Source organism: Methyloligella sp. GL2 (assembly GCF_013341275.1).
In the GTDB taxonomy this organism is placed as follows: Bacteria; Pseudomonadota; Alphaproteobacteria; order Rhizobiales; family Methyloligellaceae; genus Methyloligella.
Window position 1 is genome coordinate 506368 of the sequence record NZ_CP054476.1, and the last position, 226907, is coordinate 733274.

General features: G+C 63.8%; 206 protein-coding genes, 2 tRNA genes and 4 pseudogenes (2 of these 212 only partly in view). 97 read left to right on the forward strand and 115 right to left on the reverse strand.

Annotated elements, in window-relative coordinates; genetic code table 11:
* A protein-coding gene (gene leuB, locus HT051_RS02395; RefSeq protein WP_174540554.1) for a 3-isopropylmalate dehydrogenase crosses the window boundary here: on the reverse strand, positions 1-887 show its 5' portion. The gene continues 220 nt to the left of window position 1, outside the view; the window shows 887 of its 1107 coding nt (coding positions 1-887); the start codon lies at positions 885-887; its stop codon lies off the left edge, out of view.
* A gap of 85 nt (positions 888-972) precedes the next feature.
* Here leuB and HT051_RS02400 point away from each other — a divergent pair, with 85 nt between their 5' ends.
* Positions 973-1392 carry a hypothetical protein gene (locus HT051_RS02400; protein ID WP_174540555.1) on the forward strand — a complete coding sequence of 140 codons (420 nt, stop codon included), beginning with the start codon at positions 973-975 and terminating at the stop codon, positions 1390-1392.
* Between the two features lie 243 nt (positions 1393-1635).
* Here the strand turns inward: HT051_RS02400 and leuD are convergent, their stop codons facing one another.
* The 13 genes and pseudogenes from leuD to HT051_RS02465 all read right to left on the reverse strand — a co-directional run bounded on the left by leuD (position 1636) and on the right by HT051_RS02465 (position 11802).
* Positions 1636-2241 (reverse strand): 3-isopropylmalate dehydratase small subunit, encoded by a 606-nt coding sequence (leuD, locus tag HT051_RS02405; RefSeq protein WP_174540556.1) that lies wholly within the window; start codon positions 2239-2241, stop codon positions 1636-1638.
* Positions 2242-2298: 57 nt separating this feature from the next.
* The gene (locus HT051_RS02410; protein ID WP_174540557.1) at positions 2299-2826 is read right to left on the reverse strand and encodes a hypothetical protein; all 528 of its coding nucleotides are present in this window, start codon (positions 2824-2826) and stop codon (positions 2299-2301) included.
* A 169-nt stretch (positions 2827-2995) separates the two neighbouring features.
* The gene (locus HT051_RS02415; RefSeq protein WP_174540558.1) at positions 2996-3658 is read right to left on the reverse strand and encodes a hypothetical protein; all 663 of its coding nucleotides are present in this window, start codon (positions 3656-3658) and stop codon (positions 2996-2998) included.
* 162 nt (positions 3659-3820) lie between these two features.
* Entirely contained in the window at positions 3821-4225 is a 405-nt protein-coding gene (locus HT051_RS02420) for a metallopeptidase family protein (RefSeq protein WP_174540559.1), read from the reverse strand.
* Positions 4222-4983 (reverse strand): class I SAM-dependent methyltransferase, encoded by a 762-nt coding sequence (locus HT051_RS02425; protein ID WP_174540560.1) that lies wholly within the window; start codon positions 4981-4983, stop codon positions 4222-4224. Before HT051_RS02425 ends, HT051_RS02420 begins: the two co-directional genes overlap by 4 nt.
* A gap of 115 nt (positions 4984-5098) precedes the next feature.
* On the reverse strand, positions 5099-6529 hold the full coding sequence (gene leuC / locus HT051_RS02430; RefSeq protein WP_174540561.1) for a 3-isopropylmalate dehydratase large subunit: 1431 nt from the start codon (positions 6527-6529) through the stop codon (positions 5099-5101).
* Between the two features lie 403 nt (positions 6530-6932).
* Positions 6933-7382, reverse strand: a pseudogene (rplS, locus tag HT051_RS15255) (50S ribosomal protein L19); the annotation flags it as partial.
* A 249-nt stretch (positions 7383-7631) separates the two neighbouring features.
* The gene (locus tag HT051_RS02440) at positions 7632-7898 is read right to left on the reverse strand and encodes a hypothetical protein (protein WP_174540563.1); all 267 of its coding nucleotides are present in this window, start codon (positions 7896-7898) and stop codon (positions 7632-7634) included.
* A 116-nt stretch (positions 7899-8014) separates the two neighbouring features.
* Positions 8015-8731, reverse strand: a complete 717-nt coding sequence (gene trmD / locus HT051_RS02445; protein ID WP_174540564.1) for a tRNA (guanosine(37)-N1)-methyltransferase TrmD — start codon at positions 8729-8731, stop codon at positions 8015-8017.
* On the reverse strand, positions 8728-9279 hold the full coding sequence (gene rimM, locus HT051_RS02450; RefSeq protein WP_174540565.1) for a ribosome maturation factor RimM: 552 nt from the start codon (positions 9277-9279) through the stop codon (positions 8728-8730). Before rimM ends, trmD begins: the two co-directional genes overlap by 4 nt.
* A gap of 6 nt (positions 9280-9285) precedes the next feature.
* A complete protein-coding gene (gene rpsP, locus HT051_RS02455; RefSeq protein WP_174540566.1) occupies positions 9286-9777 on the reverse strand; it encodes a 30S ribosomal protein S16 in 492 nt (163 codons plus the stop codon).
* Between the two features lie 70 nt (positions 9778-9847).
* Positions 9848-11356: a signal recognition particle protein gene (gene ffh / locus HT051_RS02460; protein ID WP_174540567.1), complete on the reverse strand. Its 1509-nt coding sequence runs from the start codon at positions 11354-11356 to the stop codon at positions 9848-9850.
* Positions 11356-11802, reverse strand: a complete 447-nt coding sequence (locus HT051_RS02465) for an SH3 domain-containing protein (RefSeq protein ID WP_174540568.1) — start codon at positions 11800-11802, stop codon at positions 11356-11358. Before HT051_RS02465 ends, ffh begins: the two co-directional genes overlap by 1 nt.
* A 633-nt stretch (positions 11803-12435) precedes the next feature.
* On the opposite strand from HT051_RS02465, the gene HT051_RS02470 reads away from it, so the two are divergent.
* Complete coding sequence (locus tag HT051_RS02470) at positions 12436-14694, forward strand: S8 family serine peptidase (RefSeq protein ID WP_174540569.1); 2259 nt, start codon at positions 12436-12438, stop codon at positions 14692-14694.
* Positions 14695-14805: 111 nt separating this feature from the next.
* Here the strand turns inward: HT051_RS02470 and HT051_RS02475 are convergent, their stop codons facing one another.
* Entirely contained in the window at positions 14806-16005 is a 1200-nt protein-coding gene (locus tag HT051_RS02475; RefSeq protein ID WP_174540570.1) for an amidase, read from the reverse strand.
* 43 nt (positions 16006-16048) lie between these two features.
* Here HT051_RS02475 and HT051_RS02480 point away from each other — a divergent pair, with 43 nt between their 5' ends.
* From HT051_RS02480 to HT051_RS02505, 6 genes and pseudogenes are all read left to right on the forward strand, one after another.
* Positions 16049-17272 (forward strand): MFS transporter, encoded by a 1224-nt coding sequence (locus tag HT051_RS02480; protein WP_174540571.1) that lies wholly within the window; start codon positions 16049-16051, stop codon positions 17270-17272.
* A 49-nt stretch (positions 17273-17321) separates the two neighbouring features.
* Positions 17322-18191, forward strand: a complete 870-nt coding sequence (gene dapF, locus HT051_RS02485; RefSeq protein WP_174540572.1) for a diaminopimelate epimerase — start codon at positions 17322-17324, stop codon at positions 18189-18191.
* A gap of 176 nt (positions 18192-18367) precedes the next feature.
* Complete coding sequence (mtaB, locus tag HT051_RS02490) at positions 18368-19564, forward strand: tRNA (N(6)-L-threonylcarbamoyladenosine(37)-C(2))-methylthiotransferase MtaB (protein WP_246810282.1); 1197 nt, start codon at positions 18368-18370, stop codon at positions 19562-19564.
* Positions 19561-20874, forward strand: coding sequence for a signal recognition particle-docking protein FtsY (ftsY, locus tag HT051_RS02495; protein WP_174540574.1), 1314 nt, complete (start codon positions 19561-19563; stop codon positions 20872-20874). The genes mtaB and ftsY overlap by 4 nt, the downstream gene beginning before the upstream one ends.
* Positions 20858-21500 (forward strand): annotated as a pseudogene (locus HT051_RS02500) (septation protein A); the annotation flags it as partial. The gene ftsY and the pseudogene HT051_RS02500, both read left to right, overlap by 17 nt.
* A 205-nt stretch (positions 21501-21705) precedes the next feature.
* Positions 21706-22143: a MarR family winged helix-turn-helix transcriptional regulator gene (locus HT051_RS02505; RefSeq protein ID WP_174540576.1), complete on the forward strand. Its 438-nt coding sequence runs from the start codon at positions 21706-21708 to the stop codon at positions 22141-22143.
* Positions 22144-22146: 3 nt separating this feature from the next.
* Here HT051_RS02505 and HT051_RS02510 read toward each other — a convergent pair whose 3' ends face one another.
* From HT051_RS02510 to ccmA, 5 genes are read right to left on the reverse strand one after another with little or no spacing between them, the layout of a single operon-like run.
* Entirely contained in the window at positions 22147-22818 is a 672-nt protein-coding gene (locus HT051_RS02510) for a DsbE family thiol:disulfide interchange protein (RefSeq protein WP_174540577.1), read from the reverse strand.
* Positions 22815-23183 (reverse strand): heme exporter protein CcmD, encoded by a 369-nt coding sequence (ccmD, locus tag HT051_RS02515; RefSeq protein ID WP_246810148.1) that lies wholly within the window; start codon positions 23181-23183, stop codon positions 22815-22817. The genes HT051_RS02510 and ccmD overlap by 4 nt, the downstream gene beginning before the upstream one ends.
* An 11-nt stretch (positions 23184-23194) precedes the next feature.
* Positions 23195-23923 (reverse strand): heme ABC transporter permease, encoded by a 729-nt coding sequence (locus tag HT051_RS02520; protein WP_174540578.1) that lies wholly within the window; start codon positions 23921-23923, stop codon positions 23195-23197.
* Between the two features lie 60 nt (positions 23924-23983).
* Positions 23984-24655 carry a heme exporter protein CcmB gene (gene ccmB / locus HT051_RS02525; RefSeq protein ID WP_174540579.1) on the reverse strand — a complete coding sequence of 224 codons (672 nt, stop codon included), beginning with the start codon at positions 24653-24655 and terminating at the stop codon, positions 23984-23986.
* Positions 24652-25281 carry a heme ABC exporter ATP-binding protein CcmA gene (ccmA, locus tag HT051_RS02530; RefSeq protein WP_174540580.1) on the reverse strand — a complete coding sequence of 210 codons (630 nt, stop codon included), beginning with the start codon at positions 25279-25281 and terminating at the stop codon, positions 24652-24654. The genes ccmB and ccmA overlap by 4 nt, the downstream gene beginning before the upstream one ends.
* A gap of 208 nt (positions 25282-25489) precedes the next feature.
* Between ccmA and acnA the strand changes: the two genes are divergently transcribed.
* The 5 genes from acnA to HT051_RS02555 all read left to right on the forward strand — a co-directional run bounded on the left by acnA (position 25490) and on the right by HT051_RS02555 (position 31530).
* Positions 25490-28189 carry an aconitate hydratase AcnA gene (gene acnA, locus HT051_RS02535; RefSeq protein WP_174540581.1) on the forward strand — a complete coding sequence of 900 codons (2700 nt, stop codon included), beginning with the start codon at positions 25490-25492 and terminating at the stop codon, positions 28187-28189.
* 381 nt (positions 28190-28570) lie between these two features.
* Positions 28571-28894 carry a helix-turn-helix domain-containing protein gene (locus tag HT051_RS02540; RefSeq protein ID WP_174540582.1) on the forward strand — a complete coding sequence of 108 codons (324 nt, stop codon included), beginning with the start codon at positions 28571-28573 and terminating at the stop codon, positions 28892-28894.
* 55 nt (positions 28895-28949) lie between these two features.
* Positions 28950-29789, forward strand: a complete 840-nt coding sequence (locus HT051_RS02545) for an ImmA/IrrE family metallo-endopeptidase (RefSeq protein WP_246810149.1) — start codon at positions 28950-28952, stop codon at positions 29787-29789.
* Positions 29790-29880: 91 nt separating this feature from the next.
* Positions 29881-30636, forward strand: coding sequence for a thioredoxin family protein (locus tag HT051_RS02550; RefSeq protein ID WP_174540584.1), 756 nt, complete (start codon positions 29881-29883; stop codon positions 30634-30636).
* A gap of 531 nt (positions 30637-31167) precedes the next feature.
* On the forward strand, positions 31168-31530 hold the full coding sequence (locus HT051_RS02555; RefSeq protein WP_371740621.1) for a DUF2794 domain-containing protein: 363 nt from the start codon (positions 31168-31170) through the stop codon (positions 31528-31530).
* Positions 31531-31766: 236 nt separating this feature from the next.
* On the opposite strand, the gene HT051_RS02560 is transcribed toward HT051_RS02555, so the two are convergent.
* The 3 genes from HT051_RS02560 to HT051_RS02570 all read right to left on the reverse strand — a co-directional run bounded on the left by HT051_RS02560 (position 31767) and on the right by HT051_RS02570 (position 35980).
* The gene (locus HT051_RS02560; protein WP_174540586.1) at positions 31767-32522 is read right to left on the reverse strand and encodes a Bax inhibitor-1/YccA family protein; all 756 of its coding nucleotides are present in this window, start codon (positions 32520-32522) and stop codon (positions 31767-31769) included.
* Positions 32523-32690: 168 nt separating this feature from the next.
* Positions 32691-35261: an ABC transporter permease gene (locus HT051_RS02565; protein ID WP_174540587.1), complete on the reverse strand. Its 2571-nt coding sequence runs from the start codon at positions 35259-35261 to the stop codon at positions 32691-32693.
* Positions 35258-35980 carry an ABC transporter ATP-binding protein gene (locus tag HT051_RS02570; protein WP_174540588.1) on the reverse strand — a complete coding sequence of 241 codons (723 nt, stop codon included), beginning with the start codon at positions 35978-35980 and terminating at the stop codon, positions 35258-35260. The genes HT051_RS02565 and HT051_RS02570 overlap by 4 nt, the downstream gene beginning before the upstream one ends.
* Before the next feature lie 86 nt (positions 35981-36066).
* Between HT051_RS02570 and HT051_RS02575 the strand changes: the two genes are divergently transcribed.
* On the forward strand, positions 36067-36747 hold the full coding sequence (locus tag HT051_RS02575) for an arylesterase (protein WP_174540589.1): 681 nt from the start codon (positions 36067-36069) through the stop codon (positions 36745-36747).
* Positions 36748-36769: 22 nt separating this feature from the next.
* On the opposite strand, the gene cydB is transcribed toward HT051_RS02575, so the two are convergent.
* The 6 genes from cydB to HT051_RS02605 all read right to left on the reverse strand — a co-directional run bounded on the left by cydB (position 36770) and on the right by HT051_RS02605 (position 43127).
* Positions 36770-37783, reverse strand: coding sequence for a cytochrome d ubiquinol oxidase subunit II (cydB, locus tag HT051_RS02580; protein ID WP_174540590.1), 1014 nt, complete (start codon positions 37781-37783; stop codon positions 36770-36772).
* Positions 37780-39162 carry a cytochrome ubiquinol oxidase subunit I gene (locus tag HT051_RS02585; protein ID WP_174540591.1) on the reverse strand — a complete coding sequence of 461 codons (1383 nt, stop codon included), beginning with the start codon at positions 39160-39162 and terminating at the stop codon, positions 37780-37782. The genes cydB and HT051_RS02585 overlap by 4 nt, the downstream gene beginning before the upstream one ends.
* 115 nt (positions 39163-39277) lie before the next feature.
* A complete protein-coding gene (locus tag HT051_RS02590; protein WP_174540592.1) occupies positions 39278-40705 on the reverse strand; it encodes a deoxyribodipyrimidine photo-lyase in 1428 nt (475 codons plus the stop codon).
* A gap of 3 nt (positions 40706-40708) precedes the next feature.
* Positions 40709-41233, reverse strand: coding sequence for an O-acetyl-ADP-ribose deacetylase (locus HT051_RS02595; protein WP_174540593.1), 525 nt, complete (start codon positions 41231-41233; stop codon positions 40709-40711).
* 68 nt (positions 41234-41301) lie between these two features.
* Positions 41302-42435 (reverse strand): nickel transporter, encoded by a 1134-nt coding sequence (locus tag HT051_RS02600; RefSeq protein ID WP_174540594.1) that lies wholly within the window; start codon positions 42433-42435, stop codon positions 41302-41304.
* Positions 42423-43127 (reverse strand): DUF1007 family protein, encoded by a 705-nt coding sequence (locus HT051_RS02605; RefSeq protein WP_208454362.1) that lies wholly within the window; start codon positions 43125-43127, stop codon positions 42423-42425. The genes HT051_RS02600 and HT051_RS02605 overlap by 13 nt, the downstream gene beginning before the upstream one ends.
* Positions 43128-43248: 121 nt before the next feature.
* On the opposite strand from HT051_RS02605, the gene HT051_RS02610 reads away from it, so the two are divergent.
* The 5 genes from HT051_RS02610 (at position 43249) to HT051_RS02630 (ending at position 46555) form a co-directional block, all read left to right on the forward strand.
* Positions 43249-43674, forward strand: a complete 426-nt coding sequence (locus HT051_RS02610; RefSeq protein WP_174540596.1) for a Fur family transcriptional regulator — start codon at positions 43249-43251, stop codon at positions 43672-43674.
* Between the two features lie 64 nt (positions 43675-43738).
* Positions 43739-43903 carry a hypothetical protein gene (locus tag HT051_RS02615; RefSeq protein ID WP_174540597.1) on the forward strand — a complete coding sequence of 55 codons (165 nt, stop codon included), beginning with the start codon at positions 43739-43741 and terminating at the stop codon, positions 43901-43903.
* Complete coding sequence (locus tag HT051_RS02620) at positions 43900-44661, forward strand: metal ABC transporter ATP-binding protein (protein ID WP_174540598.1); 762 nt, start codon at positions 43900-43902, stop codon at positions 44659-44661. The genes HT051_RS02615 and HT051_RS02620 overlap by 4 nt, the downstream gene beginning before the upstream one ends.
* The gene (locus HT051_RS02625; RefSeq protein ID WP_174540599.1) at positions 44658-45554 is read left to right on the forward strand and encodes a metal ABC transporter permease; all 897 of its coding nucleotides are present in this window, start codon (positions 44658-44660) and stop codon (positions 45552-45554) included. Before HT051_RS02620 ends, HT051_RS02625 begins: the two co-directional genes overlap by 4 nt.
* Positions 45551-46555: a metal ABC transporter substrate-binding protein gene (locus HT051_RS02630; RefSeq protein WP_174540600.1), complete on the forward strand. Its 1005-nt coding sequence runs from the start codon at positions 45551-45553 to the stop codon at positions 46553-46555. Before HT051_RS02625 ends, HT051_RS02630 begins: the two co-directional genes overlap by 4 nt.
* 10 nt (positions 46556-46565) lie before the next feature.
* Here HT051_RS02630 and HT051_RS02635 read toward each other — a convergent pair whose 3' ends face one another.
* Positions 46566-47666, reverse strand: coding sequence for a linear amide C-N hydrolase (locus tag HT051_RS02635; protein ID WP_174540601.1), 1101 nt, complete (start codon positions 47664-47666; stop codon positions 46566-46568).
* 226 nt (positions 47667-47892) lie between these two features.
* On the opposite strand from HT051_RS02635, the gene ispG reads away from it, so the two are divergent.
* Positions 47893-49155 carry a flavodoxin-dependent (E)-4-hydroxy-3-methylbut-2-enyl-diphosphate synthase gene (gene ispG, locus HT051_RS02640; protein ID WP_174540602.1) on the forward strand — a complete coding sequence of 421 codons (1263 nt, stop codon included), beginning with the start codon at positions 47893-47895 and terminating at the stop codon, positions 49153-49155.
* Positions 49156-49158: 3 nt separating this feature from the next.
* On the opposite strand, the gene HT051_RS02645 is transcribed toward ispG, so the two are convergent.
* Both HT051_RS02645 and HT051_RS02650 read right to left on the reverse strand, forming a co-directional pair.
* Entirely contained in the window at positions 49159-49872 is a 714-nt protein-coding gene (locus HT051_RS02645; RefSeq protein WP_174540603.1) for a DUF1345 domain-containing protein, read from the reverse strand.
* Between the two features lie 37 nt (positions 49873-49909).
* Positions 49910-50800 (reverse strand): polyprenyl synthetase family protein, encoded by an 891-nt coding sequence (locus HT051_RS02650; RefSeq protein ID WP_174540604.1) that lies wholly within the window; start codon positions 50798-50800, stop codon positions 49910-49912.
* Between the two features lie 155 nt (positions 50801-50955).
* Between HT051_RS02650 and mtgA the strand changes: the two genes are divergently transcribed.
* The 4 genes from mtgA (at position 50956) to HT051_RS02670 (ending at position 54617) form a co-directional block, all read left to right on the forward strand.
* Entirely contained in the window at positions 50956-51741 is a 786-nt protein-coding gene (gene mtgA, locus HT051_RS02655; protein WP_174540605.1) for a monofunctional biosynthetic peptidoglycan transglycosylase, read from the forward strand.
* Positions 51742-51858: 117 nt separating this feature from the next.
* On the forward strand, positions 51859-52044 hold the full coding sequence (gene rpmF, locus HT051_RS02660; RefSeq protein ID WP_174540606.1) for a 50S ribosomal protein L32: 186 nt from the start codon (positions 51859-51861) through the stop codon (positions 52042-52044).
* A gap of 45 nt (positions 52045-52089) precedes the next feature.
* Positions 52090-52545, forward strand: a complete 456-nt coding sequence (locus HT051_RS02665; protein WP_208454363.1) for a hypothetical protein — start codon at positions 52090-52092, stop codon at positions 52543-52545.
* Between the two features lie 266 nt (positions 52546-52811).
* Positions 52812-54617 carry a bifunctional diguanylate cyclase/phosphodiesterase gene (locus tag HT051_RS02670; RefSeq protein ID WP_174540607.1) on the forward strand — a complete coding sequence of 602 codons (1806 nt, stop codon included), beginning with the start codon at positions 52812-52814 and terminating at the stop codon, positions 54615-54617.
* Here the strand turns inward: HT051_RS02670 and phaR are convergent.
* Positions 54614-55285 (reverse strand): polyhydroxyalkanoate synthesis repressor PhaR, encoded by a 672-nt coding sequence (gene phaR / locus HT051_RS02675; RefSeq protein ID WP_174540608.1) that lies wholly within the window; start codon positions 55283-55285, stop codon positions 54614-54616. The two genes, HT051_RS02670 and phaR, sit on opposite strands and share 4 nt — an antisense overlap.
* 211 nt (positions 55286-55496) lie before the next feature.
* On the opposite strand from phaR, the gene HT051_RS02680 reads away from it, so the two are divergent.
* Complete coding sequence (locus HT051_RS02680; protein WP_174540609.1) at positions 55497-56681, forward strand: acetyl-CoA C-acetyltransferase; 1185 nt, start codon at positions 55497-55499, stop codon at positions 56679-56681.
* A gap of 136 nt (positions 56682-56817) precedes the next feature.
* A complete protein-coding gene (gene phbB / locus HT051_RS02685) occupies positions 56818-57543 on the forward strand; it encodes an acetoacetyl-CoA reductase (protein ID WP_174540610.1) in 726 nt (241 codons plus the stop codon).
* A gap of 266 nt (positions 57544-57809) precedes the next feature.
* Here phbB and HT051_RS02690 read toward each other — a convergent pair whose 3' ends face one another.
* Both HT051_RS02690 and gloB read right to left on the reverse strand, forming a co-directional pair.
* On the reverse strand, positions 57810-58268 hold the full coding sequence (locus tag HT051_RS02690) for a cupin domain-containing protein (protein ID WP_246810150.1): 459 nt from the start codon (positions 58266-58268) through the stop codon (positions 57810-57812).
* Positions 58269-58270: 2 nt separating this feature from the next.
* Positions 58271-59041 carry a hydroxyacylglutathione hydrolase gene (gene gloB / locus HT051_RS02695; protein ID WP_174540611.1) on the reverse strand — a complete coding sequence of 257 codons (771 nt, stop codon included), beginning with the start codon at positions 59039-59041 and terminating at the stop codon, positions 58271-58273.
* 178 nt (positions 59042-59219) lie between these two features.
* On the opposite strand from gloB, the gene HT051_RS02700 reads away from it, so the two are divergent.
* The gene (locus HT051_RS02700; RefSeq protein ID WP_174540612.1) at positions 59220-59984 is read left to right on the forward strand and encodes a methyltransferase domain-containing protein; all 765 of its coding nucleotides are present in this window, start codon (positions 59220-59222) and stop codon (positions 59982-59984) included.
* Positions 59985-60221: 237 nt separating this feature from the next.
* On the opposite strand, the gene metW is transcribed toward HT051_RS02700, so the two are convergent.
* Both metW and HT051_RS02710 read right to left on the reverse strand, forming a co-directional pair.
* Positions 60222-60857 carry a methionine biosynthesis protein MetW gene (metW, locus tag HT051_RS02705; RefSeq protein ID WP_174542828.1) on the reverse strand — a complete coding sequence of 212 codons (636 nt, stop codon included), beginning with the start codon at positions 60855-60857 and terminating at the stop codon, positions 60222-60224.
* A gap of 22 nt (positions 60858-60879) precedes the next feature.
* Positions 60880-62070, reverse strand: coding sequence for a homoserine O-acetyltransferase (locus HT051_RS02710; protein WP_174540613.1), 1191 nt, complete (start codon positions 62068-62070; stop codon positions 60880-60882).
* Positions 62071-62241: 171 nt separating this feature from the next.
* On the opposite strand from HT051_RS02710, the gene hisC reads away from it, so the two are divergent.
* Genes hisC through HT051_RS02725 form a run of 3 tightly spaced genes read left to right on the forward strand, consistent with a single transcriptional unit; the run spans position 62242 to position 64929 of the window.
* Positions 62242-63390, forward strand: coding sequence for a histidinol-phosphate transaminase (gene hisC, locus HT051_RS02715; RefSeq protein WP_174540614.1), 1149 nt, complete (start codon positions 62242-62244; stop codon positions 63388-63390).
* A complete protein-coding gene (locus HT051_RS02720) occupies positions 63387-64379 on the forward strand; it encodes a prephenate/arogenate dehydrogenase family protein (protein ID WP_174540615.1) in 993 nt (330 codons plus the stop codon). Before hisC ends, HT051_RS02720 begins: the two co-directional genes overlap by 4 nt.
* A 16-nt stretch (positions 64380-64395) precedes the next feature.
* Positions 64396-64929 carry a gamma-glutamylcyclotransferase gene (locus HT051_RS02725; RefSeq protein ID WP_174540616.1) on the forward strand — a complete coding sequence of 178 codons (534 nt, stop codon included), beginning with the start codon at positions 64396-64398 and terminating at the stop codon, positions 64927-64929.
* A gap of 22 nt (positions 64930-64951) precedes the next feature.
* On the opposite strand, the gene HT051_RS02730 is transcribed toward HT051_RS02725, so the two are convergent.
* The 5 genes from HT051_RS02730 to ftsE all read right to left on the reverse strand — a co-directional run bounded on the left by HT051_RS02730 (position 64952) and on the right by ftsE (position 68727).
* Positions 64952-65365, reverse strand: a complete 414-nt coding sequence (locus HT051_RS02730) for a hypothetical protein (RefSeq protein WP_174540617.1) — start codon at positions 65363-65365, stop codon at positions 64952-64954.
* Between the two features lie 200 nt (positions 65366-65565).
* Complete coding sequence (locus HT051_RS02735; protein WP_174540618.1) at positions 65566-66303, reverse strand: 1-acyl-sn-glycerol-3-phosphate acyltransferase; 738 nt, start codon at positions 66301-66303, stop codon at positions 65566-65568.
* A 5-nt stretch (positions 66304-66308) separates the two neighbouring features.
* A complete protein-coding gene (locus HT051_RS02740) occupies positions 66309-67004 on the reverse strand; it encodes a YdcF family protein (protein WP_174540619.1) in 696 nt (231 codons plus the stop codon).
* 86 nt (positions 67005-67090) lie between these two features.
* A complete protein-coding gene (locus HT051_RS02745) occupies positions 67091-68074 on the reverse strand; it encodes an ABC transporter permease (RefSeq protein WP_174540620.1) in 984 nt (327 codons plus the stop codon).
* Complete coding sequence (ftsE, locus tag HT051_RS02750) at positions 68071-68727, reverse strand: cell division ATP-binding protein FtsE (protein WP_174540621.1); 657 nt, start codon at positions 68725-68727, stop codon at positions 68071-68073. Before ftsE ends, HT051_RS02745 begins: the two co-directional genes overlap by 4 nt.
* A 154-nt stretch (positions 68728-68881) precedes the next feature.
* Between ftsE and HT051_RS15260 the strand changes: the two are divergent.
* The 3 genes and pseudogenes from HT051_RS15260 to hpt form a co-directional block, all read left to right on the forward strand.
* Positions 68882-68950, forward strand: a pseudogene (locus HT051_RS15260) (hypothetical protein); the annotation flags it as partial.
* A gap of 438 nt (positions 68951-69388) precedes the next feature.
* A complete protein-coding gene (locus HT051_RS15080) occupies positions 69389-70270 on the forward strand; it encodes an FxLYD domain-containing protein (RefSeq protein ID WP_246810151.1) in 882 nt (293 codons plus the stop codon).
* Complete coding sequence (gene hpt, locus HT051_RS02760; protein WP_174540623.1) at positions 70270-70836, forward strand: hypoxanthine phosphoribosyltransferase; 567 nt, start codon at positions 70270-70272, stop codon at positions 70834-70836. The genes HT051_RS15080 and hpt overlap by 1 nt, the downstream gene beginning before the upstream one ends.
* 6 nt (positions 70837-70842) lie before the next feature.
* On the opposite strand, the gene HT051_RS02765 is transcribed toward hpt, so the two are convergent.
* From HT051_RS02765 to argH, 4 genes are all read right to left on the reverse strand, one after another.
* A complete protein-coding gene (locus HT051_RS02765) occupies positions 70843-73548 on the reverse strand; it encodes a TIGR02302 family protein (RefSeq protein WP_174540624.1) in 2706 nt (901 codons plus the stop codon).
* Positions 73549-73687: 139 nt separating this feature from the next.
* Positions 73688-74959: a diaminopimelate decarboxylase gene (lysA, locus tag HT051_RS02770; protein WP_174540625.1), complete on the reverse strand. Its 1272-nt coding sequence runs from the start codon at positions 74957-74959 to the stop codon at positions 73688-73690.
* Positions 74960-74978: 19 nt separating this feature from the next.
* Positions 74979-75164 carry a lipoprotein gene (locus HT051_RS02775; RefSeq protein ID WP_174540626.1) on the reverse strand — a complete coding sequence of 62 codons (186 nt, stop codon included), beginning with the start codon at positions 75162-75164 and terminating at the stop codon, positions 74979-74981.
* Between the two features lie 74 nt (positions 75165-75238).
* Positions 75239-76621 carry an argininosuccinate lyase gene (argH, locus tag HT051_RS02780; RefSeq protein WP_174540627.1) on the reverse strand — a complete coding sequence of 461 codons (1383 nt, stop codon included), beginning with the start codon at positions 76619-76621 and terminating at the stop codon, positions 75239-75241.
* Between the two features lie 40 nt (positions 76622-76661).
* Between argH and HT051_RS02785 the strand changes: the two genes are divergently transcribed.
* Positions 76662-77396: a TlpA disulfide reductase family protein gene (locus tag HT051_RS02785; protein ID WP_174540628.1), complete on the forward strand. Its 735-nt coding sequence runs from the start codon at positions 76662-76664 to the stop codon at positions 77394-77396.
* A gap of 28 nt (positions 77397-77424) precedes the next feature.
* Entirely contained in the window at positions 77425-77943 is a 519-nt protein-coding gene (locus HT051_RS02790; protein WP_174540629.1) for a CAP domain-containing protein, read from the forward strand.
* A 13-nt stretch (positions 77944-77956) separates the two neighbouring features.
* On the opposite strand, the gene HT051_RS02795 is transcribed toward HT051_RS02790, so the two are convergent.
* Both HT051_RS02795 and HT051_RS02800 read right to left on the reverse strand, forming a co-directional pair.
* Positions 77957-78850: a D-alanyl-D-alanine carboxypeptidase family protein gene (locus tag HT051_RS02795; protein WP_174540630.1), complete on the reverse strand. Its 894-nt coding sequence runs from the start codon at positions 78848-78850 to the stop codon at positions 77957-77959.
* Positions 78851-79084: 234 nt separating this feature from the next.
* Positions 79085-80347 (reverse strand): glycerate kinase, encoded by a 1263-nt coding sequence (locus tag HT051_RS02800; protein WP_174540631.1) that lies wholly within the window; start codon positions 80345-80347, stop codon positions 79085-79087.
* 140 nt (positions 80348-80487) lie between these two features.
* Between HT051_RS02800 and HT051_RS02805 the strand changes: the two genes are divergently transcribed.
* From HT051_RS02805 to HT051_RS02845, 9 genes are all read left to right on the forward strand, one after another.
* A complete protein-coding gene (locus HT051_RS02805) occupies positions 80488-82194 on the forward strand; it encodes a formate--tetrahydrofolate ligase (RefSeq protein ID WP_174540632.1) in 1707 nt (568 codons plus the stop codon).
* Positions 82195-82325: 131 nt separating this feature from the next.
* A complete protein-coding gene (locus tag HT051_RS02810; protein WP_174540633.1) occupies positions 82326-83537 on the forward strand; it encodes an aminotransferase class V-fold PLP-dependent enzyme in 1212 nt (403 codons plus the stop codon).
* 181 nt (positions 83538-83718) lie between these two features.
* Positions 83719-84657 (forward strand): D-2-hydroxyacid dehydrogenase, encoded by a 939-nt coding sequence (locus HT051_RS02815; RefSeq protein WP_174540634.1) that lies wholly within the window; start codon positions 83719-83721, stop codon positions 84655-84657.
* Between the two features lie 34 nt (positions 84658-84691).
* The gene (locus tag HT051_RS02820) at positions 84692-85552 is read left to right on the forward strand and encodes an NADP-dependent methylenetetrahydromethanopterin/methylenetetrahydrofolate dehydrogenase (RefSeq protein ID WP_174540635.1); all 861 of its coding nucleotides are present in this window, start codon (positions 84692-84694) and stop codon (positions 85550-85552) included.
* Positions 85549-86184 carry a methenyltetrahydrofolate cyclohydrolase gene (gene fchA, locus HT051_RS02825; RefSeq protein WP_246810152.1) on the forward strand — a complete coding sequence of 212 codons (636 nt, stop codon included), beginning with the start codon at positions 85549-85551 and terminating at the stop codon, positions 86182-86184. The genes HT051_RS02820 and fchA overlap by 4 nt, the downstream gene beginning before the upstream one ends.
* A 42-nt stretch (positions 86185-86226) precedes the next feature.
* The gene (locus tag HT051_RS02830; protein ID WP_174540636.1) at positions 86227-87417 is read left to right on the forward strand and encodes a malate--CoA ligase subunit beta; all 1191 of its coding nucleotides are present in this window, start codon (positions 86227-86229) and stop codon (positions 87415-87417) included.
* Between the two features lie 20 nt (positions 87418-87437).
* Positions 87438-88337, forward strand: coding sequence for a succinate--CoA ligase subunit alpha (sucD, locus tag HT051_RS02835; RefSeq protein ID WP_174540637.1), 900 nt, complete (start codon positions 87438-87440; stop codon positions 88335-88337).
* A 234-nt stretch (positions 88338-88571) separates the two neighbouring features.
* Positions 88572-91331: a phosphoenolpyruvate carboxylase gene (locus HT051_RS02840; protein WP_174540638.1), complete on the forward strand. Its 2760-nt coding sequence runs from the start codon at positions 88572-88574 to the stop codon at positions 91329-91331.
* A 21-nt stretch (positions 91332-91352) separates the two neighbouring features.
* Positions 91353-92324 carry a CoA ester lyase gene (locus HT051_RS02845; protein ID WP_174540639.1) on the forward strand — a complete coding sequence of 324 codons (972 nt, stop codon included), beginning with the start codon at positions 91353-91355 and terminating at the stop codon, positions 92322-92324.
* An 89-nt stretch (positions 92325-92413) separates the two neighbouring features.
* On the opposite strand, the gene HT051_RS02850 is transcribed toward HT051_RS02845, so the two are convergent.
* Genes HT051_RS02850 through HT051_RS02860 form a run of 3 tightly spaced genes read right to left on the reverse strand, consistent with a single transcriptional unit; the run spans position 92414 to position 95656 of the window.
* Positions 92414-93619: an ABC transporter permease gene (locus tag HT051_RS02850; RefSeq protein ID WP_174540640.1), complete on the reverse strand. Its 1206-nt coding sequence runs from the start codon at positions 93617-93619 to the stop codon at positions 92414-92416.
* Positions 93619-94347 carry an ABC transporter ATP-binding protein gene (locus HT051_RS02855; protein ID WP_305798175.1) on the reverse strand — a complete coding sequence of 243 codons (729 nt, stop codon included), beginning with the start codon at positions 94345-94347 and terminating at the stop codon, positions 93619-93621. Before HT051_RS02855 ends, HT051_RS02850 begins: the two co-directional genes overlap by 1 nt.
* Positions 94348-94351: 4 nt before the next feature.
* Entirely contained in the window at positions 94352-95656 is a 1305-nt protein-coding gene (locus HT051_RS02860) for an efflux RND transporter periplasmic adaptor subunit (RefSeq protein ID WP_174540641.1), read from the reverse strand.
* A 319-nt stretch (positions 95657-95975) separates the two neighbouring features.
* On the opposite strand from HT051_RS02860, the gene HT051_RS02865 reads away from it, so the two are divergent.
* Complete coding sequence (locus HT051_RS02865; protein WP_208454414.1) at positions 95976-96965, forward strand: aldo/keto reductase; 990 nt, start codon at positions 95976-95978, stop codon at positions 96963-96965.
* Between the two features lie 8 nt (positions 96966-96973).
* Here HT051_RS02865 and ppa read toward each other — a convergent pair whose 3' ends face one another.
* The gene (ppa, locus tag HT051_RS02870) at positions 96974-97525 is read right to left on the reverse strand and encodes an inorganic diphosphatase (protein WP_174540643.1); all 552 of its coding nucleotides are present in this window, start codon (positions 97523-97525) and stop codon (positions 96974-96976) included.
* 224 nt (positions 97526-97749) lie between these two features.
* Between ppa and HT051_RS02875 the strand changes: the two genes are divergently transcribed.
* Together HT051_RS02875 and HT051_RS02880 are read left to right on the forward strand one after the other, a co-directional pair.
* Positions 97750-98622, forward strand: coding sequence for a phage minor head protein (locus tag HT051_RS02875; RefSeq protein ID WP_174540644.1), 873 nt, complete (start codon positions 97750-97752; stop codon positions 98620-98622).
* An 11-nt stretch (positions 98623-98633) separates the two neighbouring features.
* Positions 98634-99122: a hypothetical protein gene (locus tag HT051_RS02880; RefSeq protein ID WP_174540645.1), complete on the forward strand. Its 489-nt coding sequence runs from the start codon at positions 98634-98636 to the stop codon at positions 99120-99122.
* 102 nt (positions 99123-99224) lie between these two features.
* Here the strand turns inward: HT051_RS02880 and HT051_RS02885 are convergent, their stop codons facing one another.
* The 6 genes from HT051_RS02885 to HT051_RS02910 all read right to left on the reverse strand — a co-directional run bounded on the left by HT051_RS02885 (position 99225) and on the right by HT051_RS02910 (position 104126).
* Positions 99225-99644 carry a hypothetical protein gene (locus tag HT051_RS02885; RefSeq protein WP_174540646.1) on the reverse strand — a complete coding sequence of 140 codons (420 nt, stop codon included), beginning with the start codon at positions 99642-99644 and terminating at the stop codon, positions 99225-99227.
* Positions 99645-99707: 63 nt separating this feature from the next.
* Positions 99708-100190 (reverse strand): hypothetical protein, encoded by a 483-nt coding sequence (locus HT051_RS02890; RefSeq protein WP_174540647.1) that lies wholly within the window; start codon positions 100188-100190, stop codon positions 99708-99710.
* A gap of 143 nt (positions 100191-100333) precedes the next feature.
* A complete protein-coding gene (gene adhP, locus HT051_RS02895; protein ID WP_174540648.1) occupies positions 100334-101362 on the reverse strand; it encodes an alcohol dehydrogenase AdhP in 1029 nt (342 codons plus the stop codon).
* Positions 101363-101458: 96 nt separating this feature from the next.
* Entirely contained in the window at positions 101459-102850 is a 1392-nt protein-coding gene (locus HT051_RS02900) for an NAD-dependent succinate-semialdehyde dehydrogenase (protein WP_174540649.1), read from the reverse strand.
* 180 nt (positions 102851-103030) lie between these two features.
* A complete protein-coding gene (locus tag HT051_RS02905; RefSeq protein WP_174540650.1) occupies positions 103031-103744 on the reverse strand; it encodes an LrgB family protein in 714 nt (237 codons plus the stop codon).
* Positions 103716-104126, reverse strand: coding sequence for a CidA/LrgA family protein (locus tag HT051_RS02910; protein ID WP_174540651.1), 411 nt, complete (start codon positions 104124-104126; stop codon positions 103716-103718). Before HT051_RS02910 ends, HT051_RS02905 begins: the two co-directional genes overlap by 29 nt.
* Before the next feature lie 88 nt (positions 104127-104214).
* Between HT051_RS02910 and HT051_RS02915 the strand changes: the two genes are divergently transcribed.
* Entirely contained in the window at positions 104215-105102 is an 888-nt protein-coding gene (locus HT051_RS02915) for a LysR family transcriptional regulator (RefSeq protein ID WP_174540652.1), read from the forward strand.
* Positions 105103-105141: 39 nt separating this feature from the next.
* Here the strand turns inward: HT051_RS02915 and HT051_RS02920 are convergent.
* A tRNA-Leu gene (locus HT051_RS02920) sits at positions 105142-105227 on the reverse strand.
* 78 nt (positions 105228-105305) lie between these two features.
* Complete coding sequence (locus HT051_RS02925) at positions 105306-105752, reverse strand: host attachment protein (protein WP_174540653.1); 447 nt, start codon at positions 105750-105752, stop codon at positions 105306-105308.
* Positions 105753-106107: 355 nt separating this feature from the next.
* On the opposite strand from HT051_RS02925, the gene HT051_RS02930 reads away from it, so the two are divergent.
* The 6 genes from HT051_RS02930 (at position 106108) to HT051_RS02955 (ending at position 112075) form a co-directional block, all read left to right on the forward strand.
* The gene (locus HT051_RS02930) at positions 106108-107802 is read left to right on the forward strand and encodes an alpha/beta hydrolase (RefSeq protein ID WP_246810284.1); all 1695 of its coding nucleotides are present in this window, start codon (positions 106108-106110) and stop codon (positions 107800-107802) included.
* Between the two features lie 38 nt (positions 107803-107840).
* Positions 107841-109244, forward strand: coding sequence for a bifunctional enoyl-CoA hydratase/phosphate acetyltransferase (locus HT051_RS02935; RefSeq protein WP_174540654.1), 1404 nt, complete (start codon positions 107841-107843; stop codon positions 109242-109244).
* Between the two features lie 6 nt (positions 109245-109250).
* The gene (locus tag HT051_RS02940; RefSeq protein ID WP_174540655.1) at positions 109251-110438 is read left to right on the forward strand and encodes an acetate/propionate family kinase; all 1188 of its coding nucleotides are present in this window, start codon (positions 109251-109253) and stop codon (positions 110436-110438) included.
* 95 nt (positions 110439-110533) lie between these two features.
* Positions 110534-110917, forward strand: a complete 384-nt coding sequence (locus tag HT051_RS02945) for a hypothetical protein (RefSeq protein ID WP_174540656.1) — start codon at positions 110534-110536, stop codon at positions 110915-110917.
* 40 nt (positions 110918-110957) lie between these two features.
* Positions 110958-111539 carry a YqaA family protein gene (locus HT051_RS02950; protein WP_174540657.1) on the forward strand — a complete coding sequence of 194 codons (582 nt, stop codon included), beginning with the start codon at positions 110958-110960 and terminating at the stop codon, positions 111537-111539.
* Complete coding sequence (locus HT051_RS02955; RefSeq protein WP_174540658.1) at positions 111536-112075, forward strand: disulfide bond formation protein B; 540 nt, start codon at positions 111536-111538, stop codon at positions 112073-112075. Before HT051_RS02950 ends, HT051_RS02955 begins: the two co-directional genes overlap by 4 nt.
* Here HT051_RS02955 and HT051_RS02960 read toward each other — a convergent pair.
* The 5 genes from HT051_RS02960 to HT051_RS02980 form a co-directional block, all read right to left on the reverse strand.
* Positions 112048-112614, reverse strand: coding sequence for an HNH endonuclease (locus HT051_RS02960; RefSeq protein ID WP_174540659.1), 567 nt, complete (start codon positions 112612-112614; stop codon positions 112048-112050). The two genes, HT051_RS02955 and HT051_RS02960, sit on opposite strands and share 28 nt — an antisense overlap.
* Before the next feature lie 500 nt (positions 112615-113114).
* The gene (locus tag HT051_RS02965; RefSeq protein ID WP_333502641.1) at positions 113115-113780 is read right to left on the reverse strand and encodes a dienelactone hydrolase family protein; all 666 of its coding nucleotides are present in this window, start codon (positions 113778-113780) and stop codon (positions 113115-113117) included.
* 80 nt (positions 113781-113860) lie between these two features.
* Positions 113861-114352, reverse strand: coding sequence for a bacterioferritin (bfr, locus tag HT051_RS02970; protein ID WP_174540660.1), 492 nt, complete (start codon positions 114350-114352; stop codon positions 113861-113863).
* A gap of 76 nt (positions 114353-114428) precedes the next feature.
* Positions 114429-114677: a bacterioferritin-associated ferredoxin gene (locus tag HT051_RS02975; RefSeq protein WP_174540661.1), complete on the reverse strand. Its 249-nt coding sequence runs from the start codon at positions 114675-114677 to the stop codon at positions 114429-114431.
* A gap of 30 nt (positions 114678-114707) precedes the next feature.
* The gene (locus HT051_RS02980) at positions 114708-115340 is read right to left on the reverse strand and encodes a DNA-3-methyladenine glycosylase (RefSeq protein WP_174540662.1); all 633 of its coding nucleotides are present in this window, start codon (positions 115338-115340) and stop codon (positions 114708-114710) included.
* Between the two features lie 151 nt (positions 115341-115491).
* On the opposite strand from HT051_RS02980, the gene HT051_RS02985 reads away from it, so the two are divergent.
* Positions 115492-116757 (forward strand): response regulator, encoded by a 1266-nt coding sequence (locus HT051_RS02985; RefSeq protein WP_174540663.1) that lies wholly within the window; start codon positions 115492-115494, stop codon positions 116755-116757.
* Between the two features lie 18 nt (positions 116758-116775).
* Here the strand turns inward: HT051_RS02985 and HT051_RS02990 are convergent, their stop codons facing one another.
* Together HT051_RS02990 and HT051_RS02995 are read right to left on the reverse strand one after the other, a co-directional pair.
* The gene (locus tag HT051_RS02990) at positions 116776-118788 is read right to left on the reverse strand and encodes a protein meaA (RefSeq protein WP_174540664.1); all 2013 of its coding nucleotides are present in this window, start codon (positions 118786-118788) and stop codon (positions 116776-116778) included.
* A 247-nt stretch (positions 118789-119035) separates the two neighbouring features.
* A complete protein-coding gene (locus HT051_RS02995; protein ID WP_174540665.1) occupies positions 119036-119275 on the reverse strand; it encodes a hypothetical protein in 240 nt (79 codons plus the stop codon).
* A 405-nt stretch (positions 119276-119680) separates the two neighbouring features.
* Between HT051_RS02995 and ccrA the strand changes: the two genes are divergently transcribed.
* The 11 genes from ccrA (at position 119681) to HT051_RS03050 (ending at position 129525) form a co-directional block, all read left to right on the forward strand.
* Positions 119681-120955, forward strand: a complete 1275-nt coding sequence (gene ccrA / locus HT051_RS03000) for a crotonyl-CoA carboxylase/reductase (protein ID WP_371740596.1) — start codon at positions 119681-119683, stop codon at positions 120953-120955.
* A 124-nt stretch (positions 120956-121079) separates the two neighbouring features.
* The gene (locus HT051_RS03005; RefSeq protein WP_174540667.1) at positions 121080-121919 is read left to right on the forward strand and encodes a GNAT family N-acetyltransferase; all 840 of its coding nucleotides are present in this window, start codon (positions 121080-121082) and stop codon (positions 121917-121919) included.
* Positions 121920-122049: 130 nt separating this feature from the next.
* Positions 122050-123729: an acyl-CoA dehydrogenase family protein gene (locus HT051_RS03010; protein ID WP_174540668.1), complete on the forward strand. Its 1680-nt coding sequence runs from the start codon at positions 122050-122052 to the stop codon at positions 123727-123729.
* Positions 123730-123780: 51 nt separating this feature from the next.
* A complete protein-coding gene (locus HT051_RS03015) occupies positions 123781-124290 on the forward strand; it encodes a TspO/MBR family protein (protein ID WP_174540669.1) in 510 nt (169 codons plus the stop codon).
* On the forward strand, positions 124283-125119 hold the full coding sequence (locus tag HT051_RS03020; protein WP_174540670.1) for an SDR family oxidoreductase: 837 nt from the start codon (positions 124283-124285) through the stop codon (positions 125117-125119). Before HT051_RS03015 ends, HT051_RS03020 begins: the two co-directional genes overlap by 8 nt.
* A 43-nt stretch (positions 125120-125162) precedes the next feature.
* Complete coding sequence (locus tag HT051_RS03025; RefSeq protein ID WP_174540671.1) at positions 125163-125354, forward strand: twin transmembrane helix small protein; 192 nt, start codon at positions 125163-125165, stop codon at positions 125352-125354.
* A 57-nt stretch (positions 125355-125411) separates the two neighbouring features.
* Positions 125412-125987: a cob(I)yrinic acid a,c-diamide adenosyltransferase gene (locus HT051_RS03030; RefSeq protein WP_174540672.1), complete on the forward strand. Its 576-nt coding sequence runs from the start codon at positions 125412-125414 to the stop codon at positions 125985-125987.
* Between the two features lie 43 nt (positions 125988-126030).
* Positions 126031-126747: a rhomboid family intramembrane serine protease gene (locus HT051_RS03035; protein ID WP_174540673.1), complete on the forward strand. Its 717-nt coding sequence runs from the start codon at positions 126031-126033 to the stop codon at positions 126745-126747.
* 130 nt (positions 126748-126877) lie between these two features.
* Positions 126878-127627 (forward strand): electron transfer flavoprotein subunit beta/FixA family protein, encoded by a 750-nt coding sequence (locus tag HT051_RS03040; protein ID WP_174540674.1) that lies wholly within the window; start codon positions 126878-126880, stop codon positions 127625-127627.
* Positions 127627-128571 (forward strand): electron transfer flavoprotein subunit alpha/FixB family protein, encoded by a 945-nt coding sequence (locus tag HT051_RS03045; protein WP_174540675.1) that lies wholly within the window; start codon positions 127627-127629, stop codon positions 128569-128571. The genes HT051_RS03040 and HT051_RS03045 overlap by 1 nt, the downstream gene beginning before the upstream one ends.
* 27 nt (positions 128572-128598) lie before the next feature.
* Positions 128599-129525, forward strand: coding sequence for a 3-hydroxybutyryl-CoA dehydrogenase (locus HT051_RS03050; RefSeq protein ID WP_174540676.1), 927 nt, complete (start codon positions 128599-128601; stop codon positions 129523-129525).
* A 177-nt stretch (positions 129526-129702) separates the two neighbouring features.
* Here the strand turns inward: HT051_RS03050 and HT051_RS03055 are convergent, their stop codons facing one another.
* The 3 genes from HT051_RS03055 to HT051_RS03065 are packed head-to-tail and all read right to left on the reverse strand — an operon-like array spanning position 129703 to position 132999.
* On the reverse strand, positions 129703-130263 hold the full coding sequence (locus HT051_RS03055) for a c-type cytochrome (RefSeq protein WP_174540677.1): 561 nt from the start codon (positions 130261-130263) through the stop codon (positions 129703-129705).
* Entirely contained in the window at positions 130260-131120 is an 861-nt protein-coding gene (locus HT051_RS03060) for a substrate-binding domain-containing protein (protein WP_246810154.1), read from the reverse strand. The genes HT051_RS03055 and HT051_RS03060 overlap by 4 nt, the downstream gene beginning before the upstream one ends.
* Positions 131092-132999: a PQQ-dependent dehydrogenase, methanol/ethanol family gene (locus HT051_RS03065; RefSeq protein WP_174540678.1), complete on the reverse strand. Its 1908-nt coding sequence runs from the start codon at positions 132997-132999 to the stop codon at positions 131092-131094. The genes HT051_RS03060 and HT051_RS03065 overlap by 29 nt, the downstream gene beginning before the upstream one ends.
* Before the next feature lie 224 nt (positions 133000-133223).
* On the opposite strand from HT051_RS03065, the gene HT051_RS03070 reads away from it, so the two are divergent.
* The gene (locus tag HT051_RS03070; RefSeq protein WP_174540679.1) at positions 133224-133679 is read left to right on the forward strand and encodes a pseudoazurin; all 456 of its coding nucleotides are present in this window, start codon (positions 133224-133226) and stop codon (positions 133677-133679) included.
* A 61-nt stretch (positions 133680-133740) separates the two neighbouring features.
* On the opposite strand, the gene HT051_RS03075 is transcribed toward HT051_RS03070, so the two are convergent.
* Both HT051_RS03075 and HT051_RS03080 read right to left on the reverse strand, forming a co-directional pair.
* Positions 133741-134061 (reverse strand): multidrug efflux SMR transporter, encoded by a 321-nt coding sequence (locus HT051_RS03075; protein WP_174540680.1) that lies wholly within the window; start codon positions 134059-134061, stop codon positions 133741-133743.
* A gap of 153 nt (positions 134062-134214) precedes the next feature.
* Positions 134215-135738, reverse strand: coding sequence for a PLP-dependent aminotransferase family protein (locus tag HT051_RS03080; protein WP_174540681.1), 1524 nt, complete (start codon positions 135736-135738; stop codon positions 134215-134217).
* Between the two features lie 99 nt (positions 135739-135837).
* Here HT051_RS03080 and HT051_RS03085 point away from each other — a divergent pair, with 99 nt between their 5' ends.
* The 4 genes from HT051_RS03085 (at position 135838) to HT051_RS03100 (ending at position 143801) form a co-directional block, all read left to right on the forward strand.
* Positions 135838-137853: a molybdopterin-dependent oxidoreductase gene (locus HT051_RS03085; protein WP_174540682.1), complete on the forward strand. Its 2016-nt coding sequence runs from the start codon at positions 135838-135840 to the stop codon at positions 137851-137853.
* 81 nt (positions 137854-137934) lie between these two features.
* The gene (locus tag HT051_RS03090) at positions 137935-138672 is read left to right on the forward strand and encodes a type 1 glutamine amidotransferase (protein ID WP_174540683.1); all 738 of its coding nucleotides are present in this window, start codon (positions 137935-137937) and stop codon (positions 138670-138672) included.
* Positions 138673-138983: 311 nt separating this feature from the next.
* Positions 138984-141284: an autotransporter-associated beta strand repeat-containing protein gene (locus HT051_RS03095; RefSeq protein WP_174540684.1), complete on the forward strand. Its 2301-nt coding sequence runs from the start codon at positions 138984-138986 to the stop codon at positions 141282-141284.
* Between the two features lie 315 nt (positions 141285-141599).
* A complete protein-coding gene (locus tag HT051_RS03100; protein WP_174540685.1) occupies positions 141600-143801 on the forward strand; it encodes a calcium-binding protein in 2202 nt (733 codons plus the stop codon).
* Between the two features lie 23 nt (positions 143802-143824).
* Here HT051_RS03100 and HT051_RS03105 read toward each other — a convergent pair whose 3' ends face one another.
* The 5 genes from HT051_RS03105 to HT051_RS03125 form a co-directional block, all read right to left on the reverse strand.
* Entirely contained in the window at positions 143825-144796 is a 972-nt protein-coding gene (locus HT051_RS03105) for a transporter (protein WP_174540686.1), read from the reverse strand.
* A 147-nt stretch (positions 144797-144943) separates the two neighbouring features.
* A complete protein-coding gene (locus HT051_RS03110; RefSeq protein WP_174540687.1) occupies positions 144944-145366 on the reverse strand; it encodes a hypothetical protein in 423 nt (140 codons plus the stop codon).
* The gene (locus HT051_RS03115) at positions 145366-145758 is read right to left on the reverse strand and encodes a hypothetical protein (RefSeq protein WP_174540688.1); all 393 of its coding nucleotides are present in this window, start codon (positions 145756-145758) and stop codon (positions 145366-145368) included. The genes HT051_RS03110 and HT051_RS03115 overlap by 1 nt, the downstream gene beginning before the upstream one ends.
* 168 nt (positions 145759-145926) lie before the next feature.
* On the reverse strand, positions 145927-147612 hold the full coding sequence (locus HT051_RS03120) for an arylsulfatase (protein WP_174540689.1): 1686 nt from the start codon (positions 147610-147612) through the stop codon (positions 145927-145929).
* Between the two features lie 52 nt (positions 147613-147664).
* A complete protein-coding gene (locus HT051_RS03125; protein WP_174540690.1) occupies positions 147665-148654 on the reverse strand; it encodes an HAD family phosphatase in 990 nt (329 codons plus the stop codon).
* 109 nt (positions 148655-148763) lie between these two features.
* Between HT051_RS03125 and HT051_RS03130 the strand changes: the two genes are divergently transcribed.
* The gene (locus HT051_RS03130) at positions 148764-149456 is read left to right on the forward strand and encodes a Crp/Fnr family transcriptional regulator (RefSeq protein ID WP_174540691.1); all 693 of its coding nucleotides are present in this window, start codon (positions 148764-148766) and stop codon (positions 149454-149456) included.
* A 21-nt stretch (positions 149457-149477) separates the two neighbouring features.
* On the opposite strand, the gene HT051_RS15205 is transcribed toward HT051_RS03130, so the two are convergent.
* Positions 149478-152831: an autotransporter domain-containing protein gene (locus tag HT051_RS15205; RefSeq protein WP_174540692.1), complete on the reverse strand. Its 3354-nt coding sequence runs from the start codon at positions 152829-152831 to the stop codon at positions 149478-149480.
* Positions 152832-153060: 229 nt separating this feature from the next.
* Complete coding sequence (locus tag HT051_RS03140) at positions 153061-156024, reverse strand: hypothetical protein (RefSeq protein WP_174540693.1); 2964 nt, start codon at positions 156022-156024, stop codon at positions 153061-153063.
* Positions 156025-156476: 452 nt separating this feature from the next.
* On the opposite strand from HT051_RS03140, the gene HT051_RS03145 reads away from it, so the two are divergent.
* Together HT051_RS03145 and HT051_RS03150 are read left to right on the forward strand one after the other, a co-directional pair.
* The gene (locus HT051_RS03145; RefSeq protein WP_208454367.1) at positions 156477-157451 is read left to right on the forward strand and encodes a transporter; all 975 of its coding nucleotides are present in this window, start codon (positions 156477-156479) and stop codon (positions 157449-157451) included.
* A gap of 157 nt (positions 157452-157608) precedes the next feature.
* On the forward strand, positions 157609-158862 hold the full coding sequence (locus HT051_RS03150) for a multidrug effflux MFS transporter (protein WP_246810155.1): 1254 nt from the start codon (positions 157609-157611) through the stop codon (positions 158860-158862).
* Here HT051_RS03150 and HT051_RS03155 read toward each other — a convergent pair.
* The 6 genes from HT051_RS03155 to HT051_RS03180 all read right to left on the reverse strand — a co-directional run bounded on the left by HT051_RS03155 (position 158859) and on the right by HT051_RS03180 (position 164891).
* Positions 158859-159692 carry an LssY C-terminal domain-containing protein gene (locus HT051_RS03155; RefSeq protein ID WP_174540695.1) on the reverse strand — a complete coding sequence of 278 codons (834 nt, stop codon included), beginning with the start codon at positions 159690-159692 and terminating at the stop codon, positions 158859-158861. The two genes, HT051_RS03150 and HT051_RS03155, sit on opposite strands and share 4 nt — an antisense overlap.
* 124 nt (positions 159693-159816) lie before the next feature.
* Positions 159817-160698 (reverse strand): TatD family hydrolase, encoded by an 882-nt coding sequence (locus HT051_RS03160; protein WP_174540696.1) that lies wholly within the window; start codon positions 160696-160698, stop codon positions 159817-159819.
* A gap of 26 nt (positions 160699-160724) precedes the next feature.
* A complete protein-coding gene (locus HT051_RS03165; protein ID WP_174540697.1) occupies positions 160725-161609 on the reverse strand; it encodes an EboA domain-containing protein in 885 nt (294 codons plus the stop codon).
* An 11-nt stretch (positions 161610-161620) separates the two neighbouring features.
* The gene (locus HT051_RS03170; RefSeq protein ID WP_174540698.1) at positions 161621-162493 is read right to left on the reverse strand and encodes a UbiA family prenyltransferase; all 873 of its coding nucleotides are present in this window, start codon (positions 162491-162493) and stop codon (positions 161621-161623) included.
* On the reverse strand, positions 162466-163680 hold the full coding sequence (gene eboE / locus HT051_RS03175; protein WP_174540699.1) for a metabolite traffic protein EboE: 1215 nt from the start codon (positions 163678-163680) through the stop codon (positions 162466-162468). Before eboE ends, HT051_RS03170 begins: the two co-directional genes overlap by 28 nt.
* Positions 163680-164891: a 3-dehydroquinate synthase gene (locus HT051_RS03180; RefSeq protein ID WP_246810156.1), complete on the reverse strand. Its 1212-nt coding sequence runs from the start codon at positions 164889-164891 to the stop codon at positions 163680-163682. Before HT051_RS03180 ends, eboE begins: the two co-directional genes overlap by 1 nt.
* A gap of 336 nt (positions 164892-165227) precedes the next feature.
* Here HT051_RS03180 and HT051_RS03185 point away from each other — a divergent pair, with 336 nt between their 5' ends.
* From HT051_RS03185 to idi, 4 genes are all read left to right on the forward strand, one after another.
* Positions 165228-166643, forward strand: coding sequence for a sorbosone dehydrogenase family protein (locus HT051_RS03185; protein ID WP_174540700.1), 1416 nt, complete (start codon positions 165228-165230; stop codon positions 166641-166643).
* A 93-nt stretch (positions 166644-166736) separates the two neighbouring features.
* Positions 166737-167201, forward strand: a complete 465-nt coding sequence (locus tag HT051_RS03190; RefSeq protein ID WP_174540701.1) for a c-type cytochrome — start codon at positions 166737-166739, stop codon at positions 167199-167201.
* A 42-nt stretch (positions 167202-167243) separates the two neighbouring features.
* Complete coding sequence (locus HT051_RS03195; protein ID WP_246810157.1) at positions 167244-168665, forward strand: nucleotide pyrophosphatase/phosphodiesterase family protein; 1422 nt, start codon at positions 167244-167246, stop codon at positions 168663-168665.
* Positions 168652-169212 (forward strand): isopentenyl-diphosphate Delta-isomerase, encoded by a 561-nt coding sequence (gene idi, locus HT051_RS03200; protein WP_208454368.1) that lies wholly within the window; start codon positions 168652-168654, stop codon positions 169210-169212. The genes HT051_RS03195 and idi overlap by 14 nt, the downstream gene beginning before the upstream one ends.
* On the opposite strand, the gene HT051_RS03205 is transcribed toward idi, so the two are convergent.
* From HT051_RS03205 to HT051_RS03220, 4 genes are all read right to left on the reverse strand, one after another.
* Positions 169197-169514, reverse strand: a complete 318-nt coding sequence (locus tag HT051_RS03205; protein ID WP_208454369.1) for a hypothetical protein — start codon at positions 169512-169514, stop codon at positions 169197-169199. The genes idi and HT051_RS03205 overlap by 16 nt on opposite strands.
* A gap of 55 nt (positions 169515-169569) precedes the next feature.
* Complete coding sequence (locus HT051_RS03210; RefSeq protein WP_174540702.1) at positions 169570-170298, reverse strand: TVP38/TMEM64 family protein; 729 nt, start codon at positions 170296-170298, stop codon at positions 169570-169572.
* A 7-nt stretch (positions 170299-170305) separates the two neighbouring features.
* Positions 170306-170770, reverse strand: a complete 465-nt coding sequence (locus tag HT051_RS03215) for a GAF domain-containing protein (RefSeq protein ID WP_174540703.1) — start codon at positions 170768-170770, stop codon at positions 170306-170308.
* A 152-nt stretch (positions 170771-170922) separates the two neighbouring features.
* Positions 170923-171774 (reverse strand): LOG family protein, encoded by an 852-nt coding sequence (locus tag HT051_RS03220; protein ID WP_246810158.1) that lies wholly within the window; start codon positions 171772-171774, stop codon positions 170923-170925.
* A 206-nt stretch (positions 171775-171980) separates the two neighbouring features.
* On the opposite strand from HT051_RS03220, the gene HT051_RS03225 reads away from it, so the two are divergent.
* The gene (locus HT051_RS03225) at positions 171981-172433 is read left to right on the forward strand and encodes a DUF2267 domain-containing protein (protein ID WP_208454370.1); all 453 of its coding nucleotides are present in this window, start codon (positions 171981-171983) and stop codon (positions 172431-172433) included.
* Between the two features lie 102 nt (positions 172434-172535).
* Here the strand turns inward: HT051_RS03225 and HT051_RS03230 are convergent, their stop codons facing one another.
* Both HT051_RS03230 and HT051_RS03235 read right to left on the reverse strand, forming a co-directional pair.
* On the reverse strand, positions 172536-173777 hold the full coding sequence (locus HT051_RS03230; protein ID WP_174540704.1) for a polysaccharide biosynthesis/export family protein: 1242 nt from the start codon (positions 173775-173777) through the stop codon (positions 172536-172538).
* A 157-nt stretch (positions 173778-173934) separates the two neighbouring features.
* Positions 173935-177336: a glycosyltransferase gene (locus tag HT051_RS03235; RefSeq protein ID WP_174540705.1), complete on the reverse strand. Its 3402-nt coding sequence runs from the start codon at positions 177334-177336 to the stop codon at positions 173935-173937.
* A gap of 202 nt (positions 177337-177538) precedes the next feature.
* Between HT051_RS03235 and HT051_RS03240 the strand changes: the two genes are divergently transcribed.
* The 3 genes from HT051_RS03240 to glmS all read left to right on the forward strand — a co-directional run bounded on the left by HT051_RS03240 (position 177539) and on the right by glmS (position 181513).
* Positions 177539-178234, forward strand: a complete 696-nt coding sequence (locus HT051_RS03240; RefSeq protein WP_208454371.1) for a Crp/Fnr family transcriptional regulator — start codon at positions 177539-177541, stop codon at positions 178232-178234.
* A gap of 10 nt (positions 178235-178244) precedes the next feature.
* Entirely contained in the window at positions 178245-179615 is a 1371-nt protein-coding gene (gene glmM / locus HT051_RS03245; RefSeq protein ID WP_174540707.1) for a phosphoglucosamine mutase, read from the forward strand.
* A 77-nt stretch (positions 179616-179692) separates the two neighbouring features.
* Complete coding sequence (gene glmS, locus HT051_RS03250) at positions 179693-181513, forward strand: glutamine--fructose-6-phosphate transaminase (isomerizing) (protein ID WP_174540708.1); 1821 nt, start codon at positions 179693-179695, stop codon at positions 181511-181513.
* Between the two features lie 40 nt (positions 181514-181553).
* Here glmS and HT051_RS03255 read toward each other — a convergent pair whose 3' ends face one another.
* From HT051_RS03255 to HT051_RS03280, 6 genes are all read right to left on the reverse strand, one after another.
* Complete coding sequence (locus HT051_RS03255) at positions 181554-182159, reverse strand: hypothetical protein (protein ID WP_174540709.1); 606 nt, start codon at positions 182157-182159, stop codon at positions 181554-181556.
* A 173-nt stretch (positions 182160-182332) separates the two neighbouring features.
* Entirely contained in the window at positions 182333-183004 is a 672-nt protein-coding gene (locus HT051_RS03260; RefSeq protein ID WP_208454372.1) for a Crp/Fnr family transcriptional regulator, read from the reverse strand.
* 373 nt (positions 183005-183377) lie between these two features.
* On the reverse strand, positions 183378-184343 hold the full coding sequence (locus HT051_RS03265; RefSeq protein WP_174540711.1) for an HlyD family efflux transporter periplasmic adaptor subunit: 966 nt from the start codon (positions 184341-184343) through the stop codon (positions 183378-183380).
* The gene (locus HT051_RS03270) at positions 184340-186001 is read right to left on the reverse strand and encodes a type I secretion system permease/ATPase (RefSeq protein ID WP_174540712.1); all 1662 of its coding nucleotides are present in this window, start codon (positions 185999-186001) and stop codon (positions 184340-184342) included. The genes HT051_RS03265 and HT051_RS03270 overlap by 4 nt, the downstream gene beginning before the upstream one ends.
* Positions 186002-186045: 44 nt before the next feature.
* Positions 186046-186870 carry a hypothetical protein gene (locus tag HT051_RS03275; RefSeq protein WP_174540713.1) on the reverse strand — a complete coding sequence of 275 codons (825 nt, stop codon included), beginning with the start codon at positions 186868-186870 and terminating at the stop codon, positions 186046-186048.
* Between the two features lie 854 nt (positions 186871-187724).
* Positions 187725-188300, reverse strand: coding sequence for a TetR/AcrR family transcriptional regulator (locus tag HT051_RS03280; protein WP_246810159.1), 576 nt, complete (start codon positions 188298-188300; stop codon positions 187725-187727).
* Positions 188301-188502: 202 nt separating this feature from the next.
* Here HT051_RS03280 and HT051_RS03285 point away from each other — a divergent pair, with 202 nt between their 5' ends.
* The 3 genes from HT051_RS03285 to HT051_RS03295 all read left to right on the forward strand — a co-directional run bounded on the left by HT051_RS03285 (position 188503) and on the right by HT051_RS03295 (position 193584).
* Entirely contained in the window at positions 188503-188967 is a 465-nt protein-coding gene (locus HT051_RS03285) for a nuclear transport factor 2 family protein (protein ID WP_174540714.1), read from the forward strand.
* Between the two features lie 195 nt (positions 188968-189162).
* Positions 189163-189657 carry a YHS domain-containing (seleno)protein gene (locus tag HT051_RS03290; RefSeq protein ID WP_174540715.1) on the forward strand — a complete coding sequence of 165 codons (495 nt, stop codon included), beginning with the start codon at positions 189163-189165 and terminating at the stop codon, positions 189655-189657.
* Positions 189658-190260: 603 nt separating this feature from the next.
* Positions 190261-193584, forward strand: a complete 3324-nt coding sequence (locus tag HT051_RS03295; RefSeq protein ID WP_174540716.1) for an autotransporter domain-containing protein — start codon at positions 190261-190263, stop codon at positions 193582-193584.
* Between the two features lie 185 nt (positions 193585-193769).
* Here HT051_RS03295 and HT051_RS03300 read toward each other — a convergent pair.
* Both HT051_RS03300 and HT051_RS03305 read right to left on the reverse strand, forming a co-directional pair.
* A tRNA-Arg gene (locus HT051_RS03300) sits at positions 193770-193846 on the reverse strand.
* A 105-nt stretch (positions 193847-193951) separates the two neighbouring features.
* A complete protein-coding gene (locus HT051_RS03305; RefSeq protein WP_174540717.1) occupies positions 193952-194728 on the reverse strand; it encodes a type 1 glutamine amidotransferase in 777 nt (258 codons plus the stop codon).
* Positions 194729-194843: 115 nt separating this feature from the next.
* On the opposite strand from HT051_RS03305, the gene HT051_RS03310 reads away from it, so the two are divergent.
* Positions 194844-195677 carry a thermonuclease family protein gene (locus HT051_RS03310; protein ID WP_174540718.1) on the forward strand — a complete coding sequence of 278 codons (834 nt, stop codon included), beginning with the start codon at positions 194844-194846 and terminating at the stop codon, positions 195675-195677.
* 80 nt (positions 195678-195757) lie between these two features.
* On the opposite strand, the pseudogene HT051_RS03315 reads toward HT051_RS03310, so the two are convergent.
* The 5 genes and pseudogenes from HT051_RS03315 to HT051_RS03335 form a co-directional block, all read right to left on the reverse strand.
* A pseudogene (locus HT051_RS03315) lies at positions 195758-196405 on the reverse strand (CarD family transcriptional regulator); the annotation flags it as partial.
* Between the two features lie 449 nt (positions 196406-196854).
* Positions 196855-197193, reverse strand: coding sequence for a ferredoxin FdxA (gene fdxA, locus HT051_RS03320; protein ID WP_174540720.1), 339 nt, complete (start codon positions 197191-197193; stop codon positions 196855-196857).
* Between the two features lie 277 nt (positions 197194-197470).
* Positions 197471-197770 carry an RNA-binding S4 domain-containing protein gene (locus tag HT051_RS03325; protein WP_174540721.1) on the reverse strand — a complete coding sequence of 100 codons (300 nt, stop codon included), beginning with the start codon at positions 197768-197770 and terminating at the stop codon, positions 197471-197473.
* A 27-nt stretch (positions 197771-197797) separates the two neighbouring features.
* The gene (locus HT051_RS03330; RefSeq protein WP_246810160.1) at positions 197798-200932 is read right to left on the reverse strand and encodes a helicase-related protein; all 3135 of its coding nucleotides are present in this window, start codon (positions 200930-200932) and stop codon (positions 197798-197800) included.
* Positions 200933-201275: 343 nt separating this feature from the next.
* On the reverse strand, positions 201276-202109 hold the full coding sequence (locus HT051_RS03335; RefSeq protein WP_174540722.1) for a DUF3108 domain-containing protein: 834 nt from the start codon (positions 202107-202109) through the stop codon (positions 201276-201278).
* Positions 202110-202400: 291 nt separating this feature from the next.
* Between HT051_RS03335 and rpmB the strand changes: the two genes are divergently transcribed.
* Complete coding sequence (rpmB, locus tag HT051_RS03340) at positions 202401-202706, forward strand: 50S ribosomal protein L28 (RefSeq protein ID WP_174540723.1); 306 nt, start codon at positions 202401-202403, stop codon at positions 202704-202706.
* A 6-nt stretch (positions 202707-202712) separates the two neighbouring features.
* Here the strand turns inward: rpmB and HT051_RS03345 are convergent, their stop codons facing one another.
* The 4 genes from HT051_RS03345 to HT051_RS03360 form a co-directional block, all read right to left on the reverse strand.
* The gene (locus HT051_RS03345) at positions 202713-203768 is read right to left on the reverse strand and encodes an esterase-like activity of phytase family protein (RefSeq protein WP_174540724.1); all 1056 of its coding nucleotides are present in this window, start codon (positions 203766-203768) and stop codon (positions 202713-202715) included.
* Complete coding sequence (gene cobT / locus HT051_RS03350; RefSeq protein WP_174540725.1) at positions 203768-205669, reverse strand: cobaltochelatase subunit CobT; 1902 nt, start codon at positions 205667-205669, stop codon at positions 203768-203770. The genes HT051_RS03345 and cobT overlap by 1 nt, the downstream gene beginning before the upstream one ends.
* A 3-nt stretch (positions 205670-205672) precedes the next feature.
* Positions 205673-206665: a cobaltochelatase subunit CobS gene (cobS, locus tag HT051_RS03355; RefSeq protein ID WP_174540726.1), complete on the reverse strand. Its 993-nt coding sequence runs from the start codon at positions 206663-206665 to the stop codon at positions 205673-205675.
* A gap of 92 nt (positions 206666-206757) precedes the next feature.
* Positions 206758-207381 (reverse strand): J domain-containing protein, encoded by a 624-nt coding sequence (locus HT051_RS03360; protein WP_174540727.1) that lies wholly within the window; start codon positions 207379-207381, stop codon positions 206758-206760.
* Between the two features lie 143 nt (positions 207382-207524).
* Here HT051_RS03360 and HT051_RS03365 point away from each other — a divergent pair, with 143 nt between their 5' ends.
* A complete protein-coding gene (locus tag HT051_RS03365; protein ID WP_174540728.1) occupies positions 207525-207839 on the forward strand; it encodes a BolA family transcriptional regulator in 315 nt (104 codons plus the stop codon).
* 298 nt (positions 207840-208137) lie between these two features.
* Here the strand turns inward: HT051_RS03365 and HT051_RS03370 are convergent, their stop codons facing one another.
* The 5 genes from HT051_RS03370 to HT051_RS03390 form a co-directional block, all read right to left on the reverse strand.
* On the reverse strand, positions 208138-209148 hold the full coding sequence (locus HT051_RS03370) for a hypothetical protein (RefSeq protein WP_174540729.1): 1011 nt from the start codon (positions 209146-209148) through the stop codon (positions 208138-208140).
* Between the two features lie 167 nt (positions 209149-209315).
* Positions 209316-209597 (reverse strand): CRISPR-associated protein Cas2, encoded by a 282-nt coding sequence (locus HT051_RS03375; protein WP_174540730.1) that lies wholly within the window; start codon positions 209595-209597, stop codon positions 209316-209318.
* Between the two features lie 197 nt (positions 209598-209794).
* On the reverse strand, positions 209795-211093 hold the full coding sequence (locus HT051_RS03380) for an HlyC/CorC family transporter (RefSeq protein ID WP_174540731.1): 1299 nt from the start codon (positions 211091-211093) through the stop codon (positions 209795-209797).
* Complete coding sequence (gene aroB / locus HT051_RS03385; RefSeq protein ID WP_246810161.1) at positions 211093-212238, reverse strand: 3-dehydroquinate synthase; 1146 nt, start codon at positions 212236-212238, stop codon at positions 211093-211095. Before aroB ends, HT051_RS03380 begins: the two co-directional genes overlap by 1 nt.
* The gene (locus tag HT051_RS03390; protein WP_371740597.1) at positions 212235-213020 is read right to left on the reverse strand and encodes a shikimate kinase; all 786 of its coding nucleotides are present in this window, start codon (positions 213018-213020) and stop codon (positions 212235-212237) included. The genes aroB and HT051_RS03390 overlap by 4 nt, the downstream gene beginning before the upstream one ends.
* 60 nt (positions 213021-213080) lie before the next feature.
* Between HT051_RS03390 and HT051_RS03395 the strand changes: the two genes are divergently transcribed.
* The 8 genes from HT051_RS03395 to HT051_RS03430 all read left to right on the forward strand — a co-directional run bounded on the left by HT051_RS03395 (position 213081) and on the right by HT051_RS03430 (position 221062).
* Positions 213081-213227 (forward strand): histidine kinase, encoded by a 147-nt coding sequence (locus HT051_RS03395; RefSeq protein ID WP_174540734.1) that lies wholly within the window; start codon positions 213081-213083, stop codon positions 213225-213227.
* A gap of 4 nt (positions 213228-213231) precedes the next feature.
* The gene (locus HT051_RS03400; protein WP_174540735.1) at positions 213232-215367 is read left to right on the forward strand and encodes a hypothetical protein; all 2136 of its coding nucleotides are present in this window, start codon (positions 213232-213234) and stop codon (positions 215365-215367) included.
* Between the two features lie 57 nt (positions 215368-215424).
* Positions 215425-216333: a site-specific tyrosine recombinase XerD gene (locus HT051_RS03405; RefSeq protein ID WP_246810288.1), complete on the forward strand. Its 909-nt coding sequence runs from the start codon at positions 215425-215427 to the stop codon at positions 216331-216333.
* A gap of 163 nt (positions 216334-216496) precedes the next feature.
* Positions 216497-217453: an acetyl-CoA carboxylase carboxyltransferase subunit alpha gene (locus tag HT051_RS03410; RefSeq protein WP_174540737.1), complete on the forward strand. Its 957-nt coding sequence runs from the start codon at positions 216497-216499 to the stop codon at positions 217451-217453.
* 234 nt (positions 217454-217687) lie between these two features.
* Positions 217688-218602 (forward strand): murein L,D-transpeptidase family protein, encoded by a 915-nt coding sequence (locus HT051_RS03415; protein ID WP_174540738.1) that lies wholly within the window; start codon positions 217688-217690, stop codon positions 218600-218602.
* A 201-nt stretch (positions 218603-218803) separates the two neighbouring features.
* Positions 218804-219769 carry a murein L,D-transpeptidase family protein gene (locus tag HT051_RS15265; protein ID WP_174540739.1) on the forward strand — a complete coding sequence of 322 codons (966 nt, stop codon included), beginning with the start codon at positions 218804-218806 and terminating at the stop codon, positions 219767-219769.
* Between the two features lie 98 nt (positions 219770-219867).
* On the forward strand, positions 219868-220179 hold the full coding sequence (locus tag HT051_RS03425) for a hypothetical protein (RefSeq protein ID WP_174540740.1): 312 nt from the start codon (positions 219868-219870) through the stop codon (positions 220177-220179).
* Between the two features lie 85 nt (positions 220180-220264).
* Complete coding sequence (locus HT051_RS03430; RefSeq protein WP_174540741.1) at positions 220265-221062, forward strand: murein L,D-transpeptidase family protein; 798 nt, start codon at positions 220265-220267, stop codon at positions 221060-221062.
* A gap of 161 nt (positions 221063-221223) precedes the next feature.
* Here the strand turns inward: HT051_RS03430 and HT051_RS03435 are convergent, their stop codons facing one another.
* Together HT051_RS03435 and secA are read right to left on the reverse strand one after the other, a co-directional pair.
* Positions 221224-223020, reverse strand: coding sequence for an SLC13 family permease (locus HT051_RS03435; protein ID WP_174540742.1), 1797 nt, complete (start codon positions 223018-223020; stop codon positions 221224-221226).
* A gap of 157 nt (positions 223021-223177) precedes the next feature.
* Entirely contained in the window at positions 223178-225946 is a 2769-nt protein-coding gene (gene secA / locus HT051_RS03440) for a preprotein translocase subunit SecA (RefSeq protein ID WP_174540743.1), read from the reverse strand.
* Between the two features lie 500 nt (positions 225947-226446).
* Between secA and HT051_RS03445 the strand changes: the two genes are divergently transcribed.
* Positions 226447-226907, forward strand: the 5' portion of a protein-coding gene (locus HT051_RS03445; protein WP_174540744.1) for a peptidylprolyl isomerase. 373 nt of this gene lie beyond the right edge of the window; only the first 461 of its 834 coding nucleotides appear in the window; the start codon lies at positions 226447-226449; its stop codon lies off the right edge, out of view.

A 226907-nucleotide genomic window follows, 5' to 3' on the forward strand; every position in this document is an offset into this window, starting at 1 on the left:
CCGGCGATATCCGGGGCCGAGCCGTGCACCGGCTCGTAGAGCGCCTTGCGATGCCCGTTCTCGTCCTCGGCGCCGAGAGAGGCGGAGGGCAGCATGCCCAGGGAGCCGGCGGCCATGGAGGCCTCGTCGGAAAGCACGTCGCCGAACAGATTGTCGGTGACGATGACGTCGAACTGCTTGGGCCAGCGGATCAGCTGCATGGCACAGTTATCGGCCAGGATGTGCTGCAGCTCGACCTCGGGGAACTCGTCCTTATGGATGCGGGTGACCACCTCGTTCCACAGAACGCCGGTCTTCATCACGTTGCGCTTCTCGGCGGAGTGGACCAGGTTGCCGCGCTTGGCCGCCAGCTCGAAGGCGACGCGGGCGATGCGCTCGATCTCGTAGGTCTCGTAGACCTGCGTATCCACGGCGCGCTTCTGGCCATTGCCGAGATCGGTGATCTCCTTGGGCTCGCCGAAATAGACGCCGCCGGTCAGCTCGCGCACGATCATGATGTCGAGCCCGTCGACCCGGTCGCGCTTCAGCGAGGAGGCATCGGCCAGGGCCGGATAGCAGATGGCGGGGCGCAGATTGGCGAACAGCTCCAGATCCTTGCGCAGGCGCAGCAGGCCGGCCTCGGGGCGCTTCTCATAGGCAACGCCGTCCCATTTCGGCCCGCCGACCGCGCCCAGCATCACCGCGTCCGCGGCGAGCGCCTTCTGCATGGCTTCGTCGGAGATCGCTTCCCCGTGGGCGTCGTAAGCGCAGCCGCCGACCAGCTCGGTCTCGGTGGTCAGCTCGGCCTCGCCGGTCTCGTTGACCCATTGGATCAAACGCTCGACCTCGGCCATTACCTCGGGGCCAATCCCGTCGCCGGGGAGAAGAAGAATATTGTAGCGGGCCATGAAGTGAACTTTGCCTTGTGCTAAGGATGGGCCGCATTGGGCCCGGTAGGATCGAATTCTGGGGCCTGCGTAGCGGGAGAGAAGAATGCTGACAAGGGTGCTCTTTGTCCTCGTCTTGATCTGCGTGCCGCTTGGGGCGGCGCAGTCGCATGAGGCAAAAATCGTGTCGCTGGGGCTGGCCGACCATCCGCTGGACGAGGCGGAGCTGACCGGCGGTGCCGAGATCGCCAAGCCGCATTACGACACGGCCGGTGTCGCCTACGTGCTGGCGGACGGGCTGAAGCCCGGCGATACGCTGCGGCTGGATCTGATGAACCGCGGCCGGTCCCTGATGTACAACACCCGCGAGGTGGAGCCGGGCGAGACAAAAGTCCTGCTTCAGGCCGGAAAGGCCAGCGTGCCGGCCGGCGGCTGGCCGGAAGGGGATTACACGGCGAAGGTCGAGGTCAGCCGCGACGGCGAGACGCTTCTGACCAAGGAAAGCGAACCCGTCCCGTTCGATTAGGTGGCGGAAAGGTGCCGACAGCCTCTCCTTCGAGACGCTCGCGCGCGGCCGCGCTGCTCGCCGACTGCAAGCTCGCCCTCAGGATGAGGCTGTCGGAGCCAAGCGCCGTGTTCGAGGAAACGGGCGGCCTAGGGCGCTGGAAGTGCGCCTCATGGTGAGGGCATTTGCGTTAGCAAATGCGTCTCGAACCATGAGGGCAGAAGAAAGCGCGATCTCCGGCGGCACCGCCGAGAGACGGGCCCGTTAGATCCAGGGCCGCGAGGCGGCGTTTGCGGTCTCGAATTTCTCGATGTGCTCGCCCTTCTCGTAGGTCAGGGCGATGTCGTCGAGCCCTTCCAGCAGGCAGCGCTTGCGGAACGGGTCGATGTCGAAGGTGATCACGCCGCCGTCGGGACCGCGGATCTCCTGGGCTTCCAGGTCGACGGTGATGGTGGCGTTGGCGCCGCGGGAGGCATCGTCCAGCAGCTTGTCGATGTCCTCCTGCGGCAGGACGATGGGCAGGATGCCGTTCTTGAAGCAGTTGTTGTAGAAGATGTCGGCGAAGCTCGGCGCGATGACGCAGCGGAAGCCGAAATCCAAAAGCGCCCAGGGCGCATGCTCGCGCGAGGAGCCGCAGCCGAAATTGTCGCCGGCGATCAGGATCTGGGCCTTGTCGTAGGGCGCGTTGTGCAGAACGAAATCCTCGTTCTTGTTGCCCTTCTCGTCATAGCGCAGCTCGGCGAAGAGACCTTCCGACAGGCCGGTGCGCTTGATGGTCTTCAGGTACTGCTTGGGGATGATCATGTCGGTGTCGATATTGATCATCGGCAGAGGCGCCGCGACGCTGGTCAGGGTGGTGAACTTTTCCATTCTTATCTCGGTACTGTTGGGCACGGTGCATACGGGCACCGGCTCGGTTTTCGCGCCTCAGCGCTGGTTGCTCGCCTGCCGCTTGCTGCCGAGAGCCTCGGCATAGCATTGGCGCATCAGCTCGCAGCGTTTGGGGCCTGGCGGATGGACGCTGTCGCCCTTCAACTGGGAGATGAACTTACAGATATTGTCCATTCCCTTATCGTCAAGCCATCCCCAGCGCACGCCGCGGCGAATCGAGAAGCAATCGGCGCCGGTTTCGCTGGCACCGATGAACTGATGACCGCATTCGTGGTGATAGATATAGAACTTCACCGGGGTCGAAAGCCCGTTCACCCGATCCGGGTTGATGATCAGATAGCCCGGAAAGGCGCCGCCCCAGCTATCCAGCTTGGGGTTGAGCACGGTCGGCCTTGTGCCGCAGGAGACGGCATGGCCGTCGAAACTCATCTTGCCGGCCGCGACCACCGTCGCTTCCGGCTGCTGCGCCTTCACATATTGCTGCAAGCTCGGTCCGGTGATGGCCACCGGCCCTATCATGTTCGGCTCCAGGCTGGTGGGCTGCTCGGCCTCCCCCATACTCATGCCTGTGCTGCAGCCGGCGAGAACTGCGCCAGTCAGCAGAAAGGCCAAGGGTCTGAAGCGTTTGAGTCGCATGATCGGCGGATCATAGCGGGGCTTTCACCGAGGTGGCAATCGGCTGCATGTCGCGGAAGGCGTGTTTTCTCAGCCCGACGCGGCACGCCGGCAACGCTTAGCCTTTGGAGGGCGTGGCTCTGACGCCACTCGGCGTCTCGGCGCCCGAGAATTGGCCGAGCGCAAGGAATCCCATGGCCGGCAGCATCATCTCGCCGATCTCTTCCACGGAAGCGAGCACGGTCTGAAGCCGCAGATTGAGGTGCTCTCCGGTGAAATAGCGGATGTTGCGGGGGGCGGCGTCGGTCAGCTTCACCAGAACCACGAACACCACCAGGGCCAGAAGCGTATAGGTGGCCGGATCGCCTTCGGCAAAGCGCGCCCGCAAGCGCGGCCAGCCGCGGATCAGCGATAGGCCGATATAGGCGGCGATCGGCAACGCGATGGCCAGCACGATCAGCTTCTCCGTGAACGGGATGCCCATGTTGAGCCAATAGCTGATCTTGGTGAAGGATTCGGTGGTGAAGCGATGATGGATATCGAGCTCTCTGCCGCCGGCCAGAAGCGCCAAAACGGCGAATGGCATCAGCTCGGTCTCTTTCTGCAGCACGAACACGAAAATCGAGGCGGCGAGCGCAAACCACAGCACGGCGGTGGCGCCTTCCACCGGACCGCTCTCCTGCAACAGAGGCAGCAGATAGCTGGGGGTGGCGGTCATCCCGATCGCCAAGGTGACGAGGAGGGTTGCGGGGACGAGCAGTGGGCCGGAATGGCGATTCATGGGGGGCATTTCTCGGTGCCGAGCTGCACCGGACTAGGCGACGATCAAGCGTCACAAAACTGAAATATAATGATCGTTATAAAATGTCCGCAGCCGTCTGGCCAACGAATCTTCGCCTGGGATGTGCGCAATTTTTACGCAGGGCTTCGCCGGGATCCGGCGTTAGTCGGAATCGGGGCCCGCACCGGCCTCGATCGCCTCCATATCGGCGTCGGACAGGCCGAAATGGTGGCCGATCTCGTGGATCAGCACATGGGCGATAACGTCTTCCAGCGGGTCGCCGTCCTGGCGCTGAAAGCCGAGGATGGGTTTTCGGTAGAGGAAAACCATGTCCGGCCCGCCGGGAATGTCGAAATTGCTTTTCCGGGCGAGATCGACGCCGTGATAGAGGCCGAGCAGCTCGTAGGGCGAGCTGAGCCCTAAGGCTTGTAAGGCATCGGCTTGCGCGAAATCCTCGATGCGGATGGCGAGGTCGCCGCAGCGGGAGCGGAATTCCTCCGGCAGCTGCCGGAAGACCTCCCAGGCGATCTTCTCGAAATCCTCGAGGGTGGGAGTGCGCGCCGTCACGGCTTTCTGGCGATGAGGATCGCCTCGCGCAGGGAGAAGATGAGGCCGTCAGCGGTTTCGCGCGGCTGCAGGAACTGCGTCAGGGGCTCCCCGTAAGCCATCTCGCGCAGCTCCTCGATGGTCTCGGGCTCGCAGCGCATGCGCTCCACCCAAGGATCGAACGGGATCTCCTGATCCATCACCTCGGCGCTTTCCAGCTCAAGACCCGCCTCGTCGACCAGCTCCGTCCATTCCTGCAGCGACAGGGCGCGGCCGTGGCTTGGGTCGCGCAGCTTCTCGAAGGCATTGTAGCGGGCGGCGCGATCCTTCTCGGCGGGAGAGATGTTGTCGACCAGGGCAAAGACGCCGCCGGACTTCAGGACGCGGGCCGCTTCAGCCACGAAGGCGGCGGGTGCGGGGAAATGATGCGCGGCCAGCCGGCAGGTGACGAGGTCATAGCTGGCGTCGTCAAAGGGCAGGTCGTCGGCAGGCGCCGTGGCGGTCACGACGTTCTCGAGGCCGCGCTCGGAAGCCAAGCGCTCCGCCTGGCGCAGCATCTCCTGGGTGATGTCGCTGGCGGTCGCCTCGGCGATGCGGGGCGCGAACAGCAGCGCGGTGTGGCCTGCGCCGGTTGCGATGTCGAGATGCCGCCAATGGGCTTGCGGCTCGATCAGCTCGGCGAGGCGGGCCAGAGAGGGGCCGGTTGCGTGGACGGCGGAGGCGGCATAGTCGGCAGCCGCGTCACCAAACTTCTTCTGTACCAGGGAGGTCATGGTCATAGCGGGCGCGAGCGCTTTCTTTGGCATTCTTCGAAGTCACCGCGAGGGGTGCGGGACGAGGAGAGCATCGTCACGCCGGGAGCGATCCCGGCCATGACGATGAACGCGATGCGGATTAGTGCGGCTGGCGGATGTCGACGAAATGGCCGGCGATGGCCGCGGCGGCAGCCATTTGCGGCGAGACCAGATGGGTCCGGCCGAGACGGCCCTGGCGGCCCTCGAAATTGCGGTTCGAGGTGGAGGCGCAACGCTCGCCCGGCGCCAGCTTGTCCGGGTTCATGGCCAGGCACATGGAGCAGCCGGGCTCACGCCAATCGAAACCGGCGGCCTTGAAGATCTTATCCAGCCCCTCGGCCTCGGCCTGCGCCTTCACCAGGCCAGAACCCGGCACGATCATGGCGTTCAGGTTCTCGTTGACGTGCTGGCCTTCCACCACCTGGGCGACGGCGCGCAGGTCTTCGATCCGGCCATTGGTGCAGGAGCCGATGAAGATGCGGTCCAGCTTCAGGTCGGTGACCTTCTCGCCGCCCTTCAGGCCCATATATTCCAGGGAGCGGGCGGCGGCTTTGCGCTTGGTCTCATCAGTGATGTCGTCCGGGTTCGGCACGTAGCCGGCGACGGAGATCACCTGCTCGGGGCTGGTGCCCCAGGTGACCAGCGGCGGCAGATTTTCCGCATGCAGCACGATCTCGGCGTCGAACTCCGCATCCTCGTCGGTATAGAGGGTCTCCCAGTCGCGCACCGCCAGCTCGAAGTTGCCGGCTTTCGGCGCGCGCGGGCGGCCCTTGATGTAGTCGAAGGTCTGGGCGTCCGGCGCGATCAGACCGGCGCGGGCGCCGCCCTCGATGGACATGTTGCAGATGGTCATGCGGCCTTCCATAGACAGGCCCCGGATGGCCTCGCCGGCATATTCGATGACATGGCCGGTGCCGCCGGCCGTGCCGATCTCGCCGATGATGGCCAGGATGATGTCCTTGGCGGTCACGCCTTCGGGTAGCTTGCCGTCGACGCGCACCAGCATGTTCTTGGCCTTTTTCTGGATCAGGGTCTGGGTGGCCAGCACATGCTCCACCTCCGAGGTGCCGATACCGTGGGCCAGAGCCCCGAAGGCGCCATGGGTGGAGGTGTGGGAATCGCCGCAGACGATGGTGGTGCCGGGCAGGGTGAAGCCCTGCTCGGGGCCGACCACATGGACGATGCCCTGGCGCATATCCAGCTCGTTGTAATACTCGATGCCGAATTCCTTGGCGTTCTCGGCCAAGGTCGAGACCTGCAGCGCGCTTTGCGGATCGTCGATGCCGAAAGTGCGGTCGGTGGTCGGCACGTTGTGGTCGACAACGGCCAGGGTCCGCTCCGGCGAATGCACCTTGCGGCCGGCCATGCGCAGACCTTCGAAGGCCTGCGGGCTCGTCACCTCATGCACGAGATGCCTGTCGATATAGAGGAGGCAGGTGCCATCCTCGGCCTGGTGGACGACGTGGTTGTCCCAGATCTTGTCGTACAGGGTGCGTGGGGTGTTGCTCAAACGGTGCGGTTGCTCGGTCATGGGTGGTGTTCTGTCTGACAGTTTGTAAGCGGTCTAAACTAGGTCTGGGCTTGAGATAGCCCCTCATTCGCAGATTTACAATCGGCCAACGAAAAAGCGCGACGAAGCTGCTGCCTCGCCGCGCTCATCAAGCTGAATTTCGCTGGATGAAAGAAGAGCCTTAGCTCTTCTCCGCCTCGCCTTCCGGCGTTTCGGCGGCGGCTTCCTCGGCAGGCTCCTCCTCAGCGGGAACCTCTTCGGCGGTGGTCTCGGCCATAAGCTTCACGGCCTGGGCGACCCAGTCGTTCTGCTCGATGGAGCCGTCGAGCTCGAGGGTCTCGTCGATCTTACCGATCTCGTCGTCGCTGAGATTGGCGATCTGCGCATAATGGATGATACCGAGCTTGTTGAGCTTGCGCTCCAGCTCCGCATTCACGCCCTCGATCAGCTTCAGATCCTCGGCCTCGCCCTTGGGCCGCTTGAAGCCCTTGAAGGCGTTCTTCTTCTTGGTGCGCGCGTCGATCCGCTCCGGGATACGGGCGGCCTTACCGCGGCGGCCACGCAGGTAGTAGAGCTTGGCACGGCGGACCTTGCCGCGGCGCACCACCTCGATGGAATCGATCAGCGGGGAATGGACCGGGAAGACGCGCTCGACGCCCTCGCCATAGGAAATCTTGCGGACCGTGAAGTTCTCGTGCAGGCCACCGCCGGCGCGGCCGATGCAGACGCCTTCATAGGCCTGGATACGGCTGCGCTCGCCTTCCACCACCTTCACATTGACGCGAAGGGTGTCGCCGGCCTGGAATTTCGGCACCGAACGCTGCTTGGCAAGTTCGGCAATCTGCTCGCGGTCGAGCTCGTCGATAATATTCATCGGTCGCATTCCTTTTGCGGGACGCCTGCCGCCCGGCCTCTAAAACGGGCCGATGTCAGCGAACGTCATTCTTTTTGATTGAAACGTTCCGGGGCGCCGAAAAACGACGAAAGCCCGCGAAACTCCCGCGGGTTCTAGTGGAAAGCGGCCGGTTTGTCTACGGGGAAGCGCTACAAAGCATCGGGTGCGGCTCAGGCGAAGCCGCACCTTCGAATTTCTGCGATCGGCGGTGCGCCGCTTACTTGGCCGCTACCTGGCCGCCTTCAGCTTGGCGCCCATGTTCGGCGTGACCTCGCCGCCGGCGACCAGCGCATCGATGCAGCGGTCGGAGAGCTGGAAGCGCACCTTGCGCATGCAGGCGCGAAGGCCCTGGCTCTCGACGTCGTAAGCGCTGCAATACTTGTTATATTCGGTGCGGCAATCGCGTTTCTGACGGTCCGTGACGGCGTTGGCCGGCCCTGCAAACGACAGGAGAAGGACAGCGGACATCAACACCGCGGAACTGGATAGTTTCATCTAAATCGGTCCCCCTGGATGCTCCATTCGGCACAGGGCCCACTTAAGGGCGGCGGAAGAAAAGGATCAAGCCCTTGATATATCAAATTTCATTTCGATGGGGATATCCGGGGCTATCAGTCGCAGGTTTTACGCTTCGCCCAAAGGTCGGGGCGGCGCTCTTTCGTGAGCTTCTCCGACTGCTCGCGGCGCCATTCGTCGATGGCTTTATGGTCGCCGGAAAGTAGAATTTCCGGGATTTTCCGGCCGTCGAATTCTCGCGGCTTGGTGTATTGCGGGTATTCCAGCAGCCCCTCCGCAAAGCTTTCCTGGTCCAGCGAGATTTGGTTCCCGGCAACGCCGGGAAGCAGCCGCACGACGCTGTCTAGCAGCACCATGGCCGCGAGCTCGCCGCCGGAGAGCACGTAGTCGCCGATGGAGATCTCCTCCACCTCGCGGGCCTCCAAAGCGCGCTGGTCGACGCCCTCGAAACGGCCGCAAAGCAGGACCACGCCGGGGCCTTTTGCCAGGGTTTTGGCGCGCTCCTGGGTCAGCTTCTTGCCGCGTGGGCTCAGATAGAAGACCGGCGCGTCGGGCACCGCCTCGCGCCCCGCATCGATGGCGGCGGTGGCAATATCGGGGCGCATCACCATGCCGGCGCCGCCCCCGGCAGGGGTATCGTCGACGGAGCGGTGCTTATCGGTGGCGAAGTCGCGGATATCGCGGACGTTCAGGGACCAGATGCCCTGTTTGTGGGCACGGCCGGCCAGGCTCAAGCCGAGCGGCCCCGGAAACATTTCCGGAAACAGGGTCAGGACCTTGGCACGCCAGGGCTGTTTCGATTGCGTGGTCATTCTTCCTCCCCTTCCGCCCCTTGGCGGGCGGCGAATTCGGTCGGGCGGATAAAGGTAATCTTGCCCGCTTCGATATCGACTTCCGGGACGGTCTCCAAGGTGAAGGCAAGAAGCTCGGTCGGTCCGCCAGCGGTCGGAGCAATCTCCAGGAGATCGCCGGCACCGAAATCGTGAACCGCCACCACATCGCCGATGGCCGTCCCGTCGGGCTCGATCACGGCAAGCCCGATGAGGTCGGCATAATACCACTCATCCTCCTCGCTGGGCGGAAGCTTGTCGTGGTCGATATAGAGCTTGGTGCCGGTCAGGCGTTCGGCAGCTTCGCGGGACTCGACGCCCTTGAAGCGGGCCAGAAGGCCCTTCGGCCCCTGGCGCAGCTTGGCGATCTGGATGCGGCTTTGCCCGCTTTCATCCTCAAGCGGGCCGTAGCCGGCAATATCCTCCGGCACGGCGGTATAGGAGCGGAGACGGAGCTCGCCGCGAAGCCCGTGGGGGGCGCCGATCTCGCCAAGGAGGAGGCGCTCCACCGGCTTGCCGTCTCCGCTCATCTTAGGCTACTCGGCCTTTTCGGCCTCGTCGGCCGCTTCCACAGCGGCCTGATCCTCGGCCTCGACGGAGGCTTCCTCCTCGGCCGCAGCCGCATCGTCAGCGGCGGTCTCGGCGGCGGATTTGGCCTCTTCTTCCGCAGCGGCGGCAGCTTCGGCGGCCTCGGCCTCGGCGGCTTTGCGCTCTTCCTCGCGCTCGGTGCGCTTCTTGCCCCACTGGGCCTTCTGCGGGTTGTTGCGGGCTTCGCGCTTCAGGATGCCGGCGGCGTCAAGGAAGCGATGCACGCGGTCGGTCGGACGGGCGCCAACTTCCAGCCAATGCTTCACGCGGTCCTCGGAAAACTGCACGCGCTCGCCGGAATCGCGGGGAAGCAGTGGGTTATAGGTGCCGATCTTCTCGATATAGCGGCCATCGCGCGGGGAACGGGAGTCCGCAACCACGATGCGGTAGAAGGGCCGCTTCTTGGCGCCGGCACGGGCCAGCCTGATCTTCAGTGACATGTCTTTCTTGCTCCTTGGCTCTTAAACTTGGGTCTTGAATCTCAATTCGTCTGTTTGGGGTCGAACAAGCTCATTTCTTCTTGAACTTGGTCTTCTGCTTGGGAAGGCCGGGCAGCCCGCGCGGCATGCCGGGCATTCCGCCCATGCCCCCCATGCCGCCGAGCCCCGGGGGCAGGCCGCCGGCGAGGCCGGGCGGCAGCTTGTCGGGGAGGCCTTCCGGCAATTCTTCGGGCATCTCTTGGGGCACGCCGCCACCGCCGAACAGGGCGCCGAGCCCGCCGCGCTTGCCCATCTTCTTCATCATGTCCGCCATCTGGCGGTGCATTTTCACCAGCTTGTTGATGTCCTGGACGCTTGTTCCGGAGCCCGCCGCGACGCGTTTCTTGCGCGAGGCGTTGAGCAGCTTCGGATTCTTGCGCTCGCGCTTGGTCATCGAGGAGATGATCGCCTGCTGGCGCACCAGCACGCTGTCGTCGAGATTGGCGGCGTCGATCTGCTTCTTCATCTTGCCGATACCGGGCAGCATGGAGAGCACCCCGCCCATGCCGCCGAGCTTCTTCATCTGTTCGAGCTGATCGGAGAGGTCGTCGAGATCGAAGGTGCCCTTGCGCATCTTGCGCGCGGCGGCCTCGGCCTTCTCCACCTCGACATTCTCGATCGCCTTCTCCACCAGGCTGACCACATCGCCCATGCCGAGAATGCGGCTGGCGATACGGTCGGGGTGGAAATCCTCGATGCCATCCAGCTTCTCGCTGGTGCCCAATAGCTTGATCGGCTTGCCGGTGACGGCGCGCATGGAAAGCGCCGCGCCGCCGCGCCCGTCGCCGTCGATCCGGGTCAGCACGATGCCGGTCAGCGAGACCCGCTCGTCGAAGCTCTTGGCGAGATTAACGGCGTCCTGGCCGGTCAGGGCATCGGCGACGAGAAGCGTCTCGTGCGGGTGGGCTTCCTTCTCGATGGCGGCCGTCTCGGCCATCAGCTCTTCGTCGATATGGGTGCGGCCGGCGGTATCGAGCAGCAGCACGTCATAGCCGCCGAGCTTGGCGGCCTTCACCGCGCGCTTGGTGATGGTGACCGGGTCCTCGCCCTCCACGATGGGGAGGGTGGCGACCTCGGCCTGCTCGCCGAGCACTTTGAGCTGCTCCTGGGCGGCCGGGCGGCGCGTATCCAGCGAGGCCATCAGGACCTTCTGCTTGTCGCGGCTCTGCAGGCGGCGGCCGAGCTTGGCGGTGGTGGTGGTCTTACCGGAGCCTTGCAGGCCGACCATCATCATCACCACCGGGATCGGGGCGGCGAGGTCGACGGGAACCGGGTCCTTGCCGAGGGTCTCGATCAGCTCGTCGTTGACGATCTTGATGACCATCTGGCCGGGGGCGACGGATTTCACCACCTCCTGGCCGACGGCCTTCTCCTTCACCCGGGCGACGAAATCCTTGACCACGTCGAGGGCGACATCGGCCTCGAGCAAGGCGCGGCGCACCTCGCGCATCGCCTCGGAGACGTCGGCTTCGGTGAGCGCGCCGCGGCGGGTGAGCTTGTCGAGGATGCCTGAAAGGCGGTCTGAAAGACTTTCGAACATTAGCCGGCAGCTTCTCTTATGTATTTTCCGAAGACCCAGCCGGAGAAGCAGGGGCCTTTATAGGCGGCGGCTTGCGGCCAGGGATGGGTGACCCCACAATCCCGGCCGGGCGGGCCATAGACCACGCCGTACCATTTGCCGCTCTGATCGCAGACATAGACGTATTCGCCGTTCTGCAGCTTATCCAGAAGGTCGTAGTCCGATTGCGGCCCGGCGCGGACGGCCAGGAAGCCGTCGCCATTGGGATCAAGCCCTGCGACCTGGCCGACGGTGCCGCAGGCGTCATAACCGGCATTCTGGCCGGCGATCACCGGAATGGTGCGCGGCTCGGCGTGGGTTTCCGCCGGGACGAGACTTGCGGACGCGCCGAGGCCGAGCGCGAGCAGGGCCGCGAAGGCGGTGCCTTTCAGCGCATCGGGCAGCGTCTCGCCGCGCAGGTTCGTCATCGTCCATATCCTTCTATGGCCGCGTTCTTGAGCACTGCTTTCGCCCGGAAAACGTCCAGACAAAGCAGTAGCGCATCCGTGGGCGCATCGCGCTGACGGATGTTGACCCCCTTACCTCCCTCTTGTCTGGGTGCTACCGGCCTCTGGCCTACTTGAGCACGATATTGGCTATCTATCGTACTTCGCGCTCAAGTAGCGCGGAGCGCGGTAGCGCTAACAAGACTGTGTAAGGCGGCTGCTCAAAAATTCGAGCGACCGAGAATTTGGAAAGGGTTTTGCGGGAGCGCCGCAGCAAAGTCAAGCAAAGCGCTGCATCGGCGCGGATCGACCGGCGATCGCCAAAACGCAACCAATGCGCGAGCTTTTCCGATTGTCGACCGAGCCCGATGCGGATTTTGTCTGAACTGTGGCAGAATCGCCGCAAATGCTTGGCCGTTACCCCATCGCATAATGTTTCGGAGAAGCAAGCGATTACAACCGCTTATTCCTGCACTAACGGAGCTTTGGCCAAAAATCAGCCATTCAACCGTCCAATTTGGCGATGCAACTTTTCCGTCATGTTTCGTTGGCAGCGCACGCAAGCTGGCGCATAGTTAATGCAGGGTTAACGGGCGATTGTATTGGGGGTGCGTAATGCGAGTTCTCAGCAAGGCTGCGGTGGCGGCGTTACTTGTGATTGCTTGGGCCGGCGGGCCCACGAGTCAGGCGAATGCCGGCGAGTTCAAGTGGTGGCATAAGAAGATCGGTCTGAATGCCAATCTGCAGAACAAGTTCAAGAACGGTGCCGGCGTCCGCGTCGGCGTTTTGGACGGTCTGGCAGATTGGACACATTCGGATCTCAGCGCGCGTATCGACCGGTATGCTACGTTCTCGAGCGGCAGCTACACCACCTTCGATAGCCACGGCACTCACGTCGCGGGCATCGTCGGAGCAACGCGGGGCAATGGCGGCATCGTCGGTATCGCGCCGAAGGTGAAGATCACCACCGTGGGCATGTTCGACGACACGGGCTTCCCCGGAACGGTGGAGGCTGGTCTTGACGCGGCTTGGTCTGACGGCGCGACGGTGTCGAATATGAGTTTCGGTCCGACCACATCGGGTCTGCTCGCTTTCGACAATTATCTCAGCGCCATTTCCAAATATCGCACTCGCATGGTGATTTCCAAATCGGCCGGAAACGACGGCGTTAAACTGAAAAATATCTCCTGGAACACCAAGAAGAAGTCTCTGAAGAACATGATCATCGTCGGCGCTGTCGATAATAGGAAGAAGATTGCGTCCTTCTCCAATAAACCCGGGAATGGCTGTTTTACCCGCGGTGGCAAGTGCCGGCGGACCGGCGACAGATACAAGTATCATTTCCTGGTTGCTCCGGGCGTGGACATCCTTTCCACGGTTCCGGGCGGCTACGGCTATAAGAGCGGCACGTCGATGGCTGCACCTGTTGTCGCCGGTGCTGCGGCGCTGCTGCAATCGAAGTGGAAATATCTCAAGACAAAGCCGTTCCTGACCAAGAAGATCCTGCTGCAGACGGCGGAGGATCTCGGCAAGAAAGGCATCGACAATGTCTATGGGCGGGGCATGTTGCGGCTCGATCGCGCCTTCCAGTCGAACGGCAAGGCGAGCATCACCACCGGCGCCACGGTCAACGGATCGGGCTACGACGCGCATGACAGCTATAGCTATATGCCGACTGCCTTCGGCGACGCAAAGGGCATGAAGCAGGCCCTGAACGGGGCGGTGTTCTTCGACAAGTATGGCCGCGACTTCCAGATGAACCCCGATTACCTGGTGCGGACCAGCTCGGCGGCCTTCTCGATGCGGGATCATTTCGAGCGCCGCTTCAACTGGGGCGACCGCAATGTCTATGTCAGCACCCCGGTGATGGACGGCTCGGCCAGCTTCATGGGGCTGATGCCGATGCAGGATACCAAGAACGATCGCTACTCGCCGAACGAGAACAAGCCGGAGGACGGTTATTTCGGCCTGACCCAGAGCGACGATGCGGTGTGGCGCACCGAGGCCGGTTCCGGCAATTGGAAGTTCAGCTTCGGCCAGCGGCTGGGTCTGGTGGACGATCTGGCGCTCGGCACCGACAAGCAGCTCTTCATGTTCAACACCGCGCAATCCGAACAGCCGCTGATGGGGCTGGGCGACCAGCGCATGTTCAGCTTCGGCCATTACCAGGTGAACGAGAAGTTTGGTGTCGGCATGGGGTTCGCCGAGAGCTCGGAGTTCACCGGCAGCAGCTTCACCGGCTTCACCAGCACCGATCCGCAAGGTACGGGCCGGTCCTATCTGATGCAGGCCGACTTCAAGCCGACGGACAGGATCTCGCTGCAGGTGACCCAGACCTTCCTGGATGAAGAAGGGATGATGCTGGGCGGCGTCAGCAGCGGTGCGCTGGGCTTCGGCAACGGCGCCCAGACCTTCGGCACCGGTGCGGCGATGAACCTGGATCTGACCGCCGGCTTCAGCGCAAGGCTGCACTACACGGAAGGTTTGACCAATGCCTCGACCAGCGGCGCCACGCTGTTCCAGGACGTCGATGCGATGTCGAGCCGCGCCTATGGGCTGTCGCTGATGAAGAAGGGCATCTTCGGCGCTTTCGATCAGTTCGGCGTCAGCGTTTCCAAGCCGATGCAGATCTATGACGGCGCGGCCTATCTCAACACGCCAGTGGGGCGCACCGTCGACGGCCGGGTCAATTACCGCCGGTCCCGCGTCGATCTGGCACCGAGCGGCAGCCAGACCGATTACGACATCGCTTACCGGACGCCGCTCGGCGAGCAGGTCAGCCTTGGCCTGAACGCCTTTTATCAGGACGATGCCGGGCATGAAGACGGGGCGATGAATGCCGGCGTGCTCGGCAATATGCGGTTCAGCTTCTGAGCCGCGCGAAGACAGGATTGCATGGCGAATAGGGGTGGGGCGCTTCGCGGCGGCCCGCCCCTTTCGCATGGGCTTGGGGTTGAATCGATTGGCTTGGCTTTTCTGCCGCCGCTAGCCGAACGCGGCTTGTAGCCTCTTTGCCAGATCGAGCAGCGCCTCGTCCCCGCCGGCCCAGCCGATCAGCGAAAGGCCGACGGGGCAGTCTTGCGCTTCGCCGAGGGGCAGTGAGATTTGCGGCAAGCCGGCATGGCCGGCCGGGCAGGTGAATTCGAGGGTGCGCTCGCGATAGGTCTGGGTCTCCTCGCCATCTTCGGCGGTGTCGGGTTGGGGCAGTGTGGGGGCCGTGGGCAAGGCGATCAGCGTTCCCGGCGTGCACAGCTCCGTCATGCGGATGCGGGCTTCGTCGCGGATTGTCTCAGCCCATGCGATCTCGGACGGCGTGATGGCCTCGGCCATATCGAAGCGTTCCTTGATGCCGGAGTCGAGGCGGAGCTTCTGCTCCCGGATCACCGTCAGGACGGTGTTCTGAATTTCGCCGCCCTGGACGATACGGAAGGCCTCGCGCCAAGTTTCGATCTCATCGCTGGCGAGGACGATGGGCTCGGGCAGGGGCAGCACATCGCCCAAGCCGAGCAAAGCTTCCGCCGACGCCTCCTCGATCCAGGGATCGGCGGCGGCGAACAGATCCTGGGCGATCAGCAGGCGGGATGGTGCTGCCTCCACCGTTTCGCCTTCGAGCAGTAGCCGCGCGACCTTTGCCATCAGCGCTGCATCGCGGGTGAACAGCCCTGCCGTGTCGTAGCTCGGGGCGAGCAGGGTGGCGCCCTCCAGCGCGATGCGGCCATGGGTCGGTCGGAAGCCGTAGAGCCCGCAGAAGCTCGCCGGAATGCGCACCGAACCGCCGGTATCGGTGGCAAGGGCGAAGTCGCACATCTTGGCCGCAACGCTGGCCGCCGCACCGCAGGAGGAGCCGCCGGCAAGCCGCCCCGGCGCGTTCGGGTTCTCCGGGTTGCCGTAATGGGCGTTGGTGCCGAGCAGGCTGTAGAAGAACTCGTCGCAGATGGTGATGCCGGTGAGGGATGCGCCTTCGTCGAGCAGGCGGCGGATAATGGGCGCCGTCGTCGTATCCGGCGCGGCAGCTTGGTAAAAATCGGCGTTGCCGTTGGAGCGCTTGTGCCCCTCGATAGCGAAGAGATCCTTGACGGTGAAGTTCAGCCCGGCGAGCGGGCCTTGCGCCTTGCCGCGAAGCGGCACATCAAGAGAATGCGGAACGAGGGCATGAACCGGGTCGTTGCTCGGGGCGGCGGTCATCGAGGTCTCCTTAAGCGGCGATCTGGAGAGAGAACCCAAATTGATGAAGGCTTCGCAACCCAAGAGCCGCGCGACGGGAAGGCCTGAGGGCCAATCCGGCCGATTTCTGCCCAAGACGGTCTGGGCGCTCGGCTTCACCTCGCTGTTCATGGATGTGTCCTCGGAGCTGATTCACGGGCTATTGCCGGTGTTCCTGGTGGTGACGCTGGGCGCCAGCGCCGCGGCCCTCGGCATCATCGAAGGCATTGCCGAGGCGACGGCGCATATCACCCGCGTGTTCTCCGGCTGGCTGTCGGACAGGCTGCAGCGGCGAAAGGCGCTCGCCGTGGCGGGATATGGGCTTGCCGCGGTCACCAAGCCGCTGTTTCCCCTGGCAAGTGCGGTGTGGCTGGTGGCGTTGGCGCGGTTCCTCGATCGCATCGGCAAGGGAATCCGCGGCGCACCGCGCGATGCGCTGGTTGCCGATGTCACCGCGCCGGAGACGCGCGGCGCCGCCTTCGGCCTGCGCCAGGCGCTGGATACGGTGGGCGCCACGCTGGGGCCGCTGCTGGCCATCGGGCTGATGCTGCTGTTCAGCGACAATATTCGCGCCGTCTTATGGTTCGCGGTGATCCCGGCGGCGATTTCCGTGCTGATCCTGCTCATCTTCGTGCAAGAGCCGCCGCATCGGCAGCAGGATAAAGGCGTGCCGATCCAGGCGCGCGAGATCGGGCAGCTGGGCTGGTTCTATTGGGTTGTCGTCGCGGTCGGGGCGGTGTTCACCCTGGCACGGTTCAGCGAGGCGTTCTTGGTGATCCGCGCCCACGATCAGGGGCTTTCCCTGGCGCTGACGCCCGCGGTGATCGCGGTGATGAGCCTGGTCTATGCCGTCGCGGCCTATCCGGCCGGCCGTCTGCAGGATCGATACGGCGCGCGGCCTTTGCTTCTCGCCGGGCTCGCCGCTCTGATCGCCGCCGATCTGTTGCTGGCGCTGGGCGGGGGACTTTTCCCGGTTTTCCTTGGTATTGGCCTGTGGGGTCTCCATATGGGGCTCACGCAAGGCGTGCTGTCGGCCCTGGTCGCAGAAGCCGCGCCGGCGCGTTTGCGCGGCACCGCATTCGGCCTGTTCGGTCTGAGCACGGGGCTGGCGGCGCTTACGGCCAGCATTTTGGCCGGACTCTTGTGGGATGGAATAGGTCCGGATGCCACCTTCCTGGCCGGAGGCGGTTTTGCGGCGCTTGCGCTGATCGGCTTCCTTGCCCTTCGCGCCACACCCGGCGAGACTTAGTTTTGCACGCTGCCGGTGCTATAGAGGCGGCAGGATTTGGAATTCGACGATGGATAACGCAGCGATCAGCTTCCGCAAGATGAACGGCCTTGGCAACGACTTCGTCGTGCTGGATGGCCGCGACGGCGATCTGCGTCTTAATACGGAGATGGTGGCCGCCATCGCCGACCGGAATTCCGGCATTGGCTGCGATCAGCTGATCGTGCTGGAGCCCTCCAATCGGGCCGACCTCTTCATGCGCATCTACAATGCCGATGGCAGCGAGGTTGCCGCTTGCGGCAATGCCACGCGCTGCGTGGCGGCAATCGCCGCGGTGGAGGCCGGAAAGCTGGACGTCACCATCGAGACGGAAGCGGGGCTGCTTGCCGCCAAGGTGGGTGCCGATGGGATGGTCAGCGTGGATATGGGCGAGCCGCGGCTTGCCTGGGACCAGATCCCGCTGGCCGAGCCGTTCCACGACACCAAGCGGATCGAGCTGCAGCTCGGGCCGATCGACGATCCGGTGCTGCATTCGCCGGCGGTGGCCAATATCGGTAATCCGCATTGCATCTTCTTCGTCGAAGATGCCGCGGCCCACGATCTTTCCCGTTTCGGGCCGATGGTGGAGAATTATCCGCTGTTTCCGGAGCGGGCCAATGTCTCGCTCGCGGAAGTGATCGGGCCGGACGCGCTGAAGCTGATCACCTGGGAGCGCGGTGCCGGGCTGACGAAAGCCTGCGGCACCGCGGCTTGTGCCGCGGCGGTCTCGGCGGTGCGGCGGAAGCTTACCGGCCGCAAGGTGACCGTCAGCCTGCCTGGCGGCGATCTCGTCATCGAATGGCGCGAGGCCGATAACCATATTCTGATGACCGGCCCTTACGCCCTCGACTATGAGGGTGTATTGCCGGATGAGCTGGTCAAAGCGAAAGCCAGCGCTTGAGGGCTTCGCGAGCCCCAAGCAATCCGTGCTAGAGAGCCTTCATGTCCGAGACCGTATTGTCAGACGCTGCACTGTCCGCTGCCGCCGCCGAGGCGCCGGCCGTCGACGATGCGCGTGCCGACGCGCTTGAGATCATCACCTTCGGCTGCCGCCTGAACTCCTATGAGTCCGAGGTGATGCGCCGCCATGCGCAAGAGGCCGGGCTGACCGATGCGGTGATCGTCAATACCTGCGCGGTGACGCAAGAAGCGGTGCGCCAGGCGCGCCAGGCGATCCGCCGGGCGCGGCGGGAGCGGCCCGATGCCAAGATCGTGGTGACGGGATGCGCGGCGCAGGTCGATCCGGAGCAATTCGCCGCCATGGGCGAGATCGACCATGTGGTCGGCAATGCGGAGAAGCTCGAGGGCCGCGTGTTCCAGGGGCTGACGACGCGTGACGACGCGCGGGTCCAGGTCAACGACATCATGTCGGTGAAGGAGACCGCCGGGCATCTGATCGACGGGTTCGGCAGCCGGGCGCGCGCCTATGTGCAGATCCAGAATGGCTGCGATCATCGCTGCACCTTCTGCATCATTCCGTTCGGCCGCGGGCCCTCGCGCTCGGTGCCGGCAGGCGAGGTAGTGCGCCAGGTGCGCGTTCTGGCCGAGCAAGGCTATGCCGAGGTGGTGCTGACCGGGGTCGACATCACCTCTTACGGCTCCGATCTTCCGGGTGAGCTGACCCTCGGCAAGCTGGTGGCAAAGCTTCTGAAGCTGGTGCCGGAGCTGCCGCGGCTCCGCCTCTCCTCCATCGATTCCATCGAGGCGGACGAGGCCTTGATGCGGGTGATCGCCGAAGAAGAGCGGCTGATGCCACATCTGCATCTTTCCCTGCAGGCCGGCGACGACCTCACATTGAAGCGCATGAAGCGGCGTCATAGCCGGGCGCATTCGGTGGCGTTCTGCGAGGAGGTTCGGCGGCTGCGCCCCGATGTGGTGTTCGGTGCCGATCTGATCGCCGGCTTCCCGACGGAAACCGACGCGATGTTCGCCAATTCCCTGGCGCTGGTGGACGATTGCGGCCTCACCTTCCTGCATGTCTTCCCGTTCTCGGCGCGGCCGGGAACGCCCGCGGCACGCATGCCTGCGGTGAACGGCAAGACGGTGACGGAGCGGGCGCGGATCTTGCGCATGCGCGGGAGCGAGGCCTTGAGCGCGCATCTTGAGCGCTCAAGCGGCCGGTCGATCCGCATTCTGATGGAAAATGAAACGCAAGGCCGGGCGGAGGACTTTACCCTGGTCAAGATCAATACGCCCTTTGCGCCGGGCCGCCTGGTCGAGGTCAAGGCACATGGCCATGACGGCCACGCGCTGCTGGCCGAGGTGGTGGCATGAGCGAGGACGAAAACAAGCCGGGATTTTTCAAGCGGGTTTTCGGGTTCGGCGGCAAGGAGCAGCCGGCGGAAGCACCTGTCGAATCCGAGCCGGAAGCAAAGGCCGAAACACCGGCCGGGACGCCTGCACCGCAAGAGCCGGTCGCGGAAAAACCCGCCGCGAAAAAGAAACCTGCTGCGAAGAAAACTGCGCCTAAGCAACCGGCGGCGAAGACCGAAGAGACAGCTGCTGCTGAAGCTGCCGTTGCCAAACCTGTTGCGAAGCCCGAGGCGAAGCCTAAAGAGACGGCGAAGAAGCCGGCCGCCGAAAAACCCGTAGCCAAGGCGCAGCCTGCCAAGAAACCTGCGCCGGAGCCGGCGGAAGAAGAGGCCCCGAAGCGCGGCTGGTTCGCGAAGCTTCGTACCGGGCTGTCGCGCACCTCCTCGGCGCTGACCGACAATCTCTCCGCGGTGCTCACCAAGCGGAAGCTGGACGACGAGGCGCTGGACGATCTGGAAGACGTGCTGATCCGCGCCGATCTCGGTGTCGACATGGCGATGCGGGTGCGGGACATCATCGCCGATAAGCGCTACGACCGGGAAATCTCGCCGGATGCGGTGCGCGAGGTTTTGGCCGAGGAAGTCGCCAAGGTGCTGGAGCCGGTGGCGCAACCGCTGCCGACGCCAGACAAATCGCCTTTCGTGTTCCTGGTGGTGGGGGTCAACGGCACCGGCAAGACCACGACCATCGGCAAGCTGGCCAATAAATTCGCGCGCGGCGGCTCCAAGGTGATGCTGGCCGCGGCGGATACGTTCCGGGCCGCGGCGATCGACCAGCTGAAAATCTGGGGCGAGCGGGTTGGCGCGCCGGTGATCACCCACGATGTCGGTGCGGATCCGGCGGGCGTTGCCTATGACGGGATCGATCAGGCCACCAAGCAGGGCGCCGATATCCTGCTGGTGGATACGGCGGGGCGGCTGCAGAACAAGGCCGGGCTGATGGACGAGCTGGCCAAGATCGTGCGGGTGCTGCGCAAGTTCGACGAGACCGCGCCCCATGGTGTGCTGCTGGTGCTCGATGCGACCACGGGACAGAACGCGGTCAGCCAGGTGGAGCTGTTCAAGGAGGTCGCCGGGGTCACCGGGCTGGTGGTGACGAAGCTCGACGGCACGGCGCGCGGCGGCATTTTGGTTGCAATCTCGGAGCGGTTTGGATTACCGGTCTATGCCATCGGCGTGGGCGAGGGGATCGAGGACCTGGAATCCTTCGACGCGCAGGATTTTGCCCGGGCCATCGCCGGATTTGGGAGAGAGAATGCAGCCGCAGCCTGATTCAGAAGGCGTTTCCGGAAAGCCCGAAGAGGACGCTCCGGCGATGCTGACCAAGCTCGCCATCGAGCTCGGGCCTTTGCTGGTATTCTTCGGCGCCAATGCGGTGAGCGGCATCTATGTCGGCACCGCCGCCTTCATGCTCGCGACTCTGGCGGCGCTGGCTTTCGCACGCATCCGCCATAAGAAGCTGCCGGTCATGCCGCTGCTCAGCGGCGTCATCGTGCTGGTGTTCGGCGGGCTCACCCTCTATCTGCAGGACGACACCTTCATCAAGCTCAAGCCGACGGTGGTCTATGTGATCTTCGCCGTGCTGTTGGCTGGGGGCATGATGCTCGGCCGGCCGCTGCTGAAGCTTTTATTGGGTGCGGCGGTCGATCTGACCGACGAGGGCTGGCGCAAGCTGACCTATCGCTGGGTGTTCTTCTTCATCGCCATGGCGGTGGTGAACGAGATCGTCTGGCGGAATTTCTCCACCGATACCTGGGTCGCCTTTAAGGCGTTCGGCTTCCTGCCGCTGACCCTGATCTTTGCTCTGGCTCAGATGCCGCTAATGCAGCGCTACAGCGTTGCCGGCGACAGCGAGGACCAAAACGCCGCCAGCTGAGCGGCGCGAGCGCCACCCGCGTGGCAGCTCTGATCGAGCCTTTCGGCTCGTTTGCGGCACAGCGAAAATCGGCGGTCGCTTTTTCCCCAATAAATGGTAATAGAAGTAAATTTGTACAACCTATAGTTTGATCGGTAGATTTCGGGTTGTAGTAAAGAAGGGGGTTTAAACCCGATTCACGGCGTTAGGGAATGGGAACATGATAGTCTGCAGGGCGATTCCGGAAGATGGCGCAAGGTGATAGCGGACTCGATCGCTCCGCGATGCATATGCTGCATCGTGCGGGGCAGTTTGCGAACGACATTTTTCTACTCGAGGCGAGCAGCTGCCAGCTGACGCCGCGGCAATTTGCAGTTCTTGCCGCTGTCGGAGATGAGGAAGGCCTGACGCAAACGGAGCTTGTCGAGCGGACCGGGATCGATCGTTCGACATTGGCCGATATCGTGGCGCGGCTGCTGTCGCGCGCGCTGATACGCCGGCGCAGGGCAAAACAGGATGGGCGCGCTTACGAGATCAGGCTGACCGAGTCGGGGCTCGCAGCTTTGAAGCAGGCGCATCCTTGCGCGGAAGCGGCCGACGAGCGGCTATTGTCGAAGCTGCCGCCCGGAAAGCGCGAAGAGTTTCTGGAATCGCTCAATCTGATCGTCAATCACACGAAGGAGTGAGCCTTACTTCGTGGCGTTGCCGGTCTCGGCTTTGGGCTCGGCTGTAGTCTCGGCCGTAGCCTTGGCCTTATCGCGCTCAGCTTCGATGCGGGGCAGGAGTTCGTCGTCGATCGCTTGGCTGGTGAGCGGGCCGATATGGCGGTAGACGATCTTGCCCGTGCCATCGACCACATAGGTCTCCGGCACGCCATAGACACCCCAATTGATACCGACGCGGCCGGTCCGGTCTGAGCCGACCCGATCGAACGGATCGCCGAACCGCCCCAGGAAGCTACGCGCGCCTGCGGGGTCGTCCTTGTAGTTGATACCGAACAGGCGGACGCCCGGCTTCTTGGAAAGTTCGGTGAGGACGGGATGCTCCTCGCGGCAGGGGCCGCACCAGGATGCCCAGACATTGACGATGGTCGGCTCGCCGGTGGCGAGATCCTTGCTGGAAAAGCCTTGCCGGTGATCCGGGAGCCCCTCGATCGGCGGCAGTGAGAATTCCGGCACCGGCTTGTCCAGCAGCGCGGAGGGAAGCCGGTGGGGATCGCCGCTGCCGAGGGCATACCAGAACAGCCCTGCCAGCCCGAGAAAGACGAGCAGCGGCAGGCTCCAGAGCCAGCCGCTTCGCGGCTTCGCGTCCTGCGCTCCGCCCCTCTTGGCGGCGGCTTTATTGGTCTTGTCTGCACTCATTGCGGCGTGCCTTCGCGGCCTGCCTCGCTTTTGTCGCTGGCGGCCGATTTCGCGGCAGTCCGGCGCGTCGCTGCCGCGCGCGGTTTGCGCTGGGTAGACGCCGGCGTCTTCTTAGTGCTTGCGGTTTTCCGTTTGGGACTCGCGGCTTTCGCCCTCTTCGATGCGGTTTTGGGCGCGGTGGATTTCGCCTTGTCCGCCGAACGGCGGCGGATGCCGCGGCGCTCCAGCTCAGCCAGCAGCCGGCGCTGTTTGCGGTCGTCCTTGACGATCGTGAAGGTCAGCGCCGCGATGCCGAGGAAAGTGACGGCATAGGCCGCCCAGATGAACATCGCATGTGGCCCGAGATCGGGAAAACTCATCGGCATGGGCTTGGCTCTCAGGCGGCGGCGCGTTGCGCCTCGATCTGCTGCAGCGCCCCGACGCGGCGGCGCAGGATCTCCGCGCGCATGGCCAGAAAATGCAGCAGCAGGAACAGACAGGTGAAGGCGCCGGCCATCACGAAGAGCGGCGCCAGCAGGGACGGATCGATGGTGGAGCCGCCCATGCGGAACACGCTGGCGGGCTGATGCAGGGTATTCCACCAATCGACGGAGAATTTGATGATCGGCACGTTGACGAAGCCGACCAGCGCCAAAATCGCGGCGGCCTTGCCGGCGCGGCTGGGTTCGTCGATGGCCTCCCACAGGGCAATCAGTCCGAGATAGAGCAGGAACAGCACCAGCATGGAGGTGAGCCGCGCATCCCAGACCCAATAGGTGCCCCACATCGGCTTGCCCCAAAGCGAACCGGTAATCAGGGCCAGAAAGGTGAAGGTGGCGCCGATGGGGGCCGCGGTCTTTCCGGCGACGTCGGCCAGCGGATGGCGCCAGATCAGGCTGCCCAGCGCGGCGATGGCGATCACGGTATAGGCCATCATGGCGAGCCAGGCGCTCGGCACATGGATGAACATGATCTTCACGGTCTCGCCCTGCTGGTAATCGGGCGGGGCGACGAAGAAGGATAGATACAGCCCCACGGCGAACAGGATCACGGTCAGGCCCGTGAGCCAGGGGAGCACGATACGGACGAGCTCGAGGAAGCGCGTGGGGTTTGCAAGGCTGATCATCGGGTCGATCTAATGGCTTTATCCGTTGGGCGCAATCGGTGAGGCGGCGATTTGGTTTCCCTATCGCAGTGCGGCACGAAGCGCGGCGGCGGCGGCAATGGGCGACAACACCAGGCTGGCGAGGCTTATGCCGCAAAGGATCATAAGGGGTGCCCAGGGCGAGGCCGGGCCGGTGATGCTGGCCGAAACCGTGGCGACGCCGAAGATCAGCGCCGGCACGTAGAGCGGCAGGATCATCAGCGCCATCAGCACGCCGCTGCGCCGCAAGCCCAGAGTGAGGCCTGCGCCGATGGCGGCGACGAAGCTGACCGCCGGGGTGCCGGCCAAGAGCGAGAGCACCAGGAAGCCGGAGGATTCGATGGGCAGGTTCAAAAGCAGTCCCAGCACCGGCGCCAGCAAGGTGAGCGGGATGCCGGTGGTGATCCAATGGGCGAGGCTCTTGATGCCGGCGACCAGCTCCAGGGGCAGGGGACCGAGCGTGAGCAGGTCGAGGCTGCCATCCTCGTAGTCGTTGTGGAAGATGCGGTCGGCGGAGAGAAGCCCGGCCAGCAGCAGGGCCACCCATAAGATGCCCGGTGCGATGCGCGACAACAGGTTGAGATCGGGGCCGAGGCCGAGCGGGGTCAGCACGATCACCGCGAAATAGAAGCCGAGCGCGGTGCCGATGGCGCCGCCTTCGCGCCAGGCGAGACGGAGGTCGCGGCCAAGCAGGGCAAGAGCGGCGCGGATCATGATGCGCGCCTCTTGCCGAGATCGAGGCGATGGGCGAAGGCAAGCGACATCGGGATGTGGCTGGTGACGACGGCCATGCCGCCCTCCTCCAGATGCTCGGCGATCATGTCGCGCAAATGCCGGGTGGAGGCGCGGTCGAGCGAGACCGACGGCTCATCCAGCAGCCAGAGCGGCCGCGGGGCGACGGCAAGGCGCAGCAGGGCCAATTTCCGCTTCTGCCCGGCGGAGAGCAGTGCGCCGGGAAGCTGGGCGATGGGATCGAGGCCGAAACGGGCGAGCACCGTTTCCAGCCGCTCCTCGTTAAGGGGCGGGCCGCCGTAATATTCGCACCAAAACTGCAGGTTCTCGGCCACCGACAGGCTGGTTTTGATGCCGTTGAGATGGCCGACATAGTGGAGCTGCTCGTAGAGCGGCTGGTCCGTTGCCGGGGACAGCGCGATCTCGCCATGCTCCAGCGGCAGGAGGCCTGCCAGACCGCGCAGGAGCGTGGTCTTGCCGACGCCGTTGGGACCGGTCAGCAGCAACGCCTCGCCGGACTTCAGCGCGAAGCTCAGCTTCTCGAAGATGAGCCTTCCGCCGCGCCGGCAGGAAAGATTGCGCGCCCGAAGGCTCTTTGCTCTCGCCATTGCTGCCTGTTTAACCAATCTCCGCCGCTTTGCCGGGCGATTGAGCGCCGCGCGGTCATCGCGCATTGTCACCTGTCTGCAAGCGGCTTTATATAGTTTGAACGCGGAAGCCAAGAGCAGGGACGGTTGACTGCTTCGTGCGCGGGGGCGCGGCGCGAGGCTTGCATCGGCTTTCGTGACATCCGCACGGTTGTAACGGGAGATTGTATTGAGCGCTGCAGATCAGACGTCGCTAGACAGCTTCAAATGCCGGTCCGAACTCAAGGTCGGCGACAAGACTTACGAATATTACGATTTGCAGAAGGCAGAGGCGAATGGGCTCGCCGATATCTCCCTTTTGCCGTTTTCGCTGAAAGTCTTGCTGGAAAATCTGCTGCGCCATGAGGATGGCCGCACCGTCACGGAAGACGATATCCGTGGGATGGCGGCCTGGCTCACCGAGCGGCGGAGCGACAAAGAGATCGCCTTCCGCCCGGCGCGCGTGCTGATGCAGGATTTCACCGGCGTTCCGGCGGTGGTGGATCTGGCGGCGATGCGCGATGCCATGGCGGCGCTGGGCCAGGATGCGGAGAAGATCAATCCGCTGGCGCCGGTGGATCTCGTCATCGACCATTCGGTGATGGTGGACTTCTTCGGCTCGGCGAAAGCCTTCCTGGAGAATGTCGAGCGGGAATATGAGCGCAACGGCGAGCGCTATGCCTTCCTGCGCTGGGGCGCCGACGCGTTCGATAATTTCCGCGTGGTGCCGCCGGGCACCGGCATCTGCCATCAGGTGAATCTGGAATATTTGGCCCAGACGGTCTGGACCAAGAAGAACGGCGCGCTCACCGCCTATCCCGATACGCTGGTCGGCACCGACAGCCACACCACCATGGTGAATGGGCTTTCGGTGCTGGGCTGGGGCGTTGGCGGTATCGAGGCGGAGGCGGCGATGCTGGGCCAGCCTATCTCGATGCTGATCCCCGAAGTGATCGGCTTCCGCCTGTCGGGCAAGCTGCAAGAGGGCGTCACGGCCACCGATCTGGTGCTCACCGTCACTGAGATGCTGCGCCGCAAAGGCGTGGTTGGCAAGTTCGTGGAGTTCTACGGCGAAGGGCTGGAGCATCTGGCCCTGGAAGACCGGGCGACCATCGCCAATATGGCGCCGGAATACGGTGCGACCTGCGGCTTCTTCCCGGTCGATAGCGAGACGGTGGAGTATCTGGAGGCCACGGGCCGCAAGCGCTCGCGCATCGCGCTGGTGGAGGAATACGCCAAGGCACAGGGGCTCTACCGCAGCAAGAAGACGCCGGATCCGGTGTTTACCGATACGCTGCAGCTCGATCTTGCCGATGTGGAGCCGTCCATCGCCGGGCCGAAGCGGCCTCAGGACCGGGTGCCGCTGACCGAGGCCGCCAGCTCCTTCGCCGAGGTGCTGGACGAGGAATACGGCAAGGCGGCGGAAGCCGATAAACGCGTGCAGGTCGATGGGCGGAATTTCGATATCGGCCATGGCGACGTGGTGATCGCGGCGATCACCTCGTGCACCAATACCTCCAACCCGTCGGTGATGATCGGGGCGGGGCTTCTGGCCCGCAACGCGCTGGAGAAGGGGCTGCAGTCCAAGCCCTGGGTGAAGACCTCGCTGGCGCCGGGCAGCCAGGTGGTGAGCGATTATCTCGCCAAGGCGGAGCTGCAGGACGATCTCGACAAGCTCGGCTTCAACCTGGTCGGCTATGGCTGCACCACCTGCATCGGCAATTCCGGGCCGCTGCCGGAGGATATCTCCAAGACCATTCAGGAGAACGGGCTGGCGGTCGCCTCGGTGCTTTCCGGCAACCGCAATTTCGAAGGCCGGGTGAACCAGGATGTGCGGGCGAATTATCTCGCTTCGCCCCCGCTGGTGGTCGCCTACGCCATTGCCGGCAGCATGAATGTCGACATCGCGCGTGATCCGCTCGGCACCGACAAGAAGGGCGAGCCGGTGTACTTGAAGGATATCTGGCCGTCCTCGAAGGAGATCGCCAAGACGGTGCGCAAGGCGGTGAAGCGTTCGATGTTCCAGGAGCGCTATGCCGATGTGTTCCGGGGCGATGAGGAGTGGCAGAAGATCGAGGCGACGGGCGGGCTCACCTATGGCTGGGATCAGAGCTCGACCTATGTGCAGAACCCGCCCTACTTCGAAGACATGTCGCTGGAGCCGGCGCCGGTCACCGATATCGAGAATGCGCGCATTCTCGGCCTGTTCGGCGATTCCATCACCACCGACCACATCTCGCCGGCCGGTGCGATCAAGAAGGACAGCCCGGCGGGGCGCTATCTGATCGAGCACGGCGTTTCCCCGGCGGAGTTCAACTCCTACGGCTCGCGGCGCGGCAATCACGAGGTGATGATGCGCGGCACCTTCGCCAATATCCGCATCAAGAACCAGATGGTGCCTGGCGTGGAGGGCGGCGTGACCGTGCATCACCCGAGCGGCGAGCAGATGGCGATCTACGATGCGGCCATGCGTTATGCCGAGGACAAGGTTCCGCTGGTGGTGTTCGCCGGCAAGGAATACGGCACCGGCTCTTCCCGCGACTGGGCGGCCAAGGGCACCACGCTGCTCGGCGTGCGGGCGGTGATCACCGAGAGCTTCGAGCGCATCCACCGCTCCAATCTGATCGGCATGGGTGTTTTGCCCTTGATGTTCGAGAACGGGGTCGACTGGAAATCGCTGGGGCTGACCGGCGCGGAGATGGTGTCCATCGACGGGCTGGCCGATATCAGGCCGAAGCAGACGATCACCGCGAAGATCACCTACGGAAGCGGCGAGGAGCGGACCATCCCGCTTCTGGTCCGCATCGATACGGCGGACGAGCTCGACTATTTCCGCAATGGCGGCATCCTGCACTACGTGCTGCGGGGGCTGGCCAAGAGCGCCGCTTAAAAAGCGTTGCTCTTGGCGAACTCAACGTCTCGTCTCATAGATTGCCTATGCGTACTGGATCAGCTTCCACACGACCGCCTTGTTGGCGTACGGGGGCATCCGATTTCCCCTGGCGATCGGAGCGGTGGTGCTCGGATTGCCGACGACCTTCCAAACACCGCTCTCAGGACAGGTTTCCCCGGTACGAGCGAGCGTTCCGATCGGCGCGCGATTGCGAGTCATAGTCATGAGAAAAGTCCTTCTTTGGTTACCTTCTGTCCTTCTTGAGCAGACATTATCGTAAGGATATATCGGCCGAACCGTTTGTCAACCCTTGCCGTACGAAAACGTATAATTGCATCGTACGCGCATTGTCGTTAATCTGGAACAGTAGGAGGCGCTATGTCCCTCTCCACGAAGCTGAAAGAGCTTCGAATCAAGAACAACCTATCGTTACAAGAACTCGCTGACAGTGTCGGAGCTTCTAAAGCCCATATTTGGGAGCTTGAGACGGGACGAAGCAAGAATCCATCTGTAGATCTCGTGAGGCGAATTTCAGAAAGGTTTAAGATAACGGTTTCCGAGCTGCTCGGGGAGAGCCCACAAGGTACTGAAGAAGATCAAGATATTGTAGCGATGTATCGGGAGTTAAAGGAGTTGGAGGAGGTCGATCGGGAAACGATTCGACTTTTGATGGAGCGGTTGAGAGCGCTTAAGAAGGGATAGGTCTGTGGGCATCAGCAGGATCGATCTAGCGGATAAGGGCTCACCAGAGGCGCTGGTGACCACGATCCTGAGGCTGGAGCCGGAATTGCCCCTACCAATCCCCGTAGAAGATCTGTGTAGCCAGCTAGATATCGAATCGATTCAGCGCTTGGATACCGACGGTTTTGAAGGCGGCCTAATCACGGATCTTGAAAGGAGTGCGGGCATTGTACTCGTGAGGGACGGGGTTCCTTTGTCTAGGCGTCGTTTCACCATCGGCCATGAGCTTGGGCACTTTCTTGTCCCCACCCACATGCCAAATGAGGAGGGACGTTTCCTTTGTTCTCGGAGGGACATGCGCTTGTTCAGCGCTCGGGAAAGCAACCGTCGAGCGCGAATGGAAGTCGAGGCGAACCGATTTTCCGCTCTACTGCTGATGCCGCCTCCCTACTTGAGGCGATCCATTGGCAAAGACCCAAATATCGAAGAGGTTTTTGAACTCTCTAGCCAGTATCTAGTAAGTAAGGAAGCGATGGCTCGGTCGTATGCGGAATACCACCCAGAACATGTTGCGTTTGTGGTGGTCCAGCATGGTCGCGTACTCAGGGTCTACAAGCCTAGGAAATTCCCATTCATTACTGCACGCCGAGAGATGCCGGTGCCCAGCGGCTCGATATTTCATAAGGTCGTGTCTACGGGTTCGGCGCCGAGCCAAGTTGACTCATGTTACGCAGATACTTGGATTGACGTTGAGCGTGGAGCTCCCGCACCGGCGCTGTATGAACAGGTCTGTCTACAGGCCAAAGGATTCGCTCTGATCATGCTTTGGCTTGAGCAGGCTGAAGAAGATGAAAGAGATGATGAGCGAACTGCCAAGCAGCGCTGGAAAGACCGAATAAGCGCACGGTTCGTGTGATTGCGATAGGCGTCGGCGTTTCACCCGAATGTGAGGCCGCGCGCTTGGCTTGTGACCCTATGTGAGCGGATGCTGCGGCAGTATGGTCGGCATGACCTATCGCACCATCTTCGCCCTCATCGTCTTCGTCTGCATGGTCGCAGGCGCTGGCCTCACCGCCGGGTTCGCCGATACGAGCCGGCAAGGCAGCAAGCCCGTGCTGGAGCTGTTCACCAGCCAGGGCTGCTCCTCCTGCCCGCCGGCGGACAAGCTGCTTGGCCGCTATGCGGCGCGCGGCGACGTGCTGGCGCTGTCCTATTCCGTCGACTACTGGGATTATCTCGGCTGGAAGGACACGCTGGGCAGCCCGGAGAACAGCGCTCGGCAGCGGGCTTACGCGCAGGCGCGCGGCGATAGCCGGGTGTATACGCCGCAGATCGTCGCCGATGGGCTGTTCCACGCCGTGGGCAGCAACGACGCCGAGGTGCGCGGCGCGATGCGAAGTGCCGAAGACAAGCTCGCTGGTGACAAGGTGCCGGTCTCGCTTCATGCGGCCGGGGATAAGATCGCGATCGATGTCGGCGCCGCGCCCGGCGGGGCAGAGATCCGTCACGCCACGGTGTGGATCGGCACGGCGAAGAGCCTGCAGAACGTGGTGATCAAGCGCGGCGAGAACCGCGGCCGCACCATCGCCTATCACAACAATGTCCGCAGCCTCGCCAAGGCCGGCACTTGGACCGGCAAGCCGCTGCGTCTGGAGGTTTCGGCCGCCAAGCTGCGGCAGGCGGGCGGCGACCGCGTCTTCGCGCTGCTGCAGCAGGGCAGCACGGGGCCGATCTTCGGCGCCGCGGAGCTCTCCGGGTTTTAGGCGGGCTTCAACATTGCCGTCATTGCCGGGCTTGTCCCGGCAATCCATGAACACCTGCCTCTATTACATCGCTCAGACTGTGGTCATGGATGCCCGGCACAAGGCCGGGCATGACGCCGGTATTGGATCTCCGGACTTTCCGACGATCGATGGCAATGACGCGTGAGAAGTTGAGCCCAGACCATCCCCCCAAAGCAAAAGCGGGCCGGCGAACCGACCCGCTTGAGCATTCGCTGGGAGGAGCGAATGGAGAGAGAAATGAAGTTGGCCCGGTCTTGAGATGAAGACCCCGGGGGGGCTGGGGGGCTGAGATACCGAAGCCTTACCAAGACCGGGCCGAGAGGCAACGATAGTGATCATACGAGTTTTTGGGGCGGGCCAACGGCTGAACTGGGGCAACACTGTGATTTATATTACAATTTGTTACAGGTCCGGGTTCGCGTGAGATTGGCTTGTCAGAGGCGGCTTTGATCGGCATCATGACAGTTCGGCTACAAGGGGTTTTCCAGCTTGAGCGATTCCAGCGCAACGATCCTGCCGCTTCGCAATTCCACCGGCGGCACCTGGTCCATCGACGGTGCAGCCACAAGACCTCCGGAAATTTCCTTCAACCGCCGCGAGCTCTCTCAGATCCTCAATGTCTATGGCCGCAAGGTCGCAAGCGGCGAGTGGCGCGACTACGCCATCGACTGCCTGCGCGACAAGGCGGTGTTCTGCGTGTTCCGGCGCGCCTCCGAGCATCCGCTCTACCGCATCGAGAAGACGCCGAAGCTGGCGCGGCGCCAGGGCGCCTACAGCGTGGTCGGCGCGAGCGGACATATTCTGAAACGCGGTCACGATCTCCGGCGCGTGCTGACGGCCCTGGATAAGGGGCTGCGCCTGGTGGAGGGGTAGGCGCCTCTCGGCATTTTCGAAATCGTCGTCATGCCCGGACTTGATCCGGGCATCCATGCCGTTACAGCGCAGCGAGCGCCGTGTGTTCGATAGTCTCGAGCGTTTGCCGAGAGGTCAGGGAATGGATTGCCGGGTCAAGCCCGGCAATGACGAAGGTGAATGAAAAAAGCCCCGGGCGATGGCCCGGGGCTCTTTGTATTTGCGCTATCGGCCTCTGGCCTACGTGAGCGCTTGGACTAGCGGCGGTCGCCGAAGAGCTGGAGCAGCATCATGAACAGGTTGATGAAGTCCAGATAGAGCCGAAGCGCGCCCATGATGGCCTTGCGGCCGGCAACCAGGGTGCTGTCGCCCTCGTAATACATCTCCTTGATCTGCTGGGTGTCGTAGGCGGTAAGGCCTGCGAAGACCAGAACGCCGATCACGGAGACGGCGAATTGCAGCGCCGTGGAGCCGATGAACAGGTTCACCAGCGAGGCCAGGACGATGCCGATCAGGCCCATGAACAGGAACGAGCCCCAGCCGGAAATATCGCGGCTGGTGGTGTAGCCCCACAGGCTCAGTGCGCCGAACGACGCGGCGGTGATGAAGAACACCTGCGCGATGCTGGCGCCGGCATAGACCAGGAAGATGGACGAAATCGATGCGCCCATCAGTGCCGAGAAGCCCCAGAAGGCGGCCTGCGCGGCGCCGAGGCTCATGCGCTGGATGCCCATGGAGAGCACGAAGACCATCGCCAGGGGCGAGAAGATCAGCACCCAGCGAAAGGCGCTGGCGAAGATGAAGTTGCCGAACGCGGTAAGCTGCAGGGCGGTGCCGGTGTCGACGACGGCGAAGGAGTAGACCAGATAGGCGACGACGCCGGTGATGCCGACGCCAAGGGCCATGTAGTTGTAGACGCGCAGCATATAGGCGCGCAGGCCCTGGTCGATGGCTCCCGCTTCCGCCCGGCCTACGGTGCGCGGTTGTGCGTAGCGTTGATCAAGATCGGCCATAGATTGCGTTTTCCTTTCAGCCTTGAAAATGCCCAGGGTCGGGCGTGCCGTTGAACGGGTAGACATAGCTTTGCCGGTAATATGGGGATGAAAGTCAACAACCGCAAGACGGTGCGTAGCAAAGCCTACGCGGGCTGCTTGGCGGTGAAATGAGGGTGCCGGCGAGGCTTATTCGGCGCGCAAATACGGTGCCGCCTTGACCGAGAGCACCCGCCAGGTGGCGATGGCGCCGAGCCCCAGAACCAGAGCCAGGGCGAGAGCCACAGTGCCGAAGGCATCGAGGCCGGAAAAGCGGAAGGGGATGTCGAAGGCAAAAGTCGCCAGCAGGAAGGCGATCAGCGTGGCGAGCAGCACCGCGGCGATGGCGACCGCCGCGCCGAGGCTTGCGAATTCGATCAGCTCGGCACTGACGATGCGGCGCCGGCTTGCACCCAAGGTCTTGTAAAGCACGGCGAGATATTTGCGCCGCTCCTGGCCCGAGGCGATGGCGCCGGCAAGCACCACCACGCCGATGGCCAGGGTGAGCCCGGCGGTGACCTTGATCGCGGTCATCACCTTGGCCAGCAGGGCTTGGGCGGCCTTCACCACATCGCCCACCTTGACGGCGGTCACCAGGGGGAAGCGCTCGGCGAGGGCCTGGATCAGCCTGCCTTCGGTCTTGCCGTCCGTGCTTTCGGGAAGCTCCAGCGTGGCCAAGGTGCGATGGGGCACGCCTTGCAGCGTGCTCGGCGGGAACACCATGATGAAGTTGATGGCGAGCGACTCCCAATCGATGCGGCGGAGGCTGGCAATGCGCGCTTCGATATTCCGCCCCAGGATGTTGACGGTGACGAGGTCGCCGAGCTCCAGGCCCAAGCCCTTCGCGGCGCGGTCGTCGAAGGAGACCAGCGGCGGGCCGTCGTAGCCCTTGTCCCACCATTTGCCGGCGACGATTTCGGAGGCTTGCGGCACGCTGTCGGTGTAGGTGAGGCCACGATCGCCGCTGATCACCCATTGATAGTCGGGCGCGGCGTCGATCTCGTCGATACTCCGCCCGTTCAGCGCAACGATACGGCCGCGCAGCATCGGCGCGTCGTTGAGCGTCGCCTCCGGGTCCACCGATTTTACGGTCTGTTTGAAGGCGTCGAGATCCTTCGGGTCGAGATCGAGGAAGTAATAGGCCGGCGCCTTCATGCTGAGATCGCCTTCCAGCTCGGCGATCAGCGAGCGATTGATCAGGGCGACGGCGACCAGCAGGCCGAGACCGAGGCCCAGAGAGAGGGCGACGGCGCGGGAGAGGGAGCCGGGGCCGGCGATGCTGGCGAGCGCCAGGGCTGGCGCACCGCGCATGCGGCCGCGCAACAGGCCCGCGATTTTCTGCAAGCCCCAGCCGATGGCGAGAAAGACCAGAAAGCCGATAAGGATGCCGAGGCAGATCCAGGCGGTGATCAGCGGTTCGGTGGAGCTGACAATAGCGAGGCCGAACAGGGCGAGACCGGCAGCGGCGGAGGCGGCGGCAAAGCCCCAAGCGGTGTGATAGGGCTCATCGCCGGCGATCTGGGCGCGCATCAGGACCGCGGGCGGCACGGCGCTGGCGTGGCCCAAGGGCCAGAGCACGAACAGCGCCATGGTGAGAAGGCCGGCGCCGGCGGCAACCAGCAGCGGCATGGCATGGGGCGCCACCTGCAGCTTCAGCGGCAAGGCATCGCCATAGAGGGCGGAGAGGATCGCCGGCGTCGCGGCGCCAAGACACAAGCCGACGAGAATGCCCAGCGCGGTGAGCATCAGGGCTTGCAGCAGATAGATGGTGAGCACCAGGCGCGAGGAGGCGCCGAGGCTCTTGAAGATGGCGATCACCGTCCGCTTCTTGGTCATATAGGCGTGGATGGCGTTGCCGACGCCAATGCCGCCGAGCAGCAGAGCGGTGAGGCCGACCAGGCCGATGAACTGGGTGAAGCGGTGTGCGTCGCGGCGAAGGCTCGGTGCGGGATCGGTCCAGTCGTTCACCGCAAAGCCGCTTTCGGGGAAGGCGCGCTGCACCGCCTGCTTGGCCTCGGCGAGGGCTTCCTTGTCGGCGCCGAGATCGTTCGGCAGCGCCACGCGATAGATCCAGCGCACCAGGCTGCCGGGCTGGATCAGCTTGGTCTTCTCCAGCGTGTCGAGGGAGAGAAGCACGCGCGGGCCATAGGCCAGGCGGTCGGCGAGGCGGTCGGGCTGCTCGCCCAGCACGCCGGCGATGGTCACCTTGGTGTCGCCGAGTTGGATGGTGTCGCCGGGCTTCAGATCGAGCCGGTCGAGAAGCGTCTGCTCGACCAGCACTTGCCCGGGCTTGCGCCAGGCGTTCCCGGCGTCCTTCGGTTTCAGCACGCCGACCTCGCCGTAAAGCGGGAAGGCACTATCGACGGCCTTCAGCTCGACCAGCGCGCTATTGCGGTCTTCGGAACGGGCCATAGCGCGCAGGCTGGCTGACTCGCTCACCCGGCCGAGCTTATCGAGGGCGGTTCGTTCGTCGGGCGCGATCCGCCGATGCACCCGCTCGAATGAGAGGTCGCCGCCGACCAGAATGCGGCCGCTATCGGCCAAAGCGCCGTCGAAGGCGGCGGCCAGCGAACCGATGGCGGCGATGGCGGCAACGCCGAGCGCGATGCAGACGACGAAGATGATGAGGCCGCTAGCGCCGGTGCGCAGTTCGCGCAGGGCGATTTTCAATGCCAGGCCGAGATCGGCCTTGCCCGCTTGCGGTGTCGCCTTGCCCGTCAAGAGGCCGCCGCCTCTGCCGCCTTCGCGGTCTCGTCATCGACGATGCGCCCGTCGGCGAGATTGACGATACGGCCGCAGCGTTCGGCAAGGGCGCGGTCATGGGTGATGAGGAGCAGCGTCGCGCCGGTGCGCTTCTGTAGGGCGAAGAGAAGATCCATCACCTGCACGCCGGTCTTCTGGTCGAGATTGCCGGTGGGCTCGTCGGCGAGGATCAGCTCGGGGCTGGCCACCATGGCGCGGGCCAGGGCCACGCGCTGCTTCTCGCCGCCGGAGAGCTGGGCCGGAAAATGCGACTGGCGATGGGACAGGCCGACCTCGACGAGCGCCTCCTTGGCCACGGAAAAGGCATCTTCCCGGCCGAGAAATTCCAGCGGCAAGGCGACATTTTCAAGCGCCGTCATGGTGGGAACCAGATGGAAGGCCTGGAACACGATACCGATCTCGGTGGCGCGTAGCTTGGCGAGCTGGTCCTCGCTCAAGGGGCCGAGCTCGGTGCCGCCGATGGCGACCTTGCCGGAGGTGGCTTTCTCCAGCCCGGCCATGACCATGAGCAAGGTGGATTTGCCGGAGCCGCTGGGGCCGACAATGGCGAGGGTCTCGCCGGCGGCGACGTCGAGGTCGATGCCGCGCAGGATATCGACGGGGCCGGCCCGGCTCGGCAAGGTGACTTGCACGTCCTCAAGGGCGATGGCGGCGGGCGCTTTGTAGCTTTGGTCCATAGATGCGCTGTGGTTCAAATCGTTGCGGCACTGGCTGACAGATGGCGGGCCGGGTTGCAATAGAGAAGGTGAAAGAGGTCAAAAACATGAAGTCTCGTTTCGCGCTTTCTGTCGCATGCGCCGCCTGGTTGGCGCTCTCCGCCGTGCCGTTCGCTGCGCGGGCGGATGACGCCAAGCCGGTGATCGTGGCGTTCGGCGACAGCCTGACGGCCGGGTATCAGCTGCCAGAGCGCGACGCGTTCCCGGCGCAGCTGCAGGCGGCGCTGGAGGCGAAAGGCCAGGCGGTGGAGGTGACCAATGCGGGGGTTTCGGGCGATACCTCGTCCGGCGGGCTGGAGCGGTTCGACTGGTCGGTGCCCGAGAGTGCCGACGCGGTGATCCTGGAGCTCGGCGCCAACGATGCGTTACGCGGGCTGTCGCCGGCGGAGACCGAGAAGGCGCTGTCGGCGATCATCGAGAAGGCGAAGGCGCGGAACTTGCCGGTGCTGCTCGCCGGCATGGAGGCGCCGCGCAATCTCGGCAAAGACTATGTCGGCGAATTTCACGCCATCTATCCGGCGCTTGCTAAGAAGTACGATGTGATCCTCTACCCGTTCTTTCTCGACGGGGTGGCGCTGGACGAGGCCCTGACCCTGCCGGACGGGATGCATCCCAATGCCGACGGCGTTGCCCGCATCGTGCAGGGCATCCTGCCGAAGGTGGAGCAGCTTCTGGCTGAGGTGGAGGGGAATAAATCCGCTGAGGCGCCGTCTTCGCCGAAACTCTAACGGCGCCTCCAAAGCCTAGGGCTTAGTGATAGGCGCTGTGGTCCTTCACGTGCCACATCGAATAATACGAGTAAATCGTATAGCCGACGATGATCGGCACCAGCGGGATCGCGCCGTAGAGCATGAAGAGCTGCGATTCCGGCGCTGCCGCGGCATCCCAGATCGTGACTTCCGGCGGGATGATGAAGGGGAACAGGCTTACTGCCAGGCCCGTGTAGCAGAGCATGAAGATCAGGATCGAAAGCAGGAACGGCAGGTAGGTCCAGCGCTGCTTCAGCGCGTACCAGACACCGACGACGGCTAGAGCCGTCAGGACCGGCACGGGGCTCAGCATCACCAGATTTCCGGGATGGAACCAGCGGGCTGCGATGTCCTCGTGGGCCAGAGGCGTCCAGATGCTGAAGACGACGATGAAGGCGGCAACCGCGAAGATCGCGTAGCCGCCGACCTTATATGCCCAGTCGCGCAGCTCGCCGTCGCTCTTCATGATCAGCCAGCCGCAGGCGAGCAGCACGTAGCCCGCGGCAAGCGCAACGGCAGTGACCAGCACGAATGGCGTCAGCCAATCGAAGGCGCCGCCGGCATAGGCGCCGTCCTTGACATCGAAGCCCTGGATGAAGGCACCGACCGCAGCGCCCTGGATCAGGGCCGCCAAGGTGGAGCCGCCGGCGAAGGCGGCATCCCACATCCAGCGGGAGGTGTCGGCCTTATAGCGGAACTCGAAGGCCACGCCGCGTAGGATCAAACCGGCGAGCATCAGGATCACCGGCAGGTAAAGCGCCGGCAGGAAGATCGCATAGGCCATCGGAAAAGCTGCAAGCAGCCCGCCGCCCCCGAGCACCAGCCAGGTCTCGTTGCCGTCCCAATAGGGGGCGACGGAATTCATCATCTTGTCCCGGCAATCGTGGTTCGGTGCGAAGGGAAACAAGATGCCGATGCCGAGGTCGAAACCGTCCAGCAGGACGTAGATGAACACACCGAGCACCAGAATGGCGGCCCAAACTAGGGGCAGAATCGTCGGTAGATATTCGCTCATGGGTTGCCTGAGGCTGCAAGAGGTCTGCGGGAAAGATCGACTTCGTCCTCATCGGGCTCCGGCGGCGTGGCTTCCGGGCCGCGGCGCACCAGCTTGGCCATGTAGTACAGGCCGGCGCCGAAGATGAAGCCGTAGACGACGACGAAGATGATGATGGTGGTGAGAATGCTGCCGCCGGGCACCGGAGAGATGGCGTCCGCGGTGCGCAGGATGTTGTAGACGACCCAGGGCTGGCGGCCGACCTCGGTGACGAACCAGCCGGCGAGGACGGCGACGAAGCCGATGGGCCAGCAGATCACCATGGCGCGTAGGTACCAGCGGGTGGTGAACAGCTTGCCGCGCAGCCACAGCACGGCGCCGACCAGGCCAAGCGCGATCATGATCAGGCCGCAGCCGACCATGATGCGGAAGGCGAAGAAGGGGATCATCGGGTTGGGCCGGTCTTCCGGCGCCCACTCTTTCAGACCCTTCACCTCGCCGTCCCATTCATGGGTGAGGATCAGGCTGCCGAGGCCGGGAATGGCGACCTCGAAATTGTTCTTCTCCTCTTCCGCATCGGGAATGGCGAACAGGATCAGCGGCACGTTGCGGCCGGTTTCCCAGTGGGCCTCCAGCGCCGCCACCTTGGCGGGCTGATGCTCCAGCGTGTTGAGGCCGTGCATATCGCCGAGGAGGAGCTGGGTGGGGGCGAGCCAGACGAACAGGCTGAGCGCCATGCCGAGCATCACCTTGCCGTGGGGCACGTTGCGGTTATGCAGCAGATACCAGGCCCCGATGCCGCCGACGCAGAAGGCGGTGGTGAGATAGGCCGCGGTCACCATATGGGCGAAGCGGTAGGGGAAGGACGGGTTGAAGATCAGCTCGCCCCAATCGGCGGCATGCAGCACGCCATCCTTCACCTCGTAGCCGGCAGGGGTCTGCATCCAGCTATTGGCTGAAAGGATCCAGAAGGCCGAGATCAGCGTGCCGAAGGCCACCGCTGCGGTGGCGGTCAGGTGCACGCCTTTGGGCACATGGTTCCAGCCGAACAACATGATGCCGAGGAAGCCTGCCTCCAGGAAGAAGGCGGTCAACACCTCATAAGAGAGAAGCGGGCCGATGATATTGCCGCCCGCATGAGAGAGCACGCTCCAGTTGGTGCCGAACTCGTAGGACATGACGATGCCCGAGACGACACCCATACCGAAAGAAACAGCGAAGATCTTCGACCAGTGCTTTGCGGTTTCGAGATAGATGGCCTTGCCGGTGCGCAGCCACATCGTCTCCAGCACCAAGAGCCACATGGACAGGCCGATGGTGAAAGACGGGAAAAGAATGTGGAAGGAGACCGTAAAGGCAAACTGGATACGGGCTAGAAGAACTGGATCAAGATCAAACATCCGCCGTATATCCGCCCTTAATTACCTCAACTAGCCGCCATGCAGGCGACTCAAAGAGTATATTTAGCCTAGCTCAAGTTGCTGCCTACTTAAAGCGCAGGACTGCCGCACCCCATCATTTTTTGATCCTCTCAAACGCGTCGAGGGCTCTTCTACGGCCTTCATTATGGTCGACAATCGGAGTCGGATAATCCCTGCCCAATTCGACGCCAGCGTTGCCCATCTCGCGGGCGGGGGCTGTCCAGGGCGCATGGATCGCAGTCAATTCAAGGGCTTGGAGCTCCGGGATCCAAGCTCGGATATAGCGGCCGTCCGGGTCGAACTTCTCTGCCTGGAGCACGGGATTGAAGATTCGGAAATAGGGCGCGGCGTCGGCGCCGCAGCCTGCGACCCATTGCCAGTTCGCGGCATTGTTGGCGAGATCGGCATCCACAAGCGTGTCCCAGAACCAGTCGGCGCCTTGCTGCCAGGGGATCATCAGGTGCTTGGTGAGGAAAGAAGCGACCAGCATGCGGGTGCGGTTCGGCATCCAGCCGGTCTGCCAGAGCTGGCGCATGGCGGCATCGATGATCGGATAGCCGGTCTCTCCGCGCTTCCAGGCTTGCAGCTCGTCAGGCGCATCGCGCCAGGGGAAGTCGGCGAATTGCGGCTTCAGCGGTTCGGAGGCGATATGCGGGAAGTGGAACAGGAGCTGGTAGCAGAATTCGCGCCAGCCGAGCTCGCGCAGGAAACTCTCCGCGCCCTTGCCATGGGCGCCGTCCTTTGCGTGGCGGACCGCCCGATAGACCTGCAGCGGGCTCAGCTCGCCGAAATGGAGATGCGGGGAGAGCTGTGAGCTCGGATCGCAATCGAGCCGGCCGCGGTCTTTCTCGTAATCGCGCAGCTTCTTATCGATGAAGGCGGCAAGCTTCTCCTTGGCTGCCGCTTCGCCCGGCGTCCAGGTTTCGCGCAAGCCGCCGGCCCAGTCCGGCTTCTTGGGGCGGAGCTGCCAATCGTCGAGATCCTCCGACTTCGCCTTGGCGAAGCGTTCCAGCTTCGGCGCCTTCAGCACGTCCCGGAAATGCTTGCGTTTTGCGGCCTTCCAATAGGGGGTGAAGACCTGATAGGGCCTGCCGTCCTTTGTGGCGACGCTGTCGGGCGGATTGAGCAGGCGGCCTTCATGGAGCGTGAAGGCAACCTTCCGCTTGTCGCAGGCGGCTTGCACCTCGTCTTCCACCTTACGGGCGTAGGGTTCGTAGGCATTGGCCGCGTGGATGGCGCGGGCGCCGGTCTCCTCGATCAGCTGGCCGAGGATTTCGGCCGTCTTGCCGCGGCGGAGCACGAGGTGCCCGCCGCCTAAGCTCGCATCGAGCTCTGCCAAGCTGCCATGTAGCCACCAGCACGAGGCGCCGCCCGGCTTGAAATGACCGGCGGTCTCGTCGTCGAGGATGAAGACCGGCAGGAGCGGTGCGCCGGTATCGACGGCGGCTTTGAGGGCGGGATTGTCGGAAAGCCGGAGGTCTTGTCTGAACCACATGATCGCCGGCGCTTGGCTCTCGCTCATGGCTCAGCTTCCCCCCCCACAGGACTGCAGCGCCGCTTCGTGGAGACGGCGGGAGGACGCATCGAAGCAGCAGAACACCACGCGCTCAATGCGGGGTGTTTGGGGCAGCGTTTCGCTTACGGTCCGCACCGCGATTTCGGCGGCGCGCTCGGGCGGGAAGCCGTAAATGCCGGTGGAGATGGCGGGGAAGGCAATTGAGGAGAGGCCGTTCTCCTCCGCCAGTCGCAGCGATTCCCGGTAACAGCCGGCCAGCGCCTTGTCCTCGCCATGAATGCCGCCTTGCCAGACCGGGCCGACGGCATGGATGACGTAATCGGCGGGGAGCGCGAAGCCGGGGGTAATCTTGGCCTTGCCGGTCTCGCAGCCGTCAAGCGCGGCGCAGGCCTCGGCGAGCTCAGGCCCTGCGGCGCGGTGAATGGCGCCGCAAACCCCGCCGCCCGGCGCCAAGGCCGCATTGGCGGCGTTGACGATGGCGCCGGTGTCCAGCTCGGTGATGTCGCCTTCGACGATCTCGATACGCGCCGGCATGATGGGCATTGCATGCCGGATCGGCCGCACGATCAAGCGGCGTTTTCTTCAAAGTCTTTCGATAGACGCTAGAAGGGGCGGGCCGGGCCGAGCGAGCCCATCAGCAGGATCGATCCGAACAGGATGATGATCAGCGCCCCGCCGATACCGCAAATGGCCCAGACGCCGTCGGCCCAGGCGCTACCCTGGCCGTTGCCGAATTTCAGCACCAGCTCGCGGGAGCCGAGCGCGGCCAGCGCAATGATCGCGACAGTGAGCGCCGTGCCGAAGGCCATGGCGAAGGTGGCGCCGACACCGGCCCAGAAGATGCCTTGGGCGAGGGCGAAGACCAGCACCACGATGGCGCCGGTGCAGGGGCGGATGCCGACGGAGAACACCACGGCGGCAAGCTCGCGCAGCTTCAGCGGGCCTTGCAGCTTTTCCAGGTCGGGGCCGTGGCTGCAGCAGGCGTGGCCATCGTGATCATGATCGTGTGCGTGGTTGTGCTGGTGATCATGGTCATGATGATGCTGGTGGGCATCGACGGCGCGGTCGCCACGTTCCGCCAGCGCCCCGGCATAGCGCTGCAGCAGGCTGCGGATCTGCCGGAACAGCAGCCAGAATCCCACCAGAATGACGAGAGCGTAGCTCGCCGTCTCCAGCTTGGCGGACCAGTCTTTCATGGCAAGACCGGTGGCATTGAGCAGGATCGCCAGAACCGCGACCAGCACCACCGCCGTGGTGGCCTGCACTGCCGCTGCGAGAAAGCTGACCAGGACGCCGCGGCGGGCGGTCTCCTCATTGGCGGTGACATAGGCGGTGATGATGGTCTTGCCGTGCCCGGGCCCAAGGGCATGCACGACCCCATAGGCAAAGCTCAGCCCGGCGAGGGTCAGGGCGGCGAAAAGGGGATTGCCGTCTTTCAGATGCTTCACCGAAAGCGCCAGATCGCGCTGCCAGCGCTGCTGCACTTCCGTAACCCAGCTGATGAACGAACCGAAGAGACCTCCGCCGCGGATCGGCGCAGCTTCCGGGCTCGGTGCGCCGCCGAAGGCAGGCGGAGGTGCGGCGCTTTTTTGGGGATCGGGCGGGGCGCTCTGCTGGGCGCTGCCGCCAAAGGCCGAGGGCGGTGACTGGGCCAGGCCCAAGCCGGGCAGAGCGAAGATGACAAGAAGCGCGGCCGCGAAGCCAAGCCGCAGGAGGGTGCCGGTCAGCTGCTGCATGTCGCGATAGCGGTCTGGGCGAATTGCGAACCGTAATTGCTGCTCGGTCCCAGCTGGGAGAAGAAGGCCTCGGTGAGAGCGTCGGGATCCTTGTCCTCGCCCGGTATCCGGATATCGATCGTGCAGCCGGCGCCGGCATCGACGGTCTTGACCGGATGCTCCTTGGCGAAGCCGAAGGCGACGAAGAAGCTCGGATCGTAGACCTCGATCTTCACCTCGTGGTCCTTGGCCGAGACCGGCTCGGGCAGCACTAAGGTGAAGTGCAAGGTGACGATGCCGTCCTTCTCGCTGATCCAGGCATCGGACGGCTCGTTCAGCGCGACCTGGTCTTGGCCGACGGAAACGAAGGTGAAATAGTCGAAATCCTTCAGCGAGGTGACATTGACCTCGGCCAGCGGCTCCAGCTCCTCTTTCGTGTAGGTGCCGTCGCCATTGGTATCGAGGCCTTGGAGGGCCATGGCGCTGTAGAACTCGTCGAAGGTCCAGGTATGGCGGATGGCTTTGATGGTGTCGTCCGGGCCGAACACGACGTCGGAATGGACCGATGCCCAGACATGGGGGTGGGCATCGACCGGATCGCTGGACGAAGCGGCAATCGCAAACGCGGCAAGCGGCGCGCCGAAGGCCAGCCTCGCCAGACCGAGCAGCCTTCCGCGCCATACCCATCGCGTCTGATCAGAATTGCCCAGCAACGCCCCGTCTCCCATGCAAATCCTCATCCGGCATACGCACAGATTGTGGAGAAACTGCGTTCCCAATCGCGATTGACCGCTGTCAAAATGTTATATTATATCTCCTTCAAAGGAGCGAGCGATGAACGCTACGAAACCCCACGACCATAGCCACGACGCGCGCGATCTTTCGCCAAATCAGGAGCGGGTGCTGTCCTGTTTGCAACGGTCGAAAGAGCCGATGAGCGCCTACGCGATTTTGGACGAGGTGCGGCCTGAAGGCATCTCGCATCCGCCGACGGTCTACCGGGCGCTAAAGGAGCTGGAGGCGCTGGGCATGGTGCACCGGCTGAAATCCTTGAGCGCCTTCGTCGCCTGCCGGATGGATGGCTGCGGCGGGCATCACGCTTTCGCCTTCTGCCGCAAATGCCAGAAGGTGGTCGAGGTGGCGCTGGACGAGGAGCGCTACACCGAGCTGCTGGGGCTGGCGCCGGGCGACATCAAGGTCGATCAGGTGACGCTGGAACTGGCCGGTCTTTGCACCGCCTGCCGGGCAGTGGCCTCCTAACACGAGAGCGGCGCCGCGCGAGCGGCCGCAAGCATTTCACGCATTTCGGTCACGAGGAGCTGACATGGCAGCAGCGAGCCAAGGCGGGGCAAAACTTCCGGCCGTGGAGACGGTGGCTTTCGCGGCGCCGGGCGGCAGCCTGCTGCAAAGCTCAGCCCTCGTGCGGCTTGGCATTGCGCTTTGCGCGATCGCGCTTCTGTGGGCCGGGGTGCTGTGGGCGCTGTCATGAGCGGAACCAAGCCAAGCCTCGTCGCCTTCGACGATCTGACCCTCGGCTATGACGGGGTGCCGGTGCTTTCCGGCGTGAGCGGCACGATTGCCGAAGGCGATCTTCTGGCGCTGATCGGGCCGAACGGCGCCGGCAAGTCGACCTTGCTGAAAGCCATGATGGGCGAGATCAAGCCGCTTTCCGGCGCGGTGCGCCTGCTTGGGCTGAAGCCTTCGGACATCGCCTATCTGCCGCAGCGCAGCGACATCGATCCGAGCTTTCCGATGTCGGTGTTCGATTGCGTCGCCATGGGGCTGTGGCGCGAGATCGGCGTGTTCGGCGGGGTCGGGCGCGCCGGACGGGAGAAGGTGATGGCCGCGCTGGAGACGGTGGGGCTTGCCGCCTTCGCCAGGAGCCCGATCGGCAGCCTCTCGGGCGGGCAGCTGCAGCGGAGCTTGTTCGCGCGGCTGCTGCTGCAGGATGCGCCGCTGATCCTTTTGGACGAGCCGTTCCGGGCCATCGATGCGGAGACGGTGGAGAACCTGCTGACCCTGATCGAGCGCTGGCATGGCGAGGGGCGGACCATCGTCGCGGCACTGCACGACACCCGCCGGGTACGGGCGCATTTCCCGAAGACGCTGATCGTCGCCCGCGAGGTGGTGGCATGGGGGCCGACCAAGGAGGTGCTGACCCCGGCCAATCTGGGGCGCAGCGATCAGGAGCGTGCCGCCTGGGAAGGGCCGGCTGCGCATGCGGCGGAGGCGCGGCTGCCGGCATGAGCGATCTTTCGCCATACGCGCTGATCCAGCCGTTTCTCGATTACGGTTTCATGCGCCGTTCGCTGATCGGCTGTCTGGCGCTTTCCATCGGCGCGCCGCCTATCGGCGTGTTTCTGATGCTGCGGCGGATGAGCCTGGTGGGCGATGCCATGGCGCATGCGATCCTGCCCGGCGCGGCCATAGGCTTTCTCATCGCCGGGCTATCGCTGTTCGCCATGAGTCTTGGCGGTTTCATCACCGGGCTCACCGTGGTGCTGCTTTCCGGCGTGGTCACGAGGTCGACGATCCTGAAGGAGGATGCGAGCCTCGCCTCGTTCTATCTCCTTTCTCTGGCGCTGGGGGTGATGATCGTCTCGGTGAAGGGGAGCAGCATCGATCTCCTGCATGTTCTGTTCGGCTCGGTGCTGGCGCTGGACGACACCGCGCTGCTGCTGGTCGTGTCCATCGCCACCGTCTCCACCCTGGTGCTGGCGCTGATCTACCGGCCCTTGGTGCTGGAATGCTTCGATTCCGATTTCTTACGCTCGGTGAGCCGGGCGAGCCTGCCGACACATTTCCTCTTCCTGGTGCTGCTGGTGCTTAATCTCGTCGGCGGGTTCCAGGCGCTCGGCACGCTGATGGTGGTGGGCATCATGCTGCTGCCGGCGATCAGCGCGCGGTTCTGGGCGGTGAGCGTTGCCGGCATGATCGCCGCCGCCGTGGTGCTGGCGTTTTTGGCGAGCTTCACCGGGCTGCTGCTCTCCTATCACTTCGACATCCCGTCGGGCCCGGCGATCATCCTGACGGCGGGCGGGTTCTATCTTCTATCCATGCTCCTTGGCGCACGCGGCGGGGCGGTCGTCCGTCTGATGCCGCGCAGGCCCAGGGGCCAAGCCGAACAGGTGGCGACATGAAACGCATCACGATGATCCTTATGGGCCTGGCGTTCGCCTTTTGCCTCAATGCTGGCAGTGCCCTCGCGGCCGACAAGGTGCAGGCGGTGGCGACCTTCACCATCCTCGGCGACATGGTGCGCCAGGTGGGCGGCGACCGGGTCGAGGTCACCACCTTCATCGGGCCGGACGGCGATCCGCACGATTTCGAGCCGACGCCGAAGGACGCCAGGATCCTCAGCCATGCCGACATCCTGGTCATGAACGGGCTGGGGTTGGAAGGCTGGCTGCCGCGTTTGAACGAAGCCGCCGGCTTCGACGGTGTGACGGTGACGGCGACCAAGGGGGTCAAGACCGGCACCATGGTGGAGCATGAGGGGCATCATCACGGTGCCGAGCACGACCATGATGAGCATGCCGCGGACGAGGATCACGACCATGACCACGCCGAAGCGCATGATCACGATCATGGCGGGGAAGGCGAGAGGGTCACCGATCCGCATGCCTGGCAGAGCCTGGAGGACGGCAAGATCTATGTGGAGAATATCCGCGACGGGCTGATCGCCGCCGACCCGGAAGGCAAGGCAATCTACGAGGCCAATGCGAAGGCCTATCTGAAGCAAATCGATGCGGAGGACAAAGCCGTGCGGGCGGCAATCTCGGAAATCCCGGAGGATCGCCGGGTGATCGTCACCTCCCATGATGCGTTCGGCTATTTCGGCCGCGAATATGGCATCCGCATGCTGGCGCCGGAAGGGGTCAGCACAGAGAGCGAAGCCTCGGCCAAGGCCGTGGCCAAGATCATCGATCAGATCCGGGAGGAGAAGATCCCGGCGGTGTTCGTGGAGAACATTTCCGATCCGCGGCTGCTGCAGCAAATCGCCGACGAGACCGGGGCGAAGATTGGCGGCACGCTCTATTCCGACGCGCTATCGGGGCCGGACGGTCCGGCCCCGACATATCTCGATATGTTCCGGCACAACGTTTCCGAGCTGAGCAAGGCGCTGAAACCGGCCTCGTGAGCTTGAGCGGCTAGAACGGCGTGCCGGCGCCTGAGAGGTCCTGCATCTCGTATTTGGTGTCGATGTCGAACTTGATCATCTCCTTGCCGTCGAGATCCTGGTCCTTCATCGAGATCATGCGGACATTCGGGTTGTCGTAGGTCCGGATATAGAAGACCAGGTTCTCCTGGTCGCGGACCACGGTGCCGAGGGTCCATTCCGCATCCATCTTGCCGCTATCCTCCGAGCGCACCGCGCCGTAGGGAATGTCGAACTGGTTCAGGATATGGAAGGCCTGGGCCACGCCCTGCTCGGGCGTCTCGCTGGGGATTGCGGTTGCGCTGAACACCGCAGCGCGGACGAAGCGCGAGGGCGAGGTGAAATCGCCCGGCAGGCCGCGCAATCCGGAGCCCTGGCTGAAAGACTTGAACTTGCTGCCGTCGATGTCGCGGGTCGGCGCGTTGAAGGGCGAGAGATTGACGTAGTTGGAGAGATTGACCAGGTGCCAGTCGAAGGTCGGCGAATTGGTCAGGACACCGATCGGGTTGTCATAGACCTTGAAGCTGCCGTCGATCGGCTCGATGGTGATGGCCTTGCCGCTCTTGTCGTAGACCACGTAATGCATCGGCGGCATGGCGGACCAGCCCTTCGGCGTGGTGGGAACGATGACCACGTCCTTCAGCCCCGCCTTCACCTCGTCGAGGGTCGCGAACTGGGTGAGGATCCAGGTCACGAATTGGGTGGGGCTCACGGCTTTCGCTTTGTTGTCTCCTTCGGGGCTCGCATAGCCGGCGAAGGAGGGGAAGTAGAAGGCCGCCGCGGCAAGCCCCTTTTCGTTCAACCCGTCGATGATGGCATTCTCGCCATAGGCATCGGTGCCGAGAGCGGCGTATTTGCCGGTATAGGCGAGGCCTTTGCCGCCATCGGGCAGGGTGCCCGTCAGCGCCTGGCCGCGCGGGATGAAAAGTCCGTTGAGCTCGAGATCGACCCCGAACTCGGCGGTCCGTCCGCTGATCGAGGCGCCGTCCTTGGTGGTGAAGCCAATGCCGGTGCAGGCGAGGGCCGGACTGGTGCCGAGCGTGAAAGCGAGACCAAGGGCGACAAGGCGCTTGGCCAGGAGAGAGGGCGTCATTGGCATTTCCTCCGTAGAATCGAATCGGAGGAAAGCTTGGCGCTTCAGAGGTTTAAAGACAAAGTCGTTCTGCCGAAATGGTCTCCGGAGCGTTATCGAATTGCCATCTTGGTCAGGTGAGGTGCAGCGCTTCTTGTCCGGAGGGGGCGGCTTTGCGTAACCCCATCGCGCTCCGCCCGTTCGGCGGGCTGGCGCGGCTCCGCTAAATCTGGTTTATCTCAGGCCAATGGACGCCAAGAACGATATCGGGACTGGGACAGGACGGCGCGCCTCCCATGGGGTGAATGTCGGCGGGGTGATGCTCGGCGGCGATGCGCCGGTCGTGGTGCAGTCCATGACCAATACCGACACCGCCGATGCCGATGCGACCGCCGCTCAGGTCGCGGCGCTGGCGCGGGCCGGCTCGGAGCTGGTGCGCATCACCGTGGACCGGGCGGAAGCGGCGGCTGCCGTGCCGGCGATCCGCGACAAGCTGCTGGCGCAAGGGGTGGAGACGCCGCTGGTCGGCGACTTCCACTATAACGGCCATATCCTTCTCACCGACTATCCCGACTGCGCCGCGGCGCTTGCCAAGTACCGCATCAATCCGGGCAATGTCGGCTTCAAGGACAAGAAGGACAAGCACTACGCCACCATCATCGAGGCGGCGATCCGCCACGGCAAGCCGGTGCGCATCGGCGTCAATTGGGGCAGCATGGATCAGGAGCTGCTGACCCGGCTGATGGACGAGAATGCTCGCCGCGAGACGCCGAAGGATGCCCGCGCGGTGATGCACGAGGCGTTGGTGCAGTCGGCGCTGCTCTCGGCGGCGCGGGCGGAGGAGCTTGGGCTCGGCGCCGACAAGATCGTGCTCTCGGCCAAGGTCAGCGCGGTGCAAGATCTGATTGCGGTGTATCGCCTGTTGGCGGCGCGCGCGCCTTACGCGCTGCATCTGGGGCTCACCGAGGCGGGCATGGGTTCCAAGGGGATCGTTGCTTCCTCGGCGGCGCTCGCCGTGCTGCTGCAGGAAGGGATCGGCGACACCATCCGCATCTCGCTCACCCCGGAGCCGGGCGGCGACCGGACGCTCGAAGTGAAGGTGGCGCAGGAGCTTCTGCAGAGCATGGGATTTCGCGCCTTCGTGCCGCTGGTCGCGGCCTGTCCCGGCTGCGGACGCACCGCCTCGACGCGGTTCCAGCAGCTCGCCCAAGAGATCCAGAGCTTCATCCATACGTCGATGCCGGAATGGCGGCAGCGCTATCCGGGCGTCGAGGAGCTGAAGGTTGCGGTGATGGGCTGCATCGTGAACGGACCCGGCGAATCCAAACATGCCGATATCGGCATTTCGCTTCCCGGTACCGGTGAGATGCCGGCAGCGCCGGTCTTCATCGACGGCAAGAAGGTCGCCACCTTGCGGGGCGAGATGCTGGCCGACGATTTCAAGAAGATGGTGATCGACTATATCGAGCGGCGCTACGGCCGCATCGCCGGGCCGCACGCGGCGGAGTAGCGCTCAGCCGGCGAGCTGGACGGTCAGGTTCACGCCGAGCGCGATCACAGCCGTATTCAAGAAGAACGACAAAAGCCCGTGGACGGTCACGATGCGGCGCATGCGCCGCGAGGTGACAAGCACGTCCGAGGTCTGCGCCGTGGTGCCGACCACGAAGGCGAAATACAGGAAGTCGAAATAATCCGGCGCCGGGTCTCCGGGGAAGCGCAATCCGGCGCCGGCCTCGCCGCTGCGGTGGCGGGAGACGTGATACTCGTGGGCGTAGAACAGCCCATAGACGATGTGCACCAGGAACCACGAGACCAGGATGGTCGCCACGGTGAGCACGAATTTCAGATCGCGATAGGTGGTCTTGGCTTCGTTCAAGGCGGCGAGCTGGGCGCCGATGGCAAGCAGCATGGCCAGGGCGCAGACCACGACCAAGGCCAGCACCACGGTGCGGCTGCGCTCCTCGACATCGGCTGCGCGCTTGATGCCTTCCTCTTCGACAGTGAAGACGGTCCAGAGCGCCAGCACGATATAGACGAGGCCGAAAGCGTCCCAGCTCAAGAGGATGCGGGTGATCGTCTCAGTGGCGGGAACGAGAAGCGCGGTCGTCACGCCTGCTGCTGCGGCAATGACCAAGCGGAGCTTGGGGCCGATGAAGCTCGGGCGGCGATGACGGGCCGGTTTCGGCTTAGCGGAGCCTTGCTTGCCGTTCGATGCCGCCGCGCTCATGTATGCCCCCCTGTCGCTCCCCGCTGCCGGTCTCGCTTCAGCTTTCGCGATAGGCGATGAACTGGGCGAGGCCTTTCAAATCTTCGGCCCGGTCGCCGAAAGGCGCCAGCGCGTTCTTGGTTTCCTCCACCAGCACTTTCAGCCGCTCGCGGGCGCCTTCGACCCCGAGAAGCCCGATCCAGGTGGCCTTGCCGCGGGCGGCATCCTTGGCTACGGCCTTGCCGGTTCGTGCCGCGTCGCCTTCGGCATCCAGGAGATCGTCGGCGAGCTGGAAGGCTTGGCCCAGCGCGGTGCCGTAATCGGCGATCGCCCGCATCTCCTGAGCCTCGGCCTCGCCCAGAAGCGCGCCGGCCTCGCAGGCGAAGCTGAACAATGCGCCGGTCTTCATGGCCTGCATGTTGGCGACCTCGGCGGCGCTGAACGGGGCGCTCTCGGCGGCAAGATCCAGGGCCTGGCCGCCGACCATGCCGCGGGCGCCGGCCGCCTTGGCCAGCCGCTGCACCAGCATGGCGCGGATCAGCGGATCGGGATGCGTGGCGGGTTCGGAAAGAATTTCGAAGGCGAGGGTGAGAAGCGCATCGCCCACCAGGATCGCGGTGGCCTCGCCGAAAGCGACATGCACGGTGGGCCGGCCGCGGCGCATATCGTCGTCGTCCATGGCGGGGAGGTCGTCATGCACCAGGGAATAGCTGTGCACGCATTCCAGCGCCGCGGCGGCGCTCAGTGCGGCCTCTTCCGGCTGGCCGAACAGCCCGGCGGTCTTGATCAGCAGATAGGGGCGGATGCGTTTGCCGCCGCCGAACATGGCGTAGTGCATGGCTTTGCCCAGCCTTGCGCGGTCGTCGCCCTTCAGATGCGAGGCGAACAGCGTATCGAGATGCTGCTCGGTGCGCGCGGCGATGCGTTCCAGCTCGGAAAGGAAGGACATGGCGGTGGCGGGGCTCTTAGGTTTGCGGGGAAGTCGTGCTTTCGGGCAGGTCTTCACTCGGTGCCTTAAATTGCGAATTCGACCGGCGGAAGATTTCGGGGCGACCCTAATCCTACGTTGCTCCTTTGGGCAACTGCGCGCTACAACCGGGCCTCATGACATCTGAGAATGATGCCCCGCCCCTCGAGCCGCCCGCTGCGGTTTCCGATATGCCGTCCAAGCCGAAGCGCAAGCAAAGCGCAAAATCCCAAAAATCGAAATCCCATTGGGTGCGGCGGGGCGTGCGGCTCGTTGTCCTTGTCCTCTGCGCTCTGGCACTCGCCGTTCTCCTCGGCATCGTCGTGTTCCGTGTGGTCAATCCGGTGATCACGCCGGTCATGGCGGTGACCAAGCTGAAGGGAGAAACCTTGCGGCGGGATTGGGTTCCCCTGGAGGCGATTTCGCCAAATCTGCGGCTTGCGGTGATCTCCAGCGAGGACGGGCAATATTGCAATCATTACGGCGTCGATTGGGGCGCGGTGCGCGAGGCGCTGAAGGAAGCGGCCGATGGCGGCGAGCCGCGCGGGGCCAGCACCATCCCGATGCAGACGGTGAAAAACCTGTTTCTCTGGCCCAATCGCAGCTATGTGCGAAAGGCGCTGGAGGTGCCGCTGGCCTATATCGCCTCGGCCGTCTGGGGCAAGCGGCGCACCATGGAGATCTATCTCAATGTGGTGGAGTGGGGGCCGGGCGTATTCGGGGCGCAAGCCGCCGCCCGCTATCATTTCGGCAAGGACGCCTCGCAGCTCACCCGCCACGAGGCGGCGCTGATGGCAGCAAGCCTGCCCAACCCCAATGTACGAACGGCCGGGCGACCAGGGCCGCTGACCCGCAAGATCGGCGCGGCGGTGGAACGGCGCATGCCGGCGATGGAAGCCCGGGCTGCTTGCGTTATGCCATAAGGTTTTCGGGGCGTCAGTTTCGCGCGCCGGCCCGATTGCCAGTGCCGGCGATTGCCACTATAAGGGCACTCAGAATTTCCCCGGCCCGTGCCGGGATGATGTTTTAGGATAAAAATCATGGCTGTTCCGAAGAGAAAAGTGACGCCCATGCGGCGCGGCAACCGGCGCTCGCACGATGCTCTGAACGCTCCTGCCTATATCGAGGACAAGGACACGGGCGAGCTGCGGCGTCCGCATCATATCGATCTGAAGTCGGGCCGGTATCGCGGCCGTCAGGTGATCGAGGTCAAGGAAGAGGCGTAAAGCCGGGCCCATAGGCCCGAACTTCTAGGAGATACGGGGGCGTAGATGGTTGTCGTGGAGCCGCATCACAATGGCGGAAATCGGCGACAGTCCTCGTCCGTCTCCTGGTTCAGCTTCGTCCCGCTTCTGCTCATTGTTGTGCTGCTTTATGCGGTGCTGGTGATGATCGGCGCCGATTTTGCTGCGCCTATCTTCGACATTCCGCTGCCCTCCGGCGGCAGCTGGGCGTTCACCGTGAGTGACGCGGTGATGACGCTCGCCTTGTTTCTGCTGTTCGTCGAGATCCTGAAAGCCACCAAAACCGGAGGCAATTCGGTGATCGACCATGCGCTGTCGATGATCGTGTTCGTGCTTTGCCTGGTGCTGTTTCTGGTCTGGCCGGCGGCCGCCACCTCGCTGTTCTTCCTGATCACGGTGATCGCGCTGATCGACGTGGTGGCCGGGTTCTCGGTCACGATCCGCGCCGCGCGGCGCGACTATGCCTTCGGCGGCGACGCGTAACGGCTTTGCGCCTTCGGCCCTGCCGATTGCCTTTGCGAGAATTCTCGACAATTCGAAAGATCATAGAAAGCGGGCGTAAACCACGCTGCGCGTAAGCGGCGTTTCGGTTCGAATTTTAGCGGAATACAGCCGTTTTCGGGTGCCTTCCCACCGCCTTGATTCTGCCCTTGTTAAGGGTTCCCCGGCTAGCCTCCCGGTCAAGCATGCACGCGGAAATACGCGGCAAATACGGCGTTGGGGCAGTTAACGGGAATTGGGGCGGTCTCTTGAATAGCTCGTCGAAAGAGTATGCCGACCGGCTGGCGTCTGAGCGCGAGACGTCACGCGACAAGACGCATAAAGAGCCATTCAAAATCGCCGGCGAGGGGCGGCCGCTCAATGTCGAGGATGTCCTCGATAGCATGGACGAGACGGTCTATCGCTGGAATGTCGAGACCGACGAGATGTCGTGGGCGAGCAATGCCGCCTCGGTGCTCGACGTTCCCGATATGAGCGAAATGACCAGCGGCCGTGCTTTCGTGCTGCGCGTCGATGCCGATCAGGCCGGGGAGCGGTTCGATGCGATGACCGGGGCCGGCCCCGCAATTCCCAACAGCACATTCCGCTACCGGACCTCCTACCGCTTCCTGCCCGAGGGGCGCCGCGGCACCAAGGCGCGCTGGCTGGAGGAGGTCGGGCTCTGTCAGCTCGGACCGGAGGGAAAGCTGGCCTTCGTGCAGGCGACGCTCCGGGTGGTCGACGATTGGAGCGAAAAGGAACAGCGGCTGCATTTCCTGAGCAGCCATGACGAGCTCACCGGGCAGCTCAACCGTACCCGGCTGACCGAGCAGCTCTCAGAGCTTTTGGCGAATCCGCGGCCAGGCGGCAGCCAGGCGGCGTTTCTTTTGATCGCGGTCAACGATCTTTCCCTCATCAACGAGACTTACGGTTTCGATATCGGCGATCAGGTGATCGCGGTGGTCGGGCGGCGCCTGGCGCGGGTGGTGCGCGGCAAGGACCGGGTCGGCCGTTTCGCCTCGAACAAATTCGGCATTCTGCTAGATAACTGTCCGGGCCAGGGAATTGCGCTGATCGCCCGGCGGATCATGGCGATCATCGCCGATCACGCGATCGAGACCAGCTCCGGTGCGGTCACGGCGACGGTGTCGATCGGCGCTGTGCGGTTGCCCGAAGATGCCAGCAACGCCCAGCTTGCCAGCGGTCGGGCGCTCCAGGCGCTGGAGCAGGCGCGGCGCAGCCGCAGCGACCATTTCCTGATCTATCAGCGTTCGGAGCGGCGCGAATCGGAGCGCCGCCGTGCGGCGGAGCTGGCCGACGAGATCGTCAGCGCCTTGAACGACCGGCGCATGTTGCTGGCGCTGCAGCCAATCGTCCGCTCTAAGACCCGCGAGGTGGTTTCGTATGAGGGGCTACTGCGGGCCCGCAAGCTGGATGGCTCGGTACTGCCGGCCGGGGATTTCGTCGACGTGGCGGAGCAATTCGGGCTGACCAAGCTGCTCGATGTGCGGGTGCTGGAGCTGATCTGCGAGATCGCCAAGCAGCAGCCCTATGTGCGGCTTGCGATCAATGTGTCGCCCTCAGCGGTGGGCGACAAGAACTGGATGGCCGCTTTCGAGGCGATGGCCAAGGTCAATCCGTCGATCCCGGAGCGGTTGACCATCGAGGTGACGGAAGAGGCTGCGATCGGCGATTTGGAGGCGACGGCGCAATTCTTCGCCGCGCTGAAGCGCTTCGGTTGCAAGATCGCGCTGGACGGGTTCGGCACCGGCTATAGCTCGTTCCGGCATTTGCGCACGCTCGGCATCGATATGGTGAAGATCGATTCTTCGTTCATCGAGAGCCACACGGCGCGGGCCGCGGAAGGCAGCTTCGTGCGGACCTTGGTGGATCTTGCCGGCAATCTCGGTCTTGAGACCGTCGGCGAGGGGGTGATGGACGAGACCACTGCCGATTTTCTCGAGCGGGTCGGCATCACCTATATGCAGGGCTATTTCTTCGGCGGGCCGGAATTGGTCGAAATCGGCGGCGGGCGACCCCAGCTGCGCTTCGACCGGGACTCCAGAGCGCGCTAATCGGAGCGCCGGGAGAGTTCTTCCAGCCGCGCCTGCATCGCCGACAATTCGGATTTCAGGTTTTCGATCTCGTGCTTGGCTTTCCGTTTGACCGGCTTGCCGGTCTCCGGCTGCTTGGCGGATTTGGTGGCGGCGGCGCATTCCGGTGCGGCGCCATTTTCGCTCTTGGCTGATGAATTGGCCGGCGCCTCGGTCGTGGTGTCGCCGGACGGGAAAGGCGTGAACAGGCCGAGCGCGTGCTCGAAGGTCTCGAAATTTTTCCGCACCTGATCTTGCATTGCATCAAATGCGGCGGTGCCGAAGACGTTAGCGTATTTGCTGCGGTATTCGTCCTGCTGCTTGGTCAGGGTATCGAGGCTGTATTCCAGATAGGACGGTACCAGGCGCTGAATGCTGTCGCCGTAGAAACGGATCAGCTGGCGCAGGAACGGAATCGGCAGAAGGTTCTGCCCGCGGCTCTCCTGCTCGACGATGATCTGGGTCAGCACCGCATGGGTGAGATCCTCACCCGTTTTGGCATCGAAAACCACGAAGTCCTTCTCCGAGCGCACCATCTCGGCGAGGTCCTCGAGCGTCACATAAGTGCTGGTATCGGTGTTGTAGAGTCGACGATTAGCGTACTTCTTGATGATTACCGGCCGACCGTCCTGATCGTTATCACGTGCCACGATTCTTGCTCCTAGCCCCGGTCTTATCGCGCCGGGAGCCTACCCTTACCGCACATGCGAAATACCTATCACGTTCTTTGTGCAGGGCACTAGGGGCTTTGCCATAGCGTTAAGCGGGACAATAGCCGGTTTGACAGGGCGCCTATAAGTTCCGTATCGACCCGTCCGAAACCTGCGGTATATGGTGGGGCCCAATAACTTGGAGAGTGGGATGAAAGACGAAGAGATTGTCATTGCTGGTGCGGCCCGTACGCCCATCGGCTCTTTCAACGGGGCCTTGTCGTCCCTTTCGGCTCATAAGCTCGGCGAAGTCGCGATCCGCGCCGCTCTGGAACGGGCCGGCGTCGATGCCAAGGACGTGGAAGAGGTTATTCTCGGGCAGGTGCTGACCGCCGGCCACGGGCAGAACCCGGCGCGGCAGGCCGCCATTGCCGCCGGCGTGCCGGAGGACGCGACCGCCTGGGGCGTCAATCAGGTCTGCGGCTCGGGGCTTCGCGCTGTGGCGCTCGGCTCGCAGCAGATCATGACCGGCGATAGCGGAATCGTGGTCGCGGGCGGCCAGGAGAGCATGAGCCAGTCGGCCCATTGTGCGCATCTGCGCTCCGGCGTGCGCATGGGCAATGCGACGCTGGTCGACACCATGATCTCCGACGGTCTGTGGGATGCCTTCAACGACTATCACATGGGCATCACCGCGGAGAACGTGGCGCGGCAGTGGCAGATCACCCGCGAGCAGCAGGACGAGTTCGCGGTGAATTCCCAGAACAAGGCCGAGGCCGCGCAGAAGGCCGGCAAGTTCAAGGACGAGATCGCCCCGGTGACGATCAAGACCCGCAAGGGCGAGACCGTTGTGGAGGATGACGAGTACATCCGCTACGACGCCAATCTTGCCGACATGCAGAAGCTGCGCCCGGCCTTCGACCGCAATGAGGGCACGGTGACGGCGGGCAATGCCTCGGGCATCAATGACGGCGCCGCGGCCGTGGTGCTGATGTCGGCCGCCGAAGCGGCCAAGCGCGGTGTCGCTCCGCTAGCCCGGATCGTTTCCTGGGCGCAGGCGGGTGTCGATCCCTCGCTGATGGGCTCCGGTCCGATCCCGGCCTCGCGCAAGGCGCTGGAAAAGGCCGGCTGGTCGCCGAACGAGCTCGATCTGATCGAGGCCAACGAGGCTTTCGCGGCGCAGGCTTGCGCGGTGAACAAGGATCTCGGCTGGGACGTCTCCAAGGTGAACGTCAATGGCGGCGCCATCGCGCTCGGCCATCCGATCGGCGCCTCGGGCGCCCGTGTCCTGATCACGCTGATCCACGAGATGCAGCGTCAGGATGCGAAAAAGGGTCTCGCCACCTTGTGCATCGGCGGCGGCATGGGTATTGCCATGTGCGTTGCGCGGGACTGATCGGGCGAAATCAGCCTAGACGAACGACGCCTGGGAGTGTTTCGCTTCCAGGCGCTTGTTTTTGCCGCTCCCGGCGGCAACACGGTTGTGGACTGCAAAAACACGTCGGCGAACGGGCCGGACAAGGGAGGAAACAATGGGACGCGTCGCTTTGGTGACCGGTGGAACGCGCGGTATTGGCGAGGCCATCTGCATCGCGCTGAAAGAGGCGGGCTATAACGTTGCGGCGAGCTATGCCGGCAACGACCAGGCCGCCAACGAATTCAAAGAGCGGACGGGGATCCCCGTCTTCAAATGGGATGTCGGCGACTTCACCGCGTGCGAGCAGGGCGTGGTCGAGGTGGAGAACCAAGTCGGGCCGATCGAGATTCTGGTCAACAATGCCGGCATCACCAAGGATGCGCCGCTGCACCGGATGACCCATGAGCAGTGGTCCGACGTGATCCGCACCAACCTGGATTCCATGTTCAACATGACGCGCCAGGTGATCAACGGCATGCGCGAGCGGGGCTTCGGCCGCATCATCAACATCTCGTCGATCAACGGCCAGAAGGGCCAGGCGGGCATCGCCAATTACTGTGCCGCCAAGGCCGGCGATCTGGGCTTCACCAAGACGGTGGCGCTGGAGAATGCCAAGAAGGGCATCACCTGCAACGCGATCGCGCCGGGCTATGTGAACACCGAGCTTCTGGCCAATGTGCCCGAAGAGGTGATGCAGAAGGCGATCCTGGCCCATATCCCGACCGGGCGCTTGGGCGAGGCCGATGAGGTGGCGCGCTGCGTGGCCTTCCTCGCCGCCGACGAAGCGGCCTGGATCACCGGCTCGACGCTGTCCATCAATGGCGGCCAGTACATGATCTAGGGGACGCCTCTGGCGTCCGAACCTCTCCCTTTGGGAGAGGTCGGTCCGAAGGACCGGGTGAGGGGTTAGGGACTCTCGTTCGTCATCTCCCCCTCACCCAACCCTCTCCCCACAGGGGAGAGGGCGTAGACTGTGCCACGCAAGGTCGTGCGAGCTATTTTCTCTTTTGCGTCATGCCCGGGCGAAGACCCGGGCATCCAGAGCGGCAAACTCTGAGCGCGTTGTCCTGGATTGCCGGGTCAAGCCCGGCAATGACGCAAGAGGTGCTATCGCGAAGGCTCCCAGCCTTCCGGGGCGAGTTCGAACCCTTCGAAGTCGAAGCCGGGTGCGACGGTGCAGCCGACCAGCACCCAGTCGCCCATGGGCTCGGCCTTCTGCCAGGCATGGGCGGGAACGACCGCTTGCGGCATCTCGCCGAGCGGCCAGTTCGGCCCTAGGTGAATAGTGGCTGCTTCGCCTTCCTCATGGATGGTCAGGCGCAAGGAGCCGCCGCCATACCAATGCCAGGCTTCCGCGGCGTCGACCTTGTGCCAGCGGGAGCTCTCTCCCTTCTTCAGAAGAAACAGGATCGCCGTGGAGTGGGCGCGCGGATGGCTCTCCGGGTGATCGCGGAAGGTCTCGCGGAAATGCCCGCCTTCGGGGTGCGGCTCAAGCTGGAACAGGGCGATCACGTCATCGGCGGCCATCTGGCTCACCGGCTTTTCGACGGTCATGTCGGTGCTCATGTCTAGAAACGATCCTTGCGGCGGCGGATTTCGGCGAAGACCTGGTCGAGAGGGGCGCCCTCCAGCCCCAGGTTCTTCTGGATGGCCGGACTGTCGGGGCGGAGGAAGGGATTGGCGGCGAGCTCGGCCCCCATGGTGGTGGGCAGAGTGGGCCTTCCTTCGGCGAGCAGCGCTGCGACCTCGCGGGCGCGGTCCTGCAAGGCTTCGTTCTCCGGCTCGATGGTGAGCGCGAAGCGGGCATTGGCGCCGGTATATTCGTGGCCGCAATAGATCGCGGTCTCCGGCGGCAGCTTGCGCAGCTTGGCCAGCGACGACCACATCATCTTCGCGTCGCCCTCCAGCAGCTTCCCGCAGCCGAGCGAGAAGATGGTGTCGCCGACGAAGACGGCACGCTCCTCCGGGAAATAGTAGCTGATGTGTCCCTTCGTGTGCCCGGGGTTTTCGATGACTTGCGCTTTCAGGCTGCCGACATCCACCTCGTCGCCTTCCTTCACGGCGATATCGATGCCCGGAATATCCGCCTTCTCGGCGGCGGGGCCGACGATGATGCAGCCGGTCTGCTTCTTCAGCTGCACATTGCCGGCGGTGTGATCGTAGTGGTGATGGGTGATCAGGATATGGGTCAAAACCCAGTTCTTCTCCCGCAGCGCGGCCATGACCGCCTCGCCGTCGGGGGCGTCGATGGAAGCGGTGGCCTCGGTCTTCGGATCGTGGATCAGAACGCCGAAATTGTCGCTTCGCGCCGGGAATTGGTAAATCTCCATGCCTGGCATAAATGGTCCTTAGTTGTGTTGCCTGCCCCGCCGCTTCGAGCTGCGGCCTCCCGTGTATGCGCTTTGCTCATACATTTCGCGTATGGCTCGGGTCGCCGCAGGGCCGAATCCTAACATCTCGGCCCTGGAAGGCGAAGCGGCGCGACGGGACCTGCGAAGCGAAGCGGATCGAGCAACCATGCGTGTGGATGTCGTAGATCTCCGGGAATTTTACACATCGCCCCTGGGGCATGTGGTGAAGCGGCTGCTGGGTCCGCGCTTGCGCGCGCGCTGGGGCGATTTGCAGGGCATGCATGTGTTCGGGCTCGGCTATTGCTCGCCCTATCTAGGCCAGTTCCGCGACGAGGCGGCGACACTCGGCGCGCTGATGCCGGCGCGGCAGGGGGTGATCTCCTGGCCCAATCCGGGGCCGCGCCAGAGCGTGCTGGTGGAGGAGGACGATCTGCCGCTGCTCGACGGCACCGCCGACCGCATCCTGATCGCCCATCTTCTGGAATCGGCGGACGATCCCGAAGCGGTGCTGCGCGAGGCCTGGCGGGTTCTGGCGCCGCATGGGCGGCTCTTGGTGATCGCGCCATATCGCACCGGGCTTTGGGCGCGGGTGGAGAACACGCCGTTCGGCTTCGGGCGTCCGTTCAGTCGTACCCAGCTGGCAAAGCTCTTGAAGGATGCCGGCTTCACGCCGGAAGGCTGGCAGCATGCGCTTTATATGCCGCCGTTCAATTGGCGCTTCCTGCTGCGCTGGTGCCTGTTCTGGGAACGGCTCGGCCTGGTGCTGTGGCCGGCCTTCTCCGGCGTGATCATGGTGGAGGCGACCAAGCTGGTTTATGGCGGGGTGCCGGAGAAGTCGCTCCGCCGCCGGGCCGGACGTCTGATTCCGGTGCCGGCCGCGCCGGCCGTGGCGCCGTTCGGCAAGAATGCGCGGTCGCGCTCGCCGGAGTAAGGTCGGGGCACGGCCTACTCCCTCCCCCTGGAAGGGGGAGGGTCGGGGTGGGCGTCTCATCATCCACCCGTCGCGCTGCAGATTTGACCCCCCTCTAACTCCCCCCTTTTAGGGGGGAGGACCTGCCCGTGCCTGTGTGGTTCTCCGGGTACAAACCCCCCTCACCCGGATGCTGCGCATCCGACCTCTCCCCGCCGGGGAGAGGTGAGGGCCCGTCATCAGAGAAAGCGATGGGGATTAGCGCGTCAGCAGGAAGACCGCCTGCTCGCCGAACAGGTTCTGCATGAAGAACGGGATCGAGAAGTTCAGCCGGTAGCCATAGGCGTTCAGCACCTCGGCCTTCTCCACCCGGGCGCCGAGCTCGGCGCAGAGCGTGGAGAAATCCTTGATGGTGCAAAGATGGATGTTCGGCGTGTCGTACCAGCTGTCGGGCAGGGTGGGGGTGCGCGGCATGGTCCCGCTGAACATCAGATGGGTGCGCACCCGCCAATGGCCGAAATTCGGGAACGAGACCACGACATGGCGGCCGATGCGCAAGAGCTGCTCCAGTACCGCGCGCGGGTTGCGGGTCGCCTGAATGGTCTGGCTCAAGATCACATAGTCGAAGGCATCGTTCGGGTAGTAGACGAGGTCGCGGTCGGCATCGCCCTGGATCACCGAAAGCCCTTGCGCGACGCAGGCATTGACGCCGGATTGCGAGATCTCGATGCCGCGCCCGTCCACGCCGCGCTTGTCGGAGAGGATGCGAAGCAAGCTGCCGTCGCCGCAGCCGATATCCAGCACGCGGGCGCCTGGCGTGATCATGCCGGCGATGAGCACCAGGTCGACGCGGGAGGTCTCGGTGCTGCGGATCTTCTCGGCGGGGACGTCCATATTCATCTCCGGCGCGCTCCGGTTACAGCTTCACGCCGCGCTTGGCGGCGGCGGCATCGACGAAGCCGCGCACCGTGTCGAACAGCTCCGGCTCGTGCAGCAGAAAGGCGTCGTGGCCCTTGTCGGACTCGATCTCCACGAAGCTCACATTGGCGGCGACCGCGTTCAACGCATGCACCACCTCGCGGCTCTCCTCGGTCGGGAACAGCCAGTCGCTGGTGAACGAGATCAGGCAGAAGCGGGTCTTGGTGCCTTTGAAGGCATTGGCCAGGACGCCGTCATGATCCGCGGCGAGGTCGAAATAATCCATCGCCCGGGTGATGTAGAGATAGCTGTTGGCGTCGAAGCGGTCGACGAAGGTCATGCCCTGATGACGCAGATAGCTCTCCACCTGGAAATCGGCATCGAAGCCGAAGGTGACCTCGTCGCGGTCCTGCAGGTTGCGGCCGAACTTCCGGTAGAGCGCCTGGTCGGACAGATAGGTGATATGGGCGGCCATGCGCGCCACGGCGAGGCCCTTGCGTGGGCTCTTCTCCTCCTCCGTATAGCGGCCGCCGCACCAATCGGGATCGGCCATGACGGCTTGGCGACCGACCTCGTGGAAGGCGATGTTCTGGGAGGAGTGGCGCGCGGCGGATGCGATCGGGATCGCCGAGAAAACGCGGTCCTTAAAGGTTGAGGCCCATTCCAGCACCTGCATGCCGCCCATGGAGCCGCCGATCACGCAAAGCAGCTGGTCGATGCCGAGATGATCGATCAGGCGCGCCTGGGCGCGGACCATGTCGCCGATGGTGATGACGGGGAAGTCCGGGCCATAGGGCTTGCCGGTCTCCGGGTTCTCGGAGCTCGGGCCGGTGGAGCCCATGCAGCCGCCGAGCACATTGGTGCAGAGAATGAAATATTTGTCGGTGTCGATGGGCTTGCCGGGACCGATCATGGTGGTCCACCAGCCCGGCTTGCCGGTCAAAGGATGGGCGCTTGCCGCATATTGATCGCCGGTCAAGGCATGGCAGATCAGGATGGCGTTGGATTTGTCGGCGTTGAGCTGGCCATAGGCCTCATAAGCGATGGAAAACGGCGCAAGCGAGCCGCCGCAGTCGAGCGGCAAGGGCTCGTCTGCCGGGAAATGCACGATATCGCTCTGCGGATTGGCGATCTGGGCCAACCGGCGGTCGGGATCGTTGAACTGTTCGGCGCGCGGCGTTTCGCTCATGTTTTGCCTTCAAACTTGCGCTAACAAGGCCGTAGGAGTTGGGTAGCTATGCCGTTACGGCCAGAAGTCAATCATTCTTTCCTTTGCTTTTGCTGAAGGATTGGCCCTATCACAGGGCCGACCCCAACGGCATTTGGGGTCTTGGTTTACCAGTTTCAGGAGCTTTCGGACATGGCGAGGCGCAAGCTGACCCCCCGTCCGGGGATCGACAAAATCGCAACCTACGTGCCGGGCAAGAGCAAGGTCGCGGGGCTTTCCCATGCGATCAAGCTCTCCTCGAACGAAAATCCGTTCGGTTGCTCGCCCGCCGCGCTGGAGGCGTTCAAATCGGCAAGCGATCTGGCCGCCTATCCCGATGGCGGGGCGAGTGCCTTGCGCGAGGCGATCGGTGCGGCTTTCGGCCTCGATCCGGCGCGCATCGTTTGCGGTGCGGGCTCCGACGAGATCTTGAACCTGTTGGCGCAGGCCTATCTGGGGCCGGGCGACGAGGCGATCTATTCCGAGCACGGCTTCCTGGTCTATCCGATCGTGATCCTGGCGCGCGGCGCGACGCCGGTGATCGCGCCGGAGACCGATTGCCGGGTGGATGTCGACAAGCTGCTGGCTTGCGTCACCGATAAGACGCGCATCGTCTATCTCGCCAATCCGAACAACCCCACCGGAAGCTATATCTCCTTCGACGAGGTGAAGCGGCTGCGCGAAGCGCTGCCGGAGGATGTGCTCCTGGTGCTGGATGCGGCCTATGCCGAATATGTGCGCAAGAACGATTACGAGGCCGGGATCGAGATGGTCGCCACCTCGGACAATACGGTGATGACCCGGACCTTCTCCAAGATCCACGGGTTGGCGGCTTTGCGCGTCGGCTGGGCCTATTGCCCGGCGGAGGTGGCTGAAGTGCTGAACAAGATCCGCGGGCCGTTCAACGTTTCCGGACCGGCCATGGCGGCCGGCGTCGCGGCGATCGCCGATACCGATTTCGTGCAGAAATCGGCGGAGCATAATGCGCTGTGGCGGGACAAGCTGACCGAGGCTTTGACCGGGCTGGGGTTGAAGGTGACGCCGAGCGCGGCGAATTTCGTGCTGGTGCATTTTCCCGAGGCGCCGGGCACTACGGCGGCGGATGCCGATGCGCATCTTCTGTCGAAGGGCATCATTCTGCGCCAGGTGGGCGCTTACGGCCTGCCCAATTGCTTGCGGATGTCGATCGGCTCCGAAGAGCAGAACCTGGCGACGCTCGCTGCGCTCGAGGAATTCCTCGCCATGACCGGTGACGAGGCGGGCGATGAGGCGGGAACGAAGACCGGCGAAGGCGTGGCATGAGCGGCAAGCTGTTCGACAAAGTCGCGATCCTCGGTCTGGGGCTGATCGGCTCTTCGCTTGCCCATGGGCTGAAGCAGAAGGGGATCGCCGCCCGCGTCGTCGGCTCCGACGCATCGCCCGAGGTGCGGACGCGGGCCCGGGAGATCGGGCTTGGCGACGAGATCGCCGAGACGGCGGTGGAGGCTGTGACGGATGCCGATCTCGTCATCCTGTCCGTGCCGGTCGGGGCGATGGGCGATGTGGCCAATGCGATGGTGCCGGGGCTTTCGCCGGAGACAATCGTCACCGATGTCGGCGGCGTTAAGGCGGCGGTGATCGCGGCGATCGAGAAGGCGCTGCCGAAGGAAAACGCCTTCGTGCCCGGCCACCCCATCGCGGGCACCGAATATTCCGGTCCGGATTCGGGGTTCGGCACGCTGTTCGAGGGGCGTTGGGCGATCCTGACGCCGTCGGCGCGCACCACCGATGCGGCGCTCGGCAAAGTCACCGCGATGTGGGAGGCGCTCGGCTCCGATGTGGAGACCATGAGCCCGGCGCATCACGACATCGTGCTGGCCACCACCAGCCATCTGCCGCATCTGATCGCCTTCAACATCGTCGGCACTGCGGCGGATATGGAAGAGGTCACCCAGTCGGAGGTGATCAAGTTCTCCGCCGGCGGTTTCCGCGATTTCACCCGCATCGCCTCTTCCGATCCGGTGATGTGGCGGGATATCTTTCTCAACAACAAAGAGGCGGTGCTGGAGATGCTGGGCCGCTTCTCGGAAGATCTCGCCGCGCTGCAGCGGATGATCCGCTGGGAGGATGGCGAGGCGCTGCATGCGCTGTTCACCCGTACGCGGGCGATCCGGCGCGGTATCATCGAGGCGGGGCAGGAGACGGCGGCCCCGGATTTCGGGCGGCAGCCGCAAGCGCCGCAGGCGGCCGGGGGCGGTGAGCCCGCCGAGGCTGAAGCGAAGAAGCCGGCGCGTCTGGCGGAGAAGGGGTAGTGGCCGAATTTCACCGATGACGGCTGAAGACGAGCTTTGGGTATTCGGATACGGGTCGCTGATGTGGCGGCCCGGTTTCTATTTCGACGAGCAGGTGCCGGGTCTGCTAAAGGGCGCGCACCGCTCCATGTGCGTCTATTCCATCCATCATCGCGGCACCGAGGACCGGCCCGGCCTGGTGCTGGGGCTCGACCGGGGCGGGGCCTGCCGCGGCGTTGCCTTCCGGGTACGGCCCGGCCATGAGGACGACACCATGGTCTATTTGCGCAAGCGCGAGCAGACCACCTTCGTTTATCGCGAGACCTTCCGGCCGGTGCAGCTTCTCGACGGCAGCACGCGGAGGATCCACGCGGTCTGCTACCTGGTCGACCGCCAGCACACGCAATATGCCGGGCGGCTTTCGCTGGAGGACCAGACCGGCATCGTCGCGGCAAGCCGCGGCCAGTCCGGCGCCAACACCGAATATGTGCTGAACACGGTGCGGCATCTGGAAGATGCGGGCGTGCACGATCCGATGCTCGCCGGGCTTGCCGCCCGGCTGCTCCGCTAGCTCTCGATTTTCGAAAAAATCCCTACGCGGCCTGCGCGATGGAGGCGGTCTCGCCGCGACTTGCGATGAGATCGTCCTTCACGGCGCGGCGCGCCTCGGCGGTCTCGGCCAGGAGGTGGATATGCACCTCGTTGGCGCCGAGCTTGGCACCCTTATGGCGCAGCGCGGCGAGGTTGAGGGACACCGCCTCGTCCGTGGTCTCGCCGATGGCGAGCGGGGTGCGGCTGCCGTCGCTCTCGCGGCGGACCAGGATATAGTTCACCTGCGGCATGGCCGGGCATCCGACCAGGCTATAGACGCTGTGGAGATAACGGCTGCCGGAAGCCCCGCGCCAGTAGTGAAAAGCCTGACGGAAGGCGTCCTCCGAACAAATCAGCGCCGGCTCATCTCCAGGACCGGAAATCTCGGTCTCAGTGTTGCTTGCAATCATGAACATCGGTCTATCCGCTAACCTGCGATCGTTTCTGGAAATGGGCGTACCCGTGACGATTTCAAGACGTTGGCCAAGAAACCTTAACGCGAATGAGAACAAAGATAGAACAGATGGCCCTTTTCCGTCAAGTTGCGAGGTAAAACCCCGGAAAACGCGGTGTGGTTCCCCGGCCCGGCGCGCTCGGACGGCGCTCGAGCTGACGCCTAACCGGCATTGCCGGATTGCCGCTTTGCCTCTTCCAGAAGCCGGTCGGAGGCGGTCTCGATGGCGTCTTGCAGGGCGGGCAGAAACTCCCGCTTGGGCAGGCCTGGCGGCAGAGCGGGCAGGAATTCGATGACGATGGTGCCGGGGTTGAGCTTCAGGTGGTGGCGCGGCCAGTAGAGGCCGGAATTCAGCGCCACCGGCACGCAAGGTACTTTCAGCGCCTGATAGAGCAGGAAGATGCCGGTCTTGTAGTCCGGCGGGGCGCCGGCTGGGCGGCGGGTCCCTTCGGGAAAGATGATCAGCTGGCGGCCGTCGGCGATGCGCTGCTCCGCTTCTTTCAGCATTTCGCGCAAGGCCTTGGCGCCCTGGTCGCGGGCGACGGGGATCATGCCGAATTTGTAGGAGAACCAGCCGTGGAAGGGGATGCGGAACAGCTCCTTCTTCATCAGATAGACCGGATCTTCCAGCTGCGGGACCAGCGCGAAGGTCTCGAAGGCGGATTGATGCTTGCTGGCGACGATGCAGGCGCCATCCACCAGATTTTCCTCGCCGCGCACCTCCAGGCGGATGCCGGCGATATAGCGCAGCAGAAGGATCTCCATCTCGGCATGGATTTCCAGCGCGGCCATGGCCCAGCTTCTGGGGCCGAGCAGTAGCGGCGAGCCGAGCACCACGAAGGAGGTGGTGCTGGCGTAGAAGGCGATATGAAACAGGATCGAGCGGAGAGTTTGCAGCATCTGGCTTACGGCTCGGTGATTTCCTCAGGCCGCAAGCCCCAATCGCCGTCGACGACGCGTGCCACGGTGCGGGTCATGCCGAGGCGAATCAGGGCGGGCAGGTATTTCAGGTATTCCGACAGAAGCAGCTTGGTGGTGCCGGGATAGAGCCACCAATGGTCGAGATGCACGTTCTTGTCGACTACGGCGTAGGGATAGAGCGTTACGCCCGGCATGGTGCGGCCAAGCTCGGCGAGCGCCCGAGGCATGTGATAGTTGGAGGTGACGACGATCACCGAGCGGTAGTCGTGGGCGATGGCCCATTGGCTGGTTTCGGTGGCGTTGTCGATGGTGTTCTGGGCCTCGTGGTCGAGATCGACGCAGCAGCTGAAATATTGGCTGCCTTCGCCGGTCAGCTTTTCCAGCTCTGTCTTGGTGGTCTTGGGATAGACGCCGCTGATCAGCACGCGCTCGCCCTTGCCCTTGGACAGCAGGGTCAGCGCCTCGTCGATACGCGCCGTGCCGCCGGTCAGAACCGCAATGCCGTCGGCACGCGGCGGATCGGTCTTCTCCCGCTGCAACGTGTTGACGAAGATCAAAAATCCCACGCCGAGCGCGACCACGATCAGCAGCAGCGCATTGAACAGCAGACGCGCAAAGGCAAGCAGCAGGACGCCCCTCTTGCGCGTTCTGGCTCCCTCGGTCGACACGGTATGATCCATGCTGCTCATCGTTCGGAGAATAGGCTGAATTTCGGTCCGGCGAAATCGCGTTCGGTGTGCGATGGCGCGCTGCCGTCTTACCGCTTCTAGTCGTAGTCGCGCAGCACTTTGATCACACCGATTCGCGAGGTGATCATGCATAGCCCGGCGATCACGACGACGACGAGAACGAAGAACAGATAGCCGGCGATGCCGAGCTCGCCGGTGCCGAACAGGCGGCGGGTCTCGGCGGCCGCGACCAGCCCGCCGCCGACCAGATGCATCAGGAGCGGCAGCAGCAGAAAGACCAGCGCGGCGCTGAGCGCGCCGACCAGGCTTGCGCGCAAGCCCAGCCCCAGAAAATGGCGTTCGAATTCTCCGGCGATAAAGCCTTGATTGGCGCCGACGAAATGCAGCACCTCGATGACCTCGCGGTTGGAGACCATGGCGCTGCGGGTGGCGGAGACGATCACCGCAATGGTGGCGGCGGCGACGAGGCCGAGAATAAAGAGCCCGCCCATGGCGGCGGTCCGGGTGACGCCGCGAATCTCCGATTGCCAGCGGCGGTGGTCGTCGAGGGTGACGCCGTCGAAATTGTCTTCCAGGGACTTGGCGATCAGCGGCAGGTCGGGCGGATTGGTGCGGTCGATCTCAACGGCGATCAGGCGCGGGATGGGCAATGCCTCGATGACGTCGCTGCGGCCGAGCCAGGGCTCAAGCAGATCGGCGGAATCCTGCACCGTCAGCGGCCGCACATGGGTGATGCCCTTTTGCTTGGCGAGAAACAGCGCCACCAGGGTCATCTTCTTCTCGATATCGGGGGTATCGACCGGATCCAGTTCGACCGTGACCTCGCTCACCACGTCGTTCACCCAGGCGGCGGCGGACTGGTTCAGCATATAGACCGTGCCCACGGTGAGGCAGGCGAGGAACGACATGATGGCGATCACCACCGTCAGGGCGTTCCAGGCGATGGAGGCCGAGGGCAGGATTTGCGCGCTGTCGGTGCGGTAGCGGGCCGGGAGCAGCTCTTGCCACAGGCTGTCCCACGGATAGGCCTTGAACTCCGCCCAAAGCTCGGATGCGTTCAATGAACCTCCAATTGGCCGCTATGGAGCATCAGACGCGGCGCAGGCAGCTGCTCCATCAGGGCGTAGTCGTGGGTGGCGATGACGATCGAGGTGCCCACCCTGTTAAGCTCGATGAACAGGCGGAGCAAGCGGTCGCCCATGACGGGATCGACATTGCCGGTCGGCTCGTCGGCGAGGATCAGCTCCGGCTTGCCGATCACGGCTCGGGCAATGGCGGCGCGCTGCTTCTCGCCGCCGGACAGCACCTCGGGATAGGCATTGATTCGGTCGCCGAGGCCGACCCAGCGCAAAAGCTCGGTGACATCCTCGCGGTAATCGGTCTCACGCATCCCCAGCACGCGCAACGGCAGGGCCACGTTCTCCCAGGTGGTCAGATGGTCGAGCAGGCGGAAATCCTGGAATACGATACCGATTCGGCGGCGCAGCTCGGCACGTCCGGCCAGGTCTAGCTCGGCGGTATTCTGGCCGCCGATATAGATCAGGCCGCGCGAAGGGCGCAACGCCATGAAGATCAAGCGCAGGAGGCTGGTCTTGCCTGCTCCGGAGGGTCCGGTAAGAAAGTGAAACGAGCCCGGATGGACCTGGAAGCAGATGTCGCGTAAGACCTCTGGGCCGGATCCGTAGCGGAGCCCGACATTTTCAAAGCGAATCACCCGTTTCCCTCAAAACTGTGAATGGCTGTCAGTATGATAAGATTCTCTAAAACCAGGTCTTTATGCTGAACTCACCATCCGGTATCAATTCATTTGGGCAAAGGCGTGGGGCTTTGTGGAATTTAAGAACGCCTGAGCGACCCCAGATTTTGTTATGGCGACAGTGATCATCTGTCCCGCATGCGGGACCCGATTTGAGACTTCCGCGGTTTTTCCGCCAGAGGGCCGTAAGGTCCGTTGCAGCAAGTGCGGCAATGTCTGGCAGGCAATACCGGAGGGCGCACCGAGTGCGCCGGCGGCCGCGCCGTCCGCTCCGCAAAGGAGCGAGGCAGCGCCGCCTCCTGGGCCACAGGCTCCGACACCGCCGCCTCCGCGGCCGAGCGCACCGCCGCCGGGGATGGAAGGCGGAGCTCCGCAGCCGCCGCGTCCTCCCATGCCGGGTCAGCCCGGCCAACCTGGTCAGCGCCCGCCAATGCCTCCGCGGCCTCCGCGGCCCGGCCCGCAAGGGCCTGGTTTCCCGGGGCAAGCCGGTCCGGGACAAGCTGGTCCTGGAAACGGTCCGCGGCCCAATGCGCCGCAACCGCCGGCACCTCCCGGTGCGCAAGGTCCGGCCGGAGGGCCGCCGGGCGGTCCTTCCGCCCCGCCGCCGCCTCCAGGCGCGATGCCGCCCCCACCGCCGCCGGGCGGTGCCGAGGGCGCGCCCCGCGACGCCGGTTCGCCATCGCCGCCTCCGCCTCCGGGCGAGCAGGAGTTCGAAGGTGAGCTGCCGCAAGAAGGGGCTGGCGAATCGCAGGAGGGTATTCCGGAGCCGGAATTCGGTGCGCCTCCTCCGCCGCCGCCTCAGTCCGCACCGCCGGAGATGGGGCAAGGCGAGGCTGCATTCGAGACCGCCGGCCCTGGAGCTGCGCCGCAGGACGGCACCAGTTTCATGGAAGAGCCGGCCCCGCCGGAAGGCGTCGAACGGCCTCTGCCCGGCGATGCCGATTTCCAATATGGCGCAGGCGCGCCGGGTCAGGCGCCGCAAGGCGATGCCGATTTCGAGACCGGGGAGGCGGAAGCGCTTGCCGGGGCTGCGCCCAAGCAGAAATCCGCCGGCCTCGCCGGCAAGGGCGTGCTGCTCGGCTGGGGCGTTCTCGGCCTGGTGGTTGCGATCATTCTGGCGATCTTCGCCGCCATGCCCGGTTTCGTGACCTCGGTGCTGCCGGGGGCCTCGTCGCTCTATGGCGCGCTCGGGATCTCGTCGAACTCCAGCGGGCTGGCGCTTGAGAACGTGCATTACGGTTGGGGCGAATATCAGGGGCAGACCATGCTCCGGGTCGAGGGCGATATCGTCAATCTGACCGATGGCGAGGTGGCGCTGCCGAATGTGCTGATCGCACTTCTCGACGAGAATGGCGACAACATCTCCGAGTGGATGGCGCCGGCGGGCGAAGGTCAGCTCGGGGCTGGCGGCAAGACCGCGTTCGCCACGCAAATCCCCTCGCCGCCCGGCACGATGAAGAGCATCAAGGTCCGCTTCCAGAAAGCCAAGAAGTCGGGCTGATGGCCCCGGAGCAGGGCGAGGGCGGCCCGGCCATCACACCGCTCTACGACGCGGCGGCCATCGCAGCGCGCGTCGACGAGCTGGCCGACGCCATCGCCGCCTCGCATCCGCACGACCTCCTGGTGGTCGCGGTGCTGAAAGGCAGCTTCATCTTCGCCGCCGATCTGATCCGGGCGCTGCACGAGAAGGGGCTGGCGCCGGAGATCGATTTCATCTTCCTGGCAAGCTACGGCACGGGCACCACCTCATCGGGTACGGTGAAGGTGCTGCGCGACGTGGAGACCGACGTCTCGGGCCGGGACGTGGTGCTGGTGGACGATATCCTGGATTCCGGCCGCACCCTGGATTTCGCCAAGGCGCTGCTGGAAGGCCGGGGCGCCAGCCGCGTTCTCACCTGTGTGCTGATCGACAAGGCGGCGGAGCGCGCGGTGCCGATCGATGCCGATTTCACCGGCTTTGCCTGCCCGCCGAAATTCGTCGTCGGCTACGGCATGGATCTGGCGCATCGCTATCGCGAGTTGCCGTTCATCGGGGAGATCGTCGGAGACGAGACCGGCGAGGACTGACCGCCGCTAATAGGAGCGGATCAGCCGCTCCAGATAATCCAGCTCGATCATCGGACGGTTGGGATCACCGAGGCGGTTGCGCAGCTCGTCCAGCACCTCGCGGGCGCGCTGGATGTCGATCTGATCGGGCACTTTCACCGACAGGCCCTGATCCGGCTGGCTGCCCTGATCGGGCCGGCCGAGGGGATCGCGGCCGTTCTGCCCCTGGCCGCGGGATTGCTGGCCTTCCGCATTCTGCATCATCTGCTGGGCCATGGATTGAGCGCCCTGGCGCATGGCGTCGACCGCCATACCTTGCTGCTGGGTGGCGCTATTGAGATCGTTCTGGTCGATGGAATCTTGCGCCTGGCCCATGGACTGGCCGGCATCGCCCAGCTCCTCCGGCGCATCGGCGCCGTTGATGCGCATGCTGTCGATGAGCTTTTGCAGCTGTTCCATCAGCTCGCCCTGGCGGTCGGCAAGCTCGCCGCCTTGGCCCTGCCGCTGGCCGCGCTGGCCTTGTCCCTGGCCCTTCTGCCCCTGCTGCTGACCTTGTCCGCTGCGCTGGCCTAGCTGTCCGCCGGGCTGCTGGCCCTGCTGCTGACCTTGTTGACCCTGCTGCCCCTGTTGCTGGCCTTGTTGTTGGCTTTGGCCGTTTTGCGGCTGCTGGCCATAGAGCTCGGGGAACATCATGCCGGGCCGGCCGAATTGCATGGGGCTGCCGGGCGGGCTGACCTCGAAACCTTCATCCTGGCCCTGACTGTCCTGGCGGTTGGCCTGATAGGTCTGGTCCAGAAGCTCTTGCTGCTCGTCGATCAAATCGCCGAGTTCCTGCATCAGACGGCGCATGCGCTGCTGGCGGGCATTGTCGGAGAAGGTGCCGGTCTGCAGGCGGTTGAGTACGTCGTCGAGTTCGGAAAGCATCTGCTCGGCCATCTCGTTGGAGCCGGCCTGGGCGAGCTTCTCGATATTGTCCAGCATCTGATCGAGATTCTGCTGGGACATCATCTCCTGGCCGGTCTGGGGCGGTCCGCCTTCTTGGGGCAGATTGCCCTTCTCCTGGGCTTGCTGGGCGAGCTGCTGCATGTAATCGGCAAGCGCCTGGCGCAGCTCGTCCATGCGTTGCTGGATCTCTTGCGGCGAGGCGCCGTTCTGTAGCGCGTCCTGCAGGGCCTTCTGCGCCGCTTTCAGCTTGCGCTCGGCCTCGGGCAGATCGCCGTCCTCGATACGAAGCGCGATATCCCAAAGCTGCTCGACAACGCTGGCGATGGCCTCAGGCGAGCGGTCGTCGGCAAGGCGCCAATAGGTGCTGCGCAAGCCGAGATAGACACGCGGGTCGGGGATCACCTGTTTGCCGCCGAGGGTGAGGGCGTCGAGGGCGCGCATGACGTTGTCGGCGGAGTTGCGGTCGCGCACCAGCTTCTTGCGCTGCTCGACCACCGCCTTGGCCAGGGGCTCGGTGAACTGCCGTTCGGGAAGGATGAAGCGATAGGTCTCGCTGCTGCCGGTCTGCCCCGCCTGATCCTTGGCGTAGAGGGTCATCGCGACCGGCAAGCCGGCCCAAGGATGTGCGGTCAGATCCTGGGTGGCGCGCCCCTGCACCTCCCGCGCATTGGCTTTGGTCAGCGGCAGGTTGATCACCGGCGGCTGAAGCAGCGGATCGTCTCCGGCCTTAAGGCCGGCAAGGCCGCCGAGCAGGTCGTTGGCCGCGCTCGCATTGACGAGAGCGAAGCGTGCCTCGGCGCTGGCGACGCCGTAATCGTCGGAGGCGGCATAGGCCAGGCGCAGAGCGCTGCGCGGCGTGGTCGTCGGTTTCTCCGACAGCTTGATGGTCGGATCCTTGTCGTCGATCAGGCCGAAGCGCCAGCTCGCCACGGTGTTGCCGGCGATGGAGACCTGGGCGGTGCCGGGCGTCAGGATCTTTTCCTGGAACTCGATCAGACCGCTCTTGCCCGGCAGCGGCTCGATATCCACCGCCTCGGCGTTTTCCTGGTCGGGCTTCAAGGTCAGCTTGACGCTCTCGCCCTCCGGCGCATTGGCGCGGACCACCAGATTGCTGCGCTCGGGGATCGAAAGGGCACGGAAGGTCCCGGCGCCCCCGCCAAGCTGCTCGCTGCCGTCGGCCAAGACGATGGGCGCCTGGCCGGTATAGACCGGCGGCGTCACCCAGGCATCGAGGCGGAGCAGGGCTTGCGACTGGCTCGGCGCCGGGCTGAAGGCGCTCGCCAGCCGTTCGCGAAGATTGGGGCCGGCAATGACGATGGCGACGAAGAGCAGCAGAAACAGACCGCCGCGGATGGCGTAAGGGTCGCGCCGGTCGTTGCGGGGAGCCGGCCAGGAGGGCTTCAGCCGCTTGATGGTCTCGGCAAGGCGGCGCCGGTGCACGGCCCAGAGCGCGTGGGTATCGGCGTCGACCGGACCGGAGAGGCTGTCCTCATAGGAGCTGGCGGGGCGGTGCTGGACGCCGGCCTTGCGCTCCAGGCGACGCACGGCCTCCTCGCGGCGGGGCAGCCGGATGCGGATGAGGGGGAGCAGCGAGACGAGCAGCGCTACGGCGAAGCCGCCGAGTAGCAGCCGGTGCAGCAGGGCGGGCATATAGCCCCAAACTCCGAGCAGGGTGATCACCAGGAAGGCGGCGACGACCAGGCCGGGCCAGAGCAGCGCCTCCCAGACGCGCTCGGCGAAAAGCGCAAGCCGGCTCAGCCGTACGCGCCGGTCGAAGGCGCGGGCCATGGAGCGCTCGGTTTCCTGCTGTTTTCTTCGGTTCGTCCGCTTAGATACCACCGGGTACCTTCTCTTCAGGGCGGCGTCTCGCCGAAGGGCCGGCCCAAGCGAGGGGCCTTACGTTCGGCTCACGCCGCGCATTTGCGGATCAGTCGCCAAGCCAATCGGGCAGACGCTCCGCCGCAAGCATGGTCTCATAATCGGGCCTCGGGCGTACAACCGCGAAGCGATCCCCCGATACAAGCACCTCCGGCACGCGTAAGCGACTATTATATTGGGACGACAATACGGCGCCATAGGCGCCGGCGGTCATCACCGCGACAAGATCGCCCGGGGCCAATTCCGGCAAGGGGCGGTTCACGGCCAGATAATCGCCGCTCTCGCAGACCGGACCCACGATATCGGCCGGCGCGGTGAGAGCGCCTTCGGGCATTTCCTTGACCGGCCAAACCTCATGATAAGCCTCGTAAAGCGTCGGCCGCATCAGGTCGTTCATGGCGCCGTCGACGATGACGAATCGCTTATCGGCGCCCTGCTTCACATAGATCACGCGGGTGACGAAGATGCCGGCGTTGCCGGCGATCATGCGGCCGGGCTCGAACAGCAGCCGGCAATTGAGTTCCTTGGCGCAGTCGCGCACCAAAGCGGCGTAATCCATCGGCAGAGGCGGGGCCGGCTCGTCGCTGCGATAGGGGATGCCGAGCCCGCCGCCGAGATTGACGAAATCGATGGTGAACCCCTCGATGCGCAGGCGGCCGACCAGCTCGGTCAAAAGTGCGAAGGCGTTCTTGAACGGCGAAAGATCGGTGATCTGGCTGCCGATATGCATATGCACGCCGCGGGCATCGATGCCGTCCAGATCGCGGGCAAGCTGATAGAGGGGAATGGCCTGATCGAAGGGGACGCCGAATTTGTTCTCCGCCTTGCCGGTCGCGATCTTGTGATGGGTCTTGGCGTCGACATCCGGATTGACGCGGAGCGCCACGGTGGCGGTCTTCCCCTTGGACGCGGCGACCTCGCTCAGCGCGCGCAGCTCCGGCTCCGATTCCACGTTGAAGGCGAAGATGCCGCTATCTAGGGCGAAGCCCATCTCCTCTTTGGTCTTGCCGACGCCGGAGAAGACGATCTTTTCCGGAGAAATGCCGACCGCCAAAGCGCGGCGGAGCTCGCCTTGCGAGACGACGTCCATGCCGGCACCTTCGGCGGCAAGCGTCGCCAGCACGCCGAGATTGGAATTCGCCTTGATCGAATAGCAGACAAGCGCATCGAAATCGGCGAAAGCCTCGGCGAAGACGCGATAATGGCGGGTGAGCGTCGCGGAGGAATAGCAATAGAACGGCGTGCCGACCTCGCTGGCGAGATCGGGCAAAGCAATATCCTCGGCGTGGAGGATACCCCGCCGATAGGTGAAATGGTGCATCAGTCGGGCCTAAAAGGGACTACTCAAGCAATCGATCGATAATCAGTTTCCGGTCCGGGGCGGTCTGCATCTTGGTCTCCGGATCGGCCTTTACTTCCGGTCCGCGCGGCGGCGGACGGTCGAGCGAACCGCGCCGGCCACAGGCGGTCAGGCCAATGCCGAAGAGCAGTGCAACGGTGATGAGGATGCGCAGAGCGCTTCCCATGATCATCCCCTTCCGGTCTTGTCCCTCGTCGCAGGGCTCATGCCCCGCAGGCCCCCTTTTTATCCCGGGGGAGGCTATTTCGACAAACGCTTTATCCAGCGGTTCGCCTGCCGTTTCACATTGGCGGGCGCAGTGCCGCCATAGCTCTTGCGGCTTTTCACCGAGCTTGCCACATCGAGCACCGAGAAAACACCCTCGGTGATCTTCGGCTCGACCGATTGCAGCTCGGAAAGTTCAAGCCTTGCCAAGGGCTTACCCTGTTTCTCCGCCAGTGCGACGATGTTGCCGGTGACGTGGTGAGCATCGCGGAAGGGAAGCCCCAGCTCACGCACCAGCCAATCGGCGAGATCGGTGGCGGTGGAATAGCCCGATCCGGCGGCCTTTTTCATGGCACGCGGGTTCGGCTCCATATCGCCGATCATGCCGGCCATGGCGGCGATGCCGAGCTTGAGGGAGGCGAGGGCGTCGAAGACCGGCTCCTTGTCCTCCTGCATGTCCTTGGCATAGGCCAGCGGCAGGCCCTTCATCACCAAGAGTAGCGCCTGGAAGGCGCCGGCGATGCGTCCGGTCTTGGCGCGGATCAGCTCGGCAGCGTCGGGGTTCTTCTTCTGCGGCATGATCGAGGAGCCGGTGGCGAACTGGTCCGACAAGGTGACGAAGCCGAACTGGGCCGAAGTCCACAGCACGATCTCGTCGGCAAGCCGCGACAGATGCATGGCGCAGATCGAGGCGTCGGCCAGGGTCTCCAGGGCGAAATCCCGGTCGGAGACGGCGTCCAGCGAATTGGCCGTGGGCCGGTCGAACTCCAGCGCTTCGGCGGTCATGTCCCGGTCGATGGGAAAGCCGGTGCCGGCGAGGGCGGCGGAGCCGAGCGGGCTCTCGTTCAGCCGCTTGCGTGCGTCGGCGAAGCGGCCCCGGTCGCGGGACAGCATCTCCACATAGGCGAGGCAATGATGGCCGAAGGTCACGGGCTGGGCGGTCTGCAGATGGGTGAAGCCCGGCATCACGGCGTTCGCGAACTCGTGCGCCTTCTCGGCGAGCACGAGCTGCAGCCCGGAGAGCGCGTCCTCGATGGAATCGATCTCGTCGCGGACATAGAGCCGGAAATCGGTCGCCACCTGGTCGTTGCGCGAGCGTGCGGTGTGCAGCTTGCCGGCGGTGGGGCCGATCAGCTCTTTCAGCCGGTTCTCGATATTGAGATGGATGTCCTCCAGCTCTCGCGAGAATTTGAATTGGCCGGAGGCGATCTCTTCGGCGATGGTGTCGAGGCCGCCATCGATGGCCTTGGCCTCGTCATCGCTGATGATGCCGGTGGCGGCGAGCATGGCGGCATGGGCCTTGGAGCCGCGAATATCCTGCTGCCACAGGCGCTTGTCGAAGTCGATGGAGGCGTTTATCTCCTCCATTATCTCGGCGGGGCTCAAACTGAACCGGCCGCCCCACATGGTATTGGACATGATGCCAAGCCTGACGGATCAAAAAACGGCGAGGACGTAAGTGAGCGATAGCAAGAAACAGAGCGGACGAGGCTCGTCCGGCGTCACCATCATCGTCGCGCTCATCGCCGCGATAATCGGGTTTGGGACGATATATTGGAGTCTCAGCCCCTCTGGCAACGATTCCCTGAGCGAAAACGCCTCCAAGACCGCTGAAAGTGAGACGGAAAGCTCGTCTGCGCCGGCCGGCGAGGGGCCGCTTGCCGGGTTGAACAAGGGCGAGATGGCGGCCTTCCTGGTGCATAAGGCGCCGAAGGATCTGCCGGAGATGACGCTGGAAAACAGCGCAGGCGAGCCCGTTGATTTCGCCGATTTCAAGGGCAAGACGGTGCTTTTGAACATCTGGGCGACGTGGTGCCATCCCTGCCGCGAGGAGATGCCGGCGCTGGATAAGCTGGAGGCGGAACTCGGCGGTGACGATTTCCAGGTGGTGGCGATGAATATCGACCGCGGCGGTGCCGGCAAGGCGAAGGATTTCCTGAAAGAGGTCGGGGCCGACCATATCGCGCTCTACCGCGACCCTTCCGGCAAGCTGTTCAGCCAGCTGCGCGCGGTGGGCATGCCGACGACGCTTCTGGTCAATGCGCAAGGTAAGGAGATCGGACGTCTGGTGGGGCCGGCGGAATGGGATTCGGACGATGCGGTCCGGCTTCTAAAAGCCGCGATTGCCGCCGATACTTCCGATGCGGGCGAGGGGGATAAAGCCTCCGAAAGCCCCGCAGACGGTCCGGCTTAAGAGAAGGTTCGACACAAAAGCGCTTCCCGTGGTTTTCCGTTTCGCACGCCCCGTTCTCGTCTCGCTGATGGTTTCGCTCGGCTTCCTCGGCGGCTGCGCCGATACGGTGACGCAGGAGCTGCCGCCGGCGATGCGGCTCTCCGAGGCGCCGTCCTTCAGCGCCGCGCAAGCCCGCAACATGATCAACGCATACCGGGTGACGAAAGGGCGGCGCCCCTTGCCGCTCAACGCAAAGCTCACCCAAGCCGCCCGCATCCAAGCCACCGACATGGCGCGGCGGGATACCATGACCCATAAGGGCTCGGACGGGTCCGATGTCTCGGCGCGGGTCGCACGCACCGGCTATGCGGCGGGGCTTGCGGCGGAGAATGTCGCCGCGGGACAGCATAATTTCCAAGAGGTGCTGGATGGCTGGAAGAAGAGCTCCAGCCATAACCGCAATCTGCTGCTCAGCGACGCGGCGGCGATGGGCATCGCCATGGATTTCTCTAAAAGCGGAAAATACCAGACCTATTGGGTGCTGGTGCTCGCAGCGCCGCGCCGCTGAGCTTGAGGCTTATCTAGCCGCTGCCGCAGATCTGGGCGCGCAGATGCGCCGGGCGGTCCGAGAGCGCGGTCTCCATGGCAAGGCCGTCAATCGTGGTGCCGAACAGCGATTTCCAGAAATAGCGTTTGAAGCCGTTCTCCAGCAGCTCCTTGGTGCGCGCGCGCCTGGCCGGCACGGAGACTTCGCCCAGCACCACGGCGACCAGGCGGCGGTCGTCGCGGGTGGCGCTGGCGACGATGTTGAAGCCGGAATCGCAGATGAAGCCGGTCTTCATGCCGTCGGCGCCTTCGAAATCGGTGAGCAGGCCGTTATGGCTGCGCAAGAGCTTGCCGTTGACCTTGACGTAGCGGAGCTTGAACAGATCGGCGTGCTCGGGGAATTGCAGGATGATGGCCCGGGACAGCCGCGCCAGATCGCGGGCCGTGGTCACCTGGTTCTCGTTGGGCAGGCCGTTGACATTGGCGAAGTGGGTGTGGGTCATGCCGAGATGCTGGGCGGCAGCGTTCATGCGCACCACGAAGGCCTGCTCGCTGCCGCCGCCAAGCGCCTCGGCGATCATCACCGCAACGTCGTTGGCGGATTTCACAAGCACCACTTTCAGCGCCACTTCCAGGGTCAGCTCGCCGCCGACGGGAAGGCCGAGCTTGCTCGGCGCCTGCTCGGCCGCATGCTCGGAGCAGGGGATCTTGGTCTCCATGGTCACCCGGCCGGCGCGCAGATCGGCGAAGGCGATATAGGCCGTCATCAGCTTGGTGAGAGAGGCGGGGAACCAGGGAACGTCCGGGTCCTCGGCGTAGAACACGGTGCCGTTATAGGGCTCGAAGACGAGGGCGGGGCCGGCGGCTGCGATATTGGGCGGGACAGCAAGAACGATCGCGAGCAAAACCAGGAAGACGCGCTTCAGCATTATTCTGCTTTCTCCCCCAGCCCCGATCGAACTCGTTCCCACCGCCCCTTAGTATCGCCGCCCGGGACGGCCCGAACGTCCCATGCACGGCGAATAGCTTGATGCCCAAAGCGACCGTTCCGGCGGGCGGTCTCGCCGCTCGGAGGCGCTTCGGATGGCCCGGCGCGATGTCCTGCCGAGCCGAAGACTAACGCGGCGAGTGCAATTCGCAACTGCGAAGTTGCCGCGATCGGCTCACGCGTCGTCGATCAAAATCGCCCGGAAATCGTTGACATTGGTGCGGGTCGGCCCGGTGACCAGAAGGTCGTCGATGGCGGCGAAGAAATTGTAGCCGTTATTGTCGGCGAGATAGGCCTTGGCGTTGACGCCGGCAGCCTCGGCGCGGGCGAGACTGTCGGGGGTGAGCACCGCGCCGGCATTATCCTCGGTGCCGTCGATGCCGTCGGTGTCGGCGGCAAGCGCGTAGATGCCGGGATGGCCGTCCAGCGCCACGGCAAGCGCCAGCAGGAATTCCGCATTGCGTCCGCCGCGGCCGTTGCCACGCACGGTGACCGTGGTCTCGCCGCCGGAGATCAGAACGCAAGGCGCTTTGGCCGGCTGGCCGAACTCGGCCGCCTGGCGGGCGATGCCGGCATGAACCAGCGCCACGTCGCGCGCTTCGCCTTCGATGCAGTTGGACAGGATCATCGGCGTATAGCCGGCTTTTTCCGCGACTTTGGCGGCGGCCTCCAGCGCATCTTGCGGCGTGGAGATCATGACATTGTCGACATTGGCGAGGCGCGGATCGCCGGGCTTCGGCGTCTCGTTGGCTTCGTCTTCCAGGATAGCGCGCACGCCAGCCGGAATGTCGATGCCGTATTTCTCCATGATCGCCAAAGCATCCGTGCCGCTGGAGGGATCGGCGACGGTGGGTCCGGAGGCGATGATCGAGGGCTCGTCGCCCGGCACGTCGGAGATCATCAGCGCGACCACCTTGGCCGGCGCGGCGGCCATGGCGAGGCGGCCACCCTTGATGGCGGAGAGATGCTTACGCACCGAGTTCATCTCGCCGATGGTGGCGCCGGATTTCAGCAGCGCCTTGTTGATCGCCTGCTTCTCCTCCAGAGAGATGCCTTCGGAGGGGAGCGCCAGAAGCGCCGAGCCGCCGCCGGAGATCAGGCAGAGCACCAGATCGTCCTCCGTCAGCCCCTGCACCATGGAGAGGATGCGGGTCGCCGCCTCGCGGCCTGCGGCATCGGGCACCGGATGGCCGGCCTCGATCACCTCGATCTTCTCGGTCGGCAGGCCGTGCTGATAGCGGGTGACGACGAGACCCTCGAGCGGCCCGTCCCAATGATCTTCCACCGCCTTGGCCATAGCGCCGCCGGCCTTGCCGGCACCGATCACCACGGTCTTTCCCTTGGGCGGCTTGGGCAGATGATGGGGCACGCAATTGGCGGGCGATGCGGCTTCGACTGCCGCGGCGAACATGGATTTCAGGATTTCAGGCGCTGTCATGATGGCAAGTCCCTCTTAGGCGGGGGGAAACTGCACATTGGATTGCCAGAAGGCAAGCGCTTGAATTAAGTTGCAACCCCTGATAACAGCGCCGCCTTCAAAAGCGCATAAGAATGATGAGATGGGGGGAGTGAGTATTCATGTCCAAGGGCTCGGTTGAACAGCACCGCAATCCGAAATCCGATATCGAGATTTCGCAAGCGGCGGAAATGCGCCCCATCCTCGATGTGGCATCCGAGAAGCTCGGCATCCCGGCCGAGAGCATGCTGCCTTACGGGCACTACAAGGGCAAAGTCTCTCTCGACTACATCGAAACCCTGAAAGACCGCCCGGACGGCAAGCTGATCCTGGTGACGGCGATCACCCCGACGGCGGCGGGCGAGGGCAAGACCACCACCACGGTGGGGCTTGGCGATGCGCTGAACCATATCGGCAAGAAGGCGCTGATCTGCGTGCGCGAGCCGTCTCTCGGCCCGTGCTTCGGCATGAAGGGCGGCGCGGCCGGCGGCGGCTATGCGCAGGTGGTGCCGATGGAGGATATCAACCTCCACTTCACCGGCGACTTCCATGCCATCGGCGCGGCCAACAACCTGCTCGCAGCCTTGATCGACAACCATATTTACTGGAGCAACAGCCTCGATATCGATGCGCGGCGCGTCACCTGGCGGCGCGGCATCGACATGAACGACCGGGCGCTACGCTCCATCGTCACCTCGCTCGGCGGGGTGGCCAACGGCTTCCCGCGCGAGGCCGGGTTCGACATCGTGGTCGCCTCCGAGGTGATGGCGATCTTCTGCCTGGCCACCGACCTTGCCGATCTGCAGCGGCGGCTCGGCAATATCCAGATCGGCCAGACCCGCAGCCGCGAGCCGGTGACGGCGGAGCAGCTTTCCGCCGCCGGCCCGATGGCGGCGCTGCTGAAGGACGCGCTGGCGCCGAACATGGTGCAGACGCTGGAGAACAATCCGGCCTTCGTGCATGGCGGGCCGTTCGCCAATATCGCCCATGGCTGCAACTCGGTGATCGCCACCAAGGCAGCGCTGAAGCTCTCCGACTATGTGGTGACGGAGGCCGGCTTCGGTGCCGATCTCGGAGCGGAGAAATTCCTCGACATCAAATGCCGCAAGGCCGGGCTGAACCCTGATGCAATCGTGGTGGTTGCGACCATTCGCGCGCTGAAGATGCATGGCGGCGTCGCCAAGGACGAGCTGAAGAACGAAAATCTGGACGCGCTGGAAAAAGGCTTCGCCAATCTGGAGAAGCACGTCGCCAATATGCGCTCCTATGGCGTTCCGGTGGTGGTTTCGGTCAATCGCTTCTCCGGCGACACCGAAGCGGAGATCGAGCTGCTGCAGGCGCTGTGCAAGAAGATCGACGTGGAGTGCGTGCTGGCCGAGCATTGGGCGCTTGGCGGGCCGGGCGCGGCGGATCTGGCGGAGACCGTGGTCCGCATCACCGATACCCAGAAGAGCGCGTTCAAGCCGCTCTATCCGGACGACATGCCTCTGGCGGAGAAGATGCGCACCATCGCCCAGAAGATCTACGGGGCGGAGGATATCTCTTACGACAAGAGTATCGCGAAGCGCTTCGAGGAGTTGGAGGCACAGGGCTTCGGCAATCTGCCGGTCTGCGTCGCGAAGACGCAGTATAGCTTCTCCACCAACCCGGATGCGAAGGGTGCGCCCACCGGGCACATTATTCCGATCCGCGAAGTAAGACTGTCCGCCGGCGCCGAGTTTGTTGTGATCATCTGCGGAGACATCATGACGATGCCAGGTCTTCCACGAGTACCCGCAGCAAACAACATCAAGCTCGACGAGCAGGGCCACATCGTCGGATTGTTCTAAAAATCCGTCGCGAGGGGTTGTCAGGGTCCGCCCCCGACGCTACCACGCTTGCCCTTCAGCGAACGCCCAAGCTATAGGTTAGGGCAAGAAGTCAAACTTCTTCTGAAGTTTAGACCTCAGCGGAGGAAACGATGTCGGGTGCCGTTCGGCCGGGGCGCAACTTTTTGTTCGTGCCAGGCCCCACTAATCTGCCGGAAAGCGTGCTTCGGGCCATGCATGTGGTCTCCGAAGATCACCGCGCGCCCGATTTTCCGGAATTCACCAAACCTTTGTTTGAAGACCTCAAGAAAGTCTTCAAGAGCAAAGACGGCCAGGCGTTTATCTTTCCGTCCAGCGGGACCGGCGCCTGGGAGACGGCGATCACCAACACGCTGTCGCCTGGCGACAAAGTCCTGGCGCCCCGCTTCGGCAATTTCAGCCATCTTTGGATCGAGCTCACCCGCCGTCACGGCATCGAGGTGATCGTTCAGGAGGAGGAGTGGGGCACCGGCGCCAATCCTTCCCGCATCGAAGAGGCGCTGACCGCCGACAAGGATCATCAGATCAAGGCGGTGCTGATCGTTCATAACGAGACCGCCACCGGCGTCACCTCCGACGTGGCCGCCGTGCGTGCGGCGATCGCCGCGGCGAACCATCCGGCGCTGCTTTTCGTCGACGGCGTCAGCTCCATCGGCTCGATCGATTTCCGCATGGACGAGTGGGGCGTCGACATGGCGGTGTGCGGCTCGCAGAAGGGGCTGATGCTGCCGGCGGGCCTCGGGATTCTGTGCGCCAGCCAGAAGGCGCTCTCGATGCGCGAGGATGCCAAGTGCGCCCGCGCCTATTTCAATCTCGACGATCAGATCCGCTCCAACAGGGACGGATATTTCCCCTACACACCGGCGGTCGGTCTGCTGCACGGGCTTCGCGCCTCGATGGACCGGCTGTTCGACGAGGGGCTGGAGAACGTCTTCGCGCGGCACCGGCATCTGGCCGGCGGCGTGCGCGCGGCGGCCGAGGCTTGGGGGCTTTCGCTCTGCGCCAAGGAGCCGAAATGGTACTCCGATACGGTGAGCGCGATCATGGTGCCGGAAGGCATCGACGGCTCCGATGTCATCCGTATTGCATATGAGCGTTACAATCTTTCGCTGGGCGCGGGGCTTTCCCAGGTTGCCGGCAAGCTTTTCCGGATCGGCCATCTTGGCGATCTGAACGAGTTGATGCTGCTTGGCGCGCTTTCGGGCGCGGAGATGGCGATGCAGGATGCCGGGATCGGTGTGGAGCTCGGCAGCGGCGTCGCTGCGGCCCAAGCTCATTTCCGCGGCGAGCTGCGGCCCAAAGAGACGAAGATCGCTGCCGAGTGACGCCGGGCGAGACGCCTGGCGGTCGTTAAGAGGCCAACTTCGCGAAGAGGCAAAGGCGAATTTCCGCCGGTGTGAGGCCCGAGGGTCCGTCCGGCGAAAGAACATGGAAGTTGTGTTTTCCGGCGGGGATGCCGGGTTCGATGAATTAGAGGCGTAACCAGGTCCTGGGGGTATTTGCAAGGTGGAACACTCGATCGTTTTTCTCGACCGAGAGACAGTCGACGCCAATGTGCGGGCGCCGAACTTCCCGCATAACTACAAAGAATACGACGTCACGTCGGTCGACCAGATCGTGGAGCGCCTGAAAGGCGCCGAGATCGCGATCATCAACAAGGTGCCGATGCGCGAAGAGACGCTGAAGCAGCTTCCCGATCTGAAGCTGATCGCGGTGGCGGCCACCGGCACCGACGTGATCGACAAGGATTACTGCAAAGAGCACGGCATCACCGTGGTGAATATCCGCGGCTATGCCTTCAACACCGTGCCGGAACATGTGGTGGCGATGATCTTCGCGCTTCGCCGCAGCCTGGTGCCCTACGTGGAATCGGTGCGCGCCGGCGATTGGCAGAAGGCGCGGCAGTTCTGCTATTTCGACTATCCGATCTATGACGTCGCCGGCTCCAAGCTGGGCATCGTCGGCTACGGCGCGCTGGGCAAGTCCATCGCCAAACGCGCCGAGGCGCTGGGCATGGAAGTGCTGCCCTACGATGTGATGCCGCAAGACGGGCTGGTCGATTTCGAGACCATCCTGACAGAGAGCGATGTCATCACGCTTCACGCGCCGCTGACCCCCGAGACCAAGAACATGATCGGGGCTGAGGAGTTGAAGAAGATGAAGTCCTCCGCCGTCTTGATCAACACGGCGCGCGGCGGGCTGGTCGACGAGGAGGCTCTGGTCGAAGCCTTGAAGGCCGGCGAGATCGCCGGCGCCGGTTTCGACGTGGTGACCAAGGAGCCGCCGGTGGACGGCAACATCCTTCTCGATGCCAAGCTGCCGAACCTGATCGTCACGCCGCATGTCGCCTGGGCAAGCAAGGAAGCGATGCAGATCCTGGCCGATCAGCTGGTCGACAATATCGAAGCTTTCGTCGCGGGTAAGCCGCAGAACGTCGTTGTGTAAAGCGGGCGCCTAAAGTCCCGTACGAGGAAATTGATTGATGAAAAAACTTCTCTTCATGTTCGACACCGATCCGGAACCGTCCGTGTTCGACACGGTGGTGGCGTATGACGGTGGCGCCGATCACGTGGCAGGCTATGCCAATGTGACGCCCGACAATGTGGGCGCGCTGGTCGACGGCACGATCTATACCCGCGGCGGCGACGACAAGAAGCACACCGCGATCTTCGTCGGCGGCGGCTCGATGGCCAAGGGCGAGGAGCTGTTGGAATGCGTGAAGAAGCGCTTCTTCGCCAATTTCCGCGTCTCGGTGATGCTGGATTCCAACGGCTCCAACACGACGGCTGCGGCCGGCGTGGCGCTGCTGGCCAAGGCCGGCGATCTGAAGGGCAAGAAGGCCGTGGTTCTGGCCGGCACCGGCCCGGTCGGCATGCGCGCCGGCGCCATGCTGGCGAGCGAAGGCGCCGAGGTGGTGCTGACCTCGCGCAAGCAGGACCGCGCCGATGCGGCGGCCAAGCAGATCTCGGAGCGGTTCGACGTGAAGTGCTCCGGTTTCGAGGCCTCCAATCCGGATCAGTTCGGCGAAGCTGTGAAGGACGCCAATGTGGTGTTTGCCGCTGGCGGTATCGGCATCGAGCTGCTCAAGGCCGACGCCTGGCAGAACAATCCGAATATCGAGATGGTCGCCGACTGCAACGCGCAGCCGCCGCTCGGCATCGAGGGCATCGAGGCGACAGACAAGGGCAAGGAGCGCTACGGTAAGTTGTGCTTCGGCGCGCTCGGCATCGGCGGTCTCAAGCTAAAGTTGCACCGCCATCTGATCGGCCAGCTGTTCGAGTCGCAGGACCAGGTGTTCGACGCAGAGGAAATCTACGCAGCAGCGAAGGACATGGCGTGAGCGCAGAGATCAAAGACAGCTCGATCGAGGAGTTTCTCGATGGCCTCGCCAGCCAGGCGGCGACGCCTGGCGGCGGCAGTGCGGCGGCGATCATCGGCGCCATGGGCGCGGCCCTGGTCTCCATGGTCTGCAACCTCACCATCGGCAAAAAGAAATATGTCGAGGTCGAGGACGATATGAAGCGGCTTTTGGCGCGGGCCGAAGAGCTTCGGCTTGCGCTCACCGAGATGATCGCCGACGATGTTAAGGCTTTCGATCAGGTGATGGGCGCGTATGGCATGCCCAAAGAAACGCCAGAAGAAAAAGAGGCGCGCACTGAAGCACTTCAGGCAGCGCTGAAGACGGCAACGGAAGTTCCTCTTCGTTGCTGCAAGGTTTCGCGCGAAGTTATCGACCTCTCTGGCGAAGTCTCCGACAAGGGTAATCTTAACGTGATTAGCGATGCCGGCGTGGCAGTTCTCGCCGGCCAGGCGGCACTTAAAAGTGCGGCTTTGAATGTCTTGACCAATGCGAGAATGATAGCCGATAAAGAATTCGCAGAGGCCAAACTCAAAGAATTAGAAGAGCTTCTAGCCGGAGCCGACGGGGCGACCGAGCAAGCTTACGGGGTCGTGAAGGGTAAGCTTAGCTAGGAAATTCGGGATGGCTCCCCGACAGGTAAGGGAGGAAAACAGGTGGACGTACACGAGTATCAAGCCAAGGAGCTGCTGTCTCAATTTGGGGTTGCAGTTCCGAAGGGCGCAGTTGCTTTCAGCCCCGATCAGGCCGTCTATGCGGCGACGGAACTGGGCGGTTCGTTCTGGGCGGTAAAGGCCCAGGTGCATGCCGGTGCGCGCGGCAAGGCCGGCGGCATCAAGCTGTGCAAGACCTACCATGAGGTGCGCGAGGCGGCGTCCGAGCTGCTGGGCAAGAATCTGGTGACCAACCAGACCGGGCCGGAAGGCAAGCCGGTGCAGCGCGTCTATGTCGAGGTCGCCGAGCCGTTCGAGAAGGAATTCTATCTCGGCTTCGTGTTGGACCGGAAAGCCGAGCGCATCCGCGTCATCGCCTCCAAGGAAGGCGGTATGGAGATCGAGGAGATCGCCGACAAGGATCCGGAGGCGATTATCCAGGTGGTGGTCGAACCGGCCGTCGGCCTGCAGGCCTTCCAGGCCCGCGAGATCGCTTTCAAGCTCGGTCTCGACATCAAAGAGGTGCAGCGCGCCACCAGCCTGATCCTCAACGCCTACCGTGCGTTCCGCGATTGCGACGCCTCGATGCTCGAGGTCAATCCGCTGGTGCTGACCAAGGATAACCGCGTGCTGGCGCTGGATGCGAAGATGTCGTTCGACGACAACGCGCTGTTCCGCCAGCATGCCGTGGCCGATATGCACGATCCTTCCCAAGAGGATCCGCGCGAGGCCAAGGCCGCCGAACACAATCTCAACTATATCGGTCTCGACGGCGAAATCGGCTGCATCGTCAACGGTGCCGGCCTCGCCATGGCGACCATGGACATGATCAAGCATGCCGGCGGCAATCCGGCCAACTTCCTGGATGTCGGCGGCGGCGCGTCGCCGGACCGTATCGCCACGGCGCTGAAGCTGGTGCTGTCGGACGAGAACGTGCAGGCGATCCTGGTCAACATCTTCGCCGGCATCAATCGCTGCGACTGGGTCGCCAAGGGCGTGGTGCTGGCTTGCGAGCAGGTCGACATCAAGGTGCCGCTGGTGGTTCGCCTGGCGGGCACCAATGTGGAAGAGGGCAAGAAGATCCTCGCCGAGAGCGGCCTCGATCTGATCACCGCCGATACGCTGGCAGAAGCCGCCCAGAAGGCGGTCGATGCATGCGGCGCGCAATCGGAACTGACCGCGGCAACGGCGTAAGGCGAGGGAGGCAACACGTCATGAGTATTCTTATCGATGAGAAGACGCCGATCATTGTCCAGGGCATGACCGGCGATAAGGGCAGCTTCCACGCCAAGGAGATGATCGAATACGGCAGCAATGTCGTCGGCGGCGTCACCCCCGGCAAGGGCGGCCAGACCCATCACGGCGTTCCGGTGTTCGACACGGTGAAGGAAGCCGTGGCCGCGACCGGCGCCACCACCTCGATCACCTTCGTCGCGCCGGCCTTCTGCGCCGATGCGATCATGGAAGCGGCGGATGCCGGCATCCGGCTGATCTGCTCGATCACCGACGGCATTCCGGCCCAGGACATGATGCGGGTGAAGCGCTATCTCTACCGCTTTCCCAAGGATAAGCGTCCGATGATGGTCGGCCCGAACTGCGCCGGCATCATCAGCCCCGGCAAATCGATGCTCGGCATCATGCCCGGCCATATCTACCTGCAGGGCTCGGTCGGCATCATCTCGCGTTCGGGGACGCTCGGCTATGAGGCCGCCGCGCAGCTGAAAGAGCTGGGCATCGGCATCACCACCTCGGTCGGTATCGGCGGCGACCCGATCAATGGCTCCTCGTTCCTCGATCACCTGCAGCTGTTCGAGGACGATCCGGAGACCGAAGCCGTTCTGATGATCGGCGAGATCGGCGGTCCGCAGGAAGCCGAGGCTTCGGCCTGGATCCAGGAGAACATGAAGAAGCCGGTGATCGGCTTCGTCGCTGGTCTCACGGCGCCGAAGGGCCGCCGCATGGGCCATGCCGGCGCGATCATCTCCGCCGCTGGCGACAGCGCCGCGGAGAAGGCCGAGATCATGCGCTCTTGCGGTCTGACGGTTGCGCCGAACCCCAGCGAGTTCGGCTCCACCGTGGCCAAGGTGCTGGGCGGCGACCGCCGCGCGGCGTAGAGAGAGATTATCCGGCGGGGAGGGCGCTTGAAAGATCAGGCGCCCTCCCCTCGGTATTTTCATAGCAACTGCTTCATAGGGAGGACGTCTCGTCCGGCTAATCCCTGTACCGCGCTATCGCCCCATCGGGCGATGTAAGCGCGGGAAGCGCGGCTCGCCTCGCTCATACGAGTGACGGGGTACGGCTGTGCGAAATTTCACGGGCGATCGGCAGGCCGGGAGGATCCCCAATACATGAATCACGACGCCAGTCAGTCTCCGGGTTCCCTCGAGTTCCCCGCAACACCGCCCGTGATCACGGGCACCGGCGCCCATGAGGCGGCCGAGATCCTGTTCGGCCTTTTGGTGGAGGTGACCGGGCGGCATCAGCCGGAAGTGCAGGCGGTGTTGAAGGGCGGCGATGATTTCTCCTCGCTGTCGCCGGAGCTGATGTCCCGTGCGCTGCAGGCGCAAGGCATCTGGTTCCAGCTGCTTTCCATCGCCGAGCAGAACGCCACGATGCGCCTCCGCCGCCATGTGGAGAAGACGCGCGGGCGCGATCAGCTGCGCGGCACGTTCGACAATGTGATCTCCGAGGCGGCGCGGGACGGCATCGATGTCGCCGAGCTGCGGCATCTGCTGGACAGCTTGCGCATCCGCCCGGTGATCACCGCCCATCCGACCGAGGCCAAGCGCGTCACCGTGCTGGAGAAGCTCCGGCGCGTCTATCTGCTGCTGCGCGAGCTGGAGCTGTCGCGCTGGACGGAGCGGGAGCGGCGCGGGCTGATCGAGCAGCTGCGCGACCAGATCGAGCTGATCTGGATGACCGGCGAGCTGCATCTGGAGAAGCCGACTGTCCCCAAGGAGGTCTCCTGGGGGCTGCATTTCTTCGACGAGACGATCTTCGACAAAGCGCCGGAGATGCTGAAGCTGCTGCAGTCCTCGCTGCAGCAGTATTATCCGCATGAGGCGTTCGAGGTGCCGGCCTTCTTCCAGTTCGGCTCCTGGATCGGCGGCGACCGCGACGGCAATCCCTTCGTCACCACCGAGGTGACGCGCACCACCTTGAAGGAGAATGCGCTCGCCGCCATGCGCCATTACCGGCTGCGGCTGAACGATCTGGTGCGCATGCTCTCCATCAGCAAGCGCATCAACCCGATCTGGCAGCCTTTCGCCGAGGCGCTGAGGGCGGAGCTCGAGGCCAGCGGGGAGGCGGACGAGATCACCGTGCGCAATCCGGGCGAGGCCTACCGGCAATATGTCACCTGCCTGCTGCGCAAGCTCGACGCCACCATCGAGAAGACCCAAGGCGGATCGCCGGACCATCCGGCCTATGCCAATGCCGACGAGTTGATCGCCGATCTGAAACTGCTGGAGCAGGCGCTGGTCGAGGCGAACTCCCCCGGCATCGCCGCCGATATGGTGCGCCCGGTGCGCTATGCGGTGGAGATCTTCCGCTTCTCCACGGTACGGCTCGATCTTCGCGAGAACACCACCCGCACGACGGGTGCGCTGCAGGCGCTGTGGAAGCGGGAAAATCCGGACGAGGACGAGCCGCCGGCGCCCGATAGCGAAGCCTGGAAAGCCTGGATCATCGCCGAGCTGGGCAAGCCCTCCACGGAGCGGAAGCCACTCGACGATCTGCCCGACGATGCGGCGGAGACCTTACGCATGCTGCGACTGGTCGCCGATATGCGCGAGGGGCTCGACCGCGAGGCGTTCGGCAGCTTCATCCTGTCGATGACCGGCTCGGTGGCCGATATTCTCGGCGTCTATCTCCTGGTCAAGGAGGCCGGCGTATTCCTCGACGACACCGCGACGGAGATCTGCACGCTCCCCGTGGTGCCGCTGTTCGAGACCATCGAGGATCTGCAGGCCGCGCCGGCGATCATGCGCGAGCTTTTGCAGGTGCCGCTGGTGCGCCGCTCCACCCGCTGGCAAGGCGGGGTGCAGGAGGTGATGATCGGCTATTCGGACTCCAACAAGGATGGCGGTTTCGTCGCCTCCAACTGGGAGCTGGCCCGGGCGCAGTCGCGCCTCACCAAAATCTCCGACGAGACCGGCGTCTCGATCGCCTTCTTCCATGGCCGGGGCGGCTCGGTCAGCCGCGGCGGCGCGCCGACGGGGCACGCCATCGCGGCGCAGCCTGCCGGCTCGATCCGCGGCCGGTTCCGGGTCACCGAGCAGGGCGAGGTGGTCTCGTTCAAATACGCCAATAAGGGCACCGCGCTGTATCAGATGGAGCTTCTCGGCGCCTCGGTCTTCGCCCATGCGCTGAAATCGGAGCGGGAAGAGGCGCTGGTACCGCGGGGCGAGTTCGAGGACGCCATGGAGGCGCTTTCCGGCGCATCGCGGGCGGCCTATTCGAAATTCTTCAATCACCCCGACATGGTGACCTATTTCCAGGCGGCCAGCCCGCTGGAGGAGATTTCGCTGCTCAATATCGGCTCGCGTCCGTCGCGCCGCTTCGGCGCCAAGTCGTTGAGCGATCTGCGGGCGATCCCCTGGGTGTTCGCCTGGTCGCAGAACCGCCACGCCATCACCGGCTGGTACGGGGTGGGAAGCGGCATCAAGAGCTTCCTAGAGGTGCGCGGCGAGAGCGGGCTTAAGCTGCTCCGCCGCATGTTCGAAGATTCCCGTCTTTTCCGTCTCGTCATCGACGAGGTGGAGAAGATGCTGCTCGTCGTCGATCTGTCGGTGGCGCGGGGCTATGCCGGCCTGGTGGCCGACGAATCCGCGCGCGATGCGATCTTTTCGATGATCGAGCGGGAATACCGCCTGACCACAGAGATGGTCTTGCGGGTCAGCGGCGACGATCAGATCGCCCAGCGTTTCCCGGATTTCTCCCGGGCGCTGAAAGACCGCCTGCCGACGATCAACGAAGTCAATCGCGAGCAGGTGGAGCTCTTGCGGCGCTTCCGCAGCGCCGAGACCGACGCAGAACGGGAACAGCTCAAAGTCCCGCTTCTGATGTCGATCAACTGTATTGCCGCTGGCCTTGGGGCCACGGGTTAATCTGCAAGGAAAGGACGTTTTATGAGTTTCACCCTTATTCAGCAGGCGACGCCGAGACTTCATCGCTCGGAACTCGCCGTGCCGGGCTCCAATCCGTCGCTGTTCGAGAAGGCGGCGAAGTCGGCCGCCGACGTGATCTTCCTCGATGTCGAGGACGCCGTCGCACCGGACGACAAGGAGCAAGCCCGCAAGAACATCGTCGAGGCCCTGAACGATCTCGATTGGGGCAACAAGACCATGCTGATCCGCATCAATGGTCTGGACACGCATTACGCCTATCGCGACGTCATCGACGTGGTTGAGAAGTGCCCGCGTCTCGACATGGTGCTGATCCCCAAGGTCGGCGTGCCGGCCGACGTCTATGCCATCGACATGCTGATCTCGCAGTGCGAGCAGGCGGTCGGCCGCACCAATCCGGTCGGCATCGAGGTGCTGATCGAGACGGCGCTCGGCATGGCCAATGTTGAGGCCATCGCCCAGTCGTCGAAGCGTCTGGAAGCGATGAGCTTCGGCGTTGCCGACTATGCCGCTTCGACCCGCGCGCGCACCGTCGGCATTGGCGGCCCGCACCCGGATTACGGCGTTCTGACCGACGCCGACGATAGCGGCCACCGCGAGTATTACTGGGGCGACCCGTGGCACTTCGCCCTGTCGCGCATGATGATCGCTTGCCGCGCCTACGGCCTGCGTCCGATCGACGGTCCGTTCGGCGATTTCTCCGATCCGGACGGCTTCAAGGCCGCCGCCAAGCGCGCCGCGGTTCTGGGTTTCGAGGGCAAGTGGGCGATCCACCCCTCGCAGATCGACCTTGCCAACGAGGTGTTCAGCCCCTCTGAGGAAGAGATCACCAAGGCCCAGCGCATCCTCGACGCCATGGAGCAGGCCAAGAAGGAAGGCAAGGGCGCGGTGTCTCTCGACGGCCGCCTGATCGACATCGCCTCGATCCGCCAGGCCCAGGCGCTGATCGACAAGGCCAACGCGATGAAGGGCTAATCGCTCTTCTAAAGCTTTGCGACGATTAACGGGCTGCCGGCAACGGCGGCCCGTTTTTCTTTGTGTGTTTGGGGAGCGGGATGCGTCCGCTACTCGTGCCGCAGGGCTTCGATGGGGTCGAGCTGGGCGGCGCGGCGGGCCGGGAAATAGCCGAACACGATCCCGGTGAGGGCGGAGAAGCCGAACGAGATCACCACGATGCTCGGGTCCAGGACGAAGGGGATGTTCATCTGGATCGAGGTGAGCGCGGCGAGGCCGAGGCCGAGCACGATGCCGGCGATGCCGCCGAACAGGGAGAGCACCACCGCCTCGACCAGGAACTGCATCAGCACTTGCGATTCCTGCGCGCCGATGGCGAGGCGGATGCCGATCTCGCGGGTGCGCTCGGTGACCGAGACCAGCATGATGTTCATGATGCCGATGCCGCCGACCAGCAGGCTGACGCCGGCAACGGCGCCGAGCAGCGCGGTGAGCACGGCGGTGGTCGCGGTCTGGGTTTCGACGATCTGGGTCATGTCGGCGACGCCGAAATCGTCGTCTTCTCCCGGCGTGATGCCGCGCCGTTCCCGCATCAGCCGTTCGATATCGGCCTGCACCTTGGCGGTGTCGACCCCGTCGCGGGCGGAGACGTTGATGCTGTCGATATCGGAGTTGCCGGAGATCCGGCGCTGATAGGTGCGCAGCGGCATCAAGACGACATCGTCCCGGTCGGTGCCGAAACCGGATTCGCCCTTCGGCTCAAGAAGCCCGATCACCTCGCAGGAGATATTGCTGACGCGGATGCGCTGGCCCATCGGGTTGGTAGAGCCGAACAGCTCCTCGCGCACGGTCTGCCCGATAATGCAGACCGCGCCGCCGCTTCTGACCTCTGCGGCGCTGAACGAGCGGCCGTCGGTCAGGCCCCAATCCTGGGTGATGAGATAGGCATCGTCGGTGCCGACGGTGCTCACGGTGCGGCTTTCGGAGCCGTAGATCACGGTGGCCGAGCCGCGGGACATCGGCGCGACGGCGCGGACGCCGCGGAGCTGCTCGCGCAGCGCTTCGATATCCCGTGCGTTGAAGGATTTGGCGTTGCTGCTGGCGCGGCCGGGGCCGAATTGGCCGGGGCGCACGAACAGCACGTTGCTGCCCAGCTTGGCCATCTGCTCTTTCACCTTCTCGGTGGTGCCGTTGCCGATGGTGACCATGGCGATGACGGCGGCCACGCCGATGACGATGCCGAGCAGGGTCAGGAAGGAGCGCAGCGCGTTGCGCAAGATCGCCTGCACCGCCAGCTTCAAGGTCTCGTAGAACATCAGGCCGCCTCCTCGCTGCGGGTGTCGCTGGCGATCCTGCCGTCGAGGAAATGCACGATCCGTCCGGCATATTCGGCCATGTCCGGCTCGTGGGTCACCATCACCACGGTGATGTGCTGCTCGCGGTTCAGCGCGACGAGAAGCTCCATGATCTCGACGCTCGATTTGGTGTCGAGATTGCCGGTGGGCTCGTCGGCGAGCAGCAGAGCCGGCTCGGTGACAATGGCGCGGGCGATGGCGACGCGCTGCTGCTGGCCGCCAGAAAGCTCGCCCGGCGTGTGCATGGCGCGCTCGGCGAGCCCGACCTTGGCCAGGGCTTGCAGGGCCAGGGGGCGGCGTTCGGCGTGGGGTATGCCGCGATAGATCAGCGGTAGCTCGACATTCTCCACCGCCGTGGTGCGGGCGAGCAGATTGAAGCCCTGAAACACGAAGCCGATATAGTGGCGCCGGAGCAGGGCGCGCTGCTGGCGGTCCAGGCGGGAGACTTCGACGCCGTCGAACAGATAGCTGCCGCTGGTGGGCTGATCCAGACAGCCGATGATGTTCATGGCGGTGGACTTGCCGGAGCCGGACGGCCCCATCACCGCAGCGAACTCGCCCTTGTCGATGCGCAGGCTGATCCCGTCGAGGGCATGCACGACGCCTTCGCCGTGGCCGTAGGTCTTGGTGATCCCGGTCAGCTCGATCAGGGCTTGCCGGGCCGGAGTGGGTTTCTCGCGCCGGGACATGGCCCTAGCCGTTCGTTGTGGCGTCGACGATGACCGCCTGTCCGGGTTCGATATCGCCCTTCACGACCTCGGTGCGCTTGCCGTCGGTTTTTCCGACGGTGATGGCGATCTCTTTAGGCACGCCGTTTTCCAGAACCCAGATCTGGCGTTCCGATCCGGTAGCGGGACCGGAGCTGCTTGCCCTGCGCAGCCGTGGCATGCCGGGCATCAGCTTCTCCAGAAAATTGCGCGTGTCTCCGCTCTCGCTTTCGGCGGGCGGGGTATAGCGCAAGGCGGCGTTGGGCACGGTGACGGCGTCCTTCACCTCGGCGGTAATGATCTCGGCGGTGGCGGTCATGCCGGGCCGCAGCAGCAGGTCGCTATTGTCGGTGGTCAGCACCGCCTTATAGGTGACCACGTCCTGCACCACCTCGGAGCCGAAGCGCAGCTCGCGGATCTCGGCTTGGAAGGTGCGGTTGGGATAGGCATCGACGGTGAAGGTCGCGGTCTGGCCTTCCTTCACGGTGCCGACATCGGCCTCGTCGACATCCACCTGGACCTCCATCTTGGCGAGATCCTCGGCGATGGTGAAGAGTGTCGGCGCCTGCAGCGAGGAGGCCACGGTCTGGCCCGGCTCGACATCGCGGCTCAGCACCACGCCGGTGACCGGCGAGCGGATCGCCGCTTTTTCCAGATTGGTCTCGTCCAGGGACAGATCGGCTTGCGCCGCCGAAACGTCGGCCTTGGCGCTTTCCAGCTCGGCGATCGCGCGCTTGTAGCTGGCATCGGCGGCTTCCAGATCCTGCGGCGTGCCGGCCTTGCGTTCGACCAGCTGCGCCTTGCGCTCGTATTCGAGCTTGGCTTCCAGCACGCTCGCCTCCGCTTCGGTGACCCTGGCCTTGGCGGCGAGCAGTTTTGCCCTGGAGCTGTCGACGGTGGCTTTGAGTTTGTCGGTGTCGAGGGTCGCCAGAAGCTGGCCCTTCTCGACGGCGCTGTTGTAGTCGACCTGGACGTCGCGGATGATGCCGGAGAGCTCGCTGGAGACCTCCACCTCGTTGGTCGGCTCGACCGTGCCGGTGGCGGTGACGGTCACGGTGATGTCGCTTTGGGTGGCCTGCTCGGTCTCGTAGCGTATGCCGTTGCCGGATCCGCCGAACCCGAAAAACAGATAGAGCAGAAGCGCCGCGGCGATCACCGCAGCGGTGATCAGGGCGCCGCGGTTGCGGGCGAAAAACGTCGTCTTCTTGCCGATGCCGAGCACGGACTCGATATCGGTCTTCATCTTCTCCGGTTTCACCTGTTCGTTCATCGGCGGCTCTGATCCTGCCATGCTTGCTCACGGGGTTCGGCCCGGCCGGCGCATTGTTGCAATATCTGACTGTAGCAGCTGCGATGCTAGACCAGGAAATGTTGAAAACGCTCGAAAAATTGTAACCGAATATTGCAAGGGCAGGCCTGGAAACCTTTTGCAATAATTTGTCCGGAGAGCAGGAGACGATCGCAATCCAATCTGGCGATTTGAAGGATGGCTCCGCCGCGATGGCTGCCTGTCCGGGCTTGGACGCGGCGCTTCCGCGCGCCATTGACGCGGCTCCATTGCGATTGCGGCTCTTGAGCGTTATCTCCCCTCACTCAGAACAAGGAGGCCGATCATGCTCAAGCGCCGCAAGTTGGGAAGTCAGGGGTTGGAGGTCTCCGAGATCGGGCTCGGCTGCATGGGGATGAGCTTCGCCTATGGCACGCCGGACGATGCGGAATCCCTGAAGACCGTCGATCTTGCCCTGGAGCGGGGCTGCAACTTCCTCGACACGGCGGAGATCTACGGCCCCTATCACAATGAGGAGCTGCTGGGCGGGTTCCTGAAAGGGCGCCGGGATAAGGTGACGCTGGCGACCAAGTTCGGCTTCGCCATCGAGGACGGCAAGCGGGTCGGGCTCGACAGCCATCCGGCGCGGATCCGCAAAGCCGTGGAAGGCTCGCTGAAGCGGCTCGGCACCGATCATATCGATCTTCTCTATCAGCACCGGGTCGATCCGGATGTGCCGATGGAGGATGTCGCCGGCACGGTGAAGGAGCTGATCGACGAGGGCAAGGTGCTGTATTTCGGCCTGTCGGAGGCCGGCGCCGAGGCGATCGAGCGCGCCCAGAGCGAGCAGGCAATCAGCGCGCTGCAAAGCGAATATTCGGTCTGGGAACGGAATTTGGAAGACGAGATCATCCCGCTGATCCGCTCGCTCGGCATCGGGTTGGTGCCGTTCTCGCCGCTGGGGCGCGGCTTCCTCACCGGCACGGCGAAGCGTGCCGAGGAGTATCCCGAGAGCGATTACCGCTCGTTCAGCGATCCGCGGCTGCAGGGCGAAAATTTCGACGCCAATATGCATATCGCCGGGGTGGTGAAGTCCATTGCCGAAGCGAAGGGCCATAGCCCGGCGCAAGTGGCGCTCGCCTGGCTCTTGGCCAAGGGCGACGATGTGGTGCCGATCCCCGGCACCAAGCGGCGCAAATATCTGGAAGACAATCTCGGCGCGGCGGAGGTGAGCCTCGCCGCCGAGGAGATGGCGCAGCTCGACGGCGCCATCGGAGAGGGCGTCGCCGGCGAGCGCTATACGCGGGAAAATCTTGCGACGGTGAACCGCTAGGGGCGCGACTACTCGGCGGCTGCGGCAGGCTTGTCCTTCTTGGCCCGCTCGATCGCCTCGGTGATCAGGCGCTTGGCCTCGCTGGCATCGCGCCAGCCGCCGACCTCGACCCATTTGCCCGGCTCCAGGTCCTTGTAGTGACCGAAGAAGTGCTGGATCTGATCCAGCAGGGTGGGCGGCATGTCGGTGTAGTTGAAGACGTTCTCGTAACGCTTGGTGAGCTTCGGCGTCGGCACGGCGATGATCTTCTCGTCCAGCCCGGAATCGTCCTCCATCATCAGAACGCCGATGGGGCGAACATTGATCACCGCGCCGGGAAAGATCGGGCGGGTGCTGGCGACCAGCACGTCGATGGGGTCGCCGTCGTCGGACAGGGTGTGGGGCACGAAGCCGTAATTTCCCGGATAGCGCATCGGGGTATAGAGAAACCGGTCGACGAACAGCGTGCCCGACTCCTTGTCCATCTCGTATTTGATCGGCTCGCCGCCGATCGGCACCTCGATGATGGTGTTGACGTCTTCGGGCGGATTATCGCCGATGTCGATCGCGTCGATGCGCATGAAGCTTCGCTCTCATAGTGTCTTGGTTTGAAAGGGGCGTACGCGCCGCATCCGGCGAATGCAAGGCGCTTCCCGCCCATCCCATTCTATTTTGGCGGAAACGCGGCGATTTTGCACACCTCGGCCTTCGCCGCGCGGCCGCCAAACCCATCTTGTCACCGGCCCCCTGACATCGCCGACAATCGAAGCCGTCACCAAGGCTGCCGCAGAGAAGGTGAGGTTCGATGGTCCGCGCCGCAAATTCCGACAGTGCCGCCTATCGCAAGGCGTTCGAGGCCTATCTGCGCTACGGCACGCCGATCGATCTTGCGACGATAGCCTCGGAGGCGGCCAAATCGTCGGCCAAGGCGGCGTCCGTCACCGAGCGGCATCCGACAACGCACTATATCTGGCGGACCCGGCGCGACGACAGGGTACGGCCCTCGCATCGGGAAAATGAGGGCAAGGTCTTCGCCTGGGACGACCCGCCGCCGACCGGGCATCCGGGCGAGGCTTATGGCTGCCGCTGCTGGGCGGAGCCTTACATCCCCGTCGCCCAGGAGTTCTTCAAAATCACGATGCAGGATGTGGCTGACGAAGGCGCGCCTTGGGACAGCGACGACTTCGTCTATCACTATTTCTTCGGCGGCGGGCGCACCGTCACCTTGCGGGAAACAGGGCATTTGCGGGCGGTGGTCGCGGAATTCCAGCGCCAGGCGGGCGACGTCCCCACCAAGCTGCCGGGACAGATCGCAGATGAGGCGCGCAAGATCGGCGATGGCAGCTTTGGTGGGAAATTCGACAGGTCATACAACATGACCAGAATCGTCTTTAGCCTTGGCAGAACGAAAGTTAGCGGGCCGTTTCGGGGCACTGTGAAACGATTGCATCCTATGGTAGAATTTCGCGGTGCAATCAACTTCGAGCTGCGCGACGCGTTCCGTGATCCTCTAGATATTGATAGGGCCTTGCAAAAGATTGGCGCTATCGGCGCATTCCCCACAGAGCTACCGGCCTCTAAGCCATATCCCATCATTGATGATTGGACGGGAACATTCGAGGGAAGAGTGCATCTGGACCGGTCACAGAGCGGGTACCGCTACGAGCCTAGCGGATGATTATGCGGGTCTTGAAGTGGCTGCTGATCGGGGGCGTCGTTCTTGTAGGGCTTTGCTCGGCGTGGGTGATGTTTGTGCTCTACATGAGCAGAGGGGCCTGCGTGGTGCTGCCCAACGGCTATTTACTTGGATATGCAATGATTATCCCCTCAAACGCATACGCTTCCGACGACATGATCTTAAGAGACCCTGCAGGGAAGATCATTGTCCGTACAGACTACGATATTCTCTTGGAGCGCGTGCCGGGGAAGCCTAACCAGGTGAAGGTGATTTCTCGCGGCGGAAAAATGGAAATGGACGGTTCAGTGATGATGCCGCTCGTTTGGAACGAAAGTGCCTTCGGTCATGACAGGCGGAAGTGGAATGAGCCCAGGGGAGAGGCACCAGGTTCATTGAGTATTTTTTATACGAGTTTTTGGGACGTCTACCTCGCTCTCCTGCCCAGCCCAAATATTAAAAAGGTCAGCTGCGGGACGCCCTGGTTCGATTGGGGCGAGTAGGTTCCGCCTAAGGCCTGTAGCGCGCGTCGCGGATGCCGTTCTCGTCGATCAGATAGGGGCCTTCGGCGCGATAGACCCGGCGCATCTGAAAGAAGGGCGGTCTCAGCGGCCGAAATTATAGCCGGCGCACATGCCCGGCTGCATCAGCTCGTTCGAGGCGGCCGGCGCCTCGTCGGTATCGAATACCTTCAGATAGAGATTGTCGTCGTTGGGCCGCCCGGCGACGATGAAGGTCGGCGGTTTGTCGCCGCAAAGCTTGTTGCCGTTCAGCAGCGTCGGGTTTTCCGGCGGGTCGATGGCATAGACGCCCGGCTTGTCGCCGCCGAGCGGGCGGAGGTTCAGGGTCTTGCCGTCGGCGAAGGTGATCTTATCGTCGCTGAGCGTGATGTCGCCGGTGATGGATATGGCGGTGGTGCTGGCCGCCTCCCATTTTTCGGCGGCGTGTGCGGCAAGCGGCGATAGACAAGCGGCGAGGATGAAAGCCGAAACGGCGAGAAGAGACGAGGCTGAACGCTGGGGCATGGGGCGACGGACTCCTAAAGACGGGACATGGAAAGGAAACGGCATGGCTGGGGGCATTGGTTTTTAGTCTAGCGCGGTATTGAACGTGCAGCGAACGCCGCCGCCGGCCTTTTCCTTCACCTGATCGACGTCGACGCTGCAAGCGAGCTTGGAAATACCATACCAAATATTTCCGGCGCCGGGGTCGGGCTCGACGCCTTCCTCGGCCAGGGTGGCCAGCAGCTCATGGGCGGCGCGGCCGTTTAGCGTCACCGTGTTCTTGCCGAAGCTCAGCTCGCAACCATGCACGGTCAGATCGACATTCGAGGTATGGCACCGGACCTCGTCGGCGGAGACGGAGACGGTCTCGTCCTTTGGGGAGTCGAAATCGGTCTTGCCGTCGAGAAAACTGGCGAGAATTTTCTTCTGCGCCTCACCGAGGTCGGGGGAAAGCTCGCCGACGGTGGCGGTTAGCGCCAGAGCCCCGCTATCGGTGGACTCATCTGCCACCGCAGGGAAGGCAAAAGCCGAACTCAAAATCAGACTTGCGAACGTGAACCGCCGCATAAACGCTCCTCCACCCCGCGTGCGATGCCGCGACGCTAGCTCCGTTCTGTAGGGAAACGGTTAAGAGGGGCATTTGGTTGCGAACCGGGCTCGGCCAAGCAAGGCGGCTTGCCCGGTTCGCGCAAAATCTAGCTCCGCAAAATTTAACTCTGCATGTCGATGACGATGCGGCCCTGGATGTCGCCGTGCTCCATACGGGCAAAGATGTCGTTGATATTCTCCAGCGGTTCGGTGGCGATGGTGGCCTTGACCTTGCCTTCACCGGCGAAGTTCAGTGCCTCCTGCAAATCGAGCCGGGTGCCGACGATCGAGCCGCGCACGGTGATGCCGTCGATCACGGTGTCGAAAATGGAGAGCGGGAAGTCGCCCGGCGGCAGACCGTTGAGGGAAACCGTGCCGCCGCGGCCGACCATGCCGAGGGCCTGCTCGAAGGCCTTCGGAGAGACCGCGGTCACCAGCACGCCTTCGGCGCCGCCGATCTCCTTCTTCACGTAAGCGACCGGGTCGGTGGCGCGGGCATTTACGGCCAGCGTGGCGCCGAGGCTCTTGGCGAGCTCCAACTTCTCGTCGTCGATATCGACGGCAAGGACGTTGAGCCCCATGGCCTTGGCGTATTGCACCGCGACGTGGCCGAGCCCGCCGATGCCGGAGATCACCACCCAGTCGTCGGGCTTGGTGTCGGTGACCTTGAGCCCCTTATAGACGGTGACGCCGGCGCAGAGGATCGGCGCGATCTCGGCGAAGTCGACATTGTCCGGCAGATGGCCGACATAGTCGGCATCGGCGACGACATATTCGGCGAAGCTGCCATTGACCGAATAGCCGGTGTTCTGCTGCTCCTCGCAAAGCGTCTCCCAGCCGCCGAGGCAATGCTTGCAGTGGCCGCAGGCGCTGTAGAGCCAGGGCACGCCGACGCGGTCGCCTTCCTTGATATGGCTGACATGTGGCCCTATGGCGACGACGTGGCCGACACCCTCATGGCCGGGAATGAAGGGCGGGTGCGGCTTGACCGGCCAGTCGCCATGGGCGGCGTGAAGGTCGGTGTGGCAGACGCCGGTGGCGGCGATCTTGACCAGGATCTGGCCCGGTCCCGGCTCGGGAACCGGCACCTCTTCGATGGTGAGGGGTTTCTTGAATTCGTGGACGACGGCCGCCTTCATGGTCTGGGGCATCGTGCTCTCCTGAAATCGATCGATTTGTTTCTGGGACGGGAGTGGCCGCCCCTCCCGCGCCGTCAACGGCGAGGAGGGGCAGCCTCGATGCGGGGCTCAGAAATGGGCGTCGATATCGACGACGTCGATGAGCTTGTGGTTGACGAACTCCTTGATGCCGAGACCGAGCAACTCGCGGCCATAGCCGGAGCGGCGGACGCCGCCGAAGGGGAGATCGGCTTCCACCTTGGTGGGATGGTTCACGAACACCATGCCGGTGGAGATCTTCTTAGCCACCTCGGCGCCGCGCTTCGGATCGGAGGTGAACACAGAGCCGCCGAGGCCGAAGGGCGAATCGTTGGCGATGCGGATGGCGTCCTCCTCGTCCTTGGCGCGGAACAGCATGGAGACGGGGCCGAAGAACTCCCAGTAGCGGGCCGGATTGTCCTCGCCGACCTCGGTGAGAATGGTCGGCCGCACGAAGGCGCCCTGGTTGGGGATCGCGATGTCGATCTCCTCGGCCTTTGCGCCGTGCTCGACGGCCTGGCGGACCTGCTCCTTCAGATCGTCGGCGGCGCCTTGCGAGGAGAGCGGCGCCAGGGTGGTCTTGGCGTCGAACGGATCGCCCGCAATGAGGCCGGCAACGCCCTTGCGGTAGCTCTCAAGGAAGGCGTCATAGACCGGGTCGACGACGATCATGCGCTTGGAGGAGACGCAGACCTGGCCGGCATTCCAATGGCGACCGAACACGGCCCAGTCGACAGTCTTCTTCAGATCGACATCGTCCAGCACGACGAAGGCGTCGGCGCCGCCGAGCTCCATGGTGGATTTCTTCAGCGCCTTGCCGGCCTGGGAGGCGACGATGGCGCCGGCAGCTTCCGATCCGGTCAAGGCCACGCCGTGAACGCGCGGATCGTTGATGATCAGCTCGACCTGGGCATGGGTGGCGTAGAGGTTCTGGAATGCGCCGTCCGGCAGGCCGGCTTGTTTCATCAGCTTCTCGAAGGCGGCGGCGCTCTGGGGCACGTTGGCGGCATGCTTCAGGATCAGCGTGTTGCCGGCGGAAAGCTGCGGGGCAAGGATGCGCGCGATCTGGTAGTAGGGAAAGTTCCAGGGCTCGATGGCGAGCAGGATGCCGAGGGGCTCGTGCACCAGCACCGCTTCGCCCTCAGCAGGGTCGAGCACCGGAAGCGTTTCGGGCTTCAGCAGCTCCTCGGCGTTGCGGACGTAATATTCGAAGATTTTCGCGGAGAGCTCGACCTCGGCTTGCGCCTCGCTGAACAGCTTGCCCATCTCGGTGGTCAGCAGCTTGGCGTAATCGTCGGCCTCGCGGCGCAAGATGTCGGCGGCGTTCTGCAGGATGCGGGCGCGCTCCTGGAACGCGGTGTCCCGCCAACGCAAGAACGCGTCATGGGATTTGTCGATGGTTTTTTCGACCTCGGCGTCGGTCGCGTCGGGGAAGGTGGCGAGGGTCTCGCCCGTATAGGGGTTGATGGTGGCGTATGACATTGGGGGTTCTCCTTGAAAGAGAAGAAGCGGGGACGTCGTCGCGAGGCTTTCCCGAGCAAGAATCGGCCGGGAACAGGATCACTCTGGCGGGTTCGGAAGCGATAAATTTTATCGTTCCAATACAAACTACTATGGGGATGGAAAGGTGCCGCTGCGAGGGGTGAGGCGGAGGGTCACAGCCTAGCGCAGCAAGGCCACGATCAGCGGCGCGGCGACGACGTTCATCAGCCCGACGAGCACCATGACCAGCCCTGCGACCGCGCCTTCGGTGTCGCCGATTTGCTGTGCGCGGGCGGTGCCGGCGCCATGGGCACCGACGCCGAACAGGCTGCCGCGGGCCAAGGCCGAGGCGCACGGGATGCGCGACAGCAGAATGTCGCCGATCAGACCGCCGACAATGCCGGTGATGACGACGAAGATGGCGGTGAGCTCTGGAACGCCGCCGATTTCGCCCGAGACCTCCACGGCGAAAGGCGTGCTGATGGAGCGGGGCAGGAGGCTCAGCCGCATGGCGCCGTCGAAGCCGACCAGGGTGGCCAGCGCCCAGCTGGAGCCGATGGCGGTCGCGGTGCCGGCCAGCATGCCGATCAGGAGCACCGGCCAGTGGCGGCAGATCAGCGTGCGCCGCTCGTAGATCGGAATGGCGAAGGCGACGATGGCGGGGCCGAGCAGCGCCAGCAGCCACTTCGTGCTGTGGAGGTAGTCCTGGTAGCTGACGTGGAGCGACAGCATTACGGCCGCGATCAGGATCGGCGTCACGGCCAGCGGGCTCAGCCACCAGCGCGGCCATCTGCGGTAGAGCCGCTTGGAGATCCAATAGGCGGCAATCGTCAGGGCCGACCAGGCGGCGGTGTGCAGCAGCAGCTCAACGAGATTGGCGGGTAGGGCCGGCATTGCCGATCCTCCAGCGATAGCAAAGATCCACGGTGAGCCCGGTCACCAGCATCACCGCGACGGTGCTGCCCAGGATGACGAACAGAACCTTGAGACCGGCAAGACCGAGAAACTCCTGGTGATCGAGCACCGCCAAGGTGGCGGGCATGAACAGCAGCAGGAGATCGGAGAGGAACACGCCTGCGCCGCGCCGCATGGCGGTCGCGCTGAGGCGCCTGGTGACCAACAAGGCGAGGATGATCGCAAAGCCCGCCACGCTGCCGGGGATGGGCAGGCCGAGCAGCCGCACCAGCACCTCGCCGGCCAGCCAGCCGGCCATGACGATGGCGATCTGCAGTATCGCGCTGCGGTGAATGAGTCGAACGGATTTGGACGTCGTCATCGAGAACCTCTCCACCGATAAGTAGGTTGCGCCGCACAATGATCAAAATGAATTGATCGACTATGAACTATTCCGATATGGAATAGATATGGAATTCCGCACGCTCCGCGCTTTCGTCGAGGTGGTCCGCCAGGGAGGGTTTTCCCAGGCGGCGAAGACGGTGTTCGCGACCCAGTCGACGGTGAGCAAGGCGGTGAAGCAGCTGGAGGAGGAAATCGGCACGCCGCTGCTCAGCCGGATCGGCCATCGCAGCGTGCTGACCGCGGCGGGCGAGGTGGTCTACCGCAGAGGGGTGAGCCTGCTCGCCGACCGCGACGATCTTCTGATCGAGCTGGACGAGATCCGCGGGCTGAAGCGCGGGGTGCTGCGCCTCGGCCTGCCACCGGTGGGCAGCAGCGTGCTGTTCGCCTCGCTGTTCGCGCTCTACCGCAAGCGCTATCCGGGCATCGAGGTGCGGCTGGTGGAGCATGGCAGCGACGAGCTGGAGGCGCGGCTGACGGCTGGCGAGATCGACTTCGCCGGGGCCTTGCTGCCCACCGCCTCGCAGCATTTCGAGTGGGAGCCGGTGCGGCGCGAGCCGCTGGTTGCGCTTCTGCCGGCCGATCATCCTCTGGGCGGGCGGCGCAGCCTGTCGCTCAAGGACCTCAAGGACACGCCGTTCATTCTGTTCGATATCGGCTTTGCGCTACACCGCATCGTGCTCGATGCCACGAGACGCGCAGGGTTCGAACCGAATGTGGTGGCCTATAGCAGCCAGGTCGACTTCATGATCGAGCTGGTGGGGGCGGGCCTCGGGGTGGCCTTTCTGCCCCGCATGATGGCGGCGCAGAGGCGGAAATCCACGCTGCGCCAGGTGGTGGTCAAGGACCCGGATACGGAGTGGGTGCTGGTGATGGCCTGGCGGCGCGGCGCCTATCTTTCCGACGCGGCGACGGCCTGGCTGGAGCTGCTGCGGGAAATGCGCGGCAAGGGGTGATCGCACCGCTCTGCGGCGCTTTCATCGATTGCGAGGAGATGGTGCCCCAGGCCTGACTCGAACAGGCACGTCCTTGCGGACAGCAGATTTTGAGTCTGCCGCGTCTACCATTCCGCCACTGGGGCTGGACCGGGCCGGATCATGGTGCATGGCCCGGTGAGAATCAACCGATCTTGCGGGGCTTACGCGCCCCGCTGACCGGATTACTTCGCCAGATGCTGCTCGATCTCGTAGGTCGGAAGATGCACCAGATCCTTGTGCACTTCGGCCTGGATCACATCCTGCACATGCTTATCCAGCTTCTCGCGCAAGGTGCCGAGCGCCCGCGGCGGGGCGACGACGATCAGATGCTTGATCTCGTGATGCTGCACCATATGACCGAGCTCGCCGGCGAGCTTGGCGAGGAACGCCACCTCGGCCTCGGCATGGTGATCGGTCTCCTCCATGGCGCTGCGTCCGGTATTCGCCGATTCCTGCACCCGGCCCGGCTTATCGGCATCGAGCTCGCGATTCGGGGCGTGGGACCCCTCGAAGGCGTTGACGGTCTTGAGATTGACCAGCTCCGCATCGCCTTCGTTTTGCAGAATGAGCGCCTTGGCGCCGTCGCAGACGACAACCCAAGCCTTCCAAGGAATCTCGACCCGTTCCATGACACCTCCCGGTTCCGGCTCTCGATATTTTTCGGCTGAAGATGTGCCGTTTTCGCCGGCGCTGTGCAAGCGGAGAGACGGCGCGAGGGTGAATTTTTCGCTCTCCTTCCGGCGCGGCCCCCCCTGCGGCATCCTTGCGCAGGACAGAAACCTTTCGGTTTTTCACCATTTCTTCGCGCTAGAGGTTGAAAAGGGAGTCTTTGCTGAGACCCCGCCGACGAGATGCGAGGAGTGGCGATTTATGAATGCTCCGACGATGAACCTGCCCGTGCCCGTCGCGGGCGTCGACCGCCCCAATTTGCCGGCGATCTACGGATCCGAGGAAGAACGCGAGGCCTTCGCCGCCATCGACAGTATGGCGAATGCGGTGATGGCGCGCTTCACCCTCGGCATGTCGCCGCAAGCGATTTCGCTGGCCTTCGCCGATTGGGGGCTGCATCTGGCCTCATCGCCGGGCAAGCGGCTGCAGCTTGCGCTGGACGCCTATCACAAGTCGGTCCGCTTCGGGACATACATGCTCGATTGCGCGGTGCAGCATGACGCGGCGCCTTGCGTCACCCCGGCGCCGCGCGACAAGCGCTTCACCGGCGAGGGGTGGAACCACCCGCCTTACCGGTTTTTGTCGCAAAGCTTCCTGCTGGCCGAGCAGTGGTGGGAAGCGGCAACCCGCGGCGTGCTGGGCGTCTCGCCGCATCATCAAGACGTGGTCTCGTTCACCGTGCGGCAATGGCTGGATGTCTGGTCGCCGAGCAACGCGCCTTGGGCCAATCCCGACGTGGTGCAGCGGACACGCGAAACCGGCGGCGCCAATCTGGTGAAGGGCTTTCATAACTGGGTGGAGGATGCCAGCCGGCAGCTGGGCGACCAGCCGCCTGTGGGCGCGGAGAAATACGAGGTCGGCGAGGAGGTCGCGGTGACGCCGGGCAAGGTGGTGTTCCGCAATCATCTGATCGAGCTGATCCAATACGCCCCCAGCACCGAGACGGTCGAAGCGGAGCCGGTGCTGATCGTGCCGGCCTGGATCATGAAATACTACATCCTCGACCTGTCGCCGCATAACTCGCTGGTGAAATTCCTGGTCGATAAGGGGCACACGGTGTTCTGCATCTCCTGGCGCAATGTGACGGCGGAGGATCGCGACCTCTCCTTGGAGGATTACCGGCGGCTCGGGGTGATGGCGGCGCTGGATGCGGTCAACCAGATCGTGCCGGAGCAGAAGATCCACGCTACCGGCTATTGCCTGGGCGGCACGCTGCTTTCGCTCGCCGCGGGCGCCATGGCCGAGGTGGGCGACGAGCGGCTGGCCAGCATGACGCTGTTGGCGGCGCAGACCGACTTCACCGAGCCGGGCGAGCTGGAGCTGTTCATCGACGACAGCGAGGTGGCTTTCCTGGAAAGCATGATGTGGGAGCAGGGCGTGCTCAAGGGCAGCCAGATGGCCGGCACCTTCCAGCTGCTGCGCTCCAACGATCTGATCTGGTCGCGGCTGATCCACGACTATCTGATGGGCGAGCGGATGCCGATGTTCGATCTGATGGCGTGGAACGCCGATTCGACGCGGATGCCCTATCAGATGCATTCCGACTATCTGCGCAAGCTGTTCTTGCGCAACGATCTGGCCACGGGCCGCTACATCGTCGACGGGCGGCCCGTGGCGATCCAGAATATCCGCGTGCCGCTCTTTGCCGTCGGCACCGAGAAGGATCATGTGGCGCCTTGGCGTTCGGTCTATAAAATCCATAACCTGGCGTCGACCGAGGTCACCTTCGTGCTGACCAGCGGCGGGCATAATGCCGGTATCGTCAGCGAGCCGGGGCATAAGGGGCGCAGCTTCCGGAAGCGGAGGACCGAGGCCCATGGCGAGTGCCACAGCCCGGAGGAATGGGTGGCGCTGACCGAGCCGCAAGAGGGAAGCTGGTGGCCGGCCTGGGAAGCCTGGCTGAGCGCGCATTCCGATGCGGACCGGGTGCAGCCGCCTTCGATGGGGGCGCCGTCGGCCGGTCTGTTCCCGCTGGAGGATGCGCCGGGCAGCTATGTGCGGCAACGCTAGAGGCAAGCAAGGCTGGGACCCGAATGTCCATGGATGTGATGAGCAAACCGCTACTGACCAATCGGACTTTCGACGAGCTTCAGATCGGCGATACCGCCTCGCTGGTGCGTCTGGTCGGCGATGACGACATCAAGCTGTTCGCCGCCGTCTCCGGCGATGTGAACCCGGCCCATGTCGATGCCGCCTATGCGGCGCATGACAGCGCCGGCCATGTGGTGGTGCACGGGCTTTGGACCGGGAGCCTGATCTCCGCTCTGCTCGGCACCGAGCTGCCGGGGCCGGGCACGGTCTATGTCAATCAGGACTTCAATTTCAAAGTGCCGGTGGCGCCGGGCGACACCATCACCGCGACGGTGACGGTGCGGGAGAAAGATCCGGAAAGCCGCATGGTGGTGCTGGATACGGTCTGCGCCAATGAGCGGGGCGAAGAGGTGCTGACCGGCACCGCCAAGGTGATCGCGCCGACGGAGAAGCTGGCGGTGCCGCGCATGGCGCTGCCGGAGGTGACGCTGCACCGGCACGACCGTTACGAGCGTTTCGTGGCGGAGGCCAAGGCGCCGCCGCCGCTCGCCACCGCGGTGGTGCATCCGTGCAGCCCCGAGGCGGTGCAGGCGGCGATCGAGGCGCGCGACGAAGGTCTGATCGCGCCGCTGCTGGTCGGGCCGGAAGCCAAGATCCGCGCCGCGGCCGAGACGGCCGGCGTTTCGCTGGATGGGCTCACCATCGAATGCACCGAGCATAGCCATGCCGCCGCCGAGCGCGCGGTGGAGCTTGCCGCCGCCGGCACGGTGGATGCGCTGATGAAGGGGAGCCTCCACACCAACGAGCTTCTCGGCGCGGTGGTGGCGTCGGGCTCTGGGCTGCGCACCGAGCGGCGGATCAGCCATGTCTATGTGCTCGATGTGCCGGCTTATCCGAAGCCGCTGATCGTCACCGATGCGGCGATCAATATCGCGCCGAGCTTGGATCAGAAGCGCGATATCTGCCAGAACGCCATCGACCTGCTGCACCGGCTCGGCATCGAGCAGCCGCTGGTCGCTGTGCTGGCGGCGGTGGAGACCGTCGATCCGGCCATGCCGGCAACGGTGGATGCGGCGGCGCTTGCGGTGATGGCGAAGCGCGGGCAGATCACCGGTGCGCTGGTGGACGGGCCGCTCGCCTTCGACAACGCGGTGAGCTTCGATGCGGCGCGGATCAAGGAGATCACCTCGCCGGTGGCGGGGCAGGCCGATATCCTGCTGGTGCCGGATTTGGAGGCCGGCAATATGCTGGCCAAGCAGCTGATCTATCTCGGCGGCGCCGATGCGGCGGGGCTGGTCTTGGGGGCGCGGGTGCCGATCATTCTGACCAGCCGCGCCGACAGTCTGAAGGTGCGGCTCGCCTCGGCGGCGCTGGCCAAGCTTGCGGGCGTCGACCGCCCGGCCGGGTTCAACGCCGATTGAGGGATCATGACCGATAAGGTTCTGCTGACGTTCAATCCCGGCTCGTCGACGGTCAAGCTGGGGCTCTACACGCTTGAGGCGACGGGCGTGCGGCGGCTCGGCGGCGGCATGATCGATCTTCGCCATACGCCGCTGAAGCTTGTGATCGACGACGGGACTAGGACGCGGGAGGTCAGCCTCAAATCTCCTTTGAGCGAAGACGTGCACGAGGTGATCGCCGAGACCCTGGACTGGATCTCGCATCATATTCCGTCCGGCGAGATCGCAGGGGTCGGGCACCGGGTGGTGCATGGCGGCGATCTCTTCACCGGCCCGGTGCTGATCACGCCGGAGGTGGAGGCAGGCATTGCGGAGCTGATACCGCTGGCGCCGCTGCATCAGCCGAAAGCCGTGCGGCTGATCCGGGCGGTGCGCCGGCTCTGGCCCGACCTTCCGCAGACCGCCTCTTTCGACACCGCCTTCCACGGGCAGCAGACCGACCTGGTGCGCCGTTTCGCCATTCCGCGGGAGCTGTTTGACGAAGGGATCAAGCGCTACGGCTTCCACGGCTTATCTTATGCCTATATCGCCGGTGCGCTGAAGAGACAGGCGCCGGAGCTGGCCGAGGGCCGTGTGGTCATCGCTCATCTTGGCAGCGGCGCCAGTCTTTGCGGCATCGAAGGCGGTATCTCCCGCGACAGCAGCATGGGGTTCTCCACCCTGGACGGTATCCCGATGGCGACGCGCTGCGGGGCGCTCGATCCCGGCGTGTTGCTGCATCTTCTGGAAGAGCGGGGCGACAGCATCGAAACGGTCGACGACATGCTGTATCACCGCTCCGGCCTGCTTGGGGTGTCGGGGATCAGCGCCGATAGCCGCGATCTTCTGGAGAGCGAGGCACCGGCAGCGGCCGAGGCCATCGATCTGTTCTGCTTCCGCATCGCACAAGTCACCGCCCAGATCGCGGTGACGCTGGGCGGGCTGGACGGTTTCGTGTTCACCGCCGGGATCGGCGAGAACCAGCCGGAGGTGCGGACCAAGGTCATGCAGCATCTTGCCTGGCTCGGCGCTTCGCTGGACGAGGCGGCCAATGCGGAGAATGCCTTCAGCATCCATGCGCCCGACAGCCGGCTTGCGGTGCATGTGATGGCGACCGACGAGGAGCAGGTGATCGCCAGCGAGGCCTTTACCCTCTTGGCGGACGCCGCCGCTTAAGCAAGCTTTGCGCGATTTCAAGCATGGCGCTTTGCTTGCGCTTTCTGTAAGTCATTCTCCTGAAAACCAAGACAAACTGGAGGAGACCGGATTCCATGACGAGCCTTCCGGCGAATTTCTATCATGTGCGTCTGGAGCTGGCGCGCGAGCCCGAGCATCCGACCGGCGAAGCCGAATACGGCTATGACGTCGTCGCCCCGCTGGACGAGATGGGCAAGCTGGATGCGGATAACTGGCGCGCCCACAAGGACGACTGCCGCGTGCGCCGCTTCCGCCCCAATGAGGATGACGAGATCGGCAAGCTGGCGCGCAAGCCCGGCGGCTCCTGGTATTTCGACTATGCCGAGGGCGACGAGGACGACGAGTCCGGCTACCGGCTGGGCGAGGAGCATTTCATCGCCGGGGAGTATGTTTCGGTCCGCGAGGATGACGGCGAGATGCACACCTATGTGGTGAAGTCGGTGGTGCCGCTCAGCTAAGCGGCGGACCTCAAATACGGCCACTCACGGCGGACAACACATGCTCCAGCGTCTTTACGACAAGATCATCGCGCTTTCCGATACGCGTTACGCGGTCTGGGTGCTGGGCGCGGTGTCGTTCGCCGAAAGCTCGTTCTTCCCGATCCCGCCGGATGTGGTGCTGGTGCCGATGGCGCTGGCCAATCCGGCCAAGGCGCGGCTCTACGCGGCGTGGTGCACCATCACGTCGGTGCTCGGCGGCCTGCTCGGCTATGCCATCGGCGCGCTTCTATGGGACACGGTGGGGGCGTGGCTGATCTCGGCCTATGGCTATGGCAACAGTTTCGAGACCTTCCGCGCCGCCTATGCCGAATGGGGCGCCTGGATCATTCTGATCAAGGGGCTGACCCCGATCCCCTATAAGCTGGTCACCATCGCCTCCGGTTTTGCCGGATACGATCTTTGGGCCTTCATCGTGCTGTCGCTGATCACCCGCGGGGCGCGGTTCTTCCTGGAGGCGGAGCTGCTGCGCTATTTCGGCGAGCCGATCCGCGACTTCATCGAGAAGCGGCTGACCCTGGTGACCACCGGGTTCCTCGGCATCGTGGTGCTCGGCGTGGTTTTGGCGAAATACGCGTTTTGAACAAGATCTTGCATAAGCAATGGGGCCGGCTCGGCATCTCCAGCCTCGTGGTGTCGGAGATCGGGCTGCTCACCATCATCGGCGCGCTGGCCTTCCAGTATTACGGCTATGCGCCCTGCCATCTCTGCCTGCTTGAGCGCTACGCGTTCTATTTCGGCGTGCCGACAGCGGCGCTCGCCTTCGCGCTGACGGCGCTCCGTCCCGGATTTTCGCGCTTTCTGCTGCTCTTGGTCGGGCTCGGCTTCCTGATCAATTTCGGGCTCAGCGTCTATCATGTGGGCGTCGAGTGGCAGTGGTGGGCAGGGCCGGCAAGCTGCACCGGCGCCACGGACGCGTCCGACTGGCGGGCGCTGGCCGAGCAGCTGAAAAACACCGACGTGGTGCGCTGCGACGAGCCGGCCGTGACCGTGCTCGGCTTCTCGCTGGCGTTTTGGAACGGGGTGGTCTCGCTGTTCCTGGCAGGGCTTGCCTTCTATGGCGCGGCGGCGCCGAAGAAAGACACCGAGCCTTACGGCTCCAGCTCGGTATCCCAGTAGAGATAGTCGAGCCAGCTTTCGTGCAGATAGTTGGGCGGGAACAGCCGTCCGTTGCGGTGTAGCTGGAACACGGTCGGGCGGTGCGGTTTCTGTGCCGGCTGCATCTTGGCCACGGCAGGCATCTCGCCGCCCTTCTTCAGATTGCACGGCGCGCAGGCGGCGACGACATTGTCCCAGCGGGTTAGGCCGCCGCGGGAGCGCGGGATCACGTGATCGAAGGTCAGGTCGTGGGGCGAGCCGCAATACTGGCAGGTGAAGCGGTCGCGCAGGAACACGTTGAACCGGGTGAAGGCCGGATAGAGGGCAGGCCGCACATAGCTCTTCAGCGAAACCACGCTGGGCAGCTTGATCTCGAAGGAGGGCGAGTGAACGGCGCGCTCGTATTCGGAAACGATATTGACCCGGTCGAGGAACACCGCCTTGACGGTTTCCTGCCAGGACCAGAGCGACAGCGGATAATAGCTTAGAGGCCGATAGTCAGCGTTCAGCACGAGGGCCGGGAATGAACCAGGGGAAGCTGAAGCAGTTGCGACGGTCAACTGACCAAGTCCTCAAAGAATCGCCCGTCGCACTCGGGAGCCTCGTTTGACACCGGCGGAATACTATAGGGCCGTGTCAGTTATGTGAAGAACCCTAGATACAGTAGGTGCCGCGCAGAAACGCTGAAAAACACCGGTTTTTGCAGATGAACACCTTTTGTTTGGTTTCGCCGGTTCAGAATCGGCGCGAAACTGGCCACCGATCTTGAGCGATGCGGGAAATGAGGAGGAACGCAATGCTTAGAGGTGCTTTGTTCGGTCTTGCCGCCATCTTGCTGGCCTGGTCCGGGTCTGCCGCGGCGGCGGATTCGAATTCCAGACGGGTCGAGGGCTGCCCGGCGGCGTATCAGACCTGCAAGTCGATTTGCATGAGCAAGCTGCGGCCGGGCCAGTGCCGGGCCGCCTGCAAGGTGCAGTATAACGAGTGTTTGCGGAAAAGCGGGCAATAGGCCTCGCGCCAGGCTGGCGCGGGCCAGCGCCCGTTCTGCCGGTCTTGCCGTTTAGGCGTTTGGCGTCAGACTCTGCTTGAGGAAGCCGCCGCCGAGCATCAGCCCTTGCTGGTCGATGCCGTGGCCGAGCCCCTGGCACACATGGCATTCGACGGCGATCTCGAGCTGGCCGAGGGTGTTGCGCGTCATGACATGGGCTTCCAGAGGGATCACCGGATCCATATCGCCGTGGACCAGCAAGATGCGCGGGGCTTTCGTGGCGATATCCTCGGCGAAATCCATCGCCGCGATGGTGCCGGAATAGCCGAGGATCGCCGCGGGCGGCTTTTCCCGCGACAGGCCGACGGCAAGCGCCATCATGGTGCCCTGGCTGAAGCCGACCAGTGCGAGCTCGTTCGGCGTCAGGCCGTTGCGCTCGAGCTCGGCATCGACGAAGGCGTTGAGGATGGGTTTCGCCTCAGCAACGCCGCGGGCGTATTCCTCCACATCGCGGGCCTCCAGGGGAAACCATTCGCGGCCCATGGGCGACATGCCGCAAGCATGCGGCGCGTTGGGCGAGACGAAGGCCGCGTCTGGCAGAAGCGGGGCCCATTGGGCGCCGAGGCCGATCAGGTCGTTGCCGTCGGCGCCATAGCCGTGCAGGAGGATGACGAGCTGTTTGGCCGGGCCGCCCGATGCGGGCGCAAGCCGTGGGCCTTCGAGTGCGGGAATAGACATCCCACCTATAAACCGGATTTCGGCCTAAATCGAAAGCCCCGACTTGCTGCGCCCGCTATGCTCGCGCCGGTTTCGCGGCCTCAATCTTCGGGCTGGTTGTTGGCCGGATCGGCGTTGAGCATGCCGTAATTCTGGACGCCGATTTCTTTGATCAGGCTGAGCTGGGCCTCGAGATAGTCGATATGGCCTTCTTCATCGGCCAGCAGCTCCTCGAACAGATCCTTGGAGACGTAGTCCTCTTCCTTCCGGCAGCAGGCGCGGGCCTCCATGTAGAGGGCGCGGGCGCCGTATTCGGCCTTGAGATCGCACTCCAGGATCTCCTTGATGTTCTGGCCGATCATCAAAGGATCGAGGCGCTGCATATTGGGGAAGCCTTCGAGGAAGACGATGCGGCTGACCAGCTTATCGGCGTGCTGCATCTCCTCGATGGATTCGGCGCGCTCCTTGGCGGCGAGCTTGGTGAAGCCCCAATCCTCCAACAGCCGGTAATGCAGCCAATACTGATTGACCGCCGTCAGCTCGGAGGTCAGCGCCTTGTTCAAATATTCGATGACTTGCGGATTGCCCTTCATTCTCTCTCACTCCCAATCTCAACCGTGGACGCATCATGGCGGTTTCTCTCGGCAACCGCCAGGGGGCTAACAGGGGCTAAGGCGAGGGACGGGACCCGGCTCCGATGCGGCGCGCAGGGGCGGTCTGGGCGCTGGGATCCTCGTCGTCGTAAGCGACCATCAGGCGCGTGATCAGCGGCAGGCAGGTGCCGCAGGAGGGGCGTTTGCCGAGATATTTGTAGATCAGGCCCGGTGTGAGCACGACGAGCGGATCACGGGTACGGAGCGCCGTGACGGCTTCCTCGATATCATGATCGGAGATCATGGCGCAGGAGCAGACGATCATCGCAAGAGCTCACGAAAAGGGTTTGGCCGGTCAGGCGGCGGGTTTGCGGTTCGCCGCATAGTAGGACCATAACAGCCGGGCCGCCACGCCGCGCCAGGGACGCCAGGGCTCGGCGAGGATTACCATCTGCTTCGGATCGGGCCGCTCGGGCAAGGCCAGCGCCTGCATCGCCGCATATTGCAGGGCAAGATCGCCGGGCGACCAGGCATCGGCCCAGCCCAGACAGAACATCATATAGATATCGGCCGTCCAGGGGCCGACGCCCTTCAGCGCGGTCAGGGCCTCGCGGAGCTCGTCCTCCGGGGCGTCCCGCAAGGCGTCCAGATCGAGGGCGCCGGAAGAGACCGCCTCGGCAACACCGCGCAAGGTGGCGATCTTGCCGGCGGAGAGGCCGGCGCTGCGCAGCGTATCGTCGCTTATGGTTAAGAACGCATCGGCCTCGAACGGTGTGATGAGGGCCTCCAATCTTCCCCAGATTGCAGCGGCGCTTGCGGTGGAAAGCTGCTGGCCGGTCACGATGCGGGCAAGGCCTGAGAAGCCTGCCTCATGGCGGCGCAGCGGCGGAAGGCCCGCAACGTTATGGGCTTTTTCCAGATGCGGGCAGCACGCGATGAGGGCGGCAAGGCCCTCTTCGATGTCGTCCACGGTCTCGATGATGCGCATGGCGGTCCGTGCCGGGGCTTAAGATCGGGGAAGAGCGGCAGGCCTTAACCTGCTGATCGGTCTGGTGCTCGCGGCAAGAAAATTGCCGTGCCGCCTTAACCCCTCTTTTGCGATCGGGGGCCTATCGTCCGGCACAATCAGGGAGAAAACAATGCGCTCTGGAGAGCTTCGGCCGGGTCCCCATCGGGGCGGCTCCGGCGAACGGACCGATTCCATCTCGGCGCTGAGCAAGGCGCTCGACGAGGAGCGGAAAAAGCGCGCGAAGGCGGAGGAATCCGACCGCGCCAAATCCGAGCTCCTGGCGCTGGTCAGCCACGAATTGCGTACCCCTATGGGGGCGGTGCTGGCGATGTCGGAGCTGCTGCTTGCGGGGCCTTTGGAATCCACCCAGCGGCGCTATGCCGAGACGTTGCAGCAATCGGCGCGCGGGCTGCTCTCCGTACTCAACGAAATTCTCGATTTCTCCAAGCTGGAAGCCGGGCGCTTCGATCTCGATCCGGCGCCGTTCGATCTGCGCGAGCTGTTGCGCGACATCACCGCCGGGCTGGAAGTGCGCGCCGAGCGCAAGGGTCTTCGCTCGGGGAGCGAAGTGGCCGCCGCTGTGCCGCGCTATGTTTATGGCGATGCCGGGCGCTTGCGGCAGATCCTCACCAATCTCTCCGACAATGCGGTGAAGTTCACCGAGCATGGCTCGGTGCGGCTGGAGGCCGATGCGGTGCGGGGCGCGGAGCGGACGAGCGTCACCATCGCTATCGCCGATACCGGCGTGGGGCTTTCGGCGACGGACCGGGCGCGGCTGTTCGAGCCCTATGTTCAGATCGATCGCAAGGTGGCCGCCGAATATGGCGGCACCGGGCTTGGCCTGTTCATCGCCCGCAAGCTTGCCGAGCTGATGGACGGCGAAATCGGCTGCGAAAGCATTCCCGGCAAGGGCAGCCGCTTCTGGGTGACGCTGCCGCTGCAATTGGCCGATCCCGCTGCGGTGCGGCCGGAGGAGGAGGCGGAGCCGGAAGGCGGGCTCAAGGGCACGGTGCTGGTGGTCGAGGATAACGCGGTGAACCGTATGCTGATCGGCGCCTATCTCGATGAGTTCGGCGTGCGCCACGAGATGGCGGCAGGCGGCGAGGAGGCTTTGCGCCTGCTGGCGGCCAAGCCGGTGGATCTGGTGCTGATGGATATCATGATGCCGGAGCTGGACGGGATCGAGACCACGCGGCGCATCCGGGCGCTGCCGGGACCGGTGAGCGAGGTGCCGGTGGTGGCGCTGACCGCCAACGCCATGCAAGGCGACAAGGAGCATTACCTTGCCGCCGGCATGAACGGCTACGTGGCCAAGCCGATTCACGGGCGCGAGCTCTATGAAGAGGTTGCGGCCTATCTGGAGCCGGCAAGCGCCAAGACCGGCGCGTTGCGCTAGAAAGCTTTACCGCGGCTGCTAGACCGCGGCGGCTTCCGGCACCTTCTCTTCCAGCCCGCGCTCCACCAGATCGATCATGCCGTTCATGATGTCGTTGAGCTGGAAATCCTTCGGCGTGTAGATGGCGGCCGCCCCGCATTGGCGCAGCACGTTCTCGTCCGCCTTGGGGATGATGCCGCCGACCACGACGGGAATATGCCCCATCCCTTCGTTGCGCAGGCGATTGATCACGTCGCGCACCAGCGCCACGTGGGAGCCTGAGAGGATGGAGAGGCCGATGATATGGGCCTTGCTCTCCTTGGCCTGCTCGACGATCTGCTCCGGGGTCAGCCGGATGCCGTCATAGACCACCTCCATGCCGCAATCGGATGCGCGGACGGCGATCTGCTCGGCGCCGTTGGAATGGCCGTCGAGGCCGGGCTTGCCGACGACGAAGGTCATGCGGCGGCCGAGCTTCTTGGAGACGGCATCGACCCGCTCGCGCACCTGCTCCAGCCTGGCCTCGTCCATCTGGTGCTTGGCGCCCATGCCGGTGGGGGCGCGGTATTCGCCGAACACCTCGCGCAGGATCTGGCCCCATTCGCCGGTGGTGACGCCGGCCTTGGCCGCGGCGATGGAGGGCTCCATGATGTTGCGGCCCTCTTGCGCGGCGGCTTTCAGATCGATCAGCGCCTGCTGCACCGCCTTGTTGTCGCGCTGCTGGCGCCAGGCCTGCAGTGCCGCGACCTGCTCCATCTCGACATGCTCAGGCACGGTGAAGATGTCGTTCTCGCCGGCGGAAAGCGGCGAGGGCTCGGTCTCGGTCCAGCGGTTGACGCCGACCAGCACCTGCTCGCCGGTCTCGATCGCCTCGATGCGTGTGGCGTTAGAGGCGATCAGGCTGTCCTTCATGTAGTCGATGGCCTGCACCGCACCGCCCATGGCGTCGATCTTGGACAGCTCCTCGCGGGCCTCGGCTTTCAGCTCCTCGACCTTCTTCTCGATCTCCTCGGAGCCGTCGAAGATGTCGCCGTATTCCAGAAGATCGGTCTCGTAGGCCATGATCTGCTGCAAGCGCAGCGACCATTGCTGGTCCCAGGGGCGCGGCAGGCCGAGCGCCTCGTTCCAGGCGGGAAGCTGCACGGCGCGGGCGCGGGCTTTCTTGGACAGCACCACGGCCATCATGGCGAGCTGGATGCGGTAGACGTTGTTCTCGGGCTGCGGTTCGGTGAGGCCGAGCGAGTTCACCTGCACGCCATAGCGGAAGCGGCGGAATTTCGGGTCCTCGACGCCGTAGCGGTTGAGGGTGATTTCGTCCCACAGATCGACGAAAGCCCGCATCTTGCACATCTCGGTGATGAAGCGGACGCCGGCATTGACGAAGAAAGAGATGCGGCCGACGACGTTCGGCATCTTCTCCGGATCGATCTCGCCCGATCCCTTTACCGCATCGAGCACGGCCTGCGCCGTGGCCAGCGCGAAGGCGAGCTCCTGGGCCGGCGTCGCACCGGCTTCCTGCAGGTGATAGGAGCACACATTCATCGGGTTCCATTTCGGAACCTCTTTCGATGTGTAGACGATCATGTCCTTGATTAGGCGCATAGAGGGTTCCGGCGGGAACACGTAGGTGCCGCGGGAGAGATATTCTTTCAGAATGTCGTTCTGGGTGGTGCCTTGCAGCAGTTTGCGGTCGACGCCTTGCTCGTCGGCCAGCGCGATATAGAGCGAGAGCAGCCAGGCGGCGGTGGCGTTGATGGTCATCGACGTGTTCATCTCGCCGAGCGGGATGCCGTCGAGCAGCGCGCGCATATCGCCGATATGGGAGACCGGCACGCCGACCTTGCCGACCTCGCCGCGGGAGAGCACGTGATCGGAGTCGTAGCCGGTCTGGGTCGGCAGATCGAAGGCTACCGAAAGGCCGGTCTGGCCCTTGGCGAGGTTCTTCCGATACAGCTCGTTCGACGCCTTGGCGGTGGAATGGCCGGCATAGGTCCGGAACATCCACGGCTTATCGCGCTTCACTTCGCCCGGGGTTTTTTCGTCGGCTGCCATCTGTCTTCCACTCTCTCTTCCGCCACTTTCGTCGCGACTAGCGTAAATCCGCCCGCGTGCAGCTGCAACGCGAAGACGCGAGGGTACGCTTTCTAGTCGCGCAGCAACAATTATAGCAAACGAAATGAAGAAAGCCGGTGCGCCGGATCGCGGCACCACCTCGGCGTGCGGAGCGGTCTCAATCCGGGCAGTCAGGGCAAGACGGACGGGATAGCCTTGCCCTTGTCCAACCGCGTGCTCAGAGGCGCTATTCGCGGCTCTCGTCGGCCTTTTCGAGCATATCGGCCTCTTCGCTGACGCCGAGCTCGTCTTGCGCATCGCCGCCGCCGATGGCCTCTTCTTCCTGCTGCATCGCTTCGGACGACACGCTGTCCTCCGCGGCAAGCTGGATGCGGGTTTGATGGCCGGCTTGATCGGCGGCAAAGCCTGCTGCCGGGAGCCCTAGAAGCACGGCGAGAGTTGCCGCAAATGCCGTCATTTTCACCATGTCGAAATCTCCTCCCGAGATGCCGGTCTGCGGTTCAGACCGGGCGACGTTACCATGCTGCGTTCAAAACCATGCCGCGTTCAAAAAACGCCGGTGCAAAGCTGCAGTTCCCGGCGCTGGAACCCTGGCTGAACATAGCTGTTCTGCAATAGGGATAGGCGCTTAACGCGGGTTATACACGGAACTCAGGGAATCCGCTGGGCAGAGCCTCCGGTTTTTGGTAACGCTCCCACCGATCTACAGATGCGGTCCTTGCTTTACGGTACAAACAGGCCGTAAAGGACCGCCCTGGTGTAACGGTTGCAGTTGCGAAGGGGATCGCAGAAGATTGCGGCAGCGCAATATGATGCGAATTTGTATAGAGTTTTGGGGGAGAAACGGATGAATGAGATGTCGCTAGCCTCAATGTCAGGGGAAGAGGCACCCGTCAAAGACCTCTATGAGGTCGGCGAGATTCCCCCCCTCGGCCACGTTCCGAAGAACATGTATGCCTGGGTGATCCGCAAGGAGCGCCACGGGCCGCCGGACGAAGCCATGCAGATGGAAGTGGTGCCGACCTGGGAGCTGGATTCCCACGACGTGCTGGTGCTGGTGATGGCCTCGGGCGTCAACTACAACGGCATCTGGGCCTCGCTTGGCGAGCCGATCTCCACCCTCGACGTGCATAAGAATCCGTATCACATCGCCGGCTCCGACGCCTCGGGCATTGTCTGGGCGGTCGGCTCGAAGGTGAAGCGCTGGAAAGTCGGCGACGAGGTGGTGATCCACTGTAATCAGGACGACGGCGACGACGAGGAATGCAACGGCGGCGATCCGATGTTCTCGCCCTCGCAGCGCATCTGGGGCTACGAGACGCCGGACGGCTCGTTCGCGCAGTTCGCGCGGGTGCAGGACCGCCAGCTTCTGCCGCGCCCCAAGCATCTGACCTGGGAAGAGGCGGCTTGCTACACGCTGACGCTCGCCACCTCCTACCGCATGCTGTTCGGCCACCGGCCGCATACGCTGAAGCCCGGCCATAACGTGCTGGTCTGGGGGGCTTCCGGCGGTCTCGGCTCGATGGCGATCCAGCTTTGCGCCACTGCCGGCGCCAACGCCATCGGTATCGTCTCCGAAGAGGACAAGCGCGAGTTCGTGATGTCCCTCGGCGCCAAGGGCGTGATCAACCGCAAGGATTTCAATTGCTGGGGGCAGTTGCCCAAGGTCGGCACGCCGGAATACGACGAGTGGAACAAGGAAGTCCGAAAGTTCGGCAAGGCGATCTGGGACATCACCGGCAAGGGCGTGAATGTCGATTGCGTGTTCGAGCATCCGGGCGAGGCGACCTTCCCGGTCTCGACCTTCGTGGTGAAGCGCGGCGGCATGGTCGTGTTCTGCGCCGGCACCACCGGCTTCAATCTGACCATGGATGCCCGCTATGTGTGGATGCATCAAAAGCGCATCCAGGGCTCGCATTTTGCGCATCTGTTGCAGGCCAGCCAGGCCAACCGGCTGGTGGTGGAGCGCCGCATCGATCCGTGCATGTCGGAGGTGTTCCCTTGGGCGCAGATTCCGAAGGCGCATATGCGGATGTGGAACAACGAGCATCAGCCCGGCAATATGGCGGTGCTGGTGAGCGCCCCGGTGACCGGCCTGCGCAGCTTCGAGGATGTGCTTGAGGCAAGCGCGCAGATGAAGAGCTAGAGCGGATCTTCGGCTCAGATTGGTTTTGAAAAGCGCCGGGGCGATGCTCCGGCGCTTTTTTGTTGAAGGTGTCTTCAGCCGTCTGACGCCCTAATCGGCGCAAGGCTAAGGAGGAGTGCCGAAGATGGGCTACGAGATCCGCACCATGCCGCTTGCCGAGGTGGAAAAGACCCTCGACTGGGCCGCGCGGGAGGGATGGAATCCCGGTCTCCACGACGCGGAATGCTTCTACGCCATCGACCCGGAAGGCTTCTTCATGGGGGTGCTGGACGACACGCCCATCGCCCGCGCCGCGGTGCTGAATTACGACGACACCTTCGCCTTTGCCGGGCTCTATATCGTCGACCCTCAGTACCGCGCCCATGGCTATGGCATGGCGCTGGTCGAAGCCATCATCCCCCATGCCGGGGACCGCAATATCGGCATCGACGGGGTGGTGGAGATGCAGGCGAAATACGAGCTGCTCGGCTACCGTTTCGCCCATCGCGATCTCCGCTACGGCTTCACGCCGGAGGAGACCAAGCCGCGAGACCCCAATATCGTACCCGTCGCCGAGATCCCGTTCGGCGATCTTGCCGCCTATGACCGGCAGCATTTTCCGGCCCCGCGCGAAGCCTTTCTGCAGCGCTGGGTGGCGCCGGAGAACGGCGTGGCGCTTGGCTATGTGGCGGATGGCGAATTGCGCGGCTATGGGGTGATCCGGCGCTGCCGGGAGGGGTTCAAGCTCGCCCCGCTCTTCGCCGATACGCCCGACATCGCCGAGGCGCTGTTCGATGCGCTTTCAAATCACGGGCAAGGCGCGGCAATCACCATCGACGTGCCGGAACCCAATACGGCCGGGCTGAAACTGGTGCAGGCGCGCGGGCTCAGCCCCGTGTTCGAATGCGCCCGGATGTATCTGAAGGGCGATCCGGAGCTGCCGCTTGCCAGCATTTTCGGCCTGACCAGCCTGGAAGCGGGCTAAATGCGGCATTTCCGGCATCTCTGACATTTGACGATGCGGCGAATTAGGCTTTAAGGGATGGTTCCCTTCGGCGGCTGGGCGCACGGGCGCTGCCGCCGTCACGATCTTTCGAAAGGACATTTCGGTGAGTATGGCTGGCGAAACACTGGATACGCCTGAAGATGCACGTCTGTCCGACCTCGTCCCCTTGCTGAAGGCGGCGGCGGAGGCCTCCGCCGCTCTGGGCAAGAAGGCGACCGAGGCGATGGCGGCGCGGCTTGCCCCGAGCGGCAAGGTGGACGGTGCGGCCCTGGAGCGCGATGAGCACGCCGCACACGGGCTGGCCTGGCTTGAAACCTATGTCGAATGCATCCGCCAGGCTGCGTCCTATGCGGAGCGCATGACCGAGGAAGGCCGCTTCGGCGAGATGGAATCGCTGCTCACCCAGATCGGCACCGGCGAATATCTCGCTCAGATCGCCGGCGGCGTGGTGATGAGCCAGGTCGAGGTGATCCGGCTGGAGGAGCTCGGGCTCACCGATGCCGACCGCCAGGAGTTCCTGACCGACGAGGTGAAGACGCTGATCGGCGCCAACACTCCGGCGGCGCGCGCCAAGGCCACCGGGCTGATCCAGGACGCCCACGGCAACGTCACCTATGGCGATACCGGCCTCGACGAGATGACCGAGGCGATGCGCGAGGAGATGTTCCGCTTCTCCGAGGCCGAGGTGGTGCCAAATGCGCATGAGTGGCATCTGAAGGACGAATACATCCCGATGGAGCTGATCTCGGCCCTGGCCGAGCTCGGCGTGTTCGGCCTGACCATTCCGGAGGAATTCGGCGGGCTGGGGCTCGGCAAGGAGGTGATGTGCGTCGTCTCCGAGGAGCTGTCGCGCGGTTATATCGGCGTCGGCTCTCTGGGCACCCGCTCGGAGATCGCCGCGGAGCTGATCCTGTGCGGCGGCACCGACGCGCAGAAAGCCGAATGGCTGCCGAAGCTCGCCTCCGGCGAGATCCTGCCGACGGCGGTGTTCACCGAGCCGAATACCGGCTCCGACCTCGCCTCGCTGACCACCCGCGCCAAAAGGGACGGCGACGAATATTCGATCACCGGTCAGAAGACCTGGATCACCCACGCCGCCCGCGCCGATCTGATGACGGTGCTGACCCGCACCGACCCCGATCAGAAGGGCTATCGCGGCCTGTCCATGCTGCTGGCGCCGAAGCCGCGCGGGAATGACGAGAATCCCTTCCCGGCAGAGGGCATGTCCGGCGGCGAGATCGAGGTGCTCGGCTATCGCGGCATGAAGGAGTTCGACATCTCCTTCGACGGCTTCAAGGTGCCGGCGGCCAATCTCCTCGGCGGCGAGGAAGGCCAGGGCTTCAAGCAGCTGATGCAGACCTTCGAGGCGGCCCGCATCCAGACTGCGGCGCGGGCTATCGGCGTGGCGCAAGCGGCGCTGGATCTCGGCCTCCGCTACGCTACGGAGCGGGTGCAGTTCGGCAAGCCGATCATCAATTTCCCGCGCATCTCCGACAAGCTGGTGATGATGGCGGCGGAAATCTCCATGGTGCGGCAGCTCACCTATTTCGCCGCGCGGGAGAAGGATGCCGACCGGCGCTGCGATCTGGAGGCCGGCATGGCCAAGCTGCTTGCGGCGCGGATCGCCTGGGCAGCAGCGGACAATGCGTTGCAGATCCATGGCGGCAACGGTTTTGCGCTGGAATACGCTATCAGCCGGGTGCTGTGCGACGCGCGTATCCTCAACATCTTCGAGGGTGCAGCGGAGATCCAGGCCCACGTCATCGCGCGGCGCTTGCTGGAATCGTAATGGATCTGGGCACCGGGACCGGCAGCGGATTGGAAAACGGAGAGTGGCGTCATGGCTAAAGGGGTGACGCGGAATTCTCCGCTGATGAACATGATGATGCACGCGCTGATCGCGGCGGCCGTCTGCTTCATGGCGGCGGCGGTCGGCGGCATGTTCGTCACGCCCGAGGCGGTCGCCTGGCTGGAGACGCTGGCGAAGCCCGGCTTCCATCCACCCGATTCGGTGTTCATGCCGGTCTGGACGGTGCTCTACGCCATGATGGCGGGGGCGCTGTTCTGGATGTGGCGGACCAAGGATGCCAGCGAGGAGGACCGCAAGCTGGCATTCAGCTGGTTCGGCGCGCAGCTGGTGCTCAATGCGTTCTGGCCCTTCGCCTTCTTCTATATGCAGAGCCCGCTTTTCGGGCTGCTGGTGTCGTTCGCGCTGCTGGTCGCCATTGCCGGCACCATCGTGGTGTTCGACCGCATCTCGCGCGGTGCGGCCTTGCTGCTGGTGCCGTATCTGCTCTGGGTCTGCTTCGGCACGGCGCTGACCTTCGCCATCTGGTTCATGAATGGTTGAGACGGACGAGGCCCGCAGCATTCTCATAACCGGATGCTCGTCAGGGATCGGGCGGGCCGCAGCGGAAACCATGCTCAAGCGGGGCTGGCGGGTCTTTGCCACGGCGCGCAAAGACCAGGATCTCGTCGCGCTGGCGGGTTCCGGTGCCGAGGCGCTCTATCTCGATTATGCTGAGCCGGACTCCATTGCCGCTTGCGCCGATGCCGTGCTGGAGAAAACGGGCGGTCGGCTGGATGCGCTGTTCAATAACGGCGCCTACGGCCAGCCGGGCGCGATAGAGGATTTGCCGGTTGAGGCGCTGCGGGCGCAGTTCGAGGCCAATGTGTTCGGCTGGCACGATCTCACCCGCCGTTTCCTCCCCGCCATGCGGGTGCAAGGCGCCGGCCGGATCGTGTTCTGCTCCTCAGTGCTGGGGCTGATGGCGGCCCCTTTCCGCGGCGCCTATTGCGCTTCGAAATTCGCGGTCGAGGCGCTGGCCGACACCATGCGCATCGAGCTTGCCGGCAGCGGCATCCATGTGGTGCTGATCGAGCCGGGGCCGATCGCCACCCGCTTCGTCGAACATGCGCTGGAGGCCTATCGGCGCAATATCGACATGCAGAATTCCGTCCATCGCGCGACCTACGAGGCGCGGATCGCCAAGATGGAGGAAGGCGGGAGCCAGACCTTCAAGCTGCCGCCGGAGGCGGTGGCGGCGAAGCTGGTGTCGGCGGTGGAGGCGTTGCGCCCCAAGCCGCGCTATTATGTGACGATACCGACCTATGCGGCGGCGCTGTTCCGGCGCGTCTTGCCGACACGCGCTCTCGACGCTGTGGCCGCGCGGAACTAATCTCGCAGCCCGCAAACGGCCCGTTACGCCCCAGGAGGCACAGATGGAAAAGATGGTATTCTATGCGATCCCGTTCGCGCTCGCCGCGGTGGCGATCGTGCTTGGGCTCGGGCTTTGGAACATGCTGCGCGAGGGGAGCCCCAGCCGCAGCCAGACCTTGATGCGCTGGCGCATCATCTTGCAGGCGATCGCAATCGTCCTGGTGATGACGGCGATCTATTTCATGAGCGACTAGACATCCCCGCTCTTCGCGGATTGGGGTAAGGATTTCAGAGTTTACGAGGTTCGGCCGATGGTGGTGCTCAACAAGATCTATACGCGCAGCGGCGACGAGGGGACGACGGCGCTCGGCACCGGCGACCGCGTCGCCAAATACGATCTGCGCGTGGAGGCTTACGGCACCTCCGACGAGACCAATGCGGTGATCGGGCTTGCGCGGCTTCACACGCGTGAGACAATGCCGGAGCTCGATGCCATGCTGGCGCGGATTCAGAACGATCTGTTCGATCTTGGCGCCGATCTGTGCTTCCCCGCCGACGAGGACGGGACGGAGCGGCTCACCATCTCGGCCTCGCAGGTTGCGCGGCTGGAGAGCGAGATCGACGAGATGAACGGCGAGCTGGAGCCGCTACGGTCTTTTGTCCTGCCGGGCGGCAGTCCGGCGGCGAGCTATCTCCATCTGGCGCGCACGGTATGCCGCCGGGCGGAGCGTTTGATGGTGGAACTTCGGGCCAAGCCGGACGAGCCGGTGAACCCGGAGGCGCTGCGCTATGTTAATCGTCTGTCGGACTTCTTCTTCGTGGCGGCGCGGTTCGCCAACGGCAAGGGGAAGAACGACGTGTTGTGGGTTCAGGGGCAGAACCGCTGAAGGCGGCTGCGGCAGGAGAGGTCGGGGTGCGGCCTGAAGTCAGTTGGTTTTCATTCCTCTCCACGACACCAATCCCCTCAAGACGATCCGCTACCAATATGTGACGGTCGGGATCATCGCCCTGAACGTCCTGATCTATCTGATCTTTCAAAGCGGCTGGGTGCTGCCGGCGGACGATCTGACGGGGACGGAGTTCGCCGTGGTGCCGGCCCAGCTGTTCAGCGTCACCTGGGTCGGGGAGGGGTATGCCGACACCACGGTCTACCATATCCCGGAGCGCTTCACGCTCGTCACCTATATGTTCCTGCATGCCGGCTGGCTGCATCTTCTCGGCAATATGCTGTTCCTCTGGGTGCTGGGCGACAATGTCGAGGATGCGATGGGGCATGTGCGCTTCATCATGTTCTATCTGATCTGCGGCATTTCGGCCGGGCTGGTGCATGCGCTGATGCTGCCCAACTCGGAATTGCCGCTGATCGGGGCGAGCGGGGCGGTGGCGGGCATCATCGCCGCCTATCTGATGCTGCATCCGCGGGTGAAGGTTTGGGTACTTGCGCTTTGGCGCGTGCCGATCAAGATTAGCGCCTTCTGGGCCTTGGGCTTCTGGATCGTGTTTCAGCTCGGCAATCTGGTGCTGGATCACGACGGGGATGTCGCCTGGTGGGCCCATGCCGGGGGGCTGGCAACAGGAGCGCTGTTAATCCTCTTCATGCGCCGGCGCGGCGTTCCGCTCTTCGACCGTACGCGGGGCGGGGCGTGAGGCGTTTGCGCCGGGGCGGAGCATTGACTCGTTTTTGGCCCGGCAGTACGTTCCGGGGCCATTTCGCAGGTGCGAAAGACTCCGGAGTGGGGGGAGTGTTTGGAGAGTCCGGAAAAGGAATAAAAAGCGTATGAAAATCCTGGTACCCGTGAAGCGGGTCGTTGATGCAAACGTCAAGATTCGAGTGAAGTCCGATGGTAGCGGCGTAGACCTCGCGAACGTGAAGATGGCGATGAATCCGTTCGACGAGATCGCCGTCGAGGAAGCCCTCAGGATCAAAGAACGCGGCGAAGCCGACGAGGTGGTTGCCGTCTCCATCGGTGAGACGAAATCCCAGGATACGCTGCGTACCGCGCTTGCCATGGGCGCCGACCGCGCCATTCTGGTGAAGACCGATCAGACGGTCGAGCCGCTCGGCGTCGCCAAAATTCTCAAAGCGCTGGTGGAGAAGGAAAGCCCGGATCTGGTGATCATGGGCAAGCAGGCGATCGATAACGACTGCAATCAGACCGGTCAGATGCTGGCGAGCCTGCTGGGCTGGCCGCAAGGCACCTTCGCCTCCAAGCTGGAGCTGGCCGACGGCAAGGTGAAGGTCACCCGCGAGATCGATGGCGGTCTTGAGACCCTGACCCTGAACAGCCCGGCCATCGTCACCACGGATCTGCGCCTCAACGAGCCGCGCTACGCATCTCTACCCAACATCATGAAGGCCAAGAAGAAGCCGATCGACGAGACGAGCCCGGATGAGCTCGGCGTCGATATCGCCCCGCGCCTGACGCTGGTCTCCATCGCCGAGCCGGCGGCGCGCGAAGCCGGTGTCATGGTGGAGAGCGTGGCCGAGCTGGTCGACAAACTGAAGAACGAAGCGGGGGTGCTGTAATGGCGACGTTGCTGCTTGCCGAACACGACAATGAGAGCCTGGCGCCGGCCACGGCGAAGGCGCTTTCCGCTGCTAAGGATTTCGGCGGCGATGTCGATATCCTGGTCGCGGGCAAAGGCGCGCGCGGCGTTGCCGAACAGGCGGCGAAGCTCGCCGGCGTGAACAAGGTGCTGCTGGCCGATGCCGATCAGCTGGAGCATCACCTGGCCGAAGAGACCGCCGCGCTGCTGCTGTCGCTGGCCGACGGCTATGACGTGATCCTCGCCCCGGCGACCACCATGGGCAAGAATGTGCTGCCGCGCGTCGCCGCGCAGCTCGACGTGGCCCAGGTTTCCGATATCGTCGAGGTGAAGGCGCCCGATACTTTCGTGCGCCCGGTCTATGCCGGCAACGCCATGGCAACGGTGAAGAGCTCCGATTCCAAGATCCTTGGCACCATCCGCACCACCGCCTATAGCGCGGCGGAAGAGGGCGGCTCGGCTTCCATCGAGGAGGTCTCGGTGCCCGATGCGGTCGGCATCTCAAGCTTCGAGAGCGCCGATATCGTGCAGAGCGACCGGCCGGAGCTGACCGCGGCGCGGATCGTCATCTCCGGCGGCCGCGGCATGCAGTCGGGCGAGAATTTCGGGAAGCTGATCGAGCCGGTGGCAGACCGTCTCGGCGCGGCCGTCGGCGCCAGCCGTGCGGCGGTGGATTCGGGTTTCATGCCCAACGATCACCAGGTCGGCCAGACCGGCAAGGTGGTGGCGCCGGAGCTTTATATCGCGGTGGGTATCTCCGGCGCGATCCAGCATCTGGCGGGTATGAAGGACTCCAAGGTGATCGTTGCGATCAACAAGGATGCCGAAGCCCCGATCTTCCAGATCGCCGATTACGGGCTGGTGGCCGATCTCTTCGAGGCGCTGCCGGAGCTCAATAGCGAGCTCGAAAAGGCCGGCCAATAGCAACGGGTAGGGATGGAGACGGCCTCGATGGGCGCAAACGAAGAAACAAATAATGCACCGGATCGTGGCCCCTCCGCCGGGCCGATCGCCAAGGTCGGCGTCATCGGCGCTGGCCAGATGGGCAACGGCATCGCCCATGCGGCGGCGCTGGCCGGGTTCGACGTCGCTCTGAACGATCTGGAGCGCGAGAAATTCGACGAGGCGATGGAGGTGATCGGTAAGAACCTCGATCGCCAAGTCAATTCCGGCAAGATCACCGCAGACGAGAAGAAGAAGGCGCTGGGGCGGATCAGCTTCGCCGAGACCTATGCCGATTTCGCCGACGCGGATCTGGTGGTCGAGGCGGCGACGGAAGAAGAGACCATCAAGCGCAAGATCTTCGTGGCGCTGTGTCCCTTCCTGAAGCCGGATGCGATCGTCGCCAGCAACACCTCCTCGATTTCCATCACGCGGCTTGCCGCGGCCACGGACCGGCCGGAGCGCTTCATCGGGCTGCACTTCATGAACCCGGTTCCGGTGATGGAGCTGGTGGAGATCATCCGCGGCATCGCCACGGAAGATGTGACCTTCACCCGGGCCAAAGAGTTCGTCAGCAAGATGGGCAAGACCGTCGCGGTGTCGGAAGATTTCCCGGCCTTCATGGTCAACCGCATTCTGCTGCCGATGATCAACGAGGCGGTCTATACGCTTTACGAGGGCGTCGGCTCGGTGGACGCCATCGACACGGCGATGCGGCTTGGCGCGCATCACCCGATGGGGCCGCTGCAGCTGGCCGATTTCATCGGTCTGGATACCTGCCTGTCGATCATGCAGGTGCTGTATGAGGGGCTGGCCGATTCCAAATACCGGCCCTGCCCGCTTCTGGTGAAATATGTCGAGGCGGGCTGGCTGGGGCGGAAGTCCAATCGCGGCTTCTACGACTATCGTGGCGAGACGCCGATGCCGACGCGCTAGGCGCGGGCCGGGGTTTCCCGGTTCTCAAATTGAAATGAAATGCCGCCGGCTCATGTCAGGCGGCATTTTTTATGGCTGATATTGGATGAGGCCGGTCTCCGGCAGACGTAAAAAAAGGCCACGGCCGCCTATCGTGCAGCCGTGGCCAACTTTGTTTTTGCGAAACGCTAGAGCCCGTTACTCCTGCTCGTAGGCGGGCTCTTTGTCGATATCCGGGTTCAGCGAACGGATGAAGGCGGCGAGCTGATAGGCAGTGTCGCCCGGCACCAGCTCGCGGAAGGCCGGCATCCCGTTAGGACGCCCTTCGCGGATCGAAGCGGCAATGTTCTCCATGGAATCGCCGTAGATCCAATCCTTGTCCATCAGGGCCGGGCCCATGCCGCCGCCGCCATTGGCATGGCAGCCGGAGCAGTTGAAGGCGGTGAAGAGCTGTTTGCCGATGGCAATCGCCGCCGGGTCGCCGTCAAGCCGTTTGGCCGCTTCGCTCTGCTCGTCGACCGGGATCTTGCCGCCGGGGGCAATCGGCACCAGCGAGATCGCCGGCGGCTGATTGGCGGCCACTTGCAGCGCCGGGGCTTCCTTAGGGGCTTCCTTGGGGGCCTCGGCCTTCTCCGCCGGAGCGCTTTCGGTCTTGGTTTCGGTTTTGGCTTGGTCGTCGTTGCCGGCTTCGCCGCAGGCGGGGAGAGCCACAAGCAGGCTCAAGGCAAGGGCAGTGCCGATAGTCGTGATGGGTTTCATCGTGCTTCACCGAGTTTAGTTGGTTTATCGACGCGCGGCACGCCATAGCGGGCCAGCACGGCATCAATTTCGTCACGGCGTGCGCGCAACGCGTCGCCGATATCGCCGGCAAGGGCGGTATCGCCTTTACGCACGCCGATCGACATGTCGTAGGTCATCTGCATGAGGATCTGGGACGGGTCGAACAGCACCGGGGTGAGCTGCAGCGGCGGATCCTCCCGCGAGGCGAAGTAGCCTGCGATCGGACCCCAGACGATGGCGACATCGACATCGCCATCGGCCACGGCATCCATGATCGGCGAGAGCGGCGCGTCGGAGCCGTAATCGCCATAGACCATGTAGCCCTCGACATTGCCGACAATCCCGCGACGGGCGAGAATTTCGACCGGCGGCGAGTTGACGCCGTCCTCTCCGAGGAGCTGCACGCCGATTTTCATCTTGCGCAGCTTCGGATCGTCGAACGAGGTGACGGGAGCCTCGCCCTCGCGTTGCACGAAGGCATAGGACGACCGGTAATACGGCCGCGTGGTGAGCAGCATCTTCATTGCCGAAGGGATGCCCATCACCACGTCGCAATGGCCCGCCTTGATGGTGTTCCGCAGAAAAGTGCGCCGTTCCGGGAACCAGTAATAGCTGAGCTTGGCGCCGAGTTCGTCGGCGATGATCTCGGCGATCTCGTTCTCGAAGCCCGATCCGTCCTTCTTGGAATAGGGCAGGTTATTGGGATCGGCACAGACACGGAGCTCCCGGGCGCTCGCCGCCTCGGGGGCCGCCGTGAAGACGGCCCCCATAAGCGCTGCGGCGAACAGACCGGCGCCGACCCAACCCCTACTCGTTGTCGGGAAGGGTGAAGGCATAGAGCGTTCCTCCCGCCGTGGTGTAGTCGGGCAGATCCCGCATGGCATTGACGAAGCCGAGCGCGGACGTGCCGTCGCGCGGATCGAGATTGCCGGCCACGATGGCACCGGACCAGCCGCCGACACCGGAGAGAACGGCGACATATTGCTTGCCGTCGGGCCCCTTCCAAGTGGTGGGCTGGCTGATGATGCCGGAGTCGGTCTTGAACTTCCAAAGCTCCTTGCCGTTGCGGGCATCGACGGCTTTGAACCAGCGGTCCATGGTGCCGTAGAAGACGACATCGCCGGCGGTGACCACGGCGCCGCTCCAAGCCGGGAAGCGCTCTTTGATGCTCCAGACTTCCTTGCCCTTGGCGAGATCCCAGGCGGAGAACTCACCGCGGTTGCCGCCGGGGCCAGGCTTCATCCACACATCGGCGCCGACATAAGGCGTGCCGGCGATATAGCCGACCGAGACTTCCTTATGGTCCATGCACAGATTGTTGTGGGGCAGGTAGAGCAGGCCGGTCTTCGGCGAATAGGCCGAAGGCTGCCAGTCCTTGGCGCCCGGTGCTGCGGGGCAGAGATCCTTCACCACCTCGCCGATTTCCGGCTCACCGTCCCGGGCCCACTTAATCTCGCCGGTCTTCAGGTCGACACCCTTCGACGTGGTGATATGGGCGTAGGGCTCAGCGGAGAGCAGCTCGCCGTTCACGCGGTCGATGATGTACATGTAGCCGTTGCGGTCGGGGTGGACGAGGACTTTGCGCTTCTTGCCCTTCCAGGTCATGTCGAGAAGCATGTTCTCGTTCACCGCATCGTAGTCGTTCCAGTCATGCGGGCTGAGCTGGTAGTACCAGAGCGCTTCGCCGGTATTGGCGTCGCGGGCAAAAATGCCGGCGGTCCACAGATTATCGCCAGGGCGCATAGAAGCATTCCACGGACCCGGATTGGACACGCCGTGATAGACGATGTTCAGCTCCGCGTCGTAGGAGACCCAGCCCCAGCCGGACCCGCCGCCATGTTTCCACATGCCTTCGGGCCAGGACGAGACGCCTAGGTCTTTGCCCTTATAGCGGTCGTAGAACGGCTTGAACTTCTCGCCGATCTTCACGTCGGTGTCGGGGCCGGTGTTGTAGGCCTTCCAGAGCAGCTTGCCGGTCTCCTTGTCCAGCGCGGCCACCCAGCCATGCACGCCCATCTCGCCGCCGGAATTGCCGACGATGATTTTGTCGCCGGCGATTTGCGGGGCCATGGTCATGGTCTCACCCATCTCGATCTTGCCGAGAGGGGTGCGCCAGAGCTCCTTGCCGGTCTCGGCATCGAGCGCGACGGTGGTCGCGTTCAACGTGTTGAAGAACACCTTGCCGTCCGAAAAGGTCGGACCGCGATTGACGACGTCACAGCAGGCCACGCCTTGAGCGGCGAGCGGCTGCTGCGGGGTGTAGCTCCATTTCAGCGGTGCGCCCGGCTTGGTGAGGTCGAGGGCGTAAAGGTGGTTCGGATAGGAGGTGACGACGTAGAGCGTGCCGTCGACGACAAGAGGCACCGCCTCCTGGCCGCGATTCACGCCGAGGGAGAAGGTGAAAGCAACCTGCAGGTCCTTGGCGTTTTCGGGGGTGATTTGATCGAGCTCGCTGAAGCGGGTCAGCGCGCTGGTCTTGCCAGGCATCGACCAGTTCGGATCGGCCTGATCCTTGGCGGCAAAGGCGGGGATTTCCGGCCGGCCGTTTTCCGACGTGTCGCCTTCGGGCTTGGGCGTTTCCGTGCTGGAAGCCTCTTCGGCGGCAGTGTCATCGTCTTGCTGCGCGTATACGGGCAGCGGGGAAAGAACGAGGGTGGCAAGGAGTGCGAAAACTACCCCTGCCTTCGTTCCGGAATTGGAAAAAGTAAGCTGCATTAATGTCCTCCTGGAGGTGCCAACATATGCGGAGGACGCTGGTTCCGGCAGGTGACGATGTTTGCGTTTTGTCGCGGTTCGGTGGGGCATAAGAGCGCGATTTTTCCCAGACGCACCGCTTGCAGTTCACGTCTTAGGCTGCTTTAAATCATAACTCTAAAAGTCATGTTTTTTGGCGCAGACGGCAGAAGGCCGATCGCGCCGTTCCAGGGAGGAAAATCTGCATGGTTTCACGCATTATCCCGGTGCTGTTTGCCGGGTTCGCCGTTCTCTGTCTTTCCGTATCGGGCGCAGCTGCGGCCGAGCACGTTATCGAGATGCTGAATGATGGCGGGGACGGGCAATACATGGTGTTCAAGCCCGACTATCTGGAGGTCGAGGTGGGCGACACGATCAAGTTCGAGCCGGTGGATCCCGGCCATAACGCCGTGACGATCCCCGAGGTTTGGCCGGAGGGTGTGCCGCATGTGGAGGGCGAGATCAGCGAGCCTGTTTCCTTCACCGTGGAGAAGGAAGGCGTCTACGGCATCAAATGCGTGCCGCACTTTATGATGGGCATGATCGCGCTGATCGTCGCCGGCGAGCCGGTGAACGCCGCGCAGGCGGAAAGCTTCGAGGTGCCGGCGATGGGCAAGGAGCGCTACGACTCGATCAAGAGCAAGCTCGAAGCGGACGAGTAGTCCGCTCTCGGGCAAGCATGGGGCCGGCGCCCTGCGGCCGGCCCCAACCGGGGCTTTACGTCTAGCTGGTCGAGGTCAGCTTCAGGCCGATCACACCCACCACCACCAGCAGCATGCTGCCGATGCGCACCGCCGTCAGCGGCTCGTTGAGCAGGACGAAGCCGGCCAGCACGGTGCCGATGGCGCCGATACCCATCCAGGTCAGATAAGCGGTTCCCAGCGGCAGGCTGCGCATCGCGGTCGACAGCAGCACCACGGAGATCGCCATGGTGCTGAAGGCGATGAGCGTCGGGGCGAGCTTGGTGAAGCCATCGGATTGCTTCATGGTGTAAGCCCAGACGACCTCGAAAAGGCCGGCGATGATCAGATAGACCCAAGCCATCGGTGCACCCGTTTGCCTAGCCAGGGGCCGCGGGTGCGGTCCCCCTGTGAGAGGGAGAATGATTGTCGGGGCAGAGATGACCGAGCCCGTCCACAAGATCAAGGGATGGCGTTAATTTGCCGCCACCCCTTCCAGTGACGGAGAGCGAGGCGGCTAGGCGTTTCGCTGCTGGCGCCGACGCCCATGCTCCGCGCCCGCCTGCCGGCTAAGGGCATGAGAGAGCTGCCGCATGGCGCTCTCAGCCCGATGCGGATCGAGGGCGGCAAAGCCGAGCAGCCAGCCGGCGCGCTTCTGCTTTCCAAGATAGAGACGGCTTAGGGTCGGCAGCTCGATGCCTGCCGCGGCGGCGATGCGCACGGTTTCCGCCTCGTCCAGTCCTTCGCGCAAATAGGCCGCCATATGCAGCCCGCCCGCCGGATGCACGGGGTCGGCGAAAGGCGAGAGATGTCTGTCGAAGGCCTCCAGGAAATTGTCGCGGCGGGCGCGGTAGAGCTCGCGCATGCGGCGGATATAGGCGGTGAAATGCCCCTCGCGCATGAAGGCGGCGAGCACGGCCTGGGCGATCGGCGCGGTGTGGCCGTCGATCAGTGTGCGCCCGGCGACGAAGGCGGGAACGAGGCTCTCGGGCAGGACGATATAGGCGAGGCGGATGCCCGGAAACAGCACCTTGGAGAAGGTGCCCAGATACAGCACGCGGCCCGCGTGATCGAGGCCTTGGATGGCGGCGATGGGGCGGCTGTCATAGCGGTATTCGCTGTCGTAATCGTCCTCGATGATCCAGCCGTTCGTCGCTTCCGCCCAGCGGATCAATCCGAGGCGGCGCTCCAGGCTGAGCGTCGCGCCGGTGGGATATTGGTGCGAGGGGGTGACGTAGACGGCGCGGGCCTCCAGGGCCGCGCTGGGCAGTGCATCGCCGATCAGCCCTTCCGCATCGACCGGGACGGGCGCGAGATTGAGCCCGGCATTGCGGAAGGCGAGACGCGCGCCGTGGAAGCCCGGCTCCTCCATGGCGAGGCTGTCGCCGGCATCCAGCAAGAGTGTGGCGATCAGGCCGAGCGCCTGCTGCGAGCTGTTGAGCACGACGATCCGATCTGCGGTGCATTGCACGCCGCGATGGGCGGCGAGATAGGCGGCGATCTCTTGGCGAAGATCGGCGCGGCCCATGGGCTCGGCATAGAGCAAGGCTTCGCGCGCGCTTGCCTGACGGTGGTCTGCGAGCACCCGCGCGGTCAGCTTGCGCCAGGTCTCCAAGGGGAATTGCTGGATATCGGGGAGGATGACGAAGGGATGGGCGTCGCGATGATCGGGCGCGCCGCCGCTTTGCGCGATCTCCTTACCGCGGCGGGAGAGCACGGCTTCGGGCTTCGGCGAGATGTAAGGCTTTCGCGGGCTGGCGAGGAGTCCCGGCTCGATGGCGGCAACGAAGCTGCCGCTGCCGAGGCGCCGTTCGATATAGCCCTCCGCCTCGAGCTGCTGATAGGCGCTCTCCACCGTGTCGCGGGCGAGCTTCGCCTCGCTTGCCAGAAGCCGGCTGGAGGGCAGGCGGTCGCCTTCGCGCACATGCCCCTCGGCGATCAGGCGGCGGATGGCGTTTTGCAGCCGCACCGTCAGCGGAGCGCCGGGCGCCTGGTTCTGATCCAGGAAGGTGATTAGCTTAAGGGCGGTCTTCCTTCGCATAAGCGGTCTGCTTGGAGCTTCCAAAGTGGTGGGGTCTGCCAGACCACTTTAACGCTAGGCTCAACCCACAAGAAACGGAATCTGCGCATTGAGGCCGGCATGCTCGATACGGTGGTGAAGACGACGTGTCCGCGGGATTGCTACGACGCCTGCGGGATCAGCGTGGTGGTGCGCGATGGCGCCATCCACAAGGTGAAGGGCGATCCGGACCATCATGTCACGCGCGGCAAGCTCTGCCAGAAATGCGCCATTGCCTATAACGGGGCGTTTCTCGACGAGGGCCAGCGCGTCGCCTTTCCGCTGAAGCGGATTGGGCCGAAGGGCGAGGGGCAGTTCCAGGCAGTGAGCTGGGAGACGGCGTTCGACGATATTTCGCGGCGCCTGCAAGTCATTCTCGCCGGGCACGATGCGCGCTCGATCATTCACACCCATTACACCGGCACGGTCTCGATGATCGCCGGCTGGTTTCCGATCCGCTTCTTCAACCGGCTCGGGGCGACGGAAGTCGATCCCGATACGATCTGCAACAAGGCGGGCCATGTGGTGCTGGAGCATATGTTCGGCACCTCGCTTACCGGGTTCGATCCGCGCCAGCTGCGCGACGCCAAATCGCTGCTGGTCTGGGGCGGCAATCCCTCGGCCACGGCGCCGCATATGCACGACGACTGGATCCGCTCGGAGAGCGTGCCGCTGATCGTGATCGACCCGATCGCCCATGAGACGGCGCAGGATGCCGATCTTCATTTGCAGCTGAAGCCGGGGAGCGATGCGGCGCTGGCCTTCGGGATGCTGCATGTGATGGCGCGGGAAGGGGCGCTCGACCGAGAGTTCCTTGATGCGCATACGGTGGGCTTCGAGCTGGTGATGCCGGCCATTGAGGCGGCGACGCCCGAGGTCACCGAAGCCAAGACCGGCGTGCCGGCGGCGTTGATCGAAGAGGCCGCGCTGCTGTTCGCTTCCGGCCCTTCGCTGCTCTGGCTGGGCCAGGGCATGCAGCGCCAGCCGCGCGGCGGCAATGCGTTCCGGGCGGCGGTGCTGCTCAGCGTGGCGACGGGCTATCTCGGCCAGGCGGGGGCAGGCTTCTGCTACATGAACGGGGCGGAGACGCGCGGCGTCGACGACGAGTTCTTGAGCGGGCCGGAGCTGCGCAAGGATGGCGGCGCCAGCATCAGCCATATCGATCTCGCCGCGACCTTGTCGCATCCGGCGCGGGCGACGGCGCTGTTCACCTGGAACAACAATGTGCTCGCCTCCAGCCCGGCTCAGGACAAGCTGCGCGAGGCGCTGGCGCGGGAGGATCTGTTCACCGTGGTGGTCGATCTGTTCCGCACTGATACGGCGGCCTATGCCGATTACGTTTTGCCGGCGGCGAGCTTCTTCGAGTTCGACGATCTGGTGTTCCCGTATTTCAACAACACCATGTCGGCGCAGGCGAAGGCGGTGGAGCCGGTGGGCGAGGCGCTGCCCAATCAGGAAATCTTCCGCCGCCTGTCTCTGGCCATGGGTTTTACCGAGCCGCAGCTCTATGAGAGCGATGTGGCGATGCTGCGACGGCTGATCGCGCAGACTTCGTTCGAGGGGAGCTTCGACGATCTGAAGGCGGCCGGTACGGTGGAGCTCTGCGAGCCGCTGATCCAGTTCGAAGAACTCAATTTCGCGACGCCGTCGGGCAAGATCGAGGTGGCCTGCGAAAGCCTGGCCGAGATGGGCCAGCCCTTGGTGCCGGAGGCCCATGCCGATCAAGCCCCCGAGGCTGGCTGGCTGCGAGTGCTGTCGCCGGCCTCGCCCTGGCTGATGAATTCCACCTATTGCAACGACGCCAAGATCCAGTCGCGCTTGGGCACGCCGAAAGTGTTCCTCGCCGAGACGGAGCTTGCGCGCCGCGGGCTGAAGCACGGCGATCAGGTGATCTTGCGCAACGCCACGGGCGCCTTGAGGCTGGAGGCCTCGCTCTCCGGCGACGTGCCGGAAGGGGTGGCGCTGGTGCATAAGGGGCGCTGGCTCGGCAGCTCGCATAAAGACGCCAATGTGAATGTGCTGAATGCCGGGCTGAAGGCCGATGTCGCCGACAGCACCGCGGTGCACGGCGTGCTGGCGGAGCTGGTGCGCGCCTAAGGCTCTGGCGAGAGGCATCGTTTCGAGGCAGAGTTCCGCCGCCCCAAAACGCCGAAAATCCGAAACCCATCAGGAGAAATTATGAAGGCCATCGTTCTGCAGCATCTGCCCATCGAGCATCCGGGCATCTTCCGGGATTTCTTCGCCGAGGACGGGATCGAGATCACCACGGTGGAGCTGGAGCAGGGGGAGGAGATCCCCGATCTTGCGCCATTCGACTTCATGGTGGTGATGGGCGGCCCGCAGGACGTCTGGCAGGAAGAAGGGTTCCCCTGGTTCGTGCCGGAGAAGGCGGCGATCGCCAAATTCGTCATGGAGATGAAGCGGCCCTTTATCGGCATGTGCCTCGGCCATCAGCTTCTCGCCGAGGTGGTCGGCGGCAAGGTGGCGCCGGGCGAAACGCCGGAGGTGGGCGTGCTCAACGTGGAGAAGACCGAGGCGGGCAAGCAGGCGCCCTTCCTGCAGGGCACGGCAGACGTGATGCCGGTGCTGCAATGGCACGGCGCGGCGGTGCAGTCGCTGCCCGAGGAGGCGGTGGTGCTGGCCTCGTCGGAAGCCTGCCCGATCCAGATCTTCCGCTACGGGACATGCGCCTTCGGGCTGCAATGCCATATCGAGATCACCGAAGAGACGGTGGACGATTGGGCGGTCGTGCCGGAATACGCCGCGGCGCTGGAAAAGGCGCTTGGCGAAGGCGCGGTCGACGATCTGCGGGGCAAGGTCCAAGAACTGCTGCCGCAGTTCAACCGCGACGCCCGCACCATCTACGACAACTTCAAAGCCGTTCTTGCGGCGCGGCAGGCCGAGGCCGCGGTCTGAGAACGACCGTCGCGCTCAAATCGGGCCTGCAGGCGTAAGACGCTTCTGCGCCAATCACGGCTTTCGCCAATTTCTTTCGGCTTTTTCCGCAATTCCTTCGTGGATCGGCACTCTGGTTACCGAAGAGTTACTTCGCGGTGACCGCCTCCCGGCAGGGTGCTCGGCGAAAATTGCGTCGGCATGCGATGTGTCCCGCCAGCCGTGCCGGTTGGACACGGGCGAAAAAGACGCAAAACGCCGAAATTTCGAACGTCTGGAAGGCAGCCTTGCGGTTTCGAATACCGCCGCGAAAGGCTGCAGGGAGGTAAGCAATGGCCGACATCACTTGGGGAGGCGGCTCCGGCGATTTCAATGACGATGCGAACTGGGTTGGCGGTACGGCCCCCGGGACCGGGGACGTCGCCGTCTTCGTGGCGGGCACAGCCGGAAGCTTTACGGTCGATATTACCGCCAACGTATCCTTCGACGGCTGGCGCAACGAGGGGGGCACGTTCTCGCTTGAGAACGACAGCGACAGCACCGTCTACTTTTACGAAGGGATCGAGGTCACAGGCGGCTCCGCCACGTATCGGAACTATGATGGGGGGACGACAACTTTCACCGGCAACGGCACCTATGTGGGCGACGTCCATATCACCAATATCGGCGAGATGAACTTCACCAATAATGCCGCTGCCGGTTCGGCAGAGATCTTTAATGCGACGGTCACCGGCGAGCTGAATTTCTACGACTCCTTCCTGGCCGGTGCCACCGTCATAAATCACGGCTTTCTCGACCTCTATTCCGGCAGCACGGCAGGCACTTCCGACATCACCGTCGCCAGCACCGGCGAGATGGTTTTCCATACCGGAACCACGGCCGATCAGGCGGAGATCGCCAATCGCGGTGATCTGTATTTCAACGATGGCAGTACTGCTCGCTTCGCGACGATCACGACGAACAACGGCGGCACGACGGTCTTTGCCAGCGGCGCCGATGGCGAGAGCGCCATCCTCATCGCCGAGGCCGGCGGCGTGGTGGATTTCACCGCCGCGCCCGATGCGGGGCATTGGACGGCCGGCTCGATCGCCGGTGCTGGCACATATCAAATCGGTGCCAACGAATTCCGGGTCGGCAGCAACAATTCGTCGACCGAGGTGAGCGGTGTGATCGAAGGCACGGACGGGCAGCTGGTGAAGACGGGTACCGGCACGCTGACCCTCTCCGGCACCAACACCTATAGCGGTATCACCCGGATCGCCGAGGGAAGCTTACAGGTGGACGGCTCGATCTCGGCCTCGGCCGGGATCACGGTGCAAGACGGCGGCACGCTCGGCGGCAGCGGCATGGCGGTCACCACGGGGCAGGTGATTGTGCAAGATGGCGGCACGATCGATGCCGGCCCGTCTGGGGCGCCGTCGACCGGCGTCTTACAGACCGGCGCGCTGCAGTTCCAAGACGGCTCGATGTTTCATGCCGATATCGACGGGACCAATGCGGGGACTGGCTACGATCAGGTCGCCGTCACCGGGCAGGTGTTTCTCGATGGCGAGGCCGAGCTCGACTTCGCCATCACCTATTCGGTGAGCGTCAACGACACTTACGTGCTTATCGACAATGACGGCGCTGAGGCGGTGCACGGCACGTTCAAGGGGCTCGCCGAGGGGGACGAAATCGCCAGCGATGGCTGGTTGCTCGACATCACCTATGCGGGGGGCGACGGTAACGATGTGACGCTGACCTTGCTTGGCGCCTCCATCACCGGCACGGATGGCGACGATATCGTCGATGGCAGCACCGCACCGGTGGGGGAGAACCCCGCGACATCGGGCAGGGATGAAATCTTCGGTCTGCGCGGCGACGACACCCTGCTGGGGCTTGCCGGCGACGACACGCTGGATGGCGGCCAGGGCGTGGACACGCTCAACGGCGGTGCCGGCGACGACATTTTCCAGATCAAAGGGGCCCAGGGTCTGCATGACGACATGGATGGCGGTGCCGACACCGACACGATCGAGGTGCTGGGCAACGGGGCGGTCAAGCTCGACGGGTTCAAGGCGCATGTGGCCTCGATCGAGGCCTGGGACGGCAACGGCAAGTCCGTGAAAGGAACCGGAGCCAAGGACGTGTTCGACTTCAGCGGGCTTAGCTCCGTCAAGCATCTCGACTTCATCGACGGGCGCGGCGGCAACGACCGCATCGTCGGCAGCGATTCCCGCGACGATCTGCGTGGCTCCGTCGGCATCGATACGCTGATCGGCGGCGCGCAGAGGGATGTCCTCTCCGGCGGTAAGCAGGGCGACAAGCTGACCGGCGGCGCGGCGCGCGATTTGTTCGATTTCGACAAGCTCAACGAGTCCCGGTTCGGCAAGCATCGCGACAAGATCACCGATTTCGGCCACGGCAACGACGATATCGATTTGCGCGGCATCGACGCCAAGAGCGGTGGCGGCAATCAGAAGTTCAAATGGATCGGCCAGCAGGACTTCTCCGGGCAGAAGGGCGAGCTGCATTACGTGAAAAAGGGCCACCACGTGCTGGTGGAAGGCGATGTGAACGGCAATGGCCACGCCAACTTCCAGATTCTGGTGCTGAATCACGGTGCGCTGCACAAGGGCGACTTTCTGCTCTAGGCGGATCGTCGTGCCCAGGCGCGCACAATGGTTACGCCCAGCCCCGGGGCCGTCGATTTGCGTCGCCCGGTCGATTGTAGAAGGATTGGCGGAGCGCCTGAGGCGGGCCTCCCGCCGTGGAGCATGGGGTTCGCCTCGCACCAGTTTGGAAAAAAAGTGTCTTCGGCGCCCTCCCTTTCTGCCCGTCCCGCCTGATCGAAGCGCTGCGGTTACCAATCGGTTACCGAGCGGTGACCGCGCCTTGTCAGTGTGCTCGGCGAAACAAGGCCGTCACGCGATCCGTCGTCGCTACGGCAAGCCGAACGGAGGCGTGAAATGGCAAACATCTCTTGGCTGGGCGGCTCCGGCGACTTCAATGTCGACGGAAACTGGGGTGGTGGCGTTGCTCCCGACGCCAGCGACGTCGCGGTTTTCGATACGTCTAGCGGCACGGTCAGCTTCTCGGCAGACACCTCCTTCCTAGCCTGGCAGAACGAGGCGGGCGACTACACCCTCACCAATCCGGGCTACACGATCAGTTTCATAGGCGACGGGATCGACGTGATCGGCGGATCGGCCACGCTGCAGAACGATTCCGGCGGCGCCATCCATTTCAACGGCAGCAGCTCCGCCGGCAGCGCCACGATCCTCAATGATGGCAATGTCCGGTTCTATTCCAACGCGAGTGCCGGCTCGGCGGATATCACGATCGGAGCGACCGGGCGGATCGACTTCTATGCCGGCACCACGGCGGACCAGGCGGAGATCACCAATAATGGCGATCTGCGCTTTCAGTCCGGAAGCACCGCCGAGAACGCCACGATCGCCAACAACAACTCGCTGCAATTTATCGGCGCGTCGGCTGGCAATGCCACGATCACCACGACGAATGGCGCCGATGTGATCTTCGACAGTGCCGCCGACGGCGGCACTGCGGCTTTCATCACGGAAGCCGGCGGCACGGTGCAGTTCTCCGCCACCCCCAATGCGGGGTTCTGGACCGCCGGCTCCATCGCCGGTGCGGGCACGTATCTTATCGGCGGAAATGAACTCAGGGTCGGCGGCAACGACACCTCCACCGAGATGAGCGGCGCTATCCAAGGGGTGGGCGGTTCGCTGGTGAAGACCGGCACCGGTACCCTGGCTCTTTCCGGCAGCAACAATTTTACGGGCGCGACTACGGTTTCCGAAGGCACGCTGCAGGTGGACGGCTCGATTGCCGCATCAAGCGGGGTCACCGTGCAAGACGGTGCAACGCTCGGCGGAAGCGGCACGACGAGCAGCGTGACGCTCCAGGCCGGCGGAATACTCAATCCCGGCGATGCAGGGGAGACGCTGCCTTGTGGCGTGTTGAGCGTCGGCAATCTGTTGTTTTCCAGCGGCTCGAGCTACGCCGTCGACCTCTCGGGCACGGCTGTCGGAACGCATTACGACCAGGTCGATGTCACGGGAGCCGTCGTCCTGAGCAATGCGACGCTTTCCATCTCGGTCAATGTCAACGTGGCGGCGGGCTCCGAGTTCATCATCATCGCCAATGACGGGACAGACGCCGTGGCCGGCACGTTTAACGGGCTCGCCGAGGGACAAGAGTTCACCAGCAATAGCCGCGTTTTCGAGATCAGCTATAGCGGTGGCGACGGCAATGACGTGGTGCTGTCGATTGGCGGTGCGGTGATCACCGGCACGCCGAATGCCGATATCTACAATGGCAGCAGCACGCCGGGGGCGACGAACGGGCGGGATATCATCTCTGGTCTTGGCGGCGACGATTTGCTGTTCGGCCTGGCGGGGGACGATACGCTGAATGGCGGCGAAGGGGTCGACACGGTGAACGGCGATGCCGGCAATGACATCTTCGAGATTCAAGGCGCGCAGGCGCTGCACGATGTCATGGATGGCGGCGCAGATACCGATACGATCGAGGTTATCGGCAGTGGCGCGGTGATGCTGGACGGATTCAAGGCGGCGGCTTCCTCCATCGAGCAATGGGACGGTAACGGGAAAGGCGTCAAGGGCACCGGCGCCAAGGACGTGTTCGACTTCAGCGGGCTCACCTCGCAATCCGGTCTCGACTTCATCAATGGGCGCGGCGGCAACGACCGCATCGTCGGCAGCGATTTTCGCGACGACTTACGCGGCTCGGTGGGAATCGACACGCTGATCGGCGGTGGGCAAAGGGATGTTCTCTCCGGCGGTAAGCATGGCGACAAGCTGACCGGCGGGGCGTCGCGCGATCTGTTCGATTTCGACAGGATCAACGAGTCCCGGTTCGGCAAGCATCGCGACAAGATCACCGATTTCGGCCACGGCAATGACGATATCGATTTACGCGGGATCGACGCCAAGAGCGGCGGCGGCAATCAGAAATTCAAATGGATCGGCAAGGCGGACTTCCACGGCAAGAAGGGCGAGCTGCATTTCGAGAAGCAAGGCAAGCACGTGGTGGTTGAGGGCGATATCAACGGCGATGGCCGCGCCGACTTCCAGATCCTGGTGCTGAATCACGGCGCCATGCATAAGGGCGATTTCCTGCTTTAGCCCAACGTCCCGCGCGGGTTTCGCTATTGAGCCGGCGGTGCCGAAAGCGGCATGGTCACGGTGACGAAGCCGGAATCGCCTTCAAGGCGGTTCTTCACGTCGAATTCGTGGAAGTATTTGAGGCTGGTGGTCACCGGCAGCTTGCCGATGGCGAAGTTGAGATTGGCCACGGGGCCGATGCCCGCGACGCGGCCCTCGAACGGCCCAAGGCGCGCGCCGGCCCCGCTATCCCCAGTCACCTGATCGTAGAAATAGCCGTTCACGCCGATGCCGAAGGCTTTGGAGAAATTCTGCACCACGGCATATTCGAAATGGAACTCGGTGCCGGTGGTGTAGTCGGTGTCGGGATTCTCGCCGTTGAAGGTGAAGCCGGCGGCGCTGGAGATCTCAAGTCCGATTTCAGGATCGAGCCAGGTGAAGGCGCCGGTCAAGTCCACGCCCCAGCGGTTAAAGCCGATATTGGCGAGGTTGCCGCGCTGCCAATAGCCGAGCGGCACGTTGATCAGCGTGCCGAGGGTCCAGTTCCAATTGCCTTCGTGCCAGCCGAGGCTGACGCCGGGGACCGGATCGCCGAAGCGGGTCTCGCTGTCGTCGCGTCCGGGGGTGAGGGTGACGCCCAGCGCAGGGACCGGAATGGTCGCGCCGGCGCTGACATCCTTTGAGCCGATAGGGACCAGAACCAAGAAGCCGATATTGCCGCCCAGCACCTCGCCGGGGGCCACCCAGAGCGGCGTGATCAGATTGTAGTAGACGTCGGCATCGACGCCGCCGTTCAGGGTGAGGCCGGCGATATTCAGCGAGAAGTCGGTGCTGCCGGAATAGATGTAGTTATAGTCCTGCAGATAGGTGCCAGGCGGGGGCAGATAGCCCGCCATGGTGGTCTTGGAACCCAGCAGATAGAAGCCGGCTGCGCCTTCCGCGGCGCGCGCACTCCCCAAAGGTGCGCATAGAACCCCGAGACCGGCAAACAGCACGCAAGCAAACCATTTCCACATGGTCTCGCCCCTTGCTTTTCGCGTCTTGGTTGCATCATAGCGCGGCGGGGCGGGCTGGGCGATACGCACCGCCGCGTTGGCGATAGCTTTTCGCGCAACTGTTGCCAAAACGCCCGCCCCGGGGACGCTAAATGTCTCGACTGGCCCTCAAGGCTGGCCGGTGCATTTCCCTGTCACTGCGAGGGAGGCGTCGGGGGTCGAAACACCCGCCGACAGGACGCCGGTCTTACGCGCGATTAGCGCGCTCCAGGATCGTGGCGTTGGCGCGTTTTCGGCGCCGAGGCCATGGAGCAGGATGTAGTCGTCGGTTACGGAGATATTCTTGATATCCGCCGAGCGGGGATCCTGTCCAAGCGGTGCGGATTTCAGCTTCTTATTCTCCACGTCGAGAAGCATCACCGGCGCCAGATTGGCGGTTTCGAGCGATATGCGCTGGCAGCCCGCCATGTCGGCACACTCATAAACCTCGTTGATGGCGCAGAGATAGGCATTGCCGGAAGCCAGTGCCGGAGTCGAACCGGCCAGGAGCATTGCCACCCCGAGGCCCGCTTTGAAAATCGAAATGCGCATTATTCGCCTCCCTTCGACATAACGGTGTAGCCCCGGCCTTCCAGGCACAGCGCCCCGGCCGCCAAATACTCCTCGTAAAGCGCGTTGAGACGGCGCACATCGGCAGAGCCCCGCGCACCGGCAAAGCCGCCGCCGCCCCAGCGCGGATCGGTAAAGCCGGATGCCGCGTCGAGCTTTTCGGTGACCTTCAAGATGGTGCGGGTTTTCACCCCGGCCATCTGAGCCTGATAGATGGCCGTCGGATCGAAGCCGGTCTGCTCGACGGCCCATTCGTGGCAGGCCGCGCGGTCGGTTTTTTCCTTCTCGGGGGTGACGCCTTCCTTATAGGCCAGAAGGGCGCCGCCAGTGTCGGATTGCGCCTGGGCAGTCGTCGCGGCGGAAGTCAGCGCCAAACAGGCGATCGCGACCCCGCAAAAGATAGTCCTCGTTCGCGTCATCGGGTTCCTCCCTTCGAAAAACGGCCCCGGTCTTCGCCGGGTTTGCCGTTTGGTTGCTCCGCCGGCAGACGCCGTCTCGGAAACAAAAAAGGCGGCCCGTTTTAGGGGCCGCCTTCGATTGGGCTAGTTGCCGGTCGGTAATCCGAGATGGAAGCCGTCCTTGGCCAGCTCGTCTCTAAGATATTTGAAGTTCTGATACTTCGTGATGGTGATCGGTCCGGTATAGGTCTCGCTCTGAAGCTTACGTGGCGGATATTTCACGTAGCTCTTCATCAGCTTGGCCACCGATTCGTTGGCCGGGACCACGGCCCAGGTGCTTTCGGTGAAGGTGGTCATAAAGATGTCGTAGCGCTCCTGCGGATCGGCCAGAAGGTCGAACACCTGAGGCACCGTGGCGACATATTTGCTCGCGCCCTTCCAGCCGAGATTGGTGTCGACGGCGAGGCCGCCGGTATCGGCTCCGTCGTCGCCGCGGAGGTTGAACACGTATTTGAACTGGTTGACGCGGACAGCACCCGGCGACAGCTCATCCTCGGTGAAATAGAACCACCAGTTCCGCTTCGAGTCTCCCGCACCGGTCCAGATCGGGGTCATATCGTAGCTGTCGAAGATGATCGGCTTGCCGTCGCGGTCCTCGGTTGGCAGGTCGGTGCCGGCGATGGAGGCGAAGGTGGCCATCAGATCGAGGCCGCCGGAGATGTCGTCGCTGACGGTGTCGGCCTTGACGTGGCCGGGCCAGCGCACCATCGCAGGCACGCGGTTGCCGCCCTCGCGGACGGTGCCCTTTGTGCCGCGGAACGGCGTATAGCCGGCATCCGGATAGACATCCTGCCAGGCCCCGTTATCGACGGTGTAGAACACGATGGTGTTGTCGGCCAGGCCGAGCTCGTCGAGCTTCTTCAGGACGTTGCCGACCCGGGTATCCAGCTCGACGACGGAATCGGCATATTTCGATTTCGAGATCGACTTATGCTCGAACTCCGGCGCCGGCAGGTTGGGCTGGTGGTTCTTCATGAAGTTGATGTTGATGAAGAACGGTTTCTCCGACTTGGCCGCGTCGTCGAGAAACTCCATCGCCGCCTTCTCGATATACTGATCGAGATAGGGGATGCCGACGACGCCCTTCTCCGGGGTGTCGACATATTCGCCGTTGACGGCCCAATCCTGCTTGGCCGGCTCGCCGGCATCGCCGGACAGCGCGCCCTTGGTCACCTTCTGGAACATCGCCCGCAGCTCCGGGCTCATATTGGGGAACCACTTCGGATCGCCATAAGTGTACGCATTGAGGTGGTAGAGGAAGGCATACTTCATGTGGTCGTAGCCTTGCGCATTGGGCAGCGCGTAGTCGGATTCGCCCAGATGCCACTTGCCGGTGAAATAGGTCTCGTAGCCGGCCTGGTTCAGCACCGAGCCGAGGGTCCATTCCGCATGGGGCAGGCCGCCGCCCTGGCCCTGGAAGGCGACGGTGGTCATGCCGGAGCGGTTGGGAATGCGGCCGGTCTGGATCGCGGCGCGGCCGGGCGTGCAGCTCGGCTGGCCGTAGAAATTGGTGAAGGTCATGCCTTCCCTGGCAAGACGGTCGAAATTCGGGGTCTGCATGCCCCGGGCCTTGCCGCCGAGATAAGCGCCGAGATCGCCCCAGCCGGTATCGTCCGAGACGATCAAGACAATGTTGGGCTGCTTGGTATCTGTGCTGCCTTGTGTAGCGGTATCTTGCGCATCGGACTCCTGCGCAACAGCGGGGGCGCCAAATGTCATAGCCGAGGCTATGACGGCGGCGCCGAGACCGAACAACGATTGCAAACGCATTGGAACGCTCCTCCTAAAGAATGCCGCGCAGCGCCCCAATCGCGCCTCCCGGCTACTGCTTCTCCGGAAACACCTGTTTCCAGTCGTTCTTCATATCCATGACCACCCAGCCTTTTTCGTTGGCGTCGTCGAGCGCCTTATCGAGGTGGCCGAACTCAGAGTTGCGGTCGTAAGCATATTCCCGTTTTGCGTCGGTGTGGTGAACAATCAGCCCAAAGCGCGCACCGTCTCCCGAGGTGGTCCAGTCCAGCATTTCGTAGTCGCCGTCGGAATTGCCGAAGGCGGCGATGGGGCGCTGGCCGATATGCTGGTTGATGCCGATGGGTTTGCCGTCCTTATCGTCGATGAAGTTCATCTCGGGCAGACGGATCAGGGTCGGCACGCCGTCCTTCACCTCGTATTTGGTCTTGATGCTGGAGCCGACGGTCTGGGCCGGCGGGATGCCGTAAATCGGCTCCGCCCAGGCGCGCATGAACTCGATGCCGCCGCCGGAAACGATGAAGGTCTGGAAGCCGTTGGCGCGCAAGTACTCCATCAGCTCCAGCATCGGCTGGTAGACGAGCTCGGTGTATTTCTTCTTGAAGCGCGGCTGCTCGGCGGTGGCGAGCCAGTCGTTGACGATGGTCTGGAACTCCTCCGGCGTCATGCCGGCATGGGTCGCCATGATCAGCTCGAGCAGTCCTTTCTTGCCCGATTTGGCGAGGGTCTTCATGTCGCCTTCCAGCGCCGCCTTGAAAGGCTGCTGCTCCTTCCACTCCGGATGCTCGTTGGAGAGCGCTTTCACACGGTCGAGGGCGAAGGCGAGCTGCACATACATGGGCTGCTCGATCCAGAGCGTGCCGTCATTGTCGAAGGTGGCGATGCGATCCTTCGGCGGAACGTAAGCATCGCTTTCCGGCGTGGTCACCCGCGCGACGAAACTCTCGATCGCGTCTTTGGTGGGGCCTTCGTTCCAGGAGGGGAGAGGATCGGTCTGCGCTAATGCGCCCGAAGCGCAAAAAACCATACCGGCTGCAATTGCAACCCGAGCCAGGAATCGCATGACGTCCTCCCTAGACGATGTTTGCCGCAATGATACAGTCGCTCGCGGCGTAAAAAACGCTCATTTGACGGCATTAAAACCATTGATTTTGGGGCAGGGTGAGCCGGTTATGAATCGCGACAACGGAAAACTGCAGTCCGCGCTCGGCGTGCTTGCGAAACGGGGATGGTACTCGCAGCGCTCCGAGGAGACGCAAAGGCGGCTGGCGACGATCGCCAAGCTGCGCGAGCTCGGTGCCGACGAGGCGGTGTACCTGGCCGGCGACGATCCGGCCGGCGTTTACGGTTTGGTGGAGGGGTCGGTCAACATCTCGTTTCCGCGGGGCGATGGCGAGGTCTATGTCATGCACCGCGCGGCCATCGGGTTCTGGATCGGCGATCTTGCACTGTTCGCGCAGAAGTCGCGGCTGATTTCGTTGCATGCGGGCGATGCCGCTGTGCTGGTGGAGCTGCCGAGCCCGGCATTGCGACGCTTGCTGAACGACGATCCCAGGCTCTATGCCGATTTTTACGCCATGACCTATGAGAATGTAGAGATCACGTTTCAGGCGGTTACCAATCTCTCCATTGCATCGGTGGAGAAGCGTGTTGCCGACCGATTGCTAATGGCAGCTTCGGCGAGACCGGAGGGCCAGGAGTGGATCGAAATCTCCCAGCCGGATCTGGCGCGGCTTCTGGCGATCTCGCTGGCGACCTTGCAGCGCGCGATTCGGCGCTTCGCGCAAGAGGGGCTGGTGGAGCGGGGCTATGGACGGATCAAGGTGCTCGATCCGGAAGGCTTGCGGCGGGTGTGCCTGAGCTGAGGCGCTGCCCGAGGGGCCGACTTAAAATTTCCAGCGGGCGCGGCCTTCAATGCCATGCTCGTCGCCATCGGAGGCAAGCTGGCCCTCATAGGAAAGGCTGAGAGTCGCGGCGGCCGACAGGGCGATGTCGAGGCCGGCTTCGATGAGCGCGCTGTCTTGGGCGATCGGCACGCCTTGGATGTCGAAGCCTGTCCCGCCGGAAGCAAACGCCAAGGCAAGTCCGGTATCGGGCCGGTCGAAGGCATGCAGCCAAGCGAGGCTGGCGCGCGGACTGAACCGGATTCCGAGCATGTCCATCTCGAGGCCGGCGCGAAGGCCGAGAGAGGAATAGGTGACGTCCTCGCTATAGCCGGAGCCGGTGAGCGATGCGATGCGCCCGCTCTCGGTAAAGCCGTCGGTCTCCTGGTGCACGTAAGCAAGACCGGCGAAGGGCTCCGCCGAAACCCCGCGGCCGGGAAGCAGACGGTAGGCCAATTCTCCGAAGGCTTGCGCCTGATTGCCGTCGTAGGAGGATTTCTCCTTTTCGAAGAAGCCGGGGAACGCGACCGCGCGGTTGGTGTCGATCTTCTGCCAGGACCAGGCTCCGCCGGCCCGCAAGGCGATGCGCCCGATTTCGCCGCCGCCATAGACCAGCAGGTGATAGGCATCCACCGACGCCGTGCTTGCCCGCGCCGCGGCGTCGAGGCTGGCATGGCTGTAGCCGCCGGCAAGGCCGGCCCGCCAGCCTTGCACGATCTCGGTATCGATACCGGCGACGACACCGCCGACGGTGCTGTCGAGGGGCGCCGCGTTGTGGTCGCCGTCGAGGCCGCCCCAGCTGCCGAAACCCTGGCTCCAGACCGTTGGGCCGGTGTTGCGGAGCGGCTGTAGCGCTGCCAGATCGTCGGCGTCGTAGCCAAGCGCCATCATCTGCGCATCGTATCTCGATCCCTGAAGTGCGGCGGCTTGCGGACCGCCGCTTCCAAGCGTGTTGCCGTAAGAGGCCTGCACAAGCCGGTCCATCACCAGGCGGCGCATATACCAGCTCTGATTGATCAGCGCGCCGCCGAGCGAGGCATGCAGCTCGCCGGAGAGGGCGTCGAAGGCGTGGCGCGCGCCGGGGGCGGTCTGGTTCAGGACCGCGATCAGCAGCGGGTCGTTGTCCGGCAGCGCATCGAGCGCATGGGCGACCTTGCACTGGTTCGGCGAGACCGCGACCGCGCACAAGCCCTTGTGGCCGCCTCCGCGGATCGGGACCAAGGTCAGATAGACATTGTTCGTATCGTAGCTGAGCTTGCCTTCGAGGAAGGCGAGGTTCGTTGCGACATCGCTGTCGAAACTGCCGCGCCGCGAATCGGTGGTCTTGAGGATCGTGTAGCGCGTGGAGGGCCGGTAGGTGCCGCTCTGCGCCAGCACGCTCACCTTGGCCGTCTTATCGATCGTCGCGGTGCCGTTGACCTGGATCCGATCCGAGCTTCGGTCCGCATTCACCTCGACCTGATAGACCGATCCGGACTCGAAGCTGAGATCGCCGCGGACCCTGATGGTGCCGATGGAATTGCCCGGCGCGAACGTGCCGCCGCGGTTGATGACGGTGGCCGGCAGGATGCCGGTGCCACTGATGACAGCGCCGCTATCGACGGTCACGCCCGAGGAAGTCTGGAGCGAACCGTTCACCGTCAGCAGACCGCCATCCACGGTGGTGGCCCCGCTGTAGCTATTGATGCCGTTCAAGACGGTGGTTCCCGCGCCCGACTTGACCAGAGACCCGGAATTGGCGCCGTTGCCCGTGTCGTCGGCGATGCCGTCGCCGATGATCTGGATCTCGCGGCGGCGCGGCTGGAAATTGACCGTGGCGTTCTGCAGGAAGATGCCGGTGCCGGCGGCTTGACCGGTTCCGCCGGCGCCGAGGCCCGCACCGCCGGTCACCGTGCCGCCGCCCATCTCCCCTGAGCCGCGGATAACGAGCGTGCCGCCATCGCGCACGAACACGGCGCCGCCGAAGGCCGCACCGCCGCCGCCGCCGCTGGAGGTCGCATCGCCGCCGCCGAAACCGCCTGCGCCTTGCGCGCCGCTCAGGGAAGACGCCCCGCCGCCGCCAAAGCCGCCATTGCCGGCATTTCCGCCGACGCTCGATCCGCCGCCGCCACCGAAGCCGCCATTGCCGCCATTGGCGTCGTCACCGCCTCCTCCGCCGCCGAAATCGCCGCCATTGCCGCCCTGTGCGGTGCTATCTTCTTCGGCTCCGCCGCCGCCGCCGAAATAGCCGCCCGCACCGCCATTCGAACCGCTCGACGTATCCGCGCCCGAACCGGCCCCGCCGCCGCCGCCGCCGAAGCCGCCTGCGCCACCGCTCGCATTTCCGCTGCCGGCCTGTCCGCCTCCTCCTCCGCCGCCGAACATATTGCCTGCGCCGCCGGGCGATGTCTCACCGCCACCGCCTCCGCCGCCGCCTTCCAACGGGGCGTCTTCACCGGCGGATTCGTAGTCGCCGCCTTGGCCGCCTTGCGCTGGAGAACCGCCTCCGGCACCTCCGTAAAGACCGCCGCTATTGTCTCCGGCATCGGTCAGGCCTCCGCCGCCGCCGCCGCCGAGGTCGCCATATCCGCCGCCGCTCGCGCCGCCGAAGCCGCCCCCACCGCCGCCGCCTGGCGCCGTGCCGCTATCGGCGCTGCCGCCGACGCCGTAGAAACCGCCGCCGCCACCGCCACCGCCGGTGGAGCCTGGACCGCCGCCGCCCAGCGCCCCGCCGCCGCCTGCGCCCGAACCGGGGTCGAGGCTTATCGAATGGCTGGAGCCGCCCTCTCCATAAAGACCGCCGCCGCCGCCGGTTGCGCCGGCACCGCCGCTCCCCCCGAGACCGCCGCCGCCTCCGGCGTCGTTGGCGCTGCCACCGGTGGCCGAATTGTTTCTGAAATTGACCAGGTCCAGCACGACGGTGGTGTTCTGATCGACGAACAGGCCGCCGCCGGCGCCCATACCGCCGCCTGCGCCGGCACCGCCGGTCGCCGCGCCCCCCTCGATATTCAGATTGCTGATCGTGACGGTGGGGCCACCGGAAGAGGTGGGAGAGGAGGACGAGATGAAGAACGGCCGGAACTGATTGTTGCCGTCGATGGTGTTGCCGTTTCCGTTGATGGTGAGCGATTGCCCGTCATCGAGCACCACGGGCGCCACCGCGCCGGTCATGGTGAAGGAGCTCGTGATGTTCAGGGTATGGCTGTTGGCGTGGTCCAAGGCGATGCTTTGCATCGCAGCGGCGAAGGATGCCTGATCGGAAACGGTAAACTCGGCTGCCTCTGCGGCCGAGAGGCAGGTGCCGCCAGCGATTCCCGCCGCAACGAGTGCCGTCCCCGACAGCAGGATTTGTCGGAGCAGATCTTTATGTTCCGCCAAAGCCCGGCCCCCCGGCGTCGTGTCGGCGATTCGCGGTCGCTAATACCGATAAATATTCCGAATACGGACAATCCGTCTACAGACTATTTCCCCAGGCGCGGATGCCGCCGGCACCGGCTTGTCGATCCTCGGCTTCGTCACACCACCACGGGGCGGGGCGCCGATCAGCTTCGCCGTGGGCAGCAATTCGACGGGACGGCGAAGCCGGGGAAGGAGAGGGCATAGCGCCCTAGTCGTGGTCTGTTTCGAGCAAGGCGGTCAGGCCGCGGATTTCCCTCTCATTGCCGAGCTCGGTTGCCGTGCGCATGGCTACGGCGTAGAGCCGTTCGGTAAAGCCGACGCGGGAAAGCCCTTCCTTGGCGACGCTGAGGGCGCGCGACCAATCGCTGGCGCCAGTGAGCCCTTCGGCGAAATCGGCGAACAGGTCGGAGACGATGCCCTCGATATGCTGACGATAGACCAGGGTGCCGACGTCGCTTCCTTGCGAGGGCGCGAAGGGGCCTGCGTAAAGTGTCAGCATGCGCTGGTAGCGCGCGGCCGGCGACCAGGTGGGCGAGCGGCTCAGCGCTTCCAATTCCCAGGCATCGACCGAGACGAGATCGGCATTCAGCATGACCCGTCCGCCGGCGGTAACGACGGCATCGGCTTCCCCGAAGAGTTGGCGCAAGCGGTAGACAGTGGATTTGAGACGGTTGCGCCCGGCGGTTTCGTCGACATCGCCCCAGATGCGGTCGATGAAGGCTTCGGCCCGGTCGCCGCTGGGGCCGGCGGCGACTAGCTGTGCGGCAAGGGCGATGGGGCCTTTTTGCATCTTGCCCGATTGCAGCAGCGAGCTGCCGTGGCGGAAGATATCGATGCCGCCTAAGCTGACGATCTGGAGCGGCTTTTCGGTAGGCGACGCCTTGGGTTGTTCGGCGGCGAGGTGGAGAACCCGCAGCAGCTCGTGGGCATAGCCGGCTTCGATATTGGCATCGACCGCCATGTTCAGCAGCTCCGCCATTTCCTGCCGCCGCAGCCAGGGATGCACGTAGATGCGTTTCGCCGCGCCGGCTGAGAGCGCCCGCTCCAGATAAGGCTTGGCGCGCTCCGGTCTGCCGCTCGAAGCGGCGAGTGCCGCGCCGCGCAAGCAAGAGATAAAGATCAAAATGGCGCTGCGTTGCGCTTGGGCGATACGGCGCGCCTTCCGCATCCGGGTCAAGGCTTCGCGCCGCTGGCCCATGCTCTGGGAGATCGCTGCGAGGCCCAGTCCGTAATAAACCGGCGAGATCGAAAAGCCGGATTCGATGGAGGCGCGATACGCAGTCAGGGCGTGGGTCATGGCCGCTTCGAAGCGGTCTTCCAGCCAGTGATCGTAGGCACTGAAATGCTCGTGGATCGCCACGTCATGGGGGCGGGAATGAGGGCCGAGCCGGCTCGCGAGCAATGCGAGGTAGTCGCGCGCCCGCTGCCGGTCCTCCAAGGACATGACCTTGTAGAGCGCCGCATTGAGCATCGGCACGTCCCAGAAATAGAGCTGATACCGGTCGGTGGCGGCCAGGCCCTTATCGACGGTGGCGATGACCTCGGTGGCATCGGGCTCGAAGATCGACATGAATTCGGTGGAGACGACGTAGCGGGTGCAGATATCGGCCGGTGCGGCGGCTTCCTCGTCGAAGATGTAGTTCAGCCTGGTGCGGACCTGGCTTGCCTTCCAGCGCTCCCCGTCGCCCCAGCAATAGCGGAACATCAATTGGATGCCCCGGCGGATGGTCTCGTGGCGGGGCATGTTCTGCCAGAAGCAGGCGAGATCGCGCTCTTCCCATTCGGGAAAGTTGGGGTGCTCGGGTGCGCGGAACGATAGGGCCGCGAAGGCGCCGCGGGCGAGCTGGGCGTCGTATTCCGGTCGGTTCAGCTTTTTGGCCAGTTTCTCTAGCTCGGGCAGCTCCTCGATCAACGGATCGAACAGGCTGCAATCCACCCATTCGAACCAGATCGCGTCGACCAGGGCGGCCCAGAGCGGGATGATGTAGTCTTCCGCCGCTTCCGCCTTGGCTTTCTGGTAGGCCTCCGACAGGAGGGCGCGGGCGCGGGGCGGGTTGAGATTGAGCAGGGAAACGCCGAACCAGTATTGCAGGCCGATGGTCTTGCCGCGCTCTTCTTCAGGCATGGCCTCCAATGCGGTGTAGAGCACGCCGAATTCGCCAGCTTCAGCGAGCTGCGGCGCCGCCTCCAGGACGGCATCGCGTAACGCCTCCCAGGCTCCGACCGACGACAGCAGCGTCAGGCCGGCATGGAGATCGCCTTCGGCAAGAAGCGCTTCGCCGGCGCGTTTGCTGATGGCGAGGACCTCGGCCTCCGGCAGTCCTTCGGGGCGGTGATGAGCCACCGCCGCTTTCAGCAGATCGTGGATTTGAAGCCGTCCGCCGCCGTCCATTTCGACGAACAAGGTCTTGCGGGCCAATCTGGCGACGGAGGCTTTCGAGAAGGGCGCCCCGACACTCTCGGCCAGCATTCCGACGGGCATATTGGGGAGGCGGACCGCGCGAAGCAGAAAGTCGAGATCCTCCTCGCTGAGAGGCGCGAGAACCTCATTCGCCAATAGCTCAAGAAGCGGTGCGCTGGTTTCCGCCGCCGGCGCAACGGCGTTCGCTCCGGTGTTGTGCCGGCCGCCTTGCAGCAAGAGCCTGGCGCCGAGGATCCAGCCGCCCGATATCTCCGCAAGCTCTTCTGCGCTCCAGGAGGCGTCGCCGCGCTTGGCGGCGATAGCATCGATCAGCAGAGCGGCCTCGTCCGCCTCGAGGCGGAGATCGTCGAAGGTCACGACATCGTTCCGCCCGTTTGCCGCGTGCCAGGACCAGCAAGGGTCGGGCGGGGCGCGGCTGGCGAGAACGACTTGCAGATCCGGGTTCAGATCGCGAATGGCGTTGGCCAGCAAGTTGGAGGGCTGGGAATCCTCGCCGACGACATGCAGGTCGTCGATGACGAGCATGAGGCTGCTTTCGCCCGTTATGGCGGCTTTCAACAAGCGCCGCAGATAGGCTTGGGCAAAGGCGATGTCCTCCGAGCCCAGCGGCGGCAGGGATTTTCCCGGCATGGCATTGCCGATGGCGGAGACCAGCGCACTGAGGAAGGTGCCGGGTTCGGCAAAGCGTGGCTCCATGCGGAGCCAGACCGAGCGGCCGCCGGCGGCGTGCATAAGCTCTTCTGCCAGCATGGTCTTGCCGCTGCCGGCCGGCGCGGAAAGCCAGATGACGGGGCGATTGCGTTCAAGAATGCGGCGGGCAACAAAACGCGAAATCGCAATATTTTCAGAACTATACCCTTGCTCCACAGATTATTTCCATTTGTTTTGCCGCAATATCCTGGCGCGTTGTAACTTTATCGGTGGCGCCAGGAGTGCAACGGAAACTAAACCGGAAGACTAGTGGGTCAAGTCCGCCCGGGCAAAACGCGATAGCGATCTTGTTGCTCTCGGATTGCGCTTTAAGGCGTTACCGATACAAGTGGTTTTGGGCCTCACGCGGTCTGCTGTCGGCGCCTGTCACAGAAAAACACCGATTTATGACAGTCACCCACTGATACCGATAGGCAACGCGGCGGGTTTGTTGTGCCCTCAGACTCCACTTTAAAGCCATTGCTCTATATGACCACAGTATGGGGGATTGGTTGAAGTGGGCCGCGGTTGCGCTAATCGCGGGTGGGGGTGTCGTTAGTGCGATTCGTCCGGCGATCGCCGCGGAGGGGCCGACGGCGGCCGGTCCGATCGGCGGCACGGATATTCGCTCCGCCCAGCTTCCGCCGCCTGGCCTCTATGGCGGGCTTTTCGGCTTTGATGCCGGAACCATGGAGTTTTTGGGCCCCGACGGCGAGACCATTCCGGCGCTCCGGGATGGGCATTTGAGAAAGGAACTGACGGGACCGTTCTTCCTCTACGTCCCCGATAAGAAGCTGCTCGGGGGCTCGATCGGTCTTACCGGATATGTGCCGCTGGGCAATCAATGCGGGCATTTATTCACCGGTCAGCGCAGCGAGTGCAGCCAGGGCCTCGGCGACCCTTACCTGGAGATGGATTGGTCGCGTTCGTTCGGCCATTACCGGCCTTCGCGCGATCCGGATGCTTATCCGATCTTTCAGGGGCTTTCGGTGTTGCTCGGCTTCGGCACGGTGTTCCCGATCGGAAGCTATGACGATGACGACCGGCTGGAGCAGGTTCTCAGCATCGGCACCAATATCTGGGATTTCGCGCCGACGATGGCGATGACCTACACGACGCGGCCGATTCTCGCCGAAGGCACCGAATTCAGCGCCAAGCTGTTCTGGAACAACTATTTGGAAAACCCTTCCACCAACTTCCAAACCGGCGATCTGATCAATATCGACTTCGCCGTCACTGAGCATATGGGCCCGTTTCAGGTCGGCGTGACCGGGTTCTATGCTTGGCAGACCCAAGATGACACGGTGCTCGGCGTGCCGGTTGCCCCCGACGGAAACCGGGTGACCGGCCTCGCAATCGGGCCGATCGTCAATTACGACATGCCGGAGCGCAACGCCTCGCTGAAGGCCAAATCCTTCACCACCGTTTATGCGCGCAATCAGGTGACGGCTTGGCACGTCATCGTCGGCTGGTTTCAGAAGTTCTGAGGCGCGCTTGCCGGGTTTGTCATAATTCGCCCAAGATTGAAGCGCGAAAAGCGCCTCTCTCTTTGTTTGAGGATTCGGCTGCAACATGCCAGACCGAGGTCCTCGGCTCGTCGCGGTTGGCGCGGGAGCAATGTCTGCTAGGTCATCGAAAATGGATATGCGGCTGAAAGGCGGCGCGGATTATCCCGCCGCTTTTGCGAACTCCTCCATGGGCGCGAAGGAATTCGTGGTGCTCATGGCGGCGCTGATGGCGACCAATGCGCTCTCCATCGACATCATGCTCCCGGTTTTGCCGGAGATCGCCGATGCCTTGCACATCAGCGCAGAAAACGACCGGCAATGGGTGATCACCGCCTATCTGCTCGGCTTCGGCGGGGCGCAGCTGTTCTACGGGCCTTTGGCGGACCGGTTCGGCCGCAAGCCGGTGGTGATCGTCGCGCTGATCATCTATGTGCTTTGCAGTGTGTTGGCCGCCTTCGCTAGCTCGTTGCACGAGATGATGTTCGCCCGGTTTCTGCAAGGGGTGGGCGCTGCGGGGACGCGGGTGCTTACCATCACCATCGTCCGCGACTGCTATTCGGGCCGCAAGATGGCGCGGGTGATGTCGCTGGTCTTCATCGTCTTCCTGTCGGCGCCTGTGCTTGCCCCATCGCTGGGCCAGGCGATCGCCGCGTTCGCGCCGTGGCCCTCAATCTTCGGCCTGCTGGCGGTGTTCGGCGTTGTTACGGCGCTGTGGGTCGGGCGGCGGATGCCGGAGACCTTGCATCCGGAAGACCGTCAGGCGCTGTCCTTTGCCGGTATCCATCATGGTGTGCGCCTCGTCGTCTCCAGCCGCCAAGCGCTGGGCTATATGTTCGCCTCGCTGGCCATGCTGAGTGCGCTGTTCAGCTTCGTCACCTCGGCGCAGCAGGTCTTCACCGTCGCGCTGCACGCGCAGGATCTGTTTGTCATCATCTTCGCGATCGCTGCCGGCAGCATGGCGGTGGCGTCGCTGCTCAATTCGCGCATCGTGGAGCGGCTGGGCATGCGGCGGGTATCGCAGACGGCGCTTTTGGGCTTCATCGGCTTTGCCGTTATCCATGGCGTGGTGGCGGTGAGCGGCCATGACGGGGTCTGGACCTTCGCGGCGCTGCAATCGGGCATGATGTTCTGCTTCGGCCTGGTGGGGGCGAATTTCAATTCGCTCGCTATGGAACCGCTGGGGGATGCAGCCGGCACTGGCTCCTCGATCCTCGGCTTCGTCACCACCACGGGCGGGGCGCTGATCGGCTTCGCCGTGGGGCAGCAATTCGACGGCACGGCAATCCCGCTTACCCTCGGCTTTATCGCTTCCGGCGTCGCCGCGCTGCTCATCGTCCTTGTCACCGAGATGGGGCGCCTGTTCCGCGCCGTCGATACCGGAGAGGCTTAAGCCGGCGCTTTCAGCTCGGCCAAGGCGATGTCGCCGTCGGTCACGTAGTGATTGACCCGGCCTTCGGCGAGGCGGTCGCCGGCATCGTAGAGGCGCACCTTGTGAATGGCGCGCGCCGCCTCCAGCTCGGCCATGATGAAGTCGCGCTCGATATTGGTGTCCGAATCGGTGGCGTGGGTCATCTTGAAGGTGAGGCGGGTGAGCGACAGGCCGATATCCTTGGTGCCGGCGCCGACCCAGAGCAGGCGCGCGCCATGATCGGGCCGGTCGGTGTTGAGCCAGAAATCCGCATCCGCCAGCTCCGCGCCGGTGACGTCCTCCTCGGTCAGGGTCTTGGCCCAGAAGCGCACGTGATGGCGCTTGCGCGGGCTGTCGCCGATGGGAAGCTGAAAGCCGATATCCTGGCCGCGGCCGAACAGGAACAGGGTGGAGAAGGGCGCTGTCGGGTAGGGCTGGTCGAGCACGAAGCTCTGCACCATGAGCCAGGAGCTTTTGAGGCTCAAGGGATCGGCCGGGTGCCAGCCGGCGGCGGCGAAGGCGGTGCGAAGCTCGTTCTCGGTGCCGATCAAGGTGAGATTGACCGGATCGCCCGGCAGCCCGTCGCCGGTGACGGTGAAGCTCGGCACGTGTTTTCGGGCCTGGATCTTCAGCCCCATGCGCACCGCGTAGGGCAAGATCAGGTAGGCGCCGACCCCATAGGTGATGGCGAGGGCCAGGATGGTCGGCAGATCGCCATCGGCCCAGTTGAAGACATAGACGATCAGCCAGACGGCGAAGGCGCCAATGATGACGACTGCCGTGCGCTGCAATGTGAGAAGAAGAAGTCTCACGTGCCCCCCGCCGGTTCTGCGTTCGGCGCAAAGCCCTGTGATCTTGGGCAAGCGCCATCGGACACGAATCTAGCCTCAGACTCGTGTGCCGATCCAGCGTCGCTTTTTGGAGGCTGTTTCCCAGCTACTCCACGCGGGGCGTTTGTCCGCCGCGTAAGATCGTGTTGCCCTGATAAAGCGTGCGCTGGTCGATGGCGTCCGGCTGCAGCCAGTCGGCATCCTGCATTTGCCCGCTTTTGCCGTAGACGGCGAGGGCGTTGCCATAGGTGACCATGCGGACCGCCTCTTCACCGATACCGCCATTGGCGAGGAGCGCGGCGGTCTTCGGCACGGAGAGCGGGTCGGCGACGCCCCAATCGCAGGCCGAATCCACGATGAGCTGCTCGGGTCCGTATTGCTGGACGATGTTCAGCATGCGGTCGGCGGTCATCTTGGAATGAGGGTAGATGGAGAAGCCGACCCAGAAGCCCCGATCCTTGGCTTCCTGTACGGTCTCCTCGTTGCAGTGATCGATGACCACGCGGTCCGGCGCGAGGCCGTGCTCCTCGACCACGTCCATGGAGCGGGAGGTGCCGCGCTTCTTGTCGCGATGGGGCGTGTGGATCATCACCGGCAGATCCAGCTCCTTGGCGAGCTCGAGCTGGCGGCGGAAATAGCTGTCCTCAAGATCAGTCTGCTCGTCATAGCCGATCTCGCCGATGGCGACGACGCTCTCCTTCACCGCGAAGCCGGGCAGCAGCTCCATCACCGCCTCGGCCAGGGGCTCGTTATTGGCTTCCTTGGAGTTCAGCCCGATGCAGCAATAATGGCGGATGCCGAACTGGCCGGCACGGAAGCGCTCGAAGCCGAGGATGTGAGACAGGTAATCGGCATAGCTGCCGGGATTGGTACGCGGCTGGCCGACCCAGAAGGCCGGCTCGATCACCGCGACGATGCCGGCCTTGGCCATGGCCTCGTAGTCGTCGGTGGTGCGCGAGATCATATGTGCGTGGGGATCGATGAACATGTTTGCTTCTCCTCCTCCGTGCCCCTTCAGGCTTTGACGCCGGACCAGGTCAGGCGGCCGTCGCGAATGGCGGCGGCAAGTTCCGGCACTGCTTGCAGGGCTTGTTGTGTTTCGGGCAGCTCGGCCTCGGCCAAAGCGAGAGCCGCTGCTTGTTTTTCTTGGTCGTCTCCTCCGGTCAGCACCTTGACCAGATCGCCGACGTCGCGCTTCCGGGTGAACGGGCCGACGCAGCGCCACAGCTCGGTGGAGACCGGCCGGCCGGCGGCCCAGCGCTCATGCACATAGTCGATCAAGACCTCGGCGAGCTCGGCATTGCGCCGCTCGTCCAGACCTTGGATGGGGCTGAGGCAGCTGCCGATGAAGAGCGCCTTCAGCACCATCTGATTCCACTGGGCTTCGCTGAACGCCTCGCGTGGGAATGGGCTGACATGGGCCACCGCCTCGAAGACGGGCAGGATATTGGTGCGGATGCCTTCTGCGGCGATGGGGACCAGCTTGGCCGGGGCCGGGTAGAGCGGCAGGCCGCGCAGCAGGGCGATATGCTCGCTCACCTCGCCTTGCGCCACCAGGCGGCCGAGCCGTGCGGCAAAAGCCTCGTCGTCGCCGTCGAAACTCGCCAGCACGAACAGCATGCGCGCGGTCTGATCGATGCTCCAGCCGGTGGGATCGAGATCGGGCCGTATGTTTTCTGCCTCTTGCAGCTCCGCTTGGCTGAGGGCGAGATCGGCCTTGCCGAGCTTGCGCGGGGCGAGCCCGATGCCGACGGCAAGGGCGGAGCTATCGGGGGCATCGGCGACCTTTGCGAGCTGGCTGTCCAGCCAGGCGGTTTGCTCTGAGGATAGCCGCGGGGTCAGCCAGGCTTTCAGGAGAGCGATGCGGGCTGCTGTGTCGGTCTCAAGGTTTGGCATCATTCGGTCCTCGGCTAGGTCCCCGGAATGTAGCGCTGGAACAGCAGCGTCAGCGGGAACAGGGCGATGCAGGCGAAGGTGGCAAGGGCCGAGCCGGTGCTTGCGGCGGCGAGCGCGTCCACCAGCGCGATGGCGGCGATCAGCAGGCCGACGGCGCGGCCGACATCGCCAGAGCCGCGGCGATGAAGCAGGCGCAAGGCAAAGCCGATCGCTGATGCGAGCAGGAGAGCGGCTCCCGTGACCAGCCAGGATGAGACAAGCCCCGGCAGGGCCAGCAGCAGCGGGCTGACCAGAAACAGCAGCGGGGCGATATTGGAGACTTTCGCCAGCCTCTCCTGTTTGGCGGCGAGGGTGAGCCCGGCGACGAAGAGAAACAGCACAGCGGCGCCGAACAGGACCGGCGTTGCAAACACCGCGCCGACGCTCGCCGCGGCGCCGAGATAGACCAGGGCGCGGCAAAGCCCCATGAGGAACGGGCTCAGCGGATTGGTCTTGTGATGCAGATCGTAAACGACGATGGCGGCGGCGAGCGCCAATCCGGTCAGGCCGGCGGCGAGACTCACGCTGGCCAACATGGCGACGGCCACCGCCAGCATGCCGAAACCCAGCAGCAAGACGGTCTGCAGGCTTGCGGCGCCGGAGGGGATCGGTCTTGAGGGCCGCTCGCGGGAATCGATGTCGCGATCGAAGGCATCGTTGAGATACATGCCGCCGATATAGAGCAGCGACATGGCAATGCCGGTGAGAAGCCCGGTGGCGAGGCTGCCGCCGCCGGCCAGCATGGTGCCGGCAATGACATTGGACCATACGGTGGGCAGGTTGGAGACGCGCCCGAGCCGCAAGGCGGCGCGCCAACCGATCAGGCGCGAAGCTGCGAGCGTACCCATTGGACCTCCCGTGCGATATCGCTTGCCAGATCGCCCTGCCGCCAGCCCTCCGGCAGCACGTTCCAGGTATAGGTTTCGACCTCCAGATGGGGCGAGATCTCGCGCTCGCGGCAGAGCGCCAGCACGTCCTTGAGGATGTCTTGCGTGGAGCCGATCTCGCCGAAGGAGTCCTTGAACACCGGCACATGGCAATGGACCCGGAGCTCGCCGCTCGGGGTCTCGCCGTTCAGCGCTTCGAAGGTCTGCGGCAGATCGAGATGGCGCTTCAATGCGCCGTTCGCTGCCTGCACCGTCTGGTGCAGATAAACGCCGTCATCGAAGGGGGCGAGCAGGGTCTCGGTCTCGGGGCCGGTCTCGGCAAGACGGATCGCCGAGCTGAGCTGGATCTTGGCGACGGGAATGCCGGCCGCCTCGATAGCGGCAAGGCTTTCGGCCGGGTCCTCGAATTCGACCGCGGCGTGGCAGACATCGAAGCAGAGGCCGAGATGGCGGCGCAGGGCGGTCTCGGCCGCCTCGGTGGAAAGGCCAGTGAGGCGGCTCATCAGCGCCACGCCGCGCGGGGCGAAGAGATGCTCTTCGAAAAAAGCGACAGCCTCGCCGGAGGTTTCCAGGAAGCAGCAAGGCTCCGGCTCCAGGGCCAGGGTGACGATCTTGCCGCTGCGCTCTGCGATGCCGTGCAGATGGGCGGCGTGATGGATCATATTGGCGGCGATGCGGCCGATATCGGCCTCGGACTGGATCTCGTCGCGGAAGGCGCCGGGAACGGTGCTGACGCTGCCGTGCCGTCCTTCGCCCTGTCCGTTCTCCGGCAGAAGCGCGGCGAGGATATCGGCGCATTGATCGGTGAAGTCGAGGCGTTCGGGAGAGCGCCAATCGGGCTCGTAGACCCTCTGCTTCACCGGGGTGCCGTGGAAGGGGCCGTAGGGAAACGCGTTGACGGTGAAGACGTAGAGATCGTTTTCGGCGAGGAAGTCGCGCAAGGCGGCGAGCTTTTCGGCGCCCGCGAGCACCGGCGCGGCCTCGCCGGAGATGCGCAAGCCGACGCCCATCGGCTCGTGCGGAGAGACGCGGGATTTCACCTCGGGAAGATAGCGCGTCAGATTCGTCTCGATCTCGGCCCAGCTTTCACCCTGGTGGATGTTGGTGCAGTAGGTGAGATGCGGCCTGCCGGGAAGCGCAAGCTGCATTAGCCCGCCCGCCGCGGCCGGAGCCAATCGAGCGCCTCGGCGATGAGAGCCTCGTCCATGGTGTGGATCTCCAGCCCCGTGCCGATCTCCTGCAGCAGCGTCACGGTGAGTTCGCCGCCGAGATGGGCGCGGAACTCCTCCAGCCCGGTGAGAAGCTTCAGCTTGCCGTTCTCGCCGCGCGCCTCGCAGGCCGGATGCCAGAGCTCGAAACCGAGCCGTTCCAGCAAGGCTTTGACGCGCAAGTCGTCGCCCTCGGGCAGATGGCCGGCGAGCACCGAATAGCGGGTGTCGAGGGCGATGCCGATGGCCACCGCCTCGCCGTGGCGCAGCCGATAGTCCGACAGCACCTCGAGCCGGTGGGCGGCCCAATGGCCGAAATCGAGGGGGCGGACATTGCCGTATTCGAACGGATCGCCGCCATGGGCGATCTGGCGCATATGCAGGATGGCACAGTGGCGGATCAGCCGGTCGAGGGGCTCGGAGGCGAAGATCGCTAGGGCTTCGGCCTGGGCTTCCAGCCAGTCGAAGAACGCCCTGTCGCGGATCAGCGCGACCTTGACGGCTTCGGCCATGCCGGCGCGCTTGTCGCGGCCCGGGAGCACGTCGATGAAGGCGGAATCGTTGATCACCGCGGCGGGCGGGGTGAAGGTGCCGAGCAGGTTCTTGACGCCGAAAGCGTTGACGCCGTTCTTCACACCGATGCCGGAATCGTTCTGGGCCAGCACGGTGGTGGGCACGCGAATATGGCGGATGCCGCGATGGGTGGTGGCGGCGACATAGCCGATCAGATCGAGCATCGCCCCGCCCCCGATCCCGATCACATAGGAATGGCGGTCGAGGCCGAGCTCGACCAGCGTGGCCTGCAGCCGTTCCACCTCGTCCGGCCGGTTCTTGGCCTGTTCGCCGCCGCCGAGCACGATGGGCGGGGCGGCCAGCGCGAAGCTCTCCGAATGGGCGCCCGCGAAGGCCTCGATATCGCGGGAAAGTCCCGGCATCTCGCGCATCACGCCGTCGTCGACGAACACGGCAAGCTTCGGCGTCACGCCGCCGCTGGCTGCGATGGCGTCGAGCAAGACGCTGTTATCGTTCGAGAAAAGGCTGCGGGTGAAATAGACCGGGTATGCGTAAGGGACGCTGAATTGCTGGAGAAAGACGCGTCCTGCACCGGTTGCTTCGACTCTCTCCAGCGCGTCGAACATAACGTTCGCCACTGAACTCTCCTCCCAAAGTCGAGAGCGTCTTTTGCGCCCTCTTTTCTTATTTTTCGACTTTGCACGGATTATTCAGCGCGGGTCAACGCGCTTGGCCCGGCGAGATATTGCAATTATTGCCTGATTTACTCGGATAGAAGTGGCAACGCACCTGACAGACTTCCTATGCAAGTCTGCTATGCAAACGCCGTAGGCCTCTACTAGCGTTGGTGTGCGGACGTTTGCCCTGAAAACATCGTCAGTGCTTACGCTTAAGCCAATATATCTTGAAAACCCTGAGATGTGACTGCGTGTTTCTGTCTCAGGAATAATGAATATGGGAGGATATCAATGCGAATGCGGTTGTTACTTACCGCGTGTGCAATCTCTGCTGGTGCAGCGATTGCGCTGCCGGCAAGCAGTTTTGCCCAGGAGAACCCCACCGAGCCGGATCAGGTTGCACGGCCCGGCGGCACGATTCCGGGCGATCCCAAGATCGCTCTGGTGAAAGTGGCGGACGGCTTCAACGACCCGACCAGCGCGGTCTCGGCCAAGGACGGGACCGGGCGCATCTTCGTCGTGGAGCGTGTCGGCCGCGTGAAAATCGTCAACAAGGACGGCTCGGTCAACAAGAAGCCGTTCCTCGATCTGACCAAGAACACCCCGCTCGGCAGCGAGGTGCAGACCGGCTTCGTGGAGCAGGGTCTGTGGTCCATCACGTTCCATCCGGACTTCAAGGAGAACGGATACTTCTACGTCAGCTATTCGTCGCTGCCGTTCAACGGCTCGCACATGATCGCGCGCTACACGGTGGACCCGAAGAACCCGGATGTGGTGTCGGTCGCCCGCGCCAATGAGACCGTGAAGGTCATCATGAATATCCCGCAGCCCTACTACAATCACTATGGCGGCGGCATTCACTTCGGCCCGGACGGCTATCTCTATATCGGCAAGGGTGATGCCGGCTGGGAAGGCGATCCGCTCAATGCCGGCCAGGATCTGCAGGAGCTGTGGGGCAAGATGCTCCGGATCGACGTCAACACGCCGGACGACGTGCCCTATGCGATCCCGAAGACCAACCCGTTCTACCGGGCCAACGATCCGCGGATGATGGCGCTGTTCGGCATCACCGAGGAAGGCTTCTCCAAGCTGCATATCGGGGCCCGTCCCGAGATCTGGGCCTACGGTCTGCGCAATCCCTACACCTTCTCGTTCGATCAGAAGTCGGGGCAGCTGTTCATCGCCGATGTCGGCCAGAACCATTACGAGGAGATCGACTGGGCGCCGGCCAAGAGCGACGGCGGCTATAATTACGGCTGGAAGTTCAACATGGGCACCCAGTGCCATCCCTCCACCGGACCGGATGACACCTGCCCGCTGGTCGGCACGCTGCCGATCTCGGAATATCCGCATCAGGAGCCCTATCCGGGTGCCGAGAAGCTGAACGACGGCTGGGGCTGTGCGGTGATCGCGCTCGGTGTCGCCAATTACGGCGGCATGGACGGTGCCTTCCTCGCCGGCGACTGGTGCTCGGGACGCATCTTCGCCACCGCTTGGGACGGCGAGAAGTGGCAGATGCAGGAGATGCTTCAGTCCACGCTGATGTTCACCGGCGGCGGAACCGATGAGGACGGCACCGTTCTCGCGGTGAACAGCAACAACTTCTACACCGAAGATCAGGGTGCGATGGAAAACCCGCCCGGATCGCTGTGGAAGGTGGTTCCGGCGGATGAGGTGCCCGAGGGCGCCGAGGTTGCCAAGACCAAGAAATAGAGGGTCCGCGCCACGCGGATCTCAGAAGGCCCTTCCCATGCTCGGAGGGGCCTTCTTTTCCCTCCCCAAAAAGACACAAGGCTTACGGTTGAGATGTTCAATACGGTTTTTTCCATGCGCGTTTTCGCGCTGTTTCTGTTCGCGGCCCTGATCGCGCCTCTGGGCGCCGGCCAGGCATTCGCCGCGCAAGAGTTCAAATATGCGATCGACGATTCCCCGCTCGACGTCACCCTGCCGGACGATCAGGAGGAGACGGAGGCGGTGAAGCAATTCCACGAGACCGGCAAGAATCTCTATGAGGGCGACGAGGCGGCCATTGCCGAGGGCAAGGAGGTCTATAACGAGACCTGCCAGGTTTGCCATGGCGCGGAGGCGGAAGGGCGGATGTGCCCCAGCCTCACCGACGACAACTACGCTTATCCGCGGGTGGCGGAGGGCGATGTCGGCATGTTCGAGGTGATCTATGGCGGCGCGACGGGCGCGATGCGCTCGTTCAAGGACCGCGTCAGCCAGGATCAGATCCTCAAGGTCATCGCCTATGTGCGGACCCTGCAATAGGGCCGGCCGCTTCAGTCTTCCGTTATGCCGAAGGACGAGGCCATGCATTCGCCGATCATGCATCCGCTGATGGTCCTCAATATCGTCGGGTTGAGCCCTGCATTGATTGGCGAACATACGCCCAATCTGCAGCGGCTCGCCCGCGCCGGCGATCTGCGCCCTTTGCAGACGGTGGTGCCGGCCGTCACCTGTTCGGTGCAGTCGACCTTCCTCACCGGCTTGCCGCCGGGGAAACACGGGGCGATGGCCAATGGCTGGCTGTTCCGCGATCTGATGGAGGTCTGGCTGTGGCGCCAATCCAACCGCCTCATCTCCGGCGAGCGGGTCTGGGATGCGGGACGCAAGCGCGATTCTAACTTCACCTGCGCCAATCTATTCTGGTGGTATGCCATGGCCTCGGGGGCCGATATCGCGGTCACGCCGCGGCCGATCTATAAGGCCGATGGGAGGAAGATCCCGGATTGTTATTCGGCGCCGCCGGAGATCCGCGACGCGCTGAGCGAGGCGCTCGGGCCGTTTCCGCTGTTCCATTTCTGGGGGCCGGCGACCAGCATCGCATCGAGCCAATGGATTGCCGACGCCGCGCTGCGGGTGATGCGGGAGCACGATCCGACCCTCACCCTCGTCTATCTGCCGCATTTGGATTACGGGCTGCAGCGCTACGGGCCGGAGGATCCACGTATCGAGACCGACCTCGCCGAGATAGATGCGGTGGCCGGCAAGCTTGTGGACGAGGCGGAGGCGCTGGGCCGGCGGGTAATGATCGTTTCCGAATACGGCATCGTGCCGGTTCGCCGTCCGGTGCATATCAACCGGGCGCTGCGCGAGGCGGGGCTGCTTTCGGTGCGGGTGGAGCAGGGGGGCGAGCTGCTGGACCCGCCGCAATCGCGCGCCTTTGCCCTCGCCGATCATCAGCTGGCGCATGTCTATATCGACGATGCAGCCGATATCCCCGAAGTCAAAAAGCTGCTGGAAGGGCTCGATGGGGTGGACCGGGTGCTGGACGAGGCGGGCAAGCGCGAGATGGGGCTCGATCATCCGCGCTCCGGCGAGCTGGTGGCACTGGCCGCGCCGGATGCCTGGTTCACCTATTACTATTGGCTGGACGACGCGGCCGCGCCGGATTTTGCACGCTGCGTCGAGATCCACCGTAAACCCGGCTACGATCCGGTGGAGCTGTTCGTCGATCCCGCGATCCGGTTCCCCAAGCTGGCGCTCGCCTGGCGTTTGCTGAAAAAGACGCTGGGCTTCCGCACGCTGATGGATGTGATCCCGCTGGATGCGAAGCTGGTGAAAGGCTCGCACGGCCGGGCCGATATCGCGCCGGAGCACGGGCCATTGGTGCTCTCCACCGTGCCGGGGCTGCTGCCGCAAGGCACCGTGCAGGCGACGGAGATCAAGGGGCTGATGCTGGATCACATCTTTGCGTCGGTCGATGAGGAGGTGAGCCATGCCGCTCAGTGAGGAGCAGATGGTGCTGGTCGATGCGCAAGACCGCGAGGTCGGCATCGAGGGCAAGCTGGAGACCCATCGGCGCGGCCTGCTGCATCGCGCCTTCTCGGTGATCGTCTGGGACAGCGCCGGGCGGCAATTGCTGCAGAAGCGGCAGGCGCGGAAATATCACTCCGGCGGGTTATGGACCAACAGCGCCTGCGGTCATCCGCGTCCCGGCGAGGCGGTCGATGCGGCGGCGCTGCGCCGGCTGCAAGAGGAGATGGGGTTTGCTTGCAAGCTGGAGCGGCTGGGCGCCATCGAATATCGCGCGACGCTCGACTCCGGCATGATCGAGCATGAGATGGCGCATGTTTTTCGCGGCATCTATGACGGGGTGATCGCGCCGAACCCGGCGGAGGCGGACGGGTATCAATGGGCAAGCCTTGAGGCTATCCGCGCCGACATAGAGGCGCGGCCGGAGAATTTCAGCGTCTGGTTCCGCGAATATATGAATGCGCAATGGCCGATGGCGCTGGCCCTGCCGGGGCAATGCGGCAACGGTCACTCGCAAGGGTAAATCTCGGCGAGAGTTTCTTGCAAAGCCTCCTCCGCCGGCATCTCGGCGCGGCCGAAGCGGGCGGCGGAGAGCGAGACGCGCAAGCGCTCCAGAAGGGAGACCGGGTAAGAGCGGGTGACGTCACCCGGCGTGACCCAAACCTCTGGCATGCAGAAGGCGCGGCCCTGGCCGTCTTGCTTCGCCTGGTCCACGAGACCGGCAATGGCCTTGAAGCACAAATGCAGCGGCAGCGCTTTGCAGCTTCGCGAGAACTCGTAGACCGTCTCGGCATGCGCCGGCAGCGGTGCGGCGAAGAGGAGCAAGCTTGCGGCAAGCGCGAGCGGCGCAAGACGGGCCGCGTCGCGGCGGGGCTTTCGCTTATCCGGCGTCCGGCTCGCTCGGGGCCGGCACCGTCTGCTCATGCACCGTCTGCTCATGGCGTCGTTGCACATATCTGGCGACCAGCAAGGCAATTCCCGGAATGGCCAGAGAGGCGGCGAAGGCAAGCAGAAAGCCGCCCATCCCCTCCGCCGTTGCGCCAAGCCCGGCATAGACCCCGGCAAAGCCCAAATTGGCGAGGCCCGTGACCGCCAGCACGCGTCCCGGGCGCATCCCCATGATGCCGGCGGCGATGATGCTGGCCTCGGCGAGCACGGGCACAGGCCGGCACAGGGCAAGCACCGGCAGACCATATCGCCTCAGCATAGTGGCGAGATAGCGATAGTCCGCAAGGCCAAGCTCGCGCTCTGCGAGATCGCGGCCAAGCAGGCGTCCGAGCAGAAAGCCGACCCCGCAGCCGGCAGTCAGGCCGATGGCGGTGATCGCGATGCCGAGCGGCGCACCGAGCATGGCGCCGAGGCCTGCGGCGACGAAGGTGGACGGGATTGGCAGCAGCACATCGACCAGCAGCAGGGCGATGCCGGCGGTGGCGATGACCGGGGCGGAGCGCTCCGGCGCGATCAGGCCGAAGGTCCAGGCTTCGAGCGATGTGCCGAAGAGTAGAAAGGGCACGATCACGATAGCGATCAGCGTGAGGAAGAGCAGCGCATATTTGACGGCGCGGCGGCCGGGCTTTGCAGCCTTGTCGCGGCGGCTGTCCGGCGCCATGGCGGGCTCAGCCCGAGACGGCGGCGTTGGCAGCGCGCCGGCTGGCGAGAATACGGCCGGCGGCAAGCAGCGCCGCGATTTCGGCCTCGGTGAAACTCCGCTCGCCGCGATTGGCGATGCCGAGGGTACCGACGATCTGTTTGCTCTGGAAGAGCGGCACCACGATAGCGCCGGCAAGCTCCGTGGCGCGGGCGCCGGGGCGGACATCGCCGCTTGTATCCGTCTGTATGTTGCAGGCATCCACCGCCTCGCCGCGCTCCAAAGCGAGACCGGCCATGCCCTTGCCGGGCGGGATCACGGCGATGGTCTTCAAGACCTGCTCCGGCATGCCAAGGGTCGCGGCGGCGAGATGCAGCATGCCGTCTTGGCCGAGAAAATGGATGGTGCCGCTATCGGCGGCAAAATGCCGGACGATGGCGGCGAGCGCTTCATCGTCGCTGGCGGCACCGGCGAGCTTGGTGCTCAGTTCCATCTCCAGCCTCTCCCCTCGCTGGCATCACAGATTGTCTGCCTACGTCATTAAACCGCGTCCGCACACTCTCGGCGAGAGGGAGAAGTCTCGCTTTTTGTGCCAAGAGTTTTGCCGGCGGCGGGGAAGAGTGGCAGAGGTTTCTGCCATGCGTGTCAGATATCCGCGTCCGGTATGCGCGGGGTGAGGCCCTTCTTCACCAGCACTTCCCAGGCTTCCTCGCCCGAGTCCACGATCTCGAACAAAGCGGTTTCTCTGCGGCCGATGACGCCGAGCTCGCGCAGCCCCTCGAAATTCACCATCGAGCGCCAATACTTCTCGCAGACCAGGACGATCGGAATTTTCGGGGTCTTGCCGGTCTGGGTCAGGGTGAGGAACTGGAACAGCTCGTCCAGGGTGCCGTAGCCGCCGGGAAACACCGCAAGCGCATTGGCGCGCATGGCGAAATGCATCTTGCGCAGGCCGAAATATTGAAACTGAAAGGTGAGCTCGGGCGTGGAGAAGGGGTTCGGCTCCTGCTCTTGCGGCAGCACGATGTTGAAGCCGATGCTGGGCGCGCCGGCATCGGCCGCGCCGCGATTGGCGGCCTCCATAATGCCCGGCCCGCCGCCGGTGGCGATGACGTTCTGCCGTGCGCCGCTCGACGCCAAGGCGCCGCCGCGCTCCGAAACGATGCGCCCGAAATTGCGGGCTTCGCGATACCAGGCCGAGAGGTGCTGGCGCAGCTTGGCGGCCTCCAAGGCATCCGGATCGCTCGCGCGGCTCAGCTCCGCCTCCGCCTGTTCCGGCGAGATAATGCGGGAGCTTCCCCAAACCACGACGGTGGAGCCGATGCCGTAATGCTTCAGCGCCAGATCGACCTTGCTGAATTCGAGCGCCAGGCGCGCCGGGCGCATCGCGTCGCTCTCGAGAAACTCCGGGTCGTTGAAGGCGAGCAGATAGCTGCGGGTCTTGTTGTCCGGCGCCTCGTTGCCCGGTGCTTCTCCCTCAGATGTTTCGTCTTCCACGGGCTTTCACCTTTTGCTGCCTCGCCGGGACGGCGGCCTTGCTTGTGCATACGCGCGCTGTGCCCGCCACGCAAAGGCTGAGTCGATTGACGATTGCCGGCGATGCAACGGCCGGCGGAGATCGGCGTTTGACCGGATAGGCGGCACAGTTTGTGTGCCGCCGGTGCGAGCCCAGATCTCGCTGGTCAGGATTAGGGAGAAAGCTGATGAGCACCGGCCTCGATACTTTCGACAAGACCGTTCAAGAGTCCAATCTTTGGCTCAAGGACATCATGGATCGCCTGGAGACGGCGGATCGGCATCGCGCCTATTCTTCGTTGCGCGCGGTGCTGCATGCCTTGCGAGACCGGGTCGGCGCGGAGAATGCCGCCCATCTCGGGGCGCAGCTGCCGATGCTGTTGCGGGGCCTTTATTACGAAGGCTGGGACCCGACGGATAAGCCGAGCAAGGAGCGCCATGAAGAGGCTTTCCTGGCGCATATCGCCAAGGAGCTGCCGCGCGCCGAGGAAGGCGAGGTAGAGCAGGGCGCTTTGGCGGTGCTCGACGTGCTGTCGAAACATATCGACCGCAATGCTGCGGTGAAGACCGCCGCGATGTTCCCGATGGAGCTGCGGAAATTCTGGCCCGCCTTTATCCAGAGCGCGGCGAAGCAACGCTAGGGTACGCGGCGCGTCTTGGCGCTGCCGATGCGGGAGGAAGAGACGAACCTCGGCCGTAGCGTTCCGGCGATCATGGGAATCGACGATACGGCAGCTCCGCGCTTAAGGCCCGCGATCGGTCAGCTTCTCGCTCGGCACGCCGATAATCTTGAGAATGTCTCCGGGCTGCAGAATGCTACCCTCGTCGGCAGACCATTGCTTCGGCCCTTCCGCCGTCTGCCGGACGAGCTGGTATTTCGGCCGGCCGATGGGCGCCTCGCCGATTGCCGTAACCCTCTGGGTCAGAAGCCCCATGGTGCTCTGGGTGATCTCTTCCTGCCGGATCACGTCATCGACGTCTTGGATTGCTTGCTCGCGCTGGAAGGTCTCGTTGATGAGAAGTTGCGTTTTGGAGGCGTGCGCCTGGGCAATATCACGTTCGAGGCGGGCGATGTTCGCCTTGGTGTCGTGCAGCCTCTCTTGCGCGCTCACCAGATCGTTGCGCGCGGTATACATCGTCAAGCTGCTCAGGTTCCCCCTCTTAAACATCGACTCCAGCGATTGGACACGGTCCTCCAGATTTCCGATCCAATCGGACGTGCGGGCAACGTTATCGCGCATCAGCGACAGCTCGTCATTCATACCTTTCAGCGTCGCGTCCACCGCGTTGACCTCTTCGCTCACCTTGCGGTGTTCCGCATCCCGCAGGCGGCTTGCCTCCGCCAGAAGTGTGCTGGCCTGAGACTGGGCGACCTGCGACAGCGACAGCGGCACGCTCGGCGTCTTGCCGTCCCGCTCGGCGATCAGCACCGCACGCAGCGCCAAGGCCTTGGCGAGCCGGTCGGAGGACTGCTTCACCCGCTCCCGCTCGCGGGTGATATCGAGCGACCGGTAAGCCTGATCGTCAGCCAAGGTTCCCCGGCCGGCGCCCGCCAGGAGGGCTGCCTGTAGGACCGTCATGCCGGGCGTATATTTGAGAACGGCGGGCGTGGGGATGCTGCCTGTTACGTAGATCGGCTGCCGGTCCAGGATCTGTACCCCGGCGCGCATCGGCGCCTCTTGCTGGCGGGCATAGGCCTTCTCGATCCGGCCCGCCAATTCGGGAAGGCTGGAGCCCGCGGCGTAAAGCGGCCCCGCAATCGGCAGGAAGACCATTCCCCGTTCATCGACCGTATAGTCGCCGGAGAGATCGGGGCGCTCGACGAGCGCGGGCAAAACACCTTGGTTCTTCGTGCCCAGACCGTTGCCCGAGCCATATTCCATAAAGATCGAAACCTTGAGCTGGTCGCCGATGGCAATCCCGATCTCGCCGTTGATCGCCTCGATGGAGCCGGCCTTGTCGGATTTGCCCTCGCCGGCGCCCATGGGAAGCGGCGCTACGAGTGCCGGGGCATGGGAGACAGCCTCATGTATCGGGGGTGCATCGGCACTATCCGGCGACCTTCCGAGGCTTGGGGTCGTGACAAGCGAGCCAAAGGCGAGAATTGCGATAGCCAGGTGAGAATGCATGATCGAGCTCCTACTAGGCGCCAACAGCACGGTAGGTTGGCAGCGGGACGTTTCCAGATCTCGCGAGCCTTCCCCACCCCACGAAGACTCCGCGCAATGCAGCAAGCAGAACTTTGATCGCGGTCCAGTAGAGCAGTTGTCGATATGTGAATCGTTGCAGGAGAACGAGCGGCAGAAGCAGCCAGTACCGCCGCTCTCCGTTAAAATGGATGCCCGCCGCGGCAGCCAACATGTCGACTGTTTGGAACACGATCCAATAGCCTCCAATAATGATCAGGCTCTCCGTCGGAGCGCTTGCGATGCCGAAGGCCGCGGCCACGCTCATCAGCAAGGTCCAGGAGAGAATCGCATCCATCAGGGGTGCGAGCAGAGTGAAGCCAAATTGAAAGATCAGAATATTCGGAATGCAGATGAGCGAGATGCCCGTCGGACGGCGGACCAGGGCGCCTCGATGCTTGAAGGCGACCTGGAGCATTCCGAACATCCAACGAAAGCGCTGCTTCAAGAATGCCAGCATGGTTTCCGGCGCCTCGGTTAGCGCGCGCGCGTGGAGAGAAGAGGCGATGCGCCAACCGGACAACGCCAGCCTCACGGTCAAATCCGCGTCTTCGGCAAGATTGTCGTCGGAATAGCCGCCCACTTTGAGCACAGCCTTGCGGCGCCAGGCGCCGATCGCGCCGGGAACGACGCAAATCGCGTTGAACGGCTCAAACGCCACGCGGTCGAGCCTCTGACTGGTGACATATTCCAGCGCTTGAAACCGGGTCAGCAGGTTGAGCTGGTTTCCGACCACCACATTGCCCGCGACAGCGCCGACTTTGGGATCCCGGAACGGCTGAATGAGCTGTTCGACCGCATCGGGTTCAAGCACCGTGTCGCCGTCGATGGCGACGACGATATCTGCCTTGGTCTTGTGGTAACCGAGGTTGAGGGCACTCGATTTTCCGCCGTTCTTTTTCTTGAAGACCTTCACGCGCGGCTCGGATGCAAATGTCGTTCGGACGATCTCGGCGGTGTCGTCGGTCGATCCGTCGTCGATGACGATGATGTCGAAGGACTTGCTGCTTCGCGAGGCAAGCAGCCCTCCAACCGTCTTGCAGATCACCGACTCTTCGTTGTGGGCGGGCACCAGGACGGCGACGGAGCCGGGCACATCTCCGGCGTCCGCCCGATTGCTGCAATCGCGCGAGCTACGCGCATGCCTGATAGAGGCCATCAGAACCACCAGGCTGAGCCGTAATGTGCCGAGCACGGCCGTCACGATGGCAATGGGCGGTATCGCGTCGGATACCCATGACAGGGTCTGGATGCTGGCCAAGCGCAAGGTCGATTCCGTTTCGAGCAGGAAGTCGGTGGGATCCGATCGCGGCATCACGGCCTCGCGCGACAAGCCGACCAACTCGTGTGTGGTGACGAAGCGGTATCCGTCGGCCTTGAGGGAGTCGATGATCTCCGGCAGCGATTTGAGCGTTGCTTGGCGGTTGCCGCCGCTATCGTGCATCAAGAGGATGATTGCGGACTGGTTGTCGGGAGACTGACGGACCTCCGCCACTTGGTGCAGAACATCGGAGACAATCCAATCGGATTGATAGGGTTGCCGCCGGAAGTCGTCGGAGTCCACGTTGAACGGCCCCCAGAAATATCCGAGCCCGTTCGCTGTCTTGATCAGGGTCGGCGAGGATTCGAGAAAGCCCAGTTCCGGGCCTTGGTAGGGAGCTCGCAGGAGAATGGTGGTGACCCCCAGCTGGGACTGAAACAGCCTTTGAGTGGCGTTCAGCTCCGCCGCGATCCGCGCAGGCGAACTGTCGTTGAGGTCGGGATGGCTGAAGCTGTGATTGCCGAGGTCGTGGCCCTCCCGATATATCCGCTTCAGGAGCCCGAGGGAGCCGAACGCGTTTTGGCCGACGATGTAGAAGGTCGCCTTGACGTCCTTCTCGGCAAGAATGTCCAGAACCTGCGGGGTGTAGCGGTCGTCTGGTCCGTCGTCGAAGGTCAGGGCGACGAGCTTTTCGTCTGTAGCGGGTATGGCCGTGACGGTCGCGAAGCTCGGGTAGGTGGTCACGACTTCATTGTCGATGAGCCCGAGCGCGGGATTGAAATTGATCGCGCGGGCCCCGTCATGGCCGGGCACGATCTGCAGCAGAGCTCCGTTCACGAAAGACAAACCGCCATGGCCTGGCGGAATGACGGTCAGGGAGGCAAGCGCGTCGCGGTCGGGGAAGGTCTCGCGCCCGGTAAACTTCCAAATGCCAGGGTCTTCAAGTCCGAGACGCCAGATGGCAATCGCCGCCGGCGAGACTGAGAAGGCGGTGCGGAGCTGGTTATAGACGGAGACGGCGTCGGTGAACCAAACCTGATGCCAGTGGCCGTTGCTCGCCTTGTAGACGAAGGTCGAGCTCATGGATCGCTTGTCGAAACGAAGCTCCGCACCCGTTTGAGACAGCAAGTCCCATGCGCGCTGTACGGAGATCAAGTGCTCGTTTCCGAAGGCATCGAAATCATAGCCAAACGCCCCGACCCCCACGATGAGCTTCTTCGCGGGAATGACCGAGAGCCCTTTGCTGATCATCTCCTCGAACCAGCCTTGGCTGGCGACGGCGCCGGTATTGGCACGCAAGGGCAACTCGTCGGCGGCCTGCAGCACGACGTAGTCGGCCGGCATGGATAGCTTGCGCACCAGATGCGCATCCAATTCCGGATCGAACGAGACAATCAGCTTGCGGTCGCCATCCCGGAGCTGCTGTCCAAGCGCGCCGACGAAATCCAGGAGAGGACGGATCAGCGGTGCAGGGACTGAGCTTAGCTCGAGAGTGACGCCGGCGAAGCCGTCCCGTGCGACGGCGTGTGAGATCTCGACGGTCAGCGCCTCTCGCTTCTGGGGCTCGATAAGAGATTGCTGAACATTGGGCAATGAGAGGTAGATCGGCAGCCTTGGGAAGACGGCGATATGCCTTGCATGCGCCCGTATCCAAGGAACGGACTGCATGGTCTCCTTGCTTCGGCCGATCTTCAACGTCCCGTTTTTGGCCGAGAGCGAGTACCAGTCAGGGAGCAGGCCGTCGATTGCGTCTGCATGTTCTTTAAGAGACAGGAAGCTGCCGGCGCTATCGGATGAATAGAAAGCGAAGCGAAGCGCCGAAGTGTTGGCTTCCGAAGGCTCCCGGATGCCGATCTGGCCGATCGGTGGCTCGTAATGCGAGGAGGCGGCACGAGCCTCGGCGGTTGACGCCTCGATCGTCGGGAGGTCCGCAAATCGCGGAGGTAGCAGGCTGGGCCCCCAGACGACGCCAACTGCAAAGATCGTTAACCCGATGGCGAGAAAGGAGCCCGCGGCAACTAGTGCAACGTTTATATATTTTGCGCGCCGGCCCTTTGGATCGAGAAAAACTGGGGTTTTGCGCGGCTTTCCAAGCATTTTGGATACAACTCCATACCGCCCAACTTTCTCTTTCCCCCTTCCAACTGTTGGAAGCCTAGTAGACGGAATGCGCGCCGGGGTGTTCTCTTGAGAACACACTTCTCGTCAAAGTTGATGTATATTGTTACTAATGATGCGGCGGGGCCGATTAGGCTTTTGTAGCGTTTAAGGTGGGTTGGCTTTTAGCCAATTAATGGTGATGTATAGCACCCGTCCCGCACTCAGCCTGCCGGAGTTCTTGCTGAAGTCGACGCCAGGGGTGTCCCGCGTCCGCTTTAAATCCCGCGATGTGATCTTCCATCAGGGAGAAGCGGCACATTCGGTCTATTATTTGATTGAAGGGCGGGTTCAGCTCTCCGTGGTCTCCGAGCAAGGCAAAGAGGCGATCATTGCTATTCTCGAGCCCGACGAGATTTTCGGTGAGAGCTGCCTGCTGGGCTACACCAACAGGCGAATGACGGCATGTGTTTTAGACACCTGCCGCGTCCTTCGGGTCTCGAACGACGCAGCGCTTCGCTTGATGGCCGACGATGTCGGTTTCGACCGGTTTCTCATCCGAAAATTGATCAAGAGCGGTCTTCGTACCCAGGAGCAGCTTCTCGATCAGCTCTTCAACTCGAGCGAGAAGCGCTTGGCCAGACTGCTGCTGATGCTGACGAACTGCGCGAAGGATAGTGCCCGCGAGAGGACCATTCCGAAGCTGAGCCAGGAGGCTCTCGCGGAGATGGTGGGCAGCACCCGCCCGCGCGTCAATCAGTTCATGAACAAGTTCCGGAAGCTCGGTTACATCGACTATGACGGCGTGTCGATCACCGTGCACCGCTCCCTTTCAAGCGTGCTGATTTACGATTCCTCGAAAGGCGGAGACGAGGATTCTTTCAACATATCCGCATGAGTTCCGCGCCATGACACACAACGTGTTCGGTACAGATGGAGTCCGCGGCCGCACCAACAGCTATCCGATGACATCGGAGGTCGCGCTGAGACTGGGCATGGCTGCCGGTAAGGTCCTGACCAATGGATCGCACCGTCATCGGGTGGTGATCGGCAAGGATACGCGCCTGTCGGGATACATGTTCGAATCCGCGCTGGTCTCCGGCTTCACCGCCGTGGGCATGGATGTGTTTCAGCTGGGGCCGATGCCGACGCCGGCAGTCGCCATGCTGACGCGATCCTTGCGCGCCGATTTGGGCGTCATGATCTCGGCGTCTCACAATCCCTACGACGATAACGGCATCAAGCTGTTCAATTCGGAGAGCCATAAGCTCTCCGACGATTTAGAGGCCGAGATCGAAGAGCTGTTGCAGTCCGATCTGGCGATGCTGTTCGCTGCGCCGGAGAAGATCGGAAGGGCCACTCGGATCGACAGCGCCTGCGAACGCTATGTCGAGTTCGTCAAGCGGACGCTTCCCAAGCAACTCAGATTTGACGGGATCCGGGTGGTTATCGATTGCGCCAACGGCGCCGGCTACAAGGTCGCCCCCGATGCATTGTGGGAGCTTGGGGCCGACGTGGTTGCCATCGGCGTCGATCCCGACGGGCTGAATATCAATAGCGAGTGCGGCTCGACTGCGCCCGAAGCGCTGATCCACAAGGTCAACGAGGTGCGTGCCGATATCGGCATTGCCCTCGATGGCGATGCCGACCGGGTCATTATCGTCGACGAGAAGGGGTGCATCGTCGACGGCGACCAGCTCATGGCGGTCATCGCCGAATCCTGGCTGCGGCAGGGCAGGATCGTCGGCGGGGGACTCGTCGCCACCGTCATGTCGAATATCGGGCTGGAGCGGCACCTGGCGAAATCCGGCCTCCAGCTCGCCCGCACCCAGGTCGGCGACCGCTACGTCGTGGAGCATATGCGCGATCACGGCTTCAATGTCGGCGGCGAGCAGTCGGGCCATATCATCTTGTCGGATTTCTCCACCACGGGAGATGGGCTTGTGACCGCGCTGCAGATCCTGGCCGTGGTCGCCGAAAGCGGCCGGCCGGTCAGCGAGGTCTGCCACTGCTTCGATCCTGCGCCGCAGATTCACAAGAATGTCCGCTGTGGAGACCGCAAGGCGCTCGACGATGACTGGGTGCAAGCGGCGATCGAGGGTGGCCGGGCGCGGCTCGGAGAAGAGGGCCGGATCGTCGTCCGCCCGTCCGGGACCGAGCCGGTGGTCCGGGTTATGGCGGAAGGCGACGACGAGGAGATCATCGAAGAGGTCGTCTCCGATATCGCCGCCGCTCTGTCCTGTGTCGCTGAGAGTGATGCGTTTGCTGGCGCGGCGTGAAGACTCGCTATACCGGCCGTCTTTCCGCCTCCGTCCTGATCAAGCGAGACCCAAACCCGGGCAGAAGGATTAAGGCAATGTGCGGAATCGTTGGCGTGCTGGGGAAGAGTTCCGTTGCTGAACAGCTGGTCGATTCGCTGCGGTGCCTCGAATATCGAGGCTACGATTCCGCCGGCGTGGCGACGCTGGAAAATGGCCATATCGAGCGCCGTCGCGCCGAGGGCAAGCTGCGAAATCTCGGCCAGCTCCTAAAGCTCCAGCCGCTTCCCGGCATCACGGGGATAGGCCATACGCGGTGGGCGACCCATGGCCGGCCGAGCGAGACGAACGCCCATCCGCACATGACCGACGAGGTCGCCGTCGTTCACAACGGGATCATCGAGAATTTCCAGGAGCTAAAGGCGCAGCTAATCGCCGAAGGCGCAGCCTTCACCAGCGATACGGATACCGAGGTGCTTGCCCACCTCATCACCCGGGAGATGCGCGCGGGCAAAGATCCCGTCGCCGCGGTTCACGCGACCTTGAGTTATCTGCAAGGCGCCTATGCGCTGGCCGCGATTTTCCGCGGCCATAACGACCTGATGATCGTTGCACGCGAGGGGAGCCCGCTTGCCATCGGCTTCGGCGATGGTGAGATGTTTGTCGGCTCCGACGCTATCGCGCTCGCCCCCTGCACAGACCGGATCGCCTATCTGGAGGATGGCGATTCCGCCGTCGTCACACGGCTTGGCGCGACGATCCGCGACCGGTCCGGCGCGAATGTCGTGCGGCCGGTGGCAAAGTCGCTTGCCGGTGGCTTCATCGTCGATAAGGGCAATTACCGCCACTTCATGGCGAAGGAGATCCACGAGCAGCCGGAGGTGGTCGGCCACACCTTCGCGCACTACCTCGATCTGACGAACGCCAAGGTGGCCTTGCCGGCGCTTCCGGTCGACTTCTCGCAAATCTCGCGCTTGTCGCTGTCGGCGTGCGGTACGGCGTTCTATGCCTGCTTCGTCGCCAAATACTGGTTCGAGCGTTGGGCGAACCTGCCGGTGGATATCGATATCGCCAGCGAGTTCCGGTATCGCGAGGTCGGACTTGAGCCGGGCGGTGCGACGCTCTTCGTCTCGCAGTCGGGCGAGACTGCCGACACGTTGGCTTCGCTGCGGTATTGCCGGGCCAAAGCCCAACATGTTCTGTCCGTCGTCAATGTGCAGGAATCCTCCATCGCGCGCGAATCCGATGCCATGCTGCCGACCTTCTGCGGTCCGGAGATCGGTGTCGCCTCCACCAAGGCCTTCACCTGTCAGCTGACTGTTCTCGCTTGCCTCGCCATCGCGGCGGGCAAGGCGCGCGGCGTCATCGGACCGGAGCTCGAGGCGGAGCTGGTCAAGGCGCTGATCGAGGTGCCGCGGCATATGACGACTATCCTTGCCGACGAGAGCCCGTACGAGGCCCTGGCGCTCAGCCTGACCAAGGCGCAGGACGTGCTCTATCTCGGCCGCGGCACCAGCTTTCCGATCGCGCTGGAAGGCGCGCTCAAGCTCAAGGAGATCTCCTATATCCATGCCGAGGGCTATGCCGCAGGCGAGCTGAAGCACGGCCCTATCGCGTTGATCGACGAGAGTGTGCCGGTGATTGTCATCGCGCCGCGCGATGCCCTGTTCGAAAAGACCGTGTCCAACATGCAGGAGGTGGCCGCGCGCGAGGGGAAGGTCATCTTGATCAGCGATGCCGACGAGGGGAGCGCGGGGTGTGCGATCCAGGCGCTATTGCCGATGCCGAGCGTGCACCCCTTCGTGATCCCGCTGCTCTATGCGCTTCCGGTGCAGCTGATCGCCTATCATACCGCGGTGTTCATGGGGACCGACGTGGACCAGCCGCGCAATCTCGCAAAATCCGTAACTGTCGAGTGATCCGCCGACTCGGACGATGCGCCTCCGCGCCGATCCGGCGTTAGCGCGAAGGGCGATCCGCCGCGCGGGCGCTGTATTCTCTCGCCTCTTGCCTGGCGTAAGCTCCGGTGTTTTGGGCCGACATGGAGGGGCGCCGATCGATGGTCGCCGGCGGTCTGGAGGAATCGCATGCCGAGCCCTCCCGCACTGGAAGATTGGGGGCCGGATTGACGATGATCTCCGCCTCTTCCATCGTCAGCCGGTATTCGCAGGCGGCAAGCGGCGGTCCCGTCCCCTCGACGAAGACATCGACATGGGGCCTGCCTTTCAGCCAGTCCCCGCTGCAAGCCCGGCAAGTATCCTCCATCACGTAGTAGCGCTGAAGCGCCGGGATGTAGAGGACGGTTCCCGGGGCGATCATGCGTTTGTCGGCGGCGAGGGTTCCGGGGCGATCATAGGTGCCGAGGTCTTCGGTCGCCTGTTCGTGCATGCTGGGATCTGAGATTGCATATGTCCCGGTTCTGCGCGGATCGCCGTCGTCGTTGTCGTCAAACCCGTAGAACGTCACGTATGCCTTGATGACCTCCTCGGCCGCACCGCGCGGTAATGGCTGGAAAACGGCGGCGAGGCAGAGCGCAACGAATAGCCAGCAACGCAAGGCACTCATAACGGCATCGCTCCCTTCGCATGTTTTCAGCGGGCACGGGTTGCTGTGCCCGACAGGCGGGAAGAGCCTATCGCGCGCTTCAATTTTAGGTCTCCAAGGGCGCGCGTAGATGTACTGCCGGGGACAGATCCGCCAGATAGACTTGGCAGGTACCTGACAGGCACCTGGCAGGTCTATTCCTCGCTGCCGTCCAACTCGCATAGCAGCACGCTGAGAAGCGACTGATGGATGGTTATGGTCTTTGCGTCGTAATCGATGTAGCCGAGCTTGCGAAACTTGTTCATGAACTGGCTCACGCGGGAGCGCGTGGTGCCTACCATTTCGCCGAGCCGCTTCTGGCTGACCCGGGGGATGGTCACATCCATCCCCCCTTCGGTCGCGTAGCTCGCCAGCATCACGAGCGTCCTCGCCAGATGCTGCTCGCTGGAATTGAGCACACGCCGCAAGAGCTGCTCCTGGGTGCGCGCCCCGCTCTTAATCAGGTGGCGGATCAGGAAGTCGTCGAAGTTGGTGTCCTTGTTGACCAGCCTGATCGCGGTTTCCTTGCTGATCCGGACGCCGCTGCTTTTCTCCAATACGGTTGCCGTCATCCGCCGTTTCTGATGCCCCCAGAGGCAGCACTCGCCGAAGATTTCATCTGGCCCGAGTATGGAAACGGTTGCTTCCTTTCCTTGCTCGGAGATGACGGTCAGCCAGACTTTGCCGGTCAGCAGGTAGTACAAGCAATCCGCGTAATCGTCCTGCCGGAAGACGGCGTCGTGCTGATCGAAGTGGACGCATGAGATGCCCGGTCTTCCCTGGTTGGCAAGCGCCACCAAATTGAAGCCTCGGCTCGGTCTAGTCATGTTCAACGTCATAGTGAGTTGAGCATCTAGCCGAGAATGGCCCGTCAGAAATGTTCCGAACCGGACAAGGACGAGATCTTTGGCCGGATCTTCGCGCGTCTTCGGGCGAAACCGGCGCGTGGTGGCGCGCCGAGAATGAGGTGCTGGGAAAAAATGAAGGAGCCCCAGTTGGGCTAAGGGGCTCCTTCCGATCCCTATCGGGGAACACGATGGGTGAGGGACGACCCATCGCTGATGGGAAGGGGGGGATCCCATCGAGCCAAAAATAGACAAGATGCGAGGACCGAGACTGTACGCTTCGTAACACCCGCGAAAATTGTCTTCGGGGTCGCCTGCGGCCCTCGGTGGCGGGGTTTCCAGTCGCTCCGCGCATCTACTCCTCGCGAAAGGCGTGGGAGAAGCTGTCTGTCAGTGGCTGGAGCAGAAAGTCGAGCATCGTATGACTTCCTGTGACGATGGCGACTTCGACGGGCATTCCCGGGTAGAGCTTCACGGATGGAACGACCGCGAGCTGATCGGATTCCACTTCGACCGTGGCCGAGAAATAAGTTTGCCCGGTGCGCTCTTCGGTTTGGGCGTCGGGTGAGATGCGCGTGACCTTGCCTTCGACGGATGGCGTCGTCCGCTGCTTGTAGGCGACGAACCGCACGGTGGCGGGGAGATCGGGACGCACGATGTCGATATCCAGCGGCTTGATCTTGGCCTCCAGAACCAGCTTGTCGTTGACAGGCACGATGTCGGCGATGGTGCCGCCGGGGTTGATCACGCCCCCCGCGGTATGAACCTGCAGGTTCATGATCACGCCATCCTGCGGCGCGACGACAGAATCGCGTGCGAGCTTGGCCCGGGCCTTTTCCTCCTCCTCGCGCATGGTCCAGAGTCGCTTTTCGTTGGCGGCGATATTGCCCTTCAGACCCAAGACGGTTCTCTCCACTTCGAAGAGCTGCGACTTTCTCGTGTAGCCTTTCTCGTAGAGGCTGCGCAGGTCTTCGAGCTGTTCCTGGGTGCTCGGCAGCTGCTCCTTGAGCGCTGCGGTTTCGGCCTCGAGAGCGCCGAGCTGGCCGCGCACGGCATTCAGGCTGGCTTTGTCGGCATGGTCGTCGAGCCTGACGAGCACCTGGCCGCGCTTCACCGCATCGCCCTCGCGCACCAGGATCTCGCTCACGATTCCGCCGTCCAAGTGCTGGACGGTCTTGCGATAAGTGTCGACCTTCACCACGCCAGGCGCCAGTGCCGCGCTGGTCAGATGGGCTAGCGAGGCCCAAAGCAGAAAGCCGCCGAGAATCGCCGCGGTGAAGATCTTGGCCTTGAAGATGTAGGGCTGGATCGGCGGCTTCATTTCAACACCCGCATCGGCTGCCGGGGATAGTCGGGGGTGGGGCAGGCGTCGCGCCGTCTGACATGGGAGACGAGGGCGTGAGAGGGACCGAAGAATTCGGCACGCCCGCTGCGGAGCGCCAGAAGCTTGTCGAACTGGGCGGCGAGCATCGGCCGGTGGGTGATCACCACCACGATGGATCCGCTTTCCTTCAATGTCAGAATCGCGCGGCCGAGCGCCGCTTCGCCCTCCACGTCCAAATTCGCATCGGGCTCGTCGAGGACGACGAAGGCCGGGTGCCGGTAGATCGCGCGGGCAAGGCCAATTCGCTGGCGCTGTCCGCCGGACAGGACGACCCCGTTTTCGCCGATCTCCGTGTTGTAGCCGTAAGGCATGCGCATGATCATCTCGTGCACGCCCGCCCCCATGGCGGCGGCGACGATGTCGGCCGGATCGCCGCCCTCCATGCGCGCGATGTTATCGCGCACCGTGCCGCGAAACAGCTCCACCTTCTGGGGCAGATAGCCGATATTGGCGCCGAAATTGTCCCGACTCCAGGCGAACACATCGCCGCCATCGAGATGGATCGAGCCGGATTGCGGCTTCGCCAGGCCGATGATCACCCGGGCGAGGGTGGATTTCCCCGCTGCGGACGGGCCGACGATGCCGAGCGCTTCGCCCGGCTCCAGGGAGAATGAGATATCGCGCAGCACAAGGCGCTGCGAGGGGGCATAGCTCACATTGCTGACCACCAGGCTGCCGCTCGGCGGGGGAAGCGGCATGGCAGACGGATAGAGCGGCGGTAGGCGCAAGAGCTCGGTGAGGCGCTTCCAGGCGTCGCGGGCATTGGTGGTGATGCGCCAGGCACCGATCGCTTGCTCCACCGGCGCAAGCGCGCGGGACATAATGATCGAGGCGGCGATGATCCCGCCTGCGGTGAGCTCCTGCTGCAGCACGAGCCAGGCACCGAGGCCGAGCACGGCGACCTGAAGAAACAGGCGCAGCGATTTGATCCAGGCATTGATCAGTCCCGATGTGTCGCTGACCGTTTCCTGAAGCTGCAGGACGTCGCCATTGACCTCGTTCCAGCGCCGCGTCAGCGCCGGCGTCATGCCCATGGCTTCGATCACCTCGGCATTGCGAAACGCCATCTCCGCGTTCTGATAGCCGAAGGCCGACGCCATGTTGGCCCGGTTCAGCTTGTCCGAGGTCAGAAGGTGGTTGGCGATGGCGAGGCCGATGAGCACCACCGCCCCGCCGGTGGCGAGCAGCCCCAGGATCGGATGCAGCACGAAGATCAGGATGAGATAGATCGGCATCCAAGGGGTATCGAACAGCGCCATGATGCCGACGGCGCCGAGATAGGTGCGGATGGTTGCCAGGTCGCGCAGCGCATCCGTCTGATAGGGCACCCCGCGTAGCGTGTTCTCGATGCCCCGCTCGAACAATGCGGGCGACAGCATGCGGTCGATCCAGACGCCGATCCGCACCATGATGCGGGACCGCAGCACGTCCAGCACGGCCATGGCGGCCAGAGCCCCGGCAGCGAGGATTGTCAGGAAGACGAGCGTCTCGGTGCTGCTGCCGGGGATGACGCGGTCATAGACTTGCAGCATGTAGATCGGGACCGTCAGCATCAGCAGGTTCACTGCTGTGCTGATCAGCCCGACCGCGACCAACCCCTCACGGCATCGAGAAAGGAGAGCCGATAGCTGGTTGTCCATCATCCATGATGGTTCCAGTGATGGAACGACCAGAGGTCCGCCGAACCGCCATCGTCCACGGCGCTTTGATCGGCATTGGTCTGGTTCTGAGGATAACGGGACGAGCAACCGCCGCTGAGCGCTCCCTCTTGCACGCCCCAATGGCCGCCTCCACCGCGCCAATGACCGAAGCCGCCATTGCCGCCTGCGCCGGCTCCCGAATCGTCGCCGCCTGGATCGTCGGTCGCCACGGGCGCGGGATTGTCGGTGCCGCGGTTGCCGCGCCAATGGCCGAAACCGCCATTGCCACCTCCGCCGAATCCGGAATCGTTGCCGCCTGGATCATCCGCCACAGGCGTGGGATTGTCGGAGCCGGGATCGCCGATACTCGCGACCGGAGACGGGTCGACACTGGCATTGTCGCCGACAACCGATCCGATATCGGAGGCGGCATTGATCAGCCGGGTGTGATTGACGGGTTCGTCAGGGGAGGGGTTGAGGATGAGCTGGTAGTTGCCGGTCAAGGCATTCTCCGCAGCATTCGACACGGATTGCGGCGTTCCGGCATTGCTCTGAACCCAGAGATCCACATGGGCGTCGCCGCCGGAGTTGTTCGCCATGAGGTCACCGATGACGAAGTATTTCTGCAGCTCTGGCACATAGAATTTCGTGCCGTAGGCGAACTGACCCGAAAGACCAGCGGAATTGGCGGCCGCCGTTACGGGATCGTCATAGGTGCCCGTGCCGCCGGCATGGCCGCCCAGGGACGTGGTATCGGTGCCGGGAGGATCGTTGTCAGCGTGACCGTAAAGCGTCACGTAGATGTTGTTCAGGGTAGTCGGCATTCTCGTACTCCTTCCCTCTTTGTCAGGCGTCTCAGCGATTGGAAGCCAAAGGCCGGGGGGTGACGCCGGTTGCTGCGATGCTGGACAGATCTAGCCTCGCCTTGAGGGAAGGCGCATTGCAGCCGCCGCGGCCGGGTCGTCTTGTTACGAAAATTTCCCGCTGCCAAAGCGGCGTGCTTTAGGCATTCCCTCAGGAGTAAACCGGGCCACGTCTCTATGCTCGCGGGGTGGTTTCCGGACGGCAATCTGAGGCCTATTTCTTGATTGCATTGCGGCAACGCGCCGCCCGGCCATGCAAAACGCGCGAACTTTGAAGCAATACTTCCGTTTTCTTGTTCGAAATTCTGAGGCCTCCAGACGGACAAACGCTCTTGTGAGCTTTGCTGTGCGTTCTTGGGCGCACACACGATGCTTATCGAAATTCTAGACCTGTAATGTTTTGAACAGTGGGGCCGAGTGAATTGAGATAAGTCTATTATGTTCTTGAGAAATTCTGTTCGGGCTCCGTGTGGGGGCTGGAACAGAGAGTGCCCCGCTCGCGCCGATAGATCGATGATCCGACGCTGTTGAGGCGGTGGCAGGGCCCGGTGTGCCGGATAGGCACGCCGGGCCTTTCAGTGAAAGATCCCAAGGGGATTTTCCCCTGCGGTGTCGCGTGCCCCCGGATGTCAGGTCATCGAGGCGAACGAGATCGTCGTTCTGCGGGAGAAGTCTGTCGCGTAGATGCGACCCGATGCGGCCGCGCCGTCGTCCTCACTAGAAGGTGGCCAGCGCCCCGCGTATTTCAATTGGTAACCCCAGCAGGATTCGAATCTGCCAAGGGCATATCGCGCCGAAGCGTGCTGCCGACATTATCAAGCTTGCGGATGGTCCAGAGCGGCGGAGATTACTTTCTCGGCGGCCGCCTTTGCGTCACCCGCCGGATCGGCTTCGTGGCCGAGATGCGCCGTAACGATGGCGCCTTCCTTGAGCAGCAACAAGGCGCGTGCCAAAGCCGCCGGGTCCTGCGCGCCTGCATCGGCAGCAATTTTCTGCAGCTGCAGAAACAGGAGCCGCTTGTGCTCGGCTGCCTGCGTGTGGATGGGGTGATGCGGATCGGGGTATTCGGAGGCGGCCTTGATGAACATGCAGGACCGAAAGCCCGGTTCTGCGAACCATTCCGCCAACGCATCGAACATGGCCGAGAGCTGGGCGCGCGGCGCTCCCGCTTCTTCCATCCGGCGGAAGAGCCAATTGCGGAAATTCTGGTCCCGCAGCCGTAGGACCGCGAGGATCAACTCCTCCTTGCTGTGGAAATGCTTGAACATGGTGGTCTTCGAGATCCCGGTCTCTGCCGCCAGGCGGTCCATGCCGGTCGCGTGAAATCCCTCGCGGTAGAAGATCCCAAGCGCCTCTCGGACGAGTTCGTCCCGCTTGCTCGCGCGCATCATGGCTCCTTTCTGTACAGAATAGTACATAGTAGCTGCAAGCCGGCACGGCAAGAGCGCAAATAATATATCGCTATATCAGTTAGTTATAGAGGGTCTGGGGGCGTGTCAGCATAAAACGCGACGAGTCACGGTTGACAAGGTGTACCGATCTGTTAGTCATCGATCTCAAGGTGAACAGATCGGTACATATTGGAGAGCTGCGATGACGAGACCACCCCTTCCTCCCTTCGATAGAGCTTCGGCTCTTATCAAGGTCCGCGCTGCCGAGGATGTCTGGAATAGCCGGGATCCGATCAAGGTTGCCGCGGCCTATACGCCAGACACGGTTTGGCGGAACCGCAGCGAGTTCCTGAACGGTCGCGCCGAGGTCGAAGCGTTCCTGACCCGCAAGTGGCAGGCCGAACGCGACTACCGGCTCATCAAGGAGCTGTGGAGCTTCGACGGCGCGCGCATCGCGGTGCGCTTCGCCTACGAGGCGCAAGGCCCTGACGGCCAATGGTTCCGGGCCTATGGCAACGAGAACTGGGAATTTGCGGCCGACGGTCTGATGGCCGTGCGCCGTGCCTCAATCAACGACCTTCCCATCGCCGAAAGCGACCGGCTCTTCCGCTGGCCGCTGGGCCCCAGAGCCGAGAGCCACCCGGGTCTCTCCGACCTCGGCCTCTGACGCCGCTCGACCCGATGACGGCCGAGCCGGTTCCCGGCAAGGCCACACAGTTCGGATGCGCGATCGCCGTGCCGTGTTGCGCCGATCACGTTCCGAAGCCGCCGAAGCTCGGCGGCTCGCAGACCCGCGAACCCGATGGCTCGCGGAAATCACCAACCCGCCCGGAAGGGCGACCACAGAAGAAGGACTATCGAAATGAAGACCATCAAGACCCTGATCACCGCAGCCGCGTTCGTCGGTGCCGTCTCCGCTACGACAGCGGCGTTTGCCGTGGATGAGTACAATGTGTCGACCGGCACGACCCTCAGCGGGGCCGGCGTCGCACTCCGCGGCGACGATACCGTCGCACTTGCCACCGGCCTGAAGGTGACGCCCGGCCACGCGACGTTCACTGTCGAGCGTGATGGTGTCGCCTACTATTTCTCGTCCGAAGAGACGAAGAAGCAGTTCGAGGCGAACCCTGCGCGGTACATGCCGCAATATGGCGGCTTCTGCGCGTTCGGCGTTGCCATCGGCAAGAAGCTCGATGCTGCGCCCCGCTTCGCCGACATCGTCGACGGCAAGCTGTATGTGTTCCTGAACGCCGCCGCCTTCGAGAAGTACAAGGAAGACAAGGCTGGAACGCTTGCGAAGGCGAAAAAGAACTGGCCGGGAATGCACCACGTGGCCGTGGCCGAGGTGAACGGCTAGCCTATGAGAGCTACGGTGTGTCGCTGACGGGATTTCGCCGTCAGCGACACCAACCGGTGGCCCGATTCCCGCGGTGCCGCAACGAATTCAACGCTTTTCCGCGTCGGACATTCCGAATGCCAGCTCTGGTTCGAAAGCTGTAATTGGTGACCCCGGCAGGATTCGAACCTGCGACCCTCAGATTAGGAATCTGTGTTTCGATCTTACCGGGTGATCCCGGACCATTGAATGCTCGCCGGAAACCTGTAGTCCTTGTGCCACAAGTGGGGAGAAACCGTCCCCCGCCCTCAAGAAAATTGCAATACACGCCCTGGTTGCCTTGACACGCAGTGAACGCATTTGGAATCCCTTGTTTACGGTGATTTAGCTGCGTCGAAGTACGGCTGGACCTTAAGGATGGCCCGAGCACTCGCGTGACGCATTGCTCGGGGAGGTTGGGGCGTGATTTTCCGGACCGGCGCTGGTGGCCGTGCCAAATCAATATTTGGCTTCTGCGGTGCACTCACGGGTCTGCGGGGCGCGCGATGCGCAACGCTGAGTGTCCCTTTCTCAGCATGTCGCCAGCCCCTACTTGCGATCGGCCTCATTGCCCTACTTTGCGGGATGGTGTGGGACGCGCCAGCGGCGTTCGCCGATGGCGGCCATAGCGGCCTTCCATTGAATGGCGCTGGCGACGGCGGCACCGACAACCCAAACGGTCCAGGCGGAAACGGCGTAGATGGTGGTGGTGGTGGCGGCGCTGGCGTGACCGGCGGCGATGGCGGCGACGGGATTGCCACTTACAACGGCGGCGCTGGCGGCGCAGGCGGCAGCATAGCATCCAAGGACGGAGCCGATGGTAGCCCGGGCGACGCCGGCACGACACTCAGCGGTGGCGGCGGCGGCGGCGGTGGCGCTGCCGGCTTGGTCGGCTCGACCATGGGCGGCACCGGGGGTAATGGCGGCAATGGCGGCGATAGCGCTGCGGTTCGGGGCCGCGCTGGCGGCGGCGGCGGCGGCGGCTACGGTGTCATCCTCACCCCCTCCGCGTCTTCCGCCACCTATAGCTCGGACGCAACCGGCGGCGATGGGGGCGATGGCGGCGAGGCGTTGAATGGCAGTGGGGGCGATGGCGGTGACGGTGGCGTTGGCGTCTACCTGAACAGCACCAATGTCAGTGTGACATTCAACGGCAACGAGCTTGGCGGAACCGGTGGTAACGGCGGCTCCGTGTCGGTCTTTTACAGCTCCGACCCTCCCCCCCGCGGCGCGGGTGGCGATGGCGGCGACGCCATTCAGGCCTCACAAGCCAGCATCACGATCGGAGGGCAGGCCCTGGGCGGCACCGGCGGCAATGGTGCTACGATAGGAGCCGCTTCAGGTGGAAACGGTGGAATCGGCATTTCCGGCAGTTCCCTGACCATTACCAACACCAATACCGGTGCGATCCAGGGTGGCGATGGCGGCCAACGTGGCCCCTCGGGATCGTATGGCAAGGGCGGCGCCGGCATCGCCGGTGCGAATCTAACCGTCATCAATTCGGGCGCGATCTCCGGCGGCTTCTCCGGCGATGGCGGCACGCAGGCGAACGCCATCACGTTCACCGGCGGCACCAACAGCTTGGAGCTGCGCGCTGGCTCGTCCATCGCAGGCAATGTCGTGGCGAACAGCACCGCCGATACGCTCAAGCTTGGCGGCGCGACCGACTCCAACTTCGACGCCTCGGCGATCGGCGGCCAGTATCAAGGGTTCGGCTTGTTCGAAAAGACCGGCAGCAGCACATGGACGCTGACCGGCACGACTGCGGCAGTGACGCCCTGGACCATTGACGGCGGAACCTTGAATGTTTCTTCCGACGGGGCACTCGGGGCGCCCACGAGCGCACTGACCTTGGATGGCGGCACGCTGCAACTCGGAGCCTCGTTCGATCTATCTGCATCCCGCGCAACGACCATTACCGCCAATGGCGGAACCATCGATACGAACGGCAATGATTCGACGTTCGCGCAGGATATCGGCGGCGCAGGAGCGCTAACCAAGATCGGCGCCGGCACGCTGATACTCAGTGGCACCAACACCTATGGGGGCAGCACCACAATCAACGCAGGGACCCTGCAGCTCGGCGATGGCGGCACGACAGGGTCGATCGCAGGCGACATCACCAACAACGCCACGCTCGCGGTGAACCGCTCGAATACATTCACCTATGACGGCGCGATCTCCGGGACCGGCGCCTTCGAGCAGAACGGCACTGGGAAGACCGTGCTTACCGGGATCAACACCTATACCGGGCCAACCACAGTCAATGCCGGCAAGCTGGTGGTGAACGGCTCGATCGCCAACTCTACCGTGACCGTTCGAACCGGCGGCACGCTCGGCGGTTCCGGCCAACTCGGCGCCCTCACGGTCAACGGCACACTGGCGCCGGGCAACTCGATCGGCACCATGACCGTGAACGGCGCCTTCGTGCTCGGAGCCGGTGCGGTCTATGAGGTCGAGGTCGATGCGGCCGGCAACTCGGACAAGGTGATCGTCAATGGGACGGTGAACCTAACGGGCGCGACGCTGAAGGTGCTTGCCGCGGACGGGAACTATCAGACGACGACGGACTATACGATCATCGAGAACGATGGCAGCGACGCCGTCAAAGGCAAATTCGGGTCCGTCTCCACGAACCTCGCCTTCCTGACGCCGAGCGTGGCCTATGCGGCCGGCGACGGAAACGACGTGGTTCTGACGCTCGAGCGCAACGAGACGCTGTTCCCGGACGTGGCCCGGACGCGGAACCAGCGCGCGGTGGCGGGTGCGCTGTCGCGGTTCCCGACGAATAATGCGCTCTATCTCGCCGTGTTGAATCAAACGGCGGAAGGTGCGCGGACCGCCTTCGATGCACTCTCGGGCGAGGTGCATGCGACCGTGGCGGGGACTTTGGTCGACGACAGCCGCTATGCCCGCGAGGCGGTGCTCGGCCGTATGATGCAGGCGAGCCATAGCGGCGAAGCGCTCGGGTCCGGCGGGCCGCAAGTCGCGAGTCGCGGAGCGACCTACGATGCGGACGCCATGCGGCTCGGCAGCAAGTTCGTCAGCGAAGAAATGGCGGCTGAACCTGTATCGCAACCACTCGCCTTCTGGACGCAAGGCTATGGTGCTTGGGGAACCTTCGATACCGACGGCAATGCCGCGACGGCGGACCGCAATCTCGGCGGCTTCATTTCGGGCATGGACGCGAGCATCGGTGGCTCGTGGCGTGTCGGCGTCGCCACCGGCGCCGCCTTCTCCAATGTGAGCGTGGACGAGCGTTACAGCGGCGCCAACACCAAGACCTATCATCTCGGCGGTTACGTGAATGGCGACGTCGGAGGCTTCGCGCTGCGGGGCGGCGGCCTGTGGGCCTGGAGCGACATCGAAACGAGCCGTGCGGTTGTGTTCCCAAACTTCTATGAACGTCAGAAGGCGGACTACGACGCCGACACGGCTCAGCTCTTCGGCGAGGTCGCGTACCCTACGCAAGTAGCGGGCGTCGAGGTCGAGCCTTTCGGCGGCCTTGCCTATGTTTCCCTAGAGAGCGGCGGCTTCCGTGAGAAAGGCGGGGCGCAAGCGAGCTTGCGCTCGTCCGGCATCGACCAGGATGTGGGCTACACGACGGTGGGCTTACGTGCAGCGCAGACTATGATGTGGGGTGACATGGCAGTCACCCCGCACATCGAGGCCGCTTGGCTGCACGCCTTTGACGACGTGACGCCCGGCACGTCACTGGCCTTCGCCACCACCGGCATCGGCTTCTCCATCGACGGCGTGCCGCTCGCCGAAGACTCAGCCCTGCTGGATGCGGGCGTCGACTTTGCGCTGAGCGACCGTGTGTCCGCTGGCGTCTCCTACCAAGGCCAATTCGCCGACAGCCTGTCCGACAACGCCGTAAAGGGGCGCCTGACCTGGCTGTTCAATTAGGCGCCGTCTGTTTTGGGGCAAAAGCCGACGCTCGCGAGTCCATGCGAGAACTTCAGGTTTGCACTCCTAGCCGACGTTGGCTGCGGGTCGTGCTGCGGTTCAAAGGCTTTCTCTTGTGGTCGCTATACGGTAGCTACGGTATGGCGCGGCCGCGAATAGGCTGATCGCCAACCCATTGAAAAACGTGGTGACCCCGGCAGGATTCGAACCTGCGACCCTCAGATTAGGAATCTGATGCTCTATCCTGCTGAGCTACGGGGCCATTGGCGCGCGTATCGGCGGGTCTTTCTATAGACGCTGCCGCCTAGCATTGTCTTTACAGTCTGGCGTTTGCCGGGGGCAAGCTCAAGCGGACACGCCCCCGGGACTATGAGCGCGGCGCAAAGCTCGAAAGCCAGCGGTGGTAGAGCTTGTCGGTGAGGCGCTGCATTCTTTGCACCCGGCCAGGCAGATCGGCGCGCATTTGTTCGGGGCTCTGAACCCGTTCGGAGACGGGAGCGAGATCCTCGGGCATCAAGCTCACCCAGTTCTCCAGCAGCTCCGGCGTCACTTCGACATGGGCCACGGTGGCCAGAATATTGTCGCCGACGACGAAGGCCTGATCGGCGCAGAAGCGCGAGGAGTAGAGCGGCGCTGCGGCATCCGGCAGGGTAAAGCCGTCGTGATGCCAGATCAGGATCTCGGTCTTCTCCTCCTCGCCGCACCAGTCTTGCGCCACGGCGGTATCGGCGCGGCGCACCGTATGCCAGCCGATCTCCTTCTCAGCCAAGGGATAGACCTCGCCGCCGAGTGCATTCGCGATCAGCTGCGAACCGAAGCAATGGCCGAGGATCGGCAGGCCGGCATTTGCTGCGCTCTGGATCAGGCGGATTTCCTCGCGCATCCAGGGCGCATCCTCGGTGAGGCTGTGGGTGCAGCCGAGGAAGACCAGGGCGGAAATATCGTCGATGGCTTGCGGTAGCGCCTCGCCGCGGTCGAGCGCGATCTCCTCGAAGGGCAGTCCGCGAGCCTCCAAGGTCTCGGCGAGATAGCCGGGCGTGATCGGCTCTTCATGGCGGACGATGCGGATCGGTTTCATGACGTGTGACGGATCGGCTTGGATGGGCGGCGGCTGCAATTGCAGCTCGATATAGAGGCGCGCCAAAGCCGTCGGGGAGACGATGAATTGTCACGCACGCGGTGCGGCAAACCAAATGCGTGCCATTTCTGCTGCGCGCAACCGCTTTGCCGTGTGGAGACCGGCGCTTTAGGTTGAAGCCATGGGTGGGTTTTGGAGCGTTGCCATCGGTGCCGGGCTTGTCGTGCTTTGGCTGTCGCCGGCCGCGGCGCAAGGCGTGTCGGACTGCGCCCTGTCGGTGCCGGAGACCGCGAGCGTCGCCGAGGTCGTCGACGGCGAGACGGTAAAGCTGACGGACGGTGCCGTGGTGCGGCTGATGGGGGCGAAGGCGCCGCGCCCGGTGGGTGGACGTTCACCAGAGGATTTTCCGCCGGCGCAAGCAGCCAAAGCCCGGCTGACGGAGCTTGCGCAGGGAAAGCCGGTGGCTTTGCGCTATGGCGGTCAGCGGACCGACCGCTATGGCCGCAAGCTGGCGCAAGTTTTCGCCACGGGCGACGGGCCGCCGGTCTGGCTGCAGGGGGCTCTTCTGGAGGAGGGGCTGGCGCGCGCCTATAGCCTTGCCGATAACGAGGCCTGTATCGCGGTGCTGCTCGCTAAGGAGCGTGTAGCGCGGGAGGCGGCACGCGGTCTTTGGCGTCTGCCGGATTATCGGGTGAGGGCGGCGTCGGACCGTGCTGGGCTGTACCGCTTGCGCGGCCGTTTCGTCGTGGTGGAGGGCGAGGTCGCCGATGTGGCGAGCATTCGCGACTGGACCTATGTCAATTTCGATCGGGATTGGCGGGAAGACTTCACCGTGACGGTGGCGCGGGAGAACGCCAAAGCCTTCGCCGATGCGGGGCTGGATCTTGCGACGCTGAAGGGCAAGCGTATCCGGGTGCGCGGCTGGCTGGAGCAGCTCAACGGGCCGATGATCGAGGCCGATCACGCCGGCCAGATCGAGGTCTTGGAACCGGCGGCCGCAGCGGCAGCGCCTTGAGGCATCACCAGGCTTCTGAAATGAAAAAGGGCGGGGAGATCCCCGCCCTTCTCGGCATGGCTACACCGATATCGCGAGGCTTACGCGGCCTCGGTCTGCTCCTCTTCGACAGCCGCCTCCTGCGCCGCCTTCAGGCTTTTGGCGCTCTTGGCGAGAATGTCGTCGATCTTGGCGACGGCGTCGTCATTCTCGATCTTCTCCACGGCGGCGAGCTCGCGGGCCATACGGTCCAGAGCGGCTTCATAAAGCTGGCGCTCGGAGTAGGACTGCTCGGGCTGAGCCTCGGAGCGGTACAGGTCGCGCACCACTTCGGCGATAGCGATCAGGTCGCCGGAGTTGATCTTGGCTTCGTATTCCTGGGCGCGGCGCGACCACATGGTGCGCTTCACGCGGGCCTTGCCCTTCAGGGTCGTCAGCGCCTTCTTGACCACCTTGTCCTCGGAAAGCTTGCGCATGCCCACGCTCTCGAGCTTCGCTGTCGGAACGCGCAGGGTCATCTTGTCCTGCTCGAAATTGATCACGAACAGCTCCAGGCTGGCGCCGGCGATCTCCTGCTCCTCGATAGCCTCGATCTTACCGACACCGTGTGCCGGGTAGACGATATACTCGCCGGTACGGAAACCGTGACGCTGTTGGGGCTTCTTCTTCTGAGGCATGTTCTCTCGCTTTGCTTTCTTGGGGGCCGCGGCGCTCACTTCAAACACACTCCTTGCTCTCAGCATCGGACTCGATAATCGTACTCGGTACTTTTCGACTCGCTGCCTGAAGGCGGCGGGTGCGTTTTGAAAACATCGTCCACGCGATGAAGCCCGCGAATTCGAACTTGGTTCCGAACGCTCAACCGTTTAAAGCGTTCGTGCAGGCCATATGGCGTGGGTGCCAGACGAGAGGCGACCGGGAAAAGCCCGGACCGTCCAGCTCGCTCGAAGCTGAGAATGTGCTCTGAAGCGGAAAAAAAACGCGTCCCATAAGGACGCCTCGCCAGCAGCTCAATCGGGTATGCTTCTCATCTGATGCAATTATTGGCAGTTTGCACCACCAATTTGCCACCCTACCACATTTTGAGCGGATTTTGAAGCTGAGCCACTACGGCAAAGCCCCAGATTCCCTCAGGCGGGGTGCGACATTTTGGCAGACCGGTTAACGGAATCCGTTCGAAAGCGCCAGAATCGGCGGATCAATCGCCCTCGCCGGGCTCGGGGCTGAAGTATTTCTCCAGCTTGCCCGATTCCTTGGCAATCTCGTCCGCATCGGGCATGGCCGGCTTCTTGGTGGTCAGATTCGGCCATTCCTCGGCGTATTTGGCGTTGAGCTCCATCCATTTGTCGAGGTCGGGCTCGGTATCCGGCTTGATCGCGTCGATCGGGCATTCCGGCTCGCAGACGCCGCAATCGATGCATTCGTCCGGATGGATCACCAGCATATTCTCACCTTCGTAGAAGCAGTCCACGGGGCAGACTTCCACGCAATCGGTGTATTTACATTTGATGCAGACTTCAGTGACGACGTAGGTCATCTGTTCTCACATAAGCTCAGATTTGGCTTTAGGAAGAGGAGTGGGCAGGACCGAAATATGCCAATTCCGACGGCCGACGAACGGCTTGGGTATAACAACCGTCACGAATACACAAGGTGTCGGGTGGCCGCTCCGGCAATTCCGCATAATGGATCGCAAAGGCCCCCGATTGGTCGCAAAATTATTCCAATTCTAGGTTTTAAGCCGCGCCTCGATGCTATCGGCAGAGGCGGTTGGTTGGCGCTGCGGGTAGAATTTTCTCATTCTACGCCGCGCCCTACTCCGCACCTTGGGGGCTGAGCGCTGCGGTCCCGCAGGCCGGGGTTAGGTCCTGATAGAGCTCCGAGACGGCACTTGGGGGGAGGCGTCTTTCCGCCTCGGCGACGACCCGGACGACCCAGAGCCTGCCAAAGGTGATGCCGGTCAGAACGTCGCCGGGCTTCACCCGGCGGCTGCTCTTGCGGGCCCGCTCTCCATTGATGCGGACCTTGCCCGCCACGATCAAGTCAGCGGCGATGGAGCGGCTTTTGGCGAGCCGCGCGCACCAGATCCACTTGTCGAGCCTCTGCCCCTGCATAGACGCGGTTGGTTCCCCCTCGGCCCCTTAGTTCCCTTCCGGTCCCCTGGCCATCATATTGCGGCGAAGCTCCTCCAGCGCGGCGAAGGGCGAGCTGGGCGAGGGCCCGCTCTGCTCCTCTTTGCGCGGCGGCTTGCCGCGATGCGGCTTGTTGTTGCGCGGCCGGTCGCCCCTTTGGGCCTGGCGGTTCCGCTTGAAGCCGTTTTGCTGCGGCTTGCCGGATTGGGCGCCGCCTCTGGCGTTACGCGGCTTCGGCCTGCGCTGGTCGGTACGGCGTGCGGGACGCCAAATCTCGTCGAATTTCGGCTCTTCCGCTTTCGCCTCTTCCGGCTTGGCCTCTGCTCCGGCTTCTGTGGCACTGGCCTCGGCCTCGGCCGGGGCCGCTTCGGTGCTTGCCGTTTCGCTCGGTGCAGCCTCCGCCTCGGGCAAAGGCTTGCGCTCCAGGCGGAAGCCCAGGGCTTTCAGGATCGACGCGAAATCCTCGCCGGAGCAGCCGACCACGCTCATCAGCTCCGGCACGACGCGGAAGCCGCCATCGCCAGTGGCGCCGGTGGGCGGCCCGGTGGGCTTGGCTTCCGGCTTGCCCGGTTTGGCTTTGGCAGGTTTCGGTGTCTGTTCGGGCTTCGCCTCCGCCGGAGCCGACGCGGCTTCGGCGCCGGTCGCCTCGGCGGGAGAAGCGTCTTGCCCGGCCTCGGCTGCCGGCGCTGCGGCTTCGGATGTTTCTGCGGCCTCGGCGGGAGCCTCGGCAGGTGCCTCAGTAGGAACCTCTGTAGGCGCTTCGGGCTTGGCCTCGGCAGTGGCTTCGGCGACGGTTTCCGTCGGCCTCGGCTCGCGCCAGCTGACACGCTGGCGGATCAGGTCCGACAGCCGCTCCAGCATGTCGATGCGCACCGCGCGGGCGCCGGCGACGTGGAAGCCGGCGGCATGCCAGAAGGCGAGCGGGATTTTCGGATCGACGGGAACCGAGGTGAGACCCTGTTGCGGGCGCTCGGGCAGGTTCTCCAGCACGATGCCTTGCGTTTCGCCCTCATGCAGCGCCCAAAGAAGCAGAAGCAGCTCGGCGGCGTCCGGCTTCAGCAGCGCGGGCAGGTAGACGTTGAAAGCCCCGAAGCGGACGCCGTATTGGCGAAGCTGGCGGCGGGTCGGCTGATCCAGCGCCTTGATCTCGTCGGCGAGGGCGTCGCGGCGGAGCACACCGAGATTCTCGGTGAGACGGAAGGCGAAGCCGCGGGCGAGGCCCGACAGGTCGCTCGCTTCGCTGAGCGCGATCAGCGGCCCGATGCGGCCGCGCAGATGTGCGGCGATCCAAGCGTCGAGGCGATTGGCGATGCGCTCGCGGTCGGCCGGGTGCAGATGCTCGCCGGCGACGACCTGAACGCGCGGCTTGAGCGCCATCTCGCCGCGCTCCAGCCGGCCGATCTCGGCGCCCTTCCAGATGATGCGGCCACTGGGAGAAAGCCCAATCGCCTCATCGCTCGCCTGCTCCAGCGCGTTGGCGCGGGCGGTGAGCTCCTGAGCCACCACTTGGGTTGCGGCGTGGCGCACGGCCTTGCCGTGAATGCCTTCGCCCACATCGGGGGTGAACAGGAAGCCGTTCAGCTGCCCGACGAAATGATTTTCGACGAGAATACGCCCGTCGGATCCGACCTCACCCACAAACTCCTCCTTGTCGCGAAGCCGCCGCATCAGCACCGATGTCCGCCGATCCACGAAGCGCAAGGCCAGCCGATCGTGCAAGGCATCGGAAAGAGAGTCCTCTATCTCTCTGCTGCGCTCTTGCCAATACTCATGATCCTCCAGCCATTGACCCCGGTGGGAGACAAAAGTCCAGGTCCGGATCTGCGCCAGGCGGTTCGAGAGGGTATCGATATCCCCGTCGGTGCGCTGGCAGCGTTCCACTTGGGCCGCGAACCAATCGGAAGGAATGCGCCCCGAGGGGCTCATCATGAACGAATATAAGGTGGTAATAAGTTCTGCGTGGTTGGCTGCGGAAATTTTCCGGTAGTCGGGGATCTGGCACATCTCCCAGAGAAGGCCGATCGCCGCAGGGGCGCGGGCCATGTCTTTGACCTTCTCGTCGCGGCAGACATTCTCCAAAGCTGTGACATCGTCGACCATACGCGCGCGCATCAGTCGCGGGTTGTCGGGGGTCACGCGCAGGCTCTCCTTCAGGTGCTGAATAGAGCCGTAGTCGAGCTTGCGGTTGCGCCATTGCAAGGTGCCGATGGGGTCGAAGCGGTGATCCTCCAGCGCGGTGACCAGCTCCGGATCGAACGGGCCGACCCGGGCGGTGACGCCGAAGGTGCCGTCATTCATATAGCGGCCTGCGCGGCCTGCGATCTGGGCGATCTCGGCGGGACGCAGATTACGGTGCACGGCGCCGTCGAATTTGCGGATGCCGGCGAAGGCGACGTGATCGAGATTGAGGTTCAGCCCCATGCCGATGGCGTCGGTGGCGACGAGGAAGTCGACATCGCCATTCTGATAGAGGGCGACCTGGGCATTGCGGGTGCGGGGGGACAGGGCGCCGAGCACCACGGCCGCGCCGCCGCGCTGGCGCCGCACCAGCTCGGCGATGGCGTAGACCTCGTTGGCCGAGAAGGCGACGATGGCGCTGCGCCGGGGCAGGCGGGTGATCTTCTTGTCCGCCGCGTAAGAGAGCTTGGAGAGGCGCGGCCGCGACACCAGATTGGCGCCGGGCAGGAGATCGCGGATCGCCTCGCGCATGGTGTCGGAGCCGAGCAGCAAGGTCTCGCTCGAGCCCCGCATATTGAATAGTCGGTCGGTGAAGATATGGCCGCGCTCATCGTCGGCGGCGAGTTGGATCTCGTCGACGGCGACGAAATCGGCCTCCAGATCGAGGGGCATGGCCTCGACGGTGCAGATATAGAAGCGGGCGTTGGCCGGCTTGATCTTCTCTTCGCCGGTGATCAGGGCGACTTGCGCCGGGCCGACCCGGGCGACGACCTTGTCGTAGACCTCGCGGGCGAGCAGCCGCAGCGGAAGGCCGATAATGCCGACCTCATGGGCGAGCATGCGCTCGATGGCCAGATGGGTCTTGCCGGTATTGGTGGGGCCGAGCACGGCGGTCACGCCCCGGCCGCGCAAGGAGTCGCCTCGGCCTAGTGGTCTTGTCACCGTCATCGGGGCTGAATGATTCATCCAAGCCACTCTGTGATCAAGGCGTGCCGAAAATCAAGCTGCATGACAGAACGTGAGGGGAACGAAGCTCGACCGAATCGCTGACTCTGGCTGATTCCACATTCGTTCTATGACGGGGGAGAGACAGCCCGCCTGCCGGTTGCAAAGCCAGTGCAGCGCAACAGGCTAAGTCGTGTCTCTATTTGAGGTTTTCAAGCCGGCCGCGCGCGGGGTGAACATCCAAGAACGAATCTCGCACGAATCAGGGGAAAGTTAATCTTCGCGCTTCGTTCACCACTAGATGTGGTGGTTTGCCGCGCGCATCTTAAGAGTTTGGGCGAGAAGAAGGGCGGCGCGCGCTGTGCTATTCGCCGCTTTCGAGGCTGGCGCGGCGGGGGCCTGCGATCTTGAACGAGGTGGCGACGGCGGTGCCGAGGCCAATTCCAGTGGGGATGACCACCTTATAGGGCACGTAGAGGCCGGTTCCGGCCATGGGCACCATCCAGATCTCGATCTGATCGGTCTGGGAGAGCATCTGCACGCCGGGATTGTCGGGGCGGTGACCGCCGACGGGGATGTATTTCGCCTGGCAGACGACGGCGGGCCCCTTATAGCCGGTACCGTTGCCCGAAAGCTGGACCCGGCTCTTGGGGCTCAGCTTGATGTCGAAGCGCTGGCGGCCGTCGAACACCGGCACGGTCTGTTTGCAGATTGAAAGATCGCCGGAGGTGTCGGTGGAGCGGGCGAACAGGAAGGCGGCGCTCATGGGATCGAGCGCATCCTCAAGCTGCTTGGCGGTGATCGGCACGTTATGGGCGCTCGGCTGCTTCGGCGGCACCAGCTCCAGCTCGCTCACAGCGCCTCTGACGAAGCTCATACGGACTTCTTCGACCGCCTTGCCGCCCTTGTAGCTCAACGAGTATTTCGAGGGCTGGATGCCGGCGGTGGTGACACGCCCGACACTTGCCGTGGTGCCGCGCCATTCATAGAGCAGGCCTTCCAGAATAGAGAAGCGTCCATCGCCGCGGATGCGGTAGACGGTGCCCTGGATATGATTGGTGAGCTTGAAGGTGCCGAGATTGAAGCTGCCGATCTTCACCGAATACTTGACTTCGATGGTGGCATTTTCGGCCAGACTGTCGGCGGCATAGGCATCCGGGCTTGGAGCGGCCGCCGCCAGGCCGCCACCCAAAGCCAAAACGCCAAGAACTCCAAAGAGGTGACGCCGCGCCAGCATGGATCTTCATCTCTCCTCGAGACGGCCCAAGCGGCCGACTCACTTGCCTAAATTTCAGGCTATTTGCGGGTTTCGTCAATTCCGTGGCGGGCGGGTACAAATATAAAGCGGCGCGGATCGCTTGACCGCTGGTGCCCAGCCTCGTATATCACGGGCCGCCGCGCGGTTTTCTTGATCGTTGCTCTTAACACGAGGCGACGGTTGTTCCGGAACGCGGCCTTTCGATGAATTGACGTTTTAAGGACGATTGCGATGGCCCGCCGTTGCGAGCTTACAGGAAAAGCAGTGCTCACTGGCAATAACGTGAGCCACGCCCACCGGAAGACCCGGCGCCGCTTCTTGCCCAATCTGTGCAACGTGACGCTCGAGAGCGAGACGTTGAAGAAGCGCGTGAAGATGACGGTCAGCGCCTCGGCGCTGCGCTCGGTCGAGCATCGCGGCGGGCTGGACGGATTTCTGCTGAAGGCCTCCGACGAGGAGCTTTCCCTGAAGGCCAAGCGCCTGAAGCGCGAGCTGAAGAAGGCGCAGGAGACCGGCGCCGAAGCCGCCGCTTCCTAAAGCCGCTCACTCTTCCAGCGCAAACTGCAAGATCAGGCTGCGCTGAAGCCCCAGGAAATTGTTATCGGACATGACGGTCAGAATGGTCTGGCCGTCTTTTGCCGTGTGCGCGGCAATGGCTTCCATATTGTCGATATTGTAGCGCTTGGTGACCTCAAGCAGCGGCCCGCCGTCGAGCACTGCACCGGGCTTCAGGCTTTCCGCCGCGATTCGCCGGATGCGCATGCTCATGCCCTCGACAAGACCGAGGCGCCGCTCCAGAATCGCGATATCGCCGCCGGGCAGCATCGTCATATCGGTGACGGTGAAGCCGCCGCTATCCTTCACGGTCAGCGCGCCCGGATTGGGGCCGCCGATCAGCCAGCCAATATGATTTCCGGTTCCCGCTTGCCGGTCTTGCGAGACGGCGAGGAGCGCACCGCGCGCCGGGCCTTCCCTCAGATAGGCCAGCGCCTCGATGCCGGCATTTCCGACAAGGCCGTTCTTGGGAAGGGCGACCGCTTCGCTTGGCGGGCCGAAGCGCGTGGCATCGAAGGGATAGCGCTCGATGCGGTGCTCGACCTCGAAGGCGATGTAAGCTGCGCCCTTGTCGATATTGCCGTCCGCCAAGCTGAGGGCTTCGGCATCGCGGCGCGAGAAGCCGGAAAGCGGTTTGCCGTCCTTGCCGAGCAGAGGACCGATCGCGGCATTGCTCAGGCCCTTCAGGAAGCGGCCGTCATAGTCGAGATCGGCACGCAGCCAGGTGCCGGCATCGGAGATGGCGACGATCTTGCGGCCGGTGGGATCGATGGCGAGGGCCGAATAGCCGCCGAAATGGGGCGAGCTGCCGAACAGGTTGAGGCCGCGGCGGAAGCTGAGCTTGCCGAACTCCTTGCGCTCCGGATCGTCGGTATCGAAGTCGATCGGAAGGGCAGTGATCTCTATCGCGACGGGCTTGGCAAGCGGCGTCCAAGGCTTGGCCGCGAGGGCCAGGCCGACGGCGGTGAAGGCGACCAGAAGCGCGGCGCCAAAAAACGATAGAAGAACCCAGCGGAGGCGCTTTCGCGGCTTGGCAGCCGCCATTAATGCGCGCGCCGGCGGCGGGCGCGGCCCGCAGCGGGGGCGGCATTGTGCAGCTCGCGCCAAGTCATCTCGTCGTCGAACAGCTCAGCCAGCTTGTCGGTCATCACCCCGGCCAGCTCCTCCGCATCCGTCACGGTGACGGCGCGGCGGTAATAGCGGGTGACGTCGTGGCCGATGCCGATGGCCAGCAGCTCGACCGGCGAGCGGGTCTCGATCTCATTGATGACCTGGCGTAAGTGGCGCTCCAGATAGGCGCCGGAATTTACCGACAGGGTGGAATCGTCGACCGGCGCACCGTCGGAGATCATCATCAGGATGCGGCGCTGCTCGGGACGGGCCAGCAGGCGGCTATGGGCCCAGGCCAGGGCCTCGCCGTCGATATTTTCTTTGAGCAGCCCCTCGCGCATCATCAGGCCGAGATTGCGCCTGGCGCGCCGCCAGGGCGCGTCGGCGGATTTATAGACGATGTGGCGCAGATCGTTCAGCCGGCCGGGCATGGCGGGCTTGCCGGCATTCAGCCATTGCTCGCGGGAATGGCCGCCCTTCCAGGCGCGGGTGGTGAAGCCGAGGATCTCGACCTTCACGCCGCAGCGCTCCAGGGTGCGGGCCAGAATATCGGCGCAGCAGGCGGCGACCATGATGGGCCGGCCGCGCATGGAGCCGGAATTGTCGAGCACCAGCGAGACCACGGTGTCGCGGAATTGGGTGTCGCGCTCCTGCTTGTAGGAGAGCGGGTGCATGGGATCGATGATCACCCGGGAAAGCCGGGCGGCATCGATCATGCCTTCCTCCAGGTCGAAATCCCAGGCGCGGTTCTGCTTGGCCAGCAGGCGGCGTTGCAGCCGGTTGGCGAGACGGGCGACGGCGCCGTGCAGGGTCTGCAGCTGCTTGTCGAGGAAACTGCGCAAGCGCGCCAGCTCCTCCGCATCGCACAGCTCCTCGGCCTGGACGATCTCGTCGAAGGCGCGGGTGAACACCTTGTAGCCGAAGGATTCGGGGTCATCGAGCACCGAGACATTGGGCTGGGGCATCTCGGCCGGAACCGGCGCCTCCATCATCTCGTCGTCGGCATCGACATTATCGGTGGCGGTGTCCTGCGCCAGGTCGGCCTCCATCTCGGAGCTATCCTGTTCGGATTGCTGCTCGGTGGCGGCCTCGGCGCGGTCTTCGCCCTCGGTGTCCTCGCCCTGCGTGTCGGCGGTGTTGGTGTCGCTCTGCTCTTCCTCCTCGTTCTCCTCGGTCTCGGTGCTCTGCTGCTCGAACTGGTCGGACAGGTTCAGGGCGGTGAGAAGATCGCGGGTCAGGCGGCCGAAGGCCTCCTGGTCGTAGAGCGCCTCGGGCATGCGGTCGATCAGCTGCTCGGCCCGCTCCTCCACCCAGGGACGCCAGGCATCGACCATGCCCTTGGCCTTGGCAGGCGGGGCTTCTCCGGTCAGCTTCTCGCGCACCAGCAGGCCGAGAGCATCGGCGAGCGGGGCTTCGGATTTGTCGCCCGGCTCGGTGCTGGCGCGGCGGTCGTATTTCTGCTCGGTCTTGGCGGAGAGATTGGCGGCGACGCCTTCCATGCGCTTGGCGCCGATGGCTTCGACCCGTGCCAGCTCGATGGCATCGAAAATCGTGCGGCCCTCGCCGGTCTGGGGCACCAAGCGCTCGTGCACCGCATTGTCGTGGCAGGCCAGGGAGAGGGCAGCGGAATCGGCATAGCCGCGGATCACCGAAAGCTCGTCCTCGGTGGGCACGCGGGAGGGCTCGGGCAGGCGCAGCTTCTTGCCCGTCAATCCCGGCGGATCGGTGGAGAAGGCGACGTCGAGCTCTTCGTCCTGAGCAATGGAACGGGTGGCGAGCGAAAGGGCTCGCTTAAAAGGATCGAGCGGCAGCTCTTTCCTCTTGCTCTGCACCATGGCTCAGCTCAAGGCCACATTGGCCGTGGATTGCGGCAGGTCCTCGCCGAAGCAGCGCTGATAGAACTCCGCAATCAATCCCCGCTCCAGCTCGTCGCATTTGTTGAGGAAGGAGAGGGTGAAGGCGAAGGCCAAATCGCCGCCGAAGATCTCGGCATTCTCAGCCCAGGTGATCACCGTGCGCGGGCTCATCACCGTGGAGAGATCGCCGTTGATGAAGGCGTTCCGGGTCAGCTCGGCCAGGCGCACCATGTTGGAGACGGTCTTGCGGCCCTCGTCGGTGTCGTAGCTCTTCACCTTGGCGAGGACGATCTTCACCTCGTCGTCATGGGGCAGATAATTCAGCGTGGCGACGATGGACCAGCGGTCCATCTGGCCCTGGTTGATCTGCTGGGTGCCGTGATAGAGGCCCGAGGTGTCGCCAAGACCGATGGTGTTGGTGGTGGCGAACAGGCGGAAGGCCGGATGGGGCCGGATCACCTTGGACTGGTCGAGCAGGGTGAGGCGGCCGGAGACCTCCAGCACGCGCTGAATCACGAACATCACGTCGGGGCGGCCGGCATCGTATTCGTCGAACACCAGCGCGGTGTTGGTCTGCAGCGCGTAAGGCAGGATGCCTTCCTTGAATTCGGTAACCTGCTGACCGTCGCGCACCACGATGGCGTCCTTGCCGACCAGGTCGATACGGCTGACATGGCTGTCGAGATTGACGCGGATGCAGGGCCAGTTGAGGCGGGCTGCGACCTGCTCGATATGGGTCGACTTGCCGGTGCCGTGATAGCCCTGGATCATCACACGCCGGTTGTGCTTGAAGCCGGCGAGAATCGCCATGGTCACGTCATGGTTGAACAGGTAATCCGGATCGACATCGGGCACATGCCCGTCGGCCTTGGAATACGCCGGGACTTCGAGATCGGTATCGAGGCCGAAGACCTGCCGCACCGAGACGTTCATATCCGGCAGCGGAGCGGTTTCGGCAGTGGTTTCCAGTGACATGATCGTGAGGGGCCTGTTTTCGCTGAAATTTCAGGGCTCGTCTTGGCTGAGCCCTATATGGGAACCCGGTTCGGATTCAAGGTCAGCGTACGTTATGCGAGCCCCACCTCTCTCAGATAGTTATAGGCTTGAAGCACTTCGCGCAACTTGTCCTCGGTGGACCGGTCGCCGCCATTGTGATCGGGGTGATGGCGCATCACCAGCTGCTTGAACCTGGCCCTGATCTCGGGCTTGGTGGCGCTGTCTTCAAGGTCGAGCGCCTTGAGGCATTTGCGCTCCACTTTCATCAGCGGGCGATTGACGGTGGGCGAAATGGTGGTGTCGGCGACATCTTCCTCGAACAGGCTGAACGGGTCCTGCACGCCGAACGCATAGGCGAAGCGGCTTGCCCCTTCCGGCTTGGCGTCGGCGCCGGTGCCGTTGCGTCCGCCCATGGACCATGTCGGCCGGTGGCCGATCACGTCATTCTTCAGATGCTGCTGCATGGCCTCGTCGGAGAGGCCTTCGAAGTAGTTGTAGGATTTGTTGTAGTGGCGGACATGATCGAGGCAGAAATTGAAATACTGCCCTTCGCGGCCGCGGCCCTTCGGCGCCGGGTAGATGCCGGGCTGGTTACAGCCCTTCCAATCGCAATTCGGACGCGCTTTGGCGTGCAGAACGCGATCGTCCTTCGGCTTGACCCTCAGGCGGTCGAAGAATTTTGAATCAAGCTTCATGACGCTCATTATGGGAGTCGGTTTGGGCCATAACAAGAATGGCTCTTGGCAATGGGCTGCTTTATAATGGCGCGCTAGAGAGGCGGTTCCCGCATAGCGCGCGCCTGATCCAAATCACCCTCAAAACGGTTGTTTCCCGAACGATGACCACCGACAAGGCTATCGAAGAAAAGCTGACGAAGACTTTCGCGCCCACGGTGCTGAAGGTTGTGAACGAGTCCCACAAGCATGAGGGACATGCGAGCTCGCCGGGGACCGGCGACAGCCATTTCGCCGTGCTCGTGGTGTCGGACGCTTTCGACGGCAAGTCGCGGGTGGATCGGCATCGTCTGGTGAACGAGGCGCTGGCCGAGGAACTTGCCGGCAATGTGCATGCGCTTTCGATTCGCGCCATGACCATCGGCGAGTACGAAGAGATCCGCGCCATGGCGCTGGCCATGCAGGACGGCGGCAGCTAAGCGCCAAGACTTGTTCCCCATTCACTCGGTATGCTCGGCGCGGTCCTCCCCCCTGAAAGGGGGGAGCTAGAGGGGGGTCTTTTTTCGGCATGTGCGGCGTTCTAGCCGCCTGACCCCCGACCCCGACTCTCCCCCTTTTAGGGAGAGGGTAGGCCGCGTTTCGGCGCTCCTAGCCCTATTTTCCGCTTCCGCCGTTCTCGGTTTCCTCCTCGGCGACCGGTGTCACCCGCAGCAAAGTGAGGCGGTTGCGCTGCCGGTACGCCACGAGCCAAGAGAGCGCAAAAAAAGCTGAACAATTTTAGCCGCTAGGGCCAACAATCTGGGGAGGCACGATGGCTGTAATGGCAAGCTCAGCAACTGATGGCGGAAGCTCCCCTTTCGAAACCTTGTTCTTCAGGTAACCGCTGAACTTCCCACCCTCGATGTAAATCTCTTGAAGCCACTCGCGGTATTGGCCGAGCGCTTCAAGCGGATAACACCACGACTCCTGCGGATTTGAAGCTGATTGAGGATGGCTGTCCGGGTAGCAATGTGGATATTTCGCGCGCTCACCAAAGGTTTCGCCCAGCCCGTTTTCCTGCCAGTGCTTCGACCAGTGCTGGCCAATAGAAATGTCCACGACGAATCTCTCATCAATCTTTGCGCCAGCCAGGATCAATTCGTAGATGATGGTGTGCGCTTCGTTGAAGACGTGGAAGAAGCCTTTCGGCGCTGATTGAAAATTTAGAGCGATGCGCTCGTGCCACTTCTCGAAGCGGCCGGTGCCAGTGGGGTCATAGCCAACTTGGCTATAGATCAGCTCCCGCAGTTTAGATCCAGCCAGGATCCTGAAGTTGTCGCGTGCTTCCGGCTGGCAGTTCGAGCCGGCATCAAAAGCGTAGTATTCCAGAACCGCGAGGCAGACATCCGCCGGGTAGCAGAAGTGGGGTGTTCCTTTATCCGATAATTCGAAATGGGCTGCTGGGTACTCAACGCCTAGCTTGTTCAGGATGCTCTTGATCGCCGCTATGCGGGGCTTCAGCTCCTCATCGTTCCACTGAGAACTAATTGTCCCGATGTGCGCATTCTGGACGCCGCAAAGAGCCGCTAAGCCACGCTGGTTCAGATAAGGCGTTCCATCCGAAAGGACACCCATGCCAATGCCGTTGACCTCGGTGTCTTTCTCGATTCCAAGGTCTAATGACGATTGTGCAGGGGCGATTTCTTTTCCCAGCGATTTTGGAGCTAATACTTTGATTCCGTTAGGGTGTTTGCTGATTTCCTCGGGCACAAAAATCCCCTCTTTGAAAAGATCGACCTGAGCCCCCAAACGTAACTTAGCAGATTCGGGAAAGACGGAAGCAACCCCCTCGTATGATAAAATGAGCTAGGATTTTATTAGGCAAACTGGTTTTGCGACTAAGAAATGCTGCCGTAGGCGGACGCTTCCTGGGATCTAGTTTCATGTCGAAGGCTCCCTTTTGGTGAAATGTAGCCTTATCGCGTTGGCGGATTTTCCGCCAACCAAGCGTTTGTCCCGCTAATTGCGTTCGAGTAGTATTTGTTCTTCACGATCTCGGTGACCCACAGTCGGTCGTCTGAATCGAGGTGCCGCTTGAAGTGGTCGTGTACTTCTTTGGCTGTCGAATTATCTGCGAGAAGCCAAACTGAATATTGAGTTCGCTGCGCATCCCATCGCTTAAGCTCTTCGAACAATGGTTCATAGTCCGCCGATCCGGTTTCGTTCATTAAATCGTAGCTGAGCAGGTACGAGGTCATCCCATCCTCCACAGGTTGCTGAGCGCAGTTACGCTACCTGAGTTAGGATGAGTTTGTTAGATCTGCGATATCCCCTAAAGGGGGCGATAGAGGGGGCATCGTCGATATCGGCGGCAAGGAGCTAGGGCCGCTGACCCCCACCCCGGCCTCCCCCTTCTAGGGGGGAGGGGGTAGGCCGCGTTTCGGCGCTCCTAGCCCTATTTTCCGCTTCCGCCGTTCTCGGTTTCCTCCTCGGCGACCGGTGTCACCCGCAGCAAAGTGAGGCGGTTGCGCTGCCGGCGCATTACCTCGAAGCGGAAGCCGTGGAAGGTGAAGATCTGGCCCGGATTGGGGATGGTCTGAGCCTCGTGGATGACGAGGCCGGCAATGGTGGTGGCCTCCTCGTCGGGCAAGTCCCAATCCATCAGCCGGTTGAGATCGCGGATCGGCACCGAGCCTTCGGCGATCACCGAGCCATCGCTTTGCGGCGTCGCGGCGGTGCTGGCGAGATCGGTCTCGTCGGTGATGTCACCGACGATCTCCTCGATGATGTCCTCCAGGGTGATCAGCCCCATCACCTCGCCATACTCGTCGACGACGACGGCGAAATGCGCCTTCTTTTTGAGGAAGGCGTTGAGCTGATCCTTCAGCGAGGTGGAATCGGGCACGAACCAGGGCGCGCTGGCCAGCGCCACGATGTCGATTTTGCCGGCTTCGCCCCTTGCATCACGCAAGGCGCGCAGCATGGTCTTGGCGTGCAGAATGCCGATGATCTCTTCAGGCTTCTCGCGCCACAGCGGAATGCGGGTATGGGGGCTCTTCAGCGCCGCATCGACGATCTCCTCAACGGGGAGGTCGGCGTCGATGGCGTCCATATTGGTGCGGTGGACCATGACGTCCTCGACCGAGAGCTCGCGCAGATCGAGCACGCCGCCGAGCATGTCGCGGTCGAGCTTCACCACGCCGCCTTCCTTGTGGTGCAGCTCGATGGCGCCGCGGATCTCCTCATGGGCGGAGAACACGTCGGTCTCGTCGCTGATCGAGACGCCGAGCAGTCGCAGGGTGACGCGGATCAGCCACTGCAGCGCGGCGGTGACGGGCGCGAAGATCACCACGAAGAAGCGCACGATGGGCGAGAAGGCGAGGGCGAAACGCTCCGGATTGTTGAAGGCCAGCGTCTTGGGCAGCACCTCGGCGAAGATCAGCACCAGCGTGGTCATGACGATGGTGGCGTAGGCCACGCCGGCATCGCCGAACAGCGAGATGAACAGGCTGGTGGCCAGCGCCGAGGCACCGATATTGGCCAGGTTGTTGCCGAGCAGGATCGCGCCGATCAGCCGTTCGCGGGTCTGGATCAGCGTGGCGACCAGACTGGCGCGGCGGTTGTCGTCCTGCTCCAGGGCGTGGATGCGGGCGCGGGAGACGGCGGTGAGCGCGGTCTCCGAGGCGGAGAAGAAGGCCGAGGCAAGCAGCAGCGCCAGAATAGCGCCAAGCATGATCGAAAGGCCGAGGATCATTAGGGGGCGCACTCCCGCTGCAGGAAGGCGGTCAGCGCGTCCATATCGAACTTCGCGTCGAGATAGGCGCTGCCGATGCCGCGCACCAGAACCAGATTGAGCTGGCCGGCATGGACTTTCTTATCCTGGGCCATAAGGCGCAGCATCTCGGCGGCGCTGGGTTTGGCGCCATCGATATCGGCAATCTCGGTGGGGAGGCCGACGGCCTGGAAATGGGCTTTCACCCGCTCCGCATCGGCCGGCTCGCAAATGCCTTCCTCGGCGGAGAAGCGGAAGGCGAGGGTCATGCCGATGGCGATGGCCTCGCCATGGAGCAGCGTATCGGAATAGCCGGTGAAGGCCTCCAAAGCGTGGCCGAAAGTATGGCCGAGATTGAGCAAAGCGCGCTTGCCGCTCTCCTCCTTCTCGTCCTCGGCGACGATGGCGGCCTTGGCGCGGCAGCTGGTGGCGATGGCTTTCTTTCGCGCATCGGTGCCGCCTTCGATGATTTCCGGCCAGGCGGTCTCCAGCCAGGCGAAGAACTCCGCATCGCCGATCAGCCCGTATTTGGCGACCTCGGCATAGCCGGCGCGGATCTGCCGCTCGGGCAGGGTGGAGAGCACGCTCATATCGGCCAGCACCAGCGCCGGCTGGAAGAAGGTGCCGATCAGGTTCTTGCCTTGCGGCATGTCGATGCCGGTCTTGCCGCCAACGGAGGAATCGACCTGCGCCAAGAGGCTGGTGGGAATCTGCAGCAGGTTCACGCCGCGGCGGAGGATCGAGGCGGCAAAGCCGGCGAGATCGCCGACCACGCCGCCGCCGAAGGCGATGACGCAATCGCCGCGCTCGACGCCGAGATCCAGCAGCCGGTCGCAGACCTGCTCGAGCCTTGCGAAGCATTTGCTGCTCTCGCCCGGCGGCACGATGATCTCGCCGAGATAGAGGCCCTGCTCCTGCAGGCCGCGCTTCAGCTTATCGAGATGCAGGCCGGCGACATTCTCGTCGCTGACCACGGCGCAGCGGGCGCCGGGCAGAAAGGAATCCAGATGCAGCGCGGTCTTGCCGAGCAGGTCTTCGCCGATGAGGATTTGATAGCTCCGCTCGCCGAGCGTCACGGGAATGGCGGTCTCGGCGGCTTCTTGCAGGGTCAGATTGTCGGTCATCATTCTTCTTCGGGAGCGGCCCTGTCTTCGCCGGGCGCGGCGGGCAGCAGGGTCTGCTCCAACATAGCGATAATATCGGCGACCACGGTATCGTGCGGGGCGTCGCGGGTTTCAACGGTCAGGTCGGCCTCAGCATAGACCGGATAGCGCTCCAGCATCAGCTTGCGCATGGTCTCTTCCGGGTCGCCGCTGGCAAGCAGCGGCCGGTCGGTACGGCGGCGCACGCGCTTCATCAGTACCGGAAGCTCGGCGCGCAGCCAGATAGAGATGCCGGCCTGGGCAATGCCCTCGCGGGTCTGCCTGTTCATATAGGCGCCGCCGCCGGTGGCCAGCACTTGCGGGCCCGATTGCAGCAGCCGCGCGATGACCTTGCGCTCGCCCTGGCGGAAATAGGCTTCGCCATATTCGGCGAAGATCTCCTCGATGCGCTCGCCGGCCGCCGCCTCGATCTCGCTATCGGCGTCCACGAAAGGCAGATCGAGCCGATTGGCCAGGCGCCGGCCAACAGAAGTCTTGCCAGCGCCCATCAGGCCGATTAGCACGAGACTACGCGTACCGAGCGCGTCCCGAAGCCTCGCCAGGCGCTCCTGCTCCAGGCGGTCTTCATCGGGGTGAGCTTGGGACTGCTCTTTTTTGTTCTCAGCCAGGGGCAGACTCATCGGTGCCGCGAGCGGCGTTGGGTTCGCCGCGTCTCCAAGGTCGGGCCGCACGGTTTCATACCTTGCGGCTGCTGACAACGGATTTGCACCGGGCGCGGCAGGACCGCAACCCATGGTGCAAGCCATATTGACGCCCTGCTTAACGGGCAAACGAAAACAGGTCTACGGGGAGAGGGTGCCGCCGTCATGCCGACATTGTTCCGTCTCATCACGGTTCTGGCGCTTATCGTCGGCACGGTGGCCGGAAGCCTCTATGTCTTGGCGGAGTATTTTCAGCCTGTCCCGAAAGAGATCACCAAGTCGTTGCGCAATGTCGAAGTCCGGAAGGAATAGCCGATTGGCGGCCGCGAAGGCGGGCCGTCCCGGTGCCGGTTTTGCCGGTGCAGGCGTGTTGCTCTGCGCGACGATGCTGCTTGCGTCTCCCGCTTCGGCGCAAATCGAGCGCCGCTCGCTGGAGCCGATCCCGGTGCCGCAGCAGCAAGCCCCGATCCAGCAAGCGCCGAACCAGGGCTATCCGCCGCCGCAGGATCAAGGTGCATACGGCCAGCCGCAAAATCCCGGCGGGCCGGATACCGTCCAGCCGCAATATGGCGATCAGGATGTTGGCGGCGGCCCAGGTTACGATGCCTATGGGCAAGCCCCCGACGGCCGGCCGGATAGCGGTGCGCCGCTTTCGATTCTGCCCGGCGATCAGAACGAGACGGCAGGGCCTGCCTTTAACGGACAAGGTAGTGGGCAAGGCGCGCCGGCCTACCAGCAGCCGAGCTTCGGCCGCGATCAATATGGTGGGCAGGACGGCTATGGTGTCGCCCCGCCGCCGGATTTCGGCTACGGTCAGCAAGGCGTTGGGCAGCAGGATTACGGCCAGCAGCAACCCTACGACAACCAGCAAGATTTCGGCGGCCAGAATTACGGTGGGCAGCCGCCGGCCGGTGCCGCGGCGGGCTACGATCCCAGTTCGAATTACGGTGCGCAGGCGAGCTATGGCGGCGCTTCGGGCCGCACCCCGCTGCCGGTCGGCGTATGGCGCGGTGTCGATGAGCAAAGCCTGCAGCGCCTGGTGGCCGGGGCCAATCTGCCGGTCTCCTCGCCGGCGCTGGGCGATCTGATCGCCCGGGTGCTGGCAGCCGATCCGCCCTCCGGCGGACCGGAGATCGCACTTCGGGTGATGGCGCTGGAGCGGGCAGGGCGCGCCGAGGAGATCGCCAGCCTGCTCGGCCAATCGGCGCAAGCCGGCGATCCAGGGGCGAATGCCCGTTATGCGGCGGCGCTGTTGGCCGTCGGGCGCGAGGAGGAGGCCTGCCGCATCGATCCGGGTCAGGTGCCGCAAACTGCACGCTCGGACAGCGCGGCGGCCTATGCGGCGTTCCTGATCCCGGCCTATTGCGCGGCGGCGCGCGGCGATATGGGGCGGGCGAGCCAAGCCTTGCAGATGGCGCAATCCCGCGGCGTGCGTGCGCCGGTGCCGGCGGCGATCATCGGGCAGCTCTCGGGCAGCGGGGCGGCGCGTCCGCCGATGCCGCAGACTCTTGATGTGATCGACTACATGTTTCTGCGCCTCGGCAAGGTGGCGGTGCCGGCCAAGCTTGCCGAAACGGCGAGCCCGAGCCTGCTCTATCTGCTGGCCACCGACCGGGAAGCCTCGGCGGATTTGCGCATTGCCGCGGCGGAGCGGGCGGCGAAGCTGAACATCATCACCGGCGAGGAGCTGCGTGCCGCCTATACCGAGGCGGTGCCGAGCCTGCCGCAAGGGGCGAAGGCGCCTTGGGCGCTTAGGGCCAGGCTGTTCGCGACGCTTGCCTCGGCGCCTTCGGCCGAGTACCGGGCCGAATCCATCGATGCGTTGCTGGCGAGCGGCAAGGATGCCGGGATCGAGGTGGCGCTGGCCGAGGCGCTGGCGCCGGAGAGCGCCAAGCTGGCCGAAGACCCGCAAGCGGCCCGTTTCGCTGAGACCGGCGTGCGGGTCGCGGTGCTGGCGGGCGACGACAACGCGGCTTGGGAGTGGATCGGCCGGGGCGGCCAGGCGGCGCGGGGCTGGCCCTTGCTGGTGGCGGCGAACAATCCGTTTGGCCAGCGCTCGGGCGAGGCTTTGCAGCAGGGCGCGGCCATCGCCTCCCAGGCGCAATTGCCGCCGGCGCTGATACACCGGCTGATCACGGTGCTGGATGCGCTGGATTACGATGTGCCGATCCCGCTCTGGGATATGGCGAGCCAGTCGGAGCAGCCGAGCGAGGGCTATCTGCCGGAGACCGGTGTGCTGACCGAGCTGAAGCGGGCCTCCGATGCCGGCCAGGTAGGGCCGACGGTGATGCTGGTCGCCGCGGCTTTAGGACCGGATGGGCCGAAGGGGGCGAATCTGATCGCACTTGGCGATTCGGTGCGGGCGCTGAAGAAGGTCGGTCTGGACGCCGAAGCGCGGCGCATCGGCTTCGAGGCGATCTACGGCCATTGGCCCTTCCACGGGAAGGCGTAAGCCTTGGCCGGCGGCAAGGCGCAAGACACCTCCTCAGAGCTGAAGCTGTTTCTCGATATGCTGATGGCCGAGCGCGGCGCGGCACCCCATACGATCGAGGCCTATACCCGCGATCTGGCGGCCTTTCTCGGCTATGCGAAGGGCTGCGGGGCCGATGCGCTCGCGATCACGCCCGACCTGATCCGCGATTATCTGGGCGAGCTTACCAAGGACGGGCTGGCGGCCTCGAGCCGGGCACGGAAGCTCTCCGCGATCCGGCAATTCTTCCGCTTCCTGTTATCGGAAGGGATGCGCGAGGACGATCCGGCCTCGGCCATCGACAGCCCGAAGCTGGGGCGGCCGCTGCCCAAGGTGCTGTCCTTCGCGGAAGTCGAGGGGCTGCTGGAGACGGCGCGGGAGGGCATCGCCAAGGCGGGCGATGAGGGCGCGCGGCGGCGGGCGGTGCGGCTTTATGCGCTGCTGGAGACGCTCTATGCCACAGGGCTCCGGGTCTCGGAGCTTTTGAGTCTGCCGCGCACGGTGCTGCGCGCCGACGACCGTATCCTCACCATCAAGGGCAAGGGCGGGCGTGAGCGGCTGGTGCCGCTGAACGATGCGGCGCGGGATGCGTTGCAGATGCATCTGGACGCCATGAACGGGGTGAAGGGCCAGGCGGGTTCGGCCTGGCTATTTCCCTCCGCCGACGGGGCACAGCATCTAACCCGGCAGCGTTTCGGCCAGAAGCTGAAAACGCTGGCGATAGCGGCGGGGCTGGAGCCCTCGCGGGTTTCTCCCCATGTGCTGCGCCATGCCTTCGCCAGCCATCTTCTGGAGCGCGGGGCGGATTTGCGCTCGGTGCAGCAGCTGCTCGGCCATGCCGATATCTCGACCACCCAGATCTACACCCATGTGATCGAGGAACGGCTGCGAAAACTGGTCGAAGAGCACCACCCCTTGGCCAAAATGCCGCTTTCGAGACGCAAATAAACGGAATTCTTAGAAGCTTGGCCGAAGCGACACGACCGACGGTTGACACAGTTTGGCCTTAAGGCCACTTAAAAAGCGAAGCCGGCACTCGTTTCTCTTCCGCCGTGCTCGCCCCCTGTCGTTTATCGGCCGGGGCGCGGCAGTGGCGCTTCCAAAGGCCTGAATGCGTACCTATCTCGATTTCGAAAAACCGATCGCTGAGCTGGAAAGCAAAGTCGCCGAACTGCGTGCGCTTTCCGATCAGGATGATTCCGCCGTTTCCATCGCCGACGAGCTTGCGACCCTGGAGGAGAAATCCAGGACTGCGCTGATCGAGACCTATGCCAAGCTCACCCCCTGGCAGAAGACCCAGGTCGCCAGGCATCCGGAGCGCCCGCATTTCCTGGATTACATCCATGGGTTGGTGGCCGATTTCACACCGCTTGCCGGCGACCGGCTGTTCGCCGAGGACCACGCCATTATCGGCGGCTTGGGCCGGATGAACGGACGCTCGGTGATGGTGATCGGGCATGAGAAGGGCTCCGACACCGAAGGGCGCATCAAGCATAATTTCGGCATGGCGCGGCCCGAGGGTTATCGCAAGGCGCAGCGGCTGATGGGGCTGGCCGAACGGTTCTCGGTTCCGGTGGTGACGCTGGTGGATACCGCCGGCGCCTATCCCGGCATCGGCGCGGAAGAGCGCGGCCAGGCCGAGGCCATCGCCCGTTCCACCGATGTCTGCATGGGGCTCGGCGTGCCGATCGTCTCGCTGGTGATCGGCGAGGGCGGCTCCGGCGGCGCGGTGGCGATCGCCACGGCCAACCGCATCTACATGCTGGAGCATTCGATCTACACGGTGGCCTCGCCGGAGGCGGCGGCGTCGATCCTGTGGCGGGATTCGGCGCGCGCGGTGGACGCGGCGACCAATATGAAGATCACCGCCCAGGACTTGCTGGGACTCGGTGTGATCGACGGAATCATCTCCGAACCGACCGGCGGGGCGCACCGGGAGCGGGACAATGTGATCGCTGCGGCGGGCGCGGTGCTCGACGAAGCGTTGAGCGAATTTTCCGGCATGTCGGCCGACGAAATCCGCAAAGACCGGCGCGAAAAATTTCTCGCCATGGGGCGGGTGAGCTGAGTTCAGCCTGCGGCAAATCGCTAACCCCTTGAAATCGTTAATATCGTTAACCTTTTCTCCGCAAAGCTGCCGCTTTTTTACGTCACCAATTTTCGCCAAATTTGGTATAGTGCTCGGCATGGGGGGTCCCTTGCCGAGGCGCTTGTAACGTTGCCTTAACCGCATGGGCTCGAATTTGACCGGCGCAAGCGAGGGGCATTGCTGCGTATGGTTCGTGTTTGCTTGTCGAAAGCCGTGCTTACGGCTGTCGCGATGACGGTCGCCGTCGTCGTGCTGTCCGGCTGCGGTCAATACACCCCCGCCTATATCAAGCCTTTGCCGCCGGAGACCCGCGCGCTGATCGCCCAGAAAGGCATGCGCGAGGATTCGCCGATCATGATCCGCATCTTCAAGGAAGAGGCGGTGCTGGAGGTGTGGCGGCAGAAGGATGACGGGCACTACTACCTGCTGAAGAGCTATCCGATCTGCAATTACTCGGGAAAGCTGGGGCCGAAGCAGAGCCAGGGCGACCGCCAGGCGCCTGAGGGCTTCTATGTGGTCTCGAGGGACCAGCTGAACCCGCGCAGCCATTATCACCTGTCGTTCAATATTGGCTATCCCAACGCCTTCGACCGGGCCTATGGCCGGACCGGCAACAACATCATGGTGCATGGCGACTGCAAGTCGGCGGGCTGCTACGCCATGACCGATGCGATGATCGAAGAGATCTACATCATGGCCCAGGACGCGCTGCTGGGCGGCCAGGACTATTTCATGATCCAGGCCTATCCGTTCCGCATGACGGCCGCCAACATGGCCAAGCACCGGGACGACAAGTGGTACAAGTTCTGGGAGCAGTTGAAGCCGGGCTACGATTATTTCGAGGCGACCCGGCTGCAGCCGAGCATCCTGGTCTGCAACAAGAGCTATGTGGTGAACGCGGCCTTCGTGGACCGCAACCCGCGGGTCAATCCTGCGGGGCGCTGCCCGTCCTATCAGTATCTGCCGGTGCAGCGTTTCACCCCGCCGCCGCAGCAGACCGCCGAGGCCAAGCCCACCTCGCTGGAAGCGAGCCCGCTGGCAAGCCGGATGGGGCTCGGATTCGGCCCCGCAAAGCCGACCTATCACATGTTCACGCTGGGGCCGGCTTCGCCTGCGCCGGGCCAATAAACGCGCCCTCGCGTTAACCACAACTCCTTAAAATTGCTTGGAAATCCGCTTTGAGGCGGTGGCGCCGGCTGCGCTGAAACGCCGCCTGTGCAACACTTTCTGGCCCAGAGTCTCTGCTATCTGGCGGACCGCTGCCTGTTGCTAACTCCGCATTAACCCTAAGGGGACGATCTTAGCTGGGCACATGAGGGGTATTGCTGCGTGCTGCGTATTGTTGCGTTGAAGGGATTGTTCGCGTTTGCGGCGGTGGCCAGCCTTGGGTTTCTTGGCGGCTGCAGCCAATACGCTCCCGATTATCTGAAACCGCTTTCTCTCGGCAGCACCGAGCTGCTCGCCGAGAAGGAAATGCAAGAGCGTGCGCCGATCCTCGTGCGCGTGTTCAAGGACGAGGCGGAGCTGGAGATCTGGAAGCAGAAGGCGGACGGTCATTTCGCTCTGTTCAAGACCTATCCGATCTGCCGCTTCTCCGGACATCTCGGGCCCAAGCTGCGCGAGGGCGACCGCCAGTCGCCGGAAGGCTTCTATTCCGTCGCCGCCCGTCAGATGAACCCGCATAGCCGGCGGCATCTGGCCTTCAATGTCGGTTATCCCAACGCCTATGACCGCGCCCATGGCCGCACCGGCAGCAACATCATGGTGCATGGCGGCTGCTCGTCGATCGGCTGTTTCGCCATGACCGACGAGGCGGTGGAGGAGATCTTCACCCTGAGCCGCGAGGCCCTGGCCGGCGGGCAGGAGAGCTTCCAGGTGCAGTCCTATCCGTTCCGCATGAGCGATGCGAATATGGAGAAGCACAAGGGCAGCAAGTGGTTCGATTTCTGGAAGACGCTGAAAGAGGGCTACGACTATTTCGAGACCACAAGGCTGCAGCCGAACGTCAAGGTTTGCGACAAGAAATATCTGATCAACACCACCTTCGTGGATCCGGATGTGGTGGCCGATCCGCGCAAATCCTGCCCGGCCTATCGCCATCTGCCGGTGATCCCGTATGAGGAGCCGCAGATCGCCGAGGGCGACGGGCAGAGCGCGCCGCTGCCCAAGGGACCGGCCGCCAAGCCGCTCGGCCTGGCGATGGGGTCTTCCTTCGGGACGAAGCCGGATTCGACCTTTCATATTTTCTCGCTCGGCCCTGCGGTGCCCAACCCGCCGGTCGCTAGCGCGGAGTAGACAAGCAAGCAATCAATGATTGCTGCCACAAGCTTTCCCAACTGTAGCGCGTGAGCGATACTTCTCGGCATAGGCCGCTATGTCGGGAGGGGGAGAGTATGGGGAGTCAAATTCAGGCTGCGCTGATTGCAGCCATCGTTTCAGCCGTGGTTACCGTTGGCGGTTGGTTTGTTACGTATTGGACGCAAGATCGCGCATTGCAGGTGAAGATGGTCGAGATTGCTGTGGGTATTCTGCGTGCCGAACCCAAGGAAAACATACGGCCCGCGCGGGAGTGGGCGGTCGATGTCATTTCCGAGTATTCATACGTTCCACTCAAGCCAGAAGTGCAGCGTGCTCTTTTAGAGCATAGGGTCGATGTTGGTGGATACGATGTCTACGACTATTCGCCGCCGGGACTAGGTAGGTGAGAGGACGTTAATTCAGTAAAGCGTATCTCAAGAAATGTGGCGTGTCCTTTTCCTTATCGCATTCTTTGCACTCGCCGGGGGGGCGGTGTTCCTACTGACCACGCCGGGACGGCAGCTGCTCGACCGGCTGGAGATCAACGCCGAGCGGATGCAGCACCGGGCGGCGTTCAGCGCCGGCAAGACGCTGTCCGGCACGCCGGACCTCGCCGACCTCGACGGGCGGCTCGCTGCCAAGGGGTTGGCACAGGGCGATCCCGTCTTCATCCGTATCTACAAGCTGGAATCGAAGCTGGAGCTGTGGATGCAGAAGGGCGACGATTACGTCCTGTTCGCCACCTATCCGGTGTGCTTCTGGTCCGGGCGGCTGGGGCCGAAGTTGCAGGAGGGCGATCTGCAGGCGCCGGAGGGCTATTACACGGTGGCGCAAGCCCAGCTCAATCCGAACAGCCGTTGGTACCGCTCGTTCAATCTCGGCTTTCCCAATCGCTTCGACCAGGCGAAGGGGCGCACTGGCTCCTATCTGATGGTGCATGGCGGCTGCTCCTCCATCGGCTGCTACGCCATGACCAACGATGTGGTGGGCGAGATCTGGACGCTGATCACCGCCGCGCTCGATGCGGGGCAGGCGCGTTTTGCGGTGATGGCGCTGCCGTTCCAGATGAGCGAAAAGAATCTGGAGCGCCGCAAGGGCTATCCCTGGGCGCGGTTTTGGGCCGATCTGAAAAAGGGCTCCAACCTGTTCGACAAGACGCATATCCCGCCGCGGGCCAGCGTCTGCGAGGGGCGCTACGTGTTCGCGCCGGGAAGGATCGGCGAGGCGGTGCCGGAGGTGGAAGAGAGCTGTCCTGGCTCACTGGCGGCGAACTGGGATCGGACCGAATAGCGGTCCCGGTTGTTTCTTCTCGCGGCCGCCTCTCCCCGACGGGGAGAGGTGCCCCCTCCGGCTCCCCCCTTTTAGGGGGGGAGGGAGACCGAGGCGTCACGCCCTCCCCCTGAAAGGGGGAGGGTTGGGGTGGGGGTCGAGCAGAGGGATGGAATTCCCGTTCAGAACGGCCAGACGAAGGCGATGAGCGGGGTGCCGACGATGAGCACGATGAGGCTCAAGGGCAGCCCAAGGCGCCAGTAATCCCCGAAGCGATAGCCGCCCGGTCCCATCACCAGCGTGTTGCATTGATGGCCGATGGGGGTGAGGAAGTCGCAAGCCGCGCCGATCGCCACCGCCATCAGGAAGGGGTCGGGGCTTTCGTTCAGCCGCTCGGCGAAGGTGGCGGCGATGGGCGCCATGACCAGGACCGTGGCGGCATTGTTGAGGAACGGCGTCACCGCCATGGCGACGGCCATGATCAGGGCGAGGCTCCCCAGGGGCGGGAGGTAGCCGCCCGCCTCCGACAGCCAGACGGCGATCAGCTCGGTGCCGCCGGTGGTGCGCAAGGCATCGCTCACCGGGATCAGCGCGCCGAGCATGATCAGGATCGGCCAGTCGATGGCCTCGTAAGCCTCGCGCAAGGACAGGCAGCGGAACAGCAGCACCAGCACCGCGGCGCCGAAGAAGCCGACGGCGACGGGGACGATGGCGAAGGCCACCAGCACCATGGCAGCGGCGAGAATGGCGAGCGGCACCAGGCTTGCGGAGCGGCCGATGCGCAATTCGCGCTCGGCGAGGGGCAGGCAATGCAGCGCGCCCAAAGTCTCCGGCATGGCGGTGAGGTCGCCTTGCAGCACCAGCACGTCACCGGCCTGCAGCTTCACCTTCTGCAGACGGTTGGCGATGCGTCGGCCGCGGCGGCTGACGGCGAGCAGGGTGAGACCATGGCGATCGAATAGCTTGAGCTGGTTCACGGTGTAGCCGACCAGCTCCGATTCGGCGGTGATCACCGCCTCCATGACGCCGACATCGTCTTTTGGAGCGTCGAGCTCGCCGGTATTTTTTGCGCGCACCAGCTTCAGCTTCTCAAGCGCGACGATGCGCTCCAGCGCGTCGGGCTCGCCTTGCAGGATGAGAATGTCGCCCGGCTTGATCACCACATTGCCGGCCGGCTGATAGCGCCGACGGCGGCCGCGGAAATGGGCGATCACCTCGACTTCGCCTTCGGAGAGATCCTCGAAGGCGCGGATGGTGATGTCCACGCAAGGCGAATTCTCCGGCACGGTGACCTCGGTGGTGTAGGCCTCCAGGTTGAAGGCGGCATCCATGGTCGGAGCGCCTTTGCGATTCCGGGGCAGAAGCCGCCAGCCGAAGGTGAGAAAGATCACGCCGATGATCGCCAGTGTGCCGCCGACGGGGGCGAAATCGAACATACGGTATGGCTCGCCGAGGATCTGCTCGCGCACGCGGGAGACGATGATGTTGGGCGAGGTGCCGATCAGGGTGACGGTGCCGCCGAGCAGCGCGCCGAAGGACATCGGCATCAGCAGCGAGGAGGGCGAGGTGCCGGTGCGGCGGGCAAGCTGGAAGGCGACCGGCATCAGCATGGTGAGGGCGCCGATATTCTTCACCAGTCCGGACATCGCCGTCACCGATCCGGCAAGGCCCAGCACCTGGCGCCAGGTGTTGGTGAGATAGCCGCCGACGCTGCGGGCGACGCGCTCCACCACGCCGGATTTGGCGATCGCGGCGCTGACCACCAGCGCGGTGGCGACGATGATGACGATGTCGTCGGAGAAGCCGGTGAAGGCTCTCTCAGGCGGCACGACGCCGACGGCGATGGCGGCGAGCAGCGAGATCAGCGCCACGAAGTCGTAGCGCCAGCGGCCCCAGGCGAACAGCGCCATCATGCCGATGACGATGGCGAAAGCCAGGATGCGCGGATCGATGAAGCTGGCGGTCAGTTCGAGCGGCATGGGCGGCAGTCACCTTCGCGGGGCTAACGGGACGTCAGTCGAACCTCAAAGGATGCCGGTATACCAGGAAAGCCGCGCGGCGGCAGATGAGGCGCTGCAGGAGAACTGCAACCCGATGGCGCGGGGGAAGGTTCCCCGCCGCGCGTGGCGCTCGCCGCTAATAGGCGCCGTGGCAGTGCTTGTATTTCTTGCCCGAACCGCAGGGACAGGGCGCATTGCGCGGAACCTTGCCCCAGGTGCTGGGATCGTTGGGATTGAGGGCAACGGGTTTCCGGCTGCGGGCCGATTTCGCCGCTGCGGCGCCGGATGCGCCGGCACCGGCCTCGGCGGTCGCCAGCGCCAATTCGTCCTCGCCGGTCATCGGATCGAGATGGTGCGCCGTCATTTGCGGCAAGTCGGCGTCGTCGAGGGCCGGGGTCTCCTCGCGCACGCTGCGCTGCACATGCATCAGCTGGCCGGTCACCGCTTCGCGCAGCTGCGCCAGCATATGCTCGAACAGGGTGAAGGCCTCGGTCTTGTACTCGTTGAGCGGATCGCGCTGGCCATAGCCGCGCAGTCCGATCACCTGACGCAGATGGTCGAGGGTGACCAGATGCTCGCGCCAGAGATGATCCAGGGTCTGCAGCAGGATCGCCTTTTCGATCTGGCGCATGGTGTCGGGGCCGAAGGCGGCGGCCTTCTTGGCGGCCTCCTCGTCGGTGGCCTTCAGAAGCCGTTCGGTGACGGCCTCCTCGTCGATGCCTTCTTCCTTGACCCAATCGGCGAAGGGAAGATCGATATCGAAGACCTGCTTCACCTCGTTGGTGAGCTCCTCGACATCCCATTGCTCGGCATAGGAGCGCTCGGGAATGTGCTTGGCGATCACGTCGTAGACAACCTGGTGGCGCATATCGGCGATGGTGTCCTCGAGATGCTCGTCGGACATCAGCTCGCGGCGCTGCTCGAAGATGACCTTGCGCTGGTCATTCATCACGTCGTCGTATTTGAGCACGTTCTTGCGGATGTCGAAGTTGCGCCCTTCGACCTTGGCCTGGGCTTTCTCCAGCGCCTTGTTGATCCAGGGATGGACGATGGCCTCGCCCTCCTGCAGGCCGAGCGCCTTCAGCATGCCGTCGATGCGGTCGGAGCCGAAGATGCGCATCAGATCGTCGTCGAGCGACAGATAGAAATGCGAGCGGCCCGGATCGCCCTGACGGCCGGAACGGCCGCGCAGCTGGTTGTCGATGCGGCGGCTCTCATGGCGCTCGGTGCCGATGACGTAGAGCCCGCCGGCTTCCAGCGCCTGCTGTTTCTTGGTCTCGATATCGGCCTCGATCTCCGAGGTCTTCTTCGTGATATCGGCTTCGCTCGGCTCGCGGCCCTTTTCCTTCTGCTCGTCGAGCCAGGCTTCGAGCTGCATCTCGGCATTGCCGCCGAGCTGAATGTCGGTGCCGCGGCCGGCCATGTTGGTGGCGATGGTGATCGCGCCGGGGACACCGGCCTGGGCGATGATCTGGGCTTCCTGCTCGTGATAGCGGGCATTCAGAACGTTGTGCGCGATCTTCTGCTTCTTCAGCAGCTCGTCGAGAATTTCCGATTTCTCGATGGAGGTGGTGCCGACGAGAACCGGCTGGCCGCGCTTTTGCGCATCCTTGATGCGCTCGATGATGGCGGCGTATTTCTCGTTCGCCGTGCGATAGACCTCGTCGTGCTGGTCGTCGCGGATCATCGGGCGGTTGGTCGGCACTTCGACCACGTCGAGGCCGTAAATATCGACGAACTCGTCGGCCTCGGTGAGCGCCGTGCCGGTCATGCCGGAGAGCTTCTCGTAGAGCCGGAAATAGTTCTGGAAGGTGATGGAAGCGAGGGTCTGGTTCTCCGGCTGGATGGTCACATGCTCCTTGGCTTCCAGAGCCTGGTGCAGACCTTCCGAATAGCGGCGGCCGGACATCATGCGGCCGGTGAACTCGTCGATGATCACCACTTCGCCGTTCTTGACGATGTAGTCCTTGTCCCGCTGGAACAGCTTGTGGGCACGCAGCGCCTGGTTCACGTGATGAACCACGCTGACATTCTCCACATCGTAAAGGGAGTCGCCCTTCAACAGGCCGGCCTCGGCGAGAAGCTGCTCCAGGCGCTCATTGCCCGCCTCGGTCAGGGTGACGGTGCGCTGCTTCTCGTCGACCTCGTAATCGCCGTCCTGCAGTTTGGGCACGAAGGTGTCGATGGTGACGTAAAGCTCGGAACGATCGTCGAGCGGGCCGGAGATGATCAGCGGCGTGCGCGCCTCGTCGACCAGGATGGAGTCCACCTCGTCGACGATGCAATAGTAATGGCCGCGCTGGACCATATCCTCGACCGAATACTTCATGTTGTCGCGAAGATAGTCGAAGCCGAACTCGTTATTGGTGCCGTAGGTGATGTCGGCCTTGTAGGCCTCGAGGCGCTCGCTATCCTCCATGTCGTGCAGGATGGTACCGACAGTGAGCCCCAAGAATTCGTAGACCTGGCTCATCCAGCCGGCGTCGCGCTTGGCCAGGTAGTCGTTGACGGTGACGACGTGGACGCCGCGGCCGGTCAGCGCATTGAGATAGGCGGGCAGGGTGGCGACCAGGGTCTTGCCCTCGCCGGTTTTCATCTCGGCGATGCGGCCGTCATTCAGCACCATGCCGCCGACCAGCTGCACATCGAAATGGCGCTGGCCGAGGGTGCGCTTGGCGGCTTCGCGCACGGTGGCGAAGGCTTCCGGGATCAGGCTTTCCAGGCTTTCGCCATCCGCGATGCGCTTTTTGAAAACGTCGGTGCGGGCACGGAGCTCGTCGTCGGAGAGCTTCTCCACCTCGGGCTCGAGGGCGTTGGTCGCCGCAACGAGGTTCTGATACCGCTTCAATTTGCGGTCGTTGGAGGTGCCGAAAACTTTGCTGGCGAGGTTGCCGATGGAAAGCATGGTCAAGCCCTTAAACGCATGCGCCCGCTATTGAGAGAGGGTCGTCAAGCTGGCGCGGCAGGGACATCCCGCACGCCGAAGGATCATTCGCGGCTGTTACGGCGAAATTCGTAAGTGCCACGAGCCGCTATAGAACGCGCAGAAAGCGACCAAAAAACGCCGGTAACAGTCGGGTCGAGACATAAGAGGCGGCCCGAACCTTGTCAACGCAAGTTGCGACGGCAGGGGGCGTTCTTGCCGCCCGTGCATCGCCCTCCGCTCCAAGAGTCGCCTGCCGCGGAAGGCTCGGAACCAACGCGCAAACTCGCGGGTTGGCAGGGCGTTTTACGAGGTTTAAGAAGGCGGCGGGGGAAGCGACCCAACCGCTCGCCTTCTGCGTGTTGCCGGGGTTTCCGACAGCTTGCAGCCCCGGGCGAGCTAAAAAAGAGGACCCATCCGTGAAACTCTCGTCAGTATCGCTGCTTCTGGCAGCTGTAATCGCACTAGTTTCCGTGCCCGCAATGGCCGCAGACGAGGTCGTCGCCCGGGTCAACGGGAAGGACATCACCCGCGAGGATATGGATTTCGCCCGCTCCGAGGTTGGCGCGCAGCTCGCCAATTTCCCGAAGCCGGAGCAGGAGCGCATGCTCGTTCAGTTCTTGATCGAGAACGAGCTCATGGCCTCGGCCGCCGAGGAAGAGAAGCTCGACGAAGCCGATAATTTCGATGAGCGGCTGGCCTATCACCGCCGCCGCGCGCTGCGGGACGCTTATTTCGACAACAACATCACCGGAGCCATTTCCGAGAAGGTCGCCAAGCAGATCTATGACGACCAGACCGCGAAGATGAAGCAGGAGAAGGAAATCCACGCCCGTCACATCCTGGTCGGCACCAAGGAAGAAGCCGAAGAGGTGAAGAAGGAGCTGGAGGACGGCGCCGATTTCGCCGAGCTGGCCAAGGAGAAGTCGAAGGATCCGAGCGC

Excerpts from the sequence above, each read along its gene's own strand:
- HT051_RS03105 (WP_174540686.1), bottom strand. The coding sequence starts at position 144,796 with ATGTGGAAATGGTTTGCTTGCGTGCTGTTTGCCGGTCTCGGGGTTCTA.
- HT051_RS02475 (WP_174540570.1), bottom strand. The coding sequence starts at position 16,005 with ATGACCGCCGCCCCGAGCAACGACCCGGTTCATGCCCTCGTTCCGCAT.
- HT051_RS03055 (WP_174540677.1), bottom strand. The coding sequence starts at position 130,263 with ATGAAACCCATCACGACTATCGGCACTGCCCTTGCCTTGAGCCTGCTT.
- HT051_RS02840 (WP_174540638.1), top strand. The coding sequence starts at position 88,572 with ATGAATCACGACGCCAGTCAGTCTCCGGGTTCCCTCGAGTTCCCCGCA.
- HT051_RS03210 (WP_174540702.1), bottom strand. The coding sequence starts at position 170,298 with ATGGCGCCGGACAGCCGCCGCGACAAGGCTGCAAAGCCCGGCCGCCGC.
- ccrA (WP_371740596.1), top strand. The coding sequence starts at position 119,681 with ATGTCAGGGGAAGAGGCACCCGTCAAAGACCTCTATGAGGTCGGCGAG.
- HT051_RS03255 (WP_174540709.1), bottom strand. The coding sequence starts at position 182,159 with ATGAGTGCCTTGCGTTGCTGGCTATTCGTTGCGCTCTGCCTCGCCGCC.
- lysA (WP_174540625.1), bottom strand. The coding sequence starts at position 74,959 with ATGCACCATTTCACCTATCGGCGGGGTATCCTCCACGCCGAGGATATT.
- HT051_RS02940 (WP_174540655.1), top strand. The coding sequence starts at position 109,251 with ATGACCGATAAGGTTCTGCTGACGTTCAATCCCGGCTCGTCGACGGTC.
- HT051_RS03310 (WP_174540718.1), top strand. The coding sequence starts at position 194,844 with ATGGGTGGGTTTTGGAGCGTTGCCATCGGTGCCGGGCTTGTCGTGCTT.
- adhP (WP_174540648.1), bottom strand. The coding sequence starts at position 101,362 with ATGCCCCAGACCATGAAGGCGGCCGTCGTCCACGAATTCAAGAAACCC.
- HT051_RS03005 (WP_174540667.1), top strand. The coding sequence starts at position 121,080 with ATGGGCTACGAGATCCGCACCATGCCGCTTGCCGAGGTGGAAAAGACC.
- ppa (WP_174540643.1), bottom strand. The coding sequence starts at position 97,525 with ATGCGCATCGACGCGATCGACATCGGCGATAATCCGCCCGAAGACGTC.
- argH (WP_174540627.1), bottom strand. The coding sequence starts at position 76,621 with ATGTCCAATACCATGTGGGGCGGCCGGTTCAGTTTGAGCCCCGCCGAG.
- HT051_RS02985 (WP_174540663.1), top strand. The coding sequence starts at position 115,492 with ATGCGCTCTGGAGAGCTTCGGCCGGGTCCCCATCGGGGCGGCTCCGGC.
- HT051_RS03405 (WP_246810288.1), top strand. The coding sequence starts at position 215,425 with ATGCTGATGGCCGAGCGCGGCGCGGCACCCCATACGATCGAGGCCTAT.
- HT051_RS02730 (WP_174540617.1), bottom strand. The coding sequence starts at position 65,365 with ATGTTCATGATTGCAAGCAACACTGAGACCGAGATTTCCGGTCCTGGA.
- HT051_RS02415 (WP_174540558.1), bottom strand. The coding sequence starts at position 3,658 with ATGAATCGCCATTCCGGCCCACTGCTCGTCCCCGCAACCCTCCTCGTC.
- trmD (WP_174540564.1), bottom strand. The coding sequence starts at position 8,731 with ATGACCACGCAATCGAAACAGCCCTGGCGTGCCAAGGTCCTGACCCTG.
- HT051_RS03170 (WP_174540698.1), bottom strand. The coding sequence starts at position 162,493 with ATGGGTACGCTCGCAGCTTCGCGCCTGATCGGTTGGCGCGCCGCCTTG.
- HT051_RS03025 (WP_174540671.1), top strand. The coding sequence starts at position 125,163 with ATGGAAAAGATGGTATTCTATGCGATCCCGTTCGCGCTCGCCGCGGTG.
- HT051_RS02425 (WP_174540560.1), bottom strand. The coding sequence starts at position 4,983 with ATGACCATGACCTCCCTGGTACAGAAGAAGTTTGGTGACGCGGCTGCC.
- HT051_RS03380 (WP_174540731.1), bottom strand. The coding sequence starts at position 211,093 with ATGATCCTCGGCCTTTCGATCATGCTTGGCGCTATTCTGGCGCTGCTG.
- HT051_RS03285 (WP_174540714.1), top strand. The coding sequence starts at position 188,503 with ATGACGAGACCACCCCTTCCTCCCTTCGATAGAGCTTCGGCTCTTATC.
- HT051_RS02680 (WP_174540609.1), top strand. The coding sequence starts at position 55,497 with ATGAAAGACGAAGAGATTGTCATTGCTGGTGCGGCCCGTACGCCCATC.
- HT051_RS03280 (WP_246810159.1), bottom strand. The coding sequence starts at position 188,300 with ATGATGCGCGCGAGCAAGCGGGACGAACTCGTCCGAGAGGCGCTTGGG.
- HT051_RS03020 (WP_174540670.1), top strand. The coding sequence starts at position 124,283 with ATGGTTGAGACGGACGAGGCCCGCAGCATTCTCATAACCGGATGCTCG.
- HT051_RS03395 (WP_174540734.1), top strand. The coding sequence starts at position 213,081 with ATGCCGACATTGTTCCGTCTCATCACGGTTCTGGCGCTTATCGTCGGC.
- HT051_RS02650 (WP_174540604.1), bottom strand. The coding sequence starts at position 50,800 with ATGTCCTTCCTTTCCGAGCTGGAACGCATCGCCGCGCGCACCGAGCAG.
- HT051_RS02855 (WP_305798175.1), bottom strand. The coding sequence starts at position 94,347 with ATGTCCCGGCGCGAGAAACCCACTCCGGCCCGGCAAGCCCTGATCGAG.
- HT051_RS02765 (WP_174540624.1), bottom strand. The coding sequence starts at position 73,548 with ATGGCCCGCGCCTTCGACCGGCGCGTACGGCTGAGCCGGCTTGCGCTT.
- HT051_RS03085 (WP_174540682.1), top strand. The coding sequence starts at position 135,838 with ATGCTCGATACGGTGGTGAAGACGACGTGTCCGCGGGATTGCTACGAC.
- HT051_RS03140 (WP_174540693.1), bottom strand. The coding sequence starts at position 156,024 with ATGCTGGCAGAAGAGCTTATGCACGCCGCCGGCGGCCGCTCGGTCTGG.
- HT051_RS02965 (WP_333502641.1), bottom strand. The coding sequence starts at position 113,780 with ATGTCTATTCCCGCACTCGAAGGCCCACGGCTTGCGCCCGCATCGGGC.
- dapF (WP_174540572.1), top strand. The coding sequence starts at position 17,322 with ATGGATAACGCAGCGATCAGCTTCCGCAAGATGAACGGCCTTGGCAAC.
- HT051_RS02905 (WP_174540650.1), bottom strand. The coding sequence starts at position 103,744 with ATGCCGGCCCTACCCGCCAATCTCGTTGAGCTGCTGCTGCACACCGCC.
- HT051_RS02550 (WP_174540584.1), top strand. The coding sequence starts at position 29,881 with ATGACCTATCGCACCATCTTCGCCCTCATCGTCTTCGTCTGCATGGTC.
- HT051_RS02700 (WP_174540612.1), top strand. The coding sequence starts at position 59,220 with ATGCGTGTGGATGTCGTAGATCTCCGGGAATTTTACACATCGCCCCTG.
- bfr (WP_174540660.1), bottom strand. The coding sequence starts at position 114,352 with ATGAAGGGCAATCCGCAAGTCATCGAATATTTGAACAAGGCGCTGACC.
- HT051_RS03150 (WP_246810155.1), top strand. The coding sequence starts at position 157,609 with ATGCGGCTGAAAGGCGGCGCGGATTATCCCGCCGCTTTTGCGAACTCC.
- HT051_RS02915 (WP_174540652.1), top strand. The coding sequence starts at position 104,215 with ATGGAATTCCGCACGCTCCGCGCTTTCGTCGAGGTGGTCCGCCAGGGA.
- HT051_RS03070 (WP_174540679.1), top strand. The coding sequence starts at position 133,224 with ATGGTTTCACGCATTATCCCGGTGCTGTTTGCCGGGTTCGCCGTTCTC.
- HT051_RS02740 (WP_174540619.1), bottom strand. The coding sequence starts at position 67,004 with ATGGATCATACCGTGTCGACCGAGGGAGCCAGAACGCGCAAGAGGGGC.
- HT051_RS03185 (WP_174540700.1), top strand. The coding sequence starts at position 165,228 with ATGCGGTTGTTACTTACCGCGTGTGCAATCTCTGCTGGTGCAGCGATT.
- HT051_RS02510 (WP_174540577.1), bottom strand. The coding sequence starts at position 22,818 with ATGAGTGCAGACAAGACCAATAAAGCCGCCGCCAAGAGGGGCGGAGCG.
- HT051_RS02590 (WP_174540592.1), bottom strand. The coding sequence starts at position 40,705 with ATGAGCGAGAGCCAAGCGCCGGCGATCATGTGGTTCAGACAAGACCTC.
- HT051_RS02630 (WP_174540600.1), top strand. The coding sequence starts at position 45,551 with ATGAAACGCATCACGATGATCCTTATGGGCCTGGCGTTCGCCTTTTGC.
- HT051_RS03410 (WP_174540737.1), top strand. The coding sequence starts at position 216,497 with ATGCGTACCTATCTCGATTTCGAAAAACCGATCGCTGAGCTGGAAAGC.
- HT051_RS03130 (WP_174540691.1), top strand. The coding sequence starts at position 148,764 with ATGAATCGCGACAACGGAAAACTGCAGTCCGCGCTCGGCGTGCTTGCG.
- rpmB (WP_174540723.1), top strand. The coding sequence starts at position 202,401 with ATGGCCCGCCGTTGCGAGCTTACAGGAAAAGCAGTGCTCACTGGCAAT.
- HT051_RS03295 (WP_174540716.1), top strand. The coding sequence starts at position 190,261 with ATGGTGTGGGACGCGCCAGCGGCGTTCGCCGATGGCGGCCATAGCGGC.
- HT051_RS03265 (WP_174540711.1), bottom strand. The coding sequence starts at position 184,343 with ATGAAGCCGCCGATCCAGCCCTACATCTTCAAGGCCAAGATCTTCACC.
- HT051_RS02910 (WP_174540651.1), bottom strand. The coding sequence starts at position 104,126 with ATGACGACGTCCAAATCCGTTCGACTCATTCACCGCAGCGCGATACTG.
- hisC (WP_174540614.1), top strand. The coding sequence starts at position 62,242 with ATGGCGAGGCGCAAGCTGACCCCCCGTCCGGGGATCGACAAAATCGCA.
- HT051_RS02585 (WP_174540591.1), bottom strand. The coding sequence starts at position 39,162 with ATGTTTGATCTTGATCCAGTTCTTCTAGCCCGTATCCAGTTTGCCTTT.
- aroB (WP_246810161.1), bottom strand. The coding sequence starts at position 212,238 with ATGATGACCGACAATCTGACCCTGCAAGAAGCCGCCGAGACCGCCATT.
- HT051_RS02620 (WP_174540598.1), top strand. The coding sequence starts at position 43,900 with ATGAGCGGAACCAAGCCAAGCCTCGTCGCCTTCGACGATCTGACCCTC.
- HT051_RS03095 (WP_174540684.1), top strand. The coding sequence starts at position 138,984 with ATGGCCGACATCACTTGGGGAGGCGGCTCCGGCGATTTCAATGACGAT.
- HT051_RS03435 (WP_174540742.1), bottom strand. The coding sequence starts at position 223,020 with ATGCCGCTCGAACTGACCGCCAGCTTCATCGATCCGCGCATCCTGGCT.
- HT051_RS02480 (WP_174540571.1), top strand. The coding sequence starts at position 16,049 with ATGAAGGCTTCGCAACCCAAGAGCCGCGCGACGGGAAGGCCTGAGGGC.
- ccmB (WP_174540579.1), bottom strand. The coding sequence starts at position 24,655 with ATGATCCGCGCCGCTCTTGCCCTGCTTGGCCGCGACCTCCGTCTCGCC.
- leuC (WP_174540561.1), bottom strand. The coding sequence starts at position 6,529 with ATGACCGAGCAACCGCACCGTTTGAGCAACACCCCACGCACCCTGTAC.
- HT051_RS02900 (WP_174540649.1), bottom strand. The coding sequence starts at position 102,850 with ATGTCATACGCCACCATCAACCCCTATACGGGCGAGACCCTCGCCACC.
- HT051_RS02575 (WP_174540589.1), top strand. The coding sequence starts at position 36,067 with ATGAAGTCTCGTTTCGCGCTTTCTGTCGCATGCGCCGCCTGGTTGGCG.
- HT051_RS03230 (WP_174540704.1), bottom strand. The coding sequence starts at position 173,777 with ATGGGCGCCGGCGAGGGCAAATCCGACAAGGCCGGCTCCATCGAGGCG.
- HT051_RS02635 (WP_174540601.1), bottom strand. The coding sequence starts at position 47,666 with ATGACGCCCTCTCTCCTGGCCAAGCGCCTTGTCGCCCTTGGTCTCGCT.
- HT051_RS02625 (WP_174540599.1), top strand. The coding sequence starts at position 44,658 with ATGAGCGATCTTTCGCCATACGCGCTGATCCAGCCGTTTCTCGATTAC.
- HT051_RS02465 (WP_174540568.1), bottom strand. The coding sequence starts at position 11,802 with ATGACGAACCTGCGCGGCGAGACGCTGCCCGATGCGCTGAAAGGCACC.
- ccmD (WP_246810148.1), bottom strand. The coding sequence starts at position 23,183 with ATGCCGATGAGTTTTCCCGATCTCGGGCCACATGCGATGTTCATCTGG.
- HT051_RS03390 (WP_371740597.1), bottom strand. The coding sequence starts at position 213,020 with ATGGCTTGCACCATGGGTTGCGGTCCTGCCGCGCCCGGTGCAAATCCG.
- HT051_RS02860 (WP_174540641.1), bottom strand. The coding sequence starts at position 95,656 with ATGGCAGGATCAGAGCCGCCGATGAACGAACAGGTGAAACCGGAGAAG.
- HT051_RS02885 (WP_174540646.1), bottom strand. The coding sequence starts at position 99,644 with ATGCCCCAGCGTTCAGCCTCGTCTCTTCTCGCCGTTTCGGCTTTCATC.
- HT051_RS03075 (WP_174540680.1), bottom strand. The coding sequence starts at position 134,061 with ATGGCTTGGGTCTATCTGATCATCGCCGGCCTTTTCGAGGTCGTCTGG.
- HT051_RS02725 (WP_174540616.1), top strand. The coding sequence starts at position 64,396 with ATGACGGCTGAAGACGAGCTTTGGGTATTCGGATACGGGTCGCTGATG.
- HT051_RS03110 (WP_174540687.1), bottom strand. The coding sequence starts at position 145,366 with ATGCGCATTTCGATTTTCAAAGCGGGCCTCGGGGTGGCAATGCTCCTG.
- HT051_RS02505 (WP_174540576.1), top strand. The coding sequence starts at position 21,706 with ATGGCGCAAGGTGATAGCGGACTCGATCGCTCCGCGATGCATATGCTG.
- HT051_RS03275 (WP_174540713.1), bottom strand. The coding sequence starts at position 186,870 with ATGCCGACTACCCTGAACAACATCTACGTGACGCTTTACGGTCACGCT.
- idi (WP_208454368.1), top strand. The coding sequence starts at position 168,652 with ATGCCGCTCAGTGAGGAGCAGATGGTGCTGGTCGATGCGCAAGACCGC.
- ftsY (WP_174540574.1), top strand. The coding sequence starts at position 19,561 with ATGAGCGAGGACGAAAACAAGCCGGGATTTTTCAAGCGGGTTTTCGGG.
- leuD (WP_174540556.1), bottom strand. The coding sequence starts at position 2,241 with ATGGAAAAGTTCACCACCCTGACCAGCGTCGCGGCGCCTCTGCCGATG.
- mtgA (WP_174540605.1), top strand. The coding sequence starts at position 50,956 with ATGACATCTGAGAATGATGCCCCGCCCCTCGAGCCGCCCGCTGCGGTT.
- HT051_RS03365 (WP_174540728.1), top strand. The coding sequence starts at position 207,525 with ATGACCACCGACAAGGCTATCGAAGAAAAGCTGACGAAGACTTTCGCG.
- HT051_RS02560 (WP_174540586.1), bottom strand. The coding sequence starts at position 32,522 with ATGGCCGATCTTGATCAACGCTACGCACAACCGCGCACCGTAGGCCGG.
- HT051_RS02945 (WP_174540656.1), top strand. The coding sequence starts at position 110,534 with ATGACGAGCCTTCCGGCGAATTTCTATCATGTGCGTCTGGAGCTGGCG.
- HT051_RS02990 (WP_174540664.1), bottom strand. The coding sequence starts at position 118,788 with ATGGCAGCCGACGAAAAAACCCCGGGCGAAGTGAAGCGCGATAAGCCG.
- HT051_RS03360 (WP_174540727.1), bottom strand. The coding sequence starts at position 207,381 with ATGAAGCTTGATTCAAAATTCTTCGACCGCCTGAGGGTCAAGCCGAAG.
- HT051_RS02720 (WP_174540615.1), top strand. The coding sequence starts at position 63,387 with ATGAGCGGCAAGCTGTTCGACAAAGTCGCGATCCTCGGTCTGGGGCTG.
- HT051_RS02440 (WP_174540563.1), bottom strand. The coding sequence starts at position 7,898 with ATGAAACTATCCAGTTCCGCGGTGTTGATGTCCGCTGTCCTTCTCCTG.
- HT051_RS02400 (WP_174540555.1), top strand. The coding sequence starts at position 973 with ATGCTGACAAGGGTGCTCTTTGTCCTCGTCTTGATCTGCGTGCCGCTT.
- HT051_RS02710 (WP_174540613.1), bottom strand. The coding sequence starts at position 62,070 with ATGAGCGAAACGCCGCGCGCCGAACAGTTCAACGATCCCGACCGCCGG.
- ccmA (WP_174540580.1), bottom strand. The coding sequence starts at position 25,281 with ATGGCGAGAGCAAAGAGCCTTCGGGCGCGCAATCTTTCCTGCCGGCGC.
- hpt (WP_174540623.1), top strand. The coding sequence starts at position 70,270 with ATGGCCCCGGAGCAGGGCGAGGGCGGCCCGGCCATCACACCGCTCTAC.
- HT051_RS02570 (WP_174540588.1), bottom strand. The coding sequence starts at position 35,980 with ATGGACCAAAGCTACAAAGCGCCCGCCGCCATCGCCCTTGAGGACGTG.
- HT051_RS03080 (WP_174540681.1), bottom strand. The coding sequence starts at position 135,738 with ATGCGAAGGAAGACCGCCCTTAAGCTAATCACCTTCCTGGATCAGAAC.
- HT051_RS03215 (WP_174540703.1), bottom strand. The coding sequence starts at position 170,770 with ATGGAACTGAGCACCAAGCTCGCCGGTGCCGCCAGCGACGATGAAGCG.
- HT051_RS03325 (WP_174540721.1), bottom strand. The coding sequence starts at position 197,770 with ATGCAGGGGCAGAGGCTCGACAAGTGGATCTGGTGCGCGCGGCTCGCC.
- HT051_RS02845 (WP_174540639.1), top strand. The coding sequence starts at position 91,353 with ATGAGTTTCACCCTTATTCAGCAGGCGACGCCGAGACTTCATCGCTCG.
- HT051_RS02470 (WP_174540569.1), top strand. The coding sequence starts at position 12,436 with ATGCGAGTTCTCAGCAAGGCTGCGGTGGCGGCGTTACTTGTGATTGCT.
- HT051_RS02995 (WP_174540665.1), bottom strand. The coding sequence starts at position 119,275 with ATGGTGAAAATGACGGCATTTGCGGCAACTCTCGCCGTGCTTCTAGGG.
- HT051_RS02610 (WP_174540596.1), top strand. The coding sequence starts at position 43,249 with ATGAACGCTACGAAACCCCACGACCATAGCCACGACGCGCGCGATCTT.
- ffh (WP_174540567.1), bottom strand. The coding sequence starts at position 11,356 with ATGTTCGAAAGTCTTTCAGACCGCCTTTCAGGCATCCTCGACAAGCTC.
- fdxA (WP_174540720.1), bottom strand. The coding sequence starts at position 197,193 with ATGACCTACGTCGTCACTGAAGTCTGCATCAAATGTAAATACACCGAT.
- HT051_RS02810 (WP_174540633.1), top strand. The coding sequence starts at position 82,326 with ATGTCGGGTGCCGTTCGGCCGGGGCGCAACTTTTTGTTCGTGCCAGGC.
- sucD (WP_174540637.1), top strand. The coding sequence starts at position 87,438 with ATGAGTATTCTTATCGATGAGAAGACGCCGATCATTGTCCAGGGCATG.
- cydB (WP_174540590.1), bottom strand. The coding sequence starts at position 37,783 with ATGAGCGAATATCTACCGACGATTCTGCCCCTAGTTTGGGCCGCCATT.
- HT051_RS03060 (WP_246810154.1), bottom strand. The coding sequence starts at position 131,120 with ATGCCTTCACCCTTCCCGACAACGAGTAGGGGTTGGGTCGGCGCCGGT.
- phbB (WP_174540610.1), top strand. The coding sequence starts at position 56,818 with ATGGGACGCGTCGCTTTGGTGACCGGTGGAACGCGCGGTATTGGCGAG.
- HT051_RS03160 (WP_174540696.1), bottom strand. The coding sequence starts at position 160,698 with ATGTTCATCGATCCCCACGCACATATGATCTCGCGCACCACCGACGAC.
- HT051_RS03030 (WP_174540672.1), top strand. The coding sequence starts at position 125,412 with ATGGTGGTGCTCAACAAGATCTATACGCGCAGCGGCGACGAGGGGACG.
- HT051_RS03125 (WP_174540690.1), bottom strand. The coding sequence starts at position 148,654 with ATGCGATTCCTGGCTCGGGTTGCAATTGCAGCCGGTATGGTTTTTTGC.
- HT051_RS03330 (WP_246810160.1), bottom strand. The coding sequence starts at position 200,932 with ATGAATCATTCAGCCCCGATGACGGTGACAAGACCACTAGGCCGAGGC.
- eboE (WP_174540699.1), bottom strand. The coding sequence starts at position 163,680 with ATGCAGCTTGCGCTTCCCGGCAGGCCGCATCTCACCTACTGCACCAAC.
- secA (WP_174540743.1), bottom strand. The coding sequence starts at position 225,946 with ATGCTTTCCATCGGCAACCTCGCCAGCAAAGTTTTCGGCACCTCCAAC.
- HT051_RS02600 (WP_174540594.1), bottom strand. The coding sequence starts at position 42,435 with ATGCAGCAGCTGACCGGCACCCTCCTGCGGCTTGGCTTCGCGGCCGCG.
- HT051_RS03045 (WP_174540675.1), top strand. The coding sequence starts at position 127,627 with ATGGCGACGTTGCTGCTTGCCGAACACGACAATGAGAGCCTGGCGCCG.
- HT051_RS03120 (WP_174540689.1), bottom strand. The coding sequence starts at position 147,612 with ATGCGTTTGCAATCGTTGTTCGGTCTCGGCGCCGCCGTCATAGCCTCG.
- HT051_RS02935 (WP_174540654.1), top strand. The coding sequence starts at position 107,841 with ATGAGCAAACCGCTACTGACCAATCGGACTTTCGACGAGCTTCAGATC.
- HT051_RS15080 (WP_246810151.1), top strand. The coding sequence starts at position 69,389 with ATGCCGCCCCCACCGCCGCCGGGCGGTGCCGAGGGCGCGCCCCGCGAC.
- cobT (WP_174540725.1), bottom strand. The coding sequence starts at position 205,669 with ATGGTGCAGAGCAAGAGGAAAGAGCTGCCGCTCGATCCTTTTAAGCGA.
- HT051_RS03345 (WP_174540724.1), bottom strand. The coding sequence starts at position 203,768 with ATGGCGGCTGCCAAGCCGCGAAAGCGCCTCCGCTGGGTTCTTCTATCG.
- HT051_RS02925 (WP_174540653.1), bottom strand. The coding sequence starts at position 105,752 with ATGGAACGGGTCGAGATTCCTTGGAAGGCTTGGGTTGTCGTCTGCGAC.
- HT051_RS03235 (WP_174540705.1), bottom strand. The coding sequence starts at position 177,336 with ATGCTTGGAAAGCCGCGCAAAACCCCAGTTTTTCTCGATCCAAAGGGC.
- rpmF (WP_174540606.1), top strand. The coding sequence starts at position 51,859 with ATGGCTGTTCCGAAGAGAAAAGTGACGCCCATGCGGCGCGGCAACCGG.
- HT051_RS03165 (WP_174540697.1), bottom strand. The coding sequence starts at position 161,609 with ATGATGCCAAACCTTGAGACCGACACAGCAGCCCGCATCGCTCTCCTG.
- HT051_RS02890 (WP_174540647.1), bottom strand. The coding sequence starts at position 100,190 with ATGCGGCGGTTCACGTTCGCAAGTCTGATTTTGAGTTCGGCTTTTGCC.
- HT051_RS02665 (WP_208454363.1), top strand. The coding sequence starts at position 52,090 with ATGGTTGTCGTGGAGCCGCATCACAATGGCGGAAATCGGCGACAGTCC.
- glmM (WP_174540707.1), top strand. The coding sequence starts at position 178,245 with ATGACACACAACGTGTTCGGTACAGATGGAGTCCGCGGCCGCACCAAC.
- HT051_RS02775 (WP_174540626.1), bottom strand. The coding sequence starts at position 75,164 with ATGGGAAGCGCTCTGCGCATCCTCATCACCGTTGCACTGCTCTTCGGC.
- HT051_RS03015 (WP_174540669.1), top strand. The coding sequence starts at position 123,781 with ATGGCTAAAGGGGTGACGCGGAATTCTCCGCTGATGAACATGATGATG.
- gloB (WP_174540611.1), bottom strand. The coding sequence starts at position 59,041 with ATGCCAGGCATGGAGATTTACCAATTCCCGGCGCGAAGCGACAATTTC.
- HT051_RS02595 (WP_174540593.1), bottom strand. The coding sequence starts at position 41,233 with ATGCCGGCGCGTATCGAGATCGTCGAAGGCGACATCACCGAGCTGGAC.
- HT051_RS02950 (WP_174540657.1), top strand. The coding sequence starts at position 110,958 with ATGCTCCAGCGTCTTTACGACAAGATCATCGCGCTTTCCGATACGCGT.
- HT051_RS02690 (WP_246810150.1), bottom strand. The coding sequence starts at position 58,268 with ATGAGCACCGACATGACCGTCGAAAAGCCGGTGAGCCAGATGGCCGCC.
- HT051_RS03090 (WP_174540683.1), top strand. The coding sequence starts at position 137,935 with ATGAAGGCCATCGTTCTGCAGCATCTGCCCATCGAGCATCCGGGCATC.
- HT051_RS02520 (WP_174540578.1), bottom strand. The coding sequence starts at position 23,923 with ATGATCAGCCTTGCAAACCCCACGCGCTTCCTCGAGCTCGTCCGTATC.
- HT051_RS02850 (WP_174540640.1), bottom strand. The coding sequence starts at position 93,619 with ATGTTCTACGAGACCTTGAAGCTGGCGGTGCAGGCGATCTTGCGCAAC.
- HT051_RS02930 (WP_246810284.1), top strand. The coding sequence starts at position 106,108 with ATGGCGAATGCGGTGATGGCGCGCTTCACCCTCGGCATGTCGCCGCAA.
- HT051_RS03100 (WP_174540685.1), top strand. The coding sequence starts at position 141,600 with ATGGCAAACATCTCTTGGCTGGGCGGCTCCGGCGACTTCAATGTCGAC.
- HT051_RS02410 (WP_174540557.1), bottom strand. The coding sequence starts at position 2,826 with ATGAGTATGGGGGAGGCCGAGCAGCCCACCAGCCTGGAGCCGAACATG.
- HT051_RS02875 (WP_174540644.1), top strand. The coding sequence starts at position 97,750 with ATGGTCCGCGCCGCAAATTCCGACAGTGCCGCCTATCGCAAGGCGTTC.
- HT051_RS02645 (WP_174540603.1), bottom strand. The coding sequence starts at position 49,872 with ATGAGCGCGGCGGCATCGAACGGCAAGCAAGGCTCCGCTAAGCCGAAA.
- HT051_RS02615 (WP_174540597.1), top strand. The coding sequence starts at position 43,739 with ATGGCAGCAGCGAGCCAAGGCGGGGCAAAACTTCCGGCCGTGGAGACG.
- HT051_RS02800 (WP_174540631.1), bottom strand. The coding sequence starts at position 80,347 with ATGACAGCGCCTGAAATCCTGAAATCCATGTTCGCCGCGGCAGTCGAA.
- HT051_RS02975 (WP_174540661.1), bottom strand. The coding sequence starts at position 114,677 with ATGATCGTCTGCTCCTGCGCCATGATCTCCGATCATGATATCGAGGAA.
- HT051_RS02540 (WP_174540582.1), top strand. The coding sequence starts at position 28,571 with ATGTCCCTCTCCACGAAGCTGAAAGAGCTTCGAATCAAGAACAACCTA.
- HT051_RS03010 (WP_174540668.1), top strand. The coding sequence starts at position 122,050 with ATGGCTGGCGAAACACTGGATACGCCTGAAGATGCACGTCTGTCCGAC.
- HT051_RS03195 (WP_246810157.1), top strand. The coding sequence starts at position 167,244 with ATGCATTCGCCGATCATGCATCCGCTGATGGTCCTCAATATCGTCGGG.
- HT051_RS03225 (WP_208454370.1), top strand. The coding sequence starts at position 171,981 with ATGAGCACCGGCCTCGATACTTTCGACAAGACCGTTCAAGAGTCCAAT.
- HT051_RS03290 (WP_174540715.1), top strand. The coding sequence starts at position 189,163 with ATGAAGACCATCAAGACCCTGATCACCGCAGCCGCGTTCGTCGGTGCC.
- ispG (WP_174540602.1), top strand. The coding sequence starts at position 47,893 with ATGGACGCCAAGAACGATATCGGGACTGGGACAGGACGGCGCGCCTCC.
- cobS (WP_174540726.1), bottom strand. The coding sequence starts at position 206,665 with ATGTCACTGGAAACCACTGCCGAAACCGCTCCGCTGCCGGATATGAAC.
- HT051_RS02795 (WP_174540630.1), bottom strand. The coding sequence starts at position 78,850 with ATGCTGAAGCGCGTCTTCCTGGTTTTGCTCGCGATCGTTCTTGCTGTC.
- glmS (WP_174540708.1), top strand. The coding sequence starts at position 179,693 with ATGTGCGGAATCGTTGGCGTGCTGGGGAAGAGTTCCGTTGCTGAACAG.
- HT051_RS03040 (WP_174540674.1), top strand. The coding sequence starts at position 126,878 with ATGAAAATCCTGGTACCCGTGAAGCGGGTCGTTGATGCAAACGTCAAG.
- rimM (WP_174540565.1), bottom strand. The coding sequence starts at position 9,279 with ATGAGCGGAGACGGCAAGCCGGTGGAGCGCCTCCTCCTTGGCGAGATC.
- HT051_RS03240 (WP_208454371.1), top strand. The coding sequence starts at position 177,539 with ATGTATAGCACCCGTCCCGCACTCAGCCTGCCGGAGTTCTTGCTGAAG.
- HT051_RS03050 (WP_174540676.1), top strand. The coding sequence starts at position 128,599 with ATGGGCGCAAACGAAGAAACAAATAATGCACCGGATCGTGGCCCCTCC.
- HT051_RS03190 (WP_174540701.1), top strand. The coding sequence starts at position 166,737 with ATGTTCAATACGGTTTTTTCCATGCGCGTTTTCGCGCTGTTTCTGTTC.
- rpsP (WP_174540566.1), bottom strand. The coding sequence starts at position 9,777 with ATGTCACTGAAGATCAGGCTGGCCCGTGCCGGCGCCAAGAAGCGGCCC.
- HT051_RS03425 (WP_174540740.1), top strand. The coding sequence starts at position 219,868 with ATGGGGAGTCAAATTCAGGCTGCGCTGATTGCAGCCATCGTTTCAGCC.
- HT051_RS02805 (WP_174540632.1), top strand. The coding sequence starts at position 80,488 with ATGTCCAAGGGCTCGGTTGAACAGCACCGCAATCCGAAATCCGATATC.
- HT051_RS02980 (WP_174540662.1), bottom strand. The coding sequence starts at position 115,340 with ATGCGCATCATCGAGACCGTGGACGACATCGAAGAGGGCCTTGCCGCC.
- metW (WP_174542828.1), bottom strand. The coding sequence starts at position 60,857 with ATGGACGTCCCCGCCGAGAAGATCCGCAGCACCGAGACCTCCCGCGTC.
- HT051_RS02735 (WP_174540618.1), bottom strand. The coding sequence starts at position 66,303 with ATGCTGCAAACTCTCCGCTCGATCCTGTTTCATATCGCCTTCTACGCC.
- HT051_RS03065 (WP_174540678.1), bottom strand. The coding sequence starts at position 132,999 with ATGCAGCTTACTTTTTCCAATTCCGGAACGAAGGCAGGGGTAGTTTTC.
- HT051_RS03260 (WP_208454372.1), bottom strand. The coding sequence starts at position 183,004 with ATGACTAGACCGAGCCGAGGCTTCAATTTGGTGGCGCTTGCCAACCAG.
- HT051_RS03375 (WP_174540730.1), bottom strand. The coding sequence starts at position 209,597 with ATGACCTCGTACCTGCTCAGCTACGATTTAATGAACGAAACCGGATCG.
- mtaB (WP_246810282.1), top strand. The coding sequence starts at position 18,368 with ATGCGCCGCCATGCGCAAGAGGCCGGGCTGACCGATGCGGTGATCGTC.